At 27.4% G+C, this 230,686-nt stretch carries 230 protein-coding genes, 2 tRNA genes and 2 pseudogenes (2 of these 234 running past the window's edge); 178 read left to right on the top strand and 56 right to left on the bottom strand.

Annotated elements, in window-relative coordinates; all coding sequences use genetic code 11:
* The 13 genes from ACZ5OA_RS02795 to ACZ5OA_RS02855 form a co-directional block, all read left to right on the top strand.
* On the top strand, positions 1–326 hold the end of the coding sequence (locus ACZ5OA_RS02795; protein WP_464908006.1) for a MutS-related protein. Its footprint begins 2,434 nt before the window's first position; 326 of the gene's 2,760 nt are visible here — the last part of the coding sequence; its start codon lies off the left edge, out of view; its stop codon occupies positions 324–326.
* 131 nt (positions 327–457) lie between these two features.
* On the top strand, positions 458–1,207 hold the full coding sequence (locus ACZ5OA_RS02800) for a hypothetical protein (RefSeq protein ID WP_464908007.1): 750 nt from the start codon (positions 458–460) through the stop codon (positions 1,205–1,207).
* Positions 1,207–1,887, top strand: a complete 681-nt coding sequence (locus ACZ5OA_RS02805) for a hypothetical protein (RefSeq protein WP_464908008.1) — start codon at positions 1,207–1,209, stop codon at positions 1,885–1,887. The genes ACZ5OA_RS02800 and ACZ5OA_RS02805 overlap by 1 nt, the downstream gene beginning before the upstream one ends.
* On the top strand, positions 1,884–2,195 hold the full coding sequence (locus tag ACZ5OA_RS02810; protein WP_464908009.1) for a hypothetical protein: 312 nt from the start codon (positions 1,884–1,886) through the stop codon (positions 2,193–2,195). Before ACZ5OA_RS02805 ends, ACZ5OA_RS02810 begins: the two co-directional genes overlap by 4 nt.
* Entirely contained in the window at positions 2,192–2,683 is a 492-nt protein-coding gene (locus ACZ5OA_RS02815; RefSeq protein WP_464908010.1) for a hypothetical protein, read from the top strand. Before ACZ5OA_RS02810 ends, ACZ5OA_RS02815 begins: the two co-directional genes overlap by 4 nt.
* Before the next feature lie 116 nt (positions 2,684–2,799).
* A complete protein-coding gene (locus ACZ5OA_RS02820; protein ID WP_464908011.1) occupies positions 2,800–3,558 on the top strand; it encodes an ABC transporter ATP-binding protein in 759 nt (252 codons plus the stop codon).
* Positions 3,542–4,282, top strand: a complete 741-nt coding sequence (locus ACZ5OA_RS02825; protein ID WP_464908012.1) for an efflux RND transporter periplasmic adaptor subunit — start codon at positions 3,542–3,544, stop codon at positions 4,280–4,282. The genes ACZ5OA_RS02820 and ACZ5OA_RS02825 overlap by 17 nt, the downstream gene beginning before the upstream one ends.
* Positions 4,283–4,292: 10 nt before the next feature.
* A complete protein-coding gene (gene rnhA / locus ACZ5OA_RS02830; RefSeq protein WP_464908013.1) occupies positions 4,293–4,715 on the top strand; it encodes a ribonuclease HI in 423 nt (140 codons plus the stop codon).
* The gene (locus ACZ5OA_RS02835; RefSeq protein ID WP_464908014.1) at positions 4,709–5,500 is read left to right on the top strand and encodes an HDOD domain-containing protein; all 792 of its coding nucleotides are present in this window, start codon (positions 4,709–4,711) and stop codon (positions 5,498–5,500) included. Before rnhA ends, ACZ5OA_RS02835 begins: the two co-directional genes overlap by 7 nt.
* Positions 5,490–6,179: a ribonuclease III gene (gene rnc / locus ACZ5OA_RS02840; RefSeq protein ID WP_464908015.1), complete on the top strand. Its 690-nt coding sequence runs from the start codon at positions 5,490–5,492 to the stop codon at positions 6,177–6,179. Before ACZ5OA_RS02835 ends, rnc begins: the two co-directional genes overlap by 11 nt.
* Positions 6,176–7,255 carry a chorismate synthase gene (gene aroC, locus ACZ5OA_RS02845; RefSeq protein ID WP_464908016.1) on the top strand — a complete coding sequence of 360 codons (1,080 nt, stop codon included), beginning with the start codon at positions 6,176–6,178 and terminating at the stop codon, positions 7,253–7,255. The genes rnc and aroC overlap by 4 nt, the downstream gene beginning before the upstream one ends.
* 62 nt (positions 7,256–7,317) lie before the next feature.
* Complete coding sequence (locus ACZ5OA_RS02850; RefSeq protein WP_464908017.1) at positions 7,318–7,536, top strand: MoaD/ThiS family protein; 219 nt, start codon at positions 7,318–7,320, stop codon at positions 7,534–7,536.
* Position 7,537: 1 nt separating this feature from the next.
* Positions 7,538–7,945, top strand: a complete 408-nt coding sequence (locus tag ACZ5OA_RS02855; protein ID WP_464908018.1) for a molybdopterin synthase catalytic subunit — start codon at positions 7,538–7,540, stop codon at positions 7,943–7,945.
* 3 nt (positions 7,946–7,948) lie between these two features.
* On the opposite strand, the gene ACZ5OA_RS02860 is transcribed toward ACZ5OA_RS02855, so the two are convergent.
* The 15 genes from ACZ5OA_RS02860 to ACZ5OA_RS02930 are packed head-to-tail and all read right to left on the bottom strand — an operon-like array spanning position 7,949 to position 21,901.
* The gene (locus tag ACZ5OA_RS02860; RefSeq protein ID WP_464908019.1) at positions 7,949–9,661 is read right to left on the bottom strand and encodes an ABC transporter ATP-binding protein; all 1,713 of its coding nucleotides are present in this window, start codon (positions 9,659–9,661) and stop codon (positions 7,949–7,951) included.
* 9 nt (positions 9,662–9,670) lie between these two features.
* A complete protein-coding gene (locus tag ACZ5OA_RS02865; RefSeq protein WP_464908020.1) occupies positions 9,671–10,717 on the bottom strand; it encodes a M99 family carboxypeptidase catalytic domain-containing protein in 1,047 nt (348 codons plus the stop codon).
* Positions 10,714–12,093: a YdgA family protein gene (locus ACZ5OA_RS02870; RefSeq protein ID WP_464908021.1), complete on the bottom strand. Its 1,380-nt coding sequence runs from the start codon at positions 12,091–12,093 to the stop codon at positions 10,714–10,716. Before ACZ5OA_RS02870 ends, ACZ5OA_RS02865 begins: the two co-directional genes overlap by 4 nt.
* Positions 12,094–12,102: 9 nt before the next feature.
* Positions 12,103–12,384 (bottom strand): Dabb family protein, encoded by a 282-nt coding sequence (locus ACZ5OA_RS02875; protein ID WP_464908022.1) that lies wholly within the window; start codon positions 12,382–12,384, stop codon positions 12,103–12,105.
* The gene (locus ACZ5OA_RS02880) at positions 12,381–13,538 is read right to left on the bottom strand and encodes a pyridoxal phosphate-dependent aminotransferase (protein ID WP_464908023.1); all 1,158 of its coding nucleotides are present in this window, start codon (positions 13,536–13,538) and stop codon (positions 12,381–12,383) included. Before ACZ5OA_RS02880 ends, ACZ5OA_RS02875 begins: the two co-directional genes overlap by 4 nt.
* 35 nt (positions 13,539–13,573) lie before the next feature.
* Complete coding sequence (cysE, locus tag ACZ5OA_RS02885) at positions 13,574–14,266, bottom strand: serine O-acetyltransferase (protein ID WP_464908024.1); 693 nt, start codon at positions 14,264–14,266, stop codon at positions 13,574–13,576.
* Positions 14,250–14,825, bottom strand: coding sequence for a dTMP kinase (tmk, locus tag ACZ5OA_RS02890; protein WP_464908025.1), 576 nt, complete (start codon positions 14,823–14,825; stop codon positions 14,250–14,252). Before tmk ends, cysE begins: the two co-directional genes overlap by 17 nt.
* On the bottom strand, positions 14,809–15,297 hold the full coding sequence (gene coaD, locus ACZ5OA_RS02895) for a pantetheine-phosphate adenylyltransferase (RefSeq protein ID WP_464908026.1): 489 nt from the start codon (positions 15,295–15,297) through the stop codon (positions 14,809–14,811). Before coaD ends, tmk begins: the two co-directional genes overlap by 17 nt.
* Positions 15,294–15,803 (bottom strand): UbiX family flavin prenyltransferase, encoded by a 510-nt coding sequence (locus ACZ5OA_RS02900; protein WP_464908027.1) that lies wholly within the window; start codon positions 15,801–15,803, stop codon positions 15,294–15,296. The genes coaD and ACZ5OA_RS02900 overlap by 4 nt, the downstream gene beginning before the upstream one ends.
* On the bottom strand, positions 15,800–16,405 hold the full coding sequence (flgA, locus tag ACZ5OA_RS02905; RefSeq protein ID WP_464908028.1) for a flagellar basal body P-ring formation chaperone FlgA: 606 nt from the start codon (positions 16,403–16,405) through the stop codon (positions 15,800–15,802). Before flgA ends, ACZ5OA_RS02900 begins: the two co-directional genes overlap by 4 nt.
* 1 nt (position 16,406) lies before the next feature.
* Positions 16,407–18,278, bottom strand: coding sequence for an EAL domain-containing protein (locus ACZ5OA_RS02910; protein ID WP_464908029.1), 1,872 nt, complete (start codon positions 18,276–18,278; stop codon positions 16,407–16,409).
* A 2-nt stretch (positions 18,279–18,280) separates the two neighbouring features.
* Positions 18,281–18,739 (bottom strand): phosphatidylglycerophosphatase A family protein, encoded by a 459-nt coding sequence (locus tag ACZ5OA_RS02915; RefSeq protein ID WP_464908030.1) that lies wholly within the window; start codon positions 18,737–18,739, stop codon positions 18,281–18,283.
* Between the two features lie 9 nt (positions 18,740–18,748).
* Positions 18,749–19,936, bottom strand: a complete 1,188-nt coding sequence (locus ACZ5OA_RS02920) for a sulfate adenylyltransferase (protein WP_464908031.1) — start codon at positions 19,934–19,936, stop codon at positions 18,749–18,751.
* Complete coding sequence (locus tag ACZ5OA_RS02925) at positions 19,914–20,801, bottom strand: response regulator (RefSeq protein ID WP_464908032.1); 888 nt, start codon at positions 20,799–20,801, stop codon at positions 19,914–19,916. Before ACZ5OA_RS02925 ends, ACZ5OA_RS02920 begins: the two co-directional genes overlap by 23 nt.
* On the bottom strand, positions 20,798–21,901 hold the full coding sequence (locus ACZ5OA_RS02930; RefSeq protein WP_464908033.1) for a bifunctional 2-C-methyl-D-erythritol 4-phosphate cytidylyltransferase/2-C-methyl-D-erythritol 2,4-cyclodiphosphate synthase: 1,104 nt from the start codon (positions 21,899–21,901) through the stop codon (positions 20,798–20,800). The genes ACZ5OA_RS02925 and ACZ5OA_RS02930 overlap by 4 nt, the downstream gene beginning before the upstream one ends.
* Before the next feature lie 166 nt (positions 21,902–22,067).
* Between ACZ5OA_RS02930 and thiC the strand changes: the two genes are divergently transcribed.
* On the top strand, positions 22,068–23,453 hold the full coding sequence (thiC, locus tag ACZ5OA_RS02935; RefSeq protein ID WP_464908034.1) for a phosphomethylpyrimidine synthase ThiC: 1,386 nt from the start codon (positions 22,068–22,070) through the stop codon (positions 23,451–23,453).
* Positions 23,446–24,552, top strand: coding sequence for an Mrp/NBP35 family ATP-binding protein (locus ACZ5OA_RS02940; protein ID WP_464908035.1), 1,107 nt, complete (start codon positions 23,446–23,448; stop codon positions 24,550–24,552). Before thiC ends, ACZ5OA_RS02940 begins: the two co-directional genes overlap by 8 nt.
* A gap of 63 nt (positions 24,553–24,615) precedes the next feature.
* Here the strand turns inward: ACZ5OA_RS02940 and uvrB are convergent, their stop codons facing one another.
* Positions 24,616–26,631, bottom strand: a complete 2,016-nt coding sequence (gene uvrB, locus ACZ5OA_RS02945) for an excinuclease ABC subunit UvrB (RefSeq protein WP_464908036.1) — start codon at positions 26,629–26,631, stop codon at positions 24,616–24,618.
* Between the two features lie 69 nt (positions 26,632–26,700).
* Here uvrB and ACZ5OA_RS02950 point away from each other — a divergent pair, with 69 nt between their 5' ends.
* The 16 genes from ACZ5OA_RS02950 (at position 26,701) to ACZ5OA_RS03025 (ending at position 43,666) form a co-directional block, all read left to right on the top strand.
* Positions 26,701–26,928 (top strand): hypothetical protein, encoded by a 228-nt coding sequence (locus ACZ5OA_RS02950; protein WP_464908037.1) that lies wholly within the window; start codon positions 26,701–26,703, stop codon positions 26,926–26,928.
* Complete coding sequence (locus tag ACZ5OA_RS02955; protein ID WP_464908038.1) at positions 26,925–27,134, top strand: hypothetical protein; 210 nt, start codon at positions 26,925–26,927, stop codon at positions 27,132–27,134. Before ACZ5OA_RS02950 ends, ACZ5OA_RS02955 begins: the two co-directional genes overlap by 4 nt.
* Positions 27,135–27,188: 54 nt before the next feature.
* On the top strand, positions 27,189–27,644 hold the full coding sequence (locus ACZ5OA_RS02960) for a type II secretion system protein (protein ID WP_464908039.1): 456 nt from the start codon (positions 27,189–27,191) through the stop codon (positions 27,642–27,644).
* A 31-nt stretch (positions 27,645–27,675) separates the two neighbouring features.
* On the top strand, positions 27,676–28,137 hold the full coding sequence (locus ACZ5OA_RS02965; RefSeq protein WP_464908040.1) for a type II secretion system protein: 462 nt from the start codon (positions 27,676–27,678) through the stop codon (positions 28,135–28,137).
* Between the two features lie 8 nt (positions 28,138–28,145).
* Positions 28,146–28,610, top strand: a complete 465-nt coding sequence (locus ACZ5OA_RS02970) for a type II secretion system protein (protein ID WP_464908041.1) — start codon at positions 28,146–28,148, stop codon at positions 28,608–28,610.
* Between the two features lie 192 nt (positions 28,611–28,802).
* Entirely contained in the window at positions 28,803–29,048 is a 246-nt protein-coding gene (locus tag ACZ5OA_RS02975; protein ID WP_464908042.1) for a hypothetical protein, read from the top strand.
* Between the two features lie 119 nt (positions 29,049–29,167).
* Positions 29,168–30,979, top strand: a complete 1,812-nt coding sequence (locus ACZ5OA_RS02980; protein ID WP_464908043.1) for a primosomal protein N' — start codon at positions 29,168–29,170, stop codon at positions 30,977–30,979.
* 40 nt (positions 30,980–31,019) lie between these two features.
* Positions 31,020–33,752 (top strand): isoleucine--tRNA ligase, encoded by a 2,733-nt coding sequence (gene ileS, locus ACZ5OA_RS02985; protein WP_464908044.1) that lies wholly within the window; start codon positions 31,020–31,022, stop codon positions 33,750–33,752.
* A gap of 108 nt (positions 33,753–33,860) precedes the next feature.
* Positions 33,861–35,207, top strand: a complete 1,347-nt coding sequence (gatA, locus tag ACZ5OA_RS02990; protein ID WP_464908045.1) for an Asp-tRNA(Asn)/Glu-tRNA(Gln) amidotransferase subunit GatA — start codon at positions 33,861–33,863, stop codon at positions 35,205–35,207.
* Positions 35,208–35,216: 9 nt separating this feature from the next.
* On the top strand, positions 35,217–36,665 hold the full coding sequence (gene guaB / locus ACZ5OA_RS02995; RefSeq protein ID WP_464908046.1) for an IMP dehydrogenase: 1,449 nt from the start codon (positions 35,217–35,219) through the stop codon (positions 36,663–36,665).
* Between the two features lie 60 nt (positions 36,666–36,725).
* Complete coding sequence (mobB, locus tag ACZ5OA_RS03000; RefSeq protein WP_464908047.1) at positions 36,726–37,211, top strand: molybdopterin-guanine dinucleotide biosynthesis protein B; 486 nt, start codon at positions 36,726–36,728, stop codon at positions 37,209–37,211.
* Positions 37,211–38,062 carry a class 1 fructose-bisphosphatase gene (locus ACZ5OA_RS03005; RefSeq protein WP_464908048.1) on the top strand — a complete coding sequence of 284 codons (852 nt, stop codon included), beginning with the start codon at positions 37,211–37,213 and terminating at the stop codon, positions 38,060–38,062. Before mobB ends, ACZ5OA_RS03005 begins: the two co-directional genes overlap by 1 nt.
* The gene (gene metG / locus ACZ5OA_RS03010; RefSeq protein ID WP_464908049.1) at positions 38,059–39,987 is read left to right on the top strand and encodes a methionine--tRNA ligase; all 1,929 of its coding nucleotides are present in this window, start codon (positions 38,059–38,061) and stop codon (positions 39,985–39,987) included. Before ACZ5OA_RS03005 ends, metG begins: the two co-directional genes overlap by 4 nt.
* Positions 39,984–40,874 (top strand): hypothetical protein, encoded by an 891-nt coding sequence (locus ACZ5OA_RS03015; RefSeq protein ID WP_464908050.1) that lies wholly within the window; start codon positions 39,984–39,986, stop codon positions 40,872–40,874. The genes metG and ACZ5OA_RS03015 overlap by 4 nt, the downstream gene beginning before the upstream one ends.
* A gap of 11 nt (positions 40,875–40,885) precedes the next feature.
* Positions 40,886–42,061 (top strand): calcium:cation antiporter, encoded by a 1,176-nt coding sequence (locus ACZ5OA_RS03020; RefSeq protein ID WP_464908051.1) that lies wholly within the window; start codon positions 40,886–40,888, stop codon positions 42,059–42,061.
* A gap of 60 nt (positions 42,062–42,121) precedes the next feature.
* Positions 42,122–43,666 (top strand): L-aspartate oxidase, encoded by a 1,545-nt coding sequence (locus ACZ5OA_RS03025; RefSeq protein WP_464908052.1) that lies wholly within the window; start codon positions 42,122–42,124, stop codon positions 43,664–43,666.
* Positions 43,667–43,686: 20 nt separating this feature from the next.
* Here ACZ5OA_RS03025 and ACZ5OA_RS03030 read toward each other — a convergent pair whose 3' ends face one another.
* Together ACZ5OA_RS03030 and ACZ5OA_RS03035 are read right to left on the bottom strand one after the other, a co-directional pair.
* Positions 43,687–44,196, bottom strand: coding sequence for a DUF2628 domain-containing protein (locus tag ACZ5OA_RS03030; protein WP_464908053.1), 510 nt, complete (start codon positions 44,194–44,196; stop codon positions 43,687–43,689).
* Positions 44,180–44,569 (bottom strand): hypothetical protein, encoded by a 390-nt coding sequence (locus ACZ5OA_RS03035; RefSeq protein WP_464908054.1) that lies wholly within the window; start codon positions 44,567–44,569, stop codon positions 44,180–44,182. The genes ACZ5OA_RS03030 and ACZ5OA_RS03035 overlap by 17 nt, the downstream gene beginning before the upstream one ends.
* Positions 44,570–44,613: 44 nt before the next feature.
* Here ACZ5OA_RS03035 and ACZ5OA_RS03040 point away from each other — a divergent pair, with 44 nt between their 5' ends.
* Genes ACZ5OA_RS03040 through ACZ5OA_RS03060 form a run of 5 tightly spaced genes read left to right on the top strand, consistent with a single transcriptional unit; the run spans position 44,614 to position 49,076 of the window.
* On the top strand, positions 44,614–45,738 hold the full coding sequence (locus tag ACZ5OA_RS03040; protein ID WP_464908055.1) for an amidohydrolase family protein: 1,125 nt from the start codon (positions 44,614–44,616) through the stop codon (positions 45,736–45,738).
* 47 nt (positions 45,739–45,785) lie between these two features.
* Positions 45,786–46,019 (top strand): DUF4492 domain-containing protein, encoded by a 234-nt coding sequence (locus tag ACZ5OA_RS03045; protein WP_464908056.1) that lies wholly within the window; start codon positions 45,786–45,788, stop codon positions 46,017–46,019.
* A gap of 1 nt (position 46,020) precedes the next feature.
* Positions 46,021–47,658 carry a cytochrome ubiquinol oxidase subunit I gene (locus tag ACZ5OA_RS03050; RefSeq protein WP_464908057.1) on the top strand — a complete coding sequence of 546 codons (1,638 nt, stop codon included), beginning with the start codon at positions 46,021–46,023 and terminating at the stop codon, positions 47,656–47,658.
* Complete coding sequence (locus ACZ5OA_RS03055) at positions 47,658–48,854, top strand: cytochrome d ubiquinol oxidase subunit II (protein WP_464908058.1); 1,197 nt, start codon at positions 47,658–47,660, stop codon at positions 48,852–48,854. Before ACZ5OA_RS03050 ends, ACZ5OA_RS03055 begins: the two co-directional genes overlap by 1 nt.
* A gap of 9 nt (positions 48,855–48,863) precedes the next feature.
* Positions 48,864–49,076 carry a hypothetical protein gene (locus ACZ5OA_RS03060; protein ID WP_464908059.1) on the top strand — a complete coding sequence of 71 codons (213 nt, stop codon included), beginning with the start codon at positions 48,864–48,866 and terminating at the stop codon, positions 49,074–49,076.
* Between the two features lie 50 nt (positions 49,077–49,126).
* Here the strand turns inward: ACZ5OA_RS03060 and ACZ5OA_RS03065 are convergent, their stop codons facing one another.
* Positions 49,127–49,561: a hypothetical protein gene (locus tag ACZ5OA_RS03065; protein WP_464908060.1), complete on the bottom strand. Its 435-nt coding sequence runs from the start codon at positions 49,559–49,561 to the stop codon at positions 49,127–49,129.
* A 104-nt stretch (positions 49,562–49,665) separates the two neighbouring features.
* On the opposite strand from ACZ5OA_RS03065, the gene nadB reads away from it, so the two are divergent.
* The 16 genes from nadB (at position 49,666) to ACZ5OA_RS03145 (ending at position 67,311) form a co-directional block, all read left to right on the top strand.
* Positions 49,666–51,105 carry an L-aspartate oxidase gene (nadB, locus tag ACZ5OA_RS03070; protein ID WP_464908061.1) on the top strand — a complete coding sequence of 480 codons (1,440 nt, stop codon included), beginning with the start codon at positions 49,666–49,668 and terminating at the stop codon, positions 51,103–51,105.
* A 1-nt stretch (position 51,106) separates the two neighbouring features.
* Positions 51,107–52,426, top strand: coding sequence for a sodium:proton antiporter NhaD (nhaD, locus tag ACZ5OA_RS03075; protein WP_464908062.1), 1,320 nt, complete (start codon positions 51,107–51,109; stop codon positions 52,424–52,426).
* A 20-nt stretch (positions 52,427–52,446) separates the two neighbouring features.
* Positions 52,447–53,991 (top strand): glutamine-hydrolyzing GMP synthase, encoded by a 1,545-nt coding sequence (guaA, locus tag ACZ5OA_RS03080; protein WP_464908063.1) that lies wholly within the window; start codon positions 52,447–52,449, stop codon positions 53,989–53,991.
* Positions 53,988–54,605: a uroporphyrinogen-III synthase gene (locus tag ACZ5OA_RS03085; RefSeq protein WP_464908064.1), complete on the top strand. Its 618-nt coding sequence runs from the start codon at positions 53,988–53,990 to the stop codon at positions 54,603–54,605. The genes guaA and ACZ5OA_RS03085 overlap by 4 nt, the downstream gene beginning before the upstream one ends.
* 255 nt (positions 54,606–54,860) lie before the next feature.
* Positions 54,861–56,114: a phosphoribosylamine--glycine ligase gene (purD, locus tag ACZ5OA_RS03090; protein WP_464908065.1), complete on the top strand. Its 1,254-nt coding sequence runs from the start codon at positions 54,861–54,863 to the stop codon at positions 56,112–56,114.
* The gene (locus ACZ5OA_RS03095; RefSeq protein ID WP_464908066.1) at positions 56,114–56,560 is read left to right on the top strand and encodes an RDD family protein; all 447 of its coding nucleotides are present in this window, start codon (positions 56,114–56,116) and stop codon (positions 56,558–56,560) included. The genes purD and ACZ5OA_RS03095 overlap by 1 nt, the downstream gene beginning before the upstream one ends.
* Complete coding sequence (locus ACZ5OA_RS03100; protein ID WP_464908067.1) at positions 56,553–58,571, top strand: LPS-assembly protein LptD; 2,019 nt, start codon at positions 56,553–56,555, stop codon at positions 58,569–58,571. Before ACZ5OA_RS03095 ends, ACZ5OA_RS03100 begins: the two co-directional genes overlap by 8 nt.
* Positions 58,568–60,028, top strand: a complete 1,461-nt coding sequence (locus ACZ5OA_RS03105; protein WP_464908068.1) for an MlaD family protein — start codon at positions 58,568–58,570, stop codon at positions 60,026–60,028. Before ACZ5OA_RS03100 ends, ACZ5OA_RS03105 begins: the two co-directional genes overlap by 4 nt.
* On the top strand, positions 60,025–60,285 hold the full coding sequence (locus tag ACZ5OA_RS03110) for a J domain-containing protein (protein ID WP_464908069.1): 261 nt from the start codon (positions 60,025–60,027) through the stop codon (positions 60,283–60,285). Before ACZ5OA_RS03105 ends, ACZ5OA_RS03110 begins: the two co-directional genes overlap by 4 nt.
* Before the next feature lie 8 nt (positions 60,286–60,293).
* Positions 60,294–60,908, top strand: a complete 615-nt coding sequence (locus ACZ5OA_RS03115; RefSeq protein ID WP_464908070.1) for a phosphoribosyltransferase family protein — start codon at positions 60,294–60,296, stop codon at positions 60,906–60,908.
* Complete coding sequence (locus tag ACZ5OA_RS03120; RefSeq protein ID WP_464908071.1) at positions 60,898–63,081, top strand: polyribonucleotide nucleotidyltransferase; 2,184 nt, start codon at positions 60,898–60,900, stop codon at positions 63,079–63,081. Before ACZ5OA_RS03115 ends, ACZ5OA_RS03120 begins: the two co-directional genes overlap by 11 nt.
* Positions 63,078–64,181, top strand: coding sequence for a succinyldiaminopimelate transaminase (locus tag ACZ5OA_RS03125; protein ID WP_464908072.1), 1,104 nt, complete (start codon positions 63,078–63,080; stop codon positions 64,179–64,181). Before ACZ5OA_RS03120 ends, ACZ5OA_RS03125 begins: the two co-directional genes overlap by 4 nt.
* Before the next feature lie 2 nt (positions 64,182–64,183).
* Positions 64,184–64,648, top strand: a complete 465-nt coding sequence (locus tag ACZ5OA_RS03130) for a hypothetical protein (RefSeq protein WP_464908073.1) — start codon at positions 64,184–64,186, stop codon at positions 64,646–64,648.
* Positions 64,649–64,651: 3 nt separating this feature from the next.
* Entirely contained in the window at positions 64,652–65,944 is a 1,293-nt protein-coding gene (murC, locus tag ACZ5OA_RS03135) for a UDP-N-acetylmuramate--L-alanine ligase (protein WP_464908074.1), read from the top strand.
* Positions 65,945–66,071: 127 nt separating this feature from the next.
* Complete coding sequence (locus ACZ5OA_RS03140; protein ID WP_464908075.1) at positions 66,072–66,944, top strand: DnaJ C-terminal domain-containing protein; 873 nt, start codon at positions 66,072–66,074, stop codon at positions 66,942–66,944.
* 10 nt (positions 66,945–66,954) lie between these two features.
* Positions 66,955–67,311, top strand: coding sequence for a heat shock protein transcriptional repressor HspR (locus ACZ5OA_RS03145; RefSeq protein WP_464908076.1), 357 nt, complete (start codon positions 66,955–66,957; stop codon positions 67,309–67,311).
* A 2-nt stretch (positions 67,312–67,313) separates the two neighbouring features.
* On the opposite strand, the gene ACZ5OA_RS03150 is transcribed toward ACZ5OA_RS03145, so the two are convergent.
* Positions 67,314–70,019: a YhdP family protein gene (locus ACZ5OA_RS03150; protein WP_464908077.1), complete on the bottom strand. Its 2,706-nt coding sequence runs from the start codon at positions 70,017–70,019 to the stop codon at positions 67,314–67,316.
* On the opposite strand from ACZ5OA_RS03150, the gene mltG reads away from it, so the two are divergent.
* The 13 genes from mltG (at position 69,961) to ACZ5OA_RS03215 (ending at position 83,238) form a co-directional block, all read left to right on the top strand.
* A complete protein-coding gene (gene mltG / locus ACZ5OA_RS03155; RefSeq protein ID WP_464908078.1) occupies positions 69,961–70,869 on the top strand; it encodes an endolytic transglycosylase MltG in 909 nt (302 codons plus the stop codon). The genes ACZ5OA_RS03150 and mltG overlap by 59 nt on opposite strands.
* A gap of 123 nt (positions 70,870–70,992) precedes the next feature.
* Complete coding sequence (locus tag ACZ5OA_RS03160) at positions 70,993–73,200, top strand: NADP-dependent isocitrate dehydrogenase (protein WP_464908079.1); 2,208 nt, start codon at positions 70,993–70,995, stop codon at positions 73,198–73,200.
* Between the two features lie 148 nt (positions 73,201–73,348).
* Complete coding sequence (locus ACZ5OA_RS03165) at positions 73,349–74,302, top strand: malate dehydrogenase (RefSeq protein ID WP_464908080.1); 954 nt, start codon at positions 73,349–73,351, stop codon at positions 74,300–74,302.
* Between the two features lie 2 nt (positions 74,303–74,304).
* Positions 74,305–75,156, top strand: coding sequence for a fumarate hydratase (locus tag ACZ5OA_RS03170; RefSeq protein ID WP_464908081.1), 852 nt, complete (start codon positions 74,305–74,307; stop codon positions 75,154–75,156).
* Positions 75,157–75,166: 10 nt separating this feature from the next.
* The gene (locus ACZ5OA_RS03175) at positions 75,167–75,724 is read left to right on the top strand and encodes a Fe-S-containing hydro-lyase (RefSeq protein ID WP_464908082.1); all 558 of its coding nucleotides are present in this window, start codon (positions 75,167–75,169) and stop codon (positions 75,722–75,724) included.
* A 20-nt stretch (positions 75,725–75,744) separates the two neighbouring features.
* The gene (sucC, locus tag ACZ5OA_RS03180; protein ID WP_464908083.1) at positions 75,745–76,923 is read left to right on the top strand and encodes an ADP-forming succinate--CoA ligase subunit beta; all 1,179 of its coding nucleotides are present in this window, start codon (positions 75,745–75,747) and stop codon (positions 76,921–76,923) included.
* Positions 76,920–77,792, top strand: coding sequence for a succinate--CoA ligase subunit alpha (gene sucD, locus ACZ5OA_RS03185; RefSeq protein ID WP_464908084.1), 873 nt, complete (start codon positions 76,920–76,922; stop codon positions 77,790–77,792). Before sucC ends, sucD begins: the two co-directional genes overlap by 4 nt.
* Before the next feature lie 299 nt (positions 77,793–78,091).
* Entirely contained in the window at positions 78,092–78,991 is a 900-nt protein-coding gene (locus ACZ5OA_RS03190) for a GGDEF domain-containing response regulator (RefSeq protein WP_464908085.1), read from the top strand.
* 148 nt (positions 78,992–79,139) lie between these two features.
* Positions 79,140–79,439 carry a 4Fe-4S dicluster domain-containing protein gene (locus ACZ5OA_RS03195; protein WP_464908086.1) on the top strand — a complete coding sequence of 100 codons (300 nt, stop codon included), beginning with the start codon at positions 79,140–79,142 and terminating at the stop codon, positions 79,437–79,439.
* Positions 79,439–80,578, top strand: coding sequence for a 2-oxoglutarate synthase subunit alpha (locus ACZ5OA_RS03200; RefSeq protein WP_464908087.1), 1,140 nt, complete (start codon positions 79,439–79,441; stop codon positions 80,576–80,578). The genes ACZ5OA_RS03195 and ACZ5OA_RS03200 overlap by 1 nt, the downstream gene beginning before the upstream one ends.
* 9 nt (positions 80,579–80,587) lie before the next feature.
* The gene (locus ACZ5OA_RS03205; protein ID WP_464908088.1) at positions 80,588–81,421 is read left to right on the top strand and encodes a 2-oxoglutarate ferredoxin oxidoreductase subunit beta; all 834 of its coding nucleotides are present in this window, start codon (positions 80,588–80,590) and stop codon (positions 81,419–81,421) included.
* Positions 81,418–81,981, top strand: coding sequence for a 2-oxoacid:acceptor oxidoreductase family protein (locus ACZ5OA_RS03210; protein WP_464908089.1), 564 nt, complete (start codon positions 81,418–81,420; stop codon positions 81,979–81,981). The genes ACZ5OA_RS03205 and ACZ5OA_RS03210 overlap by 4 nt, the downstream gene beginning before the upstream one ends.
* Positions 81,982–82,023: 42 nt before the next feature.
* Positions 82,024–83,238, top strand: a complete 1,215-nt coding sequence (locus tag ACZ5OA_RS03215; RefSeq protein WP_464908090.1) for a BaiN/RdsA family NAD(P)/FAD-dependent oxidoreductase — start codon at positions 82,024–82,026, stop codon at positions 83,236–83,238.
* Between the two features lie 13 nt (positions 83,239–83,251).
* Here the strand turns inward: ACZ5OA_RS03215 and ACZ5OA_RS03220 are convergent, their stop codons facing one another.
* The 4 genes from ACZ5OA_RS03220 to dnaG form a co-directional block, all read right to left on the bottom strand.
* Positions 83,252–83,629, bottom strand: coding sequence for a PIN domain-containing protein (locus ACZ5OA_RS03220; RefSeq protein WP_464908091.1), 378 nt, complete (start codon positions 83,627–83,629; stop codon positions 83,252–83,254).
* Positions 83,613–83,867 (bottom strand): hypothetical protein, encoded by a 255-nt coding sequence (locus ACZ5OA_RS03225; RefSeq protein ID WP_464908092.1) that lies wholly within the window; start codon positions 83,865–83,867, stop codon positions 83,613–83,615. Before ACZ5OA_RS03225 ends, ACZ5OA_RS03220 begins: the two co-directional genes overlap by 17 nt.
* A gap of 109 nt (positions 83,868–83,976) precedes the next feature.
* Complete coding sequence (locus tag ACZ5OA_RS03230; protein WP_464908093.1) at positions 83,977–84,942, bottom strand: 7-cyano-7-deazaguanine synthase; 966 nt, start codon at positions 84,940–84,942, stop codon at positions 83,977–83,979.
* On the bottom strand, positions 84,939–86,543 hold the full coding sequence (gene dnaG, locus ACZ5OA_RS03235) for a DNA primase (protein ID WP_464908094.1): 1,605 nt from the start codon (positions 86,541–86,543) through the stop codon (positions 84,939–84,941). Before dnaG ends, ACZ5OA_RS03230 begins: the two co-directional genes overlap by 4 nt.
* Before the next feature lie 49 nt (positions 86,544–86,592).
* Between dnaG and ACZ5OA_RS03240 the strand changes: the two genes are divergently transcribed.
* A complete protein-coding gene (locus ACZ5OA_RS03240; RefSeq protein WP_464908095.1) occupies positions 86,593–87,570 on the top strand; it encodes a tetratricopeptide repeat protein in 978 nt (325 codons plus the stop codon).
* A gap of 5 nt (positions 87,571–87,575) precedes the next feature.
* Here ACZ5OA_RS03240 and ACZ5OA_RS03245 read toward each other — a convergent pair whose 3' ends face one another.
* Positions 87,576–88,541 carry a L,D-transpeptidase family protein gene (locus ACZ5OA_RS03245; RefSeq protein ID WP_464908096.1) on the bottom strand — a complete coding sequence of 322 codons (966 nt, stop codon included), beginning with the start codon at positions 88,539–88,541 and terminating at the stop codon, positions 87,576–87,578.
* Between the two features lie 77 nt (positions 88,542–88,618).
* On the opposite strand from ACZ5OA_RS03245, the gene purL reads away from it, so the two are divergent.
* From purL to ACZ5OA_RS03280, 7 genes are read left to right on the top strand one after another with little or no spacing between them, the layout of a single operon-like run.
* Complete coding sequence (purL, locus tag ACZ5OA_RS03250) at positions 88,619–90,808, top strand: phosphoribosylformylglycinamidine synthase subunit PurL (RefSeq protein ID WP_464908097.1); 2,190 nt, start codon at positions 88,619–88,621, stop codon at positions 90,806–90,808.
* Positions 90,808–92,322 (top strand): bifunctional phosphoribosylaminoimidazolecarboxamide formyltransferase/IMP cyclohydrolase, encoded by a 1,515-nt coding sequence (gene purH, locus ACZ5OA_RS03255; protein ID WP_464908098.1) that lies wholly within the window; start codon positions 90,808–90,810, stop codon positions 92,320–92,322. The genes purL and purH overlap by 1 nt, the downstream gene beginning before the upstream one ends.
* A 34-nt stretch (positions 92,323–92,356) precedes the next feature.
* Positions 92,357–93,466 carry an ABC transporter substrate-binding protein gene (locus ACZ5OA_RS03260; RefSeq protein ID WP_464908099.1) on the top strand — a complete coding sequence of 370 codons (1,110 nt, stop codon included), beginning with the start codon at positions 92,357–92,359 and terminating at the stop codon, positions 93,464–93,466.
* An 8-nt stretch (positions 93,467–93,474) separates the two neighbouring features.
* The gene (locus ACZ5OA_RS03265) at positions 93,475–94,362 is read left to right on the top strand and encodes a branched-chain amino acid ABC transporter permease (RefSeq protein WP_464908100.1); all 888 of its coding nucleotides are present in this window, start codon (positions 93,475–93,477) and stop codon (positions 94,360–94,362) included.
* A complete protein-coding gene (locus ACZ5OA_RS03270; protein WP_464908101.1) occupies positions 94,359–95,366 on the top strand; it encodes a branched-chain amino acid ABC transporter permease in 1,008 nt (335 codons plus the stop codon). Before ACZ5OA_RS03265 ends, ACZ5OA_RS03270 begins: the two co-directional genes overlap by 4 nt.
* Positions 95,363–96,124, top strand: coding sequence for an ABC transporter ATP-binding protein (locus tag ACZ5OA_RS03275; protein WP_464908102.1), 762 nt, complete (start codon positions 95,363–95,365; stop codon positions 96,122–96,124). Before ACZ5OA_RS03270 ends, ACZ5OA_RS03275 begins: the two co-directional genes overlap by 4 nt.
* Positions 96,117–96,812 (top strand): ABC transporter ATP-binding protein, encoded by a 696-nt coding sequence (locus ACZ5OA_RS03280; protein ID WP_464908103.1) that lies wholly within the window; start codon positions 96,117–96,119, stop codon positions 96,810–96,812. Before ACZ5OA_RS03275 ends, ACZ5OA_RS03280 begins: the two co-directional genes overlap by 8 nt.
* On the opposite strand, the gene ACZ5OA_RS03285 is transcribed toward ACZ5OA_RS03280, so the two are convergent.
* Entirely contained in the window at positions 96,809–97,429 is a 621-nt protein-coding gene (locus ACZ5OA_RS03285; RefSeq protein WP_464908104.1) for an SIMPL domain-containing protein, read from the bottom strand. The two genes, ACZ5OA_RS03280 and ACZ5OA_RS03285, sit on opposite strands and share 4 nt — an antisense overlap.
* A gap of 50 nt (positions 97,430–97,479) precedes the next feature.
* Between ACZ5OA_RS03285 and ACZ5OA_RS03290 the strand changes: the two are divergent.
* The 3 genes and pseudogenes from ACZ5OA_RS03290 (at position 97,480) to ACZ5OA_RS03300 (ending at position 101,873) form a co-directional block, all read left to right on the top strand.
* Positions 97,480–99,292 (top strand): annotated as a pseudogene (locus ACZ5OA_RS03290) (menaquinone biosynthesis decarboxylase).
* Between the two features lie 42 nt (positions 99,293–99,334).
* The gene (locus ACZ5OA_RS03295) at positions 99,335–100,753 is read left to right on the top strand and encodes a replicative DNA helicase (protein WP_464908105.1); all 1,419 of its coding nucleotides are present in this window, start codon (positions 99,335–99,337) and stop codon (positions 100,751–100,753) included.
* Positions 100,695–101,873 carry a ComEC/Rec2 family competence protein gene (locus tag ACZ5OA_RS03300; RefSeq protein ID WP_464908106.1) on the top strand — a complete coding sequence of 393 codons (1,179 nt, stop codon included), beginning with the start codon at positions 100,695–100,697 and terminating at the stop codon, positions 101,871–101,873. Before ACZ5OA_RS03295 ends, ACZ5OA_RS03300 begins: the two co-directional genes overlap by 59 nt.
* 191 nt (positions 101,874–102,064) lie before the next feature.
* On the opposite strand, the gene pgsA is transcribed toward ACZ5OA_RS03300, so the two are convergent.
* Genes pgsA through ACZ5OA_RS03335 form a run of 7 tightly spaced genes read right to left on the bottom strand, consistent with a single transcriptional unit; the run spans position 102,065 to position 109,395 of the window.
* Positions 102,065–102,610, bottom strand: coding sequence for a CDP-diacylglycerol--glycerol-3-phosphate 3-phosphatidyltransferase (pgsA, locus tag ACZ5OA_RS03305; RefSeq protein ID WP_464908318.1), 546 nt, complete (start codon positions 102,608–102,610; stop codon positions 102,065–102,067).
* 53 nt (positions 102,611–102,663) lie between these two features.
* Entirely contained in the window at positions 102,664–103,431 is a 768-nt protein-coding gene (locus ACZ5OA_RS03310; RefSeq protein ID WP_464908107.1) for an enoyl-ACP reductase, read from the bottom strand.
* 9 nt (positions 103,432–103,440) lie between these two features.
* Positions 103,441–104,307: a 4-hydroxy-tetrahydrodipicolinate synthase gene (gene dapA, locus ACZ5OA_RS03315; RefSeq protein ID WP_464908108.1), complete on the bottom strand. Its 867-nt coding sequence runs from the start codon at positions 104,305–104,307 to the stop codon at positions 103,441–103,443.
* 40 nt (positions 104,308–104,347) lie between these two features.
* Complete coding sequence (locus ACZ5OA_RS03320) at positions 104,348–105,574, bottom strand: M16 family metallopeptidase (RefSeq protein ID WP_464908109.1); 1,227 nt, start codon at positions 105,572–105,574, stop codon at positions 104,348–104,350.
* Complete coding sequence (locus ACZ5OA_RS03325; RefSeq protein WP_464908110.1) at positions 105,571–106,491, bottom strand: chemotaxis protein CheW; 921 nt, start codon at positions 106,489–106,491, stop codon at positions 105,571–105,573. The genes ACZ5OA_RS03320 and ACZ5OA_RS03325 overlap by 4 nt, the downstream gene beginning before the upstream one ends.
* Positions 106,484–108,244, bottom strand: coding sequence for an ATP-dependent DNA helicase RecG (recG, locus tag ACZ5OA_RS03330; RefSeq protein ID WP_464908111.1), 1,761 nt, complete (start codon positions 108,242–108,244; stop codon positions 106,484–106,486). Before recG ends, ACZ5OA_RS03325 begins: the two co-directional genes overlap by 8 nt.
* A complete protein-coding gene (locus tag ACZ5OA_RS03335; RefSeq protein WP_464908112.1) occupies positions 108,241–109,395 on the bottom strand; it encodes a M16 family metallopeptidase in 1,155 nt (384 codons plus the stop codon). The genes recG and ACZ5OA_RS03335 overlap by 4 nt, the downstream gene beginning before the upstream one ends.
* Positions 109,396–109,447: 52 nt before the next feature.
* On the opposite strand from ACZ5OA_RS03335, the gene serB reads away from it, so the two are divergent.
* The 13 genes from serB (at position 109,448) to ACZ5OA_RS03400 (ending at position 117,061) form a co-directional block, all read left to right on the top strand.
* Positions 109,448–110,068 carry a phosphoserine phosphatase SerB gene (gene serB / locus ACZ5OA_RS03340; RefSeq protein WP_464908113.1) on the top strand — a complete coding sequence of 207 codons (621 nt, stop codon included), beginning with the start codon at positions 109,448–109,450 and terminating at the stop codon, positions 110,066–110,068.
* A gap of 26 nt (positions 110,069–110,094) precedes the next feature.
* A tRNA-Ser gene (locus ACZ5OA_RS03345) sits at positions 110,095–110,182 on the top strand.
* Between the two features lie 131 nt (positions 110,183–110,313).
* Positions 110,314–110,583, top strand: a complete 270-nt coding sequence (locus ACZ5OA_RS03350) for a DUF134 domain-containing protein (RefSeq protein ID WP_464908114.1) — start codon at positions 110,314–110,316, stop codon at positions 110,581–110,583.
* A gap of 9 nt (positions 110,584–110,592) precedes the next feature.
* Positions 110,593–110,928 (top strand): hypothetical protein, encoded by a 336-nt coding sequence (locus tag ACZ5OA_RS03355; protein ID WP_464908115.1) that lies wholly within the window; start codon positions 110,593–110,595, stop codon positions 110,926–110,928.
* Complete coding sequence (locus ACZ5OA_RS03360; RefSeq protein WP_464908116.1) at positions 110,925–111,281, top strand: nucleotide-binding protein; 357 nt, start codon at positions 110,925–110,927, stop codon at positions 111,279–111,281. Before ACZ5OA_RS03355 ends, ACZ5OA_RS03360 begins: the two co-directional genes overlap by 4 nt.
* Positions 111,271–111,777 carry a P-loop NTPase family protein gene (locus ACZ5OA_RS03365; protein WP_464908117.1) on the top strand — a complete coding sequence of 169 codons (507 nt, stop codon included), beginning with the start codon at positions 111,271–111,273 and terminating at the stop codon, positions 111,775–111,777. Before ACZ5OA_RS03360 ends, ACZ5OA_RS03365 begins: the two co-directional genes overlap by 11 nt.
* Positions 111,774–112,661: an ATP-binding protein gene (locus ACZ5OA_RS03370; protein WP_464908118.1), complete on the top strand. Its 888-nt coding sequence runs from the start codon at positions 111,774–111,776 to the stop codon at positions 112,659–112,661. Before ACZ5OA_RS03365 ends, ACZ5OA_RS03370 begins: the two co-directional genes overlap by 4 nt.
* Positions 112,662–112,880: 219 nt before the next feature.
* Complete coding sequence (locus ACZ5OA_RS03375; protein ID WP_464908119.1) at positions 112,881–113,216, top strand: NifB/NifX family molybdenum-iron cluster-binding protein; 336 nt, start codon at positions 112,881–112,883, stop codon at positions 113,214–113,216.
* An 11-nt stretch (positions 113,217–113,227) separates the two neighbouring features.
* A complete protein-coding gene (locus ACZ5OA_RS03380) occupies positions 113,228–114,184 on the top strand; it encodes an SLAC1 anion channel family protein (RefSeq protein WP_464908120.1) in 957 nt (318 codons plus the stop codon).
* Positions 114,184–114,690: a DUF302 domain-containing protein gene (locus ACZ5OA_RS03385; protein ID WP_464908121.1), complete on the top strand. Its 507-nt coding sequence runs from the start codon at positions 114,184–114,186 to the stop codon at positions 114,688–114,690. The genes ACZ5OA_RS03380 and ACZ5OA_RS03385 overlap by 1 nt, the downstream gene beginning before the upstream one ends.
* Positions 114,691–114,725: 35 nt before the next feature.
* Positions 114,726–115,091, top strand: a complete 366-nt coding sequence (locus ACZ5OA_RS03390) for a NifB/NifX family molybdenum-iron cluster-binding protein (protein WP_464908122.1) — start codon at positions 114,726–114,728, stop codon at positions 115,089–115,091.
* The gene (locus ACZ5OA_RS03395) at positions 115,091–116,245 is read left to right on the top strand and encodes an MFS transporter (RefSeq protein WP_464908123.1); all 1,155 of its coding nucleotides are present in this window, start codon (positions 115,091–115,093) and stop codon (positions 116,243–116,245) included. The genes ACZ5OA_RS03390 and ACZ5OA_RS03395 overlap by 1 nt, the downstream gene beginning before the upstream one ends.
* A 30-nt stretch (positions 116,246–116,275) precedes the next feature.
* On the top strand, positions 116,276–117,061 hold the full coding sequence (locus tag ACZ5OA_RS03400; RefSeq protein WP_464908124.1) for an undecaprenyl-diphosphate phosphatase: 786 nt from the start codon (positions 116,276–116,278) through the stop codon (positions 117,059–117,061).
* Between the two features lie 16 nt (positions 117,062–117,077).
* On the opposite strand, the gene ACZ5OA_RS03405 is transcribed toward ACZ5OA_RS03400, so the two are convergent.
* The gene (locus ACZ5OA_RS03405; protein ID WP_464908125.1) at positions 117,078–117,485 is read right to left on the bottom strand and encodes a rhodanese-like domain-containing protein; all 408 of its coding nucleotides are present in this window, start codon (positions 117,483–117,485) and stop codon (positions 117,078–117,080) included.
* 147 nt (positions 117,486–117,632) lie between these two features.
* Here ACZ5OA_RS03405 and ACZ5OA_RS03410 point away from each other — a divergent pair, with 147 nt between their 5' ends.
* On the top strand, positions 117,633–118,121 hold the full coding sequence (locus ACZ5OA_RS03410) for a hypothetical protein (RefSeq protein WP_464908126.1): 489 nt from the start codon (positions 117,633–117,635) through the stop codon (positions 118,119–118,121).
* Positions 118,122–118,204: 83 nt separating this feature from the next.
* Complete coding sequence (locus ACZ5OA_RS03415; RefSeq protein WP_464908127.1) at positions 118,205–118,996, top strand: ferritin-like domain-containing protein; 792 nt, start codon at positions 118,205–118,207, stop codon at positions 118,994–118,996.
* 96 nt (positions 118,997–119,092) lie between these two features.
* Here ACZ5OA_RS03415 and ACZ5OA_RS03420 read toward each other — a convergent pair.
* Positions 119,093–119,191, bottom strand: a tRNA-Sec gene (locus ACZ5OA_RS03420).
* A 140-nt stretch (positions 119,192–119,331) separates the two neighbouring features.
* Between ACZ5OA_RS03420 and ACZ5OA_RS03425 the strand changes: the two genes are divergently transcribed.
* The 36 genes from ACZ5OA_RS03425 (at position 119,332) to ACZ5OA_RS03600 (ending at position 155,465) form a co-directional block, all read left to right on the top strand.
* The gene (locus ACZ5OA_RS03425; RefSeq protein WP_464908128.1) at positions 119,332–119,889 is read left to right on the top strand and encodes a TetR/AcrR family transcriptional regulator; all 558 of its coding nucleotides are present in this window, start codon (positions 119,332–119,334) and stop codon (positions 119,887–119,889) included.
* A complete protein-coding gene (locus ACZ5OA_RS03430; RefSeq protein ID WP_464908129.1) occupies positions 119,886–121,163 on the top strand; it encodes a TolC family protein in 1,278 nt (425 codons plus the stop codon). Before ACZ5OA_RS03425 ends, ACZ5OA_RS03430 begins: the two co-directional genes overlap by 4 nt.
* Entirely contained in the window at positions 121,160–122,197 is a 1,038-nt protein-coding gene (locus ACZ5OA_RS03435) for an efflux RND transporter periplasmic adaptor subunit (RefSeq protein ID WP_464908130.1), read from the top strand. Before ACZ5OA_RS03430 ends, ACZ5OA_RS03435 begins: the two co-directional genes overlap by 4 nt.
* A gap of 3 nt (positions 122,198–122,200) precedes the next feature.
* Positions 122,201–125,299 carry an efflux RND transporter permease subunit gene (locus tag ACZ5OA_RS03440; RefSeq protein ID WP_464908131.1) on the top strand — a complete coding sequence of 1,033 codons (3,099 nt, stop codon included), beginning with the start codon at positions 122,201–122,203 and terminating at the stop codon, positions 125,297–125,299.
* A gap of 44 nt (positions 125,300–125,343) precedes the next feature.
* On the top strand, positions 125,344–125,724 hold the full coding sequence (locus ACZ5OA_RS03445; RefSeq protein WP_464908132.1) for a rhodanese-like domain-containing protein: 381 nt from the start codon (positions 125,344–125,346) through the stop codon (positions 125,722–125,724).
* Positions 125,724–126,092: a rhodanese-like domain-containing protein gene (locus ACZ5OA_RS03450; protein ID WP_464908133.1), complete on the top strand. Its 369-nt coding sequence runs from the start codon at positions 125,724–125,726 to the stop codon at positions 126,090–126,092. The genes ACZ5OA_RS03445 and ACZ5OA_RS03450 overlap by 1 nt, the downstream gene beginning before the upstream one ends.
* Complete coding sequence (locus tag ACZ5OA_RS03455; RefSeq protein ID WP_464908134.1) at positions 126,093–126,845, top strand: sulfite exporter TauE/SafE family protein; 753 nt, start codon at positions 126,093–126,095, stop codon at positions 126,843–126,845. It abuts the gene before it with no gap.
* 9 nt (positions 126,846–126,854) lie between these two features.
* Positions 126,855–127,094: a hypothetical protein gene (locus ACZ5OA_RS03460; protein WP_464908135.1), complete on the top strand. Its 240-nt coding sequence runs from the start codon at positions 126,855–126,857 to the stop codon at positions 127,092–127,094.
* 57 nt (positions 127,095–127,151) lie between these two features.
* On the top strand, positions 127,152–127,463 hold the full coding sequence (locus ACZ5OA_RS03465; RefSeq protein WP_464908136.1) for a hypothetical protein: 312 nt from the start codon (positions 127,152–127,154) through the stop codon (positions 127,461–127,463).
* Positions 127,463–128,167 carry a Bax inhibitor-1/YccA family protein gene (locus ACZ5OA_RS03470; RefSeq protein ID WP_464908319.1) on the top strand — a complete coding sequence of 235 codons (705 nt, stop codon included), beginning with the start codon at positions 127,463–127,465 and terminating at the stop codon, positions 128,165–128,167. Before ACZ5OA_RS03465 ends, ACZ5OA_RS03470 begins: the two co-directional genes overlap by 1 nt.
* Positions 128,164–128,394, top strand: coding sequence for a hypothetical protein (locus tag ACZ5OA_RS03475; RefSeq protein ID WP_464908137.1), 231 nt, complete (start codon positions 128,164–128,166; stop codon positions 128,392–128,394). Before ACZ5OA_RS03470 ends, ACZ5OA_RS03475 begins: the two co-directional genes overlap by 4 nt.
* Before the next feature lie 109 nt (positions 128,395–128,503).
* Positions 128,504–130,855, top strand: coding sequence for a type I restriction-modification system subunit M (locus ACZ5OA_RS03480; protein WP_464908138.1), 2,352 nt, complete (start codon positions 128,504–128,506; stop codon positions 130,853–130,855).
* A gap of 129 nt (positions 130,856–130,984) precedes the next feature.
* Positions 130,985–132,349 (top strand): restriction endonuclease subunit S, encoded by a 1,365-nt coding sequence (locus tag ACZ5OA_RS03485; RefSeq protein WP_464908139.1) that lies wholly within the window; start codon positions 130,985–130,987, stop codon positions 132,347–132,349.
* A complete protein-coding gene (locus ACZ5OA_RS03490; RefSeq protein WP_464908140.1) occupies positions 132,349–133,152 on the top strand; it encodes a KilA-N domain-containing protein in 804 nt (267 codons plus the stop codon). Before ACZ5OA_RS03485 ends, ACZ5OA_RS03490 begins: the two co-directional genes overlap by 1 nt.
* Before the next feature lie 102 nt (positions 133,153–133,254).
* Positions 133,255–133,566: a hypothetical protein gene (locus tag ACZ5OA_RS03495; protein ID WP_464908141.1), complete on the top strand. Its 312-nt coding sequence runs from the start codon at positions 133,255–133,257 to the stop codon at positions 133,564–133,566.
* On the top strand, positions 133,563–137,513 hold the full coding sequence (locus ACZ5OA_RS03500; protein WP_464908142.1) for an SMEK domain-containing protein: 3,951 nt from the start codon (positions 133,563–133,565) through the stop codon (positions 137,511–137,513). Before ACZ5OA_RS03495 ends, ACZ5OA_RS03500 begins: the two co-directional genes overlap by 4 nt.
* Before the next feature lie 34 nt (positions 137,514–137,547).
* Positions 137,548–137,781 carry a hypothetical protein gene (locus tag ACZ5OA_RS03505; protein ID WP_464908143.1) on the top strand — a complete coding sequence of 78 codons (234 nt, stop codon included), beginning with the start codon at positions 137,548–137,550 and terminating at the stop codon, positions 137,779–137,781.
* The gene (locus ACZ5OA_RS03510) at positions 137,774–138,511 is read left to right on the top strand and encodes a transposase (RefSeq protein WP_464908144.1); all 738 of its coding nucleotides are present in this window, start codon (positions 137,774–137,776) and stop codon (positions 138,509–138,511) included. Before ACZ5OA_RS03505 ends, ACZ5OA_RS03510 begins: the two co-directional genes overlap by 8 nt.
* The gene (locus tag ACZ5OA_RS03515) at positions 138,511–141,534 is read left to right on the top strand and encodes a type I restriction endonuclease subunit R (protein ID WP_464908145.1); all 3,024 of its coding nucleotides are present in this window, start codon (positions 138,511–138,513) and stop codon (positions 141,532–141,534) included. The genes ACZ5OA_RS03510 and ACZ5OA_RS03515 overlap by 1 nt, the downstream gene beginning before the upstream one ends.
* A gap of 168 nt (positions 141,535–141,702) precedes the next feature.
* On the top strand, positions 141,703–142,134 hold the full coding sequence (locus ACZ5OA_RS03520; RefSeq protein WP_464908146.1) for a permease: 432 nt from the start codon (positions 141,703–141,705) through the stop codon (positions 142,132–142,134).
* Complete coding sequence (locus tag ACZ5OA_RS03525; RefSeq protein WP_464908147.1) at positions 142,131–142,613, top strand: permease; 483 nt, start codon at positions 142,131–142,133, stop codon at positions 142,611–142,613. The genes ACZ5OA_RS03520 and ACZ5OA_RS03525 overlap by 4 nt, the downstream gene beginning before the upstream one ends.
* A gap of 59 nt (positions 142,614–142,672) precedes the next feature.
* Positions 142,673–143,575 carry an aldolase gene (locus ACZ5OA_RS03530; RefSeq protein WP_464908148.1) on the top strand — a complete coding sequence of 301 codons (903 nt, stop codon included), beginning with the start codon at positions 142,673–142,675 and terminating at the stop codon, positions 143,573–143,575.
* Positions 143,576–143,586: 11 nt separating this feature from the next.
* Positions 143,587–143,928, top strand: a complete 342-nt coding sequence (locus ACZ5OA_RS03535) for a carboxymuconolactone decarboxylase family protein (protein WP_464908149.1) — start codon at positions 143,587–143,589, stop codon at positions 143,926–143,928.
* 10 nt (positions 143,929–143,938) lie between these two features.
* Positions 143,939–145,333 carry a dihydrolipoyl dehydrogenase family protein gene (locus ACZ5OA_RS03540; RefSeq protein WP_464908150.1) on the top strand — a complete coding sequence of 465 codons (1,395 nt, stop codon included), beginning with the start codon at positions 143,939–143,941 and terminating at the stop codon, positions 145,331–145,333.
* A 4-nt stretch (positions 145,334–145,337) separates the two neighbouring features.
* The gene (gene eno, locus ACZ5OA_RS03545) at positions 145,338–146,615 is read left to right on the top strand and encodes a phosphopyruvate hydratase (protein WP_464908151.1); all 1,278 of its coding nucleotides are present in this window, start codon (positions 145,338–145,340) and stop codon (positions 146,613–146,615) included.
* Between the two features lie 18 nt (positions 146,616–146,633).
* Positions 146,634–147,641 carry a type I glyceraldehyde-3-phosphate dehydrogenase gene (gene gap, locus ACZ5OA_RS03550; RefSeq protein ID WP_464908152.1) on the top strand — a complete coding sequence of 336 codons (1,008 nt, stop codon included), beginning with the start codon at positions 146,634–146,636 and terminating at the stop codon, positions 147,639–147,641.
* A 14-nt stretch (positions 147,642–147,655) separates the two neighbouring features.
* A complete protein-coding gene (gene pgm / locus ACZ5OA_RS03555; protein ID WP_464908153.1) occupies positions 147,656–149,296 on the top strand; it encodes a phosphoglucomutase (alpha-D-glucose-1,6-bisphosphate-dependent) in 1,641 nt (546 codons plus the stop codon).
* Entirely contained in the window at positions 149,293–149,709 is a 417-nt protein-coding gene (locus ACZ5OA_RS03560) for a permease (RefSeq protein WP_464908154.1), read from the top strand. The genes pgm and ACZ5OA_RS03560 overlap by 4 nt, the downstream gene beginning before the upstream one ends.
* On the top strand, positions 149,706–150,188 hold the full coding sequence (locus ACZ5OA_RS03565; RefSeq protein WP_464908155.1) for a permease: 483 nt from the start codon (positions 149,706–149,708) through the stop codon (positions 150,186–150,188). Before ACZ5OA_RS03560 ends, ACZ5OA_RS03565 begins: the two co-directional genes overlap by 4 nt.
* Positions 150,189–150,221: 33 nt before the next feature.
* A complete protein-coding gene (locus ACZ5OA_RS03570) occupies positions 150,222–151,130 on the top strand; it encodes a hypothetical protein (RefSeq protein ID WP_464908156.1) in 909 nt (302 codons plus the stop codon).
* Positions 151,131–151,313 (top strand): hypothetical protein, encoded by a 183-nt coding sequence (locus ACZ5OA_RS03575; RefSeq protein ID WP_464908157.1) that lies wholly within the window; start codon positions 151,131–151,133, stop codon positions 151,311–151,313.
* A gap of 31 nt (positions 151,314–151,344) precedes the next feature.
* On the top strand, positions 151,345–151,566 hold the full coding sequence (locus ACZ5OA_RS03580) for a hypothetical protein (RefSeq protein WP_464908158.1): 222 nt from the start codon (positions 151,345–151,347) through the stop codon (positions 151,564–151,566).
* Entirely contained in the window at positions 151,557–152,096 is a 540-nt protein-coding gene (locus ACZ5OA_RS03585; RefSeq protein ID WP_464908159.1) for an HdeD family acid-resistance protein, read from the top strand. The genes ACZ5OA_RS03580 and ACZ5OA_RS03585 overlap by 10 nt, the downstream gene beginning before the upstream one ends.
* 9 nt (positions 152,097–152,105) lie before the next feature.
* Positions 152,106–152,843 carry a sulfite exporter TauE/SafE family protein gene (locus ACZ5OA_RS03590; protein ID WP_464908160.1) on the top strand — a complete coding sequence of 246 codons (738 nt, stop codon included), beginning with the start codon at positions 152,106–152,108 and terminating at the stop codon, positions 152,841–152,843.
* Between the two features lie 12 nt (positions 152,844–152,855).
* Entirely contained in the window at positions 152,856–154,145 is a 1,290-nt protein-coding gene (locus ACZ5OA_RS03595) for an APC family permease (RefSeq protein WP_464908161.1), read from the top strand.
* 9 nt (positions 154,146–154,154) lie between these two features.
* Positions 154,155–155,465: an APC family permease gene (locus tag ACZ5OA_RS03600; RefSeq protein WP_464908162.1), complete on the top strand. Its 1,311-nt coding sequence runs from the start codon at positions 154,155–154,157 to the stop codon at positions 155,463–155,465.
* On the opposite strand, the gene ACZ5OA_RS03605 is transcribed toward ACZ5OA_RS03600, so the two are convergent.
* Positions 155,460–156,272, bottom strand: a complete 813-nt coding sequence (locus tag ACZ5OA_RS03605) for a patatin-like phospholipase family protein (protein WP_464908163.1) — start codon at positions 156,270–156,272, stop codon at positions 155,460–155,462. The genes ACZ5OA_RS03600 and ACZ5OA_RS03605 overlap by 6 nt on opposite strands.
* An 86-nt stretch (positions 156,273–156,358) precedes the next feature.
* On the opposite strand from ACZ5OA_RS03605, the gene ACZ5OA_RS03610 reads away from it, so the two are divergent.
* From ACZ5OA_RS03610 to ACZ5OA_RS03760, 31 genes and pseudogenes are all read left to right on the top strand, one after another.
* On the top strand, positions 156,359–157,573 hold the full coding sequence (locus ACZ5OA_RS03610; protein ID WP_464908164.1) for a glucose-6-phosphate isomerase: 1,215 nt from the start codon (positions 156,359–156,361) through the stop codon (positions 157,571–157,573).
* Positions 157,574–160,054: a sugar phosphate nucleotidyltransferase gene (locus ACZ5OA_RS03615; RefSeq protein WP_464908165.1), complete on the top strand. Its 2,481-nt coding sequence runs from the start codon at positions 157,574–157,576 to the stop codon at positions 160,052–160,054. It begins immediately after the preceding gene.
* Positions 160,051–161,928 (top strand): glycoside hydrolase family 57 protein, encoded by a 1,878-nt coding sequence (locus ACZ5OA_RS03620; RefSeq protein ID WP_464908166.1) that lies wholly within the window; start codon positions 160,051–160,053, stop codon positions 161,926–161,928. Before ACZ5OA_RS03615 ends, ACZ5OA_RS03620 begins: the two co-directional genes overlap by 4 nt.
* The gene (locus ACZ5OA_RS03625; RefSeq protein WP_464908167.1) at positions 161,921–163,636 is read left to right on the top strand and encodes an alpha-amylase/4-alpha-glucanotransferase domain-containing protein; all 1,716 of its coding nucleotides are present in this window, start codon (positions 161,921–161,923) and stop codon (positions 163,634–163,636) included. The genes ACZ5OA_RS03620 and ACZ5OA_RS03625 overlap by 8 nt, the downstream gene beginning before the upstream one ends.
* Positions 163,624–164,616 (top strand): galactose-1-phosphate uridylyltransferase, encoded by a 993-nt coding sequence (locus ACZ5OA_RS03630; RefSeq protein ID WP_464908168.1) that lies wholly within the window; start codon positions 163,624–163,626, stop codon positions 164,614–164,616. Before ACZ5OA_RS03625 ends, ACZ5OA_RS03630 begins: the two co-directional genes overlap by 13 nt.
* Entirely contained in the window at positions 164,613–165,389 is a 777-nt protein-coding gene (locus tag ACZ5OA_RS03635; protein WP_464908169.1) for an ROK family protein, read from the top strand. Before ACZ5OA_RS03630 ends, ACZ5OA_RS03635 begins: the two co-directional genes overlap by 4 nt.
* A 19-nt stretch (positions 165,390–165,408) precedes the next feature.
* Positions 165,409–166,866: a glycogen synthase GlgA gene (gene glgA, locus ACZ5OA_RS03640; RefSeq protein ID WP_464908170.1), complete on the top strand. Its 1,458-nt coding sequence runs from the start codon at positions 165,409–165,411 to the stop codon at positions 166,864–166,866.
* Positions 166,859–168,637 (top strand): 1,4-alpha-glucan branching protein GlgB, encoded by a 1,779-nt coding sequence (gene glgB / locus ACZ5OA_RS03645; protein ID WP_464908171.1) that lies wholly within the window; start codon positions 166,859–166,861, stop codon positions 168,635–168,637. Before glgA ends, glgB begins: the two co-directional genes overlap by 8 nt.
* Positions 168,638–168,646: 9 nt before the next feature.
* Positions 168,647–169,624 (top strand): 6-phosphofructokinase, encoded by a 978-nt coding sequence (locus ACZ5OA_RS03650; protein ID WP_464908172.1) that lies wholly within the window; start codon positions 168,647–168,649, stop codon positions 169,622–169,624.
* A gap of 2 nt (positions 169,625–169,626) precedes the next feature.
* Complete coding sequence (glgP, locus tag ACZ5OA_RS03655) at positions 169,627–171,309, top strand: alpha-glucan family phosphorylase (RefSeq protein ID WP_464908173.1); 1,683 nt, start codon at positions 169,627–169,629, stop codon at positions 171,307–171,309.
* A complete protein-coding gene (gene pta / locus ACZ5OA_RS03660) occupies positions 171,309–173,060 on the top strand; it encodes a phosphate acetyltransferase (RefSeq protein ID WP_464908174.1) in 1,752 nt (583 codons plus the stop codon). Before glgP ends, pta begins: the two co-directional genes overlap by 1 nt.
* The gene (locus ACZ5OA_RS03665; protein WP_464908175.1) at positions 173,057–174,124 is read left to right on the top strand and encodes an acetate/propionate family kinase; all 1,068 of its coding nucleotides are present in this window, start codon (positions 173,057–173,059) and stop codon (positions 174,122–174,124) included. The genes pta and ACZ5OA_RS03665 overlap by 4 nt, the downstream gene beginning before the upstream one ends.
* A gap of 2 nt (positions 174,125–174,126) precedes the next feature.
* On the top strand, positions 174,127–174,924 hold the full coding sequence (locus tag ACZ5OA_RS03670) for a hypothetical protein (RefSeq protein WP_464908176.1): 798 nt from the start codon (positions 174,127–174,129) through the stop codon (positions 174,922–174,924).
* On the top strand, positions 174,921–177,602 hold the full coding sequence (locus ACZ5OA_RS03675) for a cation-translocating P-type ATPase (RefSeq protein WP_464908177.1): 2,682 nt from the start codon (positions 174,921–174,923) through the stop codon (positions 177,600–177,602). The genes ACZ5OA_RS03670 and ACZ5OA_RS03675 overlap by 4 nt, the downstream gene beginning before the upstream one ends.
* 150 nt (positions 177,603–177,752) lie before the next feature.
* Positions 177,753–180,167 carry a phosphoenolpyruvate synthase gene (gene ppsA, locus ACZ5OA_RS03680; RefSeq protein ID WP_464908178.1) on the top strand — a complete coding sequence of 805 codons (2,415 nt, stop codon included), beginning with the start codon at positions 177,753–177,755 and terminating at the stop codon, positions 180,165–180,167.
* Position 180,168: 1 nt separating this feature from the next.
* Positions 180,169–181,518, top strand: coding sequence for an FAD-dependent oxidoreductase (locus tag ACZ5OA_RS03685; protein WP_464908179.1), 1,350 nt, complete (start codon positions 180,169–180,171; stop codon positions 181,516–181,518).
* On the top strand, positions 181,518–182,426 hold the full coding sequence (locus ACZ5OA_RS03690) for a malate dehydrogenase (RefSeq protein WP_464908180.1): 909 nt from the start codon (positions 181,518–181,520) through the stop codon (positions 182,424–182,426). The genes ACZ5OA_RS03685 and ACZ5OA_RS03690 overlap by 1 nt, the downstream gene beginning before the upstream one ends.
* Entirely contained in the window at positions 182,423–182,986 is a 564-nt protein-coding gene (locus ACZ5OA_RS03695) for a lipoyl protein ligase domain-containing protein (protein WP_464908181.1), read from the top strand. The genes ACZ5OA_RS03690 and ACZ5OA_RS03695 overlap by 4 nt, the downstream gene beginning before the upstream one ends.
* On the top strand, positions 182,983–183,807 hold the full coding sequence (locus ACZ5OA_RS03700; RefSeq protein ID WP_464908182.1) for a lipoyl synthase: 825 nt from the start codon (positions 182,983–182,985) through the stop codon (positions 183,805–183,807). Before ACZ5OA_RS03695 ends, ACZ5OA_RS03700 begins: the two co-directional genes overlap by 4 nt.
* A gap of 19 nt (positions 183,808–183,826) precedes the next feature.
* Positions 183,827–184,789, top strand: a complete 963-nt coding sequence (locus ACZ5OA_RS03705; RefSeq protein ID WP_464908183.1) for a thiamine pyrophosphate-dependent dehydrogenase E1 component subunit alpha — start codon at positions 183,827–183,829, stop codon at positions 184,787–184,789.
* A 9-nt stretch (positions 184,790–184,798) separates the two neighbouring features.
* Positions 184,799–185,765, top strand: a pseudogene (locus ACZ5OA_RS03710) (alpha-ketoacid dehydrogenase subunit beta).
* A complete protein-coding gene (locus ACZ5OA_RS03715) occupies positions 185,755–186,963 on the top strand; it encodes a 2-oxo acid dehydrogenase subunit E2 (RefSeq protein WP_464908184.1) in 1,209 nt (402 codons plus the stop codon). Before ACZ5OA_RS03710 ends, ACZ5OA_RS03715 begins: the two are co-directional and overlap by 11 nt.
* Positions 186,953–188,242 (top strand): dihydrolipoyl dehydrogenase family protein, encoded by a 1,290-nt coding sequence (locus ACZ5OA_RS03720; protein WP_464908185.1) that lies wholly within the window; start codon positions 186,953–186,955, stop codon positions 188,240–188,242. Before ACZ5OA_RS03715 ends, ACZ5OA_RS03720 begins: the two co-directional genes overlap by 11 nt.
* A 104-nt stretch (positions 188,243–188,346) precedes the next feature.
* On the top strand, positions 188,347–188,727 hold the full coding sequence (locus ACZ5OA_RS03725) for a DUF6394 family protein (RefSeq protein WP_464908186.1): 381 nt from the start codon (positions 188,347–188,349) through the stop codon (positions 188,725–188,727).
* Positions 188,728–188,729: 2 nt separating this feature from the next.
* Positions 188,730–190,367, top strand: a complete 1,638-nt coding sequence (locus ACZ5OA_RS03730; RefSeq protein ID WP_464908187.1) for an NAD-binding protein — start codon at positions 188,730–188,732, stop codon at positions 190,365–190,367.
* A gap of 288 nt (positions 190,368–190,655) precedes the next feature.
* Positions 190,656–191,471, top strand: coding sequence for a TdeIII family type II restriction endonuclease (locus ACZ5OA_RS03735; RefSeq protein ID WP_464908188.1), 816 nt, complete (start codon positions 190,656–190,658; stop codon positions 191,469–191,471).
* A 5-nt stretch (positions 191,472–191,476) separates the two neighbouring features.
* Positions 191,477–192,250, top strand: coding sequence for a DNA adenine methylase (locus tag ACZ5OA_RS03740; protein WP_464908189.1), 774 nt, complete (start codon positions 191,477–191,479; stop codon positions 192,248–192,250).
* Positions 192,219–192,650 (top strand): DNA adenine methylase, encoded by a 432-nt coding sequence (locus ACZ5OA_RS03745; protein WP_464908190.1) that lies wholly within the window; start codon positions 192,219–192,221, stop codon positions 192,648–192,650. The genes ACZ5OA_RS03740 and ACZ5OA_RS03745 overlap by 32 nt, the downstream gene beginning before the upstream one ends.
* Positions 192,651–192,653: 3 nt before the next feature.
* Entirely contained in the window at positions 192,654–192,947 is a 294-nt protein-coding gene (locus ACZ5OA_RS03750) for a hypothetical protein (RefSeq protein ID WP_464908191.1), read from the top strand.
* The gene (locus ACZ5OA_RS03755) at positions 192,934–193,230 is read left to right on the top strand and encodes a DNA methyltransferase (protein ID WP_464908192.1); all 297 of its coding nucleotides are present in this window, start codon (positions 192,934–192,936) and stop codon (positions 193,228–193,230) included. Before ACZ5OA_RS03750 ends, ACZ5OA_RS03755 begins: the two co-directional genes overlap by 14 nt.
* Positions 193,231–193,419: 189 nt before the next feature.
* The gene (locus tag ACZ5OA_RS03760) at positions 193,420–193,623 is read left to right on the top strand and encodes a DNA methyltransferase (RefSeq protein ID WP_464908193.1); all 204 of its coding nucleotides are present in this window, start codon (positions 193,420–193,422) and stop codon (positions 193,621–193,623) included.
* Positions 193,624–193,823: 200 nt separating this feature from the next.
* On the opposite strand, the gene trxC is transcribed toward ACZ5OA_RS03760, so the two are convergent.
* Positions 193,824–194,255, bottom strand: a complete 432-nt coding sequence (gene trxC, locus ACZ5OA_RS03765) for a thioredoxin TrxC (RefSeq protein ID WP_464908194.1) — start codon at positions 194,253–194,255, stop codon at positions 193,824–193,826.
* Positions 194,256–194,328: 73 nt separating this feature from the next.
* Here trxC and ruvX point away from each other — a divergent pair, with 73 nt between their 5' ends.
* Positions 194,329–194,709: a Holliday junction resolvase RuvX gene (gene ruvX / locus ACZ5OA_RS03770; protein ID WP_464908195.1), complete on the top strand. Its 381-nt coding sequence runs from the start codon at positions 194,329–194,331 to the stop codon at positions 194,707–194,709.
* A 24-nt stretch (positions 194,710–194,733) separates the two neighbouring features.
* On the opposite strand, the gene ACZ5OA_RS03775 is transcribed toward ruvX, so the two are convergent.
* From ACZ5OA_RS03775 to aspS, 3 genes are read right to left on the bottom strand one after another with little or no spacing between them, the layout of a single operon-like run.
* Positions 194,734–195,312, bottom strand: a complete 579-nt coding sequence (locus ACZ5OA_RS03775) for an adenylate kinase (RefSeq protein WP_464908196.1) — start codon at positions 195,310–195,312, stop codon at positions 194,734–194,736.
* A 28-nt stretch (positions 195,313–195,340) separates the two neighbouring features.
* Entirely contained in the window at positions 195,341–195,595 is a 255-nt protein-coding gene (locus tag ACZ5OA_RS03780) for a ferrous iron transport protein A (RefSeq protein WP_464908197.1), read from the bottom strand.
* On the bottom strand, positions 195,582–197,345 hold the full coding sequence (gene aspS / locus ACZ5OA_RS03785) for an aspartate--tRNA ligase (protein ID WP_464908198.1): 1,764 nt from the start codon (positions 197,343–197,345) through the stop codon (positions 195,582–195,584). Before aspS ends, ACZ5OA_RS03780 begins: the two co-directional genes overlap by 14 nt.
* Positions 197,346–197,421: 76 nt before the next feature.
* Here aspS and ACZ5OA_RS03790 point away from each other — a divergent pair, with 76 nt between their 5' ends.
* Both ACZ5OA_RS03790 and ACZ5OA_RS03795 read left to right on the top strand, forming a co-directional pair.
* Complete coding sequence (locus ACZ5OA_RS03790) at positions 197,422–198,267, top strand: NAD(+)/NADH kinase (RefSeq protein WP_464908199.1); 846 nt, start codon at positions 197,422–197,424, stop codon at positions 198,265–198,267.
* Entirely contained in the window at positions 198,264–199,799 is a 1,536-nt protein-coding gene (locus tag ACZ5OA_RS03795) for a DNA repair protein RecN (protein WP_464908200.1), read from the top strand. Before ACZ5OA_RS03790 ends, ACZ5OA_RS03795 begins: the two co-directional genes overlap by 4 nt.
* A 13-nt stretch (positions 199,800–199,812) precedes the next feature.
* On the opposite strand, the gene ACZ5OA_RS03800 is transcribed toward ACZ5OA_RS03795, so the two are convergent.
* Both ACZ5OA_RS03800 and rpoD read right to left on the bottom strand, forming a co-directional pair.
* Entirely contained in the window at positions 199,813–200,595 is a 783-nt protein-coding gene (locus tag ACZ5OA_RS03800) for an NAD+ synthase (RefSeq protein WP_464908201.1), read from the bottom strand.
* Entirely contained in the window at positions 200,595–202,418 is a 1,824-nt protein-coding gene (rpoD, locus tag ACZ5OA_RS03805) for an RNA polymerase sigma factor RpoD (RefSeq protein ID WP_464908202.1), read from the bottom strand. Before rpoD ends, ACZ5OA_RS03800 begins: the two co-directional genes overlap by 1 nt.
* An 88-nt stretch (positions 202,419–202,506) precedes the next feature.
* Between rpoD and ACZ5OA_RS03810 the strand changes: the two genes are divergently transcribed.
* The 10 genes from ACZ5OA_RS03810 (at position 202,507) to ACZ5OA_RS03855 (ending at position 209,670) form a co-directional block, all read left to right on the top strand.
* Positions 202,507–203,304 carry a flagellar hook-basal body protein gene (locus ACZ5OA_RS03810; protein WP_464908203.1) on the top strand — a complete coding sequence of 266 codons (798 nt, stop codon included), beginning with the start codon at positions 202,507–202,509 and terminating at the stop codon, positions 203,302–203,304.
* Between the two features lie 73 nt (positions 203,305–203,377).
* Positions 203,378–204,166 (top strand): flagellar basal-body rod protein FlgG, encoded by a 789-nt coding sequence (gene flgG / locus ACZ5OA_RS03815; RefSeq protein WP_464908204.1) that lies wholly within the window; start codon positions 203,378–203,380, stop codon positions 204,164–204,166.
* The gene (locus ACZ5OA_RS03820; protein ID WP_464908205.1) at positions 204,166–205,056 is read left to right on the top strand and encodes a tetraacyldisaccharide 4'-kinase; all 891 of its coding nucleotides are present in this window, start codon (positions 204,166–204,168) and stop codon (positions 205,054–205,056) included. The genes flgG and ACZ5OA_RS03820 overlap by 1 nt, the downstream gene beginning before the upstream one ends.
* A 13-nt stretch (positions 205,057–205,069) precedes the next feature.
* A complete protein-coding gene (locus ACZ5OA_RS03825) occupies positions 205,070–205,639 on the top strand; it encodes a hypothetical protein (RefSeq protein ID WP_464908206.1) in 570 nt (189 codons plus the stop codon).
* Positions 205,636–206,613 (top strand): hypothetical protein, encoded by a 978-nt coding sequence (locus ACZ5OA_RS03830; protein ID WP_464908207.1) that lies wholly within the window; start codon positions 205,636–205,638, stop codon positions 206,611–206,613. The genes ACZ5OA_RS03825 and ACZ5OA_RS03830 overlap by 4 nt, the downstream gene beginning before the upstream one ends.
* Positions 206,610–207,461, top strand: a complete 852-nt coding sequence (locus tag ACZ5OA_RS03835; RefSeq protein WP_464908208.1) for a tyrosine-type recombinase/integrase — start codon at positions 206,610–206,612, stop codon at positions 207,459–207,461. The genes ACZ5OA_RS03830 and ACZ5OA_RS03835 overlap by 4 nt, the downstream gene beginning before the upstream one ends.
* Complete coding sequence (locus tag ACZ5OA_RS03840; protein ID WP_464908209.1) at positions 207,454–207,765, top strand: hypothetical protein; 312 nt, start codon at positions 207,454–207,456, stop codon at positions 207,763–207,765. Before ACZ5OA_RS03835 ends, ACZ5OA_RS03840 begins: the two co-directional genes overlap by 8 nt.
* Positions 207,762–208,373: a type III pantothenate kinase gene (locus tag ACZ5OA_RS03845; protein WP_464908210.1), complete on the top strand. Its 612-nt coding sequence runs from the start codon at positions 207,762–207,764 to the stop codon at positions 208,371–208,373. The genes ACZ5OA_RS03840 and ACZ5OA_RS03845 overlap by 4 nt, the downstream gene beginning before the upstream one ends.
* Complete coding sequence (hisG, locus tag ACZ5OA_RS03850) at positions 208,370–208,987, top strand: ATP phosphoribosyltransferase (RefSeq protein ID WP_464908211.1); 618 nt, start codon at positions 208,370–208,372, stop codon at positions 208,985–208,987. The genes ACZ5OA_RS03845 and hisG overlap by 4 nt, the downstream gene beginning before the upstream one ends.
* Positions 208,984–209,670 (top strand): class I SAM-dependent DNA methyltransferase, encoded by a 687-nt coding sequence (locus ACZ5OA_RS03855; protein WP_464908212.1) that lies wholly within the window; start codon positions 208,984–208,986, stop codon positions 209,668–209,670. The genes hisG and ACZ5OA_RS03855 overlap by 4 nt, the downstream gene beginning before the upstream one ends.
* On the opposite strand, the gene amrB is transcribed toward ACZ5OA_RS03855, so the two are convergent.
* From amrB to glmU, 9 genes are read right to left on the bottom strand one after another with little or no spacing between them, the layout of a single operon-like run.
* The gene (gene amrB, locus ACZ5OA_RS03860) at positions 209,657–210,451 is read right to left on the bottom strand and encodes an AmmeMemoRadiSam system protein B (protein ID WP_464908213.1); all 795 of its coding nucleotides are present in this window, start codon (positions 210,449–210,451) and stop codon (positions 209,657–209,659) included. The two genes, ACZ5OA_RS03855 and amrB, sit on opposite strands and share 14 nt — an antisense overlap.
* On the bottom strand, positions 210,448–211,206 hold the full coding sequence (gene truA / locus ACZ5OA_RS03865) for a tRNA pseudouridine(38-40) synthase TruA (RefSeq protein WP_464908320.1): 759 nt from the start codon (positions 211,204–211,206) through the stop codon (positions 210,448–210,450). Before truA ends, amrB begins: the two co-directional genes overlap by 4 nt.
* Positions 211,200–212,177, bottom strand: coding sequence for an LptF/LptG family permease (locus tag ACZ5OA_RS03870; RefSeq protein WP_464908214.1), 978 nt, complete (start codon positions 212,175–212,177; stop codon positions 211,200–211,202). The genes truA and ACZ5OA_RS03870 overlap by 7 nt, the downstream gene beginning before the upstream one ends.
* Positions 212,170–212,916, bottom strand: a complete 747-nt coding sequence (locus ACZ5OA_RS03875) for a prepilin peptidase (protein WP_464908215.1) — start codon at positions 212,914–212,916, stop codon at positions 212,170–212,172. Before ACZ5OA_RS03875 ends, ACZ5OA_RS03870 begins: the two co-directional genes overlap by 8 nt.
* A complete protein-coding gene (locus tag ACZ5OA_RS03880) occupies positions 212,903–213,577 on the bottom strand; it encodes a di-trans,poly-cis-decaprenylcistransferase (protein WP_464908216.1) in 675 nt (224 codons plus the stop codon). The genes ACZ5OA_RS03875 and ACZ5OA_RS03880 overlap by 14 nt, the downstream gene beginning before the upstream one ends.
* Positions 213,578–213,589: 12 nt before the next feature.
* Positions 213,590–214,318: a hypothetical protein gene (locus ACZ5OA_RS03885; RefSeq protein ID WP_464908217.1), complete on the bottom strand. Its 729-nt coding sequence runs from the start codon at positions 214,316–214,318 to the stop codon at positions 213,590–213,592.
* On the bottom strand, positions 214,305–215,450 hold the full coding sequence (coaBC, locus tag ACZ5OA_RS03890; RefSeq protein ID WP_464908218.1) for a bifunctional phosphopantothenoylcysteine decarboxylase/phosphopantothenate--cysteine ligase CoaBC: 1,146 nt from the start codon (positions 215,448–215,450) through the stop codon (positions 214,305–214,307). The genes ACZ5OA_RS03885 and coaBC overlap by 14 nt, the downstream gene beginning before the upstream one ends.
* A 1-nt stretch (position 215,451) precedes the next feature.
* Complete coding sequence (locus ACZ5OA_RS03895; protein WP_464908219.1) at positions 215,452–216,699, bottom strand: methyl-accepting chemotaxis protein; 1,248 nt, start codon at positions 216,697–216,699, stop codon at positions 215,452–215,454.
* A complete protein-coding gene (gene glmU / locus ACZ5OA_RS03900) occupies positions 216,696–217,991 on the bottom strand; it encodes a bifunctional UDP-N-acetylglucosamine diphosphorylase/glucosamine-1-phosphate N-acetyltransferase GlmU (RefSeq protein WP_464908220.1) in 1,296 nt (431 codons plus the stop codon). Before glmU ends, ACZ5OA_RS03895 begins: the two co-directional genes overlap by 4 nt.
* 64 nt (positions 217,992–218,055) lie before the next feature.
* On the opposite strand from glmU, the gene ACZ5OA_RS03905 reads away from it, so the two are divergent.
* From ACZ5OA_RS03905 to pckA, 6 genes are read left to right on the top strand one after another with little or no spacing between them, the layout of a single operon-like run.
* On the top strand, positions 218,056–218,823 hold the full coding sequence (locus tag ACZ5OA_RS03905) for a motility protein A (protein ID WP_464908221.1): 768 nt from the start codon (positions 218,056–218,058) through the stop codon (positions 218,821–218,823).
* Positions 218,824–218,826: 3 nt separating this feature from the next.
* On the top strand, positions 218,827–219,606 hold the full coding sequence (locus ACZ5OA_RS03910; protein WP_464908222.1) for an OmpA family protein: 780 nt from the start codon (positions 218,827–218,829) through the stop codon (positions 219,604–219,606).
* Entirely contained in the window at positions 219,603–220,346 is a 744-nt protein-coding gene (fliP, locus tag ACZ5OA_RS03915; protein WP_464908223.1) for a flagellar type III secretion system pore protein FliP, read from the top strand. The genes ACZ5OA_RS03910 and fliP overlap by 4 nt, the downstream gene beginning before the upstream one ends.
* A 9-nt stretch (positions 220,347–220,355) precedes the next feature.
* On the top strand, positions 220,356–221,453 hold the full coding sequence (gene trmA / locus ACZ5OA_RS03920) for a tRNA (uridine(54)-C5)-methyltransferase TrmA (protein ID WP_464908224.1): 1,098 nt from the start codon (positions 220,356–220,358) through the stop codon (positions 221,451–221,453).
* Positions 221,453–222,307, top strand: coding sequence for a prolipoprotein diacylglyceryl transferase (lgt, locus tag ACZ5OA_RS03925; RefSeq protein ID WP_464908321.1), 855 nt, complete (start codon positions 221,453–221,455; stop codon positions 222,305–222,307). The genes trmA and lgt overlap by 1 nt, the downstream gene beginning before the upstream one ends.
* Positions 222,304–223,884 (top strand): phosphoenolpyruvate carboxykinase (ATP), encoded by a 1,581-nt coding sequence (gene pckA, locus ACZ5OA_RS03930; RefSeq protein ID WP_464908225.1) that lies wholly within the window; start codon positions 222,304–222,306, stop codon positions 223,882–223,884. Before lgt ends, pckA begins: the two co-directional genes overlap by 4 nt.
* On the opposite strand, the gene uvrC is transcribed toward pckA, so the two are convergent.
* The 5 genes from uvrC to ACZ5OA_RS03955 are packed head-to-tail and all read right to left on the bottom strand — an operon-like array spanning position 223,861 to position 230,412.
* Entirely contained in the window at positions 223,861–225,669 is a 1,809-nt protein-coding gene (gene uvrC / locus ACZ5OA_RS03935) for an excinuclease ABC subunit UvrC (protein ID WP_464908226.1), read from the bottom strand. The genes pckA and uvrC overlap by 24 nt on opposite strands.
* Entirely contained in the window at positions 225,663–226,385 is a 723-nt protein-coding gene (gene xth, locus ACZ5OA_RS03940) for an exodeoxyribonuclease III (protein ID WP_464908227.1), read from the bottom strand. The genes uvrC and xth overlap by 7 nt, the downstream gene beginning before the upstream one ends.
* Entirely contained in the window at positions 226,382–228,370 is a 1,989-nt protein-coding gene (locus tag ACZ5OA_RS03945; RefSeq protein ID WP_464908228.1) for a methyl-accepting chemotaxis protein, read from the bottom strand. The genes xth and ACZ5OA_RS03945 overlap by 4 nt, the downstream gene beginning before the upstream one ends.
* 9 nt (positions 228,371–228,379) lie before the next feature.
* Complete coding sequence (locus ACZ5OA_RS03950) at positions 228,380–229,762, bottom strand: FAD-binding oxidoreductase (RefSeq protein ID WP_464908229.1); 1,383 nt, start codon at positions 229,760–229,762, stop codon at positions 228,380–228,382.
* Entirely contained in the window at positions 229,762–230,412 is a 651-nt protein-coding gene (locus ACZ5OA_RS03955) for a plasminogen-binding N-terminal domain-containing protein (protein WP_464908230.1), read from the bottom strand. The genes ACZ5OA_RS03950 and ACZ5OA_RS03955 overlap by 1 nt, the downstream gene beginning before the upstream one ends.
* Before the next feature lie 83 nt (positions 230,413–230,495).
* On the opposite strand from ACZ5OA_RS03955, the gene ACZ5OA_RS03960 reads away from it, so the two are divergent.
* Positions 230,496–230,686, top strand: the 5' portion of a protein-coding gene (locus ACZ5OA_RS03960) for a bifunctional diguanylate cyclase/phosphodiesterase (protein ID WP_464908231.1). The gene runs 2,299 nt beyond the window's last position; the window shows 191 of its 2,490 coding nt (coding positions 1–191); the start codon lies at positions 230,496–230,498; its stop codon lies off the right edge, out of view.

Genomic DNA, 230,686 nt, shown 5'->3' on the forward strand with positions numbered 1-230,686 from the left:
AAGAGTTTTTAAAAATTGCAAATGATATTAGAAAAAAAGTATCTAATGAATATGAAGAGTTAGAACTTTTTACAAAAAATAAAAAATCAATTTATAATAAAGATGTTTTAGTCTCAACTTGTGCTATTTGTGGTAAACCAGCCGAAGAAGTTCATCATATAAAGCCAAAATCAACTATTGAAAATGAATTTCAAAAACATCATAAATATAATTTGATACCACTTTGTAAATATCATCATAGATTAGCACACGAGGGGAAATTAAACATCAAAGGTTTTATTACAACAAGTGAAGGAATAGAACTTCATTACGAGGAGAAAGAATAATTTTTTAAAAATGTGTTACTTTTCGTAAACTTTTAAAAGAATTTTATAACTTTATTAAAAAAGGTGTTAAAGAATTAGCACTAAGTATACTATATAGATAATAAGAGCATATTACAATCAAAGGAAATAAAATGCAAAATAGATATGTTGGAGATATTGGAGATTATAGTAAATTTGTTTTAATTAAACATTTGTTTGATAAAAAGTGCGGAATTATTTGGTATTTGTATCCGAATGAAGGTAATGGTGATGGTAAATTTAGAAATTATGCAAACTATAAAAAGAAGTTAAAAGATTATGAAATCGATGATGAAATTATAGATGTAATGGAAAGTTTTTCTAATCATAAAGAAGAGGAAAGAAACATTCAAGAATTAGAAGATATTTTAAAAGATAATAAGTTTGATTTAACTTATTTTAATGAATGTATAGATAAAAGTTGTGATTCTTTTTTTTCAGATTATAAAAAAAGAGAAGAATATAGAGAAGAATGGTTTAACAATGCTTTAAAAAAGGTTCAAAATTGTGATGTTGTTTTTGCTGACCCAGATAACGGAACTCAAATTAAAATTAAAAGTTGCCCTTTAAAAAGTGTAGCAAGAGGAAAATATATCTATTTTAATGAAATACAACAGCTTTTGGAAAATCATAAAACAGTTATGATTTATCAACATTTTGCTCACGCAGAACGAGGTTTATTTATAGATAATAAAGAACAAGAATTGAGAGAACAGTTACAAAATTATAAATTTAATTTTTATGCAATCAAATTTCAAAATAGTAGGGTCTATTTAATTTTAAGCAAAGATAATTTAAAGAAAAAAATTGAAAAGTTTTGTAATAAGTTTCAAGAAGAATTTGAATTGATAAAGGAATCTTAGTGCAACAAAAAAAATTAACTTTAGAAGAATGGAATAATAAATTTGATTGTGGTCTAATAACTTCTTATAGAAAATATAATAATTGTGGTTTTAGAGAGGATAATTTTCCTTGTCAAACAGATGAATTTGGGAAAATTATTAAAGAAGAGCCAAGAATTTTAACTGAAAAAGAAGTAAAAGAAAGTAGACGAGTAAGAGCATTATCAATTGAACTTTTAAGAAAAAAATATTATCTTTTATCAGCCCCTGTTAAATCAAATGAAAAAGATTTCGCAGTAATATTTGTGGTAGATAAAGATAAAAAAGGTAAATTAAAAGAAGATTTAATTAAATTAGGAGTTAAATATAAACAAGATAGCATATTATTTTTGCCAAAAGGTGCCTTAAATCAAGAAACAGATATTAAAGGATATTTAATAGGAACTAATAAATGTTATAATAATCCTCTTAGTTTTGGGAAAGTGCAAGAAATTGATAATAAAAAATTTATTATTATAAATGGAGAGTTGTTTTTTTTAGAAAATATCCAATATAAAACAGATTTTATTGAAGTTTTTTCAAGTGGTAGTCAAGCGATGGGAGCTGGAACTATGATAAGAAATTATGAAAAAACAATTCCTTTAGAATTAGTTGAAAAACAACAAAAAGAGATATTAAATCAAATTAAAGGCAATAGATGATAGGAATTTTTTGGATTATTGATGATTTTTTATTAGCTAAAAGAATTAAATTATCAAAAGTCGAGGAGATAAAAGGTTTTAAAGATAGTGACTTTTCTCATTTTTTTGAATGGGAAAAGATGGAATTTGATATTGATATATATGATAAATCTCCAAGAGGAAGAATTGTTTATGATATTCACAATAAAAAATTTATTATTTACACAGCAAAAAAAATTCTTAACAATGAAGAGTATAAAAAAATGATTATAGACTTTTTTAAAATTAAAAATTACAAATTTGAATATGAGGAGCATTATAAATTATGAATAATTTTAAGATTACTGAAAAGGATAATAAAATAGTAATTGAAATTGATGGTGAAATAATAACCGAAATAGTTAATTATGATAATGAAAAAAAATATCAAATTATAGATGAAATTAAAAATATGTTTTTTGGTGAAGATAATTTAAAAATTGATTTTTATGACTTTAAATGTATGATGAAAAAAAATAGTAGATTAGCATTTATAGGAATAGGTCATAAAACAGGTAAAAATTCTGCTTATGAAGTATTAAAAGAATCTATTGATTCACTTTCTCTTAATGGTATAGATATTATGAGTTCAAAAGGATTATTGATTAATACAACTACAAATGAAAATTATCCATTAGTTAAGTTTGATGAAAGTTTTGAGTTACTTTTAGAAAAGTTAATCGAAAATGAAGAAACATATATTTTGCAAAGTGAATTTTGTGATGATTCATTTTCAGATGATGAAATAAAAGTAACAATTATAGCAAGTGGGTTTTAGAGTTAATTAAAATTTTTATTTTAGATAATCTTGAAGATGTTTTTGATATAATTGTTTATTATAAAAGGTTTTATTACAACAAATGAAGGAATAGAACTTCATTATGAGGAGAAAGAATGAATGAAAATATCATAGAAATAAATCATCTTAGAAAAAGTTTTGGAACTAAAGTAGTTTTAAAAGATATAAATTTAACTATCCCAAAAGGTAGTACTGTTGTTATTTTAGGGCTTTCAGGGCAGGGTAAATCAACTATTATTAAGCATATTGTTTCACTTTTAAAGCCAGATAGTGGAGAAATAATTGTCGATGGGATAGATGTTGCGAAAGCGAGTGAAAATGAAATATATGAAACTCGTAAAAAAGTTGGTTTTCTATTTCAAGAAGGTGCAATGTTTGATAGTATGAATATTTATGATAATGTTGCATTTCCACTTAGAGAGCATACAAAACTGAGCGAAGAAGAGATTAGAGAGAAAGTTTTTGAAAAACTTGATATGCTTGGATTTGATAGTGAAAGGGTAGCAAAACTTTATCCATTTGAATTAAGTGGTGGTATGAGAAAAAGAGCAGCTACCGCAAGAGCTATAATCTTAGAGCCTAAAATAATTCTTTATGATGAACCTACGAGTGGATTAGATCCTATAATTAGTGATTTAATTTCTAGAATGACAATAATGCTTCAAAAAAAACTAGGAATTACTTCGATTGTAATTAGCCACGATTTAAAAGAAACATTTAAAATAGCAGATTATATAGGTATGCTTTATGATGGTAAAATTATCGAATTCGCACCACCGCAAGAGTTTCAAAAAAGTCCAAACAAGATAATTCAATCATTTTTAAAAGGGGATAGCAGTGCATTTAATATATAAAATCATAGGAATTAGTTTAGTTACATTTGCTTTTGGTTATTATTCAAAAGTTGAACCAATAAATAGTTATGTAATTAAATCTGATATAACAGGAAAAGTTGTTGATGTTAATAGAAGCGTAGTTGCTACAAATTATAAAGGTGTAGTTATTAAAGTTGATAGTTATAGAGATGAGGTTAATTTAAAAAATTATCAAAATCAAGTAAAAAATCTAAAAGATATTTTAAAAACTCAAAAAGAAACTATGCTTAGAAAAAAAGATACTTATGAAAGTTATAAAAAGTTAAAATCAAAGTCTCATTATGAAAGAAATTTAAAATTTTATGATTATTCTAATAGTTTAATAACATATAATCAAACAAAAAATTCTATTTCTAATTTAGAAGCTAATGTTGCTACTCTAAAAGACACCATTTCTAAAAAGAATATAAGTTTTAAAAATTATATTTATGAAATCGATGTTCATAAAGGGGATTATTTAAATTTTGGTTCAATTATAGCTAAGACTATGAATTTAAGTAAAAAAAAATTATATATTTATGTGCCGATTAACAAAATTAATTCTATTAAAAATAAAAAAGTTTACATAAATTCAAAATTAAGTGATTTTAAAATAGCTTATATTGAAAAAATAGCAGATAGTAAATTTGTGACTAGTTATAAAGTGAAGTTAATAGGAAATTATCCTACTTGTTCTCAAATTGTAAAAGTTGAGTTTAAATAAAAAGGTTATTATGAAAAAAATAAAAATTTTTACAGATGGAAGTTGTTTAGGTAACCCAGGAAATGGTGGATGGTGTGCAATTTTGAGATATGGAAAAAATGAAAAAATACTTAGTGGGGGAGAATCAGATACTACAAATAATCGAATGGAATTAACAGCAGTTATAAAAGCTCTTGAAGCTTTAAAAAAGCCGTGTGAAATTGAACTGTATAGTGATAGTACTTATGTTTTAAAGGGTTTAAATGAGTGGTTGAAAAATTGGATAAAAAAAGATTTTAAAAAAGTTAAAAATGTAGATTTATGGAAAAAATATATTGAAGTTTCAAAACCACACAAAATTCATATAAATTGGGTAAAAGGTCATTCTGGACATACGGAAAATGAAATTTGTGATAAAATTGCAAAAGAAGAAGCCAAAGGTTTAAAATGTTAATTACAAAAGATGAAATTATTAAAAAAATAGATTCAATTCCACCTATATCAGAATCTGTAAGAAATACAATTAATTATTTAAAAGCAGGAGAATTACAAAAAGCAGCTGACGCGGCTGATAATGATATAGTGTTAAAACAAAAAATATCTAAAATTGTAAATAGTGCATATTTTGGGTTTACTAAAAATCTAACTGATACAAGACAGATGTTTTCAGTACTTGGACTAGAGATGGCAAAAAGTTTGGTTTTGAGTTATATGGTTAGTTTGCTTGAGCCAAAGGAATGGAAATTTTTTATAGATTTGAATTTTGAAGAGTTCCAAAGTGCATTTTTGGCCGGTAGTAAAGAGGCTGTGATTTTAGAAACTGATGAAGACACTTATAAAAAATATACAGATGCCCTGTCTTTAATTCCAATGATAGTTTGTTTGATTGATGAGCTTTTAGGAGATAAAAAAAGAGAAGTCGAGCTTTTAATTGAAAGTAGTGATTTAAATTATGGTAAAATTCTTAAGAGATTTACAGGATATTCTATATTTACATTAGCGGCATTTGTAGCTAAAAAATGGGAATTAGACGAGGAAAATATAAATCTTATAAAACGAATAGAGTGTGAAAAATGTGATAATGATGAAGTTACTAAAATAGCTGCTGCTGTACATTTGGAACTTTTTAGAATAGTTTCTGAGCGACAATTTTTTATTTTAAATAGTTTTATAGATTTTAATCCTGAAAGTATAGAAATAGCAAAAAAAAATTATAAAAGGATGACAGATGAACAATGAAAACTTAAATGAATTTTTTGAGTGTTTGGGTTATGAGTTTGAGAATTTAAACCTAATAACCGAGGCACTTACACATAAAAGTTATACAAGAGAATTTAACAATGAAAGACTTGAATTTTTAGGTGATGCAGTTTTGGATTTGGTAGTGGGTGAGTTTCTATTTTTTCAATTTCCAGATAGTGAAGAAGGTATTTTATCAAAACTTAGAGCTGCTCTTGTAAATGAGGCTTCTTTTACAAAGTTAGCAAATGAAATATGTTTAGGTAAATATATATATCTTTCTCCTGCTGAAGAGCATAATAATGGGAGAATAAAATCTTCTATTCTTTCAAATGCTTTTGAAGCAGTTATGGGAGCATTATATCTTGAAGCTGGTCTTGATAAAATAAGAGTTATTTCACTTGGACTTATTCATAAAGCTTTTCCTGAGATTACTCCTGAAAAATTATTGAAAGATTATAAAACTACTCTTCAAGAGATTACACAGGCTCATTTTGGTTGTACTCCTGAATATAGATTATTAAGTTCTCGAGGGCCTGATCATAAAAAAGAGTTTGAAATAGGGGTTGTGATTAACGATAAAGTTTATTCTTCAGCAAAAGGACATTCTAAAAAAGTAGCTCAACAAAATGCAGCAAAAGATTCTATTGAAATATTAAAAAAGGAACTTAATTTATGAATAGTTTTGGTAAAATATTCAAATTTACTACCTTTGGAGAGAGTCATGGCAAAGCCATTGGTGTAGTAATCGATGGAGTTCCAGCAGGTCTTAAAATAGATGAAGAATTTATTCAAAATGAGATGAATAAGCGAAAACCTGGCAAAAATAGATTTGCTACTCAAAGAAAAGAAGATGATAAAGTTGAGATTTTAAGTGGTGTTTTTGAAGGAGTAACTACAGGGACTCCAATAAGTATGGTAATTTTTAATACCAATCAAAAAAGTAGAGATTATAATGATATAAAAGATGTATTTCGTCCTGGACACGCTGATTATACTTACTTTCATAAATATGGAATCAGAGATTATAGAGGTGGTGGAAGAAGTAGTGCTAGAGAAACAGCTGCAAGAGTAGCAGCAGGGGCTATTGCAAAACTTATCTTAAAAGAGTTAAATATTGATATTAAAAGTGGTGTAGTTGAAATTGGTGGAATCAGAGCTAAAAAGCAAGATTTTGAATTTGCTAAAAATAGTGAAATATTTGCATTAGATGACGAAGTTGAAAATAACTGGAAAGAATTAATTGATAAAAATAGAAAAGAGTATAATTCTCTTGGTGGAGTTGTAAAAGTTAAAATTTCAAATCTTCCAGTAGGTCTTGGAGAGCCGATTTATTATAAACTTGATAATATTTTAGCCAGTGCCATGGTAAGTATAAATGCTGTAAAAGGTATTTACATAGGAAATAGTGAGGCTCATAAATTAACAGGAAAAGAAAACAATGATGAAATAACAAAAGAAAAGTTTTTAAGTAATAATAGTGGAGGTATTTTAGGTGGAATTAGTAATTCAGATGATGTAGAATTTGAAGTATATTTCAAGCCAACTCCTTCTATTTTTCAAGAGCAAAAAACAATCGATACTAATGGAAATGAAAAAGATTTTTCACTTCAAGGAAGACATGATCCAATTGTAGCTGTTAGAGGTAGTATAGTAGCTGAGAGTATGGCGGCAGTTGTAATTGCTGATATGTTACTTTTAAATATGACAAGAACAATTAAGAATATAAAAAAGGTATATATTGAAAGTAAGTAATTATGTAATAGATAAAATACATACTATTAATGTAGAAAAAAATAGTGGAAAGGGGAAAATAGTTGAAAGTAACAGTTAAATTTTTAGGACCAATATCACAAGAAGATAAAATTATAGAAATAGAAAATGGTAACGAATTAAAAGAAATTCTAAAAAAAGAGTTAGATAAAGAGTGGTTAGACAGTGTAGCACTTGCTGTGAATGATAAAATTGTAAATAATTTAGAAAATATAAAAGATGGGGATGTAATTACTTTACTTCCTCCTGTATGTGGTGGATAATATGAAAAATTTAGAACTTTATAATGGTGGATTGCCAGTTGAGGAAATTTTTTATAAATGGTATAAATTAAAATGGGGAGGAATGTTACTTACTTTTACTGGAATTGTAAGAGATGATGGAGGGGCAACAGGACTTAGTTTTGATATTTACGAACCTATGCTTGAATCTTGGTTTGATAAATGGAGTGATAGAGTGTTAATGGCCCATTCTATTGGCGATGTTTTGGTAGGGGAAACTTCATTTATGTGTGGTGTATATTCCAAGCATAGAGAGTTTAAATTAATTGAAGAATTTGTAGAGGATTTCAAAGCAAATGCTCCTATTTGGAAATATGATATTATAGATGGAAAAAGAATTTTTGCAAAAGATAGAAGTAAAAAACTTCCAAATGCTGGTATTCTGAAATAACAATTACTGTTTATTGTTATTTATATTATAAAGTAGTTGAAACTCTTTACAATTTTTAATTAAATTTTCTTTATTATCTTCACAAACAATTTTTCCTTCTTTAAATACTAATATTTTATTACTTTTTTCTACAGTATTTAATCTATGTGCAATAATAAATACAATTAATTCACTTGAAATGTTGTATATTGTTTCCATAATAGCCAATTCACTTTTATTATCAAGTGCACTTGTTGCTTCATCAAGTATTAAAACACTTGGATTAAGATATAAAGCTCTTGCTATTGCAATTCTTTGTCTTTGTCCTCCACTTAGATTAGTTCCATTTTCATTTAGTTTTGTCCATATTCCCTCATCTAAGCTTTCTACAAATTCCAATAAATTTGCTTTTTTTAAAGCAATTTTTACTTTTTTTTCATCTATATTTTTACCATAAGCTACATTGGCAGCAATTGAGTCGTTGAAAATATATACTCTTTGTGTCACAACAGCAATATTTCTTCTTAAGCTTTCCAAATCTATTTTATCATTTGGAGTATCATTAATGAATATTTTACCATTTGTTGGGTTGTAAAATCGTAAAAGTAGATTTATAAAAGAACTTTTTCCACCACCACTATCTCCTACAAGACCTATTATTTCACCTTTTTTAGCTTCAAAATTAATATTTTTAAGAGCTAATTTCCCATTATAATCTAAATATATATTTTCAAATTTAATATTATTAATAGTAGAAATTTTTGTATCTCCATATTTGATAGTTGGTTTCATATTCATAAGTTGTAATACTCTTTCATGTGCTGCAAGAGCATCTTGAAATTTGTTAATAATCTGAGAAATTCTTCTAATAGGGTCAGTTAGCATAAAAAGAGCAGTCATAAAAGAGAAAAATGTACCAACGCTCATATCACTAGCTATAACTTCTCTACCACCCACAAAAATAACAATGGCCGCCGCCGATGCTGAAAATGTTTGCATAATAGGACTTAAAAGATTTGAATTTACAATTGATTTCATATTAATTCTAAAAAATTCATAATTATATTTTTTAAATTTATTAAGTTCATAAATTTCAGTATTGTAAGATTTAATTCCTTCTATGTTTGAAAAAACTTCGCTTAGATGTGAATTTATATCTGAATTTTTTTCTTGAGTTTTATGAGATATTTTTTTCATTTTTTTAGTCAATATTGATACAGGATATATTACAAGTGGTAAAATAATAAGAGCAAAAAAAGCTAATTTTGGACTTTGATATATTACAACTGCTAATAATCCTATAGCAGTAAGAGATTCTCTGATGAGTTCTGCTATTTGAGATGAAACTGCACTTCTTATTCTATCAATATCATTTACAAGACGACTAATTAATTCTCCAGTATGATATTTGAAATAAAATTGTAAATCAAGATTAAGAATATGTTCTAGCATATTATTTCTAATTTTTCTAATGATATCAAGTCCTATATAGCTTATAAAATAACTCTCTATAAAACTACCCATTCCTTTTGCAAAATAGGCTAAAATTATAAAAAATGGTAAAATATAAAGCATTTTTCCATTATGCTCGATAAAAATTTTATCTAAAACTGGTTTTATCAAGTATGCTGTTGCACTACTTGCTGATGCTACTAAAATCATTCCAATAAAAGCATAAAAAAACTTTAGTTTATACTCTTTGTAATATTTTGCATAGTATTTAAAAAATTTTTTCAAATATATCCTTTATATAATTCTAAATGAGTATTCAGAAATATTGTCATTTTTAACAATGAAATCTAATTTATGTCTATAAAAAAATGAGTGATAATTTACATTTACATGTTTAGGAATTACTCCTCCACCTCGATTATTTGAAATTTCAAATTTTATTTCACTATTTTTTGGTACTTTTATAATTTCATTTTTGGTTATAACTTTTTTATTGTTATTTATATAAGCAATAATTTTTGTTTTTTTAGGTTTGACTAAATTATCTATATTTGAAATTAAATATTCAAATGATGGGTTGATTTCTATATTGTATAATTCAAAAAATTTTTTTATAGCTAAAAGATGAATAGTTGTAGTTTTTTTGAGTGAGCTTTGTTTACTTCCTTCTATACAAAATGAAGGTATATTGTGATGAGTTAGGGCATAATATGTCAAAGACATTCTTTGTTCTTTATGATGAGAATTTTTTTCACTTGTTTTTGTGTTGTGAATTGGGACATTAAAACCTTGTTTTTTTAAATAATTACTTACAAAAGATGCTGTTTGAAACAGTGAAATATTATTATAGATATTTTCATCTATTACTATACTTTCACCCCATTGATTATTATGTTTATTATAATATCCATATCCATCGTGAAGTGATAGTATTACATCTGGCTTGAAATCATTTATAAAATTTTTAATTGAATTTATTTTATAATAATCTTCATCTTTTTTTGAAATAGAAGCAAATTTTCTATTCATATCACCATTATAGCCTCTTTTGAAAGTAAAAATTGATTCAGGATTGCTTCTTGGAAGTATTGCTACAATTCCTTTTTTAATTTGAGTATCTATTAAAATATCACTTGCTTTGTATCCACCAGGCTCATTTCCATGAATTCCACCGATGATTAAAATTTTACCGCCTTTTTCTTTTCCTTCTTTAACAAAATATTCAAAAGGTTTAGGGGGCATTATAAAATGATGTCTATTAGTAGAGTTAGCAAAACCCAAAGAAGGGGCTATTATGCTAGCTATAATTGAAGAATTTTTTAGAAATTTTCTTCTATTCATTGGATGATTGGTTTTCCATTTGATGTAACTTTCCCATTTTGATATTCTAGGTTTATTAAAATTTTGTTGTTAACTTCTTTTGAAATTAGCTTCATCATCATACCCACTTGAGGATTTATTTTATTTAATAAATCTATATTATTTGGAGAAGTTTGAGCTTTTAATTTAGCATTTATTTTAGTAGATAGATATGCTGGATTATTACTTTGTAGTGTATAGTTATTTTGTAATAATGTAGCATCAAAATTTATTTCAATAGGTTTTATATCAAAACTTTGATTATCAAATTGTGCTTTAATTCCATTTATTGATAAAGGAGAAATTGAAACTTTAAATCCTTTTTGAATTAATTGATTAAAGTTTTGAGATAGTTTTTCAGTATCATTTAAATTATTTGAATTTGCCATATCAATTATTTGTTTAAGTGATGGTGAATCTAAATTCGACATATTAAAATTATATACTAATTTATCAACTTTTATAGAATCTTTATCAGCATTTAAAGAAGCACTGTTTATATCTATTTTATTATTAAGTGAAGTCTTATCTGCAATAGTTTTTACAGAACTAGAATTTGAAATATTATTAATATTAAGATTTATATTGCTATATGTAGATTTTTGACTAAAATTAATTGAATCAATTTTTAGTGTGGAAGAATAATTTAATAAATCTTGTTGTTTTATTTTTTCATCTACATTATTTATAATAAAATCTGTTGTTTTTTTATAATTATTATCTTTATCTTGTTTTGTATAATTTATTGCTGTTTTAGATATTTTTAAATTATTATTTTCTATATCTGATATAGCATTTTTTATTTTTAGATTAAATTTTTCTACTCTATAATTTGTGCTATTATCTAAAGTTAAATCAATGTCTTTTAGCTTAGCTTTACTTATTTTTAAGTTGTTTATATCTAAAATCGCTTCAAATACTCTGTTTTTGATAGCTTCAAGAAGTTGTTTACCTGTTTTATCATTAGATAGACTTTTTGTTAAAGTGTTATTTAAGCTATCTAAATCAATTTTTATGGCATCTTTATGATATATCGGAAATTTAAGCATATTTAGTGTAACTAAAAATTTTGTATTATTAAATATTTCTTTTAGATTTTGTAAATCATAATTATTTATATTTGGATATGTGCTTTCTATGATAGGAGATATATCTTTTATTGTAACAATATATTCTCTTTTTGCATTAAAAAATGAATCGTTATTTTGTGTTTGTTTTAATTCTATTTGTTGTGCTTTTAAGTTATTTTGCTCTTGGGCTATAAATTTATTTATTTGAGAATTATAAACCACAGGGGTAGCAATTACTCCAGCTCCTACAATTCCAGCCCCAATTAATACTTTTGTTAAATTCGTCATTTTTTTTCCTTATATTTGATAATCAATAGTTCTTCTCTGGGTTGCTATTGTTTTTATGAAGTTTATAACTTCTAAATGTTTAGGATGTTTAGCGTAAATATCTAAATCATTTTTGTTTTTTAATGTTGTAATTAGTCCAAAATCACTTGCACTTTCATCATATCCAATATCAGAGAATACTTCAATACCTATAATCTCCTTTATTTCATTTTTTAGATTTAAGATCAATTCCTTAGCTTTTTCTATTTTATTTTTGTCTTTTACTTTAAATAAGACTATATGTTTAATCATCTTACAAACTCTTTAATTCTTTTGATACCTTCTTTTAGATTTTCCATTGAAGTAGCAAAACTGAATCTAAAATATCCTTCACTTCCAAATCCAACTCCAGGGACTACTGCAACTCCAGTTTTATCAAGTAATTTAAGTGCAAAATCCATACTATCATTTGATATATTTTTGTGATTTACAAATATATAAAATGCACCAACTGGTTTTGCAGCACTAAGTCCCTCAATTTTGTTAAATTCTTCAAAAACGAATTCTCTTCTTTTTTCAAATTCTTTTCTCATCATTTCAATATCTTCATCAACTTCTCCTAAAAGTGCAGGAATAGCTGCTTTTTGGGTAATTGAATTTATATTTGAAGTTGATTGACTTTGAAGTTTTATCATAGCTTTGTTTAATTCTTCTATTTTTGAAGCACAGTAACCAAATCTCCATCCAGTCATTGCTACACTTTTGCTTAGTCCATTTACTGTAATTGTTCTTTTTAGCATATCTTCACTAATACTTGCAACTGCTGTAAATTCAGTATCGAAAACTAGTTTTTCATACATTTCATCACTAATTACTAAAATATCTGTTCCTTTTAAAACTTCTGCTAAACTTTCAAGTTCTTTTTTTGAATAAACTGAACCAGTTGGATTTGATGGAGTTGTTAAAAGTAGGGCTTTTGTTTTTGGAGTAATTACATTTTTTAGCATCCCAGCTGTAATTTTAAAATCTGTATTTTCAAATGTTTCTATAATCACAGGTTTTCCACCATGATATTTTACAAGTTCCGGATAAGTTACCCAAAAAGGTGCTGGAATTATAACTTCATCATCTTTATCTAAAATTGATGCAAAAATATTGAATAATGACTGTTTTGCACCATTACTAACTATAATTTCATTTGTTTCATAGTCTAAATTATTATCTTTTTTAAGTTTTGTTTGAACTGCTGTCAATAATTCTGGAATTCCAGCTACTGCTGTATATTTTGTAAAACCTTCATGAAGTGCTTTTATGGCTGCTTCTTTTATAATTTCTGGTGTATCAAAGTCAGGTTCTCCTGCACTAAATGCTAAGATATCTTTCCCCTGGGCTTTTAGAACTCTTGCTTTTTGTGAAATTGCTATTGTTAATGATTCGCTTAATTTTTGAACTCTTTGTGATAACATATTTTTCCTTTATTTTTTATAATATAATTATAACATTATTGTTTTAAACTTTTAATATATTCTTCATATTTTTTTGCTAATTCTTCGTCTTTTTGAGTAATATTGATATCTTCTTTTTCTAAACTTTCTTCTAAAATTTTTATTCTTTCAAAAAGATATACAAAAAGCTCTTTATCAATATCAGGTAATTTATTATGACTTAATGGTTCATTTTCTTTTCTATGTACAATTTTACCAGGAATTCCTACTACAGTTGAATTGCACGGGACATCTTTTACAACTACTGAATTTGCACCAATTTTGCTATCTTTTCCTATAGTTATATCGCCTAAAATTTTTGCGCCTCCTCCGAGAGTTACATTATCTTCAATAGTAGGATGGCGTTTCCCTTTATTTAAACTAACTCCCCCTAAAGTAACACCTTGATAAATTGTAACATTATCTCCGATAACGGCAGTTTCTCCAATCACAACACCAATTCCATGGTCTATAAAAACTCTTCTTCCAATAGTTGCACCAGGATGAATATCAATATTTGTAAGTAGTTGATTTATTCCCATTAAAATTCTTGCGATTAATTTGAAGCCATTTTTATAGAGTTTGTTTGCAATTCTATACCAAAAAATAGCCCAAACTCCTGGATAATTAAAAAATAGCTCTATTTTAGAATTAATTGCAGGGTCTTTTTGATAAACTACTGAAAAATCTTCTTTAATGAGTTTCCACATCTATTTTCTCCATAATTTTATTGTGAATTTCTTCTATACTTGAAGTTGCATCGATTATCAAAGAATTGATACATAAATTATTTGTAACTTCAATTAAATTATCTTGAATAGAAAGTAAATAATCAACTCCTCTTTTTTCGATATTATCGTGTTTTTTAAGTGACAATCTTTTCTCAAGAGTATTTCTATCAAGTTTTAAGATTATTACTAAATCAGGATAAATTTTATCAGTTGCAAAAGTATTAAACAATTCTAATTCTAAATAGTCAAAATATTCAAGACCATAAGCAATTCCACTTATTAAGCTTCTATCACTAATAATTAATTTATCTAAATTTGGTTTAATAATATTTTCAATAGTTTCACTTCTATCTGCAAGAAAAAGAAAAAGTTCTGTTTTTTTTGATATTTTTTTATTGAAAATTATTTTTCTTAGTTTTTGTCCTATTTTAGTCTTACCCGGTTCTTTTATAAATAAGGCATTTGGAAATTGTTTTTTTAGTAATTCAATTTGAGTAGTTTTACCAGATGTGTCTATTCCTTCAATTGCTATATACATTATTTTCCTTTATTAAATTTTCTATTTCTTTTGGTATTAAATGGCTAATATCCCCATTATAAGAGAGAATATTTCTAACGATACTTGATGATATAAAAGCATTATTTAGAGTTGGCATTAAGAATATAGTTTCTATTGAATTATTTAAACTTTGATTTGCATAACTCATTTGGAGTTCATATTCAAAATCACTTACTGCTCTAAGACCTCTAATTATTATTTTAGCATTTTCTTGTTTTGCAAAATCAACTAAAAGTGAATCAAACTCTTTTACCTTAATTTTAGACATATTTTGAGTAGCAAATTTTAGCATTTTTACTCGTTTTTCCAAGCTAAACATAGATTTTTTAGCTTTATTATTTGCCACTGCTACGATAATAGTATCAAACATTTTACAAGCTCTTTTGATAATATCTAAATGTCCATTTGTAATAGGATCAAAAGTCCCAGGATAAATTGCTATAGTATTCAACTATTCCACCTTTTATATAAATTATTTTCAATTCCGACTAAATCAAACCATTTTCCAATTATAAAATTTTCCATATCTTCTAAATTTTGTTGATTTGAATAGTATCCCAAAATTGGAGGTGCAATTATAACACCTAAACGGGATAATTTTAGCATATTTTCTAAATGAATAGCACTAAATGGCATTTCTCTTGGAGCTAAAAGTAATGTTTTTCTCTCTTTTATCATAACTGCCGCTGAGCGGGTAATGAGATTATCTTCAATTCCATTTGCAATTTTTGCTAAAGTATTCATACTGCAAGGAGTAATCATCATAATATCGATTCCAAAACTTCCGCTTGCACTTGGCGCGGAAATATCAGAGCTATCAAATATATTTTCTTCTTTATTTGCTACTATTTTTGCATTATTTGAAACGATTAAATATTTTTCTTTTGGTGCTAACTCAAAACATTTTTTTCCTAAACTAAATCCGCTAGCTCCTGTAATTGCTACTAAAATTTTCATAATACTCCATTTCCGTTTTTATCAATTTTAACTTTATATATATTATTATTTTTATCTCTGATTTTTATTATATCGCCTTTTTTACCATTTTGCATAGCTGTTGCATCAAAACTCATTTCGATTCCACCACTTTTTGAAATTATTGTAATAGGAGAATTTTTTTTAACTAAATTTGGAATAGTAATCATATATTTATAAATTAAGTGATTATTTGGTATATACATTTTAGTTGCACTATTTTTTGGTATTTTTGTCAAAGGAAGTTTATATAAATTTTTTAAAGGAGTCCATAATAATTTAGAATTATTTTGATTTATTACGTCATTTTTATTTATAATTTTTGTAGATTTTAATACTTTTATTTTGGCAACTATTTTATAGTGTATAAATTTTGAATTGTTTATTTTAACTATTCCTGTTGATTGTTTTGGATTTATATTTGAAGTATCAATAAATTTTATTTTAGTAGGTTTTCTACCATAATATTGAATTGTTAAATTTTGAATTTTTATATTTTTAAACGATTGTTTATAAACAGAAGTTATATTGTTTTCGATAACTCCGGCAATTAGGAAAAAAGGTAAAAAAAGTAATAAAAACATTTTATATTTCCGTTGTTCTTGTTGGTTTTGAAAAATAGTAACCTTGTGAATAGTCAATTTCTAACTTTTCCACAATTTTTTGAATTTCTTCATTTTCTACAAATTCGGCTATTACCTCAATATCCATTGAATGGGCAAATTTGGTAATTGCTTTTGCAATTTGATAACTTTTTGGATTTGTATGAATTGCTTTTATATATTTCCCATCAATTTTTATAAAATCAACATCAAGTTCATTGATTCTTTCAAAATTTGAATATTCTACTCCAAAATCATCAATAGATATTTTAAATCCTAAATTTTTTAATTTTTGAAGTTGTTTTACATTTTCTTTTGTTCCAGTTGTACTAATTCCTTCCAAAATTTCTAATACAATTCTTTGAGGCCTTATATTATATTTTTTTAATTTATCTAATAAATTATGTTTTAGATTATTTGAAAAAAGGTCATCTTCTGTAATATTTATAGAAATTGATATATTTTCATCCATTGTAGATAATTTTTCTAAACTTTTATCTATCATTATTTTAGTTATTTCATATAGAAATCCACTATTTTTTGCTATTTCTATAAAAAAGAATGGGCTATATACTTTTCCATTATCTTCAAGTCTTGCAAGTGATTCATATTTAATTATTTCTCCTGTTTTATTATTTCTAATTCCTTGCCAATAAGGAGTTATATGAGTTTTATTTTCTAAAAAGACAGCATTATACAAAAGAGCATTAAATTTAATAAATTCATCTCTATTTGTTTTTCTTTTTTGATAAATTATATAATCTTTAAAAGGTTCTTTTTTAGATTCTTTAAGAGCAATTGTAACTTTTCTAAGTATTTTATTTCCATCATTTTTGGCAATTCCAAAACTAAAGGATAATCTTAATTTAATGGATTCTATTTTTATAGGGTCAAAAATAAAACTATTTTTTATTTCTTTTATTTCTTTTTTAAAATCATCACTAATAAATAAAAACTCATCTGCATTAACTCTATATATTTTTCTATTTAATAATTTTTCTATTTTTTTAACTACAATTTTTAAAACTTCATCACCTATATCAAATCCATAAGTTTTGTTAACTTTAGAAAAATTTTTAATATTTAACATTACAATATATTTATTTAAGTTATCTTTTATATCTACATCAAATTTATTTTTTTTATAAGCACCAGTCAAAGAATCTATATACATAAGTTTTAAATTCTTTTCTACTTGTTTTTTTACTTTTTTATCTAAATTTTTAATTAATTTTTCATTTTCATTTTGCTTTTTATAAATTAAATAAGCAAGTATAAAAAATATAATAGCCATAAAAATTGAAAGGATATATAAAATAATTTCTTTTTGCATAAGTTTAAATTTATCTTTTATAAAGACAATATAATACCCAATTGTTTTATTGTTGTAGATTCCTTTTATAGGTATATTTATTACATAATATCCATTAATTAGATTTCCTTTTGCTGGAATATACTTATAAGTTTTTATTTTTAGAAAATAGTTTATTCCATATTTTTTTATAAGTGCTAAAATATTATTTTTTATATCTAAATTTAAAACATTATATCCTTCTATAAAAAGATTATGAAAAGGATATTTTATTTGTTTTTTGAATTTTTTATCTATTAAAATAACAGAATTAATTTCATTTTTATCTAATTCTTTTGAAATAGTATCAAAGTTTATATCTTTACTAAATTTTGCACAATTACATTTTTTTGTATTAATTAATGTATTTATTTCGTTTTTTATAGCAGATGTGTAGTTTAATTTACTATTTTCTGTGTGTTTTATTCTTAAAATAGTATAAGTAATAAGAGAAAATATAAATAATAAAAAAATAAATAATAATTTTTTTGTAGATTTAGACATTTTTATCCCATTAATTTTGAAATTATAACTAAAGTGGCACTTGTTGAAATACCAGCTGTAATTCCTGCAACTATATCATCTCCCATAACCCCCCAACCGCCATCAACTTTTTCATCTATTTTTCCAATAATTGATGGTTTAATTATATCAAAAATTCTAAAATAGATAAAACTTAAAATCGTAGCAAGTATGCTTCCACCAGCTAAACTCATAGCAAGCCACATTCCTACAATTTCATCAATTACAATTCTTTTATCATCATGAATTTTTGTTTCTTTTTCATAAATATTTATTTGCTTAACTGCTATTAAAGTTACTAAAATTGATAGCATAAATAGAGTTGATTGTGGCAAAAATAACAAAATTATATAACCAAAAATTCCACCAACTATGCTCCCCCATGTTCCAGGGGCTTTGGGTAAAAGTCCGCTATTTAATCCATATATAAAAAATTTTCTCATTTTAAACCTTTATGTCATTGATGTTGTTTGATACATTTTAGATAAAGCTATGTATAATTCTTCTTCAGAATGATTTTCAATTATACCTTTATTTGGAATTAAATCAAAATATAAATTTTGTAAATTTTTAAATCTATTTGGGAAAAGTGAAGTTAAATAAATAGCACTAAGTTCTTTTCTTAATATAATTGATGGAGGTAGTATTCCATTTTTAAGTAATTCAAGTAAAGCTTCTGAGTGATAATTTATATGATGATGACTTCCATGTGGGCAAGAATTTTTACTTACTATTGTTTTGCATATATTACAATAAACATACTCATTTATAGCAATTGTTTCTAGATTAATTCCTTGTAAAATATCAAAAATTGATTTTATATGTTGATTTGAATAATGAATTCCAAGACCTTCGTGAGTTTGACCCATCAAAAACTTATTGCATCCGAAATTTTTGATAACTAATGAATCCATTATAACTTCATTAAGTCCTGCAAAAATATATGTATTATAAAGAGGTACAATTAATAATTTATTTTTAGGAAAAAAGTCATTTGTTATTTTTTTTAATACTTTATATCTTGTTTCATAATCTATTCCGTCTGTTTTTAAATTTTTAGCTAAAAAAAGAATTACAATATCGTTATTTTCAAGTGCTAAACGAACTATTCTTTCATGAACTCTATGAAAAGGATTTGCATTTGTTGTCATACCTACAATATTTTTTGCTTTTGTTTGTTTAATGCTATTTTTAATTTTTTGTAAATCTGATTTAATTGAAGATTCAATTAATTTTAAGTCACCACTAATTGCATAATTTCCAAGTCTATTTAATGTTTTAGCTATATTTTTATTGTCTAAATCATCTGAGCCATAAATTAATTTTACTCTTTTATGTCTATCTATTTTAAAAACTTCTTCTACTTTTATTTCTCCAACTTTTTTATTTTTACAATATAATTCAATTATATCATTAGGTTGTGAGTTTTTTAAGATTTCTTCATTTTTTCTTCCAGCAGGAGCCAATACAAAAGAAAAAGGGAAAGTCATACCATTAAAAGTTTTTGTTTTATTTACTTCATCATTTTCTTTGGAATTCATAAGCTTTGTTACTGGATATAATAATCCCTCAACCATCATAGATAAAGTTATAAATGCTTCATTATCTATAAAAAGTTTATTTTTTCTTGCTAAGTCCATATTTTTTCCTTTTTTCCCATAAAGATTTTCTGCTAATTCCTAATTTTTTAGAGAGTTCTGTATCAGGAAATTGAGATTCATATGTTTTTATTACATATTTTATATAGTCTTCCACTGATAAAATATTATTATCATCATTAATATCTTGTTTCTCATTTTTGATTGTTATCATATTGGGGTGTTCAAATGAAGAGTGGTTATTTAGTTCAATTATAACTTTTTTATTGCTTATAATATCAAAAAGTTTTGATATTGAACTATTTTTTAATGTATCAAAATTTAATAAATATATTAAATGATTATCTTTTTCTATTTTATTTAAATCACATTTATCTTTTAAATCATAAAAAGATATTGGAATATTAATCTCTTTTGAAATATCAAATACAATTTTATCTACTTTTTTTCTATTTTTTGATTTTATAAATAGTGGAAATTCTATATTATCAATTTTTGAAGTTTCTAAATCTTTAAATAAGATATTAAAGTATGATTCTAAAGTTTTATAATTTCTTTTTAATTGTTTAAATGCTAAATGATGTTCTATTTTTCTAATAAGTTCTTCTATCATAAAAGGTTTCAAAATATATGTATCAGCCCCTGCATTAAGTGGGGCAGTAATTGTATCATGATTTATATAAGGTACTAAAAGAATGATTGTTGAACTTTTATATTTTTCTATTACATCATACACATTTCCATTTAAAGTAATTGAAAGAATTATGATTTCATAATGTTTTTTTAGATTTATTGCATCATTTGCAGTTGTAACAGTATCAATATGACTATTTTTCATATGTTCACATAGGGAATTTTTAATACTTTGTGCTAAATATAATTCATCTTCTGCTATTAAAATATTCATATTTTTTCCTTAAATTTTATATTTGCATTGCTAATCACTGCAATTGCTTTTTTTTGACCTATACTATCAAGTTTTTCATTTGTTGTAGCTTTTATATTTATATGGTTACATTTTGTTAAATTTTGTATACTTTTTTTCATCTCTTTTTTATATGGACTGAGTTTTGGCATTTCGGCTATTATTGTAACATCTATATTTACAATTTCATATCCAGTTGTTTGTAATAAATTTACTACATATTGCAGTAATTTTTTACTATCTGCATTTTTGAAAGCAGGGTCATTATCTGGGAAAAATTCTCCAATATCACCATATCCAGCTGCGCCAAGCAGGGCATCAATAATTGAATGAATAGCTACATCTCCATCTGAATGAGCAAGAAATCCAAAGTTTGATTCTATTTCCACTCCACAAAGTACCATTTTTTTATTTTGGGTAAATTGATGAATATCATATCCATTTCCACTAAAAATTAAATTACTTGCTGGTTTTAAACAATTTAGGTTTTCATCACCTTTAAATGTTATTTTTTTAGCTTTTTCATCACCCAATACATATCCAATCTTCCCACCTATATTTTTAATTGCACTGCTATCATCTGTAAATTCTTCATCACTTTCAAGAGCTTTTTTTAAAATTTCGGTTTTACTTAATTGTGGAGTTTGGATTAGTTTAACATCATCTCTATTAATTGTATTATTTTTATATACTACGGTATCTACAGCCGGTAAATATGGCACCACAGAGTCAAATTCATCTGCTTTTTGTATAAGTCTTTCTATCATATCTTTTGTAATACAAGCTCGTGCTACATCTGTTACTAAAACATATTCTGAATCTATTTTAGAAATAGCTTTTTTAAGTGATTCTTGTCTCGAAGATCCACCTTCAACTATTTTAAAATCACTTAATAATCTATATAATTTAGTTTCATTTTGATTTGCTGTAATAATTGTATCTTTAAAATTGTAAAAACTATTTAATCTATCTGCTACAAATTTCCACAATGGTTCAGTTTCTATTCGTATCCATTGCTTTTTTGTAACACTTTTGAATCGTGTGCTCTTACCTGCACTTAAAATAACTAAACTAATATCCAAATTTTTTCCTTTTTTTGTAAAAGTGTTACGATATTATACACTTTTTTTATTAAAATTGAAAATAAGATGTTAATTTTAATAAATAGACTGATTTAATCTTATTTTAAGGAAAGTTTGATAAATTACGGAAAAGTTAATTAAATAAATATTAAATTTAAGGATTTTTATGAGAAAAGAGTGGGTAAAAGAAAGAAGTGGTGAAGTAAGAACCCAAATGTATTATGCAAAGCAGGGTATTATTACTCACGAAATGGAATATATTGCAAAAGTTGAAAATTTAGAGCCTGAATTTGTAAGAAGTGAAGTAGCAAGAGGAAGACTTATAATCCCAGCTAATATCAATCATACACATCTAAAACCTATGGCGATTGGAATTGCAAGCTCATGTAAAATCAATTCAAATATAGGTGCAAGTGCTTTAGCCAGTAATATTGAAGAAGAAGTTCAAAAGGTTCGAACTTCTATTAAATATGGTGCAGATACAATTATGGATTTAAGTACAGGTGGAAAACTTGATGAAATAAGAAAAGCAGTAATTGGGGCATCTACTGTTCCTATCGGAACTGTTCCTATTTATCAAATAATTGATGAAATTGGAGATGTAAAAAAATTAACAATTCCTAAAATGCTTGAAATTTTAGAAAGACAAGCCGAGCAAGGAGTTAGTTATTTTACAATTCATGCAGGACTTTTATTAAAACATATGCCAATTATTGCTAAGAGAAAAATGGGAATAGTAAGTCGTGGTGGTAGTTTGATGGCTTCTTGGATGTTGGAACATCATAAAGAAAATCCATTTTATACAGCTTTTGATGAAATTTTGGATATTTGTAGAAAATATGATGTTTCACTTTCATTAGGGGACAGTCTAAGACCTGGATGTTTAGCTGATGCAAGTGATGAAGCACAAATTGGTGAGCTTAAAGTTTTAGGAGAATTAACTCTAAAAGCGTGGGAAAAAGATGTTCAAGTTATGATAGAAGGGCCTGGACATGTGCCAATTAATGATATTGAAAGAAATGTAAAACTTGAAAAAATTTACTGCCACGAAGCACCTTTTTATGTTTTAGGGCCATTAATTATTGATATAGGGGCAGGATATGACCATATTGGAAGTGCAATAGGTGCGGCGATGGCAGGTTGGTATGGGGTTAGTATGCTTTGTTATGTTACTCCAAAAGAACATTTAGGTCTTCCAAATGATAAAGATGTTCGTGAAGGGATTATCGCTTATAAAATAGCGGCTCATGGAGCAGATATCGGTAGAAAAAGACCCGGAGCTAGAGATATTGATGATAAAATGAGTGATGCAAGATACCATTTTGATTGGAAAACTCAGTTTAAATTAGCTCTTGATTCAGATAGAGCAAAAGAGTATCATGATGAAACACTTCCACAAGAAGTATTTAAAGATGCAGAATTTTGCTCAATGTGTGGACCAAAATTTTGTAGTTACAAAGTTACACAAGATAGTTTAGAAAATTTTGATTGGGAAAAGTTCAAAAAAGAAGCGAAAGCTAAAATTCAAAATAAAGGAGAAATGAATGAATGATATTTTAAAAAAAATTATGTATCCAGGATTTAAAAAATCAATAGTAGATTTTGGATTTGTAAAAAGTGTAGATGAGAGTGAAGATGGAAAAAGTGTAATTATTACTTATGAAATTCCATCAAGTGATGATGAGGTAGCACAAAAACTAAATGATGCTACAATTGAAGCTTTTAAAGAAGCTGGTATTGAAGCAAATCTAAATATTATTAGACCAAAAAAACCTAGAGAAACTTCAAGTAGAGGTAATAACAAAATGCCTTTTGTTAAAAGTTTCGTAATGGTATCAAGTGGAAAAGGTGGAGTTGGGAAATCAACAACTACTGTTAATTTAGCACTTGCTTTGGCGGCTCAAGGTAAAAAAGTAGGTATTTTAGATGGTGATATTTATGGACCAAACATTTCAAGAATGCTAGGGAAACAAAATGAAAGACCAGTTGTTGTAAATGAAAAACAGGTAAAACCATTTGAAAATTATGGAATTAAATTTATCTCTATGGCAAATTTACTTCCAGAAGGTCAAGCTTTAATGTGGAGAGGCGCTATGCTTGTAAAAGCACTTGACCAATTTATGAGTGATGTTGCGTGGGGAGAATTAGACTGTTTAGTTATCGATATGCCACCAGGAACAGGAGATGCTCAAATGACTATGGCTCAACAAGTTCCAGTTAGTGCAGGTGTAGCAGTTACAACTCCTCAAACAGTTGCACTTGATGATGCAAGAAGAAGTATGGATATGTTCAAAAAACTTCATATTCCAATTGCTGGAATTATTGAAAATATGAGTGGATTTATTTGTCCAGATAATGGAAAAGAGTATGATATTTTTGGTAAAGGAAGTGGTGAAGATCTCGCAAAAGAGTATGGAACTAAACTTTTAACTGCTATTCCAATTGAAATGGCAATTAGAGAAGGTGGAGACAGTGGTAATCCACTAATGATAGCTCATCCTGAGAGTGAAAGTGCACAAAGATATTTAAAAGCAGCTGATGAATTATGGACATTTATCGAAAAAGTTCTTGAAGAAGATTTAGCTGGTAATGAAATGATTCAACCAATTTATGGTGTGAATGGAGCTCCTAGTGCTTGTAGTATGAAATAAGGTCTTTCCTTATTTCAATTTAATACTACTGAACTAAATAAACGAAACAACTGTTAATTTTACTTAGCGCTTTTTGTGTTTTTTTAACTTCTCTATCTTATCTCTAAGCTCAATTGCTCTTTCAAATTCCAAATTTTTACTAGCTTCTAACATCTCTTTTTTAAGTTGTTGTAAAATATATGTTTTCTCTTTTGCTGGTATTTTGTCTATCTCTTTTGGGACTAATTCATCGCTTTTAAGTGTTTTTTCTATTTTTCTAGTTGTTGTTTTTGGAGTTATGTTGTGCAACTTATTATAAATTTGTTGTTTAATTCTTCTTGAAATTGTAGTTTTTATTGAATTATACATTGAAGTTGTTATTTTATCTTTAATTTCTTCTAAAATTTCTAAATTATCGACTACAACTTTTTCTTCTATTTTGTTAGCAAACATCAAAATTGTTCCATTTATATTTCTTGCAGCTCTTCCAGAAGTTTGGGTTAAGCTTGTTTCACTTCTTAAAAATCCCTCTTTATCAGCGTCAAGAATAGCTACTAGACTAACTTCTGGTATGTCAAGTCCTTCTCTAAGTAAATTAATTCCTATTAAAACATCAAAATCTCCATTTCTTAATCCTCGAATAATTTCATTTCTCTCAACTACATCTATATCAGAATGCATATATCTGACTTTCATACCAAGTTCTAAATAATATTTTTGAAGTTCTTCTGACATTTTTTTTGTTAAAGTTGTAACTAATACTTTTTCATTTTTAGCTACTCTTTTTTGAATTTCATCATAAAGTAAGGCTACTTGGTCTTCGCTTGGAAAAAGCTCAACTATTGGATCTAGAAGTCCTGTAGGTCTTATGATTTGTTCGGCTACTGTGCTTGATAGCTCAAGTTCTGTCTCTTTTGGTGTAGCTGAGACGAATAGATAATGTGGGGCTTTGTTTATAAATTCATCAAATTTAAGTGGTCTATTATCTAATGCACTCGGAAGTCTAAATCCATAATCTACTAAAACTTCTTTTCTAGCTCTATCCCCAGCATACATTCCACGAAATTGAGGTAAACTCACATGAGATTCATCTACTATTACCAAATAAGGGCGATTTTTTATTTCAAAATAGTCAAACATAGTATATGGAGTTTCTCCTGGTTTTTTGCCACTTAAATATCTTGAATAGTTTTCTACTCCTTTTGTTGAGCCTGTGGTTTCTAGCATTTCCAGATCAAATTCAACTCTTTGACGAAGTCTTTGAGCTTCTACAATTTTGCCTTTTTCTTCAAACTCTTTTAGTCTATTTCCCAAATCTTTTTCAATCTCACCTATAGCTTCATTTAATCTTTCAATTCCTACTATAAATTGATTTGCAGCGTAAAGCATAAATGATTCTTTTTTTTCAATTGCTTCATTTGTTAAATAATCTCTGATTTCAATTCTATCAATCTCATCGCCGAAAAATTCTAATCTTAAATATTTATCTTCATAATAACTTGGAAATATATCAATCACTTCTCCATGTGCTCTGAAATTTCCTCTATCAAAAAATTTATCATTTCTGACATAACCCATATCGACTAGTCTAAGCATCAACTCTTTTTGATTAAATTCGTCATTTATTTCAAATTTTACCACCATTTTTTTGTATTCATATGGACTACCTAACCCATAATTTGCTGAAACAGATGCTATTACTATTACATCATCATATTGAAGCAGACTAGCTGTTGCCGAAACTCTTAGCCTTTCAAGTTCATCATTAATTGAGCTATCTTTTTCTATAAATAAATCTTGCCTAGGAATATAAGCTTCTGGTTGATAATAGTCGTAATAACTTATGAAATATTCCACATGATTTTGTGGAAAAAATTCTCTAAATTCACTATAAAGTTGGGCTGCTAATGTTTTGTTATGGCTCATTATGAGGGTCGGCATATTTAATTTTTTGATTATATTTGCCATTGTAAATGTTTTACCACTTCCGGTAACTCCAAGCAAAGTTTGATATTTATTATTTGGGATTGATTTTGTTAGTTTTTCTATAGCTTTTGGCTGATCGCCAGCTGGTTTGTAGTTGGAATTTAATTTAAACATCTATTTCCTTATAAAATTTATACTTATTTTATTATTTTAGTTATAATTATATCAAAAAAGGATTTATTAATGGAAAAAGATATTTTAACACTTTTAAATGAAAAAATTGATGGGCTTTTGGCTAAATATGAAGGTGCTATTAAAAAAGTAGAAGAGTTAGAAACAGAAGTTGCTAATTTAAGTAGTAAAAAAGAAGAATTAGAGACTCAAAATGCAGAACTTCAAGAAACGCTAGCACTTAAAGATTTGGAACTTGAAGAAATTGTAGGAAAAATTGAGGTTATTTTAGGTAAATGAAAAAAATAAAACTTTATCTTGTTGGGCAAAAATATGAAATTGAAATAGAAAATGGGTTTTATGAATATATCAAAGATGATATAAATAATCTAAATAATTCAGATACTCAAATTAAAAATTTATTAAATATTATGCTCAAGTTTAGTTATAAAAGTTATAAAAATGAACAAAAAATGAAAAATTTACTTAAGAAACTTGACTTATAATCAAATTTTATAGTATGATTCTTTTTAAACAAGTCAAAAAATAAAGGAGAAACCATGAAAAAATCAGGTTTTACAATGATTGAATTAATTTTCGTTATCGTTATCATAGGAATACTAGCAGCAGTTGCTATCCCAAAATTAGCAGCGACAAGAACAGATGCAAAAGTTGCAACTATTTCTCAAGAAATTCAAAGTGCAGTGGGGGAAATTAGTGCTTATGCAACAGCACAAGGTGGAGATCTTAATGATACAAATCTTACTACAATGTCTCAAGTTTTAAGTCAATTGGTAGATCAACATAAAGCTAAAAAAGATGTGAATACTAGTGGTATTATCAATGAAGTGGAAGTATATGGAGATGGTAATACTACGCCAGTTTGTGTAACATTAGATGCTAATAATACTACTTTGTTTGTAAAAACAACTGGAACTGGACTTATTTGTAACGGTATAAAAAATATAATACACGATGCTAATTATACAGTTGCTGGAAGTCGTGTAAATTTCTAAGAGATTTTTCTCTTAGAGTTTTAATTTTAATATGAAAAAATCAGCTTTTACAATGATTGAATTAATTTTCGTTATTCTCATCATAGGTATTTTAGCAGCAGTTGCTATTCAGAAATTGGCAGCTACAAGAGATGATGCCAAGACAGCAGTTCTTACTAGCCAGATTCAAGATGGTACAAAAGAATTGATTGCTTATTATACTTCACAAGGTGGTAAAATTAATTTCAATGATATAAACGGTTCAACTCATTCAAGTCAAATTATTTCTAATGAACTTATTAAAAAGGGTTGGCTAAAAGTAGTAGATGATAATCATTCTGTACTTTATTCAAACAAGGACACCAATACAGTTTGTGTGAATTATCAAACAGACGGTTCTCAAATAAAGGTAGAAACTAATTCAACAAATCATGATACATTATGTCAAGATATAAAAAGAGTTATACCAGCAGATAGAAATTATTCTGTTTTAAATAATGCAGTAAGTTTTTAAGGAAAAAAATGAAGAAATCGTTTACAATGATTGAACTTATTTTCGTAATAGTTGTAATAGGGATACTTGCAGCAGTGGCTTTACCAAAATTGTGGGCTACAAGAGATGATGCGATTATTGCCAAAGTAAGAACAGATGTTGCTAATATTAGAAGTGCTATTTCTAATCTACATACAAAAAACTTAATGACGGGAATTGATGATTATCCCAAATATTTAGATGATGCTGCTGCTCCATACACAGATGGTCAAGAACTTTTTGATGGAAATTCATCTATTGGTCAGTTATTAAGTTATCCAATATATTCAAAAGATGCAGATGGACATTGGATGAAAACAGATGATACAAATTATAGTGTAAAAGTTATGAGCACAGATATAGCGTTTGATTATAATAGTTCAAATGGTCATTTTGATTGTGCTGGACTTAATTCTGGAAATGCAGATACACTTTGTTCGAAGTTAACTCACTAAATTTTTATGAATGTGCCATAATTGGCACTCCTTCTATTTTTACTTATAAAAAACTACAAAATCAAAATTAATTCTTATTTAAAGTCTAAATAAATTACTCAACCAAATAAAAATAATTTAAAACTATTATTTAATAATATATAAATATATGCTATAATATATGTATATATTTAAAATATAAAAGGATAAAAAATGAAAGCTTTATATACAAACCTAAATAATAACAATTATCAAATGCTCGAAATGTTATCTACATTAAAAGGAATTAAAAAAAATCATATCATTAATGAAGCTTTAGAATATTATTTTAATACTGTAAAAACTATACCTGAAGAATTTTTACTAAAACCAATATATATTACTGAGAATGAATTTGAAAGATTAGAAAAAGAATGTAAACCAACAGAAGCTCTTAAAAAGTTAATGAATGATAATTGAAAAACATTCAACAAAGCCTATGTTTTTATCTATAAAACTTCTAAAAATGAATAAAAAATGAAGAATTTACTTAAAATTTTGATTTTACTCACATTTTGTAGTAATTATGAGATGAATTGATGAATATAGATATCAATTCACTAAACTTTTATGAATGTGCCATAATTGGCACTCCTTCTATTTTTACTTATCAATCAACAAATAATTTTAATCTTTTTTCTATTGTAGAAGTTCCACTTAGAAATAAAACAGTTCAATCTTTGATTATAAAAGAAACTAAAAAACCAAAATTTAAATGTTTAGATATTATTAAACTAATTTATGAATTAAATGAAAATGAGCAAAAAATCGTTAATTTTATCAGCTATTACTATTTTTGCAGTTTAGGAGAATCAGCTTCACTTTTTACTTTTCAGAAAAACAACAAATTAGAAAATTTAAATATAAAAACAGATATAAATTTAACTGATAGACAAAAAGAAGCTTTTGAATTTTGCGAGAATAACCAAGTTTCTATTCTTTTTGGAGATACTGGAAGTGGAAAAACAGAAATTTATATTAAACTTATTGAAAAAGTTATAAATGAAGAAAAAACTGCTATTTTACTTTTGCCTGAAATTGCTATTACTTCTCAAATGGAAAAAAGACTTAAAAAATATTTTGGTGAAATAGTAGCTATTTGGCATTCAAAAATCACAAAACCTAAAAAAATAAAAATTTTAGAAGGGATAAAAGAAGGAAAAATTAGAATAATAGCAGGGGCGAGAAGCGCTCTGTTTTTACCTATGAATAATTTAGGAATTATAATTGTAGATGAATTTCACGATGACAGTTATAAATCACAAAGTGGTGTTCGATATAATGCAAAAGATTTAGCTATCTATTTTGGAAAAGTTTATAATATTAGCGTAGCTTTGGGAAGTGCTACTCCTTTAATAAGTGATTTTCATAAACATCCTAACTTTCGTCTAAAAGGTAATTTTTATAATTCAAATAACAAGTTTGAATTTGTTTCAAATTTCGAAGAAACTCTCAAAAAAATAGAAGCTACTTTAAATGAGAATCAACAAATTATTATTTTTATCCCAACTCGTGCGAATTTCAAATATATGATCTGTGCAGATTGTGGTGAAGCTATCAAATGTCCATTTTGTGATGTTAGTATGAGTGTGCATTCTAATAATCGAACTATGAAATGTCATTATTGCAATTATACTACTAAAATTCCTTCAGTTTGTCCAAATTGTGGCAGTGAAAATTTCTTGAATGAAAGGATTGGAAGTAGTGAAATAGTAGAAATTTTGAAAACTTATTTTCCAAATAAACGAATTGAGAAGTTTGATAGAGATATAATTACTTCAAAAACAAGACTTGATAAAACGCTAAAAGAATTTAATGATAAAAAAATTGATGTTTTAGTAGGAACTCAGATGCTAAGTAAAGGTCACGATTATGATGTAAAACTCGCAGTTATTTTAGATATTGATTTTGTTTTGAATATGCCAGATTACAGAGCAAGAGAGAGAGCTTTAAGTTTAGTTAAACAAGTAGCTGGGAGAGCAGGAAGAAGAGAAAATGGGGAAGTGTTGATTCAAACACAAAATGAAGATTTTTTCACTCAAAGTTATGATGAATTTATAGAAGATGAGTTACAATTTAGAAAAATTTTAGAGTATCCGCCTTTCACTCGCCTTGCAAAGCTTGAATTTAGTGATAAATATCCTAATAATGCTCAAAATGAGATGCTAAAAGTCAAAAATTGTTTAGAAAAAAAGTATCCGATTTTGGGTTTTGGTCCAAGTCCGATTACCAAAATATCAAATAAATATCGTTATCAAATATTACTTAAAGGAGTGAATTTTCATAAATTTATATGGGAATGTAAAAGCGATAAAACAAAAGTGGATATGGATGTTGTAAATTTTATTTGAAATTTATGTTATAATACGATGAAAAAAGGAGAGACTCCTAATGGATTATAAAGACACATTATTACTTCCAAAAACTACATTTCCTATGAGAGGAAATCTTCCACAAAACGAGCCTAAAAAATATAAAGAATGGTTTGAAAATGATATTTATGAAAAAATGAAACAAAACAGAATTGGCAAAGAAGAATATAACCTTCACGATGGACCTCCATATGCAAATGGTCATATTCACATAGGACATGCACTAAATAAAATCTTAAAAGATATTATTGTTAAATTTAACTATTTTCAAGGAAAATCAGTTAGATATGTTCCAGGATGGGATTGTCATGGGCTTCCAATTGAACAACAAGTAGAGAAAAAAATAGGTAGAGCAAAAAAAGAATCTCTTCCTAAGTCAAAACTTAGAGAATTATGCAGAGTTCACGCGGCTAAATTTATTGATATTCAAAAAGAAGAATTTAAAAATCTTGGTGTTATCGGTGATTGGGAAAATCCTTATAAAACTATGGATTTTAGATTTGAAGCAAATATTTATAAACAACTTACTAAAATTGCCAAAAGAGGTCTTTTAGTGGAGAGAAGCAAACCAGTATTTTGGTGTATGCATGATAGAACTGCACTTGCAGAAGCAGAAGTAGAATATGAAGATAAAGAAGATTATTCTATTTATGTAGCTTTTAAACTTAATGATGAAAGTCTTAAAAAATTAGGACTTAATGATCAAGCAAGTATAGTTATCTGGACTACTACTCCTTGGACACTTCCTTCAAATATGGCAATTAGTCTAAATCCTGATGAAGAGTATGCACTAAGCGCGGATAATAAAATTGTAGCTCTTCCTTTGTATGATTCTTTGAAAGAAACAGGAATCATAAAAGGTGATGTTAAGAAGAAATTTAAAGCAGATGAACTTGAAAAGTTAATAGCAATTAATCCACTAAATGGTAGAGAAAGTATAGTTCTTTTAGGTGAGCATGTTACAATGGATGGTGGAACTGGATGTGTTCATACAGCCCCAGGACATGGTGAAGATGATTATAAAGTATGGAGAAAATATGGATTTAGTGAAGTAATCCAACCAGTAGATGAAAGAGGTTGTTTTTCTCCAATTATCAAAACTGAAAAACTTCTTCCTGATGAATTTGTAGGTGAGTTTATTTTCAAAGTACAACCTAAGATTTTAGAAATGTTGGGAGAAAGTTTAGTAAAAGTAGATAGATTTAGTCACTCATATCCACATTGTTGGAGATGTCATAATCCTTTAATTTATAGAGCTACAAAACAATGGTTTATAGCAATGGATGAAGAAGTTGAGGGTGAAACTTTAAGAAATAGAGGGCTAAAAGAGATTGAAAATGTAAAATTTGTTCCAGAAGCTGGAAGAAACAGATTGAATACAATGGTAGAAAATAGACCTGATTGGTGTATTTCTAGACAAAGAGATTGGGGAGTTCCTATTGCATTTTTTAGAGATAAAACAACAGAAGAGATTATTTTAGATGATGAAGTTTTAGATAATATTTATAATATTTTTAGCGAAAAAGGTGCTGATGCTTGGTATGATTTGAGTATAAGTGAACTTTTACCTAAAGATTCAAAATATAATCCAGACAATTTAGAAAAAGTAAATGATATTCTAGATGTTTGGTTTGATAGTGGTTCAACATTTGCAGCAGTTTTACAAAGCGGAAATTATGACGCAGGGAATTATCCTGCTAATATGTATCTTGAAGGAAGTGATCAACATAGAGGTTGGTTCCAATCATCACTTTTAGTTTCAACTGCGACTGAAGATAAAGCACCTTATAAATCAATTTTAACTCACGGATTCACTGTTGATGAAAAGGGTGAAAAAATGAGTAAAAGCAAAGGAAATGTCGTTTCTCCTGTGAATGTTAGTAAACAATTTGGTGGCGAAATACTTAGACTTTGGGTTGCTATGAGTGATTATAAAGGTGATATCAAAATTAGTGATAAAATCCTAAAACAAATTTCTGACCAATATAGAAAATTAAGAAATACTATAAGAATTCTTTTAGCAAACCTTGAAGATATGAGTGAGCCAAATTATAACTTTTCTGATATAGATAAATGGATTTTAGCTAAAGCAAAAGATGTATTTAATGAAGTTATTTCACTCTTTAAAGCGTATGATTTTTCAAAAGCTTTCAATATTTTAAATAATTTTGTAGTAAATGAACTTAGTGCTATTTATGTAGATATAACAAAAGATAGAATGTATTGTGAATCTGAAAATTCAGACAAAAGAAGAGCAACTCAAACTGCTATGTGTATGATTGCAAAAAGATTAATAATTATAATTGCACCAGTTTTAACATATACAGCAAATGAAGCTATTGAAAATGCTCCTAAGATGCTCAAAAAAGATTCAATTTTTGATTATGAATATCTAGAATTTAAAGAGTTTGATTTAACAAATTCGATTACTGATAAAATTTTAAAATTAAGAGAAGAATTTGGAGAAGTTGTAGATAAACTTAAAAAAGAAAAAAAGCTTAAATCTACACTTGAACTAACAATCTGTACAAATGATGCTGATTTACTTGATGATGAAGATATCGTTGATTTCTTTGTAGTAAGTGAAATAAATAATGAAAGTTGTGGCGAACTTTTAGGTGAAATACAATTTGATGGAATAACTTATGAAATTAGAAAATCTAATAAATATAAATGTCCAAGATGTTGGAGATATTTGGCTGAAAGTGAAGATTCACTATGCCAAAGATGTGAAGAGGTAATAAATGTTTGATTTAACTAAACCTATCAGTAATGAAGTTGTTTTTGGAACTACTTTATTGCTTATTGTTTTGTGGATAGTTATGTGGCAGATATTAAAATATATTTCAAAAGGAATAAAATGATAACATTAAAAGAGGCTTTGAAATTAAATAAAGATGAGTTAAAAGAGCTTAAAAAAGATATAAATCAAAAAGCAAAAGAAAATAAAGAAATTGGTGCTTATGTTGAGCAATTTTTAGATATAGATTTAAGTGAAAGTGGCGAAGGTGTGCCAATTGCAATTAAAGATAATATTAATGTAAAAAACTGGGAATTAACTGGTGGTTCAAAAATATTAAAAGGTTATATTTCTCCATATAATGCAACTGTTGTAAATAAACTTCTTGATAATGGATTAAGTCCATTTGGTAGAACAAATATGGATGAATTTGCAATGGGAAGTACAACCGCAACAAGCCAATATGGAAAAACTCTGAATCCGATTGATAATACAAAAGTCCCAGGTGGAAGCTCTGGTGGTAGTGCAGCAGCGGTAGCGGCAGGGCTAGCAGTAGCGGCTCTTGGAAGTGATACAGGTGGAAGTATTCGTCAACCTGCTGCTTTTTGTGGAGTTGTAGGAATGAAACCAACTTATGGAAGAGTTAGTAGATTTGGGCTTGCTGCATATTCAAGTAGTTTAGATCAAATTGGACCAATTACTCAAAATGTAGAAGATGCAAAAATTTTATATAATATTATTTCAGGTCACGATAAAAATGATTCAACTTCTGCTGATATTGATTATACATCAGTTGAATTTAGCAAAAATAGAAAACTAAAAATAGCTGTAATTGATAATTATGTAAATGAAGCAAATGAAGAAGTTAGAGATGCTATTTTAGATACAATTAAAGCACTTGAAAAAGCTGGGCATGAAATTATTCATAAAGATTTGATGAATAATAAAATCGATATAGCAACTTATTATGTGGTAGCAACAGCCGAAGCAAGTAGTAACCTAAGTAGATATGATGGAATGAGATACGGAAGTAGAATCGAAGGAAAAGATCTTAAAGAAACATATGAACTAACACGTGCTCAATTTGGTGATGAAGTAAAAAGAAGAATTATGCTTGGAACATTTGTTTTGAGTAGTGGATATTATGATGCTTATTATTTAAAAGCTCAAAAAGTTAGACATTTAATCAAAGAAGAATTTGACAAAATTTTAGATGAATCAGATTTAATTGTTATGCCAGTAGCACCAACAACTGCATTTGAGTTTGGAGCAAACAAAACTCCTCTTGAAATGTATTTAGAAGATATTTATACTGTTAGTGTGAATTTAAGTGGAAACCCAGCAATCTCACTTCCTATCTCAAAAGATAAAGAAGGTCTTCCTATTGCACTTCAATTAATTGGGAAACATTTTGATGAGCAAGCAGTATTTGATGGTGGAAAAATAGTAGAAGAATTAGTAAAATAAGGAGAAAAAATGAGAATTAGATATAAAGCTTTGACTTATGAAGATGTATTATTAGTACCTAAACATTCGACAGTATTACCAAAAGAGGTAAAGCTTACGACCAAGTTAACTAAAAATATTAAACTTAATGTTCCTGTAATGAGTGCTGCGATGGATACAGTTACAGAACATCGTGCTGCTATCACAATGGCAAGACTTGGTGGTATTGGTGTAATTCATAAAAATATGAATATTGAAGCTCAAGCAAAAGAAGTTACAAGAGTAAAAAAATCAACAAGTGGAGTTATTTCTGATCCAATAAAAGTTAAAGCTGAACAACCAATATCTGAGGCAGTTGCACTTATGGATAATTTTCATATTTCAGGAGTACCAGTTGTAGATGATCATAATAAATTAATTGGTATTTTAACAAACAGGGATTTAAGATTTGAAAAAGATATGGGTAAAACAGTTAAAGAATTAATGACTGAAATGCCACTAATAACTGCTTATGAAGATATTAGTTTAGATGAAGCAGCTGATATTTTGCATCAAAATAAGATTGAAAAACTTCCAATTATTGATGAAGAAGGATATTTAAAAGGTCTTATTACAATTAAAGATATTAAGAAAAAAATTGAATTTCCAAATGCTGCAAAAGATGAGTTTGGAAGACTTAGAGTAGCAGCTGCAGTGGGTGTAGGTAATTGTATGGAAAGAGCAGCGGCTTTAGTTGAGGCTGGTGTTGATGTATTAGTTTTGGATTCTGCTCACGGACATTCACAAGGAATTGTTGATTTAGTAAAAGAGATAAAATCAAAATTTGAAGTTGATGTAATTGCTGGAAATGTGGCTACAAAAGAAGCGGTTAGAGATTTAATAGAAGCTGGAGCAGACGCGGTAAAAGTAGGAATAGGGCCTGGAAGTATTTGTACTACAAGAATTGTAGCAGGTGTTGGAGTTCCACAAATTAGTGCAGTTGATGAATGTGCCGCAGAAGGTAAAAAATATGGAGTTCCTGTAATTGCTGATGGTGGGATTAAATATTCAGGTGATATAGCAAAAGCTTTAGCAGTTGGGGCAAGTGTTGTAATGCTTGGAAGTATGTTAGCAGGAACAGAAGAAGCTCCAGGTGAAAAAATTATGTATCAAGGAAGACAATATAAATCTTATAGAGGAATGGGAAGTATTGGTGCTATGCAAAAAGGGAGTAATGATAGATATTTCCAAGAAGGAACAGCAGCTGATAAACTTGTTCCAGAAGGGATTGAAGGGATGGTTCCGTTTAGAGGAAGTATCGTAGATGTAATCTATCAATTAATGGGAGGTCTAAGAGCTTCTATGGGATATGTTGGTGGAAAAGATATTCCAGCTTTCCAAGAAAATGCAGAATTTGTAGAAATTACGAGTGCAGGGCTAAAAGAAAGTTATGTGCATGATGTAACAATTACAAAAGAAGCACCAAATTATCATCAATAAGATTTTTTCTTATTGTATTAATTGTGATATAATATAAAAATATAAATAAAAGGTAAAAATGTGAGAAAAGCAGTTGCATTTACAGGACCAAGTAATTCTGGGAAAACTACACTTATTGAAAAAATTTCAAACAAAATAATCTCTACATATAAAATAGCTATAATCAAAAATGACCCATCAGATAAAGCAAAATTTGATACCCAGGGGAAAGATAGTTATAAATTTTATAATACAGGTGCAGAAGTTGTGGTAACTTCACCCAAAAGAACAACATATTTTTCTCATAAACAAAAAAGTTTGGATGAAATAGTTGATATGATAAATGACTTTGATTATCTTTTAGTTGAGGGACTTAAATATTTACCACTTCCAAGGATTGCAATTTTTAGAAATGAAATAGATGAAAGTTATTTCCCTTATATAAAAGCAGTAGCTATTGATGATACAATTGATAAAAATTTGATTCCAAAAGAGATCAAAATTTTAGATTTAAATAATGTTGATGAAGTGATTAATTGGGTTTTAAATAATGCAAAGGAGATATAATGACTGATATAATAAATGCTATAAAAAGTTCAGCGATAAAAATAAACAAAGCTATACAAACAGAAGATACTTCTAAAGCCCAAACTGAAAATAGTAGTGGAGATGTTCAAGTAAAACTTGATTTGATAAGTGATGAAATTATAGAAAATGAGTTTAAAAAAGTTTCTTCTATAAAAGAGATAGTTAGTGAAGAAAAACAAGATATAAATCCTATGCATGGAAATGGAGACTATCTAATAGCTTATGATCCACTTGATGGAAGTAGCTTAATAGATGTAGATTTAAGTGTAGGAAGTATTTTTGGAATATATAAAGATGAATATAGTGGGCCTAATATTGTAGCAGCTGTTTATGTAGTGTATGGACCAAGAGTAGAACTTGTAATAGCCAGAGATGTGGTTGAATTATATAGATTAGATGAAGAAATAAACGAATTTATTTTTCAAAAAGAGCTTAGACTTAGTGAAAAAGGAAAACTAGTTGGTCCTGGTGGAACTCAAAAAGAGTGGTATTCATATCATAAAAAAATGATAGATGAATTTTTCGCTGATGGATATAGACTTAGATATAGTGGAGGAATGGTACCTGATTTACATCAAATTTTATTAAAAGGCGGTGGTCTTTTTGCTTATCCAGGGGCAGGAGATAGACCAAAAGGTAAACTTAGAAAACTTTTTGAGGTGTTTCCTTTTGCGTTTGTTTATAACAAAGCAGGTGGTTTAGCAATCGATGGAAAAAATGATTTACTAGATTTAGGAATTGAACATATTCATGATACAAGTCCATGTTTTTTGGGAAGTAATTATGAAATAAATAGAGTATTAAAAACTTATTCAAAGGTGAAAAAATGAGTGATTGTAAAAAATGTTATTTAACAACTCCAATTTATTATGTCAATGATATAGCACATATTGGTCATGCTTATACAACTATTATTGCTGATTTTATTGCAAGATATTCAAGACTTGAAGGTATTGATACATTTTTTTTAACTGGAACTGATGAACATGGGCAAAAAATTGAAGAAGCTGCAAAACTTAGAAATAAAACTCCAAAAGAGTATGCTGATGAGGTTAGTGGTAAATTTAAAAATTTATGGGATGACTTTGAAATCAGTTATGATAAATTCATAAGAACTACTGATGAAGAGCATAAAAAAGGTGTCCAAAAAGCATTTGAGATTATGTATGAAAAAGGTGATATTTATAAAGGTGAATATGAAGGAAATTATTGTGTTAGTTGTGAAACATTTTTTACTGAAACACAATTAATTGACAAAGAATTTTGTCCTGATTGTGGAAAACCTACAAGAAAATTGAAAGAAGAAAGTTACTTTTTTAAACTTTCAAAATATGAAAAAGATATTTTAAATTGGTATAAAGAAAAAACACCAATAATACCAAAAGCAAAGGCAAATGAAGTTATTAGATTTGTAGAAGATGGACTAAGAGATTTATCAATTACAAGAACTTCATTTGAATGGGGAGTGAAACTTCCTAAAAGTATAAATGATCCTAAACATGTAATTTATGTATGGCTTGATGCACTTTTAAACTATATAACTGCTCTTGGATATGGAAGTGATGATGAAAGTTTGATGAAGAGATATTGGCCAGCTGGTTTACATATAGTTGGAAAAGATATATTAAAGTTTCATGCAATTTATTGGCCAGCTTTTTTAATGAGTTTAGGTTTGGAACTTCCTAAAAATGTAGCAGCTCATGGATGGTGGACAAGAGATGGTGAAAAAATGAGTAAATCAAAAGGAAATGTAATTAATCCAAAAGAAGTTGCAGATGCTTATGGATTAGAAAACTTTAGATATTTTATGCTTAGAGAAGTTCCTTTTGGTGCTGATGGAGATTTTAGTGAAAAAGCATTAATTGATAGGATTAATAATGATTTAGCAAATGAACTTGGAAATCTCTTAAATAGAATTATTGGTATGAGCTATAAATATTTTGATGGTAAAATTGATAGTAAAGATGTGAAAAAATATTATTCAAAAGAGCTTAAGGAAGTTGAAACTATTATTGATTCACTTGAACCATTTTTGTATGAAATGCAAATTCATAAATATTTAGAAGAGCTATGGAAAGTTTTTTCTATTGCAAATAAAACTATTCAAGATGAAAAACCTTGGGAATTGATCAAAGAAAATCCAGAAAAAACTATGGCACTTTTGGGACTAGTTGCTAATATTTTAAATAGAGGTTCATTTATGCTTGCACCCGTTATGCCTAAAACAATGGATAAAATTGCAAATAGTTTAAATTATGAGATTAATGCACAAAGTTACGAAAAATATATTAAAAATAAAAATATTTTAGATGAATTTATAATTAAAAAAACAGATCTGTTATTTCCAAAAATTGAGAAACCACTTTTAAAACAAGTAGAAGTTAAAAAAGAGCCAAAAGATGAAATTAAAGAAGTAAAAAATGAAGATGGACTTATTTCAATCGATGAATTTTTTAATGTTAGTCTAAAAATTGGAACTGTAAAAGTGGCTGAGGAAGTTAAAGATTCTAAAAAATTATTAAGATTAGAAGTTGATTTAGGGGAAGGTAAAAATAGACAAATTGTAGCAGGAATTAAAGAATTTTATTCACCTGAAAGTTTAGTTGGGACTCAAGTAGCAGTTGTTGCAAATCTAAAACCTGCAAAACTTATGGGAATACTTAGTGAGGGAATGTTACTTGCTGCAAAAGATAAAAATGGACTTCATTTACTCAGACCTGAAACTAGCAAAAAAGAAGGAACACCAATTAAATGAGAATAGATACTATTCTTAATATTATAGATGGAGAACTTATAAATGCTGGATTTATATCTGAGATTATTGGATTTGCTGATAATTTAAATGAAATAAAAAGAGAATATCTTTTTATTTCTGATAATGATGATGATATTGAAGAGGCTATTCAAAGAGGTGCTTATGCTATTCTTTCTACTGAATATCATAAAATTATAGACAATGAAATAGTATGGATTAAGGTTGATGATATTGAAGAGGCTTTGTTTAGATTACTTAAATATAAACTTTTAGATAAAACTTTATATGTTTGTAATAACATTACTCTTGATATTATAAAAAGTATAATAAAATCAGATATAGCAATTATTGATAAAATAGAAGCCAAATTTTTAAATGAATATAAATATTATATTACTTCTAATGAAGATTTAGCTAATATGGCTATGAATATTATTACTTTAACGAAAAAAGAAAAGATAGAACTTATTGATTCAACTCTTTTTATTTCTAAGTTTAAATATAAAAACAATGAATATAATATTGTTTTTCCTTCATTATATTTAGATGAACTTTCTTTGGCTTTAGCTTTTTTTGAAGATAATTCATTAGAATATAACCTAAAATCTTTAAAAATAGATAGATTTACTCCTCAATTTGTAAATATAAGAAATGAAAAAGTAAAGTTTGGAAAGACTGATAAAGTTGTTATAAATGGCATTAAAAATGATGAATTTTTGACAAGAGATTTAAATTTTATATTTGAAAAAGTAAAATATGCAAATGTTAAATTTTATGATAAAAATAATATTGATTATTTTTATAAAGATAAGTATAATTTTGCGATTTTAATTGATATTGATGTAAATTTGAAAGAAAAAGAAGAAATTCAAAATAGACTTTTTTAAGGAGAAAATTAATGGACTCGCAGGTCAATCATTTTGAAGAGACAAAAGAAGAAATTGTCGAAATAGTTGAAAAAAATGCAGATTTTTTTCGTGATTATTGGGATATAATTTTTGGTTTAATTTTTGGTTTAGCTGCTATTTATATGTATCATATGCATTATTCTGTTCTTTTTACAGCAGTTGCCACAACTATTGCAATAGGTAGTATTTCTGTTACAATTAGTGAAATTGCTGAAATTTTAGCACATAGAATAGGTGAACCTTTTGGAAGTTTAATTTTAACTTTTAGCGCAGTTGTTGTTGAAATTTTAATTCTTTTTATGGTATTAAGAGAAGCTGTTCATAATCCAGATGCTGTTACAACTGTAAAAAGTGGTATTATTTCAGCTTTTATAGTGGATTTAAATGCACTTTTAGGTATTGCTATGTTTGTAGGTGGGCTTTTTTATAAAGAGCAAAATCATAACGAAGATACGTCTTCAAGCTATACAACTGTTTTATTTGTCTCAGCTGCTATGCTTTTAGTTCCTTCTACTCTTTCAATTGGGCATACTCATAAAGCAGTATTAGATGCAAGTATTATAATTTCAGTTTTACTTGTTGTGTTTTATATTTTTATTTTTCAATTTCAAACAAGAACCCATATAGATTTTTTTAAATCAACTTATAAAGAAAGAATATTGAGATTTAAAAAAAAACATAAAGAAGTTGAAGATGATTATTTCTTTGAAAAAAGAAGTAATTTAGTAAATGGAATATTTTTAGGTATTTTACTCGGCTTTGTGGGATTTTTATCTGAAATTTTTGCAAGTAATGGAATGGAGGTTATTAAAAATTTTGGATTAAGTGCAGGTTTTGGAGGGATTGTGATCGCTTTAATTACTGCGACTCCTGAGCTTTTTACAGCTATTAAAGCTGCTAGAAATAATCAAATTCAAAGAGTTGTAAATATTGCAATGGGTGCAAGTACAGTTTCTATACTTATAACAGTGCCTGTTATTATGTTTTTATCTCTTATATTTGGAGTTGATATTACTATGGATTTTACTCCATTACAAATAGGAGCACTCTTAATTACAATTATTTTGGCTTGGAAAACTACAGATAATGGAGAAACTAACTATCTCGAAGGGCTTAGTCATATTATGTTATTTTTGAGTTATGTAGTTATCGAAATGTTTTATTAAGACAAATTTTATCTTTTTTTGATATAATTAAATAAAAAAATTTATAAAAGGTTTAAAAGTATGAAATATGATGTGTTAGTTTTAGGAAGTGGAATAGCTGGAATGATGGCTGCTATTGAAGCAAAAGAATTAGGTGGTAATGTTGCTATTGTATCGAAAAAATCACCAATGGCAAATAACTCTTTTATGGCAAAAGGTGGAATTAATGCAGCTCTTAATAATATGGAAGATGGTGATTCTATTGAACATCACATTGAGGACACTTTAAAAGGTGGAATGGGAATAGCAGATGAAGAAGCTGTTAGAATATTCTGCGAACAAGCACCTCAAGTAGTTAGAGAACTTCATAGAAAATTTAAAGTTCCTTTTAATACTTTGGAAAATGGGAAATTAGCACAAAGACCTTTTGGTGGAACAAAATTTAAAAGAACAGTTTTTTCAAGTGATGCAACAGGTCCTGCTATTATGAAAACTCTTAATAAAGTTCTTAAAACACTTAAAATTGATACAATAAAAAATCATTTTGCTCTTAATCTAATTGTAAATGATGGAAAAATAGCAGGAGTTACATTTGTTGATGAAAATGATGAATTACAGGTAATTCAAGCGAAATCAGTTGTAGTTGCTATGGGTGGATATGCTGGACTTTTTAGAGGATATACTACAAATGTAGCAGATGCAACAGGTGATGGAGTAGCTATGGGACTTCGTGCAGGGCTTGAAGGTATGGATTTAGAGTTTATTCAATTTCACCCAACAGGACTTGAAGGAACTAATTATTTAATTAGTGAAGCCGCGCGTGGGGAGGGTGGAAAACTAGTAAATGATGAAGGAAAATCTTTTGTTGATGAACTTAATACAAGAGATTTCGTAACTCGTGCGATAGTAAAACAACTTCAAAGAGGAAGAAAAGTATATTTGGATTTAACAGATGTGCCAGAAGAAATAATAAATACAAAACTTATTAATCTTAAAAAAAGAGTAAAATCTTTAAAAGGAATTGATATAGCAAAAGAGCCTATTCCTCTTAACCCATTAGCTCATTATTCTATGGGTGGAATAAAAACAGGAACTTATACAGATACTGCAATTGAAGGTCTATTTTTTGCTGGGGAAGCTGGAAATAATGGTGTAAATGGTGCCAATAGACTTGGAGGAAATTCTCTTAGTGAAGGTGCAGTATTTGGTAAATATTCTGGATATAAAGCGGTGAAATATGCAGTTAGAAACAAAGAGTTTATAGAAATTCCTGAGGGAAAAGTAGAATCTGATAAAGAACTTATTGAAAATCTTAAAAATAAAAAAATAGATGTAAAAGAGAAAAAAACAGAACTTGCTAAACTTTTATTTAATAAAGTTGGTATTTTAAGAAATGGTTTTGCTATGAAAAAAGCCTTAACTAAATTTGATGAAATGAGAAATAATTTAGAGAGTGAAGTTGATTCACATTTAAAAGATAAATTAGAATTTTTAAATGGACTTGATATTGCAGTAGCTATGACAAAAGCAGCTCTTGCAAGGGAAGAAAGTAGAGGTGCTCACTTTAGATTAGACTTCCCTGAATCAGATTTCAGTTTTGCAAGACATACTATTACTAGATTATAAAAGTTTTATTTAAAAGTCTTTTATTTCAAGGCTTTTTCTACTTTATTTATATATTTATTTTGGTCAGTTGTAATATCGTGCTTACTAATTTTTGCATAAATAATAGGCCAAAATAGTAAGACAACAATAATAATTCCAAAAATAGGTGCATAGATATTTGTTCCACCTTTTGATTTTAAACACTCTTTGTCAATAGGTTTCCCACAATTTTCAATATCTCTCAGCATTTTATTTGCAAACATAAAATAGAAATAAAATCCAACAGCTAAATTTGGTAAAATTACTCCAAGTCCTAAAAGTAAAAAACTATGAGCAATAAAAGCAGCTTGAATTATAAGTAAACTAACAATTATTATAGCAAAACTCTCTATATAGGCTTTTTTATAAAGTAGATAAAACCAACTAAATATAAAACCTTTTAGATTGAATACAGGTTTAAGTGGTGCTTTTTCATGTTCTGCAAAAAATTTTATCCATTTTATATCTTTTTCACTGAATTCTGGATTATGTAATTCAATCAACTCTTCCATATAATTTCCTTTTGATTTGATTTATGTCTTCATTTGTTAAAATATTATTTTCAACTAAAGGGATAATTCTAACTAAAAATTCATCAGCTTTATCATTTCTTAGTCTAGAAATTAGAGAATTTTTTTTAAATTCATACTCTTCTTGTGATATTACTCCATTTTTATAAAGTTTATTTAAGTCTATCATATTTCTTGAAAACTTTTCAGCTGTAGTATTCCAAACATATTCTACAAAAAGTAATAATAATAATGTGAATAATGGAGAGAATAAAATAGCTAATATACTCCATAACCAAATCCTACGATTAAATTTTTTATTTGCGAATAAGCCAATTCCTAAACATAATAGAATAAAAAGTATCCATATTGTCATAATATTTCCTTTTTTGGTAGAATTATAATAAAAAAAGGCTCGGTATGCTAATAACTAATATAAAAAACTCAAAAGATGTTAAAATTGAAAATGGACTTATTACTCAAATTGGAGATAATATAAGTGATAATGAAGTATATGATGCCAAAAATTCAGAAATATTTCCATTATGTGTAGATTTAAATGTTAAAAATTCAGAATCAATCTCAAAACTTAATAAAAAAGCTTTAAAAGGTGGAGTAGGGACAATTCTTATGATTCCCAAAAATAAACCAATCTATAATAAACTTCATTTAGCATATAATCTCACAAAAGAAAAAGATATTGATTTATTAGTAGCTATTGAAGCTATTTATGAAGGGAAATTAAGTGATATTCATATTTTAGTAGATAAAGGTGCAAGGGCTTTATTTATAAATAGTGATGAAAATATGAATTTAATAAAAAGAGTATTTCAATATGCAGAAATGTTGAAAGTTCCAATTTTTGTAAATGCAAACAATAGAGAACTTTTAGGAAATGGACAAATGAATGCAAGTGATAAGGCATATTCTTTGGGACTTGATGGAATTGAAAATTATGTGGAGAGTGTTGAGGTTGCTAAAATTTTGGAATTTGCTAAAAATTTTGATGTTAAAGTAGTTTTTCAATCAATTACTACAAAAGAGAGTTTAGAGTTGCTAAAAAATAGAAATAAAAATATTTTTGTAGATGTTTGTATTGATAATTTACTTTATACAGATAAAAATATAAATGATTTTAATACTTTTTACAAAACTTTTCCTCCAATTAGAAGTAATGAAGATAGAAATGCTCTTTTAGAAGCAGTAAGACATGAAGAAATTGATTTTATTTCATCAAATCATATAGCAGTAAAAGATGCAACAAAAGATGTACCTTTTGAAGTTGCAAAATTTGGAATAAGTAAATTGGATAAATTTGCAGAACTTTTATATTCATTAGATGTAAAAACTGAAACTTTAATTAAACTTGTTAGTATTAATCCTGCCAAATTTTTTGAATTAAATGAAGGAAGTATTGAAGTAGGAAAAAAAGCTAAATTTATGTTAGGAAATAGAAATATTATTGATCATGATCAAGGAAATAATATAAAGTATGAATTTAAAATGAATAAATTGTTTATTTTCAAAAAAACTATTAAAATTTAAGTAAAAATATTGTATAATTGTAACTAGCCTCGATAAGGAGGGTAAAGATGATTAATAAAATAGTGTTGTTTTATGTGGATGGGTTTAAAAATCTATCAAGCCTTGGTAAAAAGCTTTGGCTAATCATCATTATCAAATTGGTGGTTATTTTTGTAGTAATAAAGGTTTTTTTCTTTCCGACAGTAGATAATGTCGTAAAAAATAAAAATCAAAAAGAAGCTTTATTTATAAAGCAACTAACTACAATACCATCAACACAAAACTCAAAAAAGGAGAAATAGTATGCATGGAATAGATTTAACGATGCTTGAATGGGCGAGAGCTCAATTCGCAATGACGGCTATTTTTCACTTCTTTTTCGTTCCATTTACATTAGGTATGTCTTTCATGGTAGCATTCTTTGAGACTATTTATGTAAAAACTGGAAAACAAGAATGGAAAAATATTACTCAATTTTGGCAAGTATTATTTGGTATTAACTTTGCTATTGGGTTATCAACAGGGATTATTCATGAATTTGAATTTGGGACTAACTGGTCAACATATTCATGGGTAGTAGGTGATTTATTTGGTGCTCCTCTTGCAGTAGAAGGGATTGTTGCGTTCTTTATGGAAGCGACATTTGCAGCAATCGCATTTTTCGGATGGAAAAGAGTTACTAAAGGTGTGCATTTAATGTCATCTTGGTTATTAGCAATAGGTTCAAACCTTTCAGCTTTGTGGATTCTTATCGCAAACGGATTTATGCAACATCCAAGTAGTGCTTTCTATACATTTAATATAGATAATGCAAGACTTGAAATGACTAATTTTATGAATTTGATTTTGCAACCAGTTGCACAAATTAAATTTTTACATACAGTAACAGCTTCATATACAATGGCTGGTGTATTTGTATTAGGTGTTTCTTCTTTATATTTACTTAGAGGAAAACATGTTGAATTTGCTAAAAAATCAGCAACAGTTGCAGCAGCATTTGGGCTTATAGCTTCGATTGCAGTAGCAGTTATTGGTGATGATCATGCTTATGAAGTAGTAAATACTCAACCAACTAAAATTGCTTCTATGGAAGGTTTATATGTAGGTGAAAAAGGAGCTCCAATTGTAGCAATTGGTATTCCTAAACATCATACACTTGATGAAATCAAAAATATGACAAATAATGATGATTCATTTATTATGCCTATAGCTGTTCCACATTTATTATCTGTTCTTGGTAAACATAGTTTTGATGGGTATATTCCAGGTATTAAAGATCTAGTATATGGAAACAAAGAATATGGAATTTGGTCTTTTGAACATTTAAGAAGCGAAGGTGAAATAGCTCTTAAAGATATGGCTAATTATCATGTAGCTAAAGCAGCTATGGAAAAAGCTCAAAAAGCTGGAGATACAGCAGCTGTGAAAGTGGCTAAAGCAAAAATGGCAGCAGATAATGCAGATTTTCACGCAATTGTAGCTAATGTTGATGGAGTAAAAGTAGAGAGAGCTGAACTTATGGGATATGGATATTTCTCAGCAGATGATGCTAAATATTTATTCCCACCAGTTGCACCAGTATTTTTCTCATTCCATATTATGGTTGCTTTAGGATTCTGGTTTATTTTACTATTTATTTTAGCTTATGCTTCAATTTTAAAAGGAACATTTGTTAATAATAGATTTGTTCAAAAAGCAGCACTTTATTCAATTCCATTACCATGGATTGCAATTTCATTTGGATGGATGAGTGCAGAAATTGGAAGACAACCATGGACTGTATTTGGAATTTTACCAACAGCAGAGTCAGTAACTCCAATTAGTTTAGTAAATGTACAAGCAACATTCTTTATGTTTATGGCAGCATTTGTTATTCTTGGAATTGCAGAACTTAAAATGTTATTTGCGGTCGTTAAAAGCGGTCCGAAAGGAGCTCAGTAATGGAAAAATGGGCAGGATATACACAAAATTCAGAAATGTTTTATTGGCAAGAGTATTGGTGGCTAATAATTGCAGTACTAGGTGGTCTTTTTGTTTTTATGACTTTTGTTCAAGGTGGTCAATCACTTTTTCATACAGCAAAAACTGATATAGAAGAAAGAGCGATGATTAACTCTCTTGGTAGAAAATGGGAATTAACATTTACAACATTAGTTTTGTTTGGTGGTGCATTGTTTGCAGCGTTTCCATTATTTTATTCAGTATCATTTGGTGGTGCTTATTGGGTATGGATGATAATATTATTTGGTTTTGTTTTACAAGCAGTATCTTATGAATATATCAACAATCCAAATAACTTAATTGGAAAAGGTGCTTATAAAGCATTCTTATACTTTAATGGTATTGTTACTATTGTTTTAATTGGTGTGGCAGTTGGAACTTTCTTTACAGGAAGTAATTTTAGTTTTGATCCAGCTACTAAAATTTTAGCATGGGGTACAGCTACTAATGGTATTAATCTAAGAGGTTTGGAAGCAGCACTTGATTTTGGTCATGGTGCATGGTTTAATATAGCATTTGGTATATTATTGTTTGCTATTGCTAGACTTCTTGGAGCGTTATGGTTGGTTAATGATATTGATAATAGTGAATTCCCTGAATTAATTGCAAGAATTAGAGCAACTGCTAAAAAATGCTTTGTAGTATTTTTGGTTGCTTTAGTTGTAGTTCTTTATGGACTTGTAATGATGAAAGGTTATTCATACGATATTCATACAGGTGTTGTAACTATGGTTGCTCATAAATATCTTGCTAACTTAATGGCTTATGACTATATTCCATTAATTGTATTCTTAATTGGTGCAGTTCTGTTTTTACTTGGTATTTTTCAATCAATCTTTGGAAGAAGTACAGGTGGAATTAAAATGTCTGGTTTAGGTGCAGTTTTAATTGGTATAATAGTATTTGCAATTGCAGGATTTAATGGAACACCATATTATCCAAGTTATGCAGATTTACAAAGTAGTTTAACTATTCAAAACACTTCTGGAAGTTTAATTGCAATGGAAGTTATGGGTGGTGTGAGTGTAGCAGTTCCAATTGTTTTAGCTTATGTAGCTTATGTTTGGTACCAAATGAAAAAAGATGGTCCTATTACAAAAGAAGAGTTAGCAGATACAGAATCTCATACATATTAAGGAGAGAAAATGAAAAAAATTATAGCATTTTTAATGGTATTCTTCGGAAGCTTTCTTTTCGCTTCTGAAAAATTATTACCAAATGGGATTAGTCCAGAAACTCAACATATTAATACTGCATGGGGAACAATTTTGTTTTTCATATGGCCGATATTAATGATTGTAATGTATAAATTTGTAGAATTTACATTAAGAAAAACTGGAATTGAACCTGATGTTTAATTCTTTTTCCCTTTGGGGAAATTGTAAAATATAAGAAAAAGACTTAAGAATTAATTTTTATTTTTTATAATTTCTCTTATTTCTTCAAATTTTTGAGTTATTTTTTTATTTTTGGCTTTGTTTTCAAAATTTCCATTAAGTTTTTGTATATAAAATTTGATATCAGTTGATATTTTGGAAGGTGTTTTTTCTTTTTTATAGGTTGTATAAGCTTTAATATTTGTAATTTTTATGCTTAAACATCTTTTTTTTAATTGAATTGCTTTTAATATCATCTTAATATCAGCTAATTTTTGATACAATTCGAAATTAATAGCAGGATGTTTAGTTGCAAAGTGCAGAGTTTCACCTTTTAAATACATATATGAAATATTATTTTTTATATGTATTGGTAAACAAGATGTAATTAGTATAAGACATCTTTGCGTTTTTATTTTATCATAAGGAAGTGGTGTATGTTTAAGAATATCTTTTATATTTTTCATTTTGTAATTATAGCATTATTTTTTATAGGTTGTGGATATAAAGCTGATCCGAAATGGACATCTCAAAATGTAAATAAAACAGAACAAAATATAACGAATTTAAAATGTCAATGAAAAAATATGATGTAATAATAATTGGTAGTGGTCTTTCAGCTATTTGGACTGCTATTAATTTAGATAAAAAATTAAAAGTTTTAGTATTAACTAAAAGTAAAGTATGGGGTTGTAACTCTTTTTATGCGCAAGGTGGAGTTACAGTTGCTAAAAATGAACAAGATGTCCAATCTCATATAAAAGATACAATGATAGCAGGAAGTTATCATAATGATAAAAAAATGGTTGAGCTTCTTTCTAAAAAATCATTGACTGTAATAGATGATATAGAAAGTTTGGGTTTTAGATTTGATAGAGATGAAAATGGTAATATTCTTTTTACAAGAGAGGGGGCTCATTCTAAAAATAGAATAGTTCATGCAGGAGGAGATGCCACTGGAAGAGAAATCCATAAGTTTGTATTTAGTAAGGATAAATCATTTTTTATAGATGAATCTGTTGTTTTTGATTTATTAATTGAAGATGATAAATGTTTTGGTGTAAGTGTATCACAAAACAATAAAAAAATGAATATTTATGCCAATTCAGTAGTTATAGCAAGTGGTGGAGTAGGTGGTTTATATAAATTTGATACAAATGCAAATACAATTAGTGGAGATATGCAAGGGCTTTGTACTTTAAAAGATATAAGACTCAAAGATATGGAAATGACACAGTTTCATCCAACTGTTTACGTTCAAATGAAAACTGCTCAAAAATTATTACTTAGTGAGTCTTTAAGAGGTGAAGGTGCAAAAGTAGTTGACCAAAACTTTAAAAGATTTCTCTTTGATTATAATGAAAGAGGTGATCTTGCAAGTCGAGATATTGTAAGTCGTGCTATCTATGATTATAAACAAAAAGGAAATAAAGTATTTTTGGATTTTAGTGATTGGAATGAAGAATTTTTTGCTAAAAGATTTCCTACTATTTACTATAAATTAAAAGATTTAGGTTATAAAATTCCTGGGGAGTTAGTTCCAATAGGTCCAGCATTTCACTATATGATGGGTGGAATTGAAGTTGATAGCAGTTCAAAAATAAAAAATTTTAAAAATTTATATGCAGTTGGAGAAGCTTCTTGTACAGGTGTGCAAGGTGCAAATAGACTTGCGAGTAATTCACTTCTTGAATGTTTTGTATTTGGTAAAATTTGTGCAGAAGATATTAATAAAAACATAACTAACATTAATAAAAAATTTATTATAAATGATGAAATTTTGGAAAAAGAAAATGATAAGCTCTATAAAAATCAACTTCGTGAAATTATGTGGCAAAATGTTGGTATAATTAGAAATGAAAGAAATCTATTAAAAGCTTTAGATTTTGTAGAAAAAACTATTCCAAAGGTTGGTAGAATTACAAAATTTAGATTTTTAACAGCTAAAGAAATTATAACAGCAGCCTTAAATAGAAAAGAATCTCTTGGGGCTCATTACAGAAAGGATTAAAATGGAGCATATAGTTGAATCAGTAAATATGACACAAACAACTTTTGGTTGGATTGTTTTTGGTATATTTGTTTTAGGATATTTTTTTATAGCAACAGAAGAAAAATACAATATAAATAAATCAAAACCAGCACTTTTTATTGGAACATTTATGTTTGTATTAATTGGTGCTTATTATGCAGTAAATGGATATGATGTAAGTCCACTTCATAATGAACTTGAACATTTGATTTTAGAAATTGCAGAAATATTTTTCTTCTTATTCGTAGCAATGACATATATTGAAACTATGATAGAAAGAAATGTATTTGATGTTTTAAAACATAAATTGGTTTCAAATGGTTATAGTTATAAGAAGCTTTTTTGGCTTACTGGATTACTTGCATTTTTTATCTCACCAGTAGCAGATAATCTTACAACAGCACTTATTTTATCAACAGTTTTATATACAATTGATAAACATAAAACAGAGTTTTTGGTAGCAGGTGCTATAAATATAGTGGTAGCAGCTAATGCTGGAGGGGCTTGGAGTCCATTTGGAGATATTACAACTTTAATGGCTTGGACAGCAGGAAAAGGAGAAGTAGTTGACTTTTTGGCACTTTTCCCAGCTTCTTTTATAGGATGGCTTGTTACGGCATTTTTACTTAGTTTGTATGTTCCAAAAGGAATGCCTCATTTTGATTCTTTAACTGAATCAATTCCGAGAATTAAAGATGGAGGAATGGTAGTAGTTTATTTAGGTATATTTACAATTGCTATTTCTGTTGTTATGCATATTTTTATGCATTTTCCCGCAATGTGGGGAATGATGTTTGGTTTGGCAATACTAAGTATGTATACTTATTTTCAAAAAAGAAGACGCCCTTCACAAGAATTAATTAATGTTTATGTAAATATGGCAAAAGTAGAAAATGATACGCTACTATTTTTCTTTGGAATTTTGAGTGCAGTTGGTGCTTTACATTTTATGGGATTTTTAGAATATGTTCATAATCTTTATGGGGCAATTGGAGATATCACTAGTAATGTAACTGTTGGATTTATAAGTGCAATTATAGATAATGTTCCTGTAATGAGTGCTATTTTAAAAGCAAGTCCAAATATGGGGCCAGACCAATGGATGCTTGTAACTATGACAGCTGGTATTGGTGGAAGTTTAATTAGTTTTGGTAGTGCAGCAGGTGTTGGTGTAATGGGAAAAATGAAAGGTATTTATACTTTTAGCTCACATATGAAACTTGCTTGGACGATTTTAGTAGGATATGCTGTGAGTATTGCTGTGTGGTATGTTCAATTTGAAATATTAAAAATTTATTAAATTAGTTAGAAAGGAAAAATATGCAAACAGCTGATATTATAGTATTAGATTTTGGTAGTCAATACACACAATTAATTGCAAGAAGACTTAGAGAAGAAAAAATTTATTGTGAAATTGTACCTTATTTTGAAGATATAGAAAAAATAAAAGTAAAAAATCCAAAAGGTATTATTTTAAGTGGAGGACCTGCTAGTGTTTATGCTAAAGATGCATATAGAATTGACAAAGCTATTTATGATTTAGGACTTCCTATTTTAGGAATTTGTTATGGAATGCAACTCATTACAGTTGATTTTGGTGGAGAGGTAGCAAGAGCTGATCACCACGAATATGGAAAAGCTGAACTTCTTTTTGATGAAGTAAATGGTGCAAAACTTTTTAAAGATATACCTGAAAAAAATATTGTTTGGATGAGCCATTCTGATAGAGTAGAAAAACTTCCTGATGGGTTTGTGAGAATTGCATATACCAAAAATGCTCCATATGCAGCTATTGCAAATGAAGAAAAAAATGTATATGCACTTCAATTTCATCCAGAGGTTGCTCATTCTGAATATGGTCATATTATGCTTAAAAATTTTGCAAGAGAAATTTGTAAAATAACTTCAAAATGGGATATGTCACATTTTTTAAAATCTCAAATAGAAAAAATAAGAAAACAAGTTGGAGATGAAAAAGTTATTTGTGGACTTAGTGGTGGAGTAGATAGTAGTGTAACAACGGCACTTTTATATGAAGCAATAGGTGACCAAGTAGTTCCAATTTTTGTGGATAATGGATTACTCAGAGAAAATGAAAGAGAAGAAGTCGAATTTGCTTTTAAAAATGTATTAAAAGTTCCATTAATTACTATTGATGCAAGAGATTTGTTTTTGGGAAGATTAAAAGGTGTAACTGATCCTGAAAGAAAAAGAAAAATTATTGGTGAAACTTTTATTGAGGTATTTAGCCAAGAAGCAAAAAAATATCAAGATGCTAAATTTTTGGCACAAGGAACTTTATATCCAGATGTAATTGAATCAGTTTCAGTAAAAGGTCCATCTAAGACTATTAAGTCTCACCATAATGTTGGTGGACTTCCAGATTGGATGGAGTTTGAATTAATTGAGCCGTTAAGAGAACTTTTCAAAGATGAAGTTAGAAAACTTGGTCTTGAATTAAGCCTTCCTCAAGATTTAGTGTATAGGCATCCTTTCCCAGGTCCAGGTCTTGCTATTAGAGTAATGGGCGCGGTTAATGAAACAGATTTAAATATACTTAGAAAAGCTGATACTATTTTGATAGAAGAGCTTAAAGCTAATAATCTTTATAATGAAGTATGGCAAGCTTTTGTAGTTTTAATGAATGTTAAAAGTGTTGGTGTAATGGGGGATAATAGAACTTATGATAATGCAATAGCCGTAAGATGTGTAAGTGCAACGGATGGAATGACTGCTACATTTAGTCATTTACCTTATGAGTTTCTAGAAAGAGTTTCTAGTAGAATTATAAACGAAGTAGAAGGAATAAATAGAGTTGTTTATGATATATCTTCTAAACCACCTGCAACAATAGAATGGGAATGATTTATCTACTTAACAATCAAAAATATGATGGGATAGAAAATCTCCCTGTCATAAAACTTAACTATTTAACTCCTAAAATCAATTTTTATAATATAGATTATTTACTATTTACTTCCAAAAATGGTGTAATTGGGCTTGATAAAATAAGTAATGAATGGAAAAATATTCCTGCTATTACTATTGGAGAGCCAACTGCAAAAATGGTAAAAAAACTTGGAGGAAAAGTAAAATACATAGCAAAAAGTAGCTATGGAGATGAATTAGCTAAAGAAATTCTTGATAATTTTGAGCCTTCAAATATATTGTTTTCAAAAGCTAAAATAGTTTTATCTAATATTGTTGAAGTTTTAGAAAAAAATAAGTTTAATATTATTTCAAAAGTTACTTATGAAACTAATTGTAATAAAATAGATAAAAGTTTAGAAAAAAATTCTATTTTTATTTTTACTTCTCCTTCAACTATTAAATGTTTTTTTAAACAATTTAAGTGGAATTCAAGTTTTAAAGCTATAGCAATTGGTAATAGAACAGCTTCTTATTTTCCTGAAAAAATAGTAGTTAGTGATATTCAAACTATTGATAATTGTATTAAAATAGCTAAAAATATGATATAATTTTAATAGTTGTCCTTCTGAGTGGTGCGCTACCCGTACATTTGGGTTCTCTACACTAATAATCGTTGGGAGATGGTAGTGTAGGTGGTGTGTAGTGGCATTTATTTGTTGCTCCTAAAACTTACCTCCTATCCCACACTTAAACCTTTGGTAGAACCAAAGTCAATATGTGAACGCCCACTTGGAAGGATTTTTAATTTAAAGTTAAAGTTAATTTTAAGTTAAAAATAGATAATTAAATTAAAAGGTTAATTTATGAAAAAAGTTTTAATTATAGGAAGTGGAGGAAGAGAATATTCTATTGGATATGCCTTGAAAGATGAAGCTGAAATTTTTTATGCACCAGGAAATGGCGCAACAAATGAGTTTGCTACAAATTTAGATATAAAAGATTATTATGAACTTAGAAAGTTTGCTATTAAAAATAATATAGATTTAACAATAGTTGGGCCAGAAGCTCCATTAGTAGATGGTGTTGTGGATATATTTAAAGAAAAAAATCTTACTATTTTTGGTGCAAGTAAAAAGGCTGCTAGACTGGAAGGAAGTAAAGTTTATATGAAAAACTTTCTTAAAAAATATAATATTCCAACTGCAAAATATATTGAAACTGATTCAAAAGAAGATGCTTATAAATTTATAGAGGAAATGAAACTACCAATAGTTGTAAAAGCTGATGGACTTTGTGCTGGAAAAGGTGTAATTATTGCGACTTCGAAAGAAGAAGCTAAAAAAACAGTTGATGAAATGCTTAGTGGAGAAGCATTTGGTGAAGCTGGTAAAAAAGTAATTGTTGAAGAATTTTTAGATGGTTATGAACTTAGTATGTTTGCAATTTGTGATGGTAAAAAGTTTGTTTTACTTCCAGCAGCGCAAGATCATAAAAGAGTAGGAGATGATGATACTGGACCAAATACTGGTGGAATGGGTGCTTATGCTCCAACACCACTTGTAAATGATGAGCTTTATGAAAAAGTAAAAACAAGAATAATTAGACCTACTTTAAATGGAATGCAACAAGAAAATGCTCCTTATGAAGGTGTTTTATTTATTGGAATTATGGTTGTGGATAATGAGCCGATAGTTTTAGAATATAATGTTAGATTTGGTGATCCTGAATGTGAAGAATTGATGCCATTAATTGATAGTAGTGTTTATGATATGTTTTATTATGGAGCAAAAGGTGAACTTGATAAAATTGATGTAAAAATTAAAGATGTGGTAGCAGTAGGAGTTGTTTGTGCTTCAAAAAATTATCCATATTCAAGTAGTGAGCCAGCCCTTATTACTATTGATGAAGAAAAATTATCTAAATTAAATGGGCATATATTTTATGCTGGAGTTTCTAAAAAAGATGATAAACTTATGGCAACAGGTGGAAGAGTTTTAGTTTGTATTGGAATGGGTGAAGATGTAAAAGAAGCAAGAGATGAAGCATATAAAATAGTTAAATGTGTTCATTTTGATGGTATGAAATATAGAAAAGACATAGCATATCAGGCTATTTAATGGATTTAGAAAAAAAATTAAAAAGAGAAGGATTTACTCCTTCAAGCTTTGCAAAAAGGGTTTATGCTTATTCTATTGATGAACTTTTAGTATCTCTTATAATATTTATTGCATTTTATAATCAATTTATAAGTGTAGCAGATAATATGATGGCTCTTTTAGAAGTTATAAATTCTATGCTTATCTATTTTATTGTTTTAAAAACTGCATATCATACTATTTTTATTCATCTTTATGGAAAAACTATAGGTAAAATGGTAGCAAGAATAAGAGCAGTTGATATTTATCTTTTAGATAATCCTTCTTGGGGGCAATCTTTTATTAGAGCAATTCTTAGAAACTTTGATGAAATGTTTTTTTATTTGGGAATGTTGTATGCTCTTACAAATCCTTTTACTCAAACTGTTCATGATAAATTTTCAAAAGTAGTAGTAATTGATGATTAAAATAATATTAATATTTTTTGTAATAGTATATAGCTTTGCCGAAAATATAAAAGTGTTTGGAGTTAAAACTGTTTCTAAAAATAATATAGTGACAATAACAAATGGAGTTTTTATAAAAAATGATATTACATTAAGTGCTAATAAAATTATTTATAATAAAGTAAAAAACAGTATAAAAGCCCATGGTAATGTATATGTTAATTATAAAAAAAGTAATGTAATCACTGGACAAACTGCTTATATTAATCTAAATACAAAAAATATAAAAGTAACTCCATTTTTTATGTTTAATTTCGATAATTTGACATGGATAAGTGGTAAAACAATGACTCAAAAAAGTGAAATTTATAATATAAATAATATGATTACTTCTACTTGTAATCCAAGCGCGCCAGATTGGAAAATAGTTTCAAGTAGCTCTAAATATAATAAAAAAACTAAATGGATAGATTTATATAATCCTACTTTATATGTAAAAGGTATTCCTATTTTATATCTACCTTATTTAGGTTTTTCTATTGATAAAACAAGAAAAAGTGGATTTTTAAGACCTATATTTGGGATTTCAGGTGATGAAGGTATTTTATTTACTCAGCCATATTATCAAATTTTTGGAGATAGGGCAGATTTAGAAATTGACCCAACGATTAGAACAAAAAGAGGGGAAGGAATTTATAGTACATTTAGATTTATTCATTCTCCTACATCTTATGGTGAATTTAAAATAGGTGAATTTAGTGATAAAGAAAAATACCAACAAAAATATAATTTACAAAATAAAAATCATAATGGTTGGAGTTTTTTATATACTAATAGTGATTTAATTTATAACGATAAACTTTATATGGATATAAAAAATGCTACTGATACAGATTATTTTTATTTAGATCCTGCTAATAAATCTGATACAAGTTATTTAACAGATAAGATAATAACTTCTAATATTAATTATTATTCTATTTATAAAAATAATTATTTTGGATTATATGGAAAATATTTTAAAGATACAACAAAAGATGATAATAGTAATACTATGCAACTTCTTCCACAATTACAATATCATAAATTTAGTACAAATCCATTTGATAAATTTTTGTATAGTATTGATTTTAATTTATATAATTATACAAGAAAAACTGGTTATAAAGCTGTTAAAAAAACAGTGTTTGTTCCTTTTAGTTATCAAGTTAATATGTTTGATAACTATTTTAAATTTAATATCAAAGAAAATTTTAATTATACGCAAGTTAATGAAAAAGGTGATAATACTGATTTTGTGGCAAAATATTATACAAATGATACTAATTTAAAATTTTATTCTTTATTATCTAAGAACTATAATAGTTTTTCTCATAGTATAATTCCTTCAATTTCTTATTCTTTCAATAATAAATATTATAAAAATGATAATAATAGTGATTATTTGGGGAATTATAAAGTGAAAAAAAATATCAAATTATCACTTGAGCAATATCTTTTAAGTGAAAATTTAACTATTTATCATTCTCTTTCTCAGGTTTATTATCTTGATAAAAATGAAACAACTAAATTATCTGATTTATTTAATACTTTGAATGTAAATTATTATGATTTTTATTTTGATAATAAAAATATATATTCTTTTGATATAGCTCAAATAAAATATGATGCTTTCACATTAGGTTATGATAATGGAATATCTAAATTAGAAGGAAAATACATTTATAATTATAAACAAAGTGAGTCTTATGATATTAATGGATATTATAAATTTGATAAAATACATAAATTATTCGCAGATTTTAATTATGATTTAAAACTTAAAATGCAAAAATATTGGCTGTTAGGTATTAGTATGAGTAAGCAGTGTTGGAATTATAGTGTAAGTTTTAAAAGAGAGATTATTCCAACATTAACTACTGATGGAGTTTCTGGTATAATTAGAAAAACAATTTATTTTGAAGTAGAATTTATTCCATTAGGTGGTATTTCTCAACAATATCAATTAAAAACTCAAAAGGCTGACGAATGAGAACAGAAACTAAAATAGGGCTATTTGTATTTTTAGGATTATTATCTCTATTTATTTTAAGTATGCAAGTTAATAGTTTTTCAAATTTTGGTAAAAAAGGTTATGATATATATGCATATATAAATAATGCTACAGGACTTGAAAAAAATGCAAAAATTAAATTAAGAGGTGTTGATATTGGATTCTTAGAAGATAAACAACTTTATAATAAAGAGGTGAAATTAAAACTTTTTATAAATAAAGGTATTAAAATTCCAAAAGATTCTATTATTTCATTATCTCAAGATTCAATGCTTGGTGGAAAATATATAGAAATAATTTCTTCAAATTCAAATGTATTTTTAAAAGTTGGAGATAGTATAAATAAATATAAAAAAATAGCATCTTTTGATGAAGCAGTTGATTCAATTAATGCAGCTGCCGAAGAATTTAAAATCTTAATGCATAAATTAAATAATGGTGTAGATGGAAATTCTATTAATAACCTTCAACAAACATTATCTAATTTAAAAAGTGGAACTGAGTATTTTAAAGATATTTTGGCTGAAAATAGAAATAATTTAAAAGATACAATCAGTGGTGCTAAAACAATGATGGCTACAATTAATGAAAAACTTCCTAAAATTATGAAACAAGTTGATGATTTGAGTGCTGAATTTAAAACAACTGGTAAAACTATCAATAATAAATTACCTAAGATTATGGCTCAATTAGATGATTTAACATCAGAATTTAAAGAAACTGGAATAACTATAAATAAAAAATTGCCAGATCTTATGGATAGATTTGGACGTTTAGAAGATAATGCAACAGATATTTTAGTAGAAAATAAAGATTCTTTACATAATGCTATAGCATCTGCTGATACATTTTTCTCAAGTGGAGGGGGTGCTTTTGATAAATTAGATGACTATTTTACATCTTTAACTAAAAGTGAGCTTGATGTAGATATTGCAACTTATCAAATGACAAAAGATAGTTATGCCCAAACGAGAGCTTTAGTAGCATACAGACCAAAGCCTGATAAATATTATATTTTAGGTGTAACATCTACAAAAGATTATACAAATAAAGATTATATTAATATAAATAAGCATATAAAATCGAAAACTTTTATAACGGCTGAACTTGGAAAAAGGTATGATAATGTTCTTTTAAGAGGTGGGGTTATTGATTCAACTGGTGGTGTTGGGATAGATTATTTTATGAATAATGATAGAATGAAATTGAGTGCAGAAGTTTATGATTTTAATGCTGTTAATGATATTAGAGGAAATAATGCACATGCAAGAGTGGAAGCAAGATATCAAATGTTTAATCATATAAATTTATATGCTGGATATGATAATTTTTTAAATAGCCAAGCAGCAAATTTATTCTTAGGATTAGGAATTGCATTTAGTGATAATGATTTGAAAACTATTATCTCAAGTGGGGGAAGCAGTTTACTTAAATGATAAAAGAGATTAAAGAATCACTTGAATTTATGGATATTCCACCACTCAGTAGTATTAAAGATATTAAAAGGCAATATAAAAAATTAGCTAAAAAATATCATCCTGATGTTTTGGGAGATGCTAAAATGATGGAAAAATTAAATTATAGTTATAAAATTTTGATAAAATATTGTGAAAATTATAAATTTACATTTGACGAATATGAAATTAAAAAGCAGTATCCTAAGCTGTTTTATAAAAATAAATTTAGGTTTTAGGAATAAATATGATAAAATTTGAAAATAAAGAAAAGGCATTACAAAAACTTTATAGTATTCTTGATATAGAAAAAATTGATGATAAAACAATAATTTTAGCTATAAGTGAAAATGGTGTTTATTATGCCAAAGAGATTGCTAAGAAGCTTGGATTTATTGAAGCAGATTTTCTTTTTTCTGAACCTATAGTTTCACCTATCAATAAAGAGTGTATATTAGGGTGCGTAAGTGAAACAAAAGATGTTGTTTTGATTGATGAATTAATTGATAATTTTGAAATATCACAAGATTTTATATATTCAGAAGCTGGAAGGCTTCATAATGAAAAAATAATTCCTTATATTTATGAATATAGATATGGTGATTCTCTAGCTGATTTAAATGATATGAAAGTAATACTTATAGATGAAGGAGCAAATACGGGTCTTACACTTGAAGTATGTATAAAAAGTTGTATAAATGCAGGAGCTAAAGAAGTTGATGTGGCTATGCCACTAATACCTTTTAGTTTGGCAAAAGAAGTTAAAAAACTTAGTGACTATTGCTATTTCGTTTATGAAATAGAAAATTATGTAGAAACTGATTTTTATTTTGAAGATAGAAAGGACAAATATGAGTTATAAAAAAATAGATTTATTAGTAAATGGTAAAGAACAAGTTGTAGAATTAAATAAAGTTGCAAAACAAGCAAATAGTGCAGTTTTATTTAGAGAAGGTGATACAGTAATATTATCAACACTCGTTTATAATAAAGATGAATTAATTGAAGAAGATTTTACTCCACTTGTAGTTCAATATATAGAAAAAGCTTATGCTATGGGAAAAATCCCAGCAGGATTTGTAAAAAGAGAAGCAAAACCAGGTGATTTTGAAACACTTACATCAAGACTTATAGATAGAAGTATTAGACCACTTTTTCCTAAAGGATATGCTTATAATACAGTTGTTGATACAATTGTTTTTAGTGCAAATGAAGAATCAGATTTACAAACTGCTGCTATGAACGCAACAAGTTTATGTCTTTATTTAAGTGATTTACCAATTGACAAAGTTGTATATGGTGTTAGACTTACAAAAATTGATGATAAGATAGTAGTTAATCCAACTTTAAGTGAGTTAAAGAGTGGGGCTTTTGATATGTATGTAAGTGGAACACAAGATGAATTACTTATGATAGAATTTAAAGCGCAAGGGCAAGAAGAGATTCAAATTCTTGAGGTTCCAGAAATTGATATTACTGAACCTATGATGGCAGAAGAGCCTGTAACTATTTATCACACAAATGAACTTAGTGAAGATGATTTTATTGAGTGTTTGTTAAAAGCACAAGAAGCTATTAAATCAGCAACTACTGTTTATAAAGAAGCTTTTGAACCACTTAAAAAAGAACCTATTGAATTGAAACTTAGAGATTTAAAAGAAGATAAAGAACTTGAAAATTATATAAGAGATCACTATTTTGAAGAAATTCAAGAAGCAATTTCACATTTAGCAAAAAGTGAAAGAGCAAGTATTTTACATGATATTGCTAAAAAAATTACAAATGAATTAGATAAAGATTATGACTTCGTTTATAATGCTGTAAATAGTATAAAAAAAGATCTTGTAAGAAGTTCTATTCTTGATAAAGGTATTAGAGCAGATGGAAGAGGATTAACTGATATTAGAAATATTACAATTGATACAAATATATTACCATCAGCTCATGGAAGTTGTCTATTTACAAGAGGACAAACACAAGCTTTAGCAGTAGCTACTTTGGGAGGAGAAATGGATGCACAAATGTATTCAAATCTTACAGATAAAGCAGATAAACTAGATAAATTTATACTTCATTATAATTTCCCTCCATTTAGTGTAGGTGAAGCTGATAGAGTAGGACCACCATCAAGAAGAGAATTAGGTCATGGAAATTTAGCAAAAAGAGCTATTGAATGTTTAATCGACCCTGAATTTGAAGATACAGTTAGAGTTGTAAGTGAAGTTTTGGAAAGTAATGGAAGTAGTTCAATGGCAACTGTTTGTGGTGGAAGTTTAGCACTTACTGCAGCAAAAGTTCCACTTCGAAAATTAGCAGCAGGAGTTGCTATGGGGCTTGTTACAGAAGATGAAAGATATGCAATATTAACTGATATTATGGGACTTGAAGACCACGATGGAGATATGGATTTCAAAGTAACTGGAACATATGATGGAATTACAGCACTTCAAATGGATATTAAACTTGGGGGAGTAAAAATTAATGTTTTAAAAGAAGCATTAGAACAAGCAAAAGAAGGAAGATGTTATATATTAGAACTTATGGAAAAAGCTAAAGAAGAGATAGTGTATAATGATAAAGTATTGCCTCATACTATTAATTTTAAAGTATTACCAGATAAAATAGTGGATATTATTGGTCAAGGTGGAAAAGTTATTAAAGATATTATTTCTAAATTTGGAGTAAATATTGACCTTGATAGAAAAACAGGTAATGTAAAAGTTACTGGAGGAAATAAAGAAGTAGTAGAAAATGCTAAAACTCATATTATTTCAATTGTAAATGTTCCTGGAAGAGAAATTCCAAAAGTAGAAGTTGGAAGTGTTGTAAAAGGAAAAGTAAAAAGAGTAGCTAATTTCGGTGCTTTTGTAGAAATTTCTGATGGAGTTGAAGGATTGCTTCATATCTCAAAACTTAGTGATAAAAGAGTGAATAGAGTTGAAGATATTGTAAATGTAGGAGATGAGGTAGAAGTGAAAATTTTAGATCAAAAAGGTTTCAAAATTGGACTTGGACTTGTGAAGGTTATTAAATGAGATTTGAGAAATATCCTTTTCAAAAGCTAAATGAATTATTATGTGATATTACACCAAAAAAAGATAAACAATTTATTTTAACAATTGGTGAGCCTCAATTTGATACGCCTGAATTTATTCAAAAAGCCTTTTGTGAAAATTCTCAACTTTTAAATAAATATCCTGCTACTGCAGGTATTGCTGAGTTAAGAGAATCAATGAGAGGATTTGTAAAAAGAAGATTTAATGTTAAATTAAATGAAAACGAACTTTTACCAGTAAATGGAACAAGAGAAGTTTTATTTAATTTCCCAGCATTTTTAGAAGCAAAAAGTATAGCTTTTCCAAACCCTTTTTATCAAATTTATGAAGGTGCAGCAATAGCAATTGGTGCAAAAATGAATAAAATGTCTCTTACAAAAGAGAATAAATTTTTAAATCATCCTTCAGAGTTAATTGGTGATGAAGAGTTAGTAATTTTAAATTCTCCAAATAATCCGTGTGCTAGTGTAATGGATATAGATTTGATGTGTGAATGGGTTGAATCTGCACTTAAAAATGATTTTGTGATTTTGAGTGATGAGTGTTATAGTGAATTATATTTTGATGAAAAACCAGTTTCAATTTTGGAAGCATCTAAAAAAGTTGGAAATGATAAATTTAAAAATATTTTAGCAATAAATTCTATTTCCAAAAGAAGTTCAGCACCAAGTCTTAGAAGTGGATTTATAGCAGGGGATAGTGAAATTTTAAAAGAGTATCTTTCTTATCGAACTTATGTCGGTTGTGCTTCTCCACTTCCTTTACAAAAAGCAGCAGCGGTTGCGTGGAGCGAAGATAATCATACTGAAGAGTTTAGAAAAGAGTATAGAAAAAATTTTAAATTAGCAAAAGATATTTTAGGTATTGAAATTCCAAAAGCTACTTTTTATGTTTGGCTTGAAGTAGATGATGATATTGAATTTACCAAAAAATTATGGGAAGAAGAGGGCGTAAAAGTAATGCCTGGAAGTTTTATGAGTAGAGAAAATATAGGAAAAGGATTTGTAAGAATTGCTCTTGTTTATGATGAAAAATCAACTAAAGAAGCACTTTTTAGAATAAAAAATTTTAAAGGATGAAAATGTTTTTAGAAAAAGAGTATAAAGAATTTGATAAATTGATGAATACTGGTGGCGATGAAGATAGAATAAATGAACTATTTGGTGAGATTTTAGAAAAAGCTATTGCAGTTTTGAATGAAAGAAGTGAAAATAAAGAATTTTTAGAATATCCAGAAGATATGTATGTAATTAGAGCTTTATTTGAATATTTCCTTGAAGTTTGGAGTGAAAGTGAATGGAAAGAAGCTAAAGATTTAGGATATGATTTAGTTTATATGGCAAATGATGAAAATTTAAAAGAAGCATTTAGTATGTTTGTTTTAGGTGTACTTGAAAAAATGCCAGTTGAAAAGTTTTTAGATACTTATGTTATGCCTGAAAATGAAAATGATGAATATGAAATGTTTTTTATGAATTTTAAAGATGAAATTGATGAACTTGTAATTAAGCATAGAGATACTTTTGCAAAAGAATTTAGTGAGTAAAAATTGAAAATTCATTTTGTTGGTATTGGAGGAATAGGTTTAAGCGGAATTGCTAGGCTACTTAAAAGTTATGGGCATGAAATTAGTGGAAGTGATATTACCCAAACAACTTTGACTAAACAACTTATAGAAGAAGGAATAGATGTAACTATTCCTCATTCAAGTAGTGTAATTAAGAATCAAGATTTAGTTATTTATACTGCAGTTGTAAAAAATGATAATCCAGAACTTGTTGAAGCTAGAAAAAAGGGAATTAAAACAATTTCCAGAAGAGAAGCTTTACAAATGGTAGTAAATGATAAAAAAGTTTATGCTGTTTGTGGAGCACACGGAAAAAGTACAACAAGTGCAATTTTAGCATCAATTTTAAGAAATTCTAATGCACTAATTGGTGCTGAAAGTAAAGATTTTAATTCAAATGTTAGAATTAATAAAAATAGTAATATTTTAGTTTTTGAAGCGGATGAAAGTGATGGAAGTTTTGTAGATTCAAATCCATATTGTGCTATTGTAACAAATGCAGAACCTGAACATATGGAATTTTATCATTATGATTATGAACTTTTTTATAATCATTATCAAAGATTTTTAGATGAATCCAAAATTAGAGTAGTATGCAAGGATGATGAATTTTTATCTAAACAAAATGCCGAGAGTGTTTCAATAAACGATATTAGTGAGATTGAGTATAAATTAATTAATAATCTTCCATTTATGAGTTTTAAATTTATGAATGAAACTTTTGAAGTTTACGGATTTGGAGAACACATAGCTCTTGATGCCAGTTTAGCTATAAAATCTGCTATAAATGAGCTTTCAATAAAAAAAATTAAAAAGAGTTTAAAAAATTATAAAGGTATAAAAAAAAGATTTGATATTTTACAAAATTATGATAATTTTGTAATAATTGATGATTATGCTCATCACCCAACAGAAATAAAAGCTACATTAAATTCTGCTAAAAAATTTGCTAAGTTAAAAAATATAGATAAAATAACTGCTATTTGGCAACCTCATAAATATTCAAGAACTATTGATAATTTAGATGCTTTTTGTGAATGTTTCAAAGGAATAAATGAATTAATTATTTTACCTGTATGGAGTGCAGGAGAGGATAAAAGGGATATTGATTTTGAAAATTTATTTAAAAAATATAATCCTATTTTTGCTGATACTATCAAAACTACTACTAAAAAATTAGAAATTATAAAAAATAACAAAGTAATAAAAATTATAGATAATGGGCTTGTTATAGGATTTGGAGCTGGAGATATTACTTATCAGTTAAGAAAATAATTTATATTTTTTTAAACATCTCTTATATAACTTAATAAAATTGATTGACATCCACTCAATTTTTTTATATAATATATATAAAATTAATAATAATAATAAAATAATTAGTTATATAAAGGATTGAAAAATGGCAAAAAGTTTATATGAAACATTAGAAGTATCTGAAAATGCAACGCAAGCTGAAATAAAAAAAGCATATAGAAGGTTAGCAAGAAAATATCATCCAGATATTTGTAAAAAACCAGAATGTGAAGATAAATTTAAAGAAATCAATGCAGCATATGAAGTATTAAGTGATGAACAAAAAAGAAAACAATATGACCAATTTGGTGATTCTATGTTTGGTGATCAAAATTTTCACGATTTTTATCAACAACAAGGTGGTGCTAATGTTGATTTAGATGAAATATTAAAAAATATTTTTGGTGGAGGCTCAAGAGGAAGTTCAAGACAAAGCGGTGGATTTGGAGGATTTGACTTTGGTGGTTTTTCAGGTGGGTATCAACAACCAGATTTAGATATGCATGCAAGAATGACTATACCATTTAATGTTGCAGTAATGGGGGGTACTCATTCTATTAATATAAATGGGAAAACTGTTAATTTAAAAATTCCAGCAGGAATAACTACTGGTAAAAAATTAAGAGTTAGAGGTAAAGGTAAATCACATAATGGACAAAAGGGTGATTTGATTATTGAAGTTGAAGTAGCTAATAGTCCTGAATATGAAAGAGATGGAAATAATTTGATTAAAAAAGTGGATGTGCCACTAAAAATAATGATGTTTGGTGGTAAAATTCCAGTTCAAACTTTACAAAAAGAGATTACTGTAAAAATTCCTAAAAATTCTAAAAATGGACAAAAACTTAGAGTAAAAGGGTATGGTGTAGCAAATAAAGGTGATTTATATTTGAAATTAAATGTAGTATTACCAAAAGTTGAAGAATTAGATGAAGAAATTGCCAAAATAATGGAAGAAAAACTTCCAGATACAATATAAGGAGGTTAAAATGCATGGATATAATGAGCCGGTATATTTAATAAGTGTTGTAGCAGAACTTATGAATATTCATCCACAAACATTACGACAATATGAGCGAGAAGGATTATTAAAACCAAGTAGAACACAAGGTAGAATGAGATTATATTCTCAAAGAGATATAGATAAATTAAAGGTTATTTTGGCATTAGCAAGAGATATGGGAGTTAATTTAGCTGGAATAGATATTATTTTACAATTAAAAGAGCAAATTCACGAACTTCAAAAAGAAATAGAAAAGTTTAAAGCAAATGAAGGGATGGTTCCTAAACATAGAAGTGTAATTGTGAAAAAGAATAATTATCAAATAGTATTAGTTGAAGATTAAACTTATTCTTTCATAAAAATTCTAAAAGGTGTCAGAAGGGTTCTTTTGATAATTCCAAAAGGTGCTTCTATTACTTTTTCTGTTAAATTTTTTGATACCTTTGGATCATTTAAGTTTCCAGAAACTAATAATTTTATATTCATTCCTCCATCTTTTCCAAGAATTATGTAATTTACTATAGGTATGTCTTTTATAAGTTTTACTATTATTGTGACATCTACATTCATTTTGATAGTTTTTTTTACTAAATCTATATATCCTTTAGCTTTAAAGTTTAGATTATCTCCTTTTAAATAAGCTTTTTTGATATATAAAATTCCTTTATCATAAATATAGTTAATATGACCATCCCTTATTTTAAAACCTTTCCCAGAAAATCCAGGACCATTAAATGTAACAAGAGATGGTATTAAATTAATAAAAGCTATAATATTGTTAAAAGCTTTGAGTTCTTTTATGTAGCCCTTGTTTATTTGTACAAAGCCTTGTATAGCAGAAGATTGATTTGTCTCTAATGCAAAGAAGTTAATTTTTGCATCTTTTATAAAATCAATATTTGCTAATTCTTTCAAATCTTTTTCTCTCAGATTAAAACCATGTATTTTAATAGTATTATTTTTTTCTATAAGGGTAATATTTCTATCATTATCAAGTGATTCTATATTTGTAAAGTTGTTATCATAATGAATAGATAATTTATTGGAATATAGTTGATGAGTTTCATAAATTATATTGTTATTTATACCTTTCATATCTACAATATATTCTTGTTTAGATTTATTTTTTTCTTTTAAAACATTATTTATAAATTTAGTTATATTTATATCTATGTTTTTTATTCCAGCATCTATTTTCATAGGATTTTTATTTATAATATTTATTCTTAAGTTTTTATTTTTGATTGAAATATTATCATTATTTATAGTAGTTATAAAGTTTAATTTTTTTAGAGGTTTTAAGTTTTGTTCTAATATTTGTTGCTTAGTTTTTGTAATATTAGTTTTTATATTAATTTTATTAGCAATATTTATTTTCATATTTCCATTCAATATTTCATATTCTTTTAAATATTTAATATAAGGATATAAAATAGAAAGTTTATTTATAGTAATATTTGTATCATTTCCTATCAAAATATTTGTTTGTAAATTTTTTAAATATATGGATATTTTGTTAAAATCAATATATATACTTTCATTATAATCTTTTATATTTCCTATATTTTCGAGGTTCAAAGATTTTATTTTTCCATCTGTTTTCATAAAATTTTTATCTAAATTAATTATTCCCTTTTTTATAAAATAATCTAAATTTACAATAGATTTTTTATAATTTAAACTACTATTTTTAAAAGTTATTATTGAATTATTTAGTTCTAAATTTGCTTTTTTTATAGTTAAATAGTCATTATTTGTAATCATAAGTTTTGAATTTAAGATTTTTGCTTTTACATAAGTATCTATTTTTTTATTTATAAAATTATATGTTAGATTAACAAATACATCATCTTTACCTGTTTTTTGATATACAGGGATAGGAATATTAAATTTTTTTAGTAAATTAATTATGTCTGGATTTAAAATTTCATTTGTGTGTAATTTAACAAATAGTTTATTATTTTTAAATGATAAAAATGAGCTATTTATAAATAATTTATCTGAATTATTTATATCTAATTGTGTTAAAAATATTTTATGTGGATTTGATTTAAATTCATTGTTTTTATAATATTCTCCGGTTAATAATGGAATATTTATAAGTAGTTGATAATCATAAGATTTTAAAGTTAAATTGTTTATTTTAAAATTTGATTTATTTTTATTTCCAATAATACTTATATTCTCTAATTTTAGATTCTCAGTTTTTGATTGTGTCATAAATAGTTTATTTGTATTTAGTTTAAAATTACTATTTTTAATATTATAATTTCCATTTATATTTATAATATTTGTAGATAAATTATAATCGTTATATTTTGAAGTAAAGTTATCAATATTAAAATTTAAATCATTTTCATTTCCATTTATCATTAAATTTTGAGAATATAAATTGATATTATTATTTTTTAAAATAGGAGTAAATTTATTTATTAGTTCACTACTTAAATTTTTGATAGATAAATTATATTTAGTGTGAAGTCCTATATTTAAATTTAGTGATAATATACTATTTTGATATTCATATTTGGCAAATAGATTTAATTTAAATAAGTTTGCCTTTTCATAGCCTTTTATATTATTTAGTGTGATATCCATTGGTTTATAAGTTATTTTATGAATTATAAAATCTATTCTTTTATTTTGAGGAATAAATGATGCTTTTAAATAGAGTAAATTTGTATCAAATTCTAACTTATTATCAAAAAAATTTAAAAAATTTATTTTGGTCTTATTTATTTGAATATTATTTAAAGATATTTTTTGAAAATAGTTTAAGTATAATAAATTATTCTTTATAATTTTGTTTATTTTACTATAATTGGTTTTAGTATTAGATTTTTTTGTTAATATTTTTATGTTATTAGCTTTTATTATTAATTTTTTATCAATTTTTATATATAATTGTCCTATATGAATATTTTGCAAATTTATATTTTGTAAATTTATACCACTAATTGTTAGTAACATATAAATACCCAAAAGAGAGATTATGAAAAATACAACCAAACTTATAATAAAATCAATAGAAATTTTTATGATTTTACTCATTTTTATCCTTTTTTATTTAATTCAGCCAGTAAAAACAAACAGAATTATATATATTCCAAATGGTAGTATAAATTATATCATTAAAAAGTTAAAAAGTAGTAATTTTGATATTTTAACATTTGATAAATATATACTTTATTTAATAGGAAGACCTCAAAGTGGTTGGATTGATATGAAAAAAACAAAAATGACAAAATTTGATTTTTTATATAGATTAACTACTTCAAAAGCTGCTCTTAAAAAAATAATAATAATTCCAGGAGAAACTGATTATTTTATTTATAAAGAAATTGCTAAAAAAATGAAATATAAATATTTAAGATGTTCAAATATTCCAACTTCTTTTCTTTATGCTGATACATATTATTTACCTTATGGATTTACTAAAAAAGAAACCTGTAACTATTTATATAAAGTTTCATTAAAAAAACATCAAAATTTAGTTAAAAGAATTTTTGGATATTGGAATTTTAATAAATATTATCACTACTTAATAATTGCATCTATTATTCAAAAAGAAGCTAAAAACAAGAGTGATATGAAGCGTATTAGTAGTGTTATTTATAATAGATTAAAAATTCATATGAAACTCCAAATGGATGGGACTTTAAATCATGGTAAATATTCTCATACAAAAGTAACACCAAAAATGATTAAATATGATAATACAAAATTTAATACTTATAAATATTATGGGCTTCCTCCAAGACCAATTTGTGTAGTCTCCTTGCCAGCAATTATTGCTGCAATTTTCCCCGCTAAAACAAATTATTTATATTTTACTCGTGTAAAAGGAAGACATGTTTTTACCAAAAGTTACACTGAGCATTTAAAGAGTGTGAAGAAATGAAACATATTTAGTTAATTTTATTTAAAAATCAATTCTTAATATAAAATTTTTTTTAAATATTGTTACAATTTTAAGTATGAAAGTAATTGAAATTACTTTAAAAACTTAATAAAAAGGATTACAATGAGTAAAGCTACTATTGTATGGACAAAAATTGATGAGGCACCAGCATTAGCAACATATTCGCTATTACCAATTGTGCAAAAATTTACCCAAACAGTTGGAATTGATGTAAAGACAAGAGATATTTCTCTTGCAGCAAGAATTATTGCGACTATGGGAGAGTTTTTAGAAGAAGATCAAAGAATCAATGATGATCTTGCCTATTTAGGAAAATTAGTTAATAAATCTGAAGCAAATATTATTAAACTTCCAAATATTTCAGCTTCAATTCCACAATTAAAAGCGGCAATTGAAGAGCTTAGACTTCAAGGCTATAAACTTCCAAATTTTCCAGAAAATCCTCAGACAGATGAAGAAAAAAGAGTTAGACAACTTTATAATAAATGTTTAGGAAGTGCAGTTAATCCAGTTTTAAGAGAAGGAAATAGTGATAGAAGAGCAGCGGATGCGGTTAAAAAATATGCTCAAAAACATCCTCATAGACTTAAATCTTTCGCCAAAAATTGTAAAACAAAAGTTGCTTATATGAATGATGGTGATTTTTATGGAAATGAACAATCTGTAATTGTTGAAAAAGGTGGAAAATTTACTATTGAATTAAATGATAAAGTTCTATATGAAGGTAAATCAGAGGATAAAGAAATTTTATCAGCCACTTTTATGAGTGCTAAAAAATTAGCAAGTTTTTTAGATGAGACTATTGAAGAAGCTAAGAAAGAAGATTTATTATGGTCAATTCATTTAAAAGCTACAATGATGAAAGTTTCAGACCCTATTATTTTTGGTCATGCAGTTAAAGAATTTTTCAAAGATGTATTTGAGAAATATGCTAAAGAATTTGAAAAAATAGGAATTAATCCAGATTTAGGACTTGGTGATTTATATGATAAATTAGAAAAATTACCAAAAGAAAAAGCTGATAAAATTAAAGAAGCAATTTCTGATGAATATAATAAAAGACCTAATATTGCTATGGTTGATAGTGATAATGGAATTACAAATCTTCATGCTTCTAATTTAATTATTATTGATGCTTCTCTTCCACCAGTTATTAGAGAAGGTGGTAAAATGTGGAACAAAGATGGAGAAACTCAAGAAACATTAGCAGTTATTCCTGATAGAACATTTGCTACTACTTATGATGAAATTATAGAAGATGCTAAAAAAAATGGTCAATTTGATGTTACTACAATGGGGCATGTTGCAAATGTAGGGCTTATGGCTAAACAAGCAGAAGAGTATGGAAGTCATCCTTATACTTTTAAAGCTAGTGTTGATGGTCTTATGGAAGTAAAAGATGCTGATGGTAAAGTACTCATGAGTCATAAAGTTGAAAAAGGTGATATCTGGAGAATGATGAGAGCAAAAGATATCCCAGTTAAAGATTGGATTAGATTAGCTCATGAAAGAGGAAGTCTTACAGGAGATCCTATAGTATTTTGGTTAGATTCTAATAGAGAACATGATGCAAACTTAATCAAAAAAGTTGTTGAATATTTACCAGAATATTTAGCACAAAAAGATATTGAATATCATATTTTAGCTCCAAGAGCTGCTATGAAATATACTCTAAAAAGAGTAAGAAGAGGGATTAATACTATTTCAGTTTCTGGAAATGCATTGAGAGATTATTTGACAGATTTATTTCCAATTTTAGAGCTTGGAACAAGTGCAAAAATGATGAGTATTGTTCCATTACTTGCAGGTGGTGGTTTATTTGAAACAGGTGCTGGTGGAAGTGCTCCAAAACATGTAGAACAATTCTTAAAAACTCACCATTTAAGATGGGATAGTTTAGGTGAATTTTTAGCACTTGCTGAATCACTTAGAATGATTGGACATAAGTCAGGAGATAAAGATGTTTCACTTCTTGCAAGAATGATAGATAAAGCAAATGAAGCATATCTTGATAATGATAAAACTCCAAGTAGAAAAGTAGGAGAGCAAGATAATAAAGCAAGTCACTATTATTGGGCTATGTATCTTGCACAATCTCTTGCAAATCAAGATGAAAATAAAGAATTAGCTAAACAATTTGCACCAATTGCAAAAGAACTTAAAGATTTAGAAAAAGCTATTATTGATGAAATGCTAGCAGTGGAAGAAAAATCGGCTGATATTGGTGGATATTATTATCCAGATGAAGAAAAAGTTAAAAAAGCTATGAGACCAAGTGAAACTTTAAATGAAATTATAAATAAAATATAATTTCTCCCTTTTTTATGGGAAAAATTACACACTTTTTTATAAATTTTCATATTTTTTTTAAATATATTGGAAATTTATAAAAAAAGTTATACAATATTTTATAAATATTTTTAGTGTTTTATAGTTTGTGTTATTAAAAGGATCATTAATGAGTAGTAAGAGTAAAGTTTCAATTGTTGGAGCTGGTGGAAATGTAGGAAGTATTGTAGCCTATTCAATTGCAATGCAAGGGTTAAGTCATGAGGTTGTCTTAGTTGATAGGGATATAGAAAGAGCAAAAGGTAAAGCTCTTGACATGAATCAAGCAGCAAGTGCTGTTAGAACTCACTCTGTTGTAAAAGCAGCTGAGAGTTATGAAGATGTTAGAGATAGTAGTGTAGTTGTAATTACAGCAGGATTTCCTAGAAAAGAGGGAATGAGTAGAGATGATTTGGTTATGAAAAATGCTGAAATTATAAGAGATATTGTAGGTAATGTAAAAGAAGTAGCTCCTGAAGCGATTTTAGTAATTGTAACTAATCCACTTGATACTATGACATATGTAGCAATTAGAGATAGTGGTTTTGACCCAAAAAAAGTAATTGGAATGGCTGGTATTTTAGATGGTGCAAGAATGACTCACTTTATTCATGAAAAACTTGGATATGGAGCAGGTCAAATTAGAGCTACTGTAATTGGGGGTCATGGTGATTATATGGTGCCTCTTATTAGATATTCTACTGTGGCAGGAATTCCTCTTAGCGATTTATTAAGTTATGAAGATATAGCTGAAATTGTTCAAAAGACTAAACATGGTGGAGGTGATATTATTAAGTTACTAGGAACTAGTGCATATTTTGCACCAGGGAAAGCAGCTGCAATTATAGTTGAATCAATTTTAAAAGATTCTAAAAAAATCTATCCATGTGCAACATTTTTAAATGGTGAATATGGTTATAAAGATATAGTAAATGGTGTTCCTGTAATGCTTGGTAAAAATGGAGTTGAAAAAATCATTGAAGTTAGTTTAAACGAAAGTGAAAGAAACCAATTTGATAGAAGTGTCAAGTCAGTTCAAGATTTAATTAAAATTTTAAAAAAGAATCAATTTATAAAGGATTAAAAATGAGAAAAATTAAATATGAAGATTTAGTGAAATCAGTAAAAGCTATGGTGTTGCATACCGCTACAAATCTTCCAAAAGATGCACTTGATGCACTTAATAAAGCATATAAAGAAGAAAAAAGTGAAGTTGCAAAATCAGTTTTGAAACAAATTCTTGAAAATGCAGAACTTGCAAAAAATGAGTCAAGACCTTTATGTCAAGATACAGGACTTGCTGTATATTTTATAAGAGTTGGTGAAGATGTAAAAGTTGTAGGTGGAAGTATTAGAGGTGCAATAGATGAAGCAACTGAAGCAGCTTATAAAGAAGGATATTTAAGAGCTTCAACTTGTGAATGTTTTGATAGACATAATTACAAAGATGAAATTGGATATAATCTTCCAGCTGTAATTCATTTTGACTTAGTTGAAGGTGATAAAATTGATATTGAATACGCTGCAAAAGGTGGTGGAAGTGAAAATGTTAGTCGTGCAACTGTATTAGCACCAGCACAGGGGAAAGAAGGAGTTAAAGCTTTCGTAAAAGAATGTATTTCTAATGCAGGACCTAATCCGTGTCCTCCTATTATTGTGGGAGTTGGAATTGGTGGAACATTTGAAGTAGCTGCTAAATCTAGTAAACACGCTCTTTTTAGAGAAGTAGGAACTAAAAATGAAAATCCAAATTTAGATGGATTTGAAGCTGAAATCTTAGAAGAATTAAATAATTTAGGAATTGGTGCTATGGGAATGGGTGGAACAAAAACAGTTCTTGCTGTTCATGTTGAAAAAAATCCATGTCATATTGCGAGCTTACCAGTGAGCGTAAATGTTCAATGTCATAGCTCAAGACACGCACATATAACTTTATAAAGGATAAATAATGGCTGAATATAAATTAACAATGCCTTTAAACGATGAGGATGTAGAAAAATTAAGAATTGGTGATATTGTATATTTAAATGGAGTAATGTTTACTGCAAGAGATGCAGCTCATAAAAGATTAGTAGATTTGATTAAAGAAGGAAAAGAATTACCTTTTGATTTAAAAGGAAGTGTAATTTATTTTGTAGGGCCAACTCCCCCAAAACCAGGAGAACCTATTGGAAGTGCAGGTCCTACTACAAGTTATAGAATGGATAGTTATTCTCCAATTCTTATCAATAATGGTCAAAAAGGTATGATTGGAAAAGGTAAAAGAAATCAAGATGTAAAAGATGCTTGCATTAAGCATAAAGCAGTTTATTTTGGTGCAACAGGTGGAGCAGGTGCTTTAATAGCTAAAAGAATTAAAAAAGCAAAAGTTATTGCTTATCCAGAATTAGGGCCAGAAGCTATTAGAAGAATCGAAGTAGAAGATTTTCCAGTAACTGTTGTAAATGATTGTTATGGTGGTGACCTTTATGAAGAAGGTAGAAAAAAATGGGAAAAAAAAGATTAATTTAGATTAAAGGAGAAAATATGAATATTCATGAATACCAAGCCAAAAGTATATTCAAAGATTATGGAGTTCCAACTCCAAGAGGAATAGTGGCTACTACTCCTTCAGAAGCAGTGAGTGCAGCAGAAGAATTAGGTGGAAATATTTGGGTTGTAAAAGCGCAAATTCATGCAGGTGGTAGAGGTCTTGGTGGGGGTGTAAAACTTGCTAAGTCAATTGAGGAAGTTGAAAAACTTGCTGATGAAATTTTAGGAATGACATTAGTTACTCATCAAACTGGACCAGAAGGTAAAGTAGTTCATAAAGTTTATATTGAAGAAGGTGCAGATATTAAAGATGAGCTTTATTTAGGTATAGTTTTAGATAGAGCAAGAGAAATGCCTGTAATTATGGCTTCTACAGAAGGTGGGATGGAGATTGAAAAAGTAGCAGCCGAGACTCCAGAAAAAATTGTAAAAGTTGCAGTTGATCCAACAATTGGTTTTCAAGGATTCCACGGAAGAGAATTAGTATTTGGACTAGGAATTACTGATAAACAAGAACAAAGAAAATTTATTGATTTTGCAAGTAAATTATTCCAAATTTATATGGATAAAGATGTGGAATTAATTGAAATAAATCCTCTTATTAGAACAAAAAGTGGTGATTTTTTAGCACTTGATGCAAAAATGGGATTTGATGATTCTGCACTTTATAGACATCCTGATATTGCAGGTATGAGAGATATTTCTGAAGAAGATGAAAATGAAAGAGAAGCAGCAGAGCACGGATTAAGTTATGTATCACTTGATGGTGAAATTGGATGTATGGTTAATGGTGCTGGACTTGCAATGGGAACTATGGATACAATTAATTATGTTGGTGGAACACCTGCTAATTTCCTTGATGTTGGTGGAAAAGCTAACGCGCAAACTGTTGCAAAAGGATTTGAAATCATTCTTAAAAATCAAAAAGTAAAAGCAATTTTTGTAAATATTTTTGGTGGAATTGTAAGATGTGATAGAATTGCTAATGGTATTTTAGAAGCTACAAAAATGGTAGATGTGCATGTACCAGTAGTTGTAAGACTTGATGGGACAAATGCAGAGGAAGCAGTTGAAATTCTAAAAAATGCAAATATTGAAAATATTATTCCTGCGACTGATTTATTAGATGGTGCTAAAAAAGCAGTAGCAGCAGCAAAAGGAGAATTAAAATGAGTATTTTAGTAAATAAAGATACAAAAGTAATTGTTCAAGGTTTTACTGGTAAAGAAGGGACTTTTCATTCAGAACAATGTATAGAATATGGAACTAAAATTGTAGGAGGAGTTACTCCAAATAAAGGTGGTCAAACTCATTTAGGAAAACCTGTATTTAATACAGTTAAAGAAGCAGTAAATGAAACAGGTGCAACTGTTAGTATGATTTTTGTTCCACCTGCATTCGTTGGAGATGCTGTAGTTGAAGCAGCTGACGCGGGAATTGAACTTGCAATTATTATCACAGAAGGTGCTCCTGTAAAAGATATGATGTTTGCAAAAATGTATGCAACTAAAAAAGGTATGAGTACAATTGGACCAAACTGTCCAGGAATTATGACTGCTGAAGAGTGTAAACTTGGAATTATGCCAGGAAATATTTTCAAAAAAGGAAATGTTGGACTAATTTCTAAATCTGGAACTTTAACTTATGAAGGTGCAAACCAAGTTGTTAAAGCTGGATTTGGAATTACAACAGCAGTTGGAATTGGTGGAGATCCAATTATTGGACTTAGTTATTTACAACTTTTACCAATGTTTGAAGCTGACCCAGAGACCCAAGCAATCGTTATGATTGGTGAAATTGGTGGGGATTTAGAAATTCAAGCGGCAAAATATATTAAAGAAAATATAACTAAACCTGTTGTTGCTTTTATTGCTGGACAAACTGCTCCAAAAGGTAAAAGAATGGGACATGCTGGTGCTATCGTTAGTGGAAGTGCTGGAACTGCAGCTGAAAAAATGCAAGCTCTAAAAGAAGCTGGTGTTAAAGTAGTAGTATCTCCTGCTGAAATTGGTAAAGCTATAAAAGAAGTTTTATCTAAATAATTTTTCCCTTTTTGGGATTTAAGTAATTGTAATTATTTAAATATTATAATTAAAATAGAAAAGAATGTTTTATAAAAAAATTTGTTTTAATTATAATATTTTTTTTAAATTTTTTTAAATAAAGATTTAGTAAAATTGAGACTAATAAAATAGTTTTTGTTAATATGAAAAATTAATTAGCAATATTGAAGTTGTATTAAAATATGAATATAAGAAAAAAGATGATATAATTCAGAATATTAGTGATTTTGCAAAAAAGCATAAATTCAAAGATGTTGAAAAAATATTAAGAAGGTTTAATGACAAATAAAATATTAATTGTTGATGATATTGAATTAAATATAGATATTTTAGTAAGTTTATTTGCTGGAAAATATGAATTTTTTACTGCAACGGAAGGGAAAAATGCAATTAAAATAGCCAAAAATGAAAATATAGATTTAATTTTACTTGATATTATGATGCCTGAAATGGATGGTTATGAAGTTTGTAAAATCCTAAAAAAATATGAAAAAACAAAAAATATTCCAATTATATTTTTAACTGCAAAAGATGATGAAGTAAGTATAGAAAAAGCTTATGAAGTAGGTGGTGTAGATTATGTAAAAAAGCCATTTAAACCAATAGAAATTATTAAAAGAATAGAAAATCAGTTAAAAATTAATAAATTAATTGATGAATTAAAAGAAAAAAATAAAAAACTTGAGCAATTAACTTTAAAAGATGCTTTAACTGATATTTATAACAGAAGAGGATTTGAGCTAATAGCCTCTAAATTAATAGCTTTGTCAAAAAGAGAAAAGAAAAAAATATCTTTATTAATGATTGATATTGATTTTTTTAAAAAAATTAATGATACTTATGGGCATTTGATAGGAGATATAGTTTTAAAAAGTTTAGTTGAAAAAGTTAATTTAATAATTAGACAAAGTGATGTCTTTTCAAGATTTGGAGGAGAAGAATTTATTATATTGTTACCAAATACTTCCTTAAAAGAAGCAGAAAAAATTGGGGAAATAATAAGAAAAAATGTAGAAAATATGGAAATAAAAATTCCTGGAAAAAATATTAAATTTACTATTAGTATAGGAATATCTGAATTAAAAGATGATTTGTTTTATGCAATAAAAACTGCTGATATTGCTTTATATGAAGCAAAAGAGAATGGAAGAAATAGAGTTATAGTTTATAATATGTAACTTTTTGTAAATAACTTCCTTTTTTAACTTTTTTAAAGAGTAACTAAAAGTAACAATTTATTACTTTCTTATAAAATAATTATCAAATTTAAATAGTATAATAGGCTTTTTATGCTATATTATCAATAAATAAAAATAAGGAGTTTAAATGTCACTAAATATAGACTTTAAAATGAAATCACCTGAAAATACTCCGGTATGGGTGGATGAAAGTAAATGTAAAGCTTGTGATATCTGTGTGGATGTATGTCCAACAGGAGTTTTATCAATGAGAGTAGATCCTCATAATGTTTTAGGAGCTATGGTAAATGTTGATCATCCTGAATATTGTATAGGATGCAGGGAATGTGAACTCCAATGTCCGGATATTGCTATTTTTGTAGCTGAAAGAAGTGAATTTAAATTTAAAAAATTAAATGAAGTTAAAAAACTTAAAGGAGAAGCATAATGGCTAGAGAAGTTGTATCAACAGGTAATGTTTTAGCAGCAAAAGCAGCTATTGATGCTGGATGTAAATTTTTTGGTGGTTATCCATTAACACCATCAAGTGAAATTGCTCATCAAATGAGTGTTAATTTACCGAAAAATGGTGGAAAATTTATTCAAATGGAAGATGAAATTGCAGGTATTTGTGTGGCCCTAGGTGCAAGTATGAGTGGAGTTAAATCTATGACAAATACTTCAGGTCCTGGTATTTCACTTAAATCAGAACAAATTGGACTTTCTTTTATTACGGAAGTACCATTAGTTATTACAAATGTTATGAGAGGTGGACCGTCAACTGGACTTCCAACAAGACCACAACAAGGTGATATAAACCAAGCAAAAGCACCTACACATGGAGATTATAAATCAATTGCTTTATGTCCAGGTAGTTTAGAAGAGTGTTATACTCTTACAGTTAAAGCATTTAATTTAGCTGAAAGATTTATGACACCAGTATTTGTTTTACTTGATGAAACACTAGGTCATATGGTAGGAAAAGCTGTTTTACCAGATTTAGAAGAGATTCAAAATTCATTAGTTGAAAGAAAAGTATTTGAAGGTGATCCAGCAGATTATAAACCTTTTGAAGCAGAACAAGACCAACCTGCAGTATTAAATCCATTCTTTAAAGGTTATAGATATCATATTACTGGACTTCATCATGGACCGACTGGATTCCCAACAGAAGATGCAGAGTTATGTCAAAATTTAATTGAAAGATTATTTAATAAAATCGAAGCACATCAAGATGAAATTGATGAGTATGAAGAATTTATGATGGATGATGCTGATGTTTTAATTTATGCTTACGGTTCTGTAAGTAGAGCAGTAAAAGCAGCTATTCTTAAATTAAGAGAAGAAGGTATTAAAGTTGGATTATTTAGACCAATTTCAATCTGGCCAAGTCCTGAAAAAGCTATCAAAGCAGCAGGTGAAAAATTTGCAAACAAACCTATATTAGTTACTGAAATGAATATGGGACAATATGTAGATGAAATTGAAAGAATTACAAAAAGAGATGATTTAAATACATTATTCAAAGCAAACGGAAGACCAATTAGTCCTGCCGAAATTATGAACAAAATCAAAGAAATGGTATAAGGAGATAAGATGGCTTTTAATTATGATTATTATTTAAGAACAGACAAAATGCCTACACTTTGGTGTTGGGGATGTGGAGATGGTGTTATTCTAAAATCAATGGTAAGAGCATTTGCTAAACTTGGTTGGGATAAAGATGATATTTGTGTAGTTTCTGGTATTGGATGTAGTGGAAGATTATCTTCTTATTTAGATTGTAATACAGTTCATACAACTCATGGTAGAACAGTTGCTTATGCAACAGGAATTAAACTTACTCATCCAGAAAAACATGTAGTTGTAGTTGCGGGTGATGGTGATGGTCTTGCAATAGGTGGAAATCATACAATTCACGGATGTAGAAGAAATATTGATTTAAATTTTGTTTTGGTTAACAACTTTATTTATGGACTTACAAATTCACAAACTTCTCCTACAACTCCACAAGGTATGTGGACTGTTACAGCTCAATATGGAAATATTGATCCAACATTTGACCCAGCAGCACTTGCAAAAGGTGCAGGGGCTACATTTATTGGTAGAGAAAGTGTAGCACAAGCTCAAAAACTTGAAAGATTGTTTGTAAAAGGGTTTACTCATAAAGGATTTAGTTTCTTTGATGTTCATTCAAATTGTCATATTAATCTTGGTAGAAAAAATAAAATGGGAACTGCAAAAGCAAACATTGATTGGATTGAAGGTAATTTAATGAGTAAAGCTAAGTGGGATAAATTTTCACTTGAAGAACAACATGAATTAAAAAAACAAGGTAAATTTCCAAGAGGTCTTTTATGGCAAGTAAAAGATGATGAATATTGTGATTTATATGATACTGTTATTGAAAAAGCAGGAGGAAAAAAATGAAACAAATTAGAATTACAGGAGTAGGAGGACAAGGTGTTCTTCTTGCTGGGGAAATTTTAGCAAGATCTAATATTGAAGCTGGAAAATATGGTGTTCAAGCAGCGACTTTCACTTCTCAAGTAAGAGGAGGTCCAACTAAAGTTGATATCGTTTTAGATGATAAAGAGATTCTTTTCCCTTATGCTAATGACGGTGAAATTGATTTTATGCTTTCTGTTGCTGATTCTTCTTATCAACTATTTAAAGATGGTGTAAAGACAGGTGGAATTATTGTATATGAACCAAATTTAGTTAATCCAACAAAAGAAGATAAAGAAAAATGGAATCTTTATCCAATTGGTGTAATTACAATTGCAAAAGAAAAAGTTGGAAATGTTATTACTCAATCAGTTGTAGCACTTGCCATAGCTGCTGTTATGAATGGACTTGATGAAGATTTAGTATTTAATACAATGGTTGCTAGAGTTCCAGCAAAAGCAGTAGAAATTAATAAAAAAGCTTTTGTATTAGGTGTAGAAGCAGCAAAAGTTGCACTTGCAAAAGGGCCAATAAAAGCGTAAGCTTTTTTGGTTTTTCTTTTTTTTATTCAAGTAAAATTTTAAATGACTTTTGATAAAATTATAATTGGAGGTGGTGCTTGTGGAATTATGAGTGCTATAATTTCAGCACGACAAGGCCTAAAAGTTTTAATTATCGAAAAACTTCCCAAAATTGCACAAAAACTTAAAGCTTCTGGTGGTGGAAGATGTAATCTAACAAATAGACTTCCAACTCAAACTTTTATAGAAAAATTCGGTAAAAATGGGCGTTTTATAAGAGATTCTTTACAAGAATTTGACTCTACTAAATTAGTAAATTTTTTTAAGGAAATAGGTGTGGAAACTCATTCGGCCGATGGTTTTAGAGTTTTTCCCACTTCTCATAACTCTTCTACAATTATAGAAGCTTTGGTAAAAGAATTAAATAAATTAAATGTCCAAATTATAACTTCTACAAAAGTAGAAAAAATTTTAGTTTCTAATGGAAAAGTGATTGGAGTTCAAACGACAAAAGGTAATTTTAAATCTGAAAAGATAATTTTAGCAACGGGTGGGGCAGGTTATCCGATGTTAGGAGGCGAAGGTGATGGATTTGAATTAAGTGAAGAAATTGGTCATAAAATAACTGAAATTTTTCCAGCAATGATGCCTTTGAAAGTAAAAGAAAAATGGGTAAATAATTGTAGAGTTGATACAATTGGAAAAGCATCAATAAAAGTTAATTTAAAAAAATATAAAAATTTAAAAGCCCAAGGAGATTTGATTTTTACAAAAGATGGGATTAGGGGACCTGTTGTTTTAGATTTTGCAAGAGAGATAACTCCTCTTTTATCTAAATTCGATGAAGTTCCTATTGTTATCAATCTCGTAAAAGGTAAAACTCAAGAAGAATTAAAAGAATTTTTAAGAGATAATTTTATAGAAAATTGTAAAAAACTTTTACCAAACTCTATTTTAAATGAAATTTTTATTTTAAGTGGATTAAATGCTAATCTGATAAAAGAAATAATGAAAATAGAAATAAAGCAAAAAATAAAAAATAAAATTATTGAATTAATGACAAATATGCCTTTGACGATTACTGGAAGTGATGGTTTTAAAATGGCAATGATAACAAGGGGTGGAGTATCTTTAAAAGAGATAAATCCTAAGACAATGGAAAGTAAAATTGTGAAAGGTCTCTATTTTTGTGGAGAAGTTGTTGATATTGATGGCCCTTGTGGTGGTTATAATCTACAATGGGCCTTTTCAAGTGGCTATGTTGCTGGCAAGAATTGATTTAAGCTTAAATTTAACACTTTTCTAAATCTTTATAAAAACTCAATTTATCATAATTTTGCAATTTACATTTTGCACATATTAAAGCATCCACAAAATCAATGTTTTTATTTTCTATAATATTTAAAGTCTCAAATAATATTATTTTATTTCTATTGATTACTCCTTCTAATGAAAGAATAGTTTTAAGATCTGATATTACTTCGTTTTTAGGAAGTTTATAAAATTTTGTAAGTACAAAAAATGCTTCCATTAAAACTTCACTTAAAATCTCAACTTCTCTTTTACCTTTTTCAATTTGTTCAAAATATTCAGTGCTCTTTTTTAGAAATTTTTCATTATCTCCTGTTAAAAATCTAATAATAATATTTGTATCAAGAAGATAAACCATATTTTTCCTTCATAGTTTTCATTATTGATATTTCTTTAATTTCTTCTAATGACAGATCATTTTTTTGAATTCTATTTTTATATTTACCTGATAAATTTTTTACAACTGATTTTTGTTTTACAGGATAAACTATAGCAAGAACTTCTTTTTTTCTTTTATCAACAATTTGCAATGCTTCTGTTATGTTTTTAAAAATTGAAATGTTTTTTTGGATTTCTCCAATACCAATACTTATCATGCCAATCTCCTTTATAAAAAGTATTTATATATTACAGATATATTATATATAAATAAAAGAATTTTGTCAATTAAAATTTTAATTAGTTTAATTCTTTGATAATTTTTCTCTAAACCAACATAAACTCTTTGATTTTTTCTCTACTTTCAAAACTTTCGGCTTCTATATTTTCACCATTTATTCCTACAATTCCTTTGTTAGCTTTTGTATAAGTAATCAAAATTCTACTTGCAAGTTTTTTAGTTTCCGTGTCAGCATTACTTTCAATAACTCCCACAGGTCCAGGAACTCCAATTGGAAACATTTTAATAAATTTATCTCCATTGTAGGCTTTTAAAATAGGATTTTCATCTTTGTTTCGTGAAATAATTACTTTTTTATCATTTACAATTAAATGTCTTCCCACTTTTAAAATATCAATATCATTTACTTCTAGTTCTCTTGTTTTTATAAAATTTCTTAATCTGTTTGAAAAATTTTTATCAGTTAAAAGGCATCCTCCGGCTGGTGATTCGTAATTTTCTAAAGCAAATTCTTTGGCTAATTGTATTTGAGATTTCCTTTCTCTCCCACTAATATCATACATTTTTTCTCTATCAATCCATCCTTCAATTTCTGGTAAAGTTGGGGGTAAAAGTTTTGCACTAAGTGGTCTTACTACAATTTCAGGTTCTTTTACTAATTTTTGCATTTTATGAAGGCCATCAAGTTTTTGGCTCATTGGTCTTTGACCTAAAACCTCGCCACTGATTATAAATTTAGCGCCAACTTCTTTCATATAATGGAAAGCTACATTTATCATATTTGCATGACAATCTATGCAAGGATTGAAGTTTTTACCATATCCATATTTTGGAGTAAATAAAATTTCATCTAAAAATTGTTGTCTTGAATCTATGGAAGTAAATTTCACCCCTAAATCTTGGGCAGTTTTTTTAAGATATTCTTCTTTTCCAAAGTTACTTTCAAATCCAGTATTTATATTAACAGCTTCTATTTCTATTCCCATATTTTGTATAATTTTGATAGCCAAACAGCTATCAAGTCCACCACTAAAAAGTGCTATTGCTTTCATAATATTCCTTTTTCTAACTCTTTTATTTTTTCTCTTAAGATTCTTGCTTTATGTGCTTTTTCTTCTAATGAAACAGTTTCAAAATTCAATTTTTTAAGCTCATTTGTATAATTGACTTTTAAATTTTTTTTTATTGCATTCATTAAGCTTTTATATTCAAGTATTTTAATTTCATCATTTAATACTATATCTAAAAGAGCAGGATTATCGAAATCTTCTTGATATAAAAGCTCTAATTCATATTGGTGAGTTTTAAATATTTCAAGTGGTAGATATTCAGCAACTTCATTTAAATAGTTTCTATTTTCATAAACAGTTTTAATAATACTAGCTTCTGCATGTTCTATTTTTTTATTGGAACTTAGTTGAATATTTTTATTTCTTATTTTAAAGAATTTTTTTGGTATTTGCATAATTTGAGATGCATAGTTCGCTATGTCATCTTGCGTTATTGGATTTAGACTCATTATAAAATTTTTTATTTCATTAAAAGCCTCTTGTTTTTGATGAGGATTTTTTAAATTATATTTGTTTAAAGTTTCTTTTATTATAAATTCTATAAAAGGTGTATTGTTTTCAAAAATAGGTATTAAATCTTCATTATTTTTAATCATATCAGCTGGATCAAGGCCTTCTTTGAAAATTACCGCTCCACCTTCAAATCCATTCTGAGCTAAAAGTGTAGAAGCTTTAATTGCAGCATTGATTCCCGCATTGTCTCCATCGTAAGCCACTATAATTTTTGCATTAAGCTTTTTTAGAATAGGTAAATGCTCATTTGTAAGAGCTGTTCCAAGTGTTGCTACTGCATTAGAATATCCTGCTTGATGAAGCATAATTACATCCATATATCCTTCTACTATTATAATTTCTTTTTTTCTTAAAATTTTTTCTCGTGCGAAATTAAGCCCATAAAAAGTTTTACTTTTATTGAATATTTTTGTATTTGCATAGTTTATATATTTTGCAGGATGATTTGAAATAGTTCTTCCTCCAAAGGCTATAATTTTATTATTTGTTGAAAAAATAGGAAATGTAATTCTATCAATGAGTCTTGCATATAGCCCATTTTCACCCTTTGCAAAGGCCCCTAACTCAGTAGCTTTATTTATAGGTAGTTTTGACTGATTTATAAAATTAATTTGTTCATTAGAACTTGGTGCAAATCCAAGTCCAAATTTTTCTATTGTATTCTCATTTAAGCCTCTTGTTTTTAGATAATTATAAGCTTCTTGATTATAAATTAATTTTTGTTTATAAAAGCTATTTAATTTTTCTAAAATATTTGTAACTGTAAAGTTTTTATTTTTTGTATATTCTAATTCTAAATTATACATAGATGCTAATTTTTCGATAGCTTCAGGATAATTTAACTTTTCATAATCCATTATAAATTTAATGGCATCACCACTTGCTCCACATCCAAAACAGTGATATATCTGTTTTGTAGGACTTACTACAAATGAAGGTGTTTTCTCATTATGAAAAGGACAATTTGCAGTAAAATTGCTTCCTTTTTTTTTGAGTTGAATATAATTTCCAACAACATCAACAACATCAGCAATACTTTTTAGATTTTGAATCGATTCAGGTTTTATCATAAGAGAATTATATCTAAAAAGTTGGTATAATTATAAAAAAAGGCTTTAAATGATTAGTTATTCAAATCCACTTTTTAGTATTATTATTTTTTTATCAATTGTAGCAATTACTATAATGATTACAAATTTTTTAGGAAGTTTAAAAGAAAAAAATAGAATTAAACATTTAAAAGAATTTATAGATAAGTTTGAATTTTTAAATGATAAAGATATTAAGAATGTTTTAAAGGATCAGATTTCTATAAATGCTCTGTTTTTATTAGCAATGGCATTTGAAAAAGAGGGAAATTATGAAAAAAGTTTGAATATTTATTTAGCTATATTAGAAAATGTTACTAAAAATGAAAAATTTGATGTTTTACAAAAGGTAGCAAAAGTCTATTTTAAAGCAGGATTTTTACATAAAGCAAGAGTTGCCTTACTTGAAATTTTAAGAAGTAAACCAAGAAATAAAGAAGCTCTTAAACTACTTTTAATAGTAGATGATAAACTAAAAAATTATGATGAAATGGAAAATATTGTAGAAATTTTTGAAGAACTTGAAATTGATGTAGAAAAAGAAAAATGTTATATATTATTTAAAAAAGCTCTTTTTGAAATGGATAAAGATAAACTAAAAAAACTTTATAATAAATATCCGTATTTAAAAAGAAGTTATATTTCATATTTGATATCTGCTAATCCTAAAGAAGTTTTTGAAGAAATAAATGAAAATGATGTATATGAGATGCTTGATATTTTTTATAATTATGAATCTCTTCCTGTTAAAAACAATGCTTTAATTCAAATAAAAGCATCAAAAAAAGAGTTAGAAACTACTATAAAAAGTCCTATTTTTGAACTTGAAGTATTAAAATATTTACCTAAGGATTTAGCAAATTTAGAATTTGAATATATTTGTCAAAATTGTAAACATGTATATCCTATTTATGATGAGAGATGTCCGAATTGTAAGGAGTTATTTACTTTTAAAGTTGAACCTATAATTAGTAAAAATAGTATAAAATATAGAGAAAATTATAATTAAACTCTTTAATTTTCTAAAAATATTTTAATTTTATTGTCAATTAATTGTAAATAAATTATTTTTTGTCCTTGAAATGTAGTATTTCCTGCTTTAAAAAATTCATAAAAACTAATTCTATAAATATTTTTATTTTTTGATGGATAAGGAGTTATTTGAATATTACTAAATTTTAAAGTTTTATGTTTTTGATGAGAAAATATTAAGCTTTTCATATTAGCAAATTGTTGAAAATTTAATTTATTATCTTTTTTGAAACTATTTTTGTCATAAAAAGATAGGTATTTATCTAATTTATTATATTTCCAATCATATCTCCATTCGAATAAATTTTTCAAAATAGTAGCTATTTTTTCTTTATTAGTTGTTGGTAAATTTTTTGTATCAATAATCAAAATAGTGTCTTTATAGTCTATTTTCTTAGATAATTGAAGTAATTCATTATTTGGAATAGCAATACAACCTTTTGTATCAAAGTCTCTAGTTGGATCATTTTTTGGAAAACCATGAATCCAAATACCATGACCACTTTTTCCTAAATATTTATCATATAAATTTGGATAATTAGTAGGATAAGCTAGTGGTCCATAAAAATCACTTAATTCATTATCATCTAATTTGTATTTAAGAGTATAAATACCAATTGGAGTTTTCCCATCTCCTTCAATCCATTTATCACCACTGTTTTTTCCAGTTAATATATTTGTAAATTTTGTAGATAGTTGTAATTTCTTATTATAATTATAAATAAACAGATCTTTTTTGGTTTTAAAACATACAATTACATTAACGGGATTATCATAATATCCAAATTTAACATTTTTATTTTGTAATAAATAGTTTATATATTCGTCTGAATATAAAACTGTATCAGCTTTTTTTTCCCAATTATTGTTTTGTCTATAATTATTAAAAACAGTCATGTCTGCTTTTAAAAATGATATTAAAATAAATGAATATAATAGTAGTTTCATAAAACTCCTTGAATTTTTTGGAAATTATACCAATTTTAGATAAAATTTTATAAAAATATTTGCCAATAAGGATAAAAATGGAAAATTTAGAAGAAGTTTTAGCTAAACATAAATTAAGCAAAGCTGATTATGACCATATTATAGAAATTTTAGGAAGAGAACCAAATATAGTTGAAATTGGTGTTTTTAGTGCAATGTGGAGTGAACATTGTAGTTATAAATCAAGTAAATATTATTTAAAAGGTTTTCCGACATCTGCTCCTTGGGTAATACAAGGTCCAGGAGAAAATGCAGGTGTTATTGATATTGGTGGAGGAATGGCTGCTGTTTTTAAAATGGAATCACACAACCATCCAAGTTTTATAGAACCTTATCAAGGTGCCGCAACTGGAGTTGGTGGAATTTTGAGAGATATTTTTACAATGGGAGCAAGACCGGTTGCTAATTTAAATGCTATTAGATTTGCACATATTCAAGGAAATGATGAAATTGCTAAACTTCATAGACATTTATTAAATGGAGTTGTAGAAGGAATTGCAGGATATGGAAATTGTATAGGAGTTCCTACGATTGGTGGTGAAGTTGCTTTTGAAGAGTGTTATGCAGGAAATAACTTAGTAAATGCATTTAGTTTAGGACTTGCTAAAAATGATGAAATTTTTTATGCAAATGCAAGTGGTAAAGGAAATCCAGTAATTTATGTAGGAAGTAAAACAGGAAGAGATGGACTTGGTGGAGCGGTTATGAGTAGCGATAGTTTCGAAGAAGGTCAAGAAGACCAAAGACCAACTGTTCAAGTAGGAGATCCATTTACTGAAAAACTTTTAATGGAAGCTTGTTTAGAACTGTTTAAACATGATTATATTGTAGGTATTCAAGATATGGGTGCTGCTGGTCTTACTTCATCAGCTTTTGAGATGCCAAAAGGTGGAGCTGGTATGAAAATGTATCTTGACAGGGTTCCTGCAAGAGAAGAAGGAATGACTCCATATGACTTTATGCTTAGTGAAAGTCAAGAAAGAATGCTTATTTGTGCTAAAAAAGGGTGCGAAGATAAAGTAGTTGAAATATTTAAAAAATGGGAACTTGATGCTGAGGTAATTGGTGAAGTTACAAACACTGGAAGAATGGAACTTTTCTGGCATAATGAAAAATGTGGAGATATTCCAATTGCACCAGTTAGTGAAGAATCACCTGAATTAGTTAGACCAGTAGCAAAACCAAAATATATTGATGAAATTAAAAATATTGAATTAAATAAAGATATTCCAAATCAAGAAGTATTTGAAACTTTAATCAAAGATAGCGAAGTATTAGATAAAAGTTATGTTTATAATCAATATGATTCAATGGTGCAAACAAACACAACAGAACATCCTGGAAGTTTAGATTCAAGTGTAATTAGAGTAAAAGAGAATGGTATATTTTTGGGTATGAGCACAAATTGTAATGCAAGATTTTGTTATATAGATCCTAAACTTGGTGGAGCTGAGGCTGTAATGAAATCAGGTAGAGATGTAGCTGCTAAAGGGCTTAAACCACTAGCAATTACAGATTGTCTGAATTTTGGGAATCCAGAAAAACCAGAAACAATGTGGCAATTTAAAGAATCTACGGATGGAATCAAAGAAGCTTGTAAAGAGTTAAACACTCCAGTAGTTAGTGGAAATGTTTCACTTTATAATGAAACTAGTAATGAAAATATTTTTCCAACTCCTGAAATAGGTACTGTTGGAGTGGGAGACAAGGTTAGAAGTTCTAAATGGATAAAAGAAGGAAATTTACTTTATGTAATTGGTGAAACAAAAAGTGAATTTGGTGGAACTTTATATCTAAAAAAACTTTATAACAAAATTGCTGGAGTTCATCCAGAAGTTAACTTTGATAAAGAAGTGAATTTATGGAAACTTTTAGAAAGTGAAAATATTGAATCAGCTAAAACTGTTGGCGTAGGTGGAATTGCTATTGCACTTTATAAAGTAGCTTGTGTAAGTAATAAAGGTTGTGCAATAGAAGTAAAAGTCGATGATAAAAAAGATATTTTTAGTGAAACTATTTCAAGAGCAATTGTTGAAATTGCACCTGAAAATGCTGATAAATTTGAAGAAGAAGTAAAAAATATTGGGATTTATGTAGAAAAAATTGGAAAAGTTGGTGGAAATAAAATAAAAGTTAATGATGTTGAATATGGTTTAGAAGAAGCAAAAAATATCTATTTTAATAGATTAAGAAATATTATGAAAAATGACATAGAAGGAGTAATATAATGAGAGCATTATTAAGTGTAAGTGATAAAACAGGAATTGTTGAATTTGCTAAAAGTTTAGAAAAGTTAGGTTTTGAAATATTATCAACTGGTGGAACTTTTAGAGTTTTATCTAAAAATGGAGTAAAAGTTATAGATGTTACAGAAGTTACAAAATTTCCAGAATGTTTTGAGGGAAGAGTAAAAACTCTAAATCCTTATATTCACGGAGGGATTTTACATAAAAGAAATGAGCATAAAGAAGAAGCTAAAAAACTTGGAGTTGAGGCTATTGACTTGGTTTGTGTAAATTTATATCCATTCAAAGAAACTATCGAAAGAACAGATAATTTTGATGAAATTATTGAAAATATTGATATTGGTGGTCCTACAATGGTAAGAAGTGCTGCTAAAAATTTTAATGATGTTATTATTGTTACAAATAGTAACAATTATGATGAAGTAATTGATGCACTTAAAAATAATAAAAATACATTAGAATTTAGAAGAAATTTAATGATTAAAGCGTTTGAGCATACTGCAAATTATGATGCAATGATTGCTAATTATATGAATAAAAGATTTAATGATAATTTTGGGGAATATAAATTTATAGCTGGTAAAAAAGTTATGAATACAAGATATGGAGAAAATCCTCATCAAAAAGGTGCTTTATATGAATTTGATAATCATTTTGATAATTTAAAAACACTTAAAGGTGAAGCAAGTTTCAATAACTTAACTGATATGAATGGTGCAGTTAGAGTTGCAGTTGCTATGGGAAAAGGTGCAGTTTCAATCATCAAACACGCCAATCCTTGTGGAGTTGCTTTGAAAGACACACTAATGGATAGTTATACCCAAGCTCTAAAATGTGACCCAATTAGTGCTTATGGTGGAGTTGTAGCAATTAATGGGATTTTAGATGAAGAACTTGCAAAAGAAATAAATAAAATTTTTGTTGAGGTTATTATCGCTGGAAGAATTACAGATGAAGCAGTGAAAGTCTTTGAAAAGAAAAAAAGAATTAAACTTTTTGAAGTTGGAAGTGATGAGCTCTATATTTCAGGTGATGATAGTGATTTCAAACATATTGAGGGTGGTTTTGTTTCTCAAGATGCAGATAGAGTTAACTCTGATGAAGTTAAAAATGCTAAATGTGTAACAAAAGCAAAAGCTGATAATTTCAAAGATTTAGAAATGGCTTGGAAAATTGCAGCACTTACAAAATCAAATTGTATTGTTTATGTAAAAAATGGTGCAATGGTTGCAATTGGAATGGGAATGACAAGTAGAGTGGATGCGGCACAATGTGCTTTGAAAAAAGCAAAAGAATTAAATCTTGATGTAACAGGTTCAGCTGTTGCAAGTGAAGCTTTTTTCCCATTTAGAGATTCAATTGACGCGGCAGCAACGGCTGGAGTGAAATATATTGTTCAACCTGGTGGAAGTATCAGAGATGATGAAGTTATTGAAGCCGCTAACGAAAATGATATAGCTATGTATTTTACAGGAATTAGACATTTTTATCATTAATTTGTTATAATTGTAAAAAAAATAAGGAGAAATGATGAAAAAATTAGCAGTTTTAGCTCTTAGTTTAGTTACAGCAACTACTATTTTTGCAAAAGAAGTAAAAGTAGGTGTTATTATGCCTATGACAGGTGCAATTGCTGGGTATGGTCAAATGACTAAAAAAGGTATTGATTTAGCAAATGAAATGAAGCCTACACTTAAAAATGGTGATACAGTAAAACTTGTATATGTTGATAATGCAGGTGATAAAACACAAACTGCAAATGCAGTTAATAGATTAAATCAAGAAAAAGTATCAGCAATTATAGGTGCGCTTACTTCTTCTAATTCATTGGTAGTAGCGCCAATTGTAAAAAGAGAAAAAATACCAACAGTAGCTCCAGTATCTACAAATAAAATAGTAACTTATAATAATCCATATATGAATAGAGCTTGTTTTATAGATCCATTCCAAGGAAAAGTAGGTGCAAAATATGCACTTCAAAATGGATATAAAAATTCTGTTGTAATTATAGATAAAGCACAAGCTTATTCAGTTGGACTTGCAAAAAACTTTATGAAATATTATAAAGCACATGGTGGTAAAGTTTTGAAAGTTCTATTTATTTCAACTGGAGATAAAGATTTTAAAGCAATTTTAGCAAATTTAAAAAATGCAAATCCTGATTTTGTGTATGCACCAATATATACACCAGAAATGGCTCTTATGGCTAGACAAGCAAAAATGTTAGGAATTAATAAACCAATTTTAGGTGGAGATGGACTTAGTGATCCAACTTTAATAAAAGTTGCAAAAGATGCAGCAAATGGAATTATGTTTAGTGACCATTTCAATGAAAAAGCTACACCAACTAAATTATCAAAAGAATTTGTAGAAAAATATCATAAAAAATATAATAATGAATCAGTTCCAAGTTTTGCAGCAAATGGAGCTGACAGTTATTTCATAATTATAAATGCTATGGATAAATGTAAAAATCCAACTGATAGACAATGTATTGCTAAAAATATTACAAATACTAAAAAACTTGAAGGTGTAACTGGATATATTACAATTCCTAAAAGTGGAAATCCTATCAAATCAGCAGTTATTAATGAAATTGAAAATGGAAAAATAGTATATAAAACTACAATTAATCCATAAGGAAAAAAATGATTATTCAGCAAACTTTAAATGCTCTCAGCTTAGGAAGTATGTATGCTCTAATAGCCATCGGTTATACGATGGTTTATGGAGTTTTAAGACTTATTAATTTTGCTCATGGTGATATTATGATGGTAGGTGCTTTTAGTGCTTTTGTAACATATGCAGCTACAGGTAGTTTTAGTTTAGCTGTATTGGTAGCTTTATTTATAGCTTCTATTACAGGTATGCTAACTTATAAAATAGCTTATAAGCCTTTACTTGATAAAGATGCTCCGAAAATTTCACTCTTAATTACTGCAATTGGTGTGAGTTTTTTTCTGGAAAATCTTTTTAATATGCTTTTTGGTGGGGTTCCAAAAGCATTTAATTATCCTAGTTTTTTTGATAAACTTATCCATTTTTTTGGTGCAGTTACATCTTTGTCTTCAATTATTATTTTTATAATTACATTTATAGTTTTACTAGCTGTATTGTTGTTTTTAAACAAAACTAAATATGGAATTGCTATAAAAGCCATTGCTTTTGATATGAATACAGTTAAACTTATGGGGATAAATGTGGATTTTTTGATTATTTTAGTTTTTATTATAGGCTCAGCCCTAGCTGGTTTAGGTGGAATTTTCTATGCAATAAGTTACCCCTCAATTGACCCTCTTATGGGAGTTTTAGTAGGACTTAAAGCCTTTGCAGCCGCTGTTTTAGGTGGAATTGGAAGTGTAAGTGGTGCTGCGATTGGTGGATTTATTTTAGGATTTAGTGAGATTTTTGTAGTAGCATTTTTTCCAGATGTGGCCGGATATAAAGATGCAATTGCATTTTTCTTTTTAATATTGGTATTATTATTTAAACCAACAGGAATTATGGGAATTGATTTTGAAAGGAGTAGATTTTGAGATATTTTACTACTCTAATAATAACTATTATTTTAGTTATAGGGACATTATTTTTTGCAAATAATCATTTAGATGGTTATTCTGTTATGATTTTAAGTAATTTAGGAATTTTTATTATTTTAGCAGTTAGCTATAATCTTATAAATGGAGTTACGGGTCAATTTAGTTTAGAACCAAATGGTTTTGTGGCAATTGGTGCTTATGTTACGGCTCTTTTACTGCTTGGTAAAGATGCTAAAAGTATGCAATTTATGTTAAGTGACCCAAGTCCTTTGGTTATGTGGATGCATGCAAGTTTCATCCCAGCACTTTTGATTAGTGGCGTAGTTACAAGTTTAGTAGCCTTGTCTCTTGCTTTTCCGGTTTTTAGAGTTAGAGGGGATTATTTGGCAATTGTAACACTTGGATTTGGATTTATTATTAGAATTGTTGCAATCAATCAAGATAGTTACACAAATGGAAGTATGGGACTTAGCTCAATTCCACACGATGCAAATTTATTATGGATAGGTGTTTTTGCTTTAATTAGTGTAGTTGTGGTTTTAAATATTATTTACTCAAAATTTGGTCGTGCTATGAAAGCAGTTAGAGATGATGAAGATGCAGCTAATGCGATGGGTGTGAATACATTCAAAATGAAAACTTATGCATTTATGACAAGTGCATTTTTTGAAGGAATTGGTGGAGGACTTATGGCAACTTTACTAACTACTATTTCACCTGATCAATTTACTTTTATGCTAACTTTTCAACTCTTAATTATAGTTGTTTTAGGTGGACTTGGAAGTATTACAGGCTCAATCATTGGAGCAATTATCGTTGTGATAGGAATGGAATGGCTAAGATTTTTAGATGAGCCAAATTTATTAGGATTTACTACAGATGCTCATCCAGGACTTAGAATGGTAGTATTTAGTGTTATTTTAATTTTAGTTATGTTATTTGCTAGACGAGGTCTTTTAGGAGATAAAGAAATTTGGGATAAGTTTAGGAAACAAAAATGATAGAACTTAAGAATATAACTAAAAAATTTGGTGGTGTAACTGCTATAAATAATTTAAATTTTAAAGTAAATTTAGGTGAAACTTTTGGACTTATCGGTCCAAATGGAGCAGGAAAAACAACTGCTTTTAATATAATTACTGGAAATTATAAGCCGACAAGTGGAGAAATTGTTTTTAGAAATGAAGATATTACAAATAAAAAACCATCTAAAATTGTAGGACTCGGAATAGCAAGAACTTTTCAAAATATTAGGCTTTTTAAAAGTATGAGTGTTTTTGAAAATATTTTAATTGGGTTTGATAATCATATTGATTATACATTTTTTGAAGCAATTTTTAGATTTCCGAGATTTTTTAGAGAAGAAAAAAAGTTTAAACTTGAAGTTTCTAAAATATTAAAAATATTAAAACTAGAAAAATATAGCAATTATAATGCAACAAGTCTTAGTTATGGAAATCAAAGAAAAGTAGAAATAGCTAGAGCTCTTGCTACAAATCCGGATTTATTACTTTTAGATGAACCAGCTGCTGGTATGAATCATAGTGAAAGTGAAGAATTAGCCCAGATTCTTGAAGTGATAAAAAAAGAATTTGATTTAACTATTATTTTGATTGAGCATGATATGAAATTTGTCCAAAAAGTTTGTAATAGAGTTCTAGTCCTTGATTATGGTAAAACTATATTTGAAGGGACTCCGGTGGATATGTTAGAAGATGAAAAAGTTATTAAGGCATATTTAGGAGATTTTAATGTTTAAAGTTGAAAATTTAGTAGTTAATTATGGAGTAATTCAAGCAGTAAGAGGTGTTGACTTACAAATCAAAGAGGGGCAAATTATTTCATTAATTGGAAGTAATGGTGCAGGAAAAACTTCAACTTTGAATGCTATTATGAATTTAATACCTAAAAGTGGAAAAGTAGAATATTTTGGAGTTGATATTTCAAAATTAACAACAGATAAAATTGTAAAAAGAGGTATTTCACTTGTGCCAGAGGGTAGAAGAGTTTTTATAAATTTAAGTGTTGATGAAAATTTGGATATGGGTGCTTTTAATAATGAAGAAAATAGAATTGCTCTTAAAAAAAATATGTATAAACTTTTTCCACGACTTAAAGATAAACAGCATCAATTAGGCGGAACTTTATCAGGAGGAGAACAACAAATGCTTGCTATTGCAAGAGCTTTGATGAGTGAGCCTAAACTTCTTATTTTAGATGAACCAAGTCTCGGACTTGCTCCAAAAATAGTAAGTGATATGTTTAAAATTATTGTAGATTTAAAAAAACAAGGAATTACAATATTAATCGTAGAACAAAATGCTTACGCGGCACTCAAAATAAGTGATTATGGATTTGTGGTAGAAAATGGTGAAATTGTAATGCAAGACAAGGCTGAAAATCTCTTAAATAGTAAAGAGATTATAAATAAATATTTAGGCGGTTAATTACATTCAAAAACATAACTTACACTTAGTTTTGAAATTACACTTTTTTGGATGGGTGCTTCCATAGATAATGATTTTGTCATATTTCTGTAAAAATGTGGGGTATAACCATTGTTTAAATGTATCTCTTTTATTTTACATTTTGTTTTAAAAGTTTTAGTTAAATATTTTGTATAATTAATTGCATAATGATAAGCTTTGTTTTCTAATTTGTTTTTATTTGTAGGTGCTATAAAATTTATTCTGTTTTGACTAAAAATAATCCCTTTTTCATTTTTTACTTTTGAAATTAAATTTGCATATCTTTTTGTGTCTTTAAAAGTACAGTAAAAACTGATATATCCTTGATATCCTCTGAAAATTTTTTTATTTTTTATCCATTCATAATTTGGATTGATAGTAAATTTACCACCTTCGCAAATTTTACTTTTTCTAACTTCTTTTATAATTTTATTAAAAGTCTCTATTATTATGTCATCATTTCTATTTTTCATTTGTAAGTTAAAATTTGTAGTCATAATTTTGGCTGGTGATTTTATTTCAAAAGTTTCATTTTTATAAATTGTAAAAGCATTTAAATATAGTATGCTTAAAATTAGTAAAAATAATTTTTTCATGTAGTATCCTTTTATAATTTGATACAATTATAACAAAAAAAGGTTATATTTTGAATTCACAAAAATTTATAGAAATCTTAAAAAAGAAAAATTTATTAAAAGTTATAGATGAAAAGTTAGATGTAAACTTAGAAATACCCCATATTGCATATGTGGAGACAAAAAAAGAAAATCAAAAAGTTTTACTTTTTACAAATCCAGTAGATAAAGAAAAAAAAACAGAATATAAAACTCCAGTTTTAATGAATATTTTTAATAATGATACTTTAAAATTGGTTTTTAATAATAAAAGTTTTGATGAATTAATCCAAGAAGTTGAAAATATATTAAAACCTAAAAAGCCTAAAAATTTCAAAGATAAAATAGATGTTTTTAAAATGCTTTGGAAGATAAAAAATGTATTTCCAAAAGAGGTTAAAAAAGGTGAATGTCAAGAAGTTATAAAAACAGATGTAATTGACCTTTTTTCTCTTCCAATACTAAAAACTTGGGAAAAAGATGGTGGTAAATTTATTACAATGGGGCAAGTTTATACAAAAAGTTTAGATGGCCAAAAAGTTAATCTTGGAATGTATAGACTTCAAATTTATGATAATAAACGACTTGGACTTCATTGGCAGATTCTATAAAGATAGTAATCACTTTTTTCACGAATATAAAAAAGCAAATAAAAAAATGCCAGTAAGTATTGCCATAGGAGGAGATCCACTTTATACTTGGGCAGCAACTGCGCCACTTCCAATTGGAGTAAATGAACTTTTTTTATATGGATTTATAAAAGATAAACCAGTAGAAGTTGTAAAAAGTATAACAAATGATATTTTTATTCCAAAAGATGTTGATTTTGTAATTGAAGGGTATTGTGACCCTAATGAAACAGAAATTGAAGGGATGTTTGGAGATCATACTGGATATTATACTTTGAAAGAACCTTATCCAGTTTTGAATGTAACTGCAATTACACATAAAAGAAATCCTATTTTTTATGCAACAGTTGTAGGAAAACCACCTTTGGAAGATAAATTTATGGGCTATGCAACTGAGAGATTTTTCTTACCACTTCTTAAAACAAATGTTCCAGATTTGGTTGATTATAGAATGCCAGAAAATGGAGTTTTCCATAATTTAATTTTATCAAAAATTGCTCCTCTTTATAAAGGCCATTCTCTTCAAATTGCTCATGCGTTGTGGGGAGTAGGGCAAATGAGCTTCGTAAAACATGCTATTTTTGTAGATGAAAATGCACCAGAGTTGGATGATTATGAAAATTTAACAAAACATATTTTAAATAGATTTAGTAAAGATAGAATATTAATTTCAAAAGGAATTGTGGATGCACTTGACCATTCTTCAAGTGAAAGTTTAGTAGGTGGGAAACTTGGAATTGATGCCACAGGTGAAGTAGTAGAAAAACAAATAGAAGTACTTAATGATGAGGAATTACTAAAAAAAGTTAAAAATTTAGATGATTCAGTTGTTGCTTTAAAACAATATTTCACAGATACAGCTAATCCAATTTGTGTAATTCAATATGAAAAAACTCGTCCAGCAAAAGAGTTATTTATTAAATTGAAATTTTTAGAGAGATATTTAAGTATTGTTGTTTTTGTAGATACACATCAAAATGATGTAAATAATCCTTATATGCTTGTCTGGAGAGTTACAAATAATATAGATGCTGCTCGTGATATTTTTATAGATAGTTTTATTGGAGTTGATGGAACTAATAAGAGTAAAATTGATGGATTTATGCGTGAATGGCCAAATGATGTAAATTGCAGTAAAAGTGTAATTGAAAATTTAAGAGAAAGAGAATTAATTGATATTACAGATGAAGAGATTGAATATTATCAAATAGTATAAATTTGTGTTACAATTCCAAATATTTTAATTGGGAGAATAAGTGTGGAAGGATTATATAATTTAGATATAGAAAGAGGTATTTTAGCAGCTATTATTTTTGATGGCGCTAATTTTGAAAGTGTAGCGGCTATTTTGAAACCAAAAGATTTTTATTCTCCTTTTCATCAAGATATGTTTGGGGCAATGGAAACTCTTTATAAAAAAGATTATCCTATTGATGAAGTTATGATAAGAGAGGAACTTAGTAAACAAAATAAATTTGATGAAGCTTTAATGATAGAAGTTATTACCACGGCTCCTATTGAAATGATAGAAACTTATGCAAAAGAAATCAAAGATAAGTCTGTAAAAAGAGAGCTTTTACACTTTTCTAATGTAGTAAAACAAGAAGTTTTAGAAAATAGTGAGGATAGAGCTGTTGATGTAGTAGAAGATATTCAAAGTAAACTTTTTAAAATTGCTACTGAAAGTGAAGATGGTGATTTTAAGGATATGAATTTAATCACTGATTTAACATTAGATTATATCAAGACACAAGTAGGAAAGGAAGGATTTTTAACAGGGATAGATACTGGATTTATTGATTTAAATAGAATGACAAGTGGATTTGGAGAAGGTGATTTGGTGATTATTGCAGCCCGTCCAGCTATGGGTAAAACTTCATTTGTATTAAATATTGCAGCTAATGTTTTGAGAAATAATAATGGAGTGGCCATATTTTCTCTTGAAATGCCAGCTGAACAATTAATGCTTAGAATGCTTTCATCTCATTCTTCAATACCTCTTCAAAATATAAGAACTGGAAATATGAATGATGAAGAAATGAGTAAAATTACGGCGGCGGTTGATTATTTTTCTACAAGAAAACTTTTTGTGGATGATAATTCTATGCAAACAATTCATTCTGTTAGGAGTAAAATTAGAAAATTAAAAGCAACACATCCTGAAACAAATCTTGTAGTTATTGATTATCTTCAATTAATGGTAGGAGATAATAAAGAAAGACATATAGCAGTTGCCGAAATAAGTAGGGGACTTAAAATGCTTGCAAGAGAGCTTAAAGTTCCTATTTTAGCACTTTCTCAGCTTAATAGAGGTTTAGAAAGTCGTCCAGATAAGAGACCTATGATGAGTGATTTAAGAGAATCAGGAGCGATTGAACAAGATGCTGATATTATAATGTTTGTATATAGAGATGATGTTTATAAGATTAGAGAAGCAAAGCAAAAAATAAAAGAAGCAGAGCAAAAAGGTGAAAAAGCACAAGATATAGTTATTCAAGAAAAAGATATTGAAAACTCAGAAATCATTATTGGAAAACAGAGAAATGGTCCAACAGGAGTAGTTCATCTACAATTTAATAAAAAATTTACAAGATTTGAAGATAAGGCAATAATGGTTAATGAATATGAAGCAACTAATACAAATATTGAAGTTCCGGTGGATATGGCAACTATTTAGTGTTGTCTTATTTATTTTTCTTTTAAATATATCTTATAAATATTATGAATATAAAAACTTTATTTCAAAAAGTGAATTTATAACTGCAAAAATAGTAAATCAATATAAAAAGAAAAATTATTGGGTTTTAAAACTGAAAAATTCTAAAATGGAGTTTTATACTACATCGCGAGATGATTTAAAAGATATTTTAAATTCAAATGTAGAAGTAGGGGTAATTACGAAAAAAATATCTTTTTTTGGCTATTTAACTAAATTTTATGCTCCAACTTTTCATTTAGGACTTTTAGAACAGCCAGAATATAACAAATGGATAGAAAAACAGCATAAAGATAAATATATTGCTAATATTTTCAATGCTTTGTTTTTTGCTGATGCCCTGTATTACAAAACAAGGCAACAATTATCTACTTTAGGAATTAGTCATCTTTTGGCTTTGAGTGGTCTTCATTTAGCAATTATTAGTGGACTTTTATATCTTATTTTATCTCCAATTTATAATTTATTTATGCCTGCTTATAGAAATAGAAATATAGATTTGGGAATATTAATTCTTATTATTTTATTTATTTATCTTGCATTTGTAGGATTTCCTGCAAGTTTAGTAAGAAGTTTTATAATGGAGATTATTGCTTTTTGTTTTGCTTTTTATTTAAGAGATATTTTTAGTTTTAAACTTCTATTTTTGACTGCAATTGTAGGAATTGTAATTTTTCCTTCATTTTTAACTAGTCTTGGTTTTTTTCTTAGTTTAAGTGGAGTATTTTTGATATTTTTGTTTTTTAAATATTTCAAAGCTACTTTTATAAATGGATTAGTGATTTTGCCAATTTATTTGTATATTGCTATGATTCCAATTTCCCACTATTTTTTTGGAAATTTTAACGAGTATCAATTAATTAGCCCTTTTGTTAGTATAATTTTTACTCTTTTTTATCCATTAGAGATGTTTTTACATTTGATAGGAGAAGGTGGAATTTTGGATGAAATTATAAAAAGTTATTTAAGTTTAGGAGATAAATTTATAACTTTTTATATTCCCAATTTTATATTTTATAGTTATTTAGTTTTTTTATTTTATTTATCTATTGCAAAACAAAATTTGAAATATTTAAAATAAGGAACTGATCAAATAAACGAAACAACTACAAATTTTAACGAAAAAAAGCGTAAAAAAAAGTGTGCTTCAAACCCAAAGGGCGCTTGCGTTGACACTTTTTAGCTTTTGTGTAGTGTTAAAAAATTTGTTCTATTGTTGAGTGTTTTAGGTCAGTGACTAATTAATATTTTTATTTAAATAAAGTTAATAAATTAAGATTTCAAATACTCTTTAATATAATCCAACCCACTATAAACAGTTAAAACAACTGCCAACCATAATAAAAATTCACCACCATACCAATTCATTGTAAGAAAACCAATAGCTCCCATTTGAGAAACTGTTTTTACCTTTCCAGCCATTGAAGCAGCTACTTTTTTTCCTTCTGTTGCCATTTGAATTCTAAGTCCTGTGATGAAAAATTCACGAACTAAAATAATAAATATAGCCCAAGGACTTGCTCTGTGGATTACAATTAATCCTATAAATGCAGCTAATACAAGCATTTTATCAGCAAGTGGATCTAGAATTTCTCCTAGTTTTGAAACTGCATCAAAACTTCTTGCGATATATCCATCAAAAAAGTCTGTAACAGATGCCAATGTAAAAATAAGAGCTGTAAAAAAATCAAGCCAAGATGTGTGAATATTTGGAAATAAATCTCTATTTACAAAAAACATAAACATTAAAATAGCCATTAAAACACGAGAAAAAGCTAAAATATTTGGAATATGTTTAAAAAATTTAATTAATTTCATTTTCTTTTGTAATTTTATATTATCTTCTGTGATAAATTTATTTTGTGTTGTCATTATTTAAAACTTGTTCCACCGTCTATTACAATAGTTTGACCAGTTAGCCAACTACATTCATTTGTACAAACAAAATAGCACATTCCAGCTAAATCTTTTGCTTCTCCCATTCTGCTAAGAGGACTTCTTTTTTCTACTTCACTTTTAACTTCTTCATAATTAGGAAATTTTTTCAGTGCATCTGTATCAATTGGACCGCCACTTACAGCGTTTACTCTAATGCCTTTTTCTCCGAGTTCCGCTGCGGCATATTTTACCATTGTTTCAACAGCTGCTTTGCTACTCCCGTGACCTGAATAATTAGTTGTATAAACTAAATTTCCAGTAGATGAAAGAGAAATTATACTTCCACCTCCGACTTTTTCCATTCTTTTAGCAGCTTCTTGAGCCCCAACTACAAATGCTAAAACAGTTGCTGTATAGATATTAGTAAGTCCTTTTGGTTTAAGTCTCATAAATGGAGCAAATCCTCCTACAACAGGTCTTCCTGAAATAATTGCATTAGAGATAAAGAAATCAACTCTATCAAAATCTTCATCAATTTGTTTAAATAAATCTTTATAATTATTTGGTTCTAAGATATCTAATGGATAATATTTTGCTTTAATATTATAAGTTTTTTCTAAATCCTTAGCTATCTCTTTTGCAATTTCTTCATTTGAATTGTAAGTAAATGCAATATTTACTCCACTTTTAGCAAATCTATAAGCTATTGCTTTTCCGATTCCTCTTGTAGCCCCACTTATTACTAATGTCTTACCTTTCATTTTATTCCTTTATAGATATTTTTTCACTACTTCTTCAATTTTTTTCATATTTTCATTACTTGGAGGAGTCAATGGAAGTCTATATTCAAGTTCACATAGTCCAGCTAAATACATTGCATATTTAATAGGAATAGGATTACTTTCTATAAATAAAATTTTATTAAGTTCATATAATTCTTCACTGATTTTTTTGCTTGCTTTTAAATCTCCTGAATTTGCTGTGTGAACGAGCTCTGATACTTTTTTAGGAAATAAATTTGATGTTACAGAAATAACACCTTTACCACCACATGCTAAAATAGCATAATTTATAGCGTCATCTCCACTTAAAATATCAAGTTTTTTATCTTTTGATTGATATTCTATTGCTTTGCTTACATCTCCACTAGCTTCTTTAACAGTTGTAATATTGGGGCAAATTTTGCTTAAATTAATTGCAGTATCTGGTAAGATATTAGAATTAGTTCTACCTGGTACATTATACAAAGCAACTTCTATATCAATTGAATTAGCAATAGCTTTAAAATGTTCAAAAATACCTTTTTGAGTGGGTTTATTATAATATGGACTAACTGAAAGAATAGCATCTGCTCCACATTTTTGGGCAAATTTAGCTAAATCAATTGCTTCAGCAGTAGAATTACTTCCAGCTCCTGCTAAAACTTTTGCACTGCTGTTTTTACAAACTTCAACAGCTATTTCTATACATTCTTTATGCTCGTTGTGTGATAAAGTAGCACTTTCTCCAGTTGTTCCCATTGGCACTACAAAATCAATTCCATTATCAATTTGTCTTTGAATTAATTTAGCGAATGTTTCGCTATCTACTTTTCCATTTTTAAATGGGGTTATTAAGGCTGTCATTGCTCCAATCATATAAATCTCCTAAATCTTTTTTGTTATTATATCAAATTATTTATTTTAAAATCACAGTTATGCTTTTATCAAAATATTTTTTCACATTCATTAAATCAGCTATTTTTAAAGAATTTATTTTTTTTTCATATTCAAGAAGTGGTTTTATATTTCCTTTTGCAAAATAACTTCCAAAAAGCTGTGCAACACTGTCACTACTTTCTAAACTAGTTATAAAATCCATTTTTGTATTTAGTTTAAGTTTATTTAACTCTTTTTTAGTAATTTTATAATTTTGCATAATATTTTTTATCTCTTTTTCTACTGTTTCGGCTTTTACTTTAGGATTACAAACGGCTAAACAAAGGAATAATCCATTGTCCTTGTTATCTATAGGGTATGCATATATTTGATTAACTAATTGTTTTTTGTAGATTAATTCTTTATTCAAAATAGAACTATTTCCACTACTTAAAAGTTCGCTTAGAGCAGATAAATTTATCATATCTTTATGTTCAAAATTTGGAATATGATAAGCAATAGCTACCATTTCAAGCTCACTCTCTTTATGAATATTTATTTTTTTATCTCCATCAAGAGGCGGTTCAATTTGATGAACTTTTGGTATTTTTATTTTATTTTTTATTTTTGAAAATTTTTCTTTTGCTAATTTAAAAACCTCATCAACTTTCACATCTCCAGCGATTACAATAACTGCATTTTTTGGTTGATAAAAAGTTTTGTGAAAATTTCTAATATCTTTAATATCCCAGTTTAAGATATCTTCTTTAAATCCAATCGGAGTCCAATGATATGGATGATAAATATAAGCATTATTAAAAAGTCTAAAATATAGATAACCTAATGGATTATTATCAGTTCTCCAAAGTCTTTCTTCATAAACGACTTTTCTTTCTCTTTGAAACTCTTCATCTGTAAGCTTTAGATTTTCCATAACTTCTGCAAATAGTTCTAAATTTTTGGACAAATGTCTAGAGGCTGATTTGATAAAATATTGTGTATAATCAAAACTTGTAAAAGCATTATCAACTCCTCCAATACTTTTTACAATTTTATCAAATTCTCCTTCAGATAGGTTTTTTGTAGATTTAAAATTCATATGTTCTAACATATGGGCTATTCCACTTTTTCCCATTACTTCATTTCTACTACCAACTTTATAGATGATATTTGTGCTAACTACATTACTTCCTTTATTCATAGGAATTATTACAATTTCCAGTCCATTTTTTAGTTTTTTTGTATAAAATTTTGGTAAATTACTCATATATTTAAAGCCTTTCTTAAACTAATTTCTATTTCTCTTGGATTTGATTTTGAAACAAATCCGTCTGCATTTAAACTTTTTGCCATATTTTCATTTGATTCTCCACTCATACTTGAATTTACAATTATTGGGATTTTTGAAAAAGATGGATTGTTTTTTACTTGTTTTATTACTTCAAATCCACTTGTAATTGGCATTTCAAGGTCTGTAATAATTGCTTCTACTTCATCAGCTCCATTAGAAGTTAAAAAATCTAATAATTCTTGTCCATTATTAAATAGTTTATATTTTACATTTAATTTTTCCATAATTTTACCCATTATATCCAAAACAGGTTTAGAATCATCAGCAATTAATATGTATTTGTCTAAATTTAACTCGGAAATATTATCTAATTCTTTTTCTTTTGATTTTTCAATCCAAGGAAAAGCATCAACTGCCATTTTTTCAATATCTACAAGTTGGACAATAGAATTATCATAATATTTTGTATGACCTATTACTTTTTGATTAGGATTTGAATCATCCTCATTTCTTGTAATTTCATTCCATTTTTTAGTGAGAATTCTTTGGGCAGCATAAACTCTAACTCCAACCAAAATTCCACTAAAATCACAAATAATAATTACTTTATCATCGCTTTCAACACCATATTTATCCAAATTTGTGTTGACTCCTTTGTAAGAAAACCACTTTTTCATATCAATTACTGGAATATTAAAATTTCTTACAGTAATTAATCCTTCTACGAAAGGAATACCACTCATTATATCAATAAATTCATCATTATATTTAATAATTTCTTTGATTTTGAAGATATTTATTGCATATAAATTACCATCTTTTTTAAGTTGAAACGTAAAAAATTGAGCTTCATTTCTTAAATGTAAAGAGGTGACTTCATCTACTTTATTCATATTGACTCCTTAAAAATTCTTTGGCTTTTTCTAATATATGCATATCATTTACTTCATCAAAAAATTCAAAACTTTTTCCACTTTGAATACTTCCATCAAGTAAATCTCCACTTTTTCTAAACATTAAATCAAGTTCTGCGATTTTAAAACCATCTATCGTTTTGGAAAATTTTTGTAATCTTAGGTTTTTTGTATCATTTGTATATAAATAGCAATACCCTTTTTGGCCATATCTTGCTACTCTTCCTCTTAATTGATGTAAGGTTGCAAGTCCCATTCTCTCAGCTCCAACTATTACAATTGTTGTAAGTCTAGGCAGAGAAATACCTACTTCAATAACGGTTGTTGTAAGTAAAATATTACCATAATTTTTGAATTCTTCTAAAACTTTTTCTTTATTTTTATCTTTACCGTGTGTTATATAAACTTTTTCGAAGTTTTTAAACCAAAATTCTTTAGCTTCTTCTATACTTTTATGATTGAAATTTTTACTTTCTTCTACAAGTGGATAAACTATGATGACTTGATTATTGTTTGCTATTTCTGTTTTGATTCTAATTATCAAATCTTTAAAATCACTTTTATCTATAACAAATGTATCTATATCCTTTTTGAAAGGTAGTTCTTTAATAAGTGTTATATTCACAAAATTTGATAAAATTAATGCTTGAGTCCTTGGAATTGGTGTAGCTGAGAATTGCAAAAAGTGAGGTAGCTTTTTATTTTCACTAGTCATTCTTGCAATTTGTTCTCTTTGCATAGTTCCAAAACGATGCTGTTCATCTACCATAACTAAGTCAACTTGTGGTAATTTTTGATAAAGAAGAGCGTGAGTTCCTACTAGTAATTTAGAATTATTCAAATCTTCTTCAGTAAATTTTGCTTTTTGTGTAATTAATGTTACTTTTTCATCTAAATATTTACAAGCTTCTTCATAAATTTGATTTGCTAAAATTGAAGTAGGGCACATTATGATTGACTTATCAGCTATATAAGCACTTGCAAGCATTATGATTGTTTTTCCACTTCCTACATCACCGATTATTACACGACGAGCTTGGACTGAGGAATCTAAATCTTTTTGAATTTCATCAATTGCATTTAATTGAGCATTTGTTAGCTTAAAAGGTAATCTATTGATAAAAGGTGTTATATCTTTTTTTATTTTTTTAATAGCAGGATAGACTCTCTTTTTTGTTTGTAGTTTTTTTATATGATTATAAATTTCAGTAAATTTAAGAGCATAATTATCTTCTAAATTTGGTATTTTTACAGGAAAATGAATATTATAAATTTCATTTACTATATTTTTAGGTAACTCTTTTTGTAAATTTTCTATCGTGATATATTTTTTTATAAGTGCTTTTAATGTTTTAGAATTAATTGGTGTTTTATAAATTACATTTATTTTATTAACTACATTTACTACTTTTGGCTGTACTATTTGATGATTTTTAATAATTCCTTTTATATATATTGTTGGATTAGTTGAAAATTGTTTTATTTGCCAAGATTTTATATTAAAATATAGTAAATCAACTATCAAATCCACATTCAAAAGATGAGCTTTTACTTTTGTGAATTTTGGATTTTTGGTAGTAGATAAAATTTTAGCTTGAAATGTTTGTTCGTTGTTTGTAATATAATTTAGAATAATATTATTTTCATATTTTTTAGGAGCGACCAAAGAAAGGTCGAGTAAATTTGTGATGTGTAGTTTTGAAAGTTTAGCTAAATCTTCTTTTGATATCATTTTGTTACTATGCTAAAAGATAACTTATTTATTTCATTATGATTTTTGATGAAGTTATTTAATTCATTTAATGATAATTCTTCAATTAATTTTAACTCTTTTTTGTAATAATTTTTTTCATATCCATTATAATATTCATTAAATTTTCTTGCTAATTTTTGGTTTAAAGTCTCATTTCTTAGAGGTTCACTTCCTATTAAAAAGTTTTTAGCTTGAATTAATTCTTCTTCTTTTATTCCATTTTGACTAAAATCTAAGATAATTTCTTTTAATTTATCTATAGCAAAGCTTTGATTTTCTATTTTTGTTTGCATATATCCTTTTAAAGTATTAGTATGATTTGTAAAAGAATTACTTGCATATGCTGAATAAGCAAGTCCATTTTTCACTCTAATTTCTTCCATTATTCTACTTCCAAATCCACCAGCACCTAAAATAAAAGTAGATATTTTTGCTTTATAATGCTCTTTTTTATTTACATTAAAAGGTGCATTGAAGTAGATATAAGCTTGCTCTGTTGTTTTGTTTTCAATAATTTCATTTTGAATAGGAGTGAAAAAAGGCATTTTAGCTTTTTTACCATTTGGAAATAGTTCTAAAAATTTATTAGTATCAATTTCATCAAAGTTTCCACCTATTACAAAAGTCATATTTTCTTGTATAAAAAAGTTTTTGTAATGATTTTTAACTTCTTCAAGAGAAAATTCTAATTTTTCTCCCATAATTGGATAGGCGAGTGGAGTTTGGGGAAAAGTTGCTTTATTTAAATTAATTGAAGCTATGTAATCAAAATCACTCTTTTTTCTCTCAATCGAAGCTAAAATCTCTTTTTTTGTTTTTTCAAAAGCTATTTCACTAAAATTTGGATCAACTAAAAGTTCTTTTAAAAGTTTTAGTGCAGTTTTTTGTTTTGATTTTAAAAAACTTGTATGAAAAGTTATAGTTTCCTTGCCACTTGCTATGGATAAATGAATAGCATTATCATCTAATTTTTTCAAAAATTTAGTTTCAGGATTTTTTGAAGTCCCTCTATTTTTGAATGTTTTTGCTAAAAAATTAGCCAATCCTTCTTTTGCAAACAGTGAGCCACTATTTTCAAAAATCACTTCAAAAATCACTCTATCTAAGTTATCTCTTTCTTTTATTATCATAAAATTCCTTTTTTTAAAATATGTTATAATTTTACCAAAAAAAGGTTATTTTATGAAATTAGCGGTATTTGATTTTGATTCTACTTTAATGGATGGGGAAACTATTGATAATTTTGCTGAGATTTTGGGATTAAAAGAAAAAGTGGCAAGTATTACTGAAATGGCAATGGCAGGGGAGTTGGATTTTTTTGAAAGCTTGATAATGAGAGTTAAACTTTTAGAAGGATTGGAAGAAAAAAAGGTAATTAAAATTGCTCACTCTTTACCTTATATGAAAGGTGCAAAAGAGACTATAAATGAGATGAAGAAAATGGGTTATAAAGTTGTATGTTTTAGTGGGGGATTTAGAGTTGCTACAAATTATGCAAAAAATATTTTGGGATATGACGCTGACTTTAGTAATGTTTTACATGCAAAAAATGGAAGATTAACAGGATTAGTTGGAGGGGACATGATGTTTAACTATTCAAAAGGTGATATGCTTGATAGACTTCAAAATATTTTGGGAGTTGATAGAAAAAACACTTTTGTTTGTGGAGATGGAGCAAATGATTTAAGTATGTTTAAATATGCAGATACTAGAGTTGCTTTTTGTGCAAAAGAAGTTCTGAAAAAAGAAGCAAGTATTGAAATAAATGAAAAAGATTTAACTAAAATTTTGGAACACCTATAATATATGATATAATTTTATTTCTCTAAGGAGAGGTGGCCGAGTGGCTTAAGGCGCACGCTTGGAAAGCGTGTGTAGGGAAACTTACCATGAGTTCGAATCTCATCTTCTCCGCCAGATATTTTCTACACTTTATAACAATCTATAAAATTTTCTATAATCTATAAATTTTATTTTAATTTTTCTTGACATATGCTCAAAAAAGTTGTATAATGAATTTATGAGCATATGTTCAAAAGGATTTTAAGATGCCAAGATATGTAAGAAGAAAAATTAGAGGAAGATTTAATCACAAATGCTTTAAACCGTGTGGTGTTAGAGCAAATGAACTTGATGAAATAATTCTTACAGCAAGTGAAATGGAAGCTATGAGACTTATAGATATAGAAAATCTATATCAAGAAGCGGCCGCTGAAAAAATGGAAGTCTCAAGAGCAACATTTGGTAGAATCTTATCGAATGCAAGAGTAAAAATTACAGATGCCCTGCTAAATGGTAAGGCAATAAATATAGAATAAGGAGAAATTATGAGAGGTCAAGGAAGAAATCAAGGAAGAGGATTTGGTAGAGGAAATAGAGGTTTTGGAGGAAGAGGACAAGGTCAAGGTTTTGGAAATGGAAACGGTGGAAACGGATTTGGAAGAGGTAATGGTCTTAGAAGAAGAGACGGAAGTTGTATGACAGAAGAAGCTGTTGATGTAAGAGGACAAGGAGGGCAAGGAAGAAATCTAAATAAATTAAACGGTCAAGGTCAAGGAATTGGGATTGGTGGAGGAAGAAGAAACCAAAATCAAAATCCTTGTAGAGGAAGCAGACCTGGATATGGACAAGGTCAAGGTTTAGGAAAAGGTGTAAATAGATGACAATAACAATTGCCAGCGGAAAGGGTGGGACAGGAAAAACCACTCTTTCTAGCAACCTTGCTTCATATTTAGCAAGTCAAGATAAAAAAATAGTATTAGCAGATTTAGATGTAGAAGAGCCTAATTCATCTCTATTTTTAAAATTAGAAAAAAAAGAGACTAAAATAGCAAACAAAATGGTTCCACACTGGGATAAAACAGATTGTACTCTTTGTGGAAAATGTGTTGATGTTTGTGCTTTTAATGCAATAGCAAAAATTTTTGATGAAATTTTGGTATATCCCCAATTGTGTCATAGTTGTTATGCGTGTAGTGAATTATGTCCTGACAGATTCACTCCCGATGAAACCTGAAAGAATTGGAGAAATTACACATTATAAAACAAAAAACTTTGATTTTGTAGAAGGAAGAATTGATTTAGGTCAAGAGATGTCAGTGCCACTTATTTCTCAAACAATTGAGTATGTAAATGAAAATTTTAGTGATTCTTTGAAACTTTTTGATGCACCTCCGGGGACAAGTTGTCCAGTAATTGAAGCTACGAAAGAGAGTGATTTTGTTATTTTAATTACAGAATCAACTCCATTTGGATATAACGATTTAGTTTTGGCAGTTGAGACTATGAAAGTTTTGAACAAAAAAATAGGAGTTGTTATCAATAGATATGGAATTGGAGATAATCAAGTTGAAGAGTATTGTAAAAAAGAGAATATTCCTATAATTGCAAAAATTCAAAATGATAAAGAGATAGCAAAAACTTATGCAAAAGGTGAGTTGCTTTATGAAAAAATTTCACATTTTAGAAAATCACTTGATGATGTAGTGAAATTTATAGGAGAGCTTAAATGAATACAAAAGAAATAGTAGTTATCTCTGGAAAAGGTGGAAGTGGAAAAACAAGTTTAAGTGCATCTTTTGCATATTTAGAAGCAGAGAATGCAATTATTGCCGATTGTGATGTGGACGCTGCAAATATGCATATTTTACTTGGTGCAGACTTTGAGAAACAAGAAGACTTTATGAGTGGAGAAGTGGCGGTTATAAGTGAAAAGTTATGTACAAATTGTGGTGATTGTTATGATGTTTGCCGGTTTGATGCTATAACTAAAACAGATAATTTTCATAAAGTTGACCCCATTGCTTGTGAAGGATGTTGGTATTGCAGTAGAGTTTGTGGGCACTCAGCGATTGAAATGGTAACTGGGAAAGCTGGTGATGTATTTGTATCAAATATTAAAAATAATGGTAAAATGGTACACGCAAAACTTGGATTTGGAGCTGAAAACTCTGGAAAACTTGTAAGTCAAGTAAAAATGAAAGCAAAAGAACTTGCTCAAAATTTACAAAAAGAGTTTATTGTTGTTGATGGAAGTCCTGGGATTGGATGTCCGGTAATTTCATCATTAAGTGGTGCAATGGTTGCAGTTTTGGTTACAGAAGCTACAGTTTCAGGACTTCATGATTTAAAAAGAGTTCAAAAATTGGTAAAAACTTTTCATATTAGAAGTTGTTGCATTATAAACAAAGCTGATTTAAATGAGAAAAAAGCAAATGAGATTGAAGAGTTTTGTAAAAATGAAAATATAGAAGTTATAGCAAAACTTCCTTATGATGTAACTTTTACAAAAGCAATGAGCGAAGTAAAACCAATTGTAGAGTTTGATGAAAATAGTGAAGTTTCTAATGTCATCAAAAATAGTTGGGAAAAAATTAAAGAATTAGCAAGAAAATAATAATTTTATAATAGTAGTCTCTAAAACACTCAACAAGAATGTAAATTTTTTAACACTACAAAAAGCTAAAAAGTGTCAACGCAAGCGCCCTTTGGGTTTGAAGCACACTTTTTTTAATGCTTTTTTTCGTTAAAATTTGCAGTTGTTTCGTTTATTTATTCACTACTATATTTTTTGAAATTATTATTTAAAAATTGAAACAAAATAAAGGATAAAAAAATGAAAATAGTATTTACAGCACACGGAACTGATTGGAATTCACAAATGGATGAAAGATTTGGAAGAGCTGAATATTTAGTTGTTTATGATGAAGAAAGTGATAAACTTGAAGCAATCGCGAATGACACTTCTTCAATGGATCATGGAGCTGGACTTCAAACAGCTCAAAAAGTAGCTGAAATTGCTCCAAATGTTATCATTACTGGAAATGGTGCTGGTGGAAAAGTTGTTGATGTTATTAAAAAAACAAATATAAAAGTTTATATTGGTGCAAAAAATATGACATTAAAAGAAGCTCATGATAAATATAAAAATAATGAATTAAATATACAATAAAAAGGAAAAAAATGAAAAGAGAGTTAAAATGTTTTCCTATACAACTTTTTGGTATAATTATGGGAATTTCTGGACTTACAATAGCTTTTGCTAAAGCATATCATTTTTTAAATGCTCCATATTTTATTTATGAAAGTTTATTATTAATTGATACAATTTTATTTTTTTTAATATTTACTTTTTATATTTATAAATGGTTAAAGTATCCTGAAGTTGTAAAAAAAGAGTTTGAACATCCTATAAAAAGTAGTTTTACAGCAACAATTTCAGTAAGTTTTTTACTTATTTCAATATCTTATTATGATTATGCACCTACTATTTCTATAGGATTTTGGTATATTGGGGCTGCGTTACAATTGTATATAGCTTTATATATTATTGAACTTTGGATAACAAAAGAATTTAAAGAAGCTCATATAAATCCAGCTTGGTTTATTCCAATTGTTGGGAATGTTTTGGTACCTGTTGTTGGAGTGGATGCGGCACCTATATTTGTTTCTATTTTCTTTTTTGCAATAGGAATATTTCTTTGGTTAGTTCTTTTTACAATGGTAATGTATAGAATTATTTTTCACCATCCATTGGCAAAAAAGTTACTTCCTACATTGTTTATTTTGATAGCTCCACCAGCAGTTGGATTTATTAGTTATTTTAGAATTAGTTTTGGAAGTATAGATATGTTTAGTATGCTTTTGTATTCTATATCATTATTTACTTTTATATTGCTTGTTTTTGCAATTAAAATGTTTGATTTTAAAGAATTTTTTATTTCATGGTGGGCATATACATTCCCATTAGCAGCAATTACTATAGCAACTATTTTATTGTATTCAGCGTATCATACTAATTTGCTTTATTGCTCGTCATATACTTTACTTTCAATTACTAGTATTGTAATTTTATATGTAACAGGAAGAACTATTAAGGCAGTGAATGAACAAAAAATTTGTATAGAGGAGAAAGAATAATGAAAAGAGGATTAATAGCAGGGCTAATTTTAGGATTAGCTTTTGGAGTGTTTTTAGCGGGATTTTTTATGAAAGAAGCATCTATGAGTATGCTTTTTAAAGAAATACCAGTAAATTATAGTTTTGATAAAACAGTTAATTTATTGGTAAATAGAATAAATTCTCAAAAAGGTTGGCATGTTACAAATATTGTTAATCAAGAAGCGGTAATTAAAAAATATCTCAATAATAAAGATGTTGGAAAAGTAAAAATTATTAAATTTTGTAATGCTAAATATGCATCTGAAATGTTAAGCAATGATGAAGATAGAGTAATGGCGGTTAAAATGCCTCTTAGTATAGCAGTGTATGAAAAAAGTGATGGAAAAGTTGTGATTGGTTTAATGAATGGATATTTATTAGCAAGAATGATGAGTGGAACTCATAGAGCAAAGATTATGGAAAGAATTGTAAAAGATATGGAATCTATTTTAGGGTTTGTGCATTTCAGATATACAATATTTTGATATAATTTTAAAGTATTAAAAATAAAGGAGAAAAAATGAGAATAGTAGTACCAACAGGTGAAAACAATGGATATTTATCAAAAATGGGGGCACATTTCGGAAAAGCTCCATTTTATACAATCATTACAACAGATGATAATGGTGAAATTGTAGATGTAGAAGGTGTTCAAAATCCAGGGCATAATGCAAATGCTTGTGGAAATGCAGTTGCTAATATTTTAGCTTTAAATCCAGATGCTTTGATTGTAGTCGGGATTGGGCAAAGTCCTGCAGAAGGTTTTGCAAAAGCAGGGCTTAGCGTATATGCTGATAGAGATTCAATTACAGTTGAAGAAAGTATTAAAAAATTATATAATAATCAACTTCAAAAAATAACTTCAGGGACTTGCTCTATCAAGTAATGAAAAAATTTGACAAAATTCAAGTGGCAACGATTTCGTTTGCCCACTTTACACACGATGTTTATTCATCATTTTTAGCGCCACTTTTACCACTTATTATTGAAAAATTTGGAATTAGTTTAGCAATGAGTTCATTTTTTGAGATTGTTAGAAGATTTCCAGCACTTTTAAATCCATTTGTAGGGATTTTGGCAGAAAGAAGTGATGTTAAATGGTTTGTAATTTTATCTCCTTCAATTACGGCTATTTCTATGTCTTTATTAGGGCTTGCAAATAGTTATGCTCAGATTCTATTTTTGCTTTTTATAGCAGGTTTGAGTGCTGTGTTTTTTCATGTTCCAACTCCAACTATTATAAAAAATAATTCCGGTAGTAAAGTAGGGCTTGGAATGAGTATGTTTATGATTGGAGGAGAGAGTGCCAGAGCGATTGGGCCTTTGATAGTAACCGCAGCTATATCTCTTTGGGGAATTGAAGGTATTTGGAGGTTAATGTTTTTTGGTATTCTTGTTTCAGTTATTTTGTATTTTAGACTTCGTGATTTTACAAATTTCAAAGCAAAAGAGGTTCAAAAAGGAGATTATAAACAAATTCTTAAACAATTTGCTCCATTTTTTATAATTGTTGGGATTTTCATATTTTTACAATCATTAACAAAAATTTTTACTACTCTTTATTTAGCAGTATATTTAACTAAAAATGGATTTAGTCTTTGGTATGCAACATTTGCTATTTCAGTTTTACAGTTTTTTGCGATAATTGGGACTTTTTTAGGTGGTTATTTATCTGATAAATTTGGGAAAAAAGAAGTTTTATATTTTTCAACATTTGCAACAGGTGTTTCAATGATAGGTTTTATCTTTTTTTCTCATAGTTATATTATGTTTTTGTTTTTAGCATTTTTAGGAATTTTTATATTTGCAGCGTCTCCTATTCTTCTAGCTTTAGTTCAAGAATTTAAAAGCGATAAACCTACATTTTTAAATAGTGTTTATATGACAATTAGTTTTTCTGTTTCATCTTTTAGTGCTTTTTGTTTTGGATTTATGGGTGATAAAATAGGAATGAATGATGCAATAATTGTAGCAACTTTTTTTTCATTTGTAGCATTTGGATTTGTGGGAGTTTTATTTAAAATAAAGAAAAGATTTTAGATATAATTACAAAAAATTAAAAGGTGTTCAATGGATATTTTTCAGTCGCTTATTTTAGGAATTGTAGAAGGAATTACAGAGTTTTTACCTATTTCTTCTACTGCACATATGATTATAGTTTCAACTCTTATGGGATTGAAGCAAAATGCTGCAAATGTTGCTTTTGAAGTTATTATTCAGTTAGGAGCTACAATGGCTATAATTTTGATTTATTTAAACAAAATTAATTTTAAAGAAAAGTCTTTATGGATAAAAGTCATATCTGCTTTTTTACCGCTTGCCATTATTGGATTTTTATTTAGACATCAAATCAAAGAGTTATTTACAGTTACTACTGCTGCTTGGATGTTTATCATAGGTGGTATTGTCTTTTTTATAGTTGAAAAAGTTTATAAAGAAGAAAAAATAACTGCAAAAAATGTAGAAAAAGTGAGTTTTAGACAAGCTCTTATAATTGGATTTTTTCAAGTGTTTGCTCTAATCCCAGGGACAAGTAGAAGTGGTTCTACGATTGTAGGAGGAATGCTTAGTGGTGTAAGTAGAAAAACATCTGCTGATTTTAGCTTTTTACTGGCAATTCCTACAATGCTTGCTGCAAGTGGTTATGAAATGCTTAAAAATATTCATTCTTTTGGTGAATCAAATGAAATTGTTTTAGCAGTTGGATTTGTAGTTAGTTTTGTCGTGGCTTATGTTACGGTTAAATTATTTTTGAAATTTGTAGAAAAATATACTTTAAATGCATTTGGAGTTTATAGAATTATTTTTGGTATAGCATTACTTTATTTAATTCATATCGGATATATTGAAGGGTAGAAATTCTACCCTTTTTTTATGGTTTTATACTTAAAGCAAATTCAGCTATTCCACCTTCAAGTGATTTTACATTTGTCATTCCAATTCTTTGTAGAAATGCAGTTGCTACAAGTGTTCTAAAACCTCTATGACAACTCAAAACTATTTCATAATCATTGTATTCTGTTAGTTTTTCAATTGATTCTTTTTGAAAAAGTTCATTCATCGGAATATGAAGAGAGTTTGGCAATGTATAACCCACAAAACCTTGTTCATATTTTGTTCTAATATCTAGCATTAAAATTTTTTCATTGTTATTTATTTTTTCAATAACTTCATTCGGATGAACTCTACAAGGTTTTTTACTTAAAAAGTCTTGTGAAAATCCTGAAAACATTTGATTTAATTTTGTTACTTCTTCCCAATCTATTTGATTATTTTGCATATTTATGCCTTTTTTTAGTTTATTATAACATAAAAGTTTTGAAATAATTTTATGTTATAATTTCTAAAAATAATAAAAATTAATATATTTTCTAATAATATATTAATGAAAAATAATATTTTTATATACAAATAAAGGCTTAAAATTATGAAATCAATATTTAATAAATTACAACTTATTATAAAATACATATTATTTATAATATATTTTATTTTTGAAGAAATTATAATAAAAACGGCAAAAAAATTACTTCAATTTATAAGAAAATTTAATTTTTATGATAATTTTATTGAATTTATCACTGAAAGTAATGATTTTATTTTGTTGGCCTCATTTTTATTTATAGCTGCTCTTGCTGAAACAAGTGCTACTTTTGCTGTTTTTTTAACTGCAAAAGGTTTTGTAATATTAGGGATTATATTTTATATCTTAAAGATTATTATATATATTCCTACTATTGATATATTTAAGCATAATAAAAAAAGATTGTTAAAATATTTCATTATTAAAATTTTTTATTATTGGTATTTACTTATAATAAGAAGTAAAATTTATAGAAATATAAAAAAATTTATAAAAAATATTAAAGAAAAAATAAAACTTTTTTTCAAGCCAATCAAAGAGATGTTTTTTTAATTTATGCTATAATAGAATCGTTAATTATTTGTTTTAAAAGAGTTTATCTAATGAAATAATAATTAAATGTAAAGGAGAATAAAATGAGATGGAATTATGAAACAGATATAAAATATGATGAAATAGATGTAAATTTAATAAAAGACAATAAATATCTTTTCAAAAATTTAGTTATTGCTTCATTTATTGAGATAACTTCAGATGTTTATGATATGAATTTATCAAAATTTTATGAAGGTGATGAAGAAACGGTAAATTGGTTAAATAATACTTGGGAAAAAGAAGAGATTCAACATGGTGCTTCTCTTAAAAAATATATCAATACAGTTTGGCCTGAATTTGATTGGGATAAACATTATAAAATATTTAGAACTAATTATTTGCCGTTTTGTAAGGTAGAATATCTTGAACCAACAAGAGCAAAAGAAATGATAGCAAGAATGGTTGTAGAAACTGGGACTTCAACTCTTTATAAAGCAATTGCAGCTTATGCAAAAGATTTAAATGAACCTGTTTTAGTTGATTTAGCTTTAAAAATATCAAAAGATGAAGTTTATCATTTTGAAATGTTTGAAAAAGTATTTAAAAAATATAAAGATGAAGAAAAATTATCAAAAACTGATATTATAAAAATTTTATATGATAGATTAAAAGAAATTAATAATGAAGATGTAAAAATTGCTTTTGATGCTGTAAATGATGATAATGAAAATTATGAAAAATTTTTAGAAACAACTAAACAATTTGCTAAAAAATATTATCCATATAAAATGGCTACCAAAATGTTTATGAGACCATTAGGACTTCATTCAATGGTAGAAAATGCGATTGCTTCTACTATTTCACCTGCATTTAGAATTTTAGGTATTGGATAGAAATAATAAATATATAGAAGTTATATCTAATAATGTTTAAAATTTGATAAAAAATAATATCTGAATATTTATGATAAAAAGAGTATTTGAATGATTTGGCGGAAGGGGGAAGGAATCGAACCTTCCGGGCAAACAGTCACCTGCCACCCCACCGGGTTTGAAGCCCGGGGTGTCCACCAGGATCACATCCCCTCCATTTTTTAAATGAGAAATGAATTATATCATAATTTTAAAAGTAAAGCAATATTTTTTGAATTTATTTAAAATATCTAAAAAAGTATAATTTTTTCTTTTTTTGTGCTATAATTCTACTTACTAGTAAGTAAGGAGGAAAATTGAGTAAAAAAGAGGAAATTTTAGAAGTTGCAAAAGTTCATTTTGCAAAGAAAGGATATGACAAAACTTCATTAGATGATGTAGCTAAAGATTTGGATATTACTAAATCAGCTTTCTATTATCATTTTAAGAATAAACAAACAATTTATAATTGTGTTTTTAAAAGAGAATTTAAAAAAATAGATATTTCAAAAATAACATCTTTAAAAGAGTATGTTTTTACTTTAGCAGATTTTTTTGAAATAAATAGTGAAATTAGGCAAATGTTTTCAAAAGAACTTTCTTGTAAAGGTAAGCATTTAGAGGATGAAACAATAGAAATAATTTCTAAAACTATCCAAAAATTAAAAGAAATAATTCCTGAAAATATAAATCCGTTTTTTATTCAAACAACAATTATGAGTGTTTTAATCAATTATAAAAATACAATTAATTTAAGGAAAAAAGTTGTAAATATAACTTGTCTAGATCCAGAGACTTGTCCAAATTCAAAAATAAAAGATATAAAAGAAGATTTATACAAAATGATACAAAACTACATAAAAGGAGAAAAATGAAAAAGTTACTCTTAATTCCACTTGTTGGAATAGGTTTGCAAGCTACAACACTTACTGGGCTTTTTGATGCAGTTCAAAAAGCACCAGAAACTCAGATAAATGATGTTATAACGAAAAATATGAAAATAAACAAAGAAGCAGTTAAATCATCTTTGTTTCCAAAAATTAGTTTAAATGCAAGTATTGAACATTATAATCGAGATATGTCATTAGTCCCATTAACTCCAACAGAATCTGGAAAAGAGTTAAATAAGGGGGAATCTTTACCTTTTGGACAAAATATTGCAAAAATTGGAGTAGGGTTAAGTATGCCTATTTTTGTAAAAGAGATATATGAAAATCAAAAGAAAATGAGTGATTTACTTAATGCTGTAAAACTAAAAAGTAAGATAGATTTACTCAAAAGAGATGCTCTTTTGATTGGATTATTAAGTAATTTTAGTTATTTAGAGGATTTAAAAATAGCACTAAAATCAAAACAATTTTCAATTCAAGAAACGATTAAAAGTATTCAAATAGGAGTAAAAGCAGGTGCAATTCCTGAATTTAATTTAATTAGACTTCAAGATGCCTTGACTCAAATTGATATAAAAATAGGTGATATAGGAACTAAAATTAATTCTATAAAATCAGAGCTTTATAAACTTACAAATATTGTAGTTGATTATCCAATGAATGTTGGATTTACAAATTATCAAAAAGATGATTTTATATCACTTAAACCAATAGAATGGAGTATAAAAGCAGATGAAAAAAATGTAGATGCCAAAAAAGCTACAAGATGGTATCCAAAACTATTTTTAAAAGCAAATATCTCAAAAGGTTATGTAAAATCATACAATACAGATAATATTGATGAAAGAAATATCGCTAATGTTGGGTTTTATTTACAATGGAATATATTTGATAAAGTAGCAAATAAAGATATAGAGAAAGCAAAAATTGCTTTGATAAAAGATAGATTAAACTTAACTAAATCAGAAAAAGATTTAACAGCCCAGGCGAATAAATTAACTTATGATTTAGTTTTAATCCAAAAAGAGATAGCTTCTGCTAAAAAGAGTCTGAAATTTAAAAAAGAACTTTTAAAAAGTGCAAAAACAGCTTTTAGTAATCAAGCTATGACAGTAGATGAATATTTAGGTTATGAAACAGATTTAGCAAATGCAAAAGCTACTCTTTCAGGTTTAAAAGCACAACTTAAAGAAACAGTAGCAAACTTAGCTTTCATTTATGGAAATGATTTTAATTCAATATTTAAGGAGCAAAAATGAAATTTTTAAAATGGCTTATAGTATTATTAGTAGTTGCGTTATTAGTAATTGCAGGTGTAAAATTGGTTAAAGAAAGAAAAGCAGAAGATGCTCATCAAAAAATAGCAGTTATTTACCCAATTAATGTAAAAGTAGTTACGCCAAAGGTAGAAAATAAAACTTTAACTTTACCATATTTAGCAGAGGTTAAAAATGATAATATCTCTATTATCAATACAAAATTCACAGGTAAAATTGAATTTATTAAAAATTTAGGAGATAAAGTTAAAAAAGGAGAAGTTGTTGCAAAAATTGATGATACTAAATTAAAAACTTCTTTAGTGTCTATTAATGCAAATATTAGAGCAAATGAAACTCTTTTAAATACACTTATTTCAAATCATAAAAGAACATATAAACTTTTGAAAGCAAAAATAGCAAGTAAAGAAAAATATGATAATGAAACGGCTCAAATTGAAGGAGTTAAAGCTAAAATCTTAGGACTTAAAGAGAGTAAAAAATCTATTTTAAATGATTTAAGTTATGCGACTATTATTTCACCAATTGATGGAATTGTAAGTCATAAATTTTTGGGTGAGGGAGATAACGCTTTTGCTGGTAAACCATTATTACAAATCACTCCAAAAAGTGGAAATTATTTAGTTGTTATTTTACCAAAAGAGAAAAAAGAGATTATTTATAAAAACAAAATTTATCCTTTGATCTCACTTGATACAACTATTAACTCAGTTAAAACTTATAAAGCTGATGTAAATGATGAAACTTTGGCAAGTGGAGAAAAAGTAAATGTAAAAGTAGTTGAATTTAATGGTGAAGCTACTATTTTACCTTATAAAGCAATTTTAAGTATCAATAATAAAAGTTATGTTTTAGTGGCAAATGGAAATAACGCAACTCCAAAAGAAGTAACTATTTTAGCAAAAGGAAGTGAAGGGGTAGCAATCAAAGAAAATATAAATGCACCAGTAGTTGTGGGAGAGCCTGATATTTTACTTGAACTCAAAACTGGACATCCAATTAAAGTGGGGGAGTAAAAAATGTTTGATTTTTTTTATAAAAGAGGTTATTTAACAACTGCTATAATCCTTGGACTTTTTGTTTTTGGAGTTATAGGACTTGTGAAGATGCCTAAAAATCTATTTCCCGATGCAAATAGACCTGAAGTTGTAATATTTACCACAGTTCCAGGAGCTCCTGCAAATGTAGTAGCTACCACAGTTTCTAAACCAGTAGAAGAAGAAATGGGAACTTTAAGTAATGTTTTTGAAATTAAATCAACAAATGTTCCTAACTTTTCGATTGTTCATGTTGTATTTCAATATACAAAAGGATTGAACGCGGCAGCGGTGGATGTAAGTAATGCACTAAACAGAATCAAAGCTAAACTTCCACAAGGCTCAGCTCCTTCGATATATGTAGTAGGAGATTTTACGATGCCTGTGGATGTGTTTAGTTTAAGTCCTAAAAACAATAATATGAGTTTAGCTGAGGTTAGAAAAATAGCAGATAGTTATATAAAACCAAAACTTTTAAGTAGTTCTGATGTTGGAAATGTAGAAATTTTTGGTGGATATCAAAGTGCTATTATGATACAAATAGATCCTATTAAAATGCAAAAATATGGTATTAGTTTAGACTCTTTAATTGGGGTTTTAAGAACTACAAATAAAGATATACCTATTGGATTTATGAAAACAAAAAATAGTTTTATGACTTTAACTTTTTATGGTGAAAAAGATGATGTTAAAAAACTTCAAAATATGTTTGTAAAACCAAATATTAGACTTGGTGATATTGCAAAAATAAAATGGAGTTATCAAACAAATAATACTGCTTATGTTGGAAATAATACTCCTGCTATCGCTGTATCAGTCGAGAGAGCACCAGGAGGAAGCGTACTTGGAACAAGTGACGCAGATAGAAAAATTATGAAAGAAATTTCAGCTAAATATCCAAACATAAAAGTAACTGTTTCAGATACTCAAAGAACATTAGTTGAAACATCAAACTCTAATATGCTTGATGCTTTGAGGGATGCGATTATTTATACACTTTTAGTATTGCTTATTTTCCTTGGAAATTTCAGAGCATTAGCTGCAGCTGCTATCTCTATTCCAATGGTATTTTTTGGAACAATTGCCTTTTTATATCTAACAGGTGCGGGATTAAATATAGTAATTTATACAGCTATTATTTTAGCTCTTGGTATGCTTACAGATGACGCGGTTGTTGTACTTGAAAATATAGAAAGACATCTTGATGAAAAAGAAGATTTAGAACAAGCTATATATAATGGAACAAAAGAGGTATTAAAACCAATATTTGCAGGAACCATTTCAACTATTGCAATTACATTTCCTTTAATGTTTGTGGGAGGATTTCCAGAGACGATTTTTAAACCATTAATTGAGACTTTAATTGTAGCACTTTTAATTAGTTACTTTTTATCAATTACATTTATACCTAAATTATCTCAAATTCTTTATAAAAATGGTTCAGGTAAAACAAAAGTAGAAAATTTCTTTGAAGTTTTATATCAAAAAACAATAGGGAAACTTGTAATTCCATATTTAGGAATTATTAAATTTTCAAATGGAAGTTTTTATCCACTTAGAAGAATATTAATTATGGCAGCAGCTGTTATTACATTAGTTTTGAGTGTAAAAAATATTATGCCAACTATTGGAAAAGATACAATGCCTCCAATGGATACAGGTATTATGAAAGTTCATATGGAATATTCATCAAATTTAAATGCTGATGAGGCAAAAAATAGATTAAAACCATTTTTAGCGTGGCTAAAAAATCAACCTTGGCTTGAAAAAAGTTCAATTCAAATTGGTACTGAAAAAGGTGTGCTTTCTCTTGGTGGTGGAGGTGCAGGTAATAGTATAAATATGACTATTATTGCAATTGATAGATTCCATAGAAAAGAGAATATTTGGCAAATGGAAAGTGAAGTTAGAAAAGAATTATCAAAATTAAAAGGAGTTAAAAAATTAGCAGTATTTGATTTTGGTGCGACAGCACTTTCAACTATTTCAGCACCTCTTGATGTTCAGTTAAGAAGTGATCATTATGCCCAGCTTCCAGCACTTTCTCATAAAGTAGAAAAAATACTTTATAATGTGAAAGGGCTTAAAACGATTATGACAAGTTGGGATAAAGATTTCCAAGAAGCTATAATAAAAGTAGATAAAAACAAAGCTTTATCTTATGGAATTACACCAGCAGGAATTGTTTCTCAAATTGCATTAAAAGACCAAGTAGCAACAGTTAATAGTGATTTAAGTAGTATGAATGTTCAATTTGTAAGAGTTAGATTTGACTCAGATTTTGCTAAAAATCTAGAAGCGCTTAAATATTTACCAATCCATACTCCAAAAGGTGATATTCCTTTGAGTCAAATAGCAACAATTACAAAAGGTTTCACTTATAATAAAATTGATAGAAATAATTTACAATATGCTATTGATGTTGAAGGATACAGAGCTACAAGACCAGTTAGTAAAATAACCGCGGATGCAGATGCGCTTTTACATAAAAATGGAATAACTAATTATCACGAGAAAGGTGATATTACAGCTATGAATGATAGTTTCAAAAGAATGATAAAAGCAATTGCTATTGGGGTTATAGTCTTGATTATGACTTTAATGGTAGTTTATGAATCATTTAGATTATCTATAATTATGATTTTAGTGTTACCTCTTTCTATGATTGGGGCTTCGTGGGGAATGCTTATCATGCATAAACCTTCTTGTATGCCAAGTTTAGTGGGAATATTGCTTCTGTTTGGTATTATTATCAAAAATGCTGTTTTATTAATTGACTTTTATAAAGCGTATGAAGCAAGTGGAAAATCTCCATATGAATCAGCACTTGAAGCAATTAGAGTGAGATTTAGACCTGTTATGATGACTGCATTTGGAACAATTGCAGGTATGATTCCTATTGCACTTGAACAAGCAGTGGGACTTGAAAGACTTTCACCTCTTGCTGATGTTGCAATTGGTGGGCTTTTAATTGGAACATTGCTTACACTAATTTATGTTCCAATGATTACATATGCGACAGATCCGAATAACAAAAAAACAAATATAATTGAAAAAATAGAAGAAGAATTAGAAAAATAATTTTTTCTTCTATTGAAATAGAAAAAATAAAACAAGGAGTTAATATGACTTATGATGAATTCGTAAAAGCTACTACTATAAAAAATATAGGAGAAAGTAAAATAACACCTCAAGATGCAGCTGAATTACTTTTAAAAGATGAAGCAATAATGGCGGATGTAAGAGAAGATTTTGAAAATGATTTAGTTGAATTTAAAATTGCTATTCATATTCCTTTTAATAAATTACCAGAAAATTTAGATAAACTTGATAAAAATAAAATTATAATTTGTGCATGTCCTGTAGGTTTTAGGAGCAATAAAGCTGTAGAATATTTAAGATATAAAGGATTTAAAGTAAAAAATTTAACAGGTGGATTTAAAGAATTTTTATCTGAAATAAGTATGAAAAATGCAAAAAGATTTCAAAATAAAGGAGAAAAATAATGAAAAATGTAATACTCATGAATAATCCAAAAGGGATGAAAGAAATAGCAATTGATATAGAAAGGTTTATTGAATTATACAATGAAGGAAAAGCAGAACTTTTAGATGTCAGAATGCCTTTTGAAGCTGATGTATGGAGTTTGAATTTTGGAATGCAAATCCCTGCACCAAAATTAGCAGAAAATTTAGATAAATTACCAAAAGATAAATTAATTATATGTGCGTGTCCTGGAAAAGACAGAAGTATAATAGCCATGAGTTATTTAAGAAGTGAAGGGTTTAATGCAGGATATTTAAATGGTGGGCTTATTAAATTGATGGAAAGATTGAAAGGTGGAAAAGCAAAAGATTTAGAATTAGGTAAATAGATGGAACTTTATATTATTTACTTTTTTTCTACTCTATTTTTTTCAACTCTTTTTGCAATGGGAGGAGTTGGAAGTGCAATTATGTTGGTGCCTTTGTTTAATATGATGGGTGCACCTCTTAATGTAGCGAAAGCCTTTGGACTTTTTATAAATTCAATGAGCACTATTACGGCTAGTATAATGAACTTTTTTAGAGGGGTTTTGGATATAAGAGCGACTATCCCTCTTGCCTTATCTTTACTTATTGGAACTCCCATAGGAGCTTATACAAGTAATTTCGTTCCACCCATTTATGTAAAAATAATTTTGGCTATTTTTATAATAGTAGCTGTTACTTTAATGCTTTATAAAAAAAGAGAAGCAAAATATAAATATACAAAAATATGGGTAATGGTGGTACTTGGTTTATCAGTTGGATTTTTATCAGGACTTGTTGGAGTCGGTGGAGGTGGTTTAATTTTACCAGTTCTTATTTTACTTGGATTTGATGCAAAAGTATCAGCATATATGGTAAGTTTTGTTCTTCCTTTTTCAACATTAAGTGGATTTTTGACATATATTAGTTTTACAAAAATTGATTGGCTATTACTTGCAGATGTTAGTGTAGCGGCAATTATAGGTGGATATTTGGGAGACAGAATAATGCATTACAGATTAACACCAGCACAGGTAAAAAAAATAATAGCTGTAATATTAATACTTTTGGATATCAAAATTATCTATTCAATTTTGAAATTTTACAATTTAGTATAAGGAAATAAAATGCATAGAATATTAGAAAAGATAGCTGATTGGATTGTAGAAAAAGAGGAAAAAAGTGCCGAAAAATGCGATATTCCAGATGAAGTAGTTGATGAATGGCTTGAAATTTTAAAAGCAAGAAAAAAAGAAGCCTTGGAAGTTCACGGAAAAAATTCAGAAGAATATGAAATGCTTAAAGATTTAGTGAAAAAAGTGGAACATATTAAAGCACTTAGAAAAAAGAAATGTGAAGTAAAATAATTTATTTTTTTAAAATCCCTTAATAAAAGGGGTTTTGATGAAATTAAAGGAGAAAAAATGTATGAAGCTTGTTATCCAATGGAAGAAGGAAAAATATTACATGAAGAGCACACTGAATGGCCATTTTTTGATGTAACTATTTATGGAACTAAACTTGAAACTCTAAAAATTTCAAAAAGACTTATGTGTAGTATAAAACATTTACCACTTAGACTAACTGTGCATTATGAACACAATACTCAAAAAGCAATTGAAGCAGGAGTTGCCAAAGACCCTACAATAATTTGGAATGGGAAAATCATCATAGAAGGATTAATTCCCGCAGAAAAAATTACAGAGATTTTTGAAAATTTATTAGGAGAAATATGATGACATTAAAAAATTATTATAATGTAAATACGAGAGAAGAAGGTATGAATACTTTAATGAGAAGTGTTTATATGTGGATGATGGTTGGACTTTTAGTTTCAGGCGTTACTGCTTATGCAAGTGTACATTCAGCAGTTTTAATGAATATGATTTATGGAAATCCTTATATGATTTGGGTTTTATTTATAATTGAACTTGGACTTGTAATTGCTATTTCAGCTGGAATCAATAAAATGAGTGTTGATACAGCAAGAATACTATTTATTTTATTTTCATTTATAGATGGGCTTACACTTTCAAGTATATTTTTAGTATATACAAGTACGAGTATTGCAGAGACTTTTTTTATAGCAAGTGCTATGTTTGGAGTTATGAGTTTATATGGATATTTTACTGATACAGATTTGACTTCATGGGGAAAACTTTTGTTTATGGCGTTAATTGGTTTGATTATTGCAATGATAGTTAATTTTTTCTTGAAAAGTAGTCCAATAGAATGGTGGGTAAGTGTAATTGGTGTAATCGTATTTACAGGACTTACTGCTTATGATACTCAAAAAATAAAACAAATGGGCGATGAAATGGAAGCAGAAGGTGAAAGAAACATATCAAAAATAGCGGTAATTGGTGCATTAGAATTATATTTAGATTTAATAAATCTATTTCTAATGTTATTAGAATTTTTTGGAGGTCAAAAAAGATGAGTAAACATAAAAAAAATAAATTTAATACTACTAAATATATCAAATTAAGTTTAATATATTTTGTTTTATTTTTAGCTGGATTTGGACTTATTGACTATTATGCTTTAATGATATTTAATTTTACATATTTTATTGCAATATCATTTGCTTTGGCAATTACAGTGGCTTATTATCATATTAAACAGAAAAAACACGATCATATAGATGATATAGCAGATGAAATTTGAACAAGAATTTTTTAAATAACTTTAAACAAGAGTAAATTATTGTATAATCATCTTAACAAACTAGAAGATGAGATAAAATAAATACACAATAATTTTAGAGGTAAAATAAATGAATCAGAACTTACACAACAAGCTAGTATCTTTTATATGGAGTATAGCAGACGATTGTCTTAGAGATGTATATGTTAGAGGAAAATATCGAGATGTTATTTTACCTATGGTTGTTTTAAGAAGACTTGATGCACTACTTGAACCTACAAAAGAGGCTGTTCTTGAAGAAGTGAAGTTTCAAAAAGAAGAAGTAGGGCTTACCGAACTTGAAGAGAATGGTTTAAAAGATAAAAGTGGATATGTATTTTACAATACAAGCCCATGGACACTACAACGACTACATAACACAGCTACAAATTCTACTCAAATACTTGAAGCTAATTTTATGGAATATCTTGATGGATTTAGCCCTAATGTAAAAGAGATACTAGAAAAATTTAATCTTAGAGCTCAAATCAAACATATGGCCTCAAAAGATGTATTACTAGAAATACTAGAAAAATTTACTTCACCAAATATTAATTTGACCAATAAAGAAAAAGAGGATGGTAAAGGTAAAAAATTACCACCACTTACTAATCTTGGTATGGGTTATGTTTTTGAAGAGCTTATTAGAAAATTTAATGAAGATAACAATGAAGAAGCGGGTGAGCATTTTACCCCTAGAGAAGTTATAAACCTTATGACACATATTATTTTTGACCCAATCAAAGATAATTTACCGCCTGTGATGACTATATATGATCCAGCTTGTGGAAGTGGTGGTATGCTTACAGAATCTCAAAATTTTATCACTGATAAAAATGGAGAGATAAGAGCTACTGGAGATGTGTATCTTTATGGAAAAGAGATAAATGATGAGACTTATGCTATTTGTAAATCTGATATGATGATAAAAGGAGACAATCCTGAAAATATCAAAAACGGTTCTACTTTAGCAGTTGATGAGTTTAGTGCAACAAAATTTGATTTTATGCTTTCTAACCCTCCTTATGGTAAATCTTGGTCTTCTGATATGAAATATATAAAAGATGGCAAAGATATTATTGACCCTCGTTTTATAGTAAGACTAAAAGATTATTGGGGTGAAGAAGCCCAATGTGATGCAACTCCACGAAGTAGTGATGGACAATTACTATTTTTAATGGAGATGATTAGTAAGATGAAATCTACATCTTCAAGTCCACTAGGAAGCCGTATAGCTTCTGTTCATAATGGAAGTAGTCTGTTTACTGGTGATGCAGGTGGAGGTGAAAGCAATATAAGAAGATATATCATAGAAAATGATATGCTTGAAGCTATCATACAGCTACCAAATAACCTTTTTTATAATACAGGTATTACGACTTATATATGGATACTTTCGAATAATAAAGCAGAGAATAGAAAAGGAAAAGTCCAACTTATAGATGCAGGAGAATTATACAAAAAGTTACGAAAAAATCTAGGTGATAAAAATTGTGAATTTACTCCTGAACATATTAAGCAGATAATAGAAGTTTATCAAAATATGAAAGTACAAGATAAAGATGATGAACAAAAATTAGCTAGTAAAGTGTTTGATAATAGTGACTTTGGATACTACAAAGTAAATATTGAGCGGCCAAAAAGATTGAAATCACAACTAAGAGATGAGTTGATAGAGACACTGCGGTATGATAAGTCTTTAATAGAGCCTATGACTTGGGTATATGAGAGCTTTGGCGATGAAGTTTATGAAGATGTAATAAAGTTTGAAAAAGAGATTTTAGAGTGGTGTGAAAAAGAAGAAATTAATCTAAAAGCAAAACAGAAAAAAACACTTATTTCTCAAGCTTTATGGACTAAGCATAAAATGTATCTGAAAGTTGCTAATACTCTTAAAGAACATATAGGAACAGAAGTTTCTGATGATTTTAATATCTTCAAAATAGAAGTTGATAAGATAATAAAACAAGAAAAAATAAAATTAAGTGCAAGTGAAAAGAATCAAATATTAAATGCTATTAGTTGGTATGATGAGAATGCTGTCAAAGTTGTAAAGAAAATTCATAAATTAAATGGCGAAAAGAAAAAATTATTACTTGAACATTTAGGTTGTGAAGAAAACAAACTTTGTAATTTTGGTTACTTTAAAACTGAAAAAGCAAATGAGTATATAGAATATGAAACACAGACTGATTTAAGAGATGCTGAAAATATACCTTTAGCAGATAATATACAAAGTTACTTTTTAAAAGAGGTTAAACTTCATGTAGAGGAAGCTTGGATAAATCTTGATAGTGTAAAGATAGGTTATGAGATAAGCTTTAATAAGTACTTTTATAAGCATAAACCACTAAGAAGTATAGATGAAGTTACAAAAGATATAATTAGTCTTGAAGAACAAAGTGATGGCTTGATTAAAGAGATATTAGGATTAGAAATATGATACAGTTTTATCTAACTTTCCCAATTTGGAACTTAGTGAGTACCAAATTGAGCTGGAGTCATTACTGTGTATTAAATACAATTGATAATCAAGAAAGAGAACAAAAGTTGCTAAATAGTGGAAATAAAAATGAGTAAATTAGTAAAATATTCATCTTATAAAGATAGTGGTGTTGAGTGGTTGGGGGAGATTCCTGAAGAGTGGAAAGTTAAAAAGTTAAAATATATATCTAAAATTAAAACAGGATATACACCTGATACTAGTAAATTAGATAATTATACAAAAAATGGGATAGTTTGGGTTAAACCTGATAATCTCAATGAATTTACTTTAATTTATAATTCAAAAGAAAATATAAGCTCAAAAGGAGTTAAAAAACAAAATATTATTCCGAAAGGCTCACTTTTAGTTAATTGTATTGGTACAATTGGTAAATTTGGAATAGCAGGAGTTGATTTAATTACAAATCAACAAATTAATGCGGTAATATTTAATAAAAGAATAGAAGATAATTTTGGAAAATATTTAATTTTTGCTTCAAACTCTGAACATAATAGATACTCAAATGGAAATGTAGTCCAAATACTAAATACTACAGCACAAGGTGCTATTAAATTTGCAATTCCACCAAAACAAGAACAAATAAAAATAGCTTCATTTCTTGATACTAAAACTCAGCAGTTAGACAAAGCTATAAAACAAAAAGAGCAACTTATAGAGCTTTTAAAAGAGAGACGACAAATTCTTATAAATGATGCCGTTACAAAAGGTATTGGAAATGGGACTTCAGTCCCATCAAATGGTGAGGCTAAAGCCCCACTTCCAAAATATAAAGATAGTGGAGTTGAGTGGATAGGTAAGATTCCTGAGCATTGGGAAGTAAAAAAGTTAAAATATGTATTTAAATTTAGTAAAGGTCTAACGATTACTAAAGAAAATTTAACCGATGAAGGAGTTAAGTGTGTTAATTATGGTGAAATTCATTCTAAATATGGGTTTGAAATAGATCCACAAATTCATGATCTAAAATGTGTAGATATAAGTTATCTTAAAAGTGATAAAAAGTCATTATTAAATTTCGGTGATTTTGTATATGCTGATACATCTGAGGATATAGAAGGCTCAGGAAATTTTACATACTTAAATAGTAATATAAAAATATTTGCTGGCTATCATACAGTAATTTGTCGCCCAAAAATAGAAATAGATTCTAGATTTTTTGCCTACGAATTTGATTTATCTACTTTTCGTTATCAGATTCAAAGAAAAGTTAAAGGAGTTAAAGTGTATAGTATTACTCAAGGGATGCTAAAAGATATTTTACTTTGGCTTCCTCCATTATCTGAACAACAAGAATTGGTAAAATATATAGATAAGAAAACATTAAAAATAGACAAAGCCATAGATTTACAACAGCAAAAAATCACAAAACTAAAAGAGTATAAAACAACTCTGATAGATAGTGTAGTTACCGGAAAAGTGAGGATAGTATAATGGCTAAAATAACAGTTTTAGATAATGAACTTACAATATTAAAAATAGAAAATGATGACTATATCTCTTTGACAGATATGATTAAATCAAAAGATGGAGACTTTTTCATTTCTGATTGGCTTAGAAATAGAAATACAATAGAATATTTAGGGGTATGGGAAAAGATACATAACCCAAATTTTAATTATGGCGAATTCGCCATAATTACATCTAAAGCTGGATTAAATAGTTATAAATTAAGTGTGAAAGAGTGGAATAGTAAAACAAATGCAATAGGCTTAGTAGCAAAAGCAGGTAGATATGGTGGTACTTATGCTCATAAAGATATAGCTTTTGAATTTGGAATGTGGATTAGTGCAGAATTTAAAATATACCTTATCAAAGAGTTTCAAAGACTAAAAGATGAAGAATTAAAACAACTTGGTTGGGATATAAAAAGAAATCTTACTAAAATAAACTATCAAATTCATACCGATGCAATAAAAGAAAATCTTATACCAAAAGAACTAACACCACAACAGATAAGTTTTGTATATGCAAGCGAAGCTGATATACTTAATGTAGCTTTATTTGGTATGACAGCCAAACAGTGGAGAGAAAATAATAAAAATAAAAAAGGAAACATAAGAGATGAAGCAAATGTAAATCAACTTGTATGCTTATCTAATCTTGAGTTTTTAAATGCACATTTTATAAATGAAGGACTTTCACAATCTCAAAGACTGCAAAAATTAAATAGCATAGCGATAAGCCAACTAAAAATATTAAGCAATCAAAATACTAAACAATTAGGTATAAAATGATAAACAATTCAAATATCCTAATCTATCAAAATGACAATGAAAACATAAAAGTTGATGTAAGATTTGAAGAAGGTGAACTTGATGGAAAAGTGAGAGTTTGTGATGTATAACAACGGAAGTGTGACTTTAGTCCCATATATAAAACATTCAAATTTACCACATATTGACATAAATGGATATTATCAATTTATTACTTTTAGAACTTATGATAGTTTAGATAATTATTTAAAAAAAATATATGACACGAAAAAAACTAATAAACAAAAACAGCAATTAATTGTAAACTATATAGAAGAAAATAATCAAAAAATAGACAAAGCTATAGATTTACAACAGCAAAAAATCACAAAACTAAAAGAGTATAAAATTACTTTGATAGATAGTGTAGTTACCGGAAAAGGGAGGATAGTATGAGTGAATTTTTAAAACAATTAGAATTTATAAAGAATCAATTTGCTTGGATAAAATCAAAAGTAGAATTAGATAATCAATTGGGGTTATATGATATAAATAAATTGGGTGAAGACATTTTCATGCATATGGTTAATGATGTTTATAATTTAAACTTAAAAAATGCAAATAATATACTCCATGACAATTTCCCTTCTATAGATTTAGTAGATGAAAATAGTAAAAGAGTTATTCAAGTCACTTCAACAACAACTCTAAAAAAAGCTCGTGAAACTATTAAAAAATTAAAAGACTTAAAATTTCATCAAATAACAGATAATACTAATAATAGCTTAAAAAATTCAATACCATTTTTTAGACAATTAGAAGATTATGAAGATTATGAAATTAGTTTTTTATATATTAACGACAAACCAAATATTAAAACAAAAAGTTGGGAACTGTTTTTAGAAGAGGAAAAGCTAAATAAAAGTAATTTTATAGGACTTGATGACATTTTAGAAATTGTTCAAGCTGATCCTGAAAAATGTCAAATATTGTATAATACTATTTATCAACGACTAGATAATATTTCTTTTAAATTTAATATAAATTCATATTTTGAACTAGCTGAGCCTCATTTAGAAAAAATCACAAATGAAAAGTTTAAACAATATGAATTTGAGTTTATAACTTTTATTGGATCTAAACATAAGATACTAGAAATATTTGCAGTGGGAGGTAATGGAAAATCTCACTTATTAAGATATTTTGGTAATATTGAAACTGAATATATACCTTTAATTTTTACTAAACAAATTAACATAGAAGAGGATTTAAAAAAGCTAGATTCTTCGAAAAAATATCTTTTGATTTATGATGATATTGATAGATATTTAGAACAAAATACTTTATTGAATTTATTAGCATACATCATTCAAAACTCTAATACAAAACTAGTTTTATCGTATAGAACAGCTTCAAGAGAAGCCATTACAATTTTTTATAAAAAGTTTAGTCATATAGATAATCAAACATTAGAAATTATTTGGGAAGAAAAAGAAATTTGGTCTTTAGTAGAAAGTTTATTGCCACAGTTAGAAAAAAATGAAGTTAAAAAATTAGCATATACTTTTAATAATAATCCTTATATTATTACACAAGCCATCCAAGGAGATATAAAAAGTATTCAAGAATTTTCTAAAAAAATAGTAGAAGATACAAAAGTTGCATTAATAGACTTTAATCTAAGTAACAAAGAGATTAAAGACTTATTATTTAATTTATCTTTACTTACTCCAATATCAAAAAATAATATACCTGGAGAATATAAAAATATTATAATTAAATTAGTAGAGAAAAAAATACTTCGTGAGTTAGTATCCAAATATCGTTTTAATCCAGACATAATAGGAGATCTTTATTTCGCTGAATTTGTAGATACTAACAAAGATAATTTTGAAAAGATAGTTGAAGATAATTTACAAAATTTTTCAAATACGGTTTTTACTAATCTAAGTTATGCCCTTGTATACAACAAAAATAATTCATTACAAAATTTTATAAAGGGTATTATAAACAAATGGATATCTAATAATGAATACACTAATACACATTTAGCTCTTATAAATAAAATTGTTTATTTTGCTCCTATTGAAAGTTTTGTATATTTACAAAAAGCCACTAAAAACTTAACTCCTAAAGAAACAAACAATATTCCAAAAAGTGGATTACAAAATATTGTTACGACAGTATCTATGGATACAAGTACTTACAATTCTGATAATGATGCAATTAATCTAGAGAGTATAGAACCAATCATTACTAAACTAATTTCTGCATTGAAAAACAATATTCCTACAGAAAGCTTAACATTAGAACATATAATTAAATATCTAACATCTGATATAGTATTAAATCTACCAAAACCATATTATGATAATCAGACTCTTGAAAGTATCTTTGAAAAGTTGGTTTCTCCTTTAAATACAATAAATTTTAATGTAATTATTGAATCACTTGAAATCATTGAAAAATGGATAAATGAAACTAATATAATAGATAGAAAAATACAACTATTAACTAAAGTAATTGATAGTTTATTAAGTGCTACTTTTGATGACAATAGAAGTGATGGTGTTAGTATTACTTTGGGGCAGCAAGTTTTAAATCTAAATCATAAAGAAGTACTAAAAATTATTGACAAAGCAAAACATATTTTATTTAAAATGCTTACTAATAAAAATATTTCTAGTTATGCATTAGAATCAGTAAGAAGTATTGGAGGCTATAGATTAAACTCTTTATCCCCTGAAGCTCAGACTTTTTATGAAAATATTAGACAGGAAGCTCTAATTAAATGTATCGAAATTATGCAGGATAATAATTTCAATATATACTCAAAACTTGAAAGTATAGCAATAAATACACTGAACTTTCATAACAGTAGAGAAGAAGCCTTAGCACTACTTGAAGTAATACAAAGAAATGACGAATATATACTGTATCAACAAATAAAAGGTGCTGATTTTATTATTTATGATTTTCAAGAATTTAAAAAAAATTTACCCAAAGAACAAAATAAAGTTAAAGACTGGATATCTGATAATATATACGACAAAAAAAATATTAACCTATCTGTGAAAGATAAACAAATTATCGAAAGACTAGCTAAAAAATATAACAATTTTTCAGACTTTATAGGTTTTTGTAATATATTAGATATGAGTGATTGGAATAGTAGGAATATTTTGATGGAGATTTTAGAATACTGGTATAATCAAAATTCTACTTTTATAGCAGATATTTGTAAAAGTCATATAATTGAACTACATGATATTAATACTATAGATATATTTAAAGAATTTAGTTTCAACAAAAATATATTATGTATTACTATTGCTAGCATAACGATTGATATCACAAATGATGAACTACGAATATATATAAATTCTATATTTAAAAGTTTTTCTGTAACTAATCTAGATGTTTTAAATAAAATAGTAGAAGTAATAGCAAAAAAGAAACAAGATGATATAAGAATGTTTATATCAATCATCTCCCCTAAGTTATACTTTATAATTAGCAAGCAGGTAGAGATATATAAAGAATTAGAACATATAATATTAAAGTTCCTACAATGGCAATATCAATATCTTTTCGATATAGAAAGTTATATTACACATTATATTCTATATGAAACTATTGATAATAAAGATATCTCAAATGAAGTAAAAAATGCATTAGAACAGACTATTAAAAATCATGAGATTTATATTGATGAATTTGAATTAAAACCTATTTATAAAATATTAGATTATGGACTAGACGAGTGTATTTCTATCTTATACAATAAATTAACCATACTTGATGAAAATAAAAAGCCAATATACTTTTTTATTCATTATTTTGATAGTAGTAAGATTTCTGAAGTTGTATTACTGAAGTCTTTTATTAAGTCTTATGATGACTTTAAACTATTAGTAGAGAAAGTAATAGCACTATATCAATATCCTATTAAATTTATAGGTGCTGATGGCAATGAATATGAGGAATATATTAACTTAGATTATTTCTTTAAACATACTATAAAACAAAATTATATAGTAAAATTGTTTGATGAATTTATAAAAAACAATAACACTGATAAAATTAAATTTTTTTATACTATTGTTCCTGTATCAAGTGAATATCTTAATATAATAATTCAAAATCTAAATTTATTAGAAGATATTGTGTCTGAAAATGAATTAATGAATTATTTAAGACAAGTAGGTAAAATAAAAAGTTTTTCAAGATCATATATGCAAAATAGTGATTTAGTACTAAGTGAAGAGGTATTATTTACTGAAATTCATGAAAAAGTTAATTCTTTATCTTTGAAATTAAAATTAAAAGAAGAGTTGAAATATCTGGAAATACAGAAAAGACAGGAACTAGAAGAAGACATAGTTCGTTTGTTGGATAAATAATGTTTAAATATTAGGAAAATAACAAAGGAAATATATGAATAATATCCTAATCTACCAAAACGACAACGGCAACATAAAAGTTGATGTAAGATTTGAAGATGAATCTATATGGCTAAATCAATCTCAAATATGTGAAGTGTTTGGTAAAGCAAAATCAACTATTAGTGAACATATAAAAGCTATATTTGAAGAGGGTGAACTTGATGAAGAAGTGGTTGTTCGGTATTTCCGAACAACCACTAAAAAAGTGAGATTTTATTATGTATAACGGCAACAGTGAGGCTAAAGCCACACTTCCAAAAAATGGAAATGGGACTTCAGTCCCACGAGAAGTAAATATATTAAATGGTGAGGTTAAAGCCACACTTCCGAAAAAACATTCAAATTTACCACATATTGACATAAATGGATATTATCAATTTATTACTTTTAGAACTTATGATAGTTTAGATGATTATTTAAAAAAAATATATGACACGAAAAAAACTAATAAACAAAAACAACAAGAAATTGATAATTATCTTGATAATTCAAATAATGGTGCTTATTTAAATGAATATATTTTAGAGTATTTGAATAATTTTTTCAAAATAGAAGATAAAAAATTATATGATTTAGTTGCCTTTTGTATTATGCCAAATCATATACATTTACTTTTAAAACCACTTCACAAATTATCTATAGTAATGCAAAAAATAAAAGGTGTTACAGCAAATAATATAAATAAAATATTATCTAAATCGGGTAAATTTTGGGCAAGTGATTATTATGATAAAGCTATTAGAGATGAAAAACATTTTTTTGTGGTTTATAATTATATTAAAAATAATCCTTTGAAACTAGGTGAGGCTAAAGCCACACTTCCAAAAAATGGAAATGGGACTTCAGTCCCACAAAAAGTAAATATATTAAATGGTGAGGCTAAAGCCACACTTCCAAATAGATTTTATGGTATTTATGAAGCAAGTGAACTACAAAAACTAGAGAGGTTAAAATAATGGCATCAAAAACAAATGAATTAGCACTAGAGCAAGCAATAGAAAAAGCACTTACAGGTACAACTTCTGAAGAGCTGAAAAGTGGTGTAAGTGAAACAGTATCTCTCAGAGATAAAAACGATTTTTATGTAGGTTTTAATAGTGATTTCAACAAAGAGTATGCTATAGATGAAAAACGATTTTGGCACTTTTTGCAATCAACTCAAGAAGATGAGTTAGAGAAATTAAAACGAGATTCACAATACAAACTAAAAGTTATTCAAAGACTAGATAGAATGATAAAAAAATATGGAATTTTAAAATTACTTCGTAAAGGTCTTGATGTAGATGATGCTCATTTTACTTTGATGTATGTAGCTCCACTTGCTTCAAGTTCTAAGGCGATAAAAGATAGATTTACTAGTAATGAATTTAGTATAACAAGACAAGTAACTTATTCAAAAATCAATCCTCTTCAAGAAATAGATATGGTTATTTTTATAAATGGATTGCCAATTATAACTATGGAGCTTAAAAACCAATGGACAGGACAAAATGCCAAAGTTCATGGACAAAAGCAATATAGAGAAGATAGAGATATTACACAACCACTTTTAAACTTTGCTAGATGTATAGTTCACTTTACAATAGATACAGATGAAGCATATATGACTACAAAGCTAGATGGCAAAAAAACTTTCTTTTTACCATTTAATAAAGGTAATAATCTGGGTTGTGGAAATCCAGTAAATCCAAATGGACACAAAACAGCCTATATATGGGAAGAAGTATTTACAAAAGAGTCTCTTGCTGGGCTTATACAACATTTTGTAAGATTAGATGGAAAAGATGGTGATGCTCTATCTAAAAGAACTCTTTATTTCCCTAGATATCATCAAATGGATGTAGTAAGAAAGATAATAGATGATGCTAGCACTAAAGGTGTAGGACAAACATATCTTATACAACATAGTGCAGGTAGTGGTAAATCAAACTCAATTACTTGGGCAGCTTATCAGCTTATAGAAACTTATCCAAAAAGTTTAGATACAGTAGGAAATCGTGGACTAGATAATCCACTGTTTGATTCAGTTATTGTTGTAACAGATAGGCGACTACTTGATAAACAGTTAAGAGACAATATAAAAGAGTTTAGTGAAGTGAAAAATATAGTGGCACCGGCTTATTCATCACAAGATTTAAAAACAAGTTTAGAAAGTGGTAAAAAAATTATCATTACTACTATACAAAAGTTTCCATTTATAGTAGATGGTATAGCTGATTTGAGTGATAAAAGATTTGCAGTAATAATAGATGAAGCACACAGCTCACAAAGTGGCTCTGCACATGATAATATGAATCGAGCAATGGGTAAAGAAACAGAACAAGACGATACACTAGATACTCAAGATGCAATATTAGAAATTATGAGAACTAGAAAAATCAAGGCTAATGCTTCTTATTTGGCTTTTACTGCTACACCAAAACCAAATACATTAGAAAAATTTGGAGTTAAACAAGAAGATGGTACTTTTAAACCATTTCATCTTTATAGTATGAAACAAGCAATAGAGGAAGGCTTTATTTTGGATGTATTATCGAATTATACTACGCTTAGAAGTTATTATGAGATTGAAAAGTCTATAGCTGATAATCCATTGTTTGATACTGTAAAAGCACAAAAAGCATTAAGGTCTTATGTTGAGAAAAATGAAAAGACTATAGCAACTAAAACAGATATTATAATTAATCATTTTATAAATAATATAGTAAATAAAAAAAGACTAAAAGGTAAAGCAAAAGCTATGGTAGTTACTCAAGATATTCAAACTGCTATTTTATATTATTTTGCTATAACTGAAAAACTAAAAGAGTTAAATAACCCATTCAAAACTATTGTTGCATTTTCTGGTAAGAAAAAAGTCAAAGGGATTGAATATACAGAAGATGAACTTAATGGTTTTGCTAGTAAAGATATAAGTGAAAAATTTGACAGTGATGAGTATAGAATACTCGTCGTTGCAAATAAGTTTTTGACAGGATTTGACCAACCAAAACTTACTGCTATGTATGTAGATAAGAGACTACAAGGTGTACTTGCTGTTCAAGCACTATCAAGACTTAATCGCTCGTGTGCTAAACTTGGTAAAAGAACAGAAGATTTATTTGTATTAGATTTTTTTAATAAAGTTGAAGATATAAAAGAATCATTTGACCCATTTTATACGGCTACTACTTTGAGTGGGGCTACTGATGTAAATGTACTTCATGAACTAAAAGATTCTTTAGATTCCGTTGGTGTGTATGAATGGGAAGAAGTAGAGAACTTTTGTGAGAAATATTTTGATGGTGTAGAAGCAAGTGAGCTTAGTACTATTATAGATGTTGCAGCTGGGCGATTTAATAATGATTTAGAATTAGATGATGAAGAAAAAGCAGATTATAAAATCAAAGCAAAACATTTTGTAAAGATATATGGACAGATGGCTTCTATTATGCCATATGAGATAGTAAATTGGGAAAAATTATTTTGGTTTTTAAAATTTTTAATACCAAAATTAATTATTCAAGATAAAAATAAAGATATACTAGATGAGATTCTAAACTCTGTAGATTTATCTACTTATGGGCTTGAGAGAGTGAAGTTAAATACTGCTATAGCACTTGATGATAGTGAGACAGAGCTTGAACCACAAAATTCAAACCCTAGAGGTGCACATGGTGATGATGAGGATAAAGACCCTTTAGATGATATTATTAATAGCTTTAACGAACGATGGTTTCAAGGATGGGATGCTACACCAGAGGAACAAAGAATACGATTTATAAATATGGCTCAAAAGATGAAAGAGCATCCAGACTTTCAAAGTAAGTATGTAGATAACCCTGATATATATACAAGAGATTTAGCTTATGTAAAAATCTTTGATGAGGTTATGAATAAACAAAGACGAAATGAATTAGAACTATACAAAATGGTAGCTCAAGATGATGCATTTAAGAGTGCTATGCAAGATACTGTTAAAAGGTTATTGGGAGTATAAGTGGCAATGATTATAGCAGTTCAAAAAAAGGAAACAATTTTATGAGTTATTTTTTAACTTTTAATATATTTATTTCTCAAAAAGTTTTAGTAATTTTTTACTATTTTTTGAAATGATGATAGGATATTTTGATATGCACGATTATTTACATAAATTAATGGAGATGAAATGAAAAAAAGAATAAAAAAATCACTAAAAAAAGCATTTATAGGTTTGGCTAAAGTTACACCAATGATTTTAGCAGTTATTGGACTTGTAGGACTTTTCAAAGCATATGTAACTCCGCAAATGTTGCAAAGTCTTTTTAATGGTGATTTAATTCATGATGAATTAATTGGAGTGTTTGCAGGTGCTGTTTCGATAGGTCAGCCATTTTTGAGTTATATAATTGGAGGAGAGCTTCTAAAAGATGGTGTTAGTTATTACGCGGTAACTGCTTTTATACTCTCTTTTGTTACATTAGGAGTTGTTCAATTGCCTTTGCAAATAGAAGTATTTGGAAAGAGATTTACTATTATTGTAAATGTTTTAAGTTTGATTTTTAGTGTAATAGTTTCTGTCGCGACTGTTTGGACACTCAAAGTATGGGGGCTAATATGAAAACTGGTTTTATAATGCTCTCATTAGTGATTTTATCTTATATTGCTTTATATTTTTTGGGTTCAGATACTGTTTTTGTAGCTTTGAGAGATAGTTTCAAAACACTAAAAGAGTTATCTTTTGTTTTTGTTATGGTATTTGTAATGATGTTTATAATTGATATGTTTGTTGATGATAAAAAAATAGCAAAATATTTTGATACTAAAAGTGGTATAAAAGCCTATTTTATTGCACTTATTGGTGGTATTTTATCTCATGGGTCATCATATGCTTGGTATCCTTTGTTACAAAGTTTAAGAGAAAAAGGAATGAAAGATAGTTTACTTGTTATATTCTTATATGCAAGAAGTATAAAACTTCCTTGGCTTCCTATGATGATTGCATATTTTGGTACAGGTTTTACAATAATTTTGATGTTTTATATTATAATAGGTTCATTAGCTCAGGGATTTATAGTAAAAAAATTATATGAAAAATAATGTAATAATATTGTTGTTTTAAAGTGGTATAATATAGAAAATGAATTAAAGGGGAGAAAATGAAATTTAACATTCCAGCAGATGTACCTGCTAAAAAAGTAGCAACTTACAAAAAAAATCTAAAAGAAGCGACTAATAATTCAAATCGTTTAATGCTTTTTGCAGGAGATCAAAAGGTAGAACATTTAAATAATGATTTTTATGGAAAAGGTATTACCAAAGAAGATAGCTCACCTGAGCATTTGTTTAAAATAGCATCAAAAGCAAAAATTGGGGTTTTTGCTACACAATTTGGGCTTATTAGCAGATACGCAAGAGATTATAAAAATATTCCATATTTAGTGAAACTAAATTCAAAAACAAATTTAGTTCCTTATGATGCAGAAGATCCATATTCAGAGGGTTGGCTTAGTGTAGATGATGTAGTGGATTTTGCAAAAACAAGTGGTCTTGATATAAAAGGGGTAGGATATACTATTTATTTAGGTGGAAAGTATGAACATTTAATGTTAAAAGAAGCTGCTAAGATTGTTCATCAAGCGCATAAAAATGGGCTTTTAGCTGTTTTATGGATTTATCCAAAAGGTAGATTTGTAAAAAATGAGCATGATGGACATTTAATTGCTGGAGCAGCAGGTGTAGGTGCATGTTTGGGTGCTGATTTTGTAAAATTAAAAGTTCCTTTCGATAAAAAAGCTAATTTTGATGCAACAGCACTTCAAGAAGTAACATTAGCAGCTGGTAGAAGTGGGGTGCTTTGTGAAGGTGGAGCAAAAGTTGATGAAAAAGCTTTTTTAGAAGAGTTATATACTCAAATTCACAAAGGTGGAAGTAGAGGAAATGGAACTGGAAGAAATATTCATCAAAGAGAGTTAAAAGAAGCTGTAAAAATGGCAAATGCTATTTATGCAATTACTTCAGAAAATGCAACAGTAAAAGAGGCTTTAAAATTACTTAAATAAGGTGGAAAAAGATGGAAGCTACAAGTGAAAAACTAAGAGAAATTAAAGAGTTAATCGGAAAATTGGAAAAAGATGTACCGACGCAGATTGGAGCATTTAGTAAATTTATGCAAGCTACTGAAAAATCAACTGCTATTGAAAGTAAATCGAGAGAGCTTATCAATGTTGCTCTTTCCGTATCTGCCCAGTGTGAATGGTGCATTGCTTTACATGTAAAAGGTGCTGTTGATGCGGGGGCTACAAAAGAAGAAATTTTAGAAGCTGCAATGCAGGCAGTTTTAATGCATGGCGGTCCGGCTCTTATGTATATGATACCGGTCGAAGAGGCTATAGAAGAGCTCATACAGGCTTAAAGGAAAAAAGATGAAAACACATTATGATTTAATAGTTATCGGTGCGGGACCTGCAGGAACTCCGGCAGCAATGGCAGCGGCACAATTTGGAGTAAAAACTCTTTTGGTAGATAAACGAGAAGCTCCGGGTGGAGAGTGCCTTTTTGAAGGATGTATTCCATCAAAAGTTTTGGAAAACGCAGCAAATAGATACTGGGATGTTGTGAATTCAGATAAATTTCACATAGAACTTGATGGTGCAGAACAGATGCATTGGAACGGTGTTCTCAAAGATAAAGATGAAATTGTAAAAAACCGTTCTTTGTCGACATTGAAACAAATAAAAAAGATGCCTTCACTTGATTATAAACAAGGAGAGGCAAAATTTGTAGATTCTTATACAGTGAGAATTAATGAAGAACTTTTTAGTTTTGACAAAGCACTGATTGCTTCGGGTGGTAAAACTTTATTCCCACCTATCAAAGGCAATGGACTCAATAAAGTATGGACAAATCGAGATATCTTTTTTGAAGAAACATTACCAAAAGAGTTGCTTTTTGTAGGTGCAGGTGCTGTGAGTTGCGAACTTGTTCAGATGTTTAACAAGCTTGGTGTTAAGTGTCATATTTTAGAACGCAGTGCAAGAATATTGAAGCATGTTTCCCAAGATGGTGCATTACTCGTTCAAGAAAATATGTTACAAAACGGTATAAAAATTGATTTTAATACAAATCTGCAAAAAATTGATTATGAAAATAATCGCTTTAAAGTTTATTTTACACAAGGGAATGAAGAACATGTTCTTGAGTATGAACATGTTGTAATGGCAACAGGACGTGGAGCAAATGTTGATGGGCTAGAGTTAGAAAAAGCCGAAGTAGAGTATGATGCAAAAGGGGTAATTGTTAATGAAAAATTACAATCATCCCAAAGTCATATTTATGCCTGTGGCGATTGTATAAAAGGTCCAAAATTTGCCCATACTGCAAGCTATGAAGCAGGGATAGTCGTACACAATATGTTTGCACCTTCAACACATGTAGTAAAGTTTGACAAAAACAGCTGGGTACTCTTTAGTGATCCTCAAGTAGGCATTGTCGGAATTGATGAGCAGACTGCAGCTGCGAGAAGGATTGAGGTAGATGTGGAGATTTATAAGTATGCTATTGATGCAAGAAGTCAGATAGATAAAAAAATAGATGGCTTTTTAAAATTTATCATAGATAAAAAGTCAAAAGTAATTATAGGTATAGAGATAGTTAATGAAGATGCTTCGTCTCTCATAGGAGAAGCTTCGCTCATCGTTGCAAATGAGATGAGTGCGATGGATGTACTTAAAGCTATTCATCCGCATCCGACTTTAACAGAGTCTTTTGGAAAATTGGCACAACAAATATTTTTTAAATCAATGATGAAAAGAGGATAGAGAAATGGCACAGACAATTATTAAAAGCGTAAAAGCATTAGAAATTTTAGATTCAAGAGGAAATCCTACAGTAAAAGTGTTTATAGACTTGGAAGATGGGACAAGAGTGTCTGCTTCTGTGCCATCAGGTGCAAGTACAGGGGAATATGAAGCAGTAGAACTAAGAGATGGGGATATGAAAAGATATGGTGGAAAAGGTGTTTTAAAAGCAGTAGAAAATGTAAATAAACAAATAGCCCCACTTGTAATTGGAATGGATTCGGTTGAGCAAGCTACAATTGATTATTCAATGATAGAACTTGATGGAACTGAAAATAAATCAAATTTAGGTGCAAATGCAATCCTTGGTGTAAGTATGGCAGTAGCAAAAGCAGCAGCCGCTTCAAGTAAGTTAGAACTTTATGAATATCTTGGAGGTGCAGGGGTTAGAAGACTTCCTGTTCCTTGTATGAATATTTTAAATGGTGGAGAACATGCAGATAATAGTGTGGATTTTCAAGAATTTATGATTGTTCCTCATGGTGCGAAGAATTTTACAGAAGGTTTGAGAAGTGGAGCTGAAACATTTCATGCATTAGGAAAAATTTTGGAATCAAAAGGTTATTCTACTGCAAAAGGTGATGAGGGTGGATATGCACCAAATCTTAAAAGCAATGAAGAAGCTATGGAATTAATTATTGAAGCTATAAAAAAAGCTGGATATATCCCTGGTAAAGATATTTCAATAGCTATTGATTCTGCAGCTACTTCTTTTAGTATAGATAAAAAAGAACATTATGATTTAAAATGGTCTGGTAGAGGTAAAATGACAAGTGATGATTTAATATCACTTGCGGGTGAATGGATAGAAAAATATCCTTTGATTTTATGGGAAGACCCATTAGCAGAAGAAGATTGGAAAGGTTTTGCAAAATTTACTGCTAAATTTGGAGATAAAATTGAAGTAGTTGGAGATGATATTTTTGTAACAAATACAAAATTTATCTCAAAAGGAATCAAAAATAAGACCGCAAATTCTTCACTTATCAAACTAAATCAAATAGGAACAGTAACTGAAACTATAAATGCAGTAAGACTTTGCAGAGATAATGGATGGAGAGCTTTTCTTTCTCATCGTTCAGGTGAAACAGCAGATACATTTTTAGCTGATTTTGCAGTTGCTATGGATAGTGGACATTTAAAAAGTGGTTCGGCTAGCAGAAGTGAAAGACTTGCTAAATATAACAGATTGCTTGAAATAGATGCAATGCTTGGAGATAAGGCACTTTATTATTGGAAATGATAAAATAAAGGAGAAAAAATGAAAAAAAGAGTAGCAATAAATGGACTAGGAAGGATTGGAAATCAAGTATTAAGACATTATATAAATAATTTACCTGAAAATTGTGAGATTGTAGCAGCAAATACTTCAAGTGTAGAAGATGCAGCATATTTACTCAAATATGATTCAGTACATGGAATAGCAAATTTTGATATAAAAACTGCTGAGAATAAACTTATAATTGATGGACATGAAATTACAATTGTAAGTAATCATAATGCAGTTGATTTGCCTTGGAAAGAGCTAAATATTGATATTGTTATTGATTGTACAGGTCATTATACAGATGGAGAATTGGCTAAACAACATATTCAAGCAGGGGCTAAAAAAGTACTTATTTCTGCACCTGGTAAAAATGTGGATATGACAATTGTAAAAGGTGTTAATCATAATGAATATGATAATTCAAAACATCATATAATATCAAATGCAAGTTGTACCACAAATTCATTAGCGCCAGTGATGAAAGTATTAGAAGATAAATTTGGTGTAGAAAATGCAATGATTACAACAACTCATGCTTATACTTCAAGTCAAGTAACGGTGGATAAAAGAGCTAAAAAAAGAAGAAGAGGAAGAGCGGCAGCTGTAAATATTATTCCTACTACAACTGGTGCGGCAATTGCAACGATTGAAGTAATTCCAGCATTAAAAGGAAAAATGGAAGCAATGGCTTTAAGAGTTCCACTTGTTGATGGTGCAATTACAGAAGTTGTAGCACTTTTAAATAAAAATATAACAATTGATGAGGTTAATACAGAATTTAAAAGAGCATCAGAAGATGAATTAGCTGGTATTTTAGAATTTACAACAGACGAAATTGTTTCAAGTGATATTATAAATAATAGACATTCAAGTATAGTTGATGGTCTTTCTACTTCAATGGTAGGGGAAAGAATGGTGAAAATATTGGCTTGGTATGATAATGAATATGGATATTCTCAAAGATTATTAGAAGTTGCTGATTTTATAGCAAGTAAAATGTAAATTTAAGGATTATTATGAAAAATAGAGCTGGGGAAAAAGCAGGGATAGAAGATTTAATAAATGTACCTTTGCTTATAAGTGATTATTATGAAAAAAAGCCTGATGTAACAAAAGAGAGTGAGAAAGTTTCGTTTGGAACTTCTGGGCATAGAGGAAATGCCTTTAAAAAAAGTTTCAATGAAAATCATGTTTTAGCAATTACACAAGCAATTTGTGAATATAAAAAAAAGATGAATTATGACGGAGTTTTATTTATTGGAAAAGATACTCATGCTTTATCTATTCCAGCACAAATAACATCAATTAGAGTATGTGTAGCAAATAAAATAAAAGTAGCTATTGCAAAGGATGATGAATATACTCCAACACCATTAGTTTCTTTTGCTATTTTAGAATATAATAAAAAAAATAATAAAATTGCAGATGGTGTGGTTATAACTCCTTCTCACAATCCTCCAAGTGATGGTGGATTTAAATATAATCCGCCAAATGGAGGGCCAGCAGATACAGATGTAACTTCAATTATAGAAAAAAGAGCAAATGAAATACTTGAAAATAATCTAAAAGATGTAAAAAGTATAAGTTATGAAGATGCAATTAATTCAGAATATGTGCAAGAGTATGATTTTATAACTCCTTATGTAAAATCTCTTGATGAAATAATAGATATGAAACTTATTCAAAATTCAAATCTAAAAATAGCAGCTGACCCACTTGGAGGAAGTTCTATAGGAGTTTATAAAAAAATCAAAGAGTATTATAATTTGAATATGGATATTATTCATCCATATGTAGATTTTACATTTAGTTTTATGACACTTGACCATGATGGAAAAATTAGAATGGATTGTTCATCTCCTTATGCAATGGCTTCACTTTTAAAATTGAAAGATAATTATGATTTAGCGTTTGGAAATGACACTGATTCTGATAGACATGGAATTATAACTCCAAAAGGCTCTCTTATAAATCCAAATCATTATTTAAGTGTTGCTATTTGGTATCTTTTTAAACATAGAAAAAATTTTACAAAAGAGTTAAAAGTAGGAAAAACATTAGTTTCGAGTTCTATGATAGATAGAGTTTGTAAAAGTTTGGACATTGAAGTTTATGAAGTGCCAGTTGGATTTAAATGGTTTAGTAAAGGTTTATATGAAGGTTGGCTTGGATTTGGTGGAGAAGAGAGTGCAGGGGCATCATTTCTAAGAAAAGATGGAAGTGTTTGGACAACTGATAAAGATGGGATTATTATGACACTCCTTTCTGCTGAAATAATGATACAAACTAAAAAAGATATAGCAGAAATTTATAAAGAATTTGAAGAAGAATTTGGTGTTTCTTATTATAAAAGAATAGATGCACCAGCTTCTTTGGAACAAAAAAAGATTTTAAAATCATTAGATAAAAATTCTATAAAAATAGATACTCTTGCAGGTGAGAAGATAGAAGCAATTTTTACAAAAGCATCTGGTAACAATGCTGATATTGGTGGGCTTAAAATTGTTACAAAAAACGGATGGGTTGCTATGAGACCATCTGGAACAGAAGATATTTATAAAATTTATACTGAAAGTTTTATTTCAAAAGATCATTTAAAAGAGATTCAAAAAGAAGCACAAGAAATAATGAAAGAGCTATTTAATATAAAAAAATGAAATTCAAAGAAGCAATTAAAAAATCTGCATTTAGTATTTTAAAAATTTTGCCAATGTTTGTTGCAATTGTATGGTTAGTTGGGATTTTTCAAGTTTTTGTAACTCCAAAAATGTTAAGTCATTTTTTTGATGGTTCATATTTTTACGATACAATAACTTCAATAGTATCGGGGAGTGTTACAATAGGACAAGTTGTTTTGTCTTGTATTATAGGATTTGCTTTATTGCAAAAGGGAGTAACTCTATTTGCTGTAACTGTTTTTTTTCTTACTTTTACTACAATAGGAGTAATTCAAATGCCACTTGAGATGGAGTTACTTGGGAAAAGATTTACAATTATTCAAAATTTTATGGCAATTGTATTTATTATTATAACTTCATATATTATAGTTTTTTTAATGGGAATTTTATGAGAAGTGGAATTATAATGTTAAGTATTACGATATTAATTTATGGAGTTTTTTTCTATTTTTTTCCAGATAAAACTTATATCGCTTTTATGAAAAGTTTTCATATTTTTGAGAAACTACTTTTAGTTTTATTGATTATTTTTATTTTTACAATTTTAAGTAATTTATTTATAAATAAGGATAGAATTTCTAAATATTTTTCTAATTCTTTTAGAGGATATTTTACATCTTTGTTTGCTTCGTGGGTAGCGATGGGCCCTACTTATGCTTGGTATCCACTTTTATCTACTCTCAAAGAAAAAGGAATAAAAGATTCTGTTTTAGTGGTATTTTTATTTGCAAGAGGAATCAAACCTATTTGGCTTCCTCTTATGATTGTTTTTTTTGGATTGAAATATACAATTATATTTGTGATAATAGTATCAATATTTGCTGTTTTACAAGGATTTTTATATAAATATGTATTTGAAAATAATATTTAAGATATAATACAAGAAATGAATTAAAGGAATGAGATGGAATTGATAAATTCAATTATTGAGTCTTTCAAAGATTTGGGAAGATGGGATATTAAAAAGTTATCATTAATTAATGGGATTATTTGGCTTTTTATCTGGTTATTTTTAGGATATTTGTTTTGGCAACCTATGATTAGTTTTACAACACATTTATTAAATTTAATGCCTTTTAGTTTTATAAAATATAGTGGGGCCTTTATAATATATAGTATTTTATGGATTCAAGCGATATTTATAACTATGGGGATTATTTTTTCACTTTTTAATGAACTTGTAGAAAAAGAGCTTGAAAAAACACATTTTCATTATGTAGCAATTACAGCAGGGGCTTTTATAATTGTCTTTTGGACTTTTATCTTTTGGCATTATGATACACCAGCACTTGCTTATATAGAAAATTTTCTTAAAATATTACCATTTTCGACGATTGAACAACTTATGAGTATTTTAGTGACAGTACTTCTGTTTTATATGCTTTATTCAGCATCTATTTCATTTACATTTTTATTTTTTATGATTAAAAAATTAGATGATTTATCAAGTGAAGAATATCCAGAATTTGATACAAATTCAGTAAATATCCCCAAAATTATTTGGATAATTTGTAGAGATTTTATTCTGTTTTTAGTGGGAGTGATGTTGCTTTTACCTTTTATGCTTATTCCTTTTGTTAATATATTTTTATTATTAGGATTGTGGGCTTTTATGATTAAAGATAGTTATTATAGTCTCGTAACAATGATGTTTGGAGATAGTGAACTTGATAAAAAAGAGTTGTGGGGATTATCTATAAGTTCTGTAATTTTAAATTTTTTACCAGTTATAAATATTTTTGCCCCAGCATTTGGAATTTTAAATTTTTATAACTATATTTTAGAAAAAAAACTTGATAAAGGAGGTAATTAAATGGATGAAAAAGAAGTAAAAATGACGCTTAAAGATATTGATATTCCGTTTTGGAATTTAGTTTTATTTCTTATAAAACTTGCTTTTGCATCAATACCAGCGCTGTTTGTGGTAACTTTTGTAATGGGAATAATTTTTTCATTAACAAGCGGTTTGTTTGAAGCTATGATGTTTCATGCTTAATTTTGGTATAATAAAATAAAAGGAGACGAAAATGTTTAAAGAATTTATAGAAAAAATGGAAGACTGGACTTTGGGAAAGGAAGAAGACTTGGCTAAAAATTGTGAAATACCAGTTTCTCAAATAGATAAACAGTTAGATATTTTAACTAAAAAAAGAGAAGAATTAAAAACTAAATGTGATGAACAGTTAAATGAATTTGATAAATTTATAGATAGACTTGAAAAAATAAAAAAGGAAGTAAAATGTTCATAAATAGATTTGATAATGATTTATTAAAAGAGTTTTCGACACTCTCAATTATTAGTGGAATTTTGTTTATAATAGCTGGTTTGATTGCTATTGTTTATCCTGTAGTTGGAAGTATTAGTATTGTATTTGTAATAGCTACACTTTTTATAATTGCAGGTATTGTAAAATCATATTTAGCATTTAAAGTACATAGAAATTCAGCAGGTGGTTTATTTAAAGCTTTTATATTATTACTAACTGGTATTTTACTTTTTGTTTATCCAGTAGCGGGAGCAGCGACTTTGGCTATTTTACTTGCAGTTTATTTTTTTATTGATGGATTTTCAACACTTTATATGGCATTTGAATTTAGACCTTTGAGAGGATGGTGGCTTCAATTATTAAATGGTGTTTTGGGCTTGTTATTAGGTGTTTTAATGATTGTTGGTTGGCCATTTAGCTCACTTGTTACAGTTGGAATTATTGTAGGGGTTAGTTTTATTGTGGATGGAATATTTATGACTTATACTGGATTTGAGGCTAAAAAGTTATAAAGATAAATAATGAATTATTTTTATTATTTTATTTTGACATTTGTTCTTTCAACTCTTTTTGCATTAGGTGGGATTGGTAGTGCTACGGCACTTGTTCCACTATTAAATATGATGGGAATTCCTTTCTCTCTTGCAAAAGCTACGGGGCTTTTTGTAAATACTTCAACAACAATTACAGCAAGTTTAATGAATTTAAAAAGAGGGGTTTTAGATATTAGATTTACTTTTCCTTTGGCTATTTCACTTATGCTTTTTGCACCAATAGGGGCATATTTGTCTCAATATGTAGATGTGAAGGTTATGAAATGGTTGTTAGTTGTGTTTTTACTATTTAGTGCATCTATGCTGTTTTTTGGTAAAAAAGAAACAGAAATTATTTATACTCAAAAATGGCTTTTGTATTTAATCGGAAGTGTTGTAGGGTTATTTAGTGGAATGATTGGAATAGGTGGAGGAAGCTTGATTATGCCTTTACTTATAATTCTTGGATATGATGCTAAAAAAATGGCGGTTGCTGTTAGTTTTATTATTCCTTTTTCTAGTTTTAGTGCTTTTTTAATGTATGCAAATACTATTCATATAGATTGGACTTTAATAGGAGTTACTGCAATTGCTGCATTTTTAGGAGGGTTAGTTGGAAATAAGCTTATGCATTTTAAACTTGATAGTAATCAAATTAAAAAGATACTTGCCGTGCTTCTTTATTTAATCGCTTTTAAACTTGGATACAATTTAATTTTTGATTAAAAAAGGAAAATAATGCAAAAGAAAAAAGCTTTTGGTTTATGGAGTGCAGTTTTTTTGGGAATTGGCTCAATGGTAGGTGCTGGAATATTTATCGTAATTGGACAAGCTGGAGTAATTGCTGGTAATCTTGTTTGGTTATCATTTATATTTGGAGGAATTATTGCTCTTCTTAGTGGTTATTCATTAGCAAAATTAGCACTTAGATATCCATCGCGAGGGGGTATTGTAGAATATTTAGTTCAAGAATTTGGAGAAAATCCTTTTTCTGGTGGAATGAGTGTAATGTTTTATATTGCCCAATTAATTGCATTAGCAGCAGTTGCTAAAAGTTTTGGAGAATATGGAGCAAGACTTTTTGGTTATCATTCTATATTTATTATAAATTCTTTTGCTATTGGAGTTATTGTTTTGTTTACTTTTATAAACTTAATAGGTGCTTCAATTGTTGCAAAAAGTGAAAATGTTATTGTAGTAATTAAATTATCTGTTTTGGTTGCTTTTTCAATTTTAGGCTTATTTACAATTAAGCCTGAATATTTATCTCTAAAAGATATGCCACCAATTAATAATATGTTTTTTGCTATTGGACTTACATTTTTTGCATATCAAGGATTTAGTGTAATAACAAACACTATAGAAGATATGGAGAATCCTCGTAAAACAATGCTTAAATCTATGATGATTGCTATTGGATTTGTTATGGTTTTATATGTGGTAACTTCTCTAGTAGTTTTGGGAAATTTATCTCTTGATGAGATTATAAAAACAAAAGATTATGCTTTAGCTTTGGCAGCAAAACCACTTCTTGGGGATTTAGGATTTAAAATAATGGCTGTAACTGCTTTACTTGCAACGGCAAGTGCTATAAATGCGACACTTTACGCTGCTACTGAAATCGGTTATACACTTGCAAAAGATGGAGAATTACCAGATGAATATGAATTTAGAGTTCATAATTCAACAGAGGGGCTTTTAATAAGTGCAGGGCTTATTATTCCATTAATTTTATTTTTTAATCTTTCAGAAATTACGAATATTGCAGCTTTGAGTGTTTTGATTATTCAAGGAATTGTTCATTTGGGGCATATAAGATTATGGAATAAAACAGGTGCTAATAAATTTATAATATTTATGGCTTTTATTTCTATGTTAATAGTTGTAATTTTAACTATTTGGTACAATAGCAAAAATAATATAAATATAATTTATTATTTAATAGGAAGTTTCATATTAGCTTATATTTTTGAATATTTGTTTAGAATATTTTTGAATAGAAAAGTTAGAAAACAGTGTGTTAAATAAAGGAAAACAGTGGCTAAAAAAATTGGATTTATAGAAGCATTTAGTATTGGTGTTGGTGGAATGGTAGGTGGAGGAATTTTTGCAGTTCTTGGGCTTACTATTGATTTAGCAAAGGGAGCTGCTCCTATTGCTTTTATGATAGCAGGGCTTATTGCATTAGTTACTTCTTATTCTTATGTTAAGTTATCTCTAAAATATCCAAGTGAAGGTGGAACTATTGAATTTATAGTTCAAGCTTTTGGAAATGGAATATTTTCATCAATTATAAATAATTTACTTTTGATGAGTTATGTTGTAATGCTTAGTCTTTATGCTTTTGCATTTGGACATTATGGAAGTGCTCTTTTTTTAGGGCATGATAATGCAACTTTAAGTAAAATATTAGAAGCTTTAGTTATTGTTGCTTTTACTTTTGTTAATATACTTGGTGCTTTTATGACTGGAAAAGCAGAAGATATAATGGTATTTACAAAACTTGCTATTTTAATTGTTTTTGTTATTCTTGGGTTTACTACTTTTTCACCAGTTCAATTAGAACCATCTCATTGGAATAATATGCTTTCAGTTACAAGTGGAGGTTTAATGATATTTTTAGCTTATGAAGGGTTTGAACTGATTGCAAATACAGCAAAAGATGTAGAAAATCCAGAAAAAGTTTTACCAAAGGCTTATTATTCAAGTGTAATATTTGTAATTATTTTATATGTTATGATAAGTGCTGTAACTATTGGAAATGTTAGTTTTGCAGAAGCTAAAAAAGCGAGTGATTTTGTATTGGCTATCGCAGCTGAGCCGTTTCTTGGACATTTGGGATTTGTTTTGATTGCCATTGCCGCTATGCTTTCAACTGCAAGTGCAATTAATGCTACGATTTATGGAGCTGGACGAGTTGGATATTTAGTGTCAAAACTTGGAGAAATTCCCCAATCATTTGAAGAAAAAGTAAAAAATGGATATGAAGGAATGATAATTATTGGATTACTAGCAATTATTTTTGTATTTAGTTTTGACTTAGAAAATATTTCTATAGCTGGAAGTTTAGGGTTTTTAATTGTTTTTTCATTAGTTAATTTAGCGAATTTTAAATTATACAAAGAAACAAATGCAAATAGACTTATAGCTGGGTTTGGATTTTTACTTACAAGTTTATCAGCAGTTGTTTTAGTTGGATATAATTTTGTTCATAATATCAAAGCTTTGGGAAGTAGCCTAGTCTTGATTTTAATTGTTATACTATTTTCATATTTTTACAAAAAGATAACTAAAACTCATCTTTCAAAATGTTTAGATAAAGATTTAGAAAAAAAGATAAATTTATAAATATTTTTTAGCTTCTTTTCTGCCTATTTCTATTAGTTCTTTATGTTTATGAAAAGCAAAAGTATTGGCTAAATTTTTTGAAAATGGTATTAAAATATCTGGTTTATATTCATTAATTCTAAGATTTGAAATATAATCCATCATTAAATCAATTGATAAACTTTTTAAATCGTCTGTTGGAGATAAGAAATTAAACCACATCTTTTCTAAAAAATTATCATCATTTTTTATTTTATAATCACTTTTTATATTTGAATTTATATCTATTACTATAGTTAAATCAGCAGGTGTATTAAGAGTAGGTGCTACTGGAGTTGTATTTAGAACACCGCCATCTACTAGAATATCTCCATTTTTCATAATAACTGGAGTAAAATATCCTGGAATTGCAGTTGATGCTTGCAAAGCATTATAAAGATTTCCTTTTTGAAACCATATTTCTTTGTTTTTAGTTAAATTTGTGGCTACTGCGGTAAAAGGGATTTTTAATTCTTCTATATTTATATTTCCAGTAAATTTTTTCATTTGTTCAAAAATTTTTTCTAATGAAATTGTTGTATTTGAAAGTTTATCTTTTAAATCAATTTTAAGCATAGTAATGATATCTAATAGTGATTGAGTGGTAATCCAATTTTTATATTTTTCTAATTTTCCACCAGCAGCCATAGCTCCAATTATAGCTCCCATTGAGCTTCCAGAGATAGAATTAATTTTATACCCTTTTTCTAAAAGAACTTCTATAACTCCAATATGGACATAACCTCTTGCCCCTCCACCAGATAATACTAAATTTACGGTTTTTTGCATTAAAAATGACCTTTTTTGAAATTGTAACAAAAATTTAATAAAAAAGTGATATAATTAATATTATGTAAATTTAAAAGGGGAAAAAGATGAAAAATAGACTTTATTATGACCCAAAAGTAAATCCAAATATTTTCAATGAAATAAAAAAAGAAAAAGATTTTATAGGTTATTATGATTTACCACTTCAAGATATTACTTATCTTTCAAGACTTGATAAATTTAATCAAAAACATATTGTTGTTGTAGGAATTGGTGGGAGTAGTTTAGGTACAAAAGCAGTTGATACATTTTTATCTTATCAAGACAGAGCTAAAAAGCTTCATTTTATAGAGACAACTGATCCTATTACAATTAAACAAGTTTTAAGAAATGTTGATATGGAAGATGCCTTGTTTTTGATAGTTTCAAAATCAGGTGGGACTATAGAGACAATAGCAGCTTTTAAATATATTTTAAGTTTTAAAGAACTTAATAATAAAGATTTTATATTTATTACAGATTTAGATTCACCTCTTTATAAACTTGGGAAAGAGTATCAAATAGAAACATTTGAAATTGCTAAAAATGTAGGTGGAAGATTTTCAGTATTAAGTGCAGTTGGGTTAGTACCTCTATATTTAATGGGATATAGAGTTAAAGAATTATTAAGAGGTGCTAAAAAAATTAAAGATGAATTTTTTCATGAAGGAAAAAAGACAAAAGACATACTTTTAAAAAAAGCTTCTTTTTATGCAGAACATATGGTTCATTATAATATAAATGCACTTTTTAGCTATAGTGAATTGTTTAGAGATTTTAATGCTTGGTATGTGCAACTTTGGGCTGAAAGTTTAGGTAAAAAGCAAGAAAACAGTGAATTAAATGTAGGTCTTACACCAGTTGGGCTTATTGGACCGACAGACCAACATTCATTTTTACAATTAATTGTAGAAGGACCAAAAGATAAAACAGTTACATTTATAAAAATCAAAGATTTTAAAGATAATACAAAAGTTCCGAATACAACTATTAAAGAACTAGAAAATTTAGATATTGTAAATGGAGTAAAATTTGAGACATTAATTAATATGCAAGCAGATTCAATTATCGAAAATCTTAAAAATAGACAAGTTCCATTAGATGTAATAGAGATTGAAGAACCAAATATCTATTATTTAGGTCAACTATTTTTCTATTACGAATTATTAACCGCGCTTACAGGAAAAATGCTTGGAGTTAATACTTATAATCAGCCAGGGGTGGAAGAAGGAAAAATTATACTGAAGGAAAAATTAACTAATCATACAAAAAAGGGAAAATAAATGAAAGCAGTGATAATGGCTGGAGGATTTGGGACAAGGATCCAACCTCTTACAAAATCAGTTCCAAAACCGATGCTTGATGTTGTAAATATTCCAATGATGGAACATATTTTAAATAGAGTAATAAAAGCCGGGATTAAAGAAGTTGTTATTTTATTATATTTCAAATCAGACATTATAAAAGAATATTTTGGAAATGGTAGTAAATGGGGAGTAAAAATTGATTATGTTTTACCTGAGAGTGATTTTGGAACTTGTGGAGCCGTAGGTCAAGCAAGAGAGTATTTAAAAGATGAATCTTTCATAATAGTTAGTGGAGATTTAGTTACAGATTTTGATTTATCTGAAATTATAAAATTTCATAATAATAAAAATTCACTTCTTACAATAGCACTAACTCCCGTAGATAATCCACTTCAATTTGGAGTTGTTATTACAGATAAAAACTCAAAAATTATTAAATTTTTAGAAAAACCATCTTGGGGAGAAGTTTTTAGTGATACGATTAATACAGGAATTTATATAATTGAGCCACAAATTTTAGATTATATTCCAAAATATAAAGAGTATGATTTTTCGAAAGATTTATTTCCCAAGTTAATGGATGAAGGTGTGGATTTGTGGGGATATCATATTGAAGGATATTGGAGAGATGTAGGAAATCCACAAAGTTACAGAGAAGTTCATCAAGATATTTTAAATGAAAAAATTAATTATGATTTTGAAGGTGAGCTGGTTAAATTTGAAAATGGAAAAGTTTGGACAAAAAGTAAACTTCCTAAAAATATAAATATAGAAGGGACTATTGTTGTAGATAAAAATGTTCAATTAGGGGAAAATGTAACTCTTATAAATAGTTGTATTGGCAAAAACACTATAATAGATGATAATTCTTTTATTGAAGAAAGTGTGATTTGGCACGATGTAAAAATTGGAAAAGAAGCAAAAATTAATAATGCCGTAATTTGTAATGAAGTAATTATTCAAAACAGAGTAAAAATATTAAAAGGTGCAATTGTTGCTAGGGGTTGTAAAATAGAAGATGATGTAGAAATTATAAAAGATGTAACTATTTGGGATAATAAACTAATAGAAAAAGGAGCTATTGTGGGGCAAAATATAGTATGGGGAGATAAATTTAAAGCAAATATATTTCATAAAGGAAGTGTAGTTGGGACTGTAAATATAGAACTTACAGGAGATATAGCTGATAAAATTGCAGAAGCATTTGGCTCTATTTTTAAAGAAGGAAGTAAATTTTATATCTCAAGAGATTATCATCATGCATCAAGAATGTTAAAAAGATTTATTGCAGGTGGTCTGCTTGCTGTTGGTATCGATGTGTTAGATTTAAAAGCAGTGCCTGCAAATGTTTTAAGATATACAATTGCAAATGATGAAAATGTGGTAGCTGGTATTCATATTCGTCAATCAATTACAAATCCTTATAAAACAGAAGTGACATTTTATAATGAAGATGGAATGTTTATTGATTCTAAAATATCTGATGCAGTTGAAAGAGTTTATTTTAGGGAACAATTTAGAAGAGTTAATTGTGAAAAGATTGGAGCTATAAAAGAGATAGAAGATGCAAATAAAAATTATATAAAAAATTTACAAAAAATTGTAGACAATGAATATTTTACAGAGCAAAAAAATGTAGTTGTAGATTTAATGTATGGAATGACTGCCGAAATTTATCCAAAATTATTAAATAAATATAATGTAGAAGATATTATGTTAAATGCTTATGCATCACAAGAAAAACTAATAGAAAATTCAAATGAACTCGAAAAAACAAAACAAAAATTAGTTCAAATGGTAAAAACATTAGAACTTGATTGTGGAATTATTTTATATCCTAATGGGCAAAAGGCAGATTATATAGATGAGGACGGATATATTATAGATAAAGTTTGTCTATTGTTAGTAACATTACAACTTCTTGATTATGAAAAAAAAATTATAAAAGTTTATCTTCCATCGTGGGCACCTGATTTTATGGATAATTCATTTGATAATATTGAAATCACTAGAGGAAAATTGATGGGTAAAAGAAGTAATTTTCTTAAAAAATTTGATTTAATTGCAGATATTGATGGAAAATTTGCTTTTACTGAATTTGGCATTACAGCGGATGCTATATATTCAACTCTTAAAATGCTTGAACTTATGCAAAAACATAGAGTTACTCTAAAAGAACTTAGAGAAGAGATTCCTAAATTTTACTATTTTAATATGAATATTGCAGCGCCAAGTTCTAAAAAAGGGATTTTGATGCGAAAATTTTTAGAAAATGCTGAAGGTAAAGAAGTTTCAACAATAAATGGAATTAAAATTTCAGAAGGTAAAAATTTTGTTTTAATGATTCCCGATAATTCAAAAGATATAGTTCATTTATACATTCAAGCAACTACAAAAGTGGATGAAGTAACTTTGAAAGACGAATATAGTAAAAAAATAGAAGAATGGATAAAATGAAACTTCATTTTCTATGGCATATGCATCAACCTTTATATTTAAAAAATGATGAAATAGTTATGCCATGGGCTTTTTTACATGCTATTAAAGATTATTATGATATGCCTTTTTTAATAGAAAAGACTAAATCAAAAGCCACTTTTAATATTACTTCAACTCTTATTATTCAATTAAAAATTTATGAAAAAACTCCTTTGAGAGATAAATTTTTAAGATTATGGCTAAAAGAGGTTAAAGAACTTACAAAAGAAGAAAAAAAGTATTTATTAAAAATAATAAAATCAATCAATGAAAATTTAATAATAAATGAAAAATTAAAAGAGTTATTAGAATTTGAAGACTTAAATGATATAGATTTTTTAGATTTAGAAATTTTATTTATGTTATCTTGGTGTGGAGAATATTTAAGAAATAAATTAGATAGCTTTATAAAAAAAACAACTTTTAATGAAGAAGATAAAAAATATCTTTTTGATGAATTAATCTCTTTTATCAAAACGATTTTGCCTTATTATGAAAAGTTAGCAAAAGAGAGGATGATTTCTCTTTGGACTACTCCCTATTCTCATCCAATTTTACCATTACTTTTAAATATGAATAATGCAAAATATGCAAATGAAAATACAATTTTACCTAAAAATCCAATATCTTTAAAAGATGATGCATTAAAACATATTCAAAAAGCAAAAAAGATTTATAAAGATACTTTTTATATGGAAAATAGAGGGTTCTGGCCAGCAGAAGGCGCAGTAGATGAAGAAAGTTTGGAATTGTATAGCCAAAATGGTATAAAATATATTGCAACGGATGAAGCTCTTTTACATAAAATTGGAGTTTTAAATCATCACATTCCTTATAATAAAAATAATGTAATTATATTTTTTAGAGATCATATTTTAAGTGATTTAATAGGTTTTAAATATAAATTTTTAAATGAAGATGAAGCTGTTAATGATTTTCTTTCAAAACTTCCAAAGAGTGGGATAGTTTCTGTTATTATTGATGGTGAAAATGCGTGGGAATTTTATAAAAATAGAGGATATAGTTTTTTAGAAAAGTTATATTTAAAACTAAATAATAAAATGATAAAAGCAGATGATGTTGAACTTAATGATTCTCAAAATCTATCTCATTTGCCAAGTGGTACATGGGTTGATGGAAATTTTAATACTTGGGTGGGAGATACACAAAAAAATAGAGCATGGGAGCTTTTATTTCAGACAAAAAAAGAGTATTTAGATAGTGGTATTACAAATGAAAAAATAGAAGAGTTTTTTTTAGAAGCAGAATGTAGTGATTGGTTTTGGTGGTATGGGAGCGGTCATTGGAGTTTGTTTGCAAAAGAATTTGATGAAATTTTTAGAACTTATTTAATAGAAATTTATAGACTTATGAATAAAGAAAATCCTGAATTAAGAGTTCCAATTATAAAAGAAAAAAATAATTTTATTGTAGAACCACGAAATGAAATAAGTCCTATAATTGATGGAAAATTTGATACTGTTTTTGAATGGTATGGTGCTGGAATAATTGATGAAGAAAAATTATATTCTACAATGGATAAAGAAAAAATAATTAAAAGAGTTTATTACGGAATGGATAAAGATAACTTTTATTTTGCATTTGATGGTAATATAAAAAATATAAATGAATTTATTATAATATTAGATGATAAAAAAATAAAAGTTAATTGCAATTATAAGGATAAAAATATAAAAATTAAAAAAGATAAAACAATAGAGATTGAACTTAATAAAACTATTTTACAAAATGAAAGTTATATTCAATTTGATTTTGGTGAAGAAATAATTCCGAGCTTTGGTAAATTAAAATTGGAAAAGAATAGAAACTTTGAGGAGAATTGGTTTGTCTAAATTACTTTTTGGTGTGCATATGCATCAGCCGGTAGATAATCTTGATGTTGCAGTAAAAGAAGCAATAGAATTATGTTATAGACCTTTTTTTGAAGTAATGTCTAGATATAAGTTCAAATTTGCTTTGCATTCAAGTGGTTGGATTTTGGAGTATATTAAAAATAAATATTTAGATATTTTTGAAAATATAAAAAAATGTAATATTGAATTTTTTACAGGTGGGTATTATGAACCTATTTTAGCTTCTATTGATGAAGTTTCAAGAATTAATCAAATAAAAAAACTTACTAAGTTTATAAAAGAGAATTTTAATCAAACTCCGAAAGGTTTGTGGCTCACTGAAAGAGTATGGAGTGATGAAATTATAAAAGCTTTAAAACTTAACAATATTGAATATGTAATAGTTGATGATGAGCATATTTTTAAAGCAAATCAGACTAAAATAGAAGGATTTTGGACTACTGAAGATAGTGGAAGAAGTGTTGATATTTTTCCTATAAATAAGGAGTTAAGATATAAAATTCCTTTTGATAAAAGTGAAGAATCCATCGAAGTTGTTAAAAAGTATAAAACAAGTATAATGTTTGATGATTTAGAAAAGTTTGGATTGTGGCCAAAAACAAATGAGTGGGTTTATAAAGAAAAGTGGCTTGAAAAATTTATAGAAGGTGTTTTGGAAGATAAAGATATTGAAGTTATGCACTTTAATGAATATCATAAAGAAAATAGTTCTTTGGGTCTTATTTATCTCCCAGAAGTTTCATATTATGAGATGAATGAGTGGGTAAAAGGTAAATGGAAGAATTTTTTTGTAAAATATAGTGAATCAAATAGAATTCATAAAAGAATGCTTAGTTTTAGATATTTACAAAATGAGCCATTTTTTAAAGTTCAGTCAAATGATGTTTTTTGGCATGGGATTTTTGGAGGAATTTATCTTCCTAATTTGCGAGATAATGCATATAAATATTTAATAGAGTGTGAAGAATTTAGTAATAATGAAACTTTGTTTAGAGATATAGAATTAAAAGGCTATAAAGAGTTAAAATTTAAAAATGAAAATATAATTGCTATATTTAGCCAAAAAGGTGGAAGTTTAATTGAATTTGATGATAGAAAAAGTAAATTTAATTTTCAAAATACACTTACAAGACGAGCAGAGGAGTATTACTATACAAAAAATGAAAAAAATTCGAATACTGCTATTGAGACAATTCATAATATAAATAATATTGATAAATCAATAAAAGATAAACTTATTTTTGATGAGTATGAAAAAGTCTCTTTTATTGATTTTGTAGATAATAAATGTTTGATAAATGATATTTATGAATTTAAAGATAATAGTTTTATTCATCAAAAAATTAGTAAAAAGTATAAACTTATAGAAAATGGATTCGAGTTTGAAATATCTGCAAATGGAGAATATAAACTTGAAATAAATTTACATTTTGCTCATTATGATATTTTGATAAATAAAAACGTATTAAGTGAGAATGAATTAATTTGTGATAATATTTTTACGATAAAAGATTCTTTTACAAATAAAATTTTAGAGATAGAATTTGATACAAAAACTATTATGAAATATCAATTATTAAAAACTTATTCAAAAAGTGAAAGTGGATTTGATGAAATAATTCAGGGAATTAATTTTGTTTTTGAGTTTGATAAAAAAGAGATAAAAGGTTTAATATGTCTGAAATAAGATATTCTAAATTTGATGATAAATATGTAATTATCGCACCTGAAAGATTTCATAAACCAAATAAATTAATAGTTGAAAATGATAATGAAAATATCAGTAATTGTCCATTTTGTCCAGAAAATGAAAATAAACTTGAAAAAGAGATTTTTAGTATTAGAGAAAATGGAAAATGGCTTACTAAAGTAGTTCCAAATTTATATAAAGCTCTCAGTTTAGAAAATAGATTTGAATCGCATATTCTTAATGGTTTTGAGTATTTTGGAGGTTTTGGAATTCATGAAATTATTATTGATACTCCAAGGCATATTAAAATTTTTGAATTTAGCACAAAAGAGTGGATAAATCTGTTTATTACAATAAAAACAAGAATTAGTGATTTAAAAAAAGATTTTAGAATAAAATATCTTTCTATTTTCAAAAATTATGGCTTTAAAGCAGGAGCTAGTCAATCACACCCACATACTCAAATTATAGGAATGCCTATTTTATCAAAAGTAAAAAGAGAACTTTTAAAAAGAGAATTTGAGTATTATAAAAAACATGGAAGAAAGCTCTTAAAAGATATTATTGAAGAAGAAATGATAGAAGATAAAAGAATTTTATATAAAAGTCAAAATTTTATCTCTTTTATGCCATTTGCTTCTATTTTTCCTTTTGAAATTATGATTATTTCTTTTAATAAGTCATCTTATTTAGAGATGAATGATTTTGAAGAATTAGCAGTTATTTTGCAAAATAGTATAAATCTTTTGTATCAAGAAATAGGGGAATTTGATTTTAATATAGAATTTTTTGAACCACCAATTAATAAAAATTTTGATAATGAAGAGTTTTTCGATGAAATAAAAAATTTTCATCTTTTTTATATTAGAATTAGACCAAGAATATTTAATTTAGCAGGATTTGAAATAATGAATGAAATGACCATAAATCCAGTTGAGCCTGAATTTGTAAAAAAGATTTTAGAAGAAATGATATGAATTTATATATAGATATGGGAGGGACTTATTTAAGATATGAAATAGATAATAAACTTTTTATAGAAAAAGAAAGTAATATTGTTATGTTAATAAAAAAGCTTACTCAAAAATATCCAATAAAATGGGTATTTATCTCATGTGCCGGTCATACTCAAAATAATATTATCTATTCGGCTCCAAATATAGATATAAAAAATTTAAATTTAAAAGAATATTTTCCAAATATTAACTTTATAATTGAAAATGATTTAAATTGTGCAGTTTTAGCTGAAAGTAGATATTTTAATGAAAAAAATATAGTTGCTTTTTATATAGGAACTGGTGCTGGAAGTGGAGCTATTATTGATGGACATTTAATCAAAGGAATTGAAAATTCAGCTTTAGAAATAGGTCATATTCCATTTAGAAAAGCTCCCTTTTTATGTGGATGTGGCAAAGATAATTGTATTGAAAATTTTTGTAGTGGAAGCGCTATAAAAAAATGGGCTAAATATTTAAAACAAGATTTTAATACATTTACAAAAGCGCCAAAGGAGGTAAAAGATAATTTTTTAGAAGCGTTAATGTTTGCAAGTGCTACACTTATAACACTTTTTAATCCAAAAATTTTAGTGTTAGGTGGGGGAGTTATTGAAAATAATCAATTTTTGATAAAATATATAAATAAAAATATTAAAAAATATGCTTTTAGTCCAAATTTAAAAAATATTTTAATAACAAAAACAAAACTTAAAAACGCATCATTACAGGGGTGTAAATTATTAAGTAATTAATTGTAATAAAGGGGAGAAAATGAATATATTATTTGTAGCAAGTGAAGTAGCAGGATATGCCAAAAGTGGGGGTCTTGCAGATGTAGCAGCAGCTCTTCCAAAAGCACTTAAAAAAAGAAAAAACAATATAAAAGTAGTAATGCCAAGATATTATTCAATTGATAAATTTAAACTGACAAGTTTAGGAAGTATGGGAGTTCCTATGGGGAATTGGGGAGAGTTTTGGTGTGAGTTGTTTCAAGATAAAAATAATAAAGATATTGATATTTATTTTATTGACTATGAAAGATTTTTTGGTCGCAATGGACTTTATGATGATGAAAATGGATATGCTTATGCAGATAATGATGAAAGATTTATATTTTTAAGTAAAGCTTCTTTTGAGGTTGCTAAAAAACTTAATTTTAAAGTAGATATTATTCATTCAAATGATTGGCATACATCTATAATGCCTACAATATTAAAATCAAAATATAAATATGATGAACATTTCAAAAATAGTGCAACAGTGCTAACTATACATAATATGCAACATCAAGGAAAATTTTCTACTAAAATATTAGATTCGGCAGAAGTTGGATGGGAGGCATTTATGAGTGATAATTTAGAAGAATTTGGAGGAGTTAATCTCCTAAAATCAGGAATTACACAAAGTGACGCCGTTAGCACTGTTAGTCCAAAATATTCAAAAGAGATAACAACTCCTGAGTTTGGATGGGGATTGGAAGGGTATTTACAAAAAAGAGAATTGCTTTTTGGAATATTAAATGGGGTTGATTATGATGAGTGGAATCCGGCAATTGATAAATATATTGCTAAAAATTATGATATTGATACAATTAAAGATAAAATATTAAATAAAAGAGATTTACAAAAAATATTTAATTTGCCCCAGAAAGATATTCCATTAATAGGATTTGTAGGTAGATTTGCTACTCAAAAAGGAATTGAATTAATTGCTGGAGCAATTTGGGATTTATTGCAAATGGATATTCAAATTGTTATTTTAGGAAGTGGAGAAAAATGGGCAGAAGGATTTTTTAGTGATGTAGCGAGTAGGTATCCAGATAAATTTGCAACTTTTATTGGTTATAATGAAGCTTTAGCTCATAAAATTGAAGCTGGAAGTGATATGTTTTTGATGCCTTCCCTTTTTGAGCCGTGTGGATTAAATCAAATTTATTCACTTAGATATGGGACTATTCCTATTGTTAGAGCAGTTGGGGGACTTGACGATACTATTAAAAATTTAGATGGATATACTCAAAATCCAAATGGATTTAAGTTTTATGAAGCAAGTAAATATGCATTAGTAAATACTGTAAAATGGGCTGTTGATGTTTATTATCAAAAAGAGGTGTTTGATAATTTAATAAAAAATGCTATGCAAGAGAGATTTAGTTGGGACAAGGCCGCTTGGAAGTATGAAAAGTTATATAAATTAGCTATATTAAAAAGGGAGCTTAAAAATGAATAATTATGAATTATATAAAACTTTTGGAAGTTTTATAACAAAAAATGGGGTAGAATTTAGAGTTTATGCACCAAATGCTGATTATGTGAGTGTAATAGGGGATTTTAATAATTATGATTCTATAAAAAATCCACTTAAAAAAGATGAAAATGGTGTATGGGAAGGAATTGTAAAAGATGCAAAAGAGAATCAAACATATAAATATTTTATAAAAAACAGAGAGAGAGAATTTCTAAAAGCAGATCCATATGCAAGATATGCAGAAGTAAAACCAAATTCAGCTTCTAAAATATTTAAAAGTAAATATAAATTTAAATATCCTACATTTAAACATGCAGAAAATAAATCTATTTATGAGTGTCATTTAGGAAGTTGGAAGAGGGATGAAAATGGTAATTATTTAACTTATAAAACATTAGCAAAAGAGTTAATCTCTTATGTTAAAAAAATGGGATTTAATTATATTGAGCTTATGCCTATAACAGAACATCCATATGACGGCTCTTGGGGATATCAAACTACGGGTTATTTTGCTCCAACTTCTAGATATGGAAATCCTGATGAATTTAAATATTTTGTAGATATGTGCCATAAAAATGATATTGGAGTGATTCTTGATTGGGTGCCTTCTCATTTTACAACTGATGGGCATGGATTAATTGCTTTTGATGGAGAGGCTCTTTATGAACATCCAGATCCTAAGAAAGGGTATCATCCAGAATGGAAAAGTAATATATTTAATTATGAAAGTGAATATGTTGTAAATTTTTTAATAAGTTCAGCTTATTGGTGGGTAAATGAATATAAAATAGATGGAATTAGGGTTGATGCAGTCTCTTCTATGATTTATTTAGATTATGCAAGAAAAGAAGGAGAGTGGGAGCCTAATGAGTATGGGAATAATATAAATATAGCTGCTATTAATTTTCTTAAAAAATTAAACAAAACTATAACATCAAAAACATCTGCTTTAATGATAGCAGAAGAATCAACAGCTTTTTTAGGAGTTACAGATAAAAAAGAGGGGCTTGGATTTGATTATAAATGGAATATGGGATGGATGCACGATACAATAAATTATTTCAAATTAGATCCACTTTTTAGAAAAGATAACCATGACAGGCTTACTTTTATGTTTTGGTATGCTTTTGATGAAAACTATATTTTACCTTTAAGTCACGATGAAGTGGTTCATATGAAAGGAAGTATGATAAATAAAATGAGTGGGCTTTATGATTGGAAGTTTGCAAATTTACGAAGTTTATACTCTTTTATGTATGCTTTTCCTGGTAAAAAACTTCTATTTATGGGAAATGAAATAGCTCAATTTAATGAATGGCATTATGAATGGCAACTTGATTGGGAAGTTTTGGAATATGACTCTCATAAGGGAGTTAATAAAATGATAACAGAGCTTAACAAACTTTATAAAAATGAAAAAGCTTTACAATTTGATAAACAAGAAAATTTTGAATGGACAAATATTGCAGATAGAGATAGAAGTATTATAACTTTTGAAAGAATTTATAAAGATGAAAGAATTTTAATAGTTTGTAATTTCTCAGGTGCAGAATATAAAGACTACTTTGCAGCAGTAAGCAAAAAAGGTAAATATAAACTTATATTTAATTCAGATGCTTCTAAATTTAATGGAATTGATAAAAGTAGAAAAAGAATTTATAAAACTAAAAAATTTGAAATATTAAATAAAGAAGATGTAATTGAAATTGATTTGACACCTTTAAGTGTGAGATTTTTTAAATTAGAGAAATAAAGGAAGAGAATGGCAATAGCGATAATGAGCAGTGGAGGGGACTGTGCTGGTATGAATCCAGCTATTAAATATTTTGTAGAATATTCTATTTTCAAGAAATTAAATCCTTATTTTATTTATGATGGATTAGAGGGGTTGATTGATAATAAAATCAAAAAAGCAACTTTTGAAGATGTAAGTGGAATTATTCATTTAGGTGGAACAATTATAAGAAGTTCTCGCTCAAAAAGATTTTTTGATAAAAAATATAGAGCTCAAGCTTATAAAAATTTAAAAAAACATAAAATTACAAAAATTATAGTTTTAGGTGGAGACGGTAGTTTTAGAGCAATGGATGTTTTTTATAATGAATTTAAAATTAAATTTGTGGGAATTCCTTCAACTATAGATAATGATATTTTTGGAACGGATTATTGTTTAGGAGTTGATACAGCTCTCAATATGATAAGAAGTGCAGTGGATGCCATAAGAGACACAGCAAGCTCATTTAGGCGGGCTTTTGTAATAGAAACAATGGGTAGAGAGTGTGGTTATTTGGCTTTAGTAAGTGCTATTGTCAGTGGTGCTGAAATTTGTGTAATACCCGAAATGCCAAGCGATTTAGAATATCAAAAAAACAAAATTGAGCTTGAAATAAAAAATGGTAGAAAATATATTTTAGCAATAGTAGCTGAAGGTTCGCAAAAAACAGAAGAGATTAAAAAATGGTGTGAAAATGAACTTAAATTAGAAACAAGAGTTACTGTTTTAGGACATATCCAAAGAGGTGGAAACCCAACTGTTTATGATAGACTTATGGCTAGTGAATTCGTAAAAAAATCAATAGATAGAATTATAGAAAAAGATTGTAAAGGTGATGTAATTGTTTATAAAGATTCTAAATTTGATTTTAAAAATATAAATGAGATAATTTCTAATAAATATGAATTACCACAAAATCTTATAGATTTGTATAAAGAAAATTATTGTCAAAAATGTAAAGGATAAAAATGTTGAAATTACCACAATTATATACATATAAAGTAAATGAAGATTATTCTACAAAAGTTGCCTATTTTTCAATGGAAATAGCTATTCATCAAGCTTTAAAAACATACTCAGGAGGGCTTGGTTATCTCTCAGGAAGTCATATGAGAAGTGCTTATGATTTAGGACAAAATATTATTGGCGTTACAATGCTATGGAGTTATGGCTATTGTGATCAAGGAAGAGATGAAAATAGAAATCTAAAAATAGAATTTATTAGAAAATATTATTATTTTTTAGAAGATTTAGAAACAGAAGTTATAGTAAAAATAAATGGACATAATGTTTGGGTAAAAGCATATCTTTTAAATCCAGAAACATTTGGGAGTGCACCAGTTATATTTTTGAGCACTGATTATGATAGAAATGATTATTTATCAAGAACAATTTCTCATAAACTTTATGATAAAGATGAAAATGCAAGGATTGCACAAGAAACAATTTTGGGAATAGGTGGAGTTAGAGTTTTAGAGGCTTTAGGAATTGAGAGAGACATTTATCATTTAAATGAAGGGCATGCACTTCCTTTAGCTTTTGAACTTTATCAAAAATATAAAGAAAATTTAAAAAAACACATTGTTTTTACAACACATACACCAGAACTTGCAGGAAATGAAACTCATAATATAAATAAATTATATAAATTAGGATTTTTTGCAGATTTAAACTTAAATGAGGTTAGAAATTTAACTGAAATTACTGATAATAATTTTTCCTTAACAGTGGCTGCTCTTAGAATTGTCAAAATATCAAATGCAGTTTCTGCTTTGCATGAAAAAGTAGCAAATAAAATATGGGGAAAATATAAAGATATTTCAAAAATAATTTATATTACAAATGCTCAAAATAGAAGATTTTGGGTTGATGCTATACTTCTTAGATATTTGGATGAGCATGAAGATTATGAATTAATTGCTAGAAAAAAACATCTTAAAAAAATTCTTTTTGAAGAAGTGGCTGACCAAACGGGTAAAATGTTTGACCCAGATATTTTAACTATCATATGGGCAAGAAGATTTGTTGATTACAAAAGACCAGATTTACTTATTAGAGATTTTGAAAGATTTCATAATTTAGTAGAGACTAAAAAAGTACAAATAATTTGGGCTGGAAAACCATATCCTTTTGATAATGGGGCAATTAATCTATTTAATCATTTACAAACTATTTCAAATAATTATTCAAATGTAGCAGTTTTAGTGGGGTATGAGCTTAAACTTTCTCAAATGTTAAAACAAGGTGCAGATATTTGGCTAAATACGCCAAGAATTACTCACGAAGCAAGTGGAACAAGTGGAATGAGTGCTGCTATGAATGGTGCAATTAATTTTTCTATAAATGATGGTTGGATTCCTGAATTTTTAATAGATGGTGTAAATGGTTTTATGATTCCAGCTGATGCTTCAAAACCAATAGAAGTGCAAGATGAAGAAGATAATAAAAATATGATGGATATTTTAGAAGAAAAAATTATTCCTTTGTATTATGAAAATCAAGAAGATAAATGGTTAACTGTTATGAAAAATTCAATGAGAGATGTAAATCCTGTGTTTGATTCAGGAAGAATGGCTCATGAATATTATACAAAATTATATGATTATGATACCGAAAAACAACAAAATCAGGAATATATAAAGGAAAAATAGTGAAATCATTATATTTAATTCCTTATACAAAAAATAGAATTATAACTCTCTATTTTTTAGAAGTGCTAAAAACTAAATATAAACAAGTAAAGCTTATAAAGGTAATTTCAATAGATGAAACTATTTTACAATTTGAAAAAAGCACAGCAGATTTTGTTTTATTTGAAGGAAATTTAGAAATTGATAATAAATTTTTAGCCGAAAATTTACAAAGTGGAGTAGTTGGAGTTTTTGAAGATAAAGAAAAAGAGTTAAAAATCGATAATTATTTAGGGAGTATTGTTATTCCACAACTTGATGAATTAAATAAAATTCCATTTAAACAATTAATTGAAGAATTAAATTTAGAAGTTGTTTTAGAGGGTGATTTTCAAAAAGATATCAAAAATTTAATAATTACCACAATGGGAGTTGATAAGTTTTTAGAAGCTGTCAAAGATGATGAATTGATTATTACTAATAGTGATAGAAATGATATTTTATTAGCAAGTATGAGTTTGCTTCTTTCTCAAAAAAGTGCAAATCCAAGTACAGTTTTGTTAACAGATAAAAATTTAGAAATATTAAAAATTATAAATGATTTTCCTGTTAAAATGTCGATTTTAGCAACAAATAAAACAACAGCTGAGATTACAAAAGAGTATTACAATTTAACTCCAAATGTAAATTATTTAACAAAAGATAAGTTATTAAATATTTTTGCGAAATTAGATAAATTTATAGATAAAAATTACTTTTTAAATAAATTAAAAACTCCAACAAAAGAGATAACTCCACTTATTTTTAAATATCAAATTTATGAAAAAGCAAAACAGAATAAAAAAACAATACTTTTAGATGAACTCGATGATAGAATTTTAAAAGCGAGTGAAATAGTTTTAAATAAAGAATTAGCAAACATAGTTTTTATTGGTGATGAAACAGAGTTTAAAAATAGAGCAAAAATTATAGGAGTGGATATCTCTAAAGCTAAAATTATAAATCCTAAAACTTCTAAATACAGAGATGAATTTATAGAAAAATTTTATGAGCTTAGAAAACATAAAGGTATTACAAAGGCTCAAAGTAAAGAAATAATTGAAACTCAAACTATCTATTTTGCAACAATGATGGTCTATTTAGGTTATGCTGATGGATTAGTTAGTGGTGCAATTCATACCACCGCAAATACAATGCGTCCAGCACTTCAAATAATAAAAACAACTCCAGATATTCCTCTTGTTTCAAGTCTATTTTTTATGCTTTTAGAAGATAAAATTTTAGTTTTTGCTGATTGTGCTATAAATGAAAAACCAGATGCTGCTTCTCTTGCTATTATTGCAATTTCTACAAATGACAGTGCTAAAAAATTTGGAATTGAGCCAAAAGTGGCACTTCTTTCATATTCTACCAAAGGAAGCTCAGAAGGTGAAGATGTCCAAAAAGTAGCTAAAGCTCTTGAAATTGTAAAAGAGAAAAGAAAAAATATTTTAATAGATGGTCCACTTCAATATGACGCTGCGGTTGATAAAGATGTTGCTAAGAAAAAAGCTCCTATTTCAAAAGTAGCGGGAGTTGCAAATATTTTAATATTTCCTGATTTAGATACTGGGAACATTACTTATAAAGCAGTCCAAAGAAGTGCAGGAGCTATTGCTGTTGGTCCAATTATGCAAGGCCTTAAAAAACCGGTAAATGATTTGAGTAGAGGTTGTGAAGTAGAAGATATAATCGATACAATTGTAATTACAGCCATACAGGCACAAAAATGAAAAGAATATTAGTTTTAAATAGTGGAAGTTCATCTATAAAATATAAATTTTTTTATGACTTAAAAGAAGTTAAAAGTGGAGTTATAAAAGAAGTTAAAGATTATCATTCAAATATAGAAATGATTTTAAAAGAAGTTGGAGAAGTTGACGCAGTAGCTCATCGAGTAGTGCACGGGGGTGAAAAATTTATAAATAGTGTTATAATTAATGATGAGGTAATTGAAGATATAAAAGATTTGATACCACTTGCTTCTCTTCATAATCCAGCCAATTTAGATGGAATTTTATCAGTGAAAAAATTACTTCCAAATATTCCACAAGTTGCCGTTTTTGATACATCATTTCATCAAACTTTACCCGATTATAATTATATTTATCCAATTTCTTATGAGTTATATAAAAATAAAGATATTAGAAAATATGGGTTTCATGGAACAAGTCATAAATATGTAGCAAATAAAGCAAGTGAAATTTTAAATAAGCCTTTAAATGAATTAAATTTAATAACTTGTCATTTAGGAAATGGTTCGAGTTTATGTGCTATTAAAAATGGAGAAAGTATCAATACAAGTATGGGTTTTTCTCCATTAGAAGGGCTTATGATGGGGACTAGATGTGGAGATATTGATCCTGAAATTATATTTTATCTTTCCAAATTTATGGAAATAGAGAGTATTAGTGTTATGTTACATAAAGAATCTGGTTTTAAAGGAATAGCAGGGGATAATAATCTAGAAAATATTGAAAAAAGAGATGATAAATCGGCAAAACTTGCAATAGAGATGTTTGTAAGTCGAGTGCGAAAATATTTAGGTGCTTATATGATAGAGTTAGGTAGAGTTGATGGTATTGTCTTTACTGCTGGAATTGGAGAAAATTCCAGTTTAATAAGAGAAAAAATAACAGAAAATTTAGAAAATTATAAAATTGTTATTGATAAAGAAAAAAATAAAAAAAATAATATTATAATCTCAAAAAATAAAGTAAAAGTAATGGTGATTCCTACAAATGAAGAGTTACAAATTGCAAAAGAAGCTTTTAATTTAATCAAGAAAAAAGGATAAAAATGCGGGTAATTAGTTTAATCAATGGGTCTTTAATCTCGGAAAATTCAACTATTTATGCACTCCATTATGCAAAATTTTTGGGGTATAAACTTACTTTAATTTATATCAATGGAAAAGATGATATTAAAGAAGTAAAGAAAAATGCCAAAGAGTTAATAAATTTAGCTAAAAAATTTGAAGTAGAAAGTGAATTTTTAACTTTTGATAAATTAAATGAGTTAAAAGAGTTTGTAGAATCGAAAGATATTGATATGATGTTTTGTTCTACAAGACATAAACATTCTATTTTAGATAAGTCGTTTATACAAAAGATAATAAAAAAAGAGATAAAAGTTGACTTAGCAGTTGCTAAGATTCTAAAATTAGGACAGGCTGATAATGTAGATAATATTATTTTACCTATTAGAGGCTCGAGACTTTCTGTTAGAAAATTTACTCTTTTTTCTGCTTTCGTTTTGGCTTACTTTTCTAAAAGTGAAATTTATTCTGTGGATAAAGTCTTTCCTATGGAATTTAATACACAAAATCAAAAAGAAAAACTTAAAGAGGTTATATTCAATTTAAGACACTATTTTAAATTAGCTAAAATGATGAATTTTAAATTTTCTATAAAACATGATTTTGCGTTAGTTGAAGAAGAAAAAGTTCAAACTCATATTGCAAGTGGTGGATATGATTTAGCAATTATTGGGGCTCATCATAATAATAGTTTTTTTGGAAAACATCCAATAGATATTTTATTTGAAAAACCTATAATAAATAGTATCTATTTTATTCCATATAAGGATGAACCATGAAACCTTTTGAATTAAATAAAGATAAATTATTTAAAGAATTTAAAACAAATAAAGATGGATTAACTCAAGATGAGGTATCAAAAAGACTAGATGAATTTGGTCAAAATGTTATTGAAGGTAAAAAAAAGAAAAATTATATAAAAGAGTATTTTATTCAATATATTCAATTTTTCCCTATTTTACTTGAAATTGCTGGTATTTTAGCATTTATAGCAAATTATTATCAACCAAATCAGGGAAATGATATTTTAGGTTATGCTATTTTTGGAGCAGTCTTTATAAATGCATCGTTTACTTTTTGGCAAAATTTTAAAGCGGATAAGGCAATGGAAGCACTTCTAAAACTTATGCCCACAATTGTAAAAGTAAAAAGAGATGGAAAAGTAGAAGAAATTGATGCAAATACTTTAGTCCCAGGAGATATAATAATTTTAGAAGAGGGAGACAAAATAGCCGCCGATGCGGTGCTTATTGAAGCAAATGAAATTTATATAAATACCTCATCTCTTGATGGGGAATCTAAACCCTCAAAAAGAGAGCTTAAAAGTGGGGGAGCAAAAAGAAGTATTGATGCAAAAAATATGGTCTATGCAGGGACAAGTGTAGTTAATGGAAGTGGAGAAGCAGTAGTTGTAGCGACGGCAATGGCTACGGAATTTGGAAAAATAGCAACACTTACGGGTAATATCGAAAAAGGGCTTACTCCTCTTGAAAAAGAGGTTATAAATATGACTAAAATTTTAACAGTTTTGGCGTTACTTGCGGGAGTTGTCTTTTTTTTCCTTGGATATTTTTCTGGGAAAGGTGTTTTAATAGCGGCAATTTTTGCACTTTCTTTGATTGTAGCAAATGTACCAGAAGGATTGCTTCCTACAATTACTCTTTCACTCTCTTTAGCATCTCAAAGAATGGCAAAAAAGAATGCACTTATCAAAAATTTAGCATCTGTTCAAACATTAGGGAGTGTAACAACTATTTGCACAGATAAAACAGGAACTCTTACAAAAAATGAAATGACTTTGCAAGAGATATATCTTATAAGTGGAGAAAAAATTTTTCTTAGTGGTAGTGGATATTTAACAGAAGGAGAATTCAAGATAGAAAATGAAAATGAAAATTCTAAAAACAATCTTTCTAATTTATTAAAAGCTGGTTGGTATAATTCAAGAGCAACTATTGAAGAAGGAAAAATAGTCGGAGATCCTACAGAATTAGCACTTGTGGCAGCGGCTAAAAAATGTAAAATTAATTTCAATTTCGAAAAAATAAAAGAGAATCCTTTTTCAAGTGATAGAAAAATGATGTCCACTTTTGGAACAATGGAAGATAAAGAAATTCTTTTTGTAAAAGGAGCACCAGAAGTAATTTTTGCTAAAGTTACTCATTATCAAGATAAAGATGGTATAAAAGAGTTTGATGAAAATGTAAAAGAAAAAATGTTAAAAGAACTTCATAATTTTGAAAATAGGGCGTTTAGAGTTTTAGCTATTGCTATAAATGATAAAGATGACGAGAATAATCTTACGCTTTTAGGACTTGTAGCTATTATGGATATTGCAAGAGAAGAGGTAAAAGAGGCGCTTGGTAAATGTTACACGGCGGGAATTAGAACAATTATGATAACAGGAGACAATCCAAACACCGCTGCAGCAATAGGTAAAAAAATTGGACTTAGATTTGATGGAGTTATGACGGGAGATGAGGTTGCAAAACTTAGTGATAATGAACTTCAAAAATTATTAAAAGAGAAAACTTATATTTTTGCAAGAATGGCAAGTAATCAAAAACTCAAAATTGCTGATGCTCTTCAAAAAAATGGTGAAGTGGTAGCTATGACGGGAGATGGAGTTAACGATTCTCCTTCACTTAAAAAAGCTGATATTGGTATTGCTATGGGAAGTGGAACAGATGTTGCAAAAGAAGCAAGCGATATGATACTTCTTGATGATAATTTTAATTCTATTGTTTCAGCTATTGAAGAGGGAAGAACGGTATATTTTAATATCAAAAAATTTGTTACTTATATTCTTTCGTCAAATATTCCAGAGATTGTGCCTTATGTAATGTCATTTTTCTTTAAAATTCCAAATCCACTTTCAGTTATTCAAATTCTTTCAATTGATTTAGGCTCAGATATGCTTCCGGGGCTTGCATTAGGAAGTGAAAAACCAGAAAAAAATATTATGAAAAGACCACCAGTTGGAAAAGATGAAAAAATTCTTGATTGGGAAGTATTTAAAAGAGGATATTTTTTCATCGGTATCATCGAAGCAAGTGCAGCAATGTTTGCTTTTATTACTTTTCTTTTGTCTCACGGATGGCAATATGGTCAAGTAAATTTAAATGATCCAGTGTTTCACGCACAAGCTATGACGATGACCCTTTTGGGAGCAGTTACTTGTCAATTAGCAAATGTATGGACTTTGAGGAGTTGGGATTTTAATATTTGGACACTTAGTTGGGAATCAAATAAAGCTATACTTTTTGCTATGGTAGCGGTTTTTGCGTGGATATGGGCACTTTTAAATGTAGAAGCAGTGCAAAAAGTATTTAATACAGCTCATGTGCCACTTTCTGATTTGTGGATACTTATACCTTTTCCTATTTTACTTTTAGTATCACATGAAACTTATAAATATTTGAGACTGAAAAAAATGAAAAGTTTACATTTTGATTAAATTTAGAAAATTATGGAATTTTTATTAATGAAGAAAAAAATAAAAAAATAGTGTTATAATCTCAATAGGAAAAGTGAAAGTAATGCTGATTCCTACAAATGAAGAGTTACAAATTGCAAAAGAAGCAACAAATTTACTAAGGGAGAAAAAATGAGTAAATACATAAAATGGTTTAAGGATTTAAGTGTTAATGATGTAGTAGAAGTAGGGGGAAAAAACGCAAATTTAGGGGAAATGTATAGTAGTTTAGTAAGTGCAGGAGTAAAAGTTCCAAATGGATATGCAGTTACGGCAAGTGCTTATAAATATATTTTGGATTATAATAATTTGTGGGATAAACTAAAAAATATTTTAGATAATATGAATATAAATGATGTAATTTCTTTACAAAAAGCAGGGGAAGGTTGTAGAAATTTAATTGAAAATGCTATTGTTCCCGATGATTTAAAAGATGAAATTATAAATAATTTTTATGAATTAAAAAAAGAGTATGGAAATGATGTATCAGTTGCAGTTCGTTCAAGTGCCACAGCGGAGGATTCACCAGAAGCCAGTTTTGCAGGTCAAAATGAGACATATTTAAATATTCAAGATGAAAAAGCATTAATTGATTCATACAAAAGATGTTTAGCAAGTAATTTTACAGATAGAAGTATTCATTATAAATATGATAATGGATTTGATAATTTAAAAGTTTATCTTTCAGTTGTTGTTATGAAAATGGTTAGAAGTGATTTAGCAAGTGCTGGGGTTATGTTCTCACTTGATACAGAAACTGGATTTAAAGATGTGGTATTTATCAATGCTTCTTGGGGACTTGGAGAAAATGTAGTCTTGGGTGCGGTTGAACCAGATAGTTTTTATATTCATAAGCCTACATTTAATAAAGGATATAAAACAGTTTTAAAAAGAAAACTTGGGAATAAAAATGTCAAAATGATATTTACAAAAGAGGCAAATATCTCAAATATGGCATATGAATATACTAAAAATGTGCCTACAAACGAAAAAGAAATGAGTCAATTTTCTATAACTGACGCGGATGCTGTAATTCTTGGAGATTATGCAATTAAAATAGAAAATCATTATTCTGAAAAATTTGGATTTCATAAACCAATGGATATGGAATGGGCAAAAGATGGGCTAACTGGTGAAATATATGTAGTTCAAGCAAGACCTGAAACTGTAGAATCACAAAAAAAGGATGATGTTTTAGAAATCTATTCTCTAAAAGAGAAAGGAAAGATTCTTTTAACAGGTGGAGCAGTTGGAACAAAAATAGGAGCTGGAAAAGTTCATATTATACATGATATCTCTGAAATGGATACCTTTAAAGATGGAGAAGTGTTAGTTTCAGATATTACAACTCCAGATTGGGAACCAATTATGAAAAAGGCGTCCGCTTTAATTACAAACAAAGGTGGTAGAACTTGTCATGCGGCAATTGTATCTCGTGAGCTTGGACTTCCAGCAGTTGTAGGGACTGAAAATGCAACAGAAAGTTTAAAAGATGGTGATGAAGTTACAGTTTCTTGTGCCGAAGGTGAAACTGGATTTATTTATGAAGGTATTTTAAAATATAATGTTACAAAAACAGATTTAAATAATTTAGCTAAAACAAAAACTGAAATTATGATGAATTTAGGAAATCCAGACCAAGCTTTTTCATTATCATATCTTCCAGTTGATGGGATAGGTTTAGCAAGAATGGAATTTATAATTAATAATTATATAAAAGTTCATCCAATGGCCTTGTTACATCCAGAAAAAGTAGATAATGAAACTAAAAAAGAGTTAGATAAGATAGCAGTATCTTTTTCTTCAAAAGAAGAATTTTTCATAAAAACATTAAGTGAAGGTGTTGCTACTATAGCGGCAAGTGTATATCCCAAAGATTGTGTAGTTAGAATGAGTGATTTTAAATCAAATGAGTATGCAAGTTTGCTTGGAGGAGAATTCTTCGAGCCAAAAGAAGATAATCCAATGATAGGTTTTAGAGGTGCATCAAGATATGCCAATCCAGCTTATGAAGAAGGGTTTAGTTTAGAGTGTAAAGCTATGAAAAGAGCAAGAGAAGAGATGGGATTTGATAATATTATTTTAATGATTCCTTTTTGTAGAAGAGTTGAAGAAGGTAAAAAAGTTATTGAAACAATGGCTAAATATGGACTTAAACAAGGCATTAATGGGCTTAAAATCTATGTAATGTGTGAGATTCCTAATAATGTAATTTTGATAGATGAATTTGCAAAAATTTTTGATGGATTTAGTATTGGAAGTAATGATTTAACTCAACTAACATTAGGAGTTGATAGAGATAGCGAAATAGTTGCATTTGATTATGATGAAAGAGATCCTGGGGTTGAAAAAATGATAGATTTGGCAATTGATGGAGCAAAAAGAAATAATCGTCATTCTGGAATTTGTGGTCAAGCACCAAGTGATTATCCAGAATTTGCAGAGTTTTTAGTGAAAAAAGGTATTGATTCTATTAGTTTAAATCCTGATAGTGTCTTAAAAATAAAACAAGATATTTTAGAGTTAGAAAAAAAATTAGGTAAATAAAATGAAAACAGATATTTTAGTAATAGGTGGGGGGCCTGCTGGAATAGTGGCAGCTACTTCAAGCAAGGCATATTATTCAGATAAAAAAGTAATGGTTGTCAAAAATGATCCAACAACATTAGTTCCTTGTGGGCTTCCATATATTTTTGGAGATAAAATTGAATTTGATGATGATATTGTAGATTGGGATATGATAGCCCAAAAAAAAGATATTGAATTAGCTATAAATGAAGTTGTAAATGTTAATTATGATGATAAAAAAGTAATTCTAAAAAATGGCGAAGATATAGAGTATGATAAATTAATCTTTGCTATTGGCTCTATGCCTAAAAAAATTTCAAAATATAATCATCTAAAAAATGTTTTTTATATTTCTAAAAATTCACAAGAACTTAAAAAAACTTATGAAGAATTAAAACAAAATAAAGATATTAAAAATATTACAGTTGTTGGAACTGGATTTATTGGAGTTGAAACTGGACTTGAACTTTACAAATATGGAAAAAATATCTCTTTTGTAGGAAGTAAATTATTGGGACATGCCTTTGATGATGAATTTACTCAAATGATAGAAAATATTGTCTTAAAAGATGGTATGAAACATTATAAGGCTCATTTGAGTGATATTGAAGAAAAAGATAATTTAGCAAAAGTTGTAATAACTGATAAAGGTGAGAAAATAGAAGCTGACGCAGTTATAATTGCTATTGGTTATACTCCAAATACAGAACTAGCTAAAAAAACAGGACTTTCTTTGAGAGGTGAGTTTATTTATGTAGATGAATATATGAGAACTACAAAAAAAGATGTTTTTGCTGTAGGTGATTGTGCCGAGAAGAGAGATTTTATTACTAAAAGAACAACTCCAATTATGCTTGCATCTACGGCAACTGCAGAAGCTAGAACAGTCGTAAGTGCTTTATATGGAATTAAATATGCAAAAACTTTCTCAGGAACAATTGCTATTTTTTCAACTGTTGTAGATAATAGAGTATTTTCATCAGTGGGAGTTACAGAAGCTGAGGCGTTAAAAGAGGGATTAGAAGTAGAATCAGCTATGGTTACAGTGGATGATAAACACCCAGCAAAATTGCCAAATGATTCAAAACAGACAATAAAACTCATTTGTATGAAAAGAAGTGGAGCAGTTGTGGGTGCTCAGATTGTTGGAAATGTAGATGTAGGAGAGATGATAAATATTTTAGGTTTAGCTATTGAAAATCATGTAAATATTTATTCATTAATTAATCTTCAAGTTGCTACTCATCCTCTTTTAACTTCAGCTCCAACTTCATATCCAATAGCAAAAGTAGCAGAAGTGTTAGATTTAAAAATAAATAAGGAAAGATAATGAAAGTGGGGGTTATAGGGGCCGGAAATGTAGGCGTTGGAGTATTAGATAGTTTAGTTTATTTAGGAGTAGCAAAAGAAATATTTTTATTTAATAGAACATTAGAAAAAGCCCAAGGGGAGATTTTTGATTTAGAAGATTCTTTACCATTTTTAAATGATATGAAACTTAGCGCTACAAATAATTATGATGATTTGAAAGAGTGTGAGGTTATTGTAATTACAGCGGGTGTTAAACAAAAAGTAGGTCAAACAAGATTAGAGCTTTTAAATCAAAATGTTGATATTATTAAGTCGATTATAAACGAACTTGATAAAATTAGTTTAACTTCTAAAATTATAATTGTTACAAATCCAGTAGATATTCTTACAAGAATTGCAAAAGAAGTTACAAAAAGAGATGAAAATTTAACTTTTGGAAGTGGAACAGTTTTGGATTCTATTAGACTTCAAGAAGCAATTTCAAAAGAAATAGGTGTTAGCACAAAAGATATTCATGCTTATGTTATAGGAGAACATGGAGATAGTGAATTTGTTTTATGGTCTATGGCAATGGCTGGGTGTGTTGAAATAGATAAAATTAAACAAATTGATAAGGAAACTATAGAAAATAGAGTGAGAAAAAGAGCTTATAAAATAATAGAGAAAAAAGGCTTTACAAAACAAGCAATTGGAGTTGCAGTTGCTACGATTATAAAAGCTATTGTTAATGATGAAAAAAGGATTTTTACAGTTTCTAGTGTTTTAGATTGTAGATGTTTTGAAAGTAAAGTTTGTATTTCTCAACCTTGTATTATAGGAAAAGATGGAATTGAGAGAAAACTTTTAATAGAGTGTGATGATGAGGAGAAACAATTACTTCAAAAATCTATAAATAAATTAGATGAGGTTTATCAATCTACTAAATGAAATTTATAGAATTAGGATTAGTGGAATATGAAAGATTTTTACAAATTCAAAACTATTTGCATAAAAGAGCAATAAGAGAAAATAAAGAATATACTCTTTTTGCAAGTCATTATCCTGTTTTTACAAGAGGAGTAAATGAAAAAGAATTTGAATTTGCTTTGAGGGTTGATAGAGGTGGAAGTATTACATATTTTGATGAAGGTAGTTTTATGATTTATTTTATTCATAAAGTTCCAAGCCCACCAATTTTTTATAAAAGAGTGGTTAAAATATTAAAAGAGTTTTTTAGTTTTGATAAAAATATAGTTTTTGATAGCAAAAAAGCAGGCTTTTATATCGAAAATAGAAAAATCTGTTCTATTGGGCTTAGTTATAAAAAAGGATACTCAAAACATGGAGTAAGTATTCATTTAAATAATAATTTAGAAAATTTCAATAAAATTAATCCTTGTAATTTAGAAGGAATTAAGGCAACTTCTTTACATAATGAGGGGTATGAATTTTTAAGAGAGGAAGTAAAAAAAAGAGTAGTAAATATTTTTGCAAAGGAAAAAATTTGAAATATTTCAAACCAAAAGTAAAAGCTCCAATTGATGAAGTTATAGAAAAAACAAATTTTATAATTAAAAAATATAACTTAAATACAATTTGCTTCTCTTCAAAATGTCCAAACATTAGTGAATGTTTTTCAAGAGGGGTTGCTACTTTTATGATTTTAGGAAATATTTGTACAAAAAATTGTAGATTTTGTAATGTTACTTCTGCAAAACCTCTAAAAGTTGATGAGAATGAACCACAAAAAATAGCTGAAGCGGTTAAATATTTAAATTTAGATTATGTAGTTATAACTTCTCCAGATAGGGATGATTTGAATGATTATGGAAGCAGTCAATTTGTCAAGGTAATAGAAGAGATTTCAAAAATTAATAATCAAATTAAAATAGAAGCTTTAACTCCAAGTTTTGAGGGAGATTTAAACTCTTTGGAAAGTTTAGTAAATTCAAAAGCTTATAAATTAGCTCACAATATCGAAACAACTGAAAATCTTCATAAATATTTAAAACCAAAAAGTGACTATAAACTTAGTTTAGATGTTTTAGAATTTTATTCAAAATATAAGCTTACAAAATCTTCAATCATTGTGGGATTTGGAGAAAATATTAAAGATTTAAAATTAACTTTCAAAGACTTATCAAATGCAGGAGTTAAACAACTTACAATTGGACAATATTTACAACCAAGTCCAAAACATACAAAAGTAGTAAAATATTATACAAATGAAGAGTTTAAGGAGCTAGAATTGATAGCAAAAGAGTATGGTTTTGAAAGTGTAATTAGTGGCCAATTAGTTAGAAGTAGTTATTATGCAGATAAATTATAAAAATTACAAAGGAGTCAAAATGAACAATATGATGTTAAAAAAGTTTTATTATTTAATGAAACTTGGACGGGAATTTGAGTTAAGAAGTAAACAAGAATATATGAATGGAAATATTGCAGGTTTTTTGCATTTAGATATAGGTCAAGAAGCCATAAGCATAGGAAGTATGTTGGCCTTTGAAAAAGGGGATGTATTTGCTCATTATAGAGAGCATGTTTTAGCGATTGCAAGAGGAATTGAACCTAAATATATAATGGCAGAACTTTTTGGAAAAAAAACTGGAGTAAGCTCGGGAAAAGGCGGAAGTATGCATCTTTTTGAGCCAAAGCTTGGTTTTTATGGTGGAGATGCAATTGTAGGGGGACATTTACCACTTGCGGTTGGTTGTGCATATGCAAGAAAACTTCAAGGAGAAAAAGCAGGAGTTTTTGCTATTTTTGGAGATGGTGCTACAAATGGTGGTGCCTTTTTTGAAAGTATAAATAATGCTACAACTAATAAACTTCCTTTAATATTTTTTCTTGAAAATAATCAATATGCGATAGGAACGCACATAACTTGGACTTCTCCATTTTTAGAGCAATATAATAAAGTTAAAAATTATATGCCAACGATATTAATTGATGGAATGGATGTAATCGAAGTTTATAATGCTGTAATAAAAGCAAAAGAGCATATTGAAAATGGACTTGGTCCGATTTTTATAGAAGCTATGACTTACAGATATGAAGGTCATTCAATAAGTGACGCGGGAAAATATAGAAGTGAGGAAGAGTTAAATATTTACAAATCAAAAGACCCAATTAAGAAATTAAAAGAGTATGCTATAAATGAAGAGAGTGTGGATGAAAAGTGGTTTGATGAAACTGATGAAAAGATATCAAAAGAGATAGATGAAGCGGTAGAATTTGCTTCTCATTCACCAGAACCAGATGATGAAGAACTTTTTGATGATGTTTTTTGCGAAAATTGCGAAGTGTAAGGGGGAATTATGTTATACAGAGAAGCATTAAATAAAGCGATTGATGAGATGATGGAAGAAGATGAAAGTGTTGTTATTTTAGGGGAAGATGTAGGAAGATATGGGGGAAGTTATAGAGTTAGTGAAGGTTTGTATGCAAAATATGGAGGAAAAAGAGTAATGGATACTCCAATTGCAGAGCTTAGCATCGTTGGAAATTCTGTAGGTATGGCTCTTGCAGGGCTTAGACCAATTGCAGAAATAATGACTACAAATTTTTCACTTTTAGCCTTTGACCAAATTATAAATCACGCAAGTAAACTAAGATATATGAGTGCAGGAAAGTTAGCTGTTCCATTAGTTGTAAGAATGGCGACTGGAGTTTCAAGACAGTTAGCAGCTCAACATAGTGAAAATTATGATTCAATGTTTATAAATGTGCCAGGACTGAAAGTTATTTCTCCAAGTAATCCGACGAGTGCTTATTATTCATTGAAATATGCTATCAAATCAAATGACCCAATAATTTTTCTTGAGCACGAACTTCTTTATCCAAAAGATGAAGAGTTTAAAGAAGTTGAAAATTTCAATCCTTTCAAAGCTGAAATAGTAAAAGAGGGGGAACAGTTAACTCTTATAACTTATTCAAAAATGAGATACGACTGTTTAGAAGCTTTAAAAGATATTGATTTAGATGTAGAATTAATTGATTTAAATTCAATTAGTCCAATTGACATCAAAACTATTAAAAAATCTATTTCAAAAACTAAAAAAGTGGTAATTGTAGAAGAAGAATCATAAAACAGGGGGAGTAGGTGGAGAAATAGTTGCCCAAATAGTAGAGAATTGTTTTTATGATTTAGATGCTCCAATTCTTAGAATAAGTGGTGAAGATGTTCCAATCCCATATAACAGAAAATTAGAACTTCTTTCTATTCCAACTCCGGATAAAATAGTTGCTAAAATCAATGAATGGAGAAGTCAAAATGGAATATAAAGTAACTATGCCTATTTTGTCTGATACGATGGATAAAGGGACGATTGTAAAATGGCACAAAAAGGAAGGGGAGAAAGTAAAAAAAGGCGAAGTGATTGCTGATGTTGAAAGTGATAAAGCAGTTATTGAGGTTGAGAGTTTTTATGATGGATATATTCATCTCCTTTATAAAGAAGGAGACGCGGTTGAGGTTAAAAAAGATATAGCAATTATTTATGATAAACCTTTGAAAGAGGTATCAAAAAAAGAAGTTTCAGAGGAGTCAGAGAAAGTAATTCAAAAAGAAAATCCACAAAAAATCATTCAAAAAGAAATAAAAAAAACTCCAAAAAAAGAAGTAAAAAAAGAGATTAAAATTGTAAGTAATAATTTTTCAAATAGTTCTGCTTCTCCTGTGGCAAAAAAAATAGCAAGTGAATTAAATATTGACTTAGAAAAACTTCAAAATGAAAATAAAGTTAATATTCCAACTCACGAAATAGATATAAAAGAGTATATTTATAGTCATTATTTTACTCCAAAAGCTAAAAAATTAGCAAAAGAGTATGATATTTTAGATAAATTTATATTTAATCATAAAATTAATTCTGATGAGGTAAGAAAATATATTTTAGAAAATAATTTACCTAAAAAAATCTCTTTAACTCCAAATCAAATAGGTATAATTAAAAATGTAGAAAATGCTATAAAAAAGCCAACTTTTAATATTTATGATGAAATAGAGATAACTTCTAAAAACGAGTTTAAAATAACAACTTTGATTATAAAAGTATTAGCAAATACAATGCAAAAATATCCTAAAAGTAGAACTATTTTAGAAAATGACACACTTTTAGAATTTCAAAATTCAAATATTTCAATAGCCGTAGATAGAGAAGATGGGCTTTATATGATAGTTTTAAAAGAGGTAGAAAAATTGACTTTGTTTGAAATAGATGAGTGGCTTAAAAATATTAAAATAAAACGATTAAATCTTAATGATTTAAAAGGCTCAACAGGTGGGATTAGTAATCTTGGAATGTTTGGAATTGATAGCTTTGATGCTTTAATAAATGATAAAGATAGTTTTATGATTGCCTTTGGTGCTATGAAAGAGAATAAAATAAAAATAACTGCAAAATTTGACCATCGAATTTTTAATGGAGTAGATGCAAGTAAATTTGTAATGGATTTCAAAGGTGGATTTAATGAAATATGATGTAATTTTTATAGGTGGAGGGCTTAATTATGTGGGTGCTATATTTTTAGCAAGAAGTGGCAAAAAAGTAGCGTTAATTGAAAAAGATTTAGCTCATATTGGTGGGACTTGCTTGAATAATGGGTGTATTCCTTCAAAAAAATTGCTTCATAGAACAAAAACACTTTTTGAGACGAAAGAAGAATATTTTACTCCTTCAAAATTAGATATTAAAAAATTGCTTAAAAATATAGAAATTGAAAGAAAAATATTAGTTTCTAGTGTAACTAAACAAATAAAAGCAAGCGGAGTTGAGGTAATAGAGGGAGTTGCAAAACTTATTTCTAAAAATGAAATAAAAGTAGATGATAAAATTTTTGAAAGTGATTATATTGTAATTGGAACTGGTGCAAAACCTTTTATTTCAGAGGGAATTGAAATTGATTATAAAAAAATTATTACAGGTAATGAAGCTTTACATTTAGAAAAGTTACCAAAAGAGATAATAATTTATGGAGGAGGTGCAATTGCTCTTGAATTTGCAGGATATTTTGCAATAAATGGAGTAAAAACTACTCTAATTTATAGAAGAGATAACTTCAAAATGCACGAAAAAATATCACAAAATCTAAAACAACAACTTCAAAAAATAGGTGTAGAATTAAAATTTAACACTTCAATAAAAAGTGCAAAAGTTGATAAAAAAGTAGAAATTATCACTCAAAATGATAAAAAATTACAAACTGAAATGCTTTTAGTGGCAACTGGAAGAAAAGCAAATTTAGAGTTTTTAGAGTATGAATTAGAACTTCAAAAAGGTGCTATCAAAACAAATCAATATTTTCAAACAAGTGAAGAGAATGTTTTTGCAATAGGTGATTGTAATGGGAAATTATCATTAGCTCATGCGGCAAGAAAAGAGGCTATTAATGTGGCTAACTTTTTAAATGGTAAAAAAGAGGTTTTAAATTTAAATAATATTCCTAAATTTATATTTACACTTCCACTAAGTTATGCATTAATTGGTGTAAAAAGTGAAAAAGAGATAGTCTATCCACTAAAAGCACTTGGAGTTGCAAGTGCAGTTGATGGCAGTGGAAATGGGTTAATAGTTATTTATTATGATAAAGATAAATTTATTACAGGAGCTGAGCTATTTATGCCAAATGCAGAAGAATTGATATCTATTTTTGGAGAGATAATAGCCGGAGAAATGGATGCAAAAACAGCTCTCAACACTACTTTTGCTCATCCAACTTTTTCAGAAATATTTGATTATGCTTTAAGAAAAATTCAATAATTTGTAGTAAATAGTTACAAATATTATTAAATTATATTAATATTGGAATTTACTGTTTAATAGAAGTGATATAATCTTAACATATAAATTAAAAAAGGTTTAAAATGAATATGAATAAAATTATTTCAGGGTTTTTCTTTATTCTCGCAATGACTATTAATTTTGGGTTTTTTTATGGTGATCCTACCGTTATTGCACAACATAGTGCATGGGAATTATTTTTCGCAATTATTGTAAATTTAATTGCAACTACTATGAAATTAGGAGATAAAACTCAATTAGGGGCGGTTTTATTAGCTACAAGTTTAGTCGCTGATTTACAACTTATATTATCTGCTGTTGTATGGGGTGTAGCTTTGTATGGAATTAAAGATTTTAATGTTACAACATCAGTAACAATTGTTTCTCTTTCCGGTGGAGCATTGCTCGCAAATATTGTTTCAGTTATTTTATTTATAGCAGATACTATAAAATCAAAAAGATAATAATGGATAATCAAGTAATTTGGATTGTTTTAAAAAAGCTAAGAATTCCATTTTTAGTTTTGTTATTTACTTTTTCTGTTTCTATAATAGGACTTATGTTAATTCCCACGGTTGATAATAGTGGTCATATTTATCATTTAAATTTTTTTGATGCTTTCTATTTCGTAAGTTATATGGCTACGACTATAGGGTTTGGAGAAGGACCTTATGCTTTTACTTATCCTCAAAAACTTTGGGTTACATTTTCTATTTATATTACAGTTATAGGTTGGTTTTATGCTATAGGGACTATTGTAGCACTAATACAAGATGAGTCACTTAAAAAAGCAATAAATATTAGAAAATTTATAACTCAAATCAAATATTTAAAAGAAGATTTTTTTATAATATTGGGTTATAATAGAATTACAAAAGAAATTATAAATAATTCTAATTTTAGGTTTGTAGTTATAGATAAAATAGAAGAAAAAGTTGATGAATTGTATTTAGAAGAATTTAATCCATATGTACCTGCTATTGCAGGAGATGGAATGAATGAAAATATTTTAAAATATGCAGGGATTAAATTAAAATATTGTAAAGGGGTTATATCACTTTTTGAGGATGATGCTAAAAATATGCAAATTGCTACAATCTGTAAACTTTTAAATCCAAATATTGAGCTTATTGTCAAAGCTACTTCAAAAAATCAAGAAGATTATTATAAGTCACTTGGAATAAAATATATTGTAAATCCTTTCAAAATAATTTCAGATAGAATCTATTTAAATCTTACAAAGTCTTATATATGGCTTTTGGAACTTTGGGCTTTTGGGCATAAATTAAGTTTAGAAAAAAAAGATTTTTTACCAAAAGGAAATTATTTAATATGTGGATATGGTGGAATGGGTCATGCTTTAGAAGAAGGACTTAAACGAGCAGATATATCATTTAATATTTTAAAAATAGATTCAAAAAATTATGAACAAGAAAAAGGAACAGTGATTTTTGGGGATGAAGAAGATCAGAAATTATTAGAAAATTTTGATATTAAAAATGTAGAAGTAATAATTGCAGCTACAAATAACGATTTATTAAACTTAACTATTATAAATAAGGCAAAAAAATTAAATCCTTCTATTATTACTATCGCAAGAGAGAATTCGTTAGATGGTATTACTATTTTCCAAGCTTCAGATATTTATAGACTTTATGTTTTGGAAAAAATTACGGCAGAATATGCAATAATAAATATTTCTAGACCTTTAGTCAATACTTTTATCAAAGAAATAAGAAAAAAAGAAAATGAGTGGGCTGAAATAATAGTTAATATGTTAAAAAATATAGCAGGAGAAAATCCAATTTATTATGAAATTACAATAAATGAAAAAAGTGCATATGCCCTTATTCTAAAACTTAAAAAAGGCAAAAAAATTACATTAGGAGATATAAGAAAATCAAGAGCTAATAGAAATGAACTTTTAAAAATAGTTTATTTGCTTTTAAAAAGGGGTGAAGAAATTATTTTGATGCCAACTCCTGATATTGAAATCCAAGAAAATGATAGGTTGTTAATAGCTTCTAATGATGAAAATTTAGAGGATTTTGAATATATTATAAATAATATTTATGAACTAGAATATGTGCTAGGGGAAGGGTAAGGTATATTTATATGATAAATAAAAATCGATAAAAATAAAAGTTATTTTTTATAAAAATTTAAAATTTTAATTTATATTTTATATAAACTTGGAGATGTTTTTGGTATAATAGTTTACATGAAAAGCCTTTGTGTATTATATTCTATAAAGTTTTTTTTGTAATAAAAAATTATAGTATTATAATTCATAATAGAAAGGATTTCTAAAATTTAATTTCTAAGTGGCTCTATTATGTACCAATTTACTTTTTGGATAAAATAATTAAAATATAAAATAAAGAGACTAAATATGAGAGCAATAGAAACAGAAAAAGCAATAAAACAAATTGTAAGAAGTGCCGTTGAAGCTTATGCTAACGGATTTGAGACAAGACATATTGGAGAAGTTAATGATCCAAAAGGAACAATAAATATGAAAATGCATAATGTATTTATTTCTGCACTTGCTGAAGAAATACAATATTATACTTCATTAGTTCGTTCACTTGATAGTTCAATGGGAAATATGCTTGAAAAGATGGCAATAAATATTGCAAAATTATTTTATGAAGTAGAGCAAAGTGTAGAAGGTGAATTATATCCAGAGCAAACAGCAAAAATAGCTGAATTATTAGAAGGATATAAAAATAGTAAAAACAGTTTAAAACCATTAATTTCTCATTATGATGAGATTAAAAATCTTACAACAAATTCAGATGTAATAGTTAAAACTCATGTTAGTGATTATTATTTATTTGACAAACAAACTAATACACATCATTTAATTGAACTTAAAATAGGTGGAGATTTAGATAATAAGAAAGCTAGAAGTGAAAAAGAAGCAATATTTGAGCAATATGCAATTCTCTCAAATTCTTTAGGAAAAAATGCAAATATAAAATGTCATTTTGCAACTGCCTATAATAGATTTGGAGAAGATAAAGAGTGGAAACAAACTAGAGTTTTACAATTTTTTGCAAAAGAAGAATTATTAATTGGTAAAGATTTTTGGAATCTTGTATGTTGTAGCGATAGGGGCTATGAAATAGTTATAGATGAATATAGAAAATCAGCATATTTAATTAATAATGCATTAGAAAATATTAAACAAGAATACTTAGGTTAATTAAAATGATTGTACCTATAAAATTATTACAACATGATAATATATTAGAAAATAGACTATCTCCTATTTTAAAATGGGCTGGAGGGAAAGAACAAGAATTAAAATATATTCATCCAGCAATACCAAAGAAATTTAATAACTATTATGAACCATTTATTGGGGGTGGAGCAGTTTATTTTTCAATTAATGCAAATAAGCTATTTATTAATGATAAATCTTATGAGCTTATTGATTTATATAATACTATCAAAAATGAAGATAAATTATTTTTTAAAATTATGAATGAAATTATTTATAATTGGGAATTATTAGAAAAAATTGTAAGTAATAATTCTAATGAATTTATTAATTGTTACATTAACTTTTCAAAAAATAAAATAACAGAATTAGATATTAAAAACTGGATTGTTGAATTTATATTTAAACACTCTGCTGAATTTAATGGTATGCTAAAATCTAATTTTAATATTAATCTTGAGAATTTTATTAAAGAACTTAATAAAAATCTTGTTAATAAAACAAAAAGAATGAAAAAGATTGAGTTGGAAAAAGGTAAACTTCCAAATAAAGATATTCTTGATAATATTGAATCAGCTTTTAAGAGTGCTTTTTATATGCATTTTAGACATCTTTATAATAATATTGAAAAATACAATATTGAAAAATACAAAGAAGTAGCAATTTTCTTTTTTATAAGAAATTTTGCTTATAGTGGAATGTTTAGATATAACAAAAGTGGAGCTTTTAATGTACCTTACAGGTGGAATAGGATACAATAGAAAAAACTTATCTAAAAAACTTGATTATTTACAATCAAAAGAACTTATTACACATCTAAATAAAACAAAAATAACTAATTTAGACTTTGAAGATTTTTTTATGCATAACAAACCTAAAAAAGATGATTTTATATTTTTAGACCCACCTTATGATAGTGAATTTAGTACTTATGCACAAAATGAATTTACTAAAGATGACCAAAAAAGGTTAGCAAATTACCTTATAAATGAATGTCAAGCTAAATGGATGATTATAATTAAAAATACTGATTTTATATTTGATTTGTATGATAAAAAAAATATAAATATCAATACATTTGATAAAAAATATATGGTAAGCTTTCAAAATAGAAATAATAGAAATACTAAACATTTACTAATTAGAAATTATAAGGATTAAAATATGGGAAGAATTACAGAAAGAGAGCTTATAGCTCCAGCATTAAAATTATTAGAAAAATATAATAGTTTAACAACAACAGAATTGATTGATAAATTAAGAGATCTACTAAAACCTAGTGGCGATGATTTAAAAATTTTAAAAAATAGAAAGGATGATGCTTTTTCACAAAAAGTTAGAAATTTAAAATCTCATAATTCATTTACTGGAGATAAAAATGAATTTGTAACCTATCATAATGGAGTTTATACAATTACAGAAAAAGGTAAGATTCATATAAAAAATGTATATCTATAAAATGATGATAAATAATAATTACAGAATTTTTAATTGTGATAGTTTAGAATTTATTAAAACAATGAGAACAAACTCTGTAGATTTTATATTTACAGATCCGCCATATAATCTAAATAAGTATTCAACTGGCAATATAAAATTTAAATATAGAAGTGATATTAATAATGATATAGCTGATTGGGATAGAAATTTTGATCCTAAAGATTATCAAAAGGAATTTTTAAGAATATTAAAACCAAATGGTAATATATTTGTATTTACTTCTCCTAATACTATAGGATGATGGCATAAAGTATATGATCCTATTTTTGACACTTTTTAGTTTTTTGTTTGGCATAAAACAAATCTAACACCAAAATTTATGAAAGCAGGATTTCTAAATAGTTGTGAAATGATAGCTTGTATGTGGAATAAAGGACATACTTGGAATTTTGGAAAACAGAATGAAATGCAATTTTTTTGAAACTCTAATATGTATGCGACCCGAAAGAATTCAAAATCCAAAATATTTTCTACTCAAAAACCAGTTAAATTATTAAAACATATAATTAAAATGGCAACAAATGAAAATGATGTTATTTTTGATCCATTTATGGGAGTTGGTTCAACATGTGTAGTAGCTTTAGAATTAAATATAAAATTTATTGGTATTGAAATTGATAAAACATATTTTTAGGCATCTAAAAAATGTATAGTAAAATATCTAATAAAACATAGAATAGACAAGCTATCACAGTGTTAGCTCTTATGTATTCCGGGAACGAAAGGCGAGAAAAAGTGAAAACTTTTACTACAATGGATGCGCAAAAATAGCCTTGAATGCTACTTTTTTGCATCCAAGTTTTGCAGAAATATTTGATTATACTTTAAGAAAAATTATATAAATCTACTTACCCATTGTTCGAATTGTGGTGCAGGTAAGGCTCCACTTACTCTATCAACTTCTACACCATTTTTAAAAGCTACAATTGTAGGAATACTTCTAATTCTATATTTTGCAGATACATTTGGTGCTCTATCTGTCTCAACTTTTACAAATTGAGCTTTTAAAGGGAAGTTTTGAGCAATGTTAGCAAATGTAGGTGCAAACATTTTACAAGGACCACACCACTCAGCCCAAAAATCTATAATTACAGGTAAATCTGTATTTGAGATGAAATATTCAAAGTTAGAATCATCTAAATGAGCTGGAGTATTATCAAGTAAATTTGTTTTGCAATGTCCACACACTGCTTTTTTATAACTATCTTTTTTGGGAATTCTATTTATTTTTAAACATTTTGGACAAACTACATTAATTGTTTCCATTTTTGCTCCTTTTTGTATATAATATATTTATATTATAACAATCTTTATAACAAAAATCAAGTAAAGGAAACAGATGAAAATAGCATCAATAGATGTTGGACTTAAGAGAATAGGTGTTGCTTATACTCCTGATGAAAAAGTTGTAGTGCCACTTTCAGCAGTTATTAGAAAAAATAGAAATCAAGCAAGCACGGATGTTAGTAAACTTTTGGAAGAGTGGGGAATTGACAAACTGGTAGTAGGACTTCCTTTTACAAATGAAGATACAAGTAATAGAATTAAACATTTCACAAATTTATTGGAGTTTAAAGGTGAAATTGTATTCCAAGATGAGAGTTATTCAAGTGTGGAAGTGGAAAATATGATGAAAGGAAAAATAAAATATAAAAGAGATGGAAGAATTGACAGCTTAGCTGCCAAAAATATCCTTGAGAGATACTTAAAGTTGAATTGATAATTTTCAATTATCAATTAATTTTTATTTTGCTTGATTTTGAATATATTCATCCATTTCGTTAACGATTTCTTCAATTCCTCTTTCTCCATTAATTTTATGAAGTAAAGTTTTGCTTTCATAGAATTTTTGAATATCAGCTAATGGGTCTGTATAAACTTTCATTCTGTTGTTGAATACAGTTTCGTTATCATCAGCTCCTCTTGCTCTTCCTAAAACTCTGTCTTTTGCAACTTCTTCGCTTACTTCAACTTCGATAACTTTTACAAGTTTTACATCATTTTCTTTTTCTAAGATTTCATCAAGTGCCATCATTTGTTCTACGCTTCTTGGGAATCCATCAATTAATACAATGTTTTTATCAGCTGATTTGATAGCAGTTACGATTGTGTCAATTACGATATTTAAAGGAACTAAATTTCCATTATTTACGAAACTTGCAATTGTTTTACCAAGTTCGCTTCCGCTTGCTACTTCAGCTCTAAGTAAATCTCCTGTTGAAAAGTGTGCTACTTTGTTTGGATGCCTTTCTGCAATTAACTCAGCATCTGTTGTTTTTCCACTTCCTGGGGCACCTATAATTAAAAATAATTTTTTACTCATTTGTTTTCTCCTTTGGTTTGATTGAATTTTATTTTAATTCGTTATTGAAAATAGGGCATTCATAGTGTTTGACTCTAATTTTTTTAGCCATACCTCTACCAATAGCAATTTTTGTTCCGTCAAATTCCACTTCGACAGGACCAAAAAATCCTTTATTAAGGATTTGTCCCATTTTATTTTTGTTTGCTCCAAGACTAATTAGTCTTTTTTGCATATCATCACAAACATCTTGAAAATCTATGATTTTAAAGACATCATTTTTAGATAAATCACTTAGTTTCATTAGATGGTAATTTTATCCTTATGTTTAGTTCTTTGAGTTGTTCTTTTTCTACTTTGCTTGGTGCATTTGTCAAAGGACAAGCTGCTTTTTGAGTTTTAGGGAATGCAATTACATCTCTAATGTTTGAAGTATTTGTGAGAATCATTAAAACTCTATCAAGTCCAAGTGCAAATCCACCATGTGCAGGTGCTCCAAATTTAAGTGCATCAAGTAAGAATCCGAATTTTTCATTTGCTTCTTCTTGTGTCATTTTTAACATTTTGAAGATTTTTTCTTGAATCTCTTCTTTATGAATTCTGATACTTCCACCACCAATTTCATAACCATTTAATACTAAATCATATGCAATTGATTGAATACTTTCGAAATCTTCTTCATCCCAAGTATCCATATTTGGCATAGTAAATGGGTGATGAAGTGGAGTAGGGTTACCATTCTCATCAGCTTCAAACATAGGGAAATCAACTACCCATACAAATTTATATTCATCTTTTATCAAATTCATATCTTCTGCAATTTTAATTCTTAATCTTCCCATATAATCTAAAACTACTTTTTTATCTCCTGCACCAAAGAAGATAATATCTCCAACTTCTGGATTAGTTAATTCTAAAAGTTTTTCTAAGCTTTTTTCACTCATAAATTTAGCAAGTGGACCTTTTAGTCCATCTTCTTTTACTTGAATATAAGCAAGCCCTGCCGCACCAAATTTTCTAACGAAATTTTCAAGTTCTTTAAGTTGTTTTCTTGAATAGTGATTGTCTGCACCTGTTACTTTTAAAGCTTTAAATCTATTTTTTTTATTATCTTTTGCAATGTTTGAGAATATTTCATTATTGCTATCTTCAAAAAGTTTAATTACATCTACCATTGGCAGGTCAAATCTTAAATCTGGTTTATCACTTCCATAAGTTTCCATAGCATAAGCGTATGTAATTCTCTCAATTGGAGTTTTGATTTTAACATCTGCTGCTTCAAATCCAGCTGACACCATTCCTTCAACTTGTGCGATTACATCATCTTGTTCTACAAAACTCATTTCTAAATCGACTTGTGTAAATTCTGGTTGTCTATCCGCTCTCAAATCTTCATCTCTGAAACATTTAGCAATTTGGAAATATCTATCAAAACCACTTACCATTAAAATTTGTTTAAATAATTGAGGAGATTGTGGAAGTGCATAAAATTCTCCACCATGAACTCTACTTGGAACTAAATAATCTCTTGCACCTTCTGGAGTTGATTTAGTTAATATTGGAGTTTCTACATCTAAAAAATCATTTTTATTTAAGTAGTTTCTAATTGCCATAGAAACTTTACTTCTAAGCTGGAATGTTTGGAACATTTTAGGATCTCTTAAATCTAAATATCTATATTTTAATCTAAGTTCTTCATTTACAGCTCTATCACCGATGGCAAAAGGAAGTGCTTCACTTTTGTTTTCAATTGTTATTTTTTCTATAACAACTTCAATCTTACCAGTTTTTAGTTTTGGATTATGAAGAGCTTCGCCTCTATTTCTAATAAGTCCTTCTATTTGAATAACATATTCATCTCTTACTTGGTCGGCAATTTTGTGTGATTCACTTGATTCTGCTGGATCAGCTACAAGTTGAATAACTCCAGTTTTATCTCTTAAATCTATAAAAATAACTCCACCATGGTCTCTGTATGAGTTTACCCATCCTGTTAATTTTACTTTTTCACCTATATTATTTTCGTTTAATTTGGCGCAATAGTGTGTTCTCACTAAAAATCCTTTTTTTGACGAAATTATAACATATTATTGTATAATTTTAGAATAAGTTTATATAAAGGTTTAATTTATGAAAATAGGAATTGTTTTAAGACCATCTTCTCCGGATATAAAAGATTTATTTTTAAAAGTAAAAGATGAATTTGAAAAATATGAAGCAACTGTCTATTTAGCTGCAAATTCAGCAAAAATGATAGGACTTATTGGTATTGAATTTGAGAGAATGTGTGATATGTGTGATATCTTAGTTTCTATTGGTGGAGATGGAACTTTAATTTCACTTGCTAGAAGAAGTTATAAATATAATAAACCAATTATGGGTATAAATGCCGGAAAACTTGGGTTTTTAACAGATGTTAGGGTTGATGAAATAGAAAGTATTATAGAAAAATTTTTTAATAATGAATATAGAATTGATAAAAGAATGATGCTTAGAATTGAAGTAAATAAAGAAAAATATTATGCATTTAATGATATAGTTTTTTCAAGAGAAACAATCTCTAGTATAGTTGATTTAAAGGTAGAGGCTGAATCTTTACATGATAAATCAAAGGAAAAATATTGGCTTAATACATATTATGGAGATGGACTTATAATTTCTACTCCAACAGGAAGTACAGCTTATAATTTAAGTGCAGGTGGTCCTGTTGTTTTTCCACTTACTAAAAGTTTACTTTTAACTCCACTTTGTCCTCATTCACTTACCCAAAGACCATTAATATTGCCAAGTGATTTTAGATTATTAATTGAGAGTGGTTCAAAAGTAGAAATAATTATAGATGGTCAAGAAATTGTGCATTTATATAATGGGAAAGCAAAAATAAAAATAGCTTCAAAATCTGCAAAACTTATCCATAGGGTTGAGAGAAATTATTTTGATGTATTAAGAGAAAAGCTTAATTGGGGTGGAAAATGATTGAGAGAGTTTATCTGAAAAATCATTTAAGTTTTGATGAAGTTGAACTAAATTTTTCTGAAGTAGAGCTTAATCTATCAAAAGGACTTATGATTTTCACAGGTCCTTCAGGGGCAGGGAAGTCGGTATTACTTCAAGGAATATTGGCTATTTTCGCCTATTTTGATGCAAATGCCGAACTTAGTGAAGCTATTATTGATGATAAAATTGATTTAAGTGATTTTGGAATAGAAGTGGATGAAGAAATAATTTTTAAAGAAATTAAAAAAGAGAAGATAAGATATTTTATAAATAATCAAGCAGTTAGCAAAAAAGTAGCCAAAAAAATAGCTGATGAATTTATTGATTATTTGAGTTTAAGAAATGCAGATGAATTCAAAAATGAAAATATACTTCAAGTTGTAGATAAATTTGCAAATAATGATATTTTTAGCTATCAAAAATTATTTTTTGAATATAAATCTATTGATAAAAAATTACAAGATATTATTCAAAAAGAGAAAAAAGCTGAAGATTTAAAAGAATTTTTGAATTTTGAAATAAATAAAATAGAATCTATAGCTCCTAAAACAGATGAATTTGATGAACTTATGGATATTAAAAAAAATCTTTCAAAAATAGAAAAATTAAAATCACTTAAAAGTAATGTAGAAAATATTTTTGAATTTGAAAGAGTTGTAAATGAATTTCTAACTTTTCAAGAAATTGATACTTCTTTTTTTGATGAAGCTATGAATGAGCTTAGAAATTATATGGATTTGGCTGATGAAAAAGCTGAATTCTTAGAAACGCTAAATATCGAAGAAGTTTTAAATAGGCTTGAAGAACTTCAAAGTTTGATCAAAAGATTTGGAAGTATTGAAGAGAGTTTAAAATATTTGGATGAAAAAAGAGGTGAATTTAAAAAACTTAAAAATATAAGTTTTGAGAAGGATGAATTAATTCATCAACAAAAAGTAATTTTAGAGAGATTAAAAGAAAAAGCAGATAAAATCACTAAAAAAAGAAAAGTTGGCTTAAATAAATTTGAAAAAAATATTAATGAATTCCTAAAAAAACTTTATATGCCTAATGCTAAATTAATTTTAAAAGAGGTAGAACTAAATCAATATGGAAAAGATGAAATAGTTTTAGAAATAAATGATACTAAATTAAATGAGCTTTCAACTGGGGAATTTAATAGATTACGACTTGCTTTTTTAGCAGCTAAAATTGATTATGAAAATAGAGAAAAATCTCTATTTTTAGATGAAATTGATGCAAATTTAAGTGGGGAAGAGTCTATGAGTGTGGCTGAAGTTTTGAAATTTTTATCTAAAAAATATCAAATTTTTGCAATTTCTCATCAACCACAACTTACAAGTAAAGCGGATAAACACTTTTTTGTAGGAAAAGATAAAAATAAATCATTTGTTAAAGAATTAAGTTATGATGAAAGAGTAAATGAAATAGCAAGAATTATAAGTGGAAAAGAGCTTAAAAAAGAGGCTATTGAGTATGCTAAAAAATTATTGAGTGAGGGGCTCAAATAAATATAAAATTATATTAAAGTTTCACATCTCTTTCATATAAAAAGTCGTGAGTGATTGTTCGTGGCTTTAGTTTTGCAATTAATGGCATTTTTCTTTTGAATTGATTTTGATAAACTCTTTTTAAAAGCATTTCTACTAAATTGTGATCATAATTTTCTAATAGCTCTTTTTTAGTCCATCTTTCATCTACAAATTTACCCAAGACTTCATCAATCTGTGCATAACTATATCCTAAATCATCTTCATCACTTTGACCTTCCCATAAATCAGCACTTGGGGGTTTGGAGATAATTTCTTCATTTACTCCTAAAAATTTAGCAAATTCAAAAATTTCACTTTTATATAAATCTCCGATTGGATTAAATGCACTTGCTAAATCTCCAAAAATAGTTCCGTATCCAAGTAAAAGTTCACTTTTATTACTTGTACCTATTACCATTCCATTACCTTCACTTGCTTTATCATAAAGAATAGACATTCTCATTCTTGCAGAAAAGTTACCTTTTCTAAGATTAGAATCAATTGGGTAAGCATCAAGAAGTGGGGCTATTGAAATAGTTTCATTTTGTATATTAAATTTTTTGCATAAATTTAGTGCGTCTGTTATAGAATCTTCAGAAGAGTGCTTACTTGGAAGTAAAATGGCTTTGAAATTATCTCCTAAAGCTTCTTTTGCTAACACAGCAACTACAGCACTATCTATTCCACCACTCAGTCCACATACAGCATTTTTAATAGATGTTTTGTATAACTCTTCTTGAATAAATTTAATTAAATATTTTTTGATAAGTTTCATTAAATTCCCATATAATTTTTAAGAAGTTTACCAATATTTGGATGTCTTAGCTTTTTGATAGCACTACTTTCAATTTGTCTCACTCTTTCTCTTGTTACATTTAGTTCATGTCCAATCTCTTCAAGTGTTCTTTCACTTTTATCAGGCATCAAACCAAATCTCATTTTGATAACTTCTCTTTCTCTATCATTTAGATTTTCTAAAACTTCATCAATTTGTTTTCTAAAATCTTCAAGCATAATATTTTCCATTGGATTTTTGAGTTTTGTATCAGCTACATAATCTCCAAATTTAGTATCATCATCTTCTCCTGCTGGAGTTTCTAAACTAATTGGCTCTTTTGCAATTTTTAGAATATTTTTAACTTTATCAAGACTTAGTTTCATTTCTTTTGCTAATTCATTTATATCAGGTTCTCTTCCTGTCTCTTGAAGATATTTTCTATTTATTTTATTAATTGTATTGATTGATTCAATCATATGAATTGGAATTCTAACTGTTCTTGCTTGGTCTGCTATTGCTCTTGAAATAGCTTGACGAATCCACCAAGTTGCATAAGTTGAAAATTTAAATCCTTTTGAATGTTCAAATTTATCAATAGCTTTCATAAGTCCGATGTTTCCTTCTTGGATTAAATCCAAAAATGGAAGACCTCTATTTGTATATTTTTTAGCAATACTTACAACAAGTCTTAGATTTGCTCTTGCCATTTTTCCTTTTGCCGCGTCAGTAATTTTTTTACCTCTTTTAATTTGTTCTAATATTATTTTTAATTTCTCTTTTGGAATATTAAATGTGTTTTTACTGGCTTCTTTTGTTTCGATTAATTTTTTAATATCCATATAACTATTTATCATAGTAGCTTCTGGAACCATTTCAGCAATATCTTCTTTTGTTAGTTCTGTGATTTGTGACAGTATTTTTTTATGATTTTCTCTTAATTGATCATTAAAAAGTGGTAATTTATACTCTTTTTTTCTAAGTTCTTTTTTGAATTCAGTATCACCTTTTAGAGCATTTTGAATAGTTTTTACTATTTCATTAATTAATTTACTTGTTGGTCCTAAATCAAGCAGTTTATCTTTTACAATTTTTTTCTTATAAGTCAAAGCTAAAATTTTATGAGTTCTTTCAATTTCATCCATATCTTTATTTGCAATAATTCCATCATATTCTTCAATTACTTTTTCCCAATCTTTTTTTGCTTTTTCTAATTTTTTAAATAGTTCATTGATTTTTTTCTCACGAATAGAGATTTTTTTTAGTTTTTTAGTTTCTTTGCTTATATCATCATTTTCATCATTTTCTTCATTTGCAAATGATTTAAAAAGTTCTTTTACTCTTCTTTCTCTATTTAAAAGAGCTGCTTTATAATCTAAAATCAGTTGGATTAAATATGGAACAGAGCATACAGCATCAAGTATAATAGCCTCACCAAGTTCAATTCTTTCTGAAAGTTCTACTTCTTCTTCTTTGGTTAATAGTTGGATATCACCCATTTCTCTAAGATACATCCTCACAGGAGAATCACTTCTACTCCATTCAAGTAATTCTTTATCTTTCAATAATTCTTCTGCATTTAGTTGTTCTTTTTTTCTTTTTTCTTGTTCTCGTTTACTAAGTAGTAAATCTTGAATATTTTTTTCTTTTGCAACTTCTGCTGCTGTTTTGAATTTTATTTTACTTTCTTTTGCTAACTTAACAACATCTTTTGATTGTGTCTTTGTAGGAGTTTTTGGAAAATAATCTACCAATTTTTCATATGTTACAGTAAGACCTTTATTTTGTTTTAAAAATTCTTTATAATTTTTTGCTTCTGACACTTAATTCTCCTTCTATAAAATAGCTTGTGATTATACCAAAAATTTTTGGAATCAAATTTGCTTAAACCTTATAAAAAGGCTCTAAATTATGCAAACTGGATATTATGTTGCAACGGGTGGGCTTGTTACTCAATTTAATAGATTAAATGTAATAAGTAATAATTTAGCAAATGTTAATACTAATGGATATAAATCTTATGATGTTATTATCGGAAATTTTGAAAAAATGTTTAAAGAAAGTAGGGATAATCTACCATTAGATAATAATACAAAAGAAGCATCAAAATTTATTAATAGAGATTTAAATAAAGTTCCAAGAATTGTAAAAGAATATACAAATTTTAATATAGGAGATATTAAAGAAACTGGAAATGATTTGGATTTTGCACTTAAGAAAAAAGATGCCTTTTTTTTAGTTAAAACTCCAAGTGGTATAAAAGCCACAAGAGATGGAAGTTTAAGTATAAATGAAGATGGGCATTTAGTTACAAAAGAGGGATATGAAGTATTGCCAAAAACATATTTTAAAGATGGAAAATTATTTGAAGTTCAAGAAAATTTAGATATAAAATCTGATAAAGATGGGAATTTATATCAAAATGGGAATCAAACAAATTCATTATATGTTGCTTCTTTTGATGACTTAAAAAAACTTAAAAAAGTTGGAAATAATTTATATGATTTTGGAAAAGAAAAACCTATAGAAAATAGTAAAAATGCGGTAGTTCAAGGATTTGTAGAAAAAAGTAATATAAATCCAGTAATTGAAATGACAAATTTAATAGAAACAAACAGACTTGCTGATATGTATCAAAAGGTTATGGATACGCAGATGAATGAATTAAATAGAGATGCTATTGAAAAATTAGGAAATGTTAGAGCTTAAATAATTTATCGGTTATTGTAATGGAATAAAATTTGCTTTAATACAGATATAATGATTATTAAAAGGAATTAATATGCTTAGAAGTTTATACACAGCAGCTACAGGGATGATAGCACAACAAACTGGAATTGATGTAACAACAAATAATATAGCGAATGTAAATACAGTAGGATATAAAAAACAAAGAGCGGAATTTGCTGATCTTTTTTATCAAACAATGGAGTATGCAGGGACTTCGACTTCTAGCGATACTGCTTCTCCTACTGGAATAAATATAGGTTTAGGAGTTAGACCAACAGCGGTTACTAAACTGTTTTCTCAAGGAAATTTCAAAGAAACTGGAAATAATTTAGATTTAGCAATTACTGGAAATGGATTTTTTCAAGTTCAACTTCCTGATGGAAGTACTGGTTATACAAGAAATGGTAGTTTTAAAGTAGATACAGATGGAGATATGGTTACAAGTGATGGGTATAAATTAATTCCAAATATTGTAATTCCACCAGATGCTACTCAAATTAGTATAGGAACAGATGGGACGGTTAGTGTGCTTCAAGCAGGTCAAACAAATGCAACTCAAATAGGACAAATTACACTAACTAACTTTATAAATCCAGCAGGTTTGCATGCATTAGGAGATAATAATTATATAAATACAAGTGCAAGTGGTGATCCTATTGAAGGTATTCCAGGGAAAGATGGACTTGGACAAACTAGACAAGGTTTTGTAGAGATGAGTAATGTGCAACTTGTAGAAGAAATGACAGATTTAATTACAGGACAAAGAGCTTATGATGCAAACTCAAAGGCTATTACAACAAGTGATGAAATGTTAAAAACTGTTAATCAACTAAAAAGATAATGAATAAGTTTATAGAAAGTTATCTTTTTTATCCTAAAAATATTTTTCAAAGACTTTTCTCTTTTTTACTTCTTCCTTTTACTTTAATTTATTGCATAATAATTTATTTTAAATTTCCTAAAAAATATAAAGATATGCAAATTCCAATTATTTCAATAGGAAATATTATAGTTGGTGGAAGTGGCAAAACTCCTTTTACAATTGCTTTAGCAAAAAAGATAGAAAATGTAGCAGTAGTTTTGAGAGGATATGGTCGTAAAAGCAAAGGTTGCAAGGTTGTTAGTAAAAATGGGGAAATTTTAGAAAGTGTTGAGGTTAGTGGGGATGAAGCACAAGAGATAGCAACTCTAACAAAGGCTACTGTAATTGTGGCTGAAAATAGAGAAGAAGGAATAAATAAAGCAAAAGAGTTAGGAGTAAAAGTAGTTATTTTAGATGATGGATTTGATAAACCTTTTAAAAAACTAAATATTGTTATTGATGTGAAAATAAATAATCCATTTTGCTTGCCAAGTGGAGGGTATAGATATCCACGAGAATTTTTGAAATATGCAGATATTATTTTAGAAGAAAATAGAAATTTTAAAAGAGTTGTAAAGATTCCAAAATGTGATAATTGTATATTAATTAGTGCTATTTCAAAACCAGAGAGGCTTTTTGAATTTGTAAATATAGATAAATATCATTTTTTTATGGACCATTATGAATATAAAAAAGATGAAATTGAAGAAATTTTGAAAAAAAATAGAGTAGATACAATCTTAACAACCAAAAAAGATTATGTAAAACTAAAAAATTTTGGATTTAATATCAAAGTAATTGAACTTGAATTTGAAATTTCTAAAGAAGTAATGTCACAAATCAAAGAATATTTGGTAAAATACGAATAAAAAAGGTATTTTAATGAATGGAAAAGAGATTATAGAGGAAATTAAAGAAGAAGAATCGTTTTTACTTAAACTTTTTCAACTTGAAAAGGTAGTAAATAAATATAAATATCAACTTATTGGATTTTTTGCGCTTTTAATTGTTATATTTATAGGTTATCAAATAAATTCATATGTAAATGAACAAAATCTTATTAAAACAAACAAAGCTTATAATGAATTATTAGTTAATCCAAATGATAAAGAAGCTTTAATGGAACTTAAAAACAATCCAAAACTATTTAATCTATATTTATTACATAGTTCAAAGAACATAATTGAATTAAAAAAAGTAGCGAGTGGGAATACAATTGTAGCAAATATAGCAAAATATGAAATAGCAGCTTTAAAAGGTGATAAAAAATCACTTGAAGATTATTCAATGACCTTAGATGCAGTCTATAAAGATTTAGCACTATTAAATGTGGAAAGATTATATTTAAAAGAAAATAATCATAAAAAAGCTGAAGAAATTGCCAATGAAATAACAGAAGGGCAAATTAAAAAACTTGCAGATTCACTTTTGCATTATGGGATAGTTAAATGAAAAAATATTATTTATTATTAATTGTATTATTATTTATAAGTGGATGTGGTACTAAAAAATATTATGTGCCTGATCAAAAAGTATTATCGAATAATAAAGTATCTTTACAAAAAGAGTTGCCTTCAAAAATTAAATTTTTTACAAGAGATGATGCTACATTAGAAAATGGTATTGTAATTCCTGAAAATAAAAAATTACCAAAAGGCTTTGTTTCACTTAATAAAGATTTGGCAAAAAAAGCTTATATTTTATTAGTAGATAATAAACAAATTACTTTTAAAAAGTTAATTGTAGAGGCTTCAAAAAAAGATAATTTAGTAGCTATTCTTTTTTCAGATAATAGTATGACACTTTTTGATTTAGATAAGAATAAAGCAGTTTTGAGTGAGCAATTTGATGCTTTATTAGGACTTAGAAAATTTGTAGCCGCTCCACTTTTTTATAAAGATTTATTAATAATTCCTACACTAAATGGAAAATTGGCTATTTTTAATTTAAAAACTAAAAAACTTATTAGAGAAATAGCAGTATCTAAACAAGATTATTTTAGTAATGTTATATTTTTAACTGTAAGAGGGGATACTTTAATAGCTGCATCAAGAGATAATATTATTTCTATTACTCCTGGAGTATTTTCTCAAAAAGAATATAATATAAAACATATTTTTGCAAGCAAAAACAATATTTATATTTTTACATTAGAAGGTAATATCAAAAAACTTAATTTAGAATTAAAAGAAGTTAAATCTGTTTCTTTAAAATTTGCAAATATAATAGCACCAACTTTCGTAGATAACAATATCTATTTTGTAGAATATGGAGATGGAACTTATTTAGTAAAAATGGATAAAAATTTAGAAAATTTAAAAGTTTATGAATTAGATGCACCAGATGTAAGTGATTCTAATATATTTACAAAAAATGGTGTTTTATATATAAATGATGTTTATATTGATTTAAAAAGCATAAAATGAGCAAAGAACTTGAAGCTTTTATAGAATATTTGATTATAGAAAAGGGACTTTCTAAAAATTCTGTCTCTTTTTATAAAAGTGATTTAGCTCAATTTGAAGAATTTCTAAATAAATCTGTTATAAAAGCAAATAGTGATGAGGTAATTGAATTTTTATCAACACTTAAAAAAACAGAAGATGGAAATATAGTAAATCAAAGAACTTTGAATAGAAAGCTTTCAAGTATAAATGCTTTTTTTAGATTTGCTTATAAAAAAGAGTGGACAGATAATAAATTAAAAATTAAACAATTAAAAATCCCTAAACAACTTCCAAAATTTTTAACGAATGATGAAATAGAAGATGCTTTAAAGAATATAGATAGTGATAATTGGTTAGCTCTTAGAGATAAAGCATTGATTTTGTTTTTGTATGCAACTGGCTTAAGGGTTACAGAAGCTATGGATGCTAAAAAAAGTGATATAGAAGAAGGCTGGATTCGAGTGAGAAGTGGAAAAGGGGATAAAGAAAGATTGGTTCCAGTTGCCTTGCCCGCTCTTAAAGCTTTAAATGATTATCTATTTAAAAGACCTCATGTAAGTGATTATCTATTTATCAATTCAAGAGGAGGAAGACTTTCGAGAATTAGTGCTTTTCACATCACAAAAAAGTATCTAAATGTTTCTCCTCATGTATTAAGACACTCTTTTGCAACTTCTTTGATTTTAGGTGGAGCTGATTTAAGAGTAGTTCAAGAATTATTAGGACATTCAAGTATGCTTACTACTCAAATTTATACACATATTCAAAAAGAAAATCTTTATGAAACAGTAGAAAAATTTCATCCATTAAAGGAATTTGATGAATGAATTAAATGATTATCTTTTTGAAAACAATATAATTTTGAAAGAGATTGAAAATATTACACCAAAAACAAGAAAAAAAATAGAAATTTATTTAGGTATTGATATGAAAAATAGGTATTATTTAATAGTTAAGCTTAATAAAAAGAGTCGAATTTTTATGAAAGATGCAAAAGAGTTGCTTGAATTTTTAGTTAAAATAGATAAAATAAAAGATATAAATTTTAAATATAAAAAAAGAGTTTTACTTTTGAGTGGAGATATTTGCTCTAAAACAAAAGAATTTTTAAAAGAATGGAGGATTTTGTGATTCTTTGTGATATTGGTAATACTCATTTTCATTTTAATTATAATGGTAAATTAATTGATACTAGAAAATGTGAAATCAAACAAGAAAAAATTTATTATATTAGTGTAAATAAAGAAAAAACAAAAGAACTACTTAAAAAAAATCCAGATAGTATAGATTTAAGCAAACTTGTTAAGTTTAATACAAGTTATATAGGACTTGGAATTGATAGAATAATGGCTTGCAAAACTATTGAAAATGGAATTGTAATTGACGCAGGAAGTGCTATTACAATGGATATTATGAATAATAATATCCATTTAGGTGGATATATAATTCCTGGAATTAATGGATTAAATAAAAGTTATTCTTTAATTAGTAAAAAATTAGATTATAATTTCAATATGCAAATAGAAAAAGATATCTTACCTATAAATACAGTAGATGCTATTAGTTCGGGAGCTATTGGAATGATTATAAGTTTTATAGAAAATATAGAAAAAAATAAGAAACTATATTTTACTGGTGGAGATGGAATATATTTATCTAAATTTTTTGATAATTCTATTTATATAAAAGATTTAGTCTTTCGAGGAATGAAACAAACAATTAAGGAGAATAATTTATGATTACAGTTGCTTTACCAAAAGGAAGAATTGCTGAGCAAACTTTGGATATTTTTAAAGAAATATTTAATGAAGATTTTCAATTTAAAGGAAGAGAATTAATTCTAAAAAAAGCAGGGTTTACATTTTTGAATGTGAGAAATTGGGATGTAGCGACTTATGTTTATCATCAAGCAGCTGATATTGGAATAGTTGGGTATGATGTTTTAAGAGAGCTTAATTTAGATGTTTTAGAACTCCTTGATATGAAGCTTGGAATTTGTAAAATATGTGTAGGTGGAATCAAAGATAATAATAGTTATAAAAATAAAACTGAATTAAAAGTTGCTACAAAACTACAAGGAATTGCAAAAGAGTATTTTTCAAAAAAGGGAATTCCTGCTGAAATTATCAAATTAAACGGATCAATTGAACTTGCACCATTAATTGGTCTTAGTGATGTGATTGTTGATATAGTTGAGACCGGAACTACTATGAAAGAGAATGGACTTGAAGTAAAAGAGGATGTTTTGGATTATGTAAGTGCAAGACTTATTGCTAATAAAAACTCTTTTGTAGCTAAAAAGCCACAAATTATAGAAGTTTATGAAAGAATAGAAGAGATAGTTAATAAATGAATGGATTAGATTTATATGCAAAAGTAGAGCATCTTTTTGATTTTGAAGATGTTATGGATTTTTTGTGGGGAAAATATATTGAAGAATTAAAAACTTTAGGTGTTAAGAGAGTTCTTGATATTGGATGTGGGACTGGTGGATTTATGCAAAAAGCTAAGGAAGCTGGATTTGAAGTTGTTGGAATCGATATTAGCAAAGAGATGATAAATTTAGCAAAAGAGAAAGACTTAGAAGTTTATCATAAGGATTTGTGTGAATTTAGTGGAAAGTTTGATGCTTGTGTAGCTATTTTTGATGTAATTAATTATATGGAAGATGAATATTTAAAAAACTTTTTTAAATGTGTTAAAAATGTATTGAAAAAGGATGGATATTTTCTTTTTGATGTAAATACTCTTTATGGATTTGATGAAATAGCACAAGGGACTATTGCAGTTGAAGATGAAAATAATTTTGCAGTATTAAACTCTATTTTTGAAGATAATGAAATGTTAACTAAAATTACTTTGTTTGAAGAAAATAGTGACTGTTTTGAAAAAAAAGAGGGTGAAATAATTCAATATTTTCATAAAAATCAAAAGCTTAAAAAATTAAATCCTTTGAAATTTGAGAAGAAAATAGAAATTAATTTATATGATGGGGATATGCCAGATAAGGAAGTGCTAGTTTTTAAACAAAAATAGCACTCATATATCCAACTACTTGGTTTTCATCCCCACTTGCATCTGCGCTTGTTCTGTAATCTACGATTAAAGGTGTTAGATTTAAATCTTCAGCACTTTTAATAATAGCACCGATTCCTATTTTACCACATGCTTCACATTTATCTAAAAGTTTTTCATCTAAATCATGAACTGCTTGAATACAGTTATAATCAAGTGCCATAGCTGTTTTTTTATCATAATAGTGGCTTAAATCACTACTTATTACAACTAAATTTTTTTCATCTCCTAATAAAAAATTGATAATTTCACTCAGTTTTGCTGGAGAATAATCAGAATATACTATTTCTACTAACTCTACATCTTTTATATAATGAGCTATGAAAGGTACTTGAACTTCTGTTGAATGTTCTGCATGAGCAGTTGGTAAATTTATTAAATTAAATTTTTCTTTTAAAATTTCAGAATATTCTATATCAATTTTTAAATTTTTACAAGGTGATTCATACTCATTTTCTAAGCAAATACTAGCACCTTCATATGCAATTTTATGACTTGGGCCTATTAATATAACTCTTTTATTTTCGTAATTTTTAGTCATTCTATATACAAAATTGGCAGTAAAACCTGAATATACCCATCCTGCATGTGGGACAATCAAAGCTTTTGGCTTTAATTCAAAAAGTTTTCTATCTTTTTCTTCTATATTTTTATCTAAAACTTCATTAAAATAAGTTATATGTGTTTCTATTTCACTACAATTTGCTGGATAGAAACTTCCAGCTACACTTGCTTTTCTCATATTGACTCCTTTATTTCTTTGATAAATTTTTTTTGATAAAACACTCTCTCAAAATATAATCCATTAGGACTTATTAATTTAGTAGAAATTTTCTTTTTTTTATCTATCTGATTTTTTAGATCTTCAATAGTTAATTTTTTATCGGAAATATCTACTAAAAACTCAGTCATCATTCTTACTTGACTTCTTAAAAAGCCATTTGCCGTATATTTAATTATAACATAATTTTTGTGAGTGATTATATACGCTTTATAAATTTCTCTTATGAATGAATGGGGATTACTTCCAACTTTATGAAAATATTCAAAATCATGAACTCCTATAAAAAACTTAATAGCTTTTTGCATAATTTCTATATCTAATTTTTTTTTATAAAAACTATAATCATTAGAAAAAGGGGTATATTGATTTGTTATTACATATCTGTAACTTCTTACAGTTGCCAAAAATCTAGAATGAAAATTTTTATCTACCAAACGAACAGTTTTTATATAAATATAAGGGGATATTATTTTATTTATAGATGTTTTTAATTGGTTTAAGTTTTGCCAAAACTCAGGAATCAAAAAATCAATACTTTGATTTAGAGCATGTACTCCTGCATCAGTTCTGCCAGCATAATTAATTTTGCTGTTAATATTTAATTTAGATAAAGCATATTCTATTTTGTCTTGCACGGTTTGTTTATGAGGTTGGGATTGAATCCCTTGAAATTTACTTCCATCATAACTTATTATGGCTTGAACTCTTAAAATCTTGCTATCCTTTTTCTTTCAATTATATATCCAATTGATATAAATAGTGGAATTAAAAGAATAGAATATAGATGTTTGTAAGTTATAAAAACTATAAAATAATATAAAATGGATATTATTATAGAATAAATAATAGAATGATTTTTTTCATACCTATTATGAAAAAATGAAATAGTTCCTATAAAGAAAAATGCAATAAAAGGAAATAGAGAAATAAGAAAGTATTTAGTTATTTTTTCTTTGTTATTTTCAATATATTTAGTTATTTTTAATATAGTTAAATTGTCTATTTCTATTTTATTGTTTATATTTAATTTTTTAAATTTTATTATATTTGTTTGTTTATCTATATAATAGATCATTCCATTATATAAAGAAAGTATAAAATAGTTATCTTTTTTATAAGTTTTTGCACTGTTTGCTAATATTAAACTATTTTGTTTATTGTTATATAAAACTATATTTTTATAATTGTTGTTTTCTTTTTTTTCTATAAATATATTCCAATTTCCAAATCTTTGTCCAATTTCTGAAGGCTTGAAGTTAAATTGTGACTCGGTTTTTTTTATATTTATAAAATTTTTATATAAAATATTACTAGTTGGAATGGATAAAAATGTAATAATTAAAAGTAAAAAAGAAAAAAATAGACTAATGAAAAAAAATGGTTTTAATATTCTTTTGGGTGAAACTCCAATAGCTAATATAGTAATAAGCTCTGATGTTTCAAATAGTTTAGATAAAGAAAATGCGGCAGTTATAAAAAAAGATAAAGGTAATGTGTAAAATATAATTTCAGGAAGTGTTAAAATATAAAGATATAAAAATTCAAAAATATTTATTTTGAGTATTGCAGTCATATTTGAAATAGTTAACAAAAATACCATCGATGCTATTATAAATAGTATTGCGAATAAAGTAAAAAATGATGAAAAAAAGTTTTCTATTAAATATTTGTCTAATTTAAGCATATAGTTTATTCCATATATCTAAAAATTGATTTTCAAATATCCATACTATAAAAAGACCTAAGCTTAGGAAAGGGATGAAAGGTAACTCCAAATCTTTTTTTGCAATTCTATTATAAATTGAAGGAAAAAGTGCTAAAATTGCTCCTAAAAAGATAGCCATTAAAGATAATTTAATTCCTAAAATTGCCCCCATAGTACCAAATACTAAAATATCTCCATCTCCCATTGCTTCTTTGTTTATGAAGGCACTTACATAATCACGAATAAAAACAGCACCACCAGTTAAAAGCAGGGCATTTGTGAAATTTTCTAAAATATTTGAACTTGAAAAAATAGCAAATGTTATAGGTAAAATATTCATGATATAAGTAATAGCTTTATATCTCAAGTCAACTATACTTGAAACTAAAAGTGATAAAAAAGAAGCCATAAGCATAAGAGAATAGATATCAAATCCGTTTTTGTAATAAACAATTCCAACTATAAATCCACTTGCTAATTCTATTAGTGGATATTGAATTGATATTTTTTTACCACAAAAGGCACATTTTCCTTTTAGAAAAATATATGAAATTATAGGAATATTATGCCACCATTTTAAGGGAGTTTTGCAGGTAGGGCAGTGACTTGCCGGAAATACTATACTTTCGTGTTTTGGTACTCTTAATATTACTACATTTAAAAAACTACCTATTATAATACCAAATGTAATTGCTAAAATTAAATTATATACCTCCATATCGTCTTTCCCTTTTTTCAAAATTTTTTATTATTTCTTCTAATTCTTTTGTAGTAAAATTTGGCCATAATGTATTTGTAAAAAACATTTCAGCATAAGCAATTTGCCATAATAAAAAGTTACTAACTCTAATTTCTCCACTTGTTCTAATAAGTAAATCTACATCAGGAATATTATGAATAGAAGTATCTAAATATCTATTAATATTTTCTTCAGTTATCTCTTTTTTTTCATTACATAATTTTTTGACTGCTCTTGTTATTTCGTCTTTACTTCCATAGTTTAGAGCCAAAACTTGAGTTAATTTTGTGAAATGTTTTGTTTTTTCTTTTGTAATATTAATTCTTTTTCGTAGTTTATCTGAAAATTTAGAAATATCTCCAATTACTTCAAATCTAACTTCATTTTCTAAATAAGTATCAAGCTCTTTTTTTAGCCAATTATCTAAAAGTTTCATCAAAAAATCTACTTCATATTTGGGCCTTTTCCAATTTTCAGTGCTAAAAGCATAAAGACTTAAATAGTTAATTTTATCATTATTAGCACAAAAAGTTGTAATATCTTTTACAACCTCAGCGCCTTTTTTATGACCTTCAGTTCTGTTTAATCCTTTTGCTTTTGCCCATCTTCCATTTCCATCCATAATTATAGATAAATGCATATTATATGTTCCTTATGCTTTTATATTTAATAAGCTATTATCACTTACTTCAAATAGTGGTTTTATTTTTTCTTTTTTTATATTTACAATTATTCCTTTTAATTCATTAATATTTTGATTTATCAAAGCCAAACTATTTTGAAATTCTACCATTAAATTAAGGTAAATAGTATCTGCAAAAAACATTTCTCCTCCAATTGCTCCTAAATGTTCAAAAAATCCATAAAATTTTATTTTATTTTTTTTATATTTTAATTGTATTAAAGCTTTTTTATTTTTTTCATTAATAAAAAGATGTTTTATTTGTTGATTCTGGGCAAGAAGAAGTTGGGTAAAAAATAGAAATTCATCTTTTGAAGAAGAATTTGCTAAATGATTTAATAAAAAATTTTTGTAACTTTTATTGTCTTTTAGAAAATTGTCTTTTATTAAATCATCTATTGTATAATTTAGGTTTTGTGGTATTTTATTAAAAATAGTAGGTAATTTTGAAAGATTTTTAATCTCGATTTTATTATTTGTTTGATTAATCTCGGCTTTATAATTTGCTCCAATCTCTAATTTGGTATAAGATTTTACTTCCACATCTTTTTTCCCTAATTGCAGTAAATATCTGATAGGATTAAGTTGTTTTTTGACAGTAATAGTAAGAGGCAAAGTTGCATTAAATTCAGTAGGCATATTAAGTCTGTTTGTGGCTTTCATAATTTTACCAATTTGAGATATATTAAACATTTTCACTTAATTCTATTATTTTTTTTGCTATTTTTCTTTTATTAGCTTGTGGAATTTTTGTTTCATTATCTTTTGTGATAAAAATAACTTCGTTTTCGTCACTTCCAAAATTATTTTTTGTTAGTAAATTTAAACAAATTGCATTTGCATTCTTTGAAATTAAAGCTTTTTTTGCTGAATTTAGTGCATTTTTTTCATCAGTTTCAGCTTTAAATCCAATTTTTTTAATTCCATTTATAGACTTTAAAATATCTATATTTTTACTCATTTTGAGTTGCCAAGTATCACTATTTAACTTATCTTTTTTGATTTTGCCTTTTGAATAGAAAGGAGAATAATCACTAACTGCCGCCACCATAAATAGATAATTATTTTGAGTAACTATTTCATCAAGTTTTGTTTTTAAGTCATTTACACTTTCAAAAGGAGTAAGTTTAATCTCTTTTGGTAAATTGTGTGCTTTTGAGCTAAGAAGTGTAACATTTGCACCAGCTATGTAGAGTTCAAGTGCTAAAGCTTCTCCCATTTTACCACTCGAAAAATTACTAATAAATCTAACATCATCTATTTTTTCTATTGTGCCACCAGCTGTTACTATTACATTTTTATTTTGCCAAAATTGATTTTTTTCTAAAAGTTTCAAAGTTTTATAAAAAATATTATTTACATTTGCCATTTTACCGATTCCAGTATCACCACAGGCAAGTAATCCAGATTCAGCTTCTATAATTTGTAAATTTTTAAGACTTTTTTGTGTAGTAGGGTGCATATACATATTTGTATTAGCACTAGGGGCAATTAAAACTTCTTTTGTAAAAGCTAAATAAGTTTGCAAAAGTAAATTATCTGCAATTCCTGCATTTATTTTATTTACTGTATTTGCAGTAGCTGGGGCAATTATAAAAATATCTGCCCATTTACCAATATAAATATGATTGAAGTCATTACTCCAACTCTCAGTTGTCTCATCTAAAATTTGGTTTCTTGTTAAAGTCTCAAATGTTAAAGGAGTTATAAATTTTTTAGCTGAGTTTGTCATAATTACTCTAACATTATCTCCATTTTTTACAAATAAACGAATAAGCTCTAATGTTTTATAAATCGCAATACTTCCTGTTACACCAATTAATATATTCATATTAAATCTTAAACTCTTTTATTGAAGATTCAATTGCTTTTAATGAAACAATAGTTTTTCTAACATCTTCTGTCGTTTTTTTGGCAAATGTTAAGTTAGAGTTTGATAATGTTGTAATATCTAAACTAATTTTCATTAGCTCTTTTGTTTGTGTAGATATATAAGTTGATTCTTGTGTTGCTTGCAATGATTGATTAATAGTGTTGTCTAAGTTAGTTGTAACTTCTAATAATTTATCTTTTAAGTTTTCAGAATTAGTAGCAATATCGTTTATTTTTTGACTATTTTCAATGATCTCATTTGAAATATTTTCTGCACCTTCTGATATAGTATTTATAATAGAATTAATTTCAATCAATGCTTTATTTGTTCTTTCAGCTAATTTTCTAACTTCATCGGCAACTACTGCAAATCCTCTTCCAGCTTCTCCAGCACGAGCCGCTTCAATTGCTGCATTTAATGATAATAATTCTGTTTGTTCAGAAATAGTTTTTATAATATTTATTACATCTTTTGACTGTTCAGAAGATTCTTTTAAACTATAAGCCTCAGCGGCTAAATTTTCTTCTTCTTTTTGTGTATCTATAATATCTGTTACATTTTTATCTAATTCATTACTAAATATAGTTAAAATTTCTTTTACTTTTTTTAAATCATCAGTTGTAGATATTATATCTTCTTCCATTTTATCAATTCTTATATATAAATCATCTATTATATCTTTTATAATAGTTATTTTTTCGTTTTGAACTTCTATTTTTGTTATTAATTCTTTAGAACCATTATTCATACTATTTATTAAAGGAGTGCTATTATTTATTTCGTTCATTGTAATAGTTAATGTTTTTCTAATAGTTTTTAATAAATTCAGTATATATTTTGATATTTCTCCTATTTCATCTTTTATATTTAAATCTATATTTTTTGTTAAATCTTTTGTTTGTGAGAGGTTTATAATATTTTTTTCTAGTTTTATTATAGGAGAAGAGACTATTTTTGCAAAAAAGAGAGCAAAGAATATCATAATTATAGAAAAAAACAGAGTTAAAGAAAATATGATGCTTTTTGCAAATTCTATTTTTTCTTCAATTTCTTTTAATTGATAATGAGTAATTAAATTTCCTATTTCATTTAAAAAGTATAATCCAGCTAGACCGATTATAATCATATAAATTGTAGCCCAAAAAGCATTTAAATATAGCTTTTGTTTTATAGATATGTTTTGAAAAAAAGTTATAATATAGTTCATTTTTTATCCTTATTAAAAAATTTATAAAAAAATCCTTTTATAGATTTTTGTTTGTTTCTTGATATAGCTAAGTCACCGCTTTTTACATCTTTTGTAATAGTACTTCCTGCAGCTATCATTACATCATCTTCAATAACAACTGGTGCTACTAATTGAGAATCACTTCCAATAAATACATTTTTACCTATTTTTGTTTTGTATTTATTAACTCCATCATAATTACAAGTAATTGTTCCAGCTCCTACATTTGTGCCACTTTCAATATCGGCATCTCCCAAATAACTTAAATGCCCAGCCTTTACATCATTTAAAGTTGATTTTTTGATTTCAACAAAGTTTCCAATTTTACTATCAATTATTTTTGACTTAGGTCTTATTCTAGCCATAGGTCCAATTTCAGAATTTGTAATAACTGCCTCTTCAATAACTGTATTTGCTTTTATGAAACTTTCTTTTATTATAGATTTACCTTTAAACACACATCCACTTTCGATCTCACATTCGCCTATGAACTCTGTATCATCGTCAATAAAAATAGTTTGAGGTAAATGCATAATAACGCCTTTTTTCATCCATTTTTCTTTAATTCTATTTTGATGAATGAGTTCTGCATTTGCTAAATCAAGTTTAGAATTTACACCTTTAAAATCTTCTTCTTTTACTTCAATAGCTTTTATTGAATTTCTGGCTTTATTTGCTAAATACACAATATCAGTTAAATAATACTCTTTTTGAGAATTATTATTATTTAATAAAGGTAAAAACTTATCTAAAATCTCTTTTTTGATTAAATAAACTCCAGCATTTACAAATTTTATTTTTAATTCTTCTTGATTTGCATCTTTTTGTTCTACTATTTTTGTTACTTTATTATTTTCAATAACAACTCTTCCATAGCCATCAGGATTATTTAGCTTTATTACACTCATTACAATATCTGCATCAATTTCATCAAATTTTTGAAGCTCCTCGCTTGTAACTAAAGGCATATCTCCATTTAAAATAAATACTTTATCATTTTTTGGATTACAACATTTTATGGCTCCACCAGTTCCAGGAAAATTTTCATGATCTTGTGTTATAAAGTTAATATCATCAAAATATTTTTTCATAGTTTCAATTACTTTTTCTTTTTGATGGTAAACTATTACATTTATATCATTTGATAGCTTTTTAGCTTCTTTTATAGAGTAGAATAACATATCTTTACCACTAATTTTATGTAAAACTTTTGGTAAATTTGATTTCATTCTTGTCCCTTTTCCAGCAGCCATAATAATAACAGACAACATTTAAACCCTTTTTTATAAAAATTTGTTATAATTATAGCAAAAAAATTATAAAAGGAATATAAAATTGGATTTAGCTACAGTCATAGGGCTTGTTGGTGCATTTGGACTTATTATTTCTGCAATGGCCATGGGAGTTGGTATTGGTGCATATATTGACCCTCAATCAGTCCTAATTGTTGTTCTTGGTTCTATTATGACTCTATTTATTAATTTTAAAATGGAGCAAATGAAACAATTTGCAAAAGTATTTATGCTTGCAGTTAAGCCAAATTATCAACCAGATTTTCCCGAGCTTATTAAAAAACTTGTAGAGTATGCCACACAAGCAAGAAGGGATGGTATTTTAGCACTTGAAGGTCCAGTAGATAAAGAAAAAGATGAATTTTTGAAAAAAGGTCTCTCTATGGCAGTTGATGGAAATGAACCTGATACTATTAGAGAGCTTTTAGAAATTGATTTAGAACAAATGGATGAAAGACATAAAACTATGGCTTCTATTTTTCATAATTGGGCTGGACTTGCTGGAGCTATGGGGATGCTTGGTACACTGATAGGTCTTGTTGCTATGCTTCTTAATATGGCTGACCCTTCTGCAATTGGTCCAGCGATGGCGGTTGCTTTACTTACTACTCTTTATGGATCGTTGATAGGAAATATTTTTGGTAATCCTATAGCTGGAAAGCTAGGTCTTAGAAATTCAGATGAAATTTTGGCTAAAACTATGATTATTGAAGGAATTATGTCTATTCAATCAGGAGATAATCCTAGGACATTAGAAGCAAAACTATTAAGCTTTTTAGCACCAGCTAAGAGACAAAGTCAATTCGAGTAAAAAATGGCAAAAAAATGTAAATGTGAATGTCCTGAATGTATGCCTGAGTGGCTTGCTACATTTGGGGATTTAATGAGTCTTCTTTTATGTTTCTTTGTGCTTCTTTTATCAATGTCTTCAATGGATGCAAAAAAAATTGAAGAAGCAATTGGAAGTCTTCAAGGAAGTATGGGTATTTTATCAGGTGGAACTATTACTAAAAATTCTCTTAAAAAAGGAACACCTTCTACAGAGTCTCCTATACCAAAAAATATATCACAAATGGCAAAAGAAGTTTCCCAAGTAGTAAAAGAGTTTAATGAATTGAAACAACAAAAAATGGGAGGAAGTGCTGTATCTATGCAGGAAGCAGAAGAAGGCCTTATTGTTCATTTGCCGGCCGATATTTCTTTTAAACCTGGAACAGCTGAGATCTATAATGAAGATTCAATTCTATTTTTAAAAAGAATAGCTTTAATTATAAAAACATTACCACCAGAAGTTCAAGTACAAATAAGAGGATTTACAGACAATACACCTCTGCCTAAAACATCTCCTTATCAAGATAACTGGGAATTAAGTGGTGCAAGAGCTTTGAGTGTTGTTAGATATTTAATTAAATTTAGAGTAGCTCCTAAGAAACTTAGTTTTGCTGGTTATGGAGAGTATCACCCAGTAACTACAAATGCAACAGATGAAGGTAAAAAGAAAAATAGAAAAGTTGATATTATATTTTTTGATCAAAAAAATGTAGCTAAAAATGGTAAAAAAATTAGAAAATCAATATTGGATATAAAAAAGTGAAAAAAATTATAATTTTATTTATAATTTTATCTCCTATCATTGTATTTGCAGGTGTTAATGCTCCTCCTATTCCCATGGTAAATTTAAGCTTAACAGCTCCAAATAGTCCTACACAACTAGTAAAATCACTAAATATAGTTATTATTATGACTTTATTAGTTTTAGCCCCTAGTATAGTTTTGGTAATGACTTCTTTTGTTAGAATCCTTATTGTTTTTTCATTTTTAAAACAAGCTCTAGGAACTCAACAAATGCCTCCAGCTCAAATTTTAGTTAGTTTAGCTTTGGTTTTAACATTTTTTATAATGCAACCATATGCCCTTAAATCTTATAATAATGGAATAAAACCATATATGGATAATCAAATAGGCTATGAGCAAGCTTTTACAAAAAGTGTAGCACCTTTTAAAAATTTTATGATTAAAAATACTCGTGAAAAAGATTTGGCACTTTTTTATAGAATTAGGCATTTACCAAATCCAAAAAGTATAAAAGATGTAGAATTAACAACACTTATACCAGCTTTTATGACAAGTGAGCTTAAAACTGCTTTTGAGATTGGATTTTTAATATATTTGCCGTTTTTGATAATTGATATGGTAGTAAGTGCAATTTTGATGAGTTTGGGTATGATGATGTTACCACCAGTTATGATTTCAATGCCATTTAAGTTGTTAGTTTTTGTTTTAGTTGATGGATGGAATTTATTGGTACAAAATTTAGTATTAAGTTTTAAATAAAGGAAATAGATGAATTGTAGTAGTTTTGGTAAATGTGGAAGTTGTGTATTGTATCAGATACCTTATAATGAGCAAGTCCTGATGAAAAAAAATAAATTAATTGAAATGTTTAGTCAGTTTGATATGCCTAAGTTAGGAGTTTTTACAGGAAGTGATGAGCATTTTAGAGCAAGAGCTGAATTTAGAATTTGGCATGATGGAGATAGATGTGATTATGGAATGTTTGGACTTACTGAGCGAAAAATAGTTACGATTGATGAATGTAATATTGTAGATAAGTCAATTAGTAATATTATGAAACCAATGTTAGAAGAAATTATCAAAGATGAATATCTAAAAACAAAACTTTATGCAGTAGAATATTTAAGTAATTCAAAAGGTGAATTGATTGTAACTCTTATTTATCATAAAAAATGGGATGAAGAAGAGATGAAACCTCATATTTATGCTTTAAAAGATAAATTTAAAAATTGTGATTTTGTAGTTAGAAGAAAAGGTAAAAAACTGTTTTTGGATAAAAACTACTTAATTGAAGAGCTTAATATAAAAGATGAGATTTATAAATATAAGCAAATTGAAGCGACATTTACTCAACCAAATAGAAAAATGGCCCAAAATATGATAACTTGGGCAATGGATAATTCAGAAGAGCTTAAAGGAGATTTGGTAGAGCTTTATTGTGGAAATGGAAATTTCACAATTCCTCTTTCAAAAAGATTTAGAAAAGTTATTGCAACTGAAATTTCACAGCAATCTATTGATTCTGCTTTTTATAATGCTGATATAAATGGAACTAGCAATATTACATTTTTAGCAATGAGTGCGGCAGATTTTGCAAGACTAAAAGATGAAGAATCTCCACTTATAAAAAAATATAATTTAAAAAATATACTTATTGACCCACCAAGAGCAGGACTTGATGATAAAAGTAGAAAATTTGTAGATAGTTTTGAAAACATAATCTATATTTCATGTAATCCAGAAACTTTAAAAAGAGATTTAGAGACATTAAGTAAAGGAAGAGTTATAAAATCATTCGCCTTTTTTGATCAATTCCCTTGGACTAACCATATGGAATGTGGAGTTGTTTTAGAGAGAGAAAAATGATAAATTTTTGGCATCATATTTATGAACATTTCAATCCTATAGCTTTTGAAATTTTTGGTTTAAAAGTCCATTGGTATGGAATTATGTATATTTTAGCACTTTTAAGTGCATTATATGTAGCAAAACTTATAGTAAAAAAAGATAAATTGAGTATTAGTGAATCTATTTTAGATAATTATTTTATTTGGGTTGAAATTGGTGTGATTTTGGGAGCAAGAATAGGATATTTTATATTTTATGTACCAAATAATTTATACTATTTCACCCATCCTTGGCAAATGTTTAATCCTTTTGTAAATGGTAAATTTGTAGGAATTGCTGGTATGAGTTATCACGGAGCTGTTATTGGATTTGCTATTGCTACTTTTTTATTTGTTAAAAAGTATAAAATTAATATGTGGAAACTGCTTGATATAGTAGCAATTGCAGTGCCTGCTGGGTATGTTTTTGGAAGAATTGGTAATTTTCTTAATCAGCGTTTAATTGGAAGAGTAACTGATTCTGATATTGGAATTTATGTAAATGGAGTTTTACGATATCCATCGCAACTTTTTGAAGCATTTTTTGAAGGTGTAGTTATTTTTATAATTCTATTTTTATATAGAAAAAAGAAAAAGTTTGACGGAGAATTGATCTCTCTTTATATGATTTTATACGGGATAGCAAGAAGTTTTTGTGAAATGTTTAGACAACCAGATCCTCAACTTGGATTTATTTTTATGCACTTTACAATGGGAGAATTGTTAAGTTTTGTAATGATTTTAGCAGGAATTGTTATATATTTTATAAAACTAAGCAATATTTCAAAAAAAAAGTTATATAATAACACAAAAAATAAAAGGATAAAAAAGTGACAATTAATCATTTAAAAAATTTAAAATTAGAAAATATAGGAAATATTAAATATAATCCAAGTTATGATGAATTGATTGAAGATACTATCAAAAAGGGTGAGGTAGAATCTACATCTCTTGGAGCTACAGCAGTTGATACTGGAATTTTTACAGGTAGAAGTCCAAAAGATAAATATTTTGTAAAACAAAAACCAAGTGAAGATCATATTGCATGGGGAGAAATTAATCAACCAATTTCATTGGAAGTATTTAATCATCTTTTGGAAATTTCAAGAAAAGAGCTTTCTAATAGTGATATATATATTATAGATGCTTTTACAGGTGTTGGAAATAGTAGAAGAGCTATTAGATTTGTTACAAAAATAGCTTGGCAAGCACATTTTGTGGAAAATATGTTTATAGTTCCAACAAAAGAAGAATTAGAAACTTTTAAACCAGATTTTACTTTTTATGTAGCGGGTAATGCCAGAAATGAAAAATTCAAAGAACAAGGACTAAATTCTGATGTATTTATTGCATTTAATGTAGAAGAAAATATGGCAGTTATGGGTGGAACACTTTATGGTGGAGAAATTAAAAAAGGAATATTCACTATGATGAATTATTGGCTTCCACTTGAAGGAAAACTTTCTATGCATTGTTCTGCAAATATAGGAAAAGATAATGATACTGCACTTTTCTTTGGTTTAAGTGGAACAGGTAAAACTACACTCTCAACAGATCCAGAGAGAAGATTAATTGGTGATGATGAACATGGATGGGATGACGAAGGTGTATTTAATTTTGAGGGTGGATGTTATGCAAAAGTAATTAATTTAGATCCTAAAAGTGAACCTGAAATTTATGGGGCTATTAAAAAAAGTGCACTGCTTGAAAATGTAGTTTTAAATGAAGATGGTGGAGTAAATTTTGCTGATGGAAGTAAAACTGAAAATACAAGAGTTTCTTATACAATTGAACATATTGAAAATCATGAATGTACATTAAAAGGTGGACATCCTAAAAATATTATTTTCTTAACTGCTGATGCATTTGGAGTTTTACCACCAGTTAGTAAATTAACTAAAGAGCAAGCAATGTATTATTTTTTAAGTGGATATACTGCAAAAGTAGCAGGAACAGAAAGAGGAATTACAGAACCAGTAGCAACATTTAGTGCTTGTTTTGGCGAGCCATTCTTACCACTTCATCCAACTGATTATGCTAAATTACTTGGAGAAAAAATTGATAAACATGGTGTAAATGTATATCTTGTAAATACAGGATGGACTGGTGGAGCTTATGGAGTTGGAAAAAGAATGAGTATTAAAGATACAAGAGCTTGTATTAATGGTATTTTAAATGGAAGCATTAATTCAGCTGAATTTGATACATTACCTGTATTTAATCTTAGAGTTCCAAAAGCATTAGAAGGTGTAGCTGATAATAATGTATTGAATCCAAGAAATACATGGAGTGATAAAGAAGCATATGATACAACTGTTAAAAAGTTAGCGAAAATGTTTATAGATAACTTCAAAAGATATGAAGATGCTAAAACAGAAGAAGATTATTCAAAAGCAGGACCAAGCCTTTAAGGCTTGAGCTTTTATATCAAGTTTTTTTTGAAGTTTTATAGCAGTTGATTTATCGATTACTTTACTTAACTCTTCAAAAGATGCATTTTTAATATTTTCAAAACTTCCGAAGTAATTAAGTAATTTTACTATTTTTGCTTTTCCTATTCCTTTTATTTTTAATAATTCAATCTGCTTATCTTGATTTATTTTTTGTTTTCTATGAAAAGTTATAGCAAATCTATGCGCTTCATCTCTAAGTTTTTGTAAAAATTGTAAAATAGGTGAGTGGGTATCTAATCTGTAAATTTCATCAAAAGAATATATTTTATCTTTTGCACTTCCTTTAGCTCTATAAGATTTTTTATCTACTTTTTCTTTTGCAATTCCTAAAATATCAACATCAATTCCAGTTGAATCGATAATCTCTTTTGCTATTTTTATTTGTGATAATCCTCCATCAATTAGCCATAAATCAGGAGGAGAAAGTTTATCAAAACTTTCAGCCCTTTTAGTTAATAATTCTCTCATTTGAGAATATTCATCTTTACCTTCTAAATTATAATGACGATATTCATCTTTTTTAAATTTATCATTACTCCATACAATTTTACTACCTACATTTGCTTGGCTTTGCATATGAGAAGTATCGAAAACTTCGACTGTGTAAGGAGTGTTTGAAAGCTTGAAATACTCTTTTATTTTTTGATAAATTGGAGTTTGTTTTTGATTTTTAAGTATTTCATTTGCATTTAATTTACATATATTAATAAGTTTTTTTCTTTCTTTTGTTGTTGGAGTGATAATTGATATTTTTTTATTGAATTTTTCACTTAACAAATTTTTAATTGCAACTTTGTCTTTAAAAGACTCTGCTACCATTATTTTTTGAGAAATAAAAGGAGTTTCTTTTGAATAAAAATCTAAAATTGCTCTTTTATAAATTTCATCTTTATCTAAAAATTCAGCATTAATTATTGAATTATCACTTGAAATTAATTTACCATGTCTAATAAATAATCTAATAACAATAGATTTTTTATTAAATAAATGAACGTAAAATAGATCTAAATCATCGAGTTTTGCCATATCCACATTGCTAAATAATTCAGCTGATGATATTGCTTTTATTCTATCTCTATAAATTCTTGCTTCTTCAAATTGTAGATTTTCGGCAAATTTATACATTTTATTTTCTAATAGTTTTATAGTTTGTTTTTTATCTAAAATTAATTTTTCAGCTTTTTTTATTAAATCTTGATACTCTTTTTGTGTAATTTTATCTTCACAAGGAGCTGAGCATTTTCTTAACTGATAAAATAAGCATAATTTTTTACAAGATTTTGACTGTTTAAGAGGAATTTCTTCATAAATTGTTTCAAGTAATTCTCTAGCACCTGAGCTAAAAGGTCCATAATATTTAACATTTCCTTTTATTACTTTTCTTGTAATCTCAAATCGTGGAAATTTTTCATTTAAATCTATATAAATATAAGGATAAGTTTTGTCATCTCTTAGCAATATATTATATTTTGGTTTAAGTTGTTTAATTAGTGAATTTTCCAAAATCAGAGCATCATTTTCATTTTCTACTACAATATATCTTAAATCGATAGCTTCATTTATCATTTTTAAAATTCTAAGAGATAAATTGGGATTTGGATGAAGAGTAGGAGTAAATCTCCAATAACTTTTTACTCTATTTTTTAAGTTTTTTGCTTTTCCTATGTATAAGAGTTTATTGTTTTTATCAAAATATTGATAAACTCCAGGTAAATCAGGTAAAGATTTTACCTTTTTTAGCAATTTAGCTCCATAACAACTGGTGTATGGTCTGATGGAGTAGGAAGAGTTCTTGGATTTAAGTCAATATAAATATCATTTATTTTATTTAAAATAGGTTTTGTAACTAACATATAATCAAGTCTTAAACCTCTTTTGAAATATTTATCACGATAATCATAAAATGAAAATTGTTGTTTATTTGGATAAAATTCTCTAAAGCTATCATATAATCCTAAACTTAGTAGTTGATTAAATATTTCTCTCTCTTCTGGTAAAAATGTAATATGACCCTCCCATTTTTTTGCATCAAAAACATCTATTTCTTTATGTATAATATTAAAATCACCCATTAAGATGAGTTTTTTATTTTGTAAATCAAATTTATTTATAAAATTCATTAAATTTTTATAAAATTGTATTTTATGTTCAAATTTTTCTCCATACAAATCTCCAAGTGGTGCATAAATATTTATTATATTTATATTATTAGTTTTTGTATAAATTGCGCGGGCTGGTTCTAAAATTTCAGTTTTATCAAATTCAAATATAGAGCAACTCATGACTCCATTAAATTGTTTAGCAGATGAATAAAAACATTCATAGTTATCTATCAAAGGAGGTGTTAATGTTTTTAGCTCCTGCAAGGCTAAAAAATCAATATTTTTGGACTTAGCCCATTTTTGCACTATTTCTTTTCGTTTATTTATGCTATTTATATTAAAAGTAGCGAGTTTCATATTTTAAATTTCTCTACTTCTTCTTCAAGTTTATTTACTACTTTTTTAGATTCATTAGAAATTTTATGTAAAGTTAATGTTACATTTGTTAAGTTTTCTGTTTTTTTCATTGTTGATTCTGATAATTCAAGTAAATTTCTAAGTGTAAAGTTGATTTTTGTTGTTTGGGCACTTGCTTCTTGGGACAATTGCATAGTTTCTATTGTGTGTTGTTTAGTATCATCTGCAAAAGTAACTAAGTTTTGAGTTATTTCGGCTACATTATTTGCATCTTGACTAACTTCAATTATTTCCCCTTCTATATTATTTACAGCTTGAATAATAATATTAATTACACTTTCTATCTCAACTATACTTTTTTGAGTTTTTTCAGCAAGTTTTCTAACTTCATCGGCTACAACTGCAAAACCTCTTCCAGCTTCTCCTGCTCTTGCGGCTTCAATTGCAGCATTTAGTGCTAAAAGATTAGTTTGTTCCGCTATTTCTTTAATTATAGTTACAACATCTCCTACTTGTTTTGATTGTTCAGCTAAAGAAGTTACAGATGATGCAATTTGAAGTTCTTGTTTTGAATTTTGTGCAATTTTGTCAGTTACTGTATGCAAATTTTCTATCATTTTATCTAATGCATTATAAGCAATGTTTAATTTTTCAGCAGTGTCAATAACTTTTTCTTCAGCACTTGCTATATCATTTTGTGCAGAATTAGTTGCGTTTGAAATATTTGTAATTGTTTCTCTTTGAGAATTTACAATTTTTGTTAATTTAGTTGATTCCTCAGCTGTTTTGATTGCTACACTGTTTACAGTTAATGTATTATTTTTAATATTTTGAAGCATATTTGCAATTATATCGATAAAATTGTTGATATCTATAGCCATTTGTGCTATTTCATCTTTTCCATTTACTGTAAGTTTTTTATTTAAATTTAAATTTGTAGCTATAACATTCAGTTCATTTTTTATTCTTGTTAAATCTTTTATTAAATCTTTTTGTAATAAGAATAGAGGTATTAATATAAAAATTATAAAGAATAGTAATAATCCAATGTTAATATATAAATTTTTCATAATTTGATTTTTAATTTCTTTCAATAATGTAAAATTATATGCACTCATTTTATCATCTATTTTTTTAAGAAGATTTATTTTTTTAGTAATTGTTTTAAACCAATATTCTGAATCTACTCCAAAGTTTCCATTTAAATGAATTTTTGCTATATTTTCCATTTTTTCAACTTCAGCTATAACATTTGAATTCATAGTTTGTTTATAATAATTTTTAATATATGGTGTTGCCGTAGCCATAGAAGCATCTAAATAAGAGTTTTGTTCAGCTAAAAGAGTAATAAATTTTGCATAAAATCCTGGTTTCCATTTATTAGCTCCAAATGTACCTGATAATACTGCTCTTTCTATACCGGCTCTCTCTTTTGATTTTAAAAAGTTTGTATAACTATTTAATGCTTTTGCAAGTTTTGCATTTTGAGCTAAATTTGTAGCAGTTTCAACTATTTTTAGTAATTTTGCATTTGTTTGTGTGTAATATTTTACTTCATTTTTTATAGATATAGATAAATTAGATACTTTCTTTCTTATGCTATTTAATTTTGATAAATTATTTAAAGCATCTTGAATTCTATTTTTTAAAGTTTTATCAAATAAATTTAAATTAATATTTTCTAAAGTTACTTTAAATTCTGATAACCTTTTATTGGTTAATAATCTTTGTTTTGGTAAAATTGTAATAAATTTTTTACCATGACTACCTATAAATCCTGCGCTTGCACCTCTTTCTTTCTGTGTTTCATGTAAAAGAAGTGATATTTTTGATGAAAGAATACTTAAATTTTCTAATTTATTTAATTTTTCATTGGAGTTTTTCGTTTGAACAATAGTTTGGATTGTATTAATAACAAGTAATAATGTTACGACAGTTAATATTCCTAAAAGTTTTTGTTTTATTGTAAAATTTTTAAAATTCATTTTATTCCCTTATATTCCCATTTTACCTGGGTTTAAGATTCCATTTGGGTCAAATGTTTTTTTGATTTGTTTAAATAAGTTTAATTCAGCTTCGCTAAATGCAATATTCATAAATTCAGCTTTACTTATTCCTATTCCATGTTCTCCACTTAGAGTTCCGCCTAAATCTATAACAAGCTCGAATATTTCTTTGATTGCTTTATGCCCTTTTTCAACTTCTTCTAGATTATTTTTATCTTTTACCATTACATTAACATGTATATTTCCGTCCCCTGCATGACCAAAACAAGGAATTTCAAATCCATATTTTTCACCAATTTTATATATTCCATTAAGTGCAACTGGAAGTTTACTTCTTGGCACTGAAATATCTTCATTCAGTTTTAGAGTTCCATAGATTGTAGTAGCAGGTGAAGCATTTCTTCTTGCATACCAAATTTCATTGCTTTCTTTTTCATTATTTGAAGTTTTAAAATCAAAGCATCCATTTTCTTTGAAAGATTTTTCTAAAATACCTTCTTGAAATAGAATATCTTCTTGTACATTTCCATCAATATCACCAATAAGGATTGCACCAGCATTCTCAGGTAAATCGGCATTTAATTTTTGTTTAAGGGCTTTAATCACTAGTTTATCTAAAAATTCCATAGCAACTGGATTTGCACCATTTGCAAGAGATTTAAAAACTGCATTCATAGCATTTTCAACATCAGGAAATGAAGCTATATAACTTTTTTTGAATCTTGGTTTTGGAATTAATTTTAGTGTAATTTCTGTAATAACGGCAAGTGTTCCTTCATTAGCTATTAGTATACCAGCTATATTATAACCAGCTACATCTTTAATAGTTCTTTTCCCAGCTCTGATTATATCTCCATTTGGTAAAACAGCTCTCATAGCCATTACATAATCTTTGGTAATTCCATATTTTGCAGCTCTCATTCCTCCTGCATTTTCACTTACATTTCCACCTAGTGTAGTATAATCCATACTTGCAGGATCTGGTGGATAAAAAAGACCTTTTTGTTCTACTGCATTTTGTAAATCTGTATTTATAACACCAGGCTCGACTACTGCTACCATATTGGCTTCATCAATTTCTAATATTTTATTCATATGTTTTTCAAAAGCTAAAATTATTCCTCCATTTACAGGTAAACTTCCACCTGTAAATCCACTTCCTGCACCTCTTGGAGTTATTAGAGTTTTGTGTTCATTACAATATTTCAAAATATTACTTACATCATTTTCATTTCTTGGAAATACTACAAGTTCAGGTTCAAATCTTTGTTTTGTAGCATCATAAGAATATGCTCTTAAATGTGCTTTATCTGAATAAACATTATCATCCCCAACAATTTTTTTTAAAGCTTCTATGTGTTTATTTTCCATTATTTCCCCTTAATAAGTGATTTATAATATTTTATCCAATTATTTGGAATTGATGAGAAAAGACTACTACCAAATTTATCATAACTACAAAAGAAAGGTTTTGTATAAGTAGAAGTTTTTATTTTATTTGTTTGTAAAATAGTCATACTTTGGCAATCAACTATATATTCTTTATCTAAAATAAAATCAATTATTCCAACTTTTACATCGCTACAAAAATTTCTAAAATTTTCTTTTGTAGGTTTACTTTCAAAATAAGTTGCAAATAGATCACTATTTATCCATTTAATATTTGGATGATTATTTTGGGCTTGGATATATCCATTTTGATTAGGAGCTATTATTAAACCTCTTTTATTATATAATCCAAATATAATCTTATCACCTTTTTTAGGCATAATTTTTGGTTTTGCCAGTGCACTGTTTTTAAGTGCTCCAAAAGGTAAATATTTAACATTGCCATTTCCTAATGATAAAGCTTTAGCAATTATCATTTTATTATGAATTACATATCCAGTTAGACCATTTTGTATATCTTTATTATCTACAATAGCATAGTGTAAATCTGTAATTAAAATTTTTGTATTAATACGATTTGGGTTAAATGCAAATAAATTTACAAAAACTAATAAAAATAGTATTTTTTTCATTCAAGTCCTTTTTTTATTGAATTATATCAAAAACTTTTTTAAATTTGTTATAATTTGAAATATTAAAAAAAGGTTTGTGTAGTATGAAAAGTTTAAATTTAAAATTTATTTCAGAAAAGGGATTAAAAGAGTTTATAGAAAAAAATATTATAGAAAATAAAAATATGTTAGTTCAAATTTTTTCTGGTATTGTAAATGAAAAATTGATAAAAAATATAATTGATATTTTAAAAGAAAATATTAAAAATGTAAAAATAATAGGTTGTACAACAGA

The organism is Thioreductor micantisoli, from assembly GCF_055392745.1.

Bases quoted from the DNA above. Each gene is read 5' to 3' on its own strand.
- ACZ5OA_RS03205 (WP_464908088.1), top strand. From the start codon at position 80,588: ATGGCTTTTAATTATGATTATTATTTAAGAACAGACAAAATGCCTACA.
- glgA (WP_464908170.1), top strand. From the start codon at position 165,409: ATGAATATATTATTTGTAGCAAGTGAAGTAGCAGGATATGCCAAAAGT.
- ACZ5OA_RS03325 (WP_464908110.1), bottom strand. From the start codon at position 106,491: ATGAATAAAGTAGATGAAGTCACCTCTTTACATTTAAGAAATGAAGCT.
- ACZ5OA_RS03670 (WP_464908176.1), top strand. From the start codon at position 174,127: ATGCGGGTAATTAGTTTAATCAATGGGTCTTTAATCTCGGAAAATTCA.
- ileS (WP_464908044.1), top strand. From the start codon at position 31,020: ATGGATTATAAAGACACATTATTACTTCCAAAAACTACATTTCCTATG.
- ACZ5OA_RS03060 (WP_464908059.1), top strand. From the start codon at position 48,864: ATGAAAAAAATTATAGCATTTTTAATGGTATTCTTCGGAAGCTTTCTT.
- ACZ5OA_RS03880 (WP_464908216.1), bottom strand. From the start codon at position 213,577: ATGCATTTATCTATAATTATGGATGGAAATGGAAGATGGGCAAAAGCA.
- ACZ5OA_RS03245 (WP_464908096.1), bottom strand. From the start codon at position 88,541: ATGAAACTACTATTATATTCATTTATTTTAATATCATTTTTAAAAGCA.
- ACZ5OA_RS02870 (WP_464908021.1), bottom strand. From the start codon at position 12,093: ATGACGAATTTAACAAAAGTATTAATTGGGGCTGGAATTGTAGGAGCT.
- ACZ5OA_RS03745 (WP_464908190.1), top strand. From the start codon at position 192,219: ATGTACCTTACAGGTGGAATAGGATACAATAGAAAAAACTTATCTAAA.
- ACZ5OA_RS03035 (WP_464908054.1), bottom strand. From the start codon at position 44,569: ATGACAATATGGATACTTTTTATTCTATTATGTTTAGGAATTGGCTTA.
- rnhA (WP_464908013.1), top strand. From the start codon at position 4,293: ATGAAAAAAATAAAAATTTTTACAGATGGAAGTTGTTTAGGTAACCCA.
- sucD (WP_464908084.1), top strand. From the start codon at position 76,920: ATGAGTATTTTAGTAAATAAAGATACAAAAGTAATTGTTCAAGGTTTT.
- ACZ5OA_RS03460 (WP_464908135.1), top strand. From the start codon at position 126,855: ATGCATAGAATATTAGAAAAGATAGCTGATTGGATTGTAGAAAAAGAG.
- ACZ5OA_RS03030 (WP_464908053.1), bottom strand. From the start codon at position 44,196: ATGGAAGAGTTGATTGAATTACATAATCCAGAATTCAGTGAAAAAGAT.
- ACZ5OA_RS03735 (WP_464908188.1), top strand. From the start codon at position 190,656: ATGAGAGCAATAGAAACAGAAAAAGCAATAAAACAAATTGTAAGAAGT.
- ACZ5OA_RS02950 (WP_464908037.1), top strand. From the start codon at position 26,701: ATGGAAAAAGATATTTTAACACTTTTAAATGAAAAAATTGATGGGCTT.
- ACZ5OA_RS03650 (WP_464908172.1), top strand. From the start codon at position 168,647: ATGGCAATAGCGATAATGAGCAGTGGAGGGGACTGTGCTGGTATGAAT.
- ACZ5OA_RS03365 (WP_464908117.1), top strand. From the start codon at position 111,271: ATGAAACCTGAAAGAATTGGAGAAATTACACATTATAAAACAAAAAAC.
- ACZ5OA_RS03515 (WP_464908145.1), top strand. From the start codon at position 138,511: ATGGCATCAAAAACAAATGAATTAGCACTAGAGCAAGCAATAGAAAAA.
- ACZ5OA_RS03115 (WP_464908070.1), top strand. From the start codon at position 60,294: ATGATAAAATTTGAAAATAAAGAAAAGGCATTACAAAAACTTTATAGT.
- ACZ5OA_RS03285 (WP_464908104.1), bottom strand. From the start codon at position 97,429: ATGAAAAAATTATTTTTACTAATTTTAAGCATACTATATTTAAATGCT.
- ACZ5OA_RS03265 (WP_464908100.1), top strand. From the start codon at position 93,475: ATGATTATTCAGCAAACTTTAAATGCTCTCAGCTTAGGAAGTATGTAT.
- ACZ5OA_RS03120 (WP_464908071.1), top strand. From the start codon at position 60,898: ATGAGTTATAAAAAAATAGATTTATTAGTAAATGGTAAAGAACAAGTT.
- ACZ5OA_RS02880 (WP_464908023.1), bottom strand. From the start codon at position 13,538: ATGTTATCACAAAGAGTTCAAAAATTAAGCGAATCATTAACAATAGCA.
- ACZ5OA_RS02865 (WP_464908020.1), bottom strand. From the start codon at position 10,717: ATGAATAGAAGAAAATTTCTAAAAAATTCTTCAATTATAGCTAGCATA.
- ACZ5OA_RS03530 (WP_464908148.1), top strand. From the start codon at position 142,673: ATGAAATTTAACATTCCAGCAGATGTACCTGCTAAAAAAGTAGCAACT.
- ACZ5OA_RS03045 (WP_464908056.1), top strand. From the start codon at position 45,786: ATGATTAATAAAATAGTGTTGTTTTATGTGGATGGGTTTAAAAATCTA.
- ACZ5OA_RS03950 (WP_464908229.1), bottom strand. From the start codon at position 229,762: ATGGAAAATAAACACATAGAAGCTTTAAAAAAAATTGTTGGGGATGAT.
- ACZ5OA_RS02975 (WP_464908042.1), top strand. From the start codon at position 28,803: ATGAAAGCTTTATATACAAACCTAAATAATAACAATTATCAAATGCTC.
- ACZ5OA_RS03730 (WP_464908187.1), top strand. From the start codon at position 188,730: ATGGATAATCAAGTAATTTGGATTGTTTTAAAAAAGCTAAGAATTCCA.
- ACZ5OA_RS03955 (WP_464908230.1), bottom strand. From the start codon at position 230,412: ATGAAAAAAATACTATTTTTATTAGTTTTTGTAAATTTATTTGCATTT.
- ACZ5OA_RS03480 (WP_464908138.1), top strand. From the start codon at position 128,504: ATGAATCAGAACTTACACAACAAGCTAGTATCTTTTATATGGAGTATA.
- ACZ5OA_RS03150 (WP_464908077.1), bottom strand. From the start codon at position 70,019: ATGAGTAAAATCATAAAAATTTCTATTGATTTTATTATAAGTTTGGTT.
- ACZ5OA_RS02960 (WP_464908039.1), top strand. From the start codon at position 27,189: ATGAAAAAATCAGGTTTTACAATGATTGAATTAATTTTCGTTATCGTT.
- ACZ5OA_RS03495 (WP_464908141.1), top strand. From the start codon at position 133,255: ATGTATAACAACGGAAGTGTGACTTTAGTCCCATATATAAAACATTCA.
- rnc (WP_464908015.1), top strand. From the start codon at position 5,490: ATGAACAATGAAAACTTAAATGAATTTTTTGAGTGTTTGGGTTATGAG.
- ACZ5OA_RS03825 (WP_464908206.1), top strand. From the start codon at position 205,070: ATGAATGGAAAAGAGATTATAGAGGAAATTAAAGAAGAAGAATCGTTT.
- ACZ5OA_RS03525 (WP_464908147.1), top strand. From the start codon at position 142,131: ATGAAAACTGGTTTTATAATGCTCTCATTAGTGATTTTATCTTATATT.
- ACZ5OA_RS02800 (WP_464908007.1), top strand. From the start codon at position 458: ATGCAAAATAGATATGTTGGAGATATTGGAGATTATAGTAAATTTGTT.
- ruvX (WP_464908195.1), top strand. From the start codon at position 194,329: ATGAAAATAGCATCAATAGATGTTGGACTTAAGAGAATAGGTGTTGCT.
- aroC (WP_464908016.1), top strand. From the start codon at position 6,176: ATGAATAGTTTTGGTAAAATATTCAAATTTACTACCTTTGGAGAGAGT.
- ACZ5OA_RS03105 (WP_464908068.1), top strand. From the start codon at position 58,568: ATGAGAACAGAAACTAAAATAGGGCTATTTGTATTTTTAGGATTATTA.
- ACZ5OA_RS03065 (WP_464908060.1), bottom strand. From the start codon at position 49,561: ATGAAAAATATAAAAGATATTCTTAAACATACACCACTTCCTTATGAT.
- ACZ5OA_RS03355 (WP_464908115.1), top strand. From the start codon at position 110,593: ATGAGAGGTCAAGGAAGAAATCAAGGAAGAGGATTTGGTAGAGGAAAT.
- ACZ5OA_RS02855 (WP_464908018.1), top strand. From the start codon at position 7,538: ATGAAAAATTTAGAACTTTATAATGGTGGATTGCCAGTTGAGGAAATT.
- gap (WP_464908152.1), top strand. From the start codon at position 146,634: ATGAAAAAAAGAGTAGCAATAAATGGACTAGGAAGGATTGGAAATCAA.
- ACZ5OA_RS03535 (WP_464908149.1), top strand. From the start codon at position 143,587: ATGGAAGCTACAAGTGAAAAACTAAGAGAAATTAAAGAGTTAATCGGA.
- tmk (WP_464908025.1), bottom strand. From the start codon at position 14,825: ATGTATATAGCAATTGAAGGAATAGACACATCTGGTAAAACTACTCAA.
- ACZ5OA_RS03580 (WP_464908158.1), top strand. From the start codon at position 151,345: ATGTTTAAAGAATTTATAGAAAAAATGGAAGACTGGACTTTGGGAAAG.
- ACZ5OA_RS02970 (WP_464908041.1), top strand. From the start codon at position 28,146: ATGAAGAAATCGTTTACAATGATTGAACTTATTTTCGTAATAGTTGTA.
- dapA (WP_464908108.1), bottom strand. From the start codon at position 104,307: ATGATTGGAGCAATGACAGCCTTAATAACCCCATTTAAAAATGGAAAA.
- ACZ5OA_RS03690 (WP_464908180.1), top strand. From the start codon at position 181,518: ATGAAAGTGGGGGTTATAGGGGCCGGAAATGTAGGCGTTGGAGTATTA.
- ACZ5OA_RS03540 (WP_464908150.1), top strand. From the start codon at position 143,939: ATGAAAACACATTATGATTTAATAGTTATCGGTGCGGGACCTGCAGGA.
- ACZ5OA_RS03685 (WP_464908179.1), top strand. From the start codon at position 180,169: ATGAAAACAGATATTTTAGTAATAGGTGGGGGGCCTGCTGGAATAGTG.
- dnaG (WP_464908094.1), bottom strand. From the start codon at position 86,543: ATGATAAAACCTGAATCGATTCAAAATCTAAAAAGTATTGCTGATGTT.
- glmU (WP_464908220.1), bottom strand. From the start codon at position 217,991: ATGTTGTCTGTTATTATTATGGCTGCTGGAAAAGGGACAAGAATGAAA.
- ACZ5OA_RS03605 (WP_464908163.1), bottom strand. From the start codon at position 156,272: ATGCAAAAAACCGTAAATTTAGTATTATCTGGTGGAGGGGCAAGAGGT.
- ACZ5OA_RS03520 (WP_464908146.1), top strand. From the start codon at position 141,703: ATGAAAAAAAGAATAAAAAAATCACTAAAAAAAGCATTTATAGGTTTG.
- ACZ5OA_RS03590 (WP_464908160.1), top strand. From the start codon at position 152,106: ATGAATTATTTTTATTATTTTATTTTGACATTTGTTCTTTCAACTCTT.
- ACZ5OA_RS03760 (WP_464908193.1), top strand. From the start codon at position 193,420: ATGTATGCGACCCGAAAGAATTCAAAATCCAAAATATTTTCTACTCAA.
- ACZ5OA_RS02925 (WP_464908032.1), bottom strand. From the start codon at position 20,801: ATGAATATTTTAATAGCAGAAGATGAATTATATTTAGCACAAAGTATT.
- ppsA (WP_464908178.1), top strand. From the start codon at position 177,753: ATGAGTAAATACATAAAATGGTTTAAGGATTTAAGTGTTAATGATGTA.
- ACZ5OA_RS03005 (WP_464908048.1), top strand. From the start codon at position 37,211: ATGACTGATATAATAAATGCTATAAAAAGTTCAGCGATAAAAATAAAC.
- ACZ5OA_RS03595 (WP_464908161.1), top strand. From the start codon at position 152,856: ATGCAAAAGAAAAAAGCTTTTGGTTTATGGAGTGCAGTTTTTTTGGGA.
- ACZ5OA_RS02835 (WP_464908014.1), top strand. From the start codon at position 4,709: ATGTTAATTACAAAAGATGAAATTATTAAAAAAATAGATTCAATTCCA.
- ACZ5OA_RS03430 (WP_464908129.1), top strand. From the start codon at position 119,886: ATGAAAAAGTTACTCTTAATTCCACTTGTTGGAATAGGTTTGCAAGCT.
- trmA (WP_464908224.1), top strand. From the start codon at position 220,356: ATGAATTGTAGTAGTTTTGGTAAATGTGGAAGTTGTGTATTGTATCAG.
- ACZ5OA_RS03795 (WP_464908200.1), top strand. From the start codon at position 198,264: ATGATTGAGAGAGTTTATCTGAAAAATCATTTAAGTTTTGATGAAGTT.
- ACZ5OA_RS03470 (WP_464908319.1), top strand. From the start codon at position 127,463: ATGACATTAAAAAATTATTATAATGTAAATACGAGAGAAGAAGGTATG.
- ACZ5OA_RS03725 (WP_464908186.1), top strand. From the start codon at position 188,347: ATGAATATGAATAAAATTATTTCAGGGTTTTTCTTTATTCTCGCAATG.
- ACZ5OA_RS03300 (WP_464908106.1), top strand. From the start codon at position 100,695: ATGAATATGAAGCAACTAATACAAATATTGAAGTTCCGGTGGATATGG.
- ACZ5OA_RS03610 (WP_464908164.1), top strand. From the start codon at position 156,359: ATGAAAAATAGACTTTATTATGACCCAAAAGTAAATCCAAATATTTTC.
- ACZ5OA_RS03790 (WP_464908199.1), top strand. From the start codon at position 197,422: ATGAAAATAGGAATTGTTTTAAGACCATCTTCTCCGGATATAAAAGAT.
- ACZ5OA_RS03485 (WP_464908139.1), top strand. From the start codon at position 130,985: ATGAGTAAATTAGTAAAATATTCATCTTATAAAGATAGTGGTGTTGAG.
- ACZ5OA_RS03240 (WP_464908095.1), top strand. From the start codon at position 86,593: ATGATTAGTTATTCAAATCCACTTTTTAGTATTATTATTTTTTTATCA.
- ACZ5OA_RS02980 (WP_464908043.1), top strand. From the start codon at position 29,168: ATGAATATAGATATCAATTCACTAAACTTTTATGAATGTGCCATAATT.
- ACZ5OA_RS03145 (WP_464908076.1), top strand. From the start codon at position 66,955: ATGCATGGATATAATGAGCCGGTATATTTAATAAGTGTTGTAGCAGAA.
- ACZ5OA_RS03620 (WP_464908166.1), top strand. From the start codon at position 160,051: ATGAAACTTCATTTTCTATGGCATATGCATCAACCTTTATATTTAAAA.
- ACZ5OA_RS03100 (WP_464908067.1), top strand. From the start codon at position 56,553: ATGATTAAAATAATATTAATATTTTTTGTAATAGTATATAGCTTTGCC.
- ACZ5OA_RS03875 (WP_464908215.1), bottom strand. From the start codon at position 212,916: ATGGAGGTATATAATTTAATTTTAGCAATTACATTTGGTATTATAATA.
- ACZ5OA_RS02920 (WP_464908031.1), bottom strand. From the start codon at position 19,936: ATGGACTTAGCAAGAAAAAATAAACTTTTTATAGATAATGAAGCATTT.
- ACZ5OA_RS02915 (WP_464908030.1), bottom strand. From the start codon at position 18,739: ATGAGAAAATTTTTTATATATGGATTAAATAGCGGACTTTTACCCAAA.
- ACZ5OA_RS03220 (WP_464908091.1), bottom strand. From the start codon at position 83,629: ATGGTTTATCTTCTTGATACAAATATTATTATTAGATTTTTAACAGGA.
- ACZ5OA_RS03440 (WP_464908131.1), top strand. From the start codon at position 122,201: ATGTTTGATTTTTTTTATAAAAGAGGTTATTTAACAACTGCTATAATC.
- ACZ5OA_RS03775 (WP_464908196.1), bottom strand. From the start codon at position 195,312: ATGAGTAAAAAATTATTTTTAATTATAGGTGCCCCAGGAAGTGGAAAA.
- ACZ5OA_RS03835 (WP_464908208.1), top strand. From the start codon at position 206,610: ATGAGCAAAGAACTTGAAGCTTTTATAGAATATTTGATTATAGAAAAG.
- ACZ5OA_RS03615 (WP_464908165.1), top strand. From the start codon at position 157,574: ATGAAAGCAGTGATAATGGCTGGAGGATTTGGGACAAGGATCCAACCT.
- flgG (WP_464908204.1), top strand. From the start codon at position 203,378: ATGCTTAGAAGTTTATACACAGCAGCTACAGGGATGATAGCACAACAA.
- ACZ5OA_RS03675 (WP_464908177.1), top strand. From the start codon at position 174,921: ATGAAACCTTTTGAATTAAATAAAGATAAATTATTTAAAGAATTTAAA.
- ACZ5OA_RS02815 (WP_464908010.1), top strand. From the start codon at position 2,192: ATGAATAATTTTAAGATTACTGAAAAGGATAATAAAATAGTAATTGAA.
- thiC (WP_464908034.1), top strand. From the start codon at position 22,068: ATGAGAAAAGAGTGGGTAAAAGAAAGAAGTGGTGAAGTAAGAACCCAA.
- ACZ5OA_RS03840 (WP_464908209.1), top strand. From the start codon at position 207,454: ATGAATGAATTAAATGATTATCTTTTTGAAAACAATATAATTTTGAAA.
- uvrB (WP_464908036.1), bottom strand. From the start codon at position 26,631: ATGTTTAAATTAAATTCCAACTACAAACCAGCTGGCGATCAGCCAAAA.
- ACZ5OA_RS03870 (WP_464908214.1), bottom strand. From the start codon at position 212,177: ATGCTTAAATTAGACAAATATTTAATAGAAAACTTTTTTTCATCATTT.
- ACZ5OA_RS03780 (WP_464908197.1), bottom strand. From the start codon at position 195,595: ATGAAACTAAGTGATTTATCTAAAAATGATGTCTTTAAAATCATAGAT.
- ACZ5OA_RS03160 (WP_464908079.1), top strand. From the start codon at position 70,993: ATGAGTAAAGCTACTATTGTATGGACAAAAATTGATGAGGCACCAGCA.
- ACZ5OA_RS03015 (WP_464908050.1), top strand. From the start codon at position 39,984: ATGAGAATAGATACTATTCTTAATATTATAGATGGAGAACTTATAAAT.
- ACZ5OA_RS02810 (WP_464908009.1), top strand. From the start codon at position 1,884: ATGATAGGAATTTTTTGGATTATTGATGATTTTTTATTAGCTAAAAGA.
- ACZ5OA_RS03475 (WP_464908137.1), top strand. From the start codon at position 128,164: ATGAGTAAACATAAAAAAAATAAATTTAATACTACTAAATATATCAAA.
- ACZ5OA_RS03565 (WP_464908155.1), top strand. From the start codon at position 149,706: ATGAGAAGTGGAATTATAATGTTAAGTATTACGATATTAATTTATGGA.
- ACZ5OA_RS03755 (WP_464908192.1), top strand. From the start codon at position 192,934: ATGTATATCTATAAAATGATGATAAATAATAATTACAGAATTTTTAAT.
- glgP (WP_464908173.1), top strand. From the start codon at position 169,627: ATGTTGAAATTACCACAATTATATACATATAAAGTAAATGAAGATTAT.
- ACZ5OA_RS03130 (WP_464908073.1), top strand. From the start codon at position 64,184: ATGTTTTTAGAAAAAGAGTATAAAGAATTTGATAAATTGATGAATACT.
- ACZ5OA_RS03410 (WP_464908126.1), top strand. From the start codon at position 117,633: ATGAAATCAATATTTAATAAATTACAACTTATTATAAAATACATATTA.
- ACZ5OA_RS03800 (WP_464908201.1), bottom strand. From the start codon at position 200,595: ATGAAACTTATCAAAAAATATTTAATTAAATTTATTCAAGAAGAGTTA.
- ACZ5OA_RS02900 (WP_464908027.1), bottom strand. From the start codon at position 15,803: ATGAAAATTTTAGTAGCAATTACAGGAGCTAGCGGATTTAGTTTAGGA.
- ACZ5OA_RS03720 (WP_464908185.1), top strand. From the start codon at position 186,953: ATGAAATATGATGTAATTTTTATAGGTGGAGGGCTTAATTATGTGGGT.
- ACZ5OA_RS03225 (WP_464908092.1), bottom strand. From the start codon at position 83,867: ATGATAAGTATTGGTATTGGAGAAATCCAAAAAAACATTTCAATTTTT.
- ACZ5OA_RS03560 (WP_464908154.1), top strand. From the start codon at position 149,293: ATGAAATTCAAAGAAGCAATTAAAAAATCTGCATTTAGTATTTTAAAA.
- serB (WP_464908113.1), top strand. From the start codon at position 109,448: ATGAAATTAGCGGTATTTGATTTTGATTCTACTTTAATGGATGGGGAA.
- ACZ5OA_RS02940 (WP_464908035.1), top strand. From the start codon at position 23,446: ATGAATGATATTTTAAAAAAAATTATGTATCCAGGATTTAAAAAATCA.
- ACZ5OA_RS03195 (WP_464908086.1), top strand. From the start codon at position 79,140: ATGTCACTAAATATAGACTTTAAAATGAAATCACCTGAAAATACTCCG.
- xth (WP_464908227.1), bottom strand. From the start codon at position 226,385: ATGAAACTCGCTACTTTTAATATAAATAGCATAAATAAACGAAAAGAA.
- ACZ5OA_RS03230 (WP_464908093.1), bottom strand. From the start codon at position 84,942: ATGAAAGCAATAGCACTTTTTAGTGGTGGACTTGATAGCTGTTTGGCT.
- ACZ5OA_RS03110 (WP_464908069.1), top strand. From the start codon at position 60,025: ATGATAAAAGAGATTAAAGAATCACTTGAATTTATGGATATTCCACCA.
- ACZ5OA_RS03350 (WP_464908114.1), top strand. From the start codon at position 110,314: ATGCCAAGATATGTAAGAAGAAAAATTAGAGGAAGATTTAATCACAAA.
- purL (WP_464908097.1), top strand. From the start codon at position 88,619: ATGGAAAATTTAGAAGAAGTTTTAGCTAAACATAAATTAAGCAAAGCT.
- ACZ5OA_RS03055 (WP_464908058.1), top strand. From the start codon at position 47,658: ATGGAAAAATGGGCAGGATATACACAAAATTCAGAAATGTTTTATTGG.
- ACZ5OA_RS03415 (WP_464908127.1), top strand. From the start codon at position 118,205: ATGAGATGGAATTATGAAACAGATATAAAATATGATGAAATAGATGTA.
- ACZ5OA_RS03260 (WP_464908099.1), top strand. From the start codon at position 92,357: ATGAAAAAATTAGCAGTTTTAGCTCTTAGTTTAGTTACAGCAACTACT.
- ACZ5OA_RS03320 (WP_464908109.1), bottom strand. From the start codon at position 105,574: ATGAGTAATTTACCAAAATTTTATACAAAAAAACTAAAAAATGGACTG.
- ACZ5OA_RS03510 (WP_464908144.1), top strand. From the start codon at position 137,774: ATGTATAACGGCAACAGTGAGGCTAAAGCCACACTTCCAAAAAATGGA.
- ACZ5OA_RS03500 (WP_464908142.1), top strand. From the start codon at position 133,563: ATGAGTGAATTTTTAAAACAATTAGAATTTATAAAGAATCAATTTGCT.
- sucC (WP_464908083.1), top strand. From the start codon at position 75,745: ATGAATATTCATGAATACCAAGCCAAAAGTATATTCAAAGATTATGGA.
- ACZ5OA_RS03715 (WP_464908184.1), top strand. From the start codon at position 185,755: ATGGAATATAAAGTAACTATGCCTATTTTGTCTGATACGATGGATAAA.
- ACZ5OA_RS02875 (WP_464908022.1), bottom strand. From the start codon at position 12,384: ATGATTAAACATATAGTCTTATTTAAAGTAAAAGACAAAAATAAAATA.
- ACZ5OA_RS03635 (WP_464908169.1), top strand. From the start codon at position 164,613: ATGAATTTATATATAGATATGGGAGGGACTTATTTAAGATATGAAATA.
- ACZ5OA_RS03200 (WP_464908087.1), top strand. From the start codon at position 79,439: ATGGCTAGAGAAGTTGTATCAACAGGTAATGTTTTAGCAGCAAAAGCA.
- ACZ5OA_RS03705 (WP_464908183.1), top strand. From the start codon at position 183,827: ATGAACAATATGATGTTAAAAAAGTTTTATTATTTAATGAAACTTGGA.
- ACZ5OA_RS03310 (WP_464908107.1), bottom strand. From the start codon at position 103,431: ATGAAAGGTAAGACATTAGTAATAAGTGGGGCTACAAGAGGAATCGGA.
- ACZ5OA_RS03570 (WP_464908156.1), top strand. From the start codon at position 150,222: ATGGAATTGATAAATTCAATTATTGAGTCTTTCAAAGATTTGGGAAGA.
- metG (WP_464908049.1), top strand. From the start codon at position 38,059: ATGAGTGATTGTAAAAAATGTTATTTAACAACTCCAATTTATTATGTC.
- glgB (WP_464908171.1), top strand. From the start codon at position 166,859: ATGAATAATTATGAATTATATAAAACTTTTGGAAGTTTTATAACAAAA.
- ACZ5OA_RS02955 (WP_464908038.1), top strand. From the start codon at position 26,925: ATGAAAAAAATAAAACTTTATCTTGTTGGGCAAAAATATGAAATTGAA.
- ACZ5OA_RS03170 (WP_464908081.1), top strand. From the start codon at position 74,305: ATGAGAAAAATTAAATATGAAGATTTAGTGAAATCAGTAAAAGCTATG.
- pgm (WP_464908153.1), top strand. From the start codon at position 147,656: ATGAAAAATAGAGCTGGGGAAAAAGCAGGGATAGAAGATTTAATAAAT.
- trxC (WP_464908194.1), bottom strand. From the start codon at position 194,255: ATGGAAACAATTAATGTAGTTTGTCCAAAATGTTTAAAAATAAATAGA.
- ACZ5OA_RS03810 (WP_464908203.1), top strand. From the start codon at position 202,507: ATGCAAACTGGATATTATGTTGCAACGGGTGGGCTTGTTACTCAATTT.
- ACZ5OA_RS02965 (WP_464908040.1), top strand. From the start codon at position 27,676: ATGAAAAAATCAGCTTTTACAATGATTGAATTAATTTTCGTTATTCTC.
- purH (WP_464908098.1), top strand. From the start codon at position 90,808: ATGAGAGCATTATTAAGTGTAAGTGATAAAACAGGAATTGTTGAATTT.
- ACZ5OA_RS03215 (WP_464908090.1), top strand. From the start codon at position 82,024: ATGACTTTTGATAAAATTATAATTGGAGGTGGTGCTTGTGGAATTATG.
- ACZ5OA_RS03945 (WP_464908228.1), bottom strand. From the start codon at position 228,370: ATGAATTTTAAAAATTTTACAATAAAACAAAAACTTTTAGGAATATTA.
- guaA (WP_464908063.1), top strand. From the start codon at position 52,447: ATGCAAACAGCTGATATTATAGTATTAGATTTTGGTAGTCAATACACA.
- ACZ5OA_RS03665 (WP_464908175.1), top strand. From the start codon at position 173,057: ATGAAAAGAATATTAGTTTTAAATAGTGGAAGTTCATCTATAAAATAT.
- ACZ5OA_RS03575 (WP_464908157.1), top strand. From the start codon at position 151,131: ATGGATGAAAAAGAAGTAAAAATGACGCTTAAAGATATTGATATTCCG.
- ACZ5OA_RS03830 (WP_464908207.1), top strand. From the start codon at position 205,636: ATGAAAAAATATTATTTATTATTAATTGTATTATTATTTATAAGTGGA.
- ACZ5OA_RS03585 (WP_464908159.1), top strand. From the start codon at position 151,557: ATGTTCATAAATAGATTTGATAATGATTTATTAAAAGAGTTTTCGACA.
- eno (WP_464908151.1), top strand. From the start codon at position 145,338: ATGGCACAGACAATTATTAAAAGCGTAAAAGCATTAGAAATTTTAGAT.
- hisG (WP_464908211.1), top strand. From the start codon at position 208,370: ATGATTACAGTTGCTTTACCAAAAGGAAGAATTGCTGAGCAAACTTTG.
- ACZ5OA_RS03450 (WP_464908133.1), top strand. From the start codon at position 125,724: ATGAAAAATGTAATACTCATGAATAATCCAAAAGGGATGAAAGAAATA.
- ACZ5OA_RS03405 (WP_464908125.1), bottom strand. From the start codon at position 117,485: ATGCAAAATAATCAAATAGATTGGGAAGAAGTAACAAAATTAAATCAA.
- ACZ5OA_RS03175 (WP_464908082.1), top strand. From the start codon at position 75,167: ATGGCTGAATATAAATTAACAATGCCTTTAAACGATGAGGATGTAGAA.
- ACZ5OA_RS03040 (WP_464908055.1), top strand. From the start codon at position 44,614: ATGCTAATAACTAATATAAAAAACTCAAAAGATGTTAAAATTGAAAAT.
- ACZ5OA_RS03140 (WP_464908075.1), top strand. From the start codon at position 66,072: ATGGCAAAAAGTTTATATGAAACATTAGAAGTATCTGAAAATGCAACG.
- ACZ5OA_RS03125 (WP_464908072.1), top strand. From the start codon at position 63,078: ATGAGATTTGAGAAATATCCTTTTCAAAAGCTAAATGAATTATTATGT.
- coaBC (WP_464908218.1), bottom strand. From the start codon at position 215,450: ATGAATATATTAATTGGTGTAACAGGAAGTATTGCGATTTATAAAACA.
- nadB (WP_464908061.1), top strand. From the start codon at position 49,666: ATGTCAATGAAAAAATATGATGTAATAATAATTGGTAGTGGTCTTTCA.
- ACZ5OA_RS03445 (WP_464908132.1), top strand. From the start codon at position 125,344: ATGACTTATGATGAATTCGTAAAAGCTACTACTATAAAAAATATAGGA.
- ACZ5OA_RS03395 (WP_464908123.1), top strand. From the start codon at position 115,091: ATGAAAAAATTTGACAAAATTCAAGTGGCAACGATTTCGTTTGCCCAC.
- ACZ5OA_RS03210 (WP_464908089.1), top strand. From the start codon at position 81,418: ATGAAACAAATTAGAATTACAGGAGTAGGAGGACAAGGTGTTCTTCTT.
- ACZ5OA_RS03855 (WP_464908212.1), top strand. From the start codon at position 208,984: ATGAATGGATTAGATTTATATGCAAAAGTAGAGCATCTTTTTGATTTT.
- ACZ5OA_RS03455 (WP_464908134.1), top strand. From the start codon at position 126,093: ATGGAACTTTATATTATTTACTTTTTTTCTACTCTATTTTTTTCAACT.
- purD (WP_464908065.1), top strand. From the start codon at position 54,861: ATGAAAAAAGTTTTAATTATAGGAAGTGGAGGAAGAGAATATTCTATT.
- ACZ5OA_RS03630 (WP_464908168.1), top strand. From the start codon at position 163,624: ATGTCTGAAATAAGATATTCTAAATTTGATGATAAATATGTAATTATC.
- ACZ5OA_RS03750 (WP_464908191.1), top strand. From the start codon at position 192,654: ATGGGAAGAATTACAGAAAGAGAGCTTATAGCTCCAGCATTAAAATTA.
- ACZ5OA_RS03370 (WP_464908118.1), top strand. From the start codon at position 111,774: ATGAATACAAAAGAAATAGTAGTTATCTCTGGAAAAGGTGGAAGTGGA.
- ACZ5OA_RS03165 (WP_464908080.1), top strand. From the start codon at position 73,349: ATGAGTAGTAAGAGTAAAGTTTCAATTGTTGGAGCTGGTGGAAATGTA.
- ACZ5OA_RS03360 (WP_464908116.1), top strand. From the start codon at position 110,925: ATGACAATAACAATTGCCAGCGGAAAGGGTGGGACAGGAAAAACCACT.
- gatA (WP_464908045.1), top strand. From the start codon at position 33,861: ATGATAACATTAAAAGAGGCTTTGAAATTAAATAAAGATGAGTTAAAA.
- ACZ5OA_RS03740 (WP_464908189.1), top strand. From the start codon at position 191,477: ATGATTGTACCTATAAAATTATTACAACATGATAATATATTAGAAAAT.
- ACZ5OA_RS03025 (WP_464908052.1), top strand. From the start codon at position 42,122: ATGAAATATGATGTGTTAGTTTTAGGAAGTGGAATAGCTGGAATGATG.
- ACZ5OA_RS03895 (WP_464908219.1), bottom strand. From the start codon at position 216,699: ATGAACTATATTATAACTTTTTTTCAAAACATATCTATAAAACAAAAG.
- ACZ5OA_RS03385 (WP_464908121.1), top strand. From the start codon at position 114,184: ATGAAAAGAGGATTAATAGCAGGGCTAATTTTAGGATTAGCTTTTGGA.
- ACZ5OA_RS03820 (WP_464908205.1), top strand. From the start codon at position 204,166: ATGAATAAGTTTATAGAAAGTTATCTTTTTTATCCTAAAAATATTTTT.
- ACZ5OA_RS03085 (WP_464908064.1), top strand. From the start codon at position 53,988: ATGATTTATCTACTTAACAATCAAAAATATGATGGGATAGAAAATCTC.
- cysE (WP_464908024.1), bottom strand. From the start codon at position 14,266: ATGTGGAAACTCATTAAAGAAGATTTTTCAGTAGTTTATCAAAAAGAC.
- ACZ5OA_RS03490 (WP_464908140.1), top strand. From the start codon at position 132,349: ATGGCTAAAATAACAGTTTTAGATAATGAACTTACAATATTAAAAATA.
- ACZ5OA_RS02820 (WP_464908011.1), top strand. From the start codon at position 2,800: ATGAATGAAAATATCATAGAAATAAATCATCTTAGAAAAAGTTTTGGA.
- mltG (WP_464908078.1), top strand. From the start codon at position 69,961: ATGAAAAATACAACCAAACTTATAATAAAATCAATAGAAATTTTTATG.
- nhaD (WP_464908062.1), top strand. From the start codon at position 51,107: ATGGAGCATATAGTTGAATCAGTAAATATGACACAAACAACTTTTGGT.
- ACZ5OA_RS03910 (WP_464908222.1), top strand. From the start codon at position 218,827: ATGGCAAAAAAATGTAAATGTGAATGTCCTGAATGTATGCCTGAGTGG.
- ACZ5OA_RS03380 (WP_464908120.1), top strand. From the start codon at position 113,228: ATGAAAAGAGAGTTAAAATGTTTTCCTATACAACTTTTTGGTATAATT.
- pgsA (WP_464908318.1), bottom strand. From the start codon at position 102,610: ATGAAATTAATTAAATTTTTTAAACATATTCCAAATATTTTAGCTTTT.
- ACZ5OA_RS03095 (WP_464908066.1), top strand. From the start codon at position 56,114: ATGGATTTAGAAAAAAAATTAAAAAGAGAAGGATTTACTCCTTCAAGC.
- ACZ5OA_RS03465 (WP_464908136.1), top strand. From the start codon at position 127,152: ATGTATGAAGCTTGTTATCCAATGGAAGAAGGAAAAATATTACATGAA.
- ACZ5OA_RS03695 (WP_464908181.1), top strand. From the start codon at position 182,423: ATGAAATTTATAGAATTAGGATTAGTGGAATATGAAAGATTTTTACAA.
- ACZ5OA_RS03275 (WP_464908102.1), top strand. From the start codon at position 95,363: ATGATAGAACTTAAGAATATAACTAAAAAATTTGGTGGTGTAACTGCT.
- ACZ5OA_RS03435 (WP_464908130.1), top strand. From the start codon at position 121,160: ATGAAATTTTTAAAATGGCTTATAGTATTATTAGTAGTTGCGTTATTA.
- ACZ5OA_RS03335 (WP_464908112.1), bottom strand. From the start codon at position 109,395: ATGATAATAAAAGAAAGAGATAACTTAGATAGAGTGATTTTTGAAGTG.
- ACZ5OA_RS03280 (WP_464908103.1), top strand. From the start codon at position 96,117: ATGTTTAAAGTTGAAAATTTAGTAGTTAATTATGGAGTAATTCAAGCA.
- ACZ5OA_RS03390 (WP_464908122.1), top strand. From the start codon at position 114,726: ATGAGAATAGTAGTACCAACAGGTGAAAACAATGGATATTTATCAAAA.
- amrB (WP_464908213.1), bottom strand. From the start codon at position 210,451: ATGAGAAAAGCAAGTGTAGCTGGAAGTTTCTATCCAGCAAATTGTAGT.
- ACZ5OA_RS03020 (WP_464908051.1), top strand. From the start codon at position 40,886: ATGGACTCGCAGGTCAATCATTTTGAAGAGACAAAAGAAGAAATTGTC.
- ACZ5OA_RS03050 (WP_464908057.1), top strand. From the start codon at position 46,021: ATGCATGGAATAGATTTAACGATGCTTGAATGGGCGAGAGCTCAATTC.
- ACZ5OA_RS03400 (WP_464908124.1), top strand. From the start codon at position 116,276: ATGGATATTTTTCAGTCGCTTATTTTAGGAATTGTAGAAGGAATTACA.
- ACZ5OA_RS03505 (WP_464908143.1), top strand. From the start codon at position 137,548: ATGAATAATATCCTAATCTACCAAAACGACAACGGCAACATAAAAGTT.
- guaB (WP_464908046.1), top strand. From the start codon at position 35,217: ATGAGAATTAGATATAAAGCTTTGACTTATGAAGATGTATTATTAGTA.
- flgA (WP_464908028.1), bottom strand. From the start codon at position 16,405: ATGTTTTTATTACTTTTTTTACCTTTTTTCCTAATTGCCGGAGTTATC.
- ACZ5OA_RS02910 (WP_464908029.1), bottom strand. From the start codon at position 18,278: ATGTCTAAATCTACAAAAAAATTATTATTTATTTTTTTATTATTTATA.
- ACZ5OA_RS03375 (WP_464908119.1), top strand. From the start codon at position 112,881: ATGAAAATAGTATTTACAGCACACGGAACTGATTGGAATTCACAAATG.
- recG (WP_464908111.1), bottom strand. From the start codon at position 108,244: ATGATATCAAAAGAAGATTTAGCTAAACTTTCAAAACTACACATCACA.
- ACZ5OA_RS03190 (WP_464908085.1), top strand. From the start codon at position 78,092: ATGACAAATAAAATATTAATTGTTGATGATATTGAATTAAATATAGAT.